The 229527-nt window shown below is 72.6% G+C and carries 198 protein-coding genes, 4 tRNA genes and 1 pseudogene (1 of these 203 only partly in view); 44 read left to right on the forward strand and 159 right to left on the reverse strand.

Annotation, left to right across the window (positions count from 1 at the left end):
* Nucleotides 1-12 precede the first annotated feature (12 nt).
* Both V2J63_RS00005 and V2J63_RS00010 read left to right on the forward strand, forming a co-directional pair.
* On the forward strand, nucleotides 13-1395 hold the full coding sequence (locus tag V2J63_RS00005; RefSeq protein WP_331229650.1) for a nucleoside hydrolase: 1383 nt from the start codon (nucleotides 13-15) through the stop codon (nucleotides 1393-1395).
* Between the two features lie 77 nt (nucleotides 1396-1472).
* Nucleotides 1473-2594 carry a nucleoside hydrolase gene (locus tag V2J63_RS00010; protein WP_331229651.1) on the forward strand — a complete coding sequence of 374 codons (1122 nt, stop codon included), beginning with the start codon at nucleotides 1473-1475 and terminating at the stop codon, nucleotides 2592-2594.
* 215 nt (nucleotides 2595-2809) lie between these two features.
* Here the strand turns inward: V2J63_RS00010 and aspA are convergent.
* The 4 genes and pseudogenes from aspA to V2J63_RS00030 all read right to left on the reverse strand — a co-directional run.
* Nucleotides 2810-4243 (reverse strand): annotated as a pseudogene (gene aspA / locus V2J63_RS00015) (aspartate ammonia-lyase); the annotation flags it as partial.
* Complete coding sequence (locus V2J63_RS00020; RefSeq protein ID WP_331228934.1) at nucleotides 4240-5649, reverse strand: class II fumarate hydratase; 1410 nt, start codon at nucleotides 5647-5649, stop codon at nucleotides 4240-4242. The gene V2J63_RS00020 and the pseudogene aspA, both read right to left, overlap by 4 nt.
* The gene (locus V2J63_RS00025; protein WP_331228935.1) at nucleotides 5646-5915 is read right to left on the reverse strand and encodes an HPr family phosphocarrier protein; all 270 of its coding nucleotides are present in this window, start codon (nucleotides 5913-5915) and stop codon (nucleotides 5646-5648) included. Before V2J63_RS00025 ends, V2J63_RS00020 begins: the two co-directional genes overlap by 4 nt.
* Nucleotides 5916-5942: 27 nt before the next feature.
* On the reverse strand, nucleotides 5943-7067 hold the full coding sequence (locus tag V2J63_RS00030) for a GuaB3 family IMP dehydrogenase-related protein (protein ID WP_331228936.1): 1125 nt from the start codon (nucleotides 7065-7067) through the stop codon (nucleotides 5943-5945).
* A gap of 99 nt (nucleotides 7068-7166) precedes the next feature.
* Here V2J63_RS00030 and V2J63_RS00035 point away from each other — a divergent pair, with 99 nt between their 5' ends.
* Nucleotides 7167-7913 (forward strand): exonuclease domain-containing protein, encoded by a 747-nt coding sequence (locus V2J63_RS00035; RefSeq protein WP_331228937.1) that lies wholly within the window; start codon nucleotides 7167-7169, stop codon nucleotides 7911-7913.
* A gap of 20 nt (nucleotides 7914-7933) precedes the next feature.
* Here V2J63_RS00035 and guaB read toward each other — a convergent pair whose 3' ends face one another.
* Both guaB and V2J63_RS00045 read right to left on the reverse strand, forming a co-directional pair.
* Nucleotides 7934-9445, reverse strand: coding sequence for an IMP dehydrogenase (gene guaB, locus V2J63_RS00040; RefSeq protein ID WP_331228938.1), 1512 nt, complete (start codon nucleotides 9443-9445; stop codon nucleotides 7934-7936).
* Between the two features lie 9 nt (nucleotides 9446-9454).
* Complete coding sequence (locus V2J63_RS00045; RefSeq protein WP_331228939.1) at nucleotides 9455-10450, reverse strand: MerR family transcriptional regulator; 996 nt, start codon at nucleotides 10448-10450, stop codon at nucleotides 9455-9457.
* Between the two features lie 220 nt (nucleotides 10451-10670).
* Here V2J63_RS00045 and V2J63_RS00050 point away from each other — a divergent pair, with 220 nt between their 5' ends.
* A complete protein-coding gene (locus V2J63_RS00050; RefSeq protein ID WP_331228940.1) occupies nucleotides 10671-10961 on the forward strand; it encodes a WhiB family transcriptional regulator in 291 nt (96 codons plus the stop codon).
* Nucleotides 10962-11041: 80 nt separating this feature from the next.
* Here V2J63_RS00050 and groES read toward each other — a convergent pair whose 3' ends face one another.
* A complete protein-coding gene (gene groES / locus V2J63_RS00055; RefSeq protein ID WP_331228941.1) occupies nucleotides 11042-11338 on the reverse strand; it encodes a co-chaperone GroES in 297 nt (98 codons plus the stop codon).
* 230 nt (nucleotides 11339-11568) lie between these two features.
* Between groES and V2J63_RS00060 the strand changes: the two genes are divergently transcribed.
* Both V2J63_RS00060 and V2J63_RS00065 read left to right on the forward strand, forming a co-directional pair.
* On the forward strand, nucleotides 11569-12777 hold the full coding sequence (locus tag V2J63_RS00060) for a class I SAM-dependent methyltransferase (RefSeq protein WP_331228942.1): 1209 nt from the start codon (nucleotides 11569-11571) through the stop codon (nucleotides 12775-12777).
* Between the two features lie 55 nt (nucleotides 12778-12832).
* Nucleotides 12833-13969: a glutamate--cysteine ligase gene (locus tag V2J63_RS00065; protein ID WP_331228943.1), complete on the forward strand. Its 1137-nt coding sequence runs from the start codon at nucleotides 12833-12835 to the stop codon at nucleotides 13967-13969.
* On the opposite strand, the gene V2J63_RS00070 is transcribed toward V2J63_RS00065, so the two are convergent.
* Nucleotides 13966-15345, reverse strand: a complete 1380-nt coding sequence (locus V2J63_RS00070; protein WP_331228944.1) for a glycoside hydrolase family 15 protein — start codon at nucleotides 15343-15345, stop codon at nucleotides 13966-13968. The two genes, V2J63_RS00065 and V2J63_RS00070, sit on opposite strands and share 4 nt — an antisense overlap.
* A gap of 1 nt (nucleotide 15346) precedes the next feature.
* The gene (gene tsaD / locus V2J63_RS00075) at nucleotides 15347-16390 is read right to left on the reverse strand and encodes a tRNA (adenosine(37)-N6)-threonylcarbamoyltransferase complex transferase subunit TsaD (protein ID WP_331228945.1); all 1044 of its coding nucleotides are present in this window, start codon (nucleotides 16388-16390) and stop codon (nucleotides 15347-15349) included.
* A gap of 222 nt (nucleotides 16391-16612) precedes the next feature.
* Between tsaD and V2J63_RS00080 the strand changes: the two genes are divergently transcribed.
* Together V2J63_RS00080 and V2J63_RS00085 are read left to right on the forward strand one after the other, a co-directional pair.
* Entirely contained in the window at nucleotides 16613-17995 is a 1383-nt protein-coding gene (locus V2J63_RS00080; protein ID WP_331228946.1) for a GntP family permease, read from the forward strand.
* A gap of 154 nt (nucleotides 17996-18149) precedes the next feature.
* Nucleotides 18150-18773 carry a malonic semialdehyde reductase gene (locus V2J63_RS00085; RefSeq protein WP_331228947.1) on the forward strand — a complete coding sequence of 208 codons (624 nt, stop codon included), beginning with the start codon at nucleotides 18150-18152 and terminating at the stop codon, nucleotides 18771-18773.
* Between the two features lie 97 nt (nucleotides 18774-18870).
* Here the strand turns inward: V2J63_RS00085 and rimI are convergent, their stop codons facing one another.
* From rimI to alr, 5 genes are read right to left on the reverse strand one after another with little or no spacing between them, the layout of a single operon-like run.
* Entirely contained in the window at nucleotides 18871-19359 is a 489-nt protein-coding gene (gene rimI, locus V2J63_RS00090; RefSeq protein ID WP_331228948.1) for a ribosomal protein S18-alanine N-acetyltransferase, read from the reverse strand.
* On the reverse strand, nucleotides 19356-20075 hold the full coding sequence (gene tsaB, locus V2J63_RS00095; RefSeq protein WP_331228949.1) for a tRNA (adenosine(37)-N6)-threonylcarbamoyltransferase complex dimerization subunit type 1 TsaB: 720 nt from the start codon (nucleotides 20073-20075) through the stop codon (nucleotides 19356-19358). The genes rimI and tsaB overlap by 4 nt, the downstream gene beginning before the upstream one ends.
* A gap of 20 nt (nucleotides 20076-20095) precedes the next feature.
* Nucleotides 20096-20938 carry a hypothetical protein gene (locus V2J63_RS00100; RefSeq protein WP_331228950.1) on the reverse strand — a complete coding sequence of 281 codons (843 nt, stop codon included), beginning with the start codon at nucleotides 20936-20938 and terminating at the stop codon, nucleotides 20096-20098.
* A gap of 32 nt (nucleotides 20939-20970) precedes the next feature.
* Entirely contained in the window at nucleotides 20971-21492 is a 522-nt protein-coding gene (gene tsaE / locus V2J63_RS00105) for a tRNA (adenosine(37)-N6)-threonylcarbamoyltransferase complex ATPase subunit type 1 TsaE (protein WP_331228951.1), read from the reverse strand.
* Complete coding sequence (alr, locus tag V2J63_RS00110; RefSeq protein WP_331228952.1) at nucleotides 21489-22643, reverse strand: alanine racemase; 1155 nt, start codon at nucleotides 22641-22643, stop codon at nucleotides 21489-21491. Before alr ends, tsaE begins: the two co-directional genes overlap by 4 nt.
* A gap of 165 nt (nucleotides 22644-22808) precedes the next feature.
* Between alr and V2J63_RS00115 the strand changes: the two genes are divergently transcribed.
* Nucleotides 22809-23186 carry a glycosyltransferase family 2 protein gene (locus V2J63_RS00115; RefSeq protein ID WP_331228953.1) on the forward strand — a complete coding sequence of 126 codons (378 nt, stop codon included), beginning with the start codon at nucleotides 22809-22811 and terminating at the stop codon, nucleotides 23184-23186.
* 10 nt (nucleotides 23187-23196) lie between these two features.
* Here V2J63_RS00115 and V2J63_RS00120 read toward each other — a convergent pair whose 3' ends face one another.
* Genes V2J63_RS00120 through glmS form a run of 3 tightly spaced genes read right to left on the reverse strand, consistent with a single transcriptional unit; the run spans nucleotide 23197 to nucleotide 26955 of the window.
* The gene (locus V2J63_RS00120; RefSeq protein WP_331228954.1) at nucleotides 23197-24741 is read right to left on the reverse strand and encodes a bifunctional ADP-dependent NAD(P)H-hydrate dehydratase/NAD(P)H-hydrate epimerase; all 1545 of its coding nucleotides are present in this window, start codon (nucleotides 24739-24741) and stop codon (nucleotides 23197-23199) included.
* A gap of 4 nt (nucleotides 24742-24745) precedes the next feature.
* Nucleotides 24746-25102 (reverse strand): holo-ACP synthase, encoded by a 357-nt coding sequence (locus V2J63_RS00125; RefSeq protein WP_331228955.1) that lies wholly within the window; start codon nucleotides 25100-25102, stop codon nucleotides 24746-24748.
* Complete coding sequence (glmS, locus tag V2J63_RS00130) at nucleotides 25099-26955, reverse strand: glutamine--fructose-6-phosphate transaminase (isomerizing) (protein ID WP_331228956.1); 1857 nt, start codon at nucleotides 26953-26955, stop codon at nucleotides 25099-25101. Before glmS ends, V2J63_RS00125 begins: the two co-directional genes overlap by 4 nt.
* A 76-nt stretch (nucleotides 26956-27031) precedes the next feature.
* Between glmS and coaA the strand changes: the two genes are divergently transcribed.
* Nucleotides 27032-27991, forward strand: a complete 960-nt coding sequence (coaA, locus tag V2J63_RS00135) for a type I pantothenate kinase (RefSeq protein WP_331228957.1) — start codon at nucleotides 27032-27034, stop codon at nucleotides 27989-27991.
* Nucleotides 27992-28013: 22 nt separating this feature from the next.
* Here coaA and V2J63_RS00140 read toward each other — a convergent pair whose 3' ends face one another.
* From V2J63_RS00140 to rplM, 4 genes are all read right to left on the reverse strand, one after another.
* Nucleotides 28014-28736 carry a DedA family protein gene (locus V2J63_RS00140; RefSeq protein ID WP_331228958.1) on the reverse strand — a complete coding sequence of 241 codons (723 nt, stop codon included), beginning with the start codon at nucleotides 28734-28736 and terminating at the stop codon, nucleotides 28014-28016.
* A gap of 10 nt (nucleotides 28737-28746) precedes the next feature.
* Nucleotides 28747-30096, reverse strand: a complete 1350-nt coding sequence (glmM, locus tag V2J63_RS00145; RefSeq protein WP_331228959.1) for a phosphoglucosamine mutase — start codon at nucleotides 30094-30096, stop codon at nucleotides 28747-28749.
* Nucleotides 30097-30276: 180 nt separating this feature from the next.
* Complete coding sequence (gene rpsI / locus V2J63_RS00150) at nucleotides 30277-30768, reverse strand: 30S ribosomal protein S9 (RefSeq protein WP_331228960.1); 492 nt, start codon at nucleotides 30766-30768, stop codon at nucleotides 30277-30279.
* A gap of 48 nt (nucleotides 30769-30816) precedes the next feature.
* Nucleotides 30817-31260 (reverse strand): 50S ribosomal protein L13, encoded by a 444-nt coding sequence (gene rplM / locus V2J63_RS00155; protein WP_331228961.1) that lies wholly within the window; start codon nucleotides 31258-31260, stop codon nucleotides 30817-30819.
* 261 nt (nucleotides 31261-31521) lie between these two features.
* Here rplM and V2J63_RS00160 point away from each other — a divergent pair, with 261 nt between their 5' ends.
* Entirely contained in the window at nucleotides 31522-32067 is a 546-nt protein-coding gene (locus V2J63_RS00160; RefSeq protein ID WP_331228962.1) for a DUF5709 domain-containing protein, read from the forward strand.
* A gap of 48 nt (nucleotides 32068-32115) precedes the next feature.
* Here V2J63_RS00160 and truA read toward each other — a convergent pair whose 3' ends face one another.
* Nucleotides 32116-33021 (reverse strand): tRNA pseudouridine(38-40) synthase TruA, encoded by a 906-nt coding sequence (truA, locus tag V2J63_RS00165; protein ID WP_331228963.1) that lies wholly within the window; start codon nucleotides 33019-33021, stop codon nucleotides 32116-32118.
* Nucleotides 33022-33166: 145 nt separating this feature from the next.
* On the opposite strand from truA, the gene V2J63_RS00170 reads away from it, so the two are divergent.
* The gene (locus tag V2J63_RS00170; RefSeq protein WP_491062071.1) at nucleotides 33167-33847 is read left to right on the forward strand and encodes an ROK family protein; all 681 of its coding nucleotides are present in this window, start codon (nucleotides 33167-33169) and stop codon (nucleotides 33845-33847) included.
* On the opposite strand, the gene V2J63_RS00175 is transcribed toward V2J63_RS00170, so the two are convergent.
* The 48 genes from V2J63_RS00175 to V2J63_RS00410 all read right to left on the reverse strand — a co-directional run bounded on the left by V2J63_RS00175 (nucleotide 33807) and on the right by V2J63_RS00410 (nucleotide 85197).
* Complete coding sequence (locus V2J63_RS00175; RefSeq protein ID WP_331228965.1) at nucleotides 33807-34562, reverse strand: alpha/beta fold hydrolase; 756 nt, start codon at nucleotides 34560-34562, stop codon at nucleotides 33807-33809. The genes V2J63_RS00170 and V2J63_RS00175 overlap by 41 nt on opposite strands.
* A 234-nt stretch (nucleotides 34563-34796) precedes the next feature.
* The gene (gene rplQ / locus V2J63_RS00180; RefSeq protein ID WP_331228966.1) at nucleotides 34797-35435 is read right to left on the reverse strand and encodes a 50S ribosomal protein L17; all 639 of its coding nucleotides are present in this window, start codon (nucleotides 35433-35435) and stop codon (nucleotides 34797-34799) included.
* Nucleotides 35436-35471: 36 nt separating this feature from the next.
* On the reverse strand, nucleotides 35472-36491 hold the full coding sequence (locus V2J63_RS00185; protein WP_331228967.1) for a DNA-directed RNA polymerase subunit alpha: 1020 nt from the start codon (nucleotides 36489-36491) through the stop codon (nucleotides 35472-35474).
* Nucleotides 36492-36599: 108 nt separating this feature from the next.
* Entirely contained in the window at nucleotides 36600-37007 is a 408-nt protein-coding gene (gene rpsK, locus V2J63_RS00190) for a 30S ribosomal protein S11 (protein WP_331228968.1), read from the reverse strand.
* Between the two features lie 60 nt (nucleotides 37008-37067).
* Entirely contained in the window at nucleotides 37068-37442 is a 375-nt protein-coding gene (rpsM, locus tag V2J63_RS00195) for a 30S ribosomal protein S13 (protein WP_331228969.1), read from the reverse strand.
* 157 nt (nucleotides 37443-37599) lie between these two features.
* Nucleotides 37600-37713 (reverse strand): 50S ribosomal protein L36, encoded by a 114-nt coding sequence (gene rpmJ, locus V2J63_RS00200; RefSeq protein ID WP_110851912.1) that lies wholly within the window; start codon nucleotides 37711-37713, stop codon nucleotides 37600-37602.
* A 68-nt stretch (nucleotides 37714-37781) separates the two neighbouring features.
* Nucleotides 37782-38003: a translation initiation factor IF-1 gene (infA, locus tag V2J63_RS00205; protein WP_043501486.1), complete on the reverse strand. Its 222-nt coding sequence runs from the start codon at nucleotides 38001-38003 to the stop codon at nucleotides 37782-37784.
* A 281-nt stretch (nucleotides 38004-38284) separates the two neighbouring features.
* Nucleotides 38285-41569, reverse strand: coding sequence for a hypothetical protein (locus V2J63_RS00210; protein ID WP_331228970.1), 3285 nt, complete (start codon nucleotides 41567-41569; stop codon nucleotides 38285-38287).
* Nucleotides 41570-42122: 553 nt separating this feature from the next.
* Complete coding sequence (locus V2J63_RS00215) at nucleotides 42123-49757, reverse strand: DUF7927 domain-containing protein (protein WP_331228971.1); 7635 nt, start codon at nucleotides 49755-49757, stop codon at nucleotides 42123-42125.
* Nucleotides 49758-49937: 180 nt separating this feature from the next.
* Nucleotides 49938-52472: a LuxR C-terminal-related transcriptional regulator gene (locus tag V2J63_RS00220; protein ID WP_331228972.1), complete on the reverse strand. Its 2535-nt coding sequence runs from the start codon at nucleotides 52470-52472 to the stop codon at nucleotides 49938-49940.
* Nucleotides 52473-52477: 5 nt separating this feature from the next.
* Complete coding sequence (locus V2J63_RS00225) at nucleotides 52478-55084, reverse strand: helix-turn-helix transcriptional regulator (protein WP_331228973.1); 2607 nt, start codon at nucleotides 55082-55084, stop codon at nucleotides 52478-52480.
* A gap of 4 nt (nucleotides 55085-55088) precedes the next feature.
* The gene (gene map, locus V2J63_RS00230) at nucleotides 55089-55925 is read right to left on the reverse strand and encodes a type I methionyl aminopeptidase (RefSeq protein WP_331228974.1); all 837 of its coding nucleotides are present in this window, start codon (nucleotides 55923-55925) and stop codon (nucleotides 55089-55091) included.
* Nucleotides 55926-56008: 83 nt separating this feature from the next.
* Nucleotides 56009-56584: an adenylate kinase gene (locus V2J63_RS00235; protein ID WP_331228975.1), complete on the reverse strand. Its 576-nt coding sequence runs from the start codon at nucleotides 56582-56584 to the stop codon at nucleotides 56009-56011.
* Nucleotides 56581-57885 (reverse strand): preprotein translocase subunit SecY, encoded by a 1305-nt coding sequence (secY, locus tag V2J63_RS00240; RefSeq protein ID WP_331228976.1) that lies wholly within the window; start codon nucleotides 57883-57885, stop codon nucleotides 56581-56583. Before secY ends, V2J63_RS00235 begins: the two co-directional genes overlap by 4 nt.
* A gap of 176 nt (nucleotides 57886-58061) precedes the next feature.
* Complete coding sequence (gene rplO, locus V2J63_RS00245; RefSeq protein WP_331241917.1) at nucleotides 58062-58550, reverse strand: 50S ribosomal protein L15; 489 nt, start codon at nucleotides 58548-58550, stop codon at nucleotides 58062-58064.
* Nucleotides 58551-58552: 2 nt separating this feature from the next.
* Complete coding sequence (rpmD, locus tag V2J63_RS00250; RefSeq protein ID WP_331228977.1) at nucleotides 58553-58735, reverse strand: 50S ribosomal protein L30; 183 nt, start codon at nucleotides 58733-58735, stop codon at nucleotides 58553-58555.
* Nucleotides 58735-59439: a 30S ribosomal protein S5 gene (rpsE, locus tag V2J63_RS00255; RefSeq protein WP_331228978.1), complete on the reverse strand. Its 705-nt coding sequence runs from the start codon at nucleotides 59437-59439 to the stop codon at nucleotides 58735-58737. Before rpsE ends, rpmD begins: the two co-directional genes overlap by 1 nt.
* Before the next feature lie 34 nt (nucleotides 59440-59473).
* Nucleotides 59474-59845, reverse strand: coding sequence for a 50S ribosomal protein L18 (gene rplR, locus V2J63_RS00260; protein WP_331228979.1), 372 nt, complete (start codon nucleotides 59843-59845; stop codon nucleotides 59474-59476).
* 2 nt (nucleotides 59846-59847) lie between these two features.
* On the reverse strand, nucleotides 59848-60387 hold the full coding sequence (gene rplF / locus V2J63_RS00265; protein ID WP_331228980.1) for a 50S ribosomal protein L6: 540 nt from the start codon (nucleotides 60385-60387) through the stop codon (nucleotides 59848-59850).
* A gap of 23 nt (nucleotides 60388-60410) precedes the next feature.
* Entirely contained in the window at nucleotides 60411-60809 is a 399-nt protein-coding gene (gene rpsH, locus V2J63_RS00270) for a 30S ribosomal protein S8 (protein ID WP_331228981.1), read from the reverse strand.
* 55 nt (nucleotides 60810-60864) lie between these two features.
* On the reverse strand, nucleotides 60865-61050 hold the full coding sequence (locus V2J63_RS00275; RefSeq protein ID WP_043498176.1) for a type Z 30S ribosomal protein S14: 186 nt from the start codon (nucleotides 61048-61050) through the stop codon (nucleotides 60865-60867).
* 1 nt (nucleotide 61051) lies between these two features.
* Entirely contained in the window at nucleotides 61052-61636 is a 585-nt protein-coding gene (gene rplE, locus V2J63_RS00280; RefSeq protein ID WP_331228982.1) for a 50S ribosomal protein L5, read from the reverse strand.
* 2 nt (nucleotides 61637-61638) lie between these two features.
* A complete protein-coding gene (gene rplX / locus V2J63_RS00285; RefSeq protein WP_331228983.1) occupies nucleotides 61639-61980 on the reverse strand; it encodes a 50S ribosomal protein L24 in 342 nt (113 codons plus the stop codon).
* Nucleotide 61981: 1 nt separating this feature from the next.
* Nucleotides 61982-62350, reverse strand: coding sequence for a 50S ribosomal protein L14 (gene rplN / locus V2J63_RS00290; RefSeq protein WP_331228984.1), 369 nt, complete (start codon nucleotides 62348-62350; stop codon nucleotides 61982-61984).
* 133 nt (nucleotides 62351-62483) lie between these two features.
* Nucleotides 62484-62792 carry a 30S ribosomal protein S17 gene (gene rpsQ, locus V2J63_RS00295; RefSeq protein ID WP_434056252.1) on the reverse strand — a complete coding sequence of 103 codons (309 nt, stop codon included), beginning with the start codon at nucleotides 62790-62792 and terminating at the stop codon, nucleotides 62484-62486.
* A complete protein-coding gene (gene rpmC / locus V2J63_RS00300; protein WP_331228986.1) occupies nucleotides 62789-63028 on the reverse strand; it encodes a 50S ribosomal protein L29 in 240 nt (79 codons plus the stop codon). The genes rpsQ and rpmC overlap by 4 nt, the downstream gene beginning before the upstream one ends.
* Nucleotides 63028-63447, reverse strand: a complete 420-nt coding sequence (gene rplP / locus V2J63_RS00305; protein ID WP_331228987.1) for a 50S ribosomal protein L16 — start codon at nucleotides 63445-63447, stop codon at nucleotides 63028-63030. Before rplP ends, rpmC begins: the two co-directional genes overlap by 1 nt.
* Before the next feature lie 3 nt (nucleotides 63448-63450).
* Nucleotides 63451-64281, reverse strand: coding sequence for a 30S ribosomal protein S3 (gene rpsC / locus V2J63_RS00310; protein WP_331228988.1), 831 nt, complete (start codon nucleotides 64279-64281; stop codon nucleotides 63451-63453).
* Nucleotides 64281-64679 (reverse strand): 50S ribosomal protein L22, encoded by a 399-nt coding sequence (gene rplV / locus V2J63_RS00315; RefSeq protein ID WP_331228989.1) that lies wholly within the window; start codon nucleotides 64677-64679, stop codon nucleotides 64281-64283. The genes rpsC and rplV overlap by 1 nt, the downstream gene beginning before the upstream one ends.
* A 62-nt stretch (nucleotides 64680-64741) precedes the next feature.
* Nucleotides 64742-65023, reverse strand: coding sequence for a 30S ribosomal protein S19 (gene rpsS / locus V2J63_RS00320; protein WP_331228990.1), 282 nt, complete (start codon nucleotides 65021-65023; stop codon nucleotides 64742-64744).
* A 17-nt stretch (nucleotides 65024-65040) separates the two neighbouring features.
* Nucleotides 65041-65877, reverse strand: a complete 837-nt coding sequence (gene rplB / locus V2J63_RS00325; protein ID WP_331228991.1) for a 50S ribosomal protein L2 — start codon at nucleotides 65875-65877, stop codon at nucleotides 65041-65043.
* A 34-nt stretch (nucleotides 65878-65911) separates the two neighbouring features.
* Nucleotides 65912-66217, reverse strand: coding sequence for a 50S ribosomal protein L23 (gene rplW / locus V2J63_RS00330; protein WP_331228993.1), 306 nt, complete (start codon nucleotides 66215-66217; stop codon nucleotides 65912-65914).
* Nucleotides 66214-66876 (reverse strand): 50S ribosomal protein L4, encoded by a 663-nt coding sequence (gene rplD / locus V2J63_RS00335; RefSeq protein ID WP_331228994.1) that lies wholly within the window; start codon nucleotides 66874-66876, stop codon nucleotides 66214-66216. Before rplD ends, rplW begins: the two co-directional genes overlap by 4 nt.
* A gap of 7 nt (nucleotides 66877-66883) precedes the next feature.
* The gene (gene rplC / locus V2J63_RS00340; RefSeq protein WP_331228995.1) at nucleotides 66884-67552 is read right to left on the reverse strand and encodes a 50S ribosomal protein L3; all 669 of its coding nucleotides are present in this window, start codon (nucleotides 67550-67552) and stop codon (nucleotides 66884-66886) included.
* 11 nt (nucleotides 67553-67563) lie between these two features.
* Nucleotides 67564-67872, reverse strand: coding sequence for a 30S ribosomal protein S10 (gene rpsJ, locus V2J63_RS00345; protein ID WP_019146773.1), 309 nt, complete (start codon nucleotides 67870-67872; stop codon nucleotides 67564-67566).
* A gap of 742 nt (nucleotides 67873-68614) precedes the next feature.
* Nucleotides 68615-69808: an elongation factor Tu gene (tuf, locus tag V2J63_RS00350; protein WP_331228996.1), complete on the reverse strand. Its 1194-nt coding sequence runs from the start codon at nucleotides 69806-69808 to the stop codon at nucleotides 68615-68617.
* A 119-nt stretch (nucleotides 69809-69927) separates the two neighbouring features.
* On the reverse strand, nucleotides 69928-72030 hold the full coding sequence (fusA, locus tag V2J63_RS00355) for an elongation factor G (RefSeq protein ID WP_331228997.1): 2103 nt from the start codon (nucleotides 72028-72030) through the stop codon (nucleotides 69928-69930).
* A gap of 49 nt (nucleotides 72031-72079) precedes the next feature.
* Nucleotides 72080-72550 (reverse strand): 30S ribosomal protein S7, encoded by a 471-nt coding sequence (gene rpsG / locus V2J63_RS00360; protein ID WP_331228998.1) that lies wholly within the window; start codon nucleotides 72548-72550, stop codon nucleotides 72080-72082.
* Nucleotides 72550-72924, reverse strand: a complete 375-nt coding sequence (rpsL, locus tag V2J63_RS00365) for a 30S ribosomal protein S12 (protein WP_331228999.1) — start codon at nucleotides 72922-72924, stop codon at nucleotides 72550-72552. The genes rpsG and rpsL overlap by 1 nt, the downstream gene beginning before the upstream one ends.
* 409 nt (nucleotides 72925-73333) lie before the next feature.
* The gene (locus V2J63_RS00370; RefSeq protein WP_331229000.1) at nucleotides 73334-77227 is read right to left on the reverse strand and encodes a DNA-directed RNA polymerase subunit beta'; all 3894 of its coding nucleotides are present in this window, start codon (nucleotides 77225-77227) and stop codon (nucleotides 73334-73336) included.
* Between the two features lie 90 nt (nucleotides 77228-77317).
* A complete protein-coding gene (gene rpoB, locus V2J63_RS00375; protein WP_331229001.1) occupies nucleotides 77318-80836 on the reverse strand; it encodes a DNA-directed RNA polymerase subunit beta in 3519 nt (1172 codons plus the stop codon).
* 396 nt (nucleotides 80837-81232) lie between these two features.
* On the reverse strand, nucleotides 81233-81622 hold the full coding sequence (rplL, locus tag V2J63_RS00380) for a 50S ribosomal protein L7/L12 (RefSeq protein ID WP_331229002.1): 390 nt from the start codon (nucleotides 81620-81622) through the stop codon (nucleotides 81233-81235).
* A gap of 72 nt (nucleotides 81623-81694) precedes the next feature.
* Nucleotides 81695-82216: a 50S ribosomal protein L10 gene (gene rplJ / locus V2J63_RS00385; protein ID WP_331229003.1), complete on the reverse strand. Its 522-nt coding sequence runs from the start codon at nucleotides 82214-82216 to the stop codon at nucleotides 81695-81697.
* A gap of 314 nt (nucleotides 82217-82530) precedes the next feature.
* On the reverse strand, nucleotides 82531-83247 hold the full coding sequence (gene rplA / locus V2J63_RS00390) for a 50S ribosomal protein L1 (protein ID WP_331229004.1): 717 nt from the start codon (nucleotides 83245-83247) through the stop codon (nucleotides 82531-82533).
* Between the two features lie 97 nt (nucleotides 83248-83344).
* Nucleotides 83345-83776, reverse strand: coding sequence for a 50S ribosomal protein L11 (rplK, locus tag V2J63_RS00395; RefSeq protein WP_331229005.1), 432 nt, complete (start codon nucleotides 83774-83776; stop codon nucleotides 83345-83347).
* A 91-nt stretch (nucleotides 83777-83867) separates the two neighbouring features.
* Nucleotides 83868-84710, reverse strand: coding sequence for a transcription termination/antitermination protein NusG (gene nusG, locus V2J63_RS00400; protein ID WP_331229006.1), 843 nt, complete (start codon nucleotides 84708-84710; stop codon nucleotides 83868-83870).
* A gap of 67 nt (nucleotides 84711-84777) precedes the next feature.
* On the reverse strand, nucleotides 84778-85053 hold the full coding sequence (secE, locus tag V2J63_RS00405) for a preprotein translocase subunit SecE (RefSeq protein ID WP_331229007.1): 276 nt from the start codon (nucleotides 85051-85053) through the stop codon (nucleotides 84778-84780).
* A gap of 71 nt (nucleotides 85054-85124) precedes the next feature.
* A tRNA-Trp gene (locus tag V2J63_RS00410) sits at nucleotides 85125-85197 on the reverse strand.
* A gap of 346 nt (nucleotides 85198-85543) precedes the next feature.
* On the opposite strand from V2J63_RS00410, the gene V2J63_RS00415 reads away from it, so the two are divergent.
* From V2J63_RS00415 to V2J63_RS00425, 3 genes are read left to right on the forward strand one after another with little or no spacing between them, the layout of a single operon-like run.
* Nucleotides 85544-86779: a pyridoxal phosphate-dependent aminotransferase gene (locus V2J63_RS00415; protein WP_331229008.1), complete on the forward strand. Its 1236-nt coding sequence runs from the start codon at nucleotides 85544-85546 to the stop codon at nucleotides 86777-86779.
* Between the two features lie 52 nt (nucleotides 86780-86831).
* Entirely contained in the window at nucleotides 86832-88286 is a 1455-nt protein-coding gene (locus V2J63_RS00420) for a sensor histidine kinase (RefSeq protein ID WP_331229009.1), read from the forward strand.
* The gene (locus V2J63_RS00425) at nucleotides 88287-88961 is read left to right on the forward strand and encodes a response regulator transcription factor (RefSeq protein WP_331229010.1); all 675 of its coding nucleotides are present in this window, start codon (nucleotides 88287-88289) and stop codon (nucleotides 88959-88961) included.
* On the opposite strand, the gene V2J63_RS00430 is transcribed toward V2J63_RS00425, so the two are convergent.
* The 4 genes from V2J63_RS00430 to V2J63_RS00445 form a co-directional block, all read right to left on the reverse strand.
* Complete coding sequence (locus V2J63_RS00430; RefSeq protein WP_331229011.1) at nucleotides 88934-89797, reverse strand: ketopantoate reductase family protein; 864 nt, start codon at nucleotides 89795-89797, stop codon at nucleotides 88934-88936. The genes V2J63_RS00425 and V2J63_RS00430 overlap by 28 nt on opposite strands.
* Nucleotides 89798-89906: 109 nt before the next feature.
* The gene (locus V2J63_RS00435) at nucleotides 89907-90407 is read right to left on the reverse strand and encodes a hypothetical protein (protein ID WP_331229012.1); all 501 of its coding nucleotides are present in this window, start codon (nucleotides 90405-90407) and stop codon (nucleotides 89907-89909) included.
* A gap of 359 nt (nucleotides 90408-90766) precedes the next feature.
* On the reverse strand, nucleotides 90767-91192 hold the full coding sequence (locus tag V2J63_RS00440; RefSeq protein ID WP_331229013.1) for a hypothetical protein: 426 nt from the start codon (nucleotides 91190-91192) through the stop codon (nucleotides 90767-90769).
* Nucleotides 91193-91286: 94 nt separating this feature from the next.
* Nucleotides 91287-92516, reverse strand: coding sequence for a phosphotransferase (locus V2J63_RS00445; protein WP_331229014.1), 1230 nt, complete (start codon nucleotides 92514-92516; stop codon nucleotides 91287-91289).
* Nucleotides 92517-92590: 74 nt separating this feature from the next.
* Here V2J63_RS00445 and V2J63_RS00450 point away from each other — a divergent pair, with 74 nt between their 5' ends.
* Both V2J63_RS00450 and V2J63_RS00455 read left to right on the forward strand, forming a co-directional pair.
* Complete coding sequence (locus V2J63_RS00450) at nucleotides 92591-93691, forward strand: adenosine deaminase (protein WP_331229015.1); 1101 nt, start codon at nucleotides 92591-92593, stop codon at nucleotides 93689-93691.
* 47 nt (nucleotides 93692-93738) lie between these two features.
* Nucleotides 93739-94509 (forward strand): esterase/lipase family protein, encoded by a 771-nt coding sequence (locus tag V2J63_RS00455; protein WP_331229016.1) that lies wholly within the window; start codon nucleotides 93739-93741, stop codon nucleotides 94507-94509.
* A gap of 97 nt (nucleotides 94510-94606) precedes the next feature.
* Here V2J63_RS00455 and V2J63_RS00460 read toward each other — a convergent pair whose 3' ends face one another.
* The 7 genes from V2J63_RS00460 to V2J63_RS00490 all read right to left on the reverse strand — a co-directional run bounded on the left by V2J63_RS00460 (nucleotide 94607) and on the right by V2J63_RS00490 (nucleotide 97394).
* Complete coding sequence (locus tag V2J63_RS00460; RefSeq protein ID WP_331229017.1) at nucleotides 94607-95752, reverse strand: UDP-N-acetylmuramate dehydrogenase; 1146 nt, start codon at nucleotides 95750-95752, stop codon at nucleotides 94607-94609.
* Nucleotides 95753-95825: 73 nt separating this feature from the next.
* Entirely contained in the window at nucleotides 95826-96251 is a 426-nt protein-coding gene (locus tag V2J63_RS00465) for a MaoC/PaaZ C-terminal domain-containing protein (RefSeq protein WP_331229018.1), read from the reverse strand.
* The gene (locus V2J63_RS00470) at nucleotides 96248-96721 is read right to left on the reverse strand and encodes an FAS1-like dehydratase domain-containing protein (RefSeq protein WP_434056253.1); all 474 of its coding nucleotides are present in this window, start codon (nucleotides 96719-96721) and stop codon (nucleotides 96248-96250) included. Before V2J63_RS00470 ends, V2J63_RS00465 begins: the two co-directional genes overlap by 4 nt.
* 33 nt (nucleotides 96722-96754) lie before the next feature.
* Nucleotides 96755-96925 (reverse strand): 50S ribosomal protein L33, encoded by a 171-nt coding sequence (gene rpmG / locus V2J63_RS00475; protein ID WP_331229019.1) that lies wholly within the window; start codon nucleotides 96923-96925, stop codon nucleotides 96755-96757.
* A gap of 70 nt (nucleotides 96926-96995) precedes the next feature.
* Nucleotides 96996-97069 (reverse strand) — tRNA-Met (locus V2J63_RS00480).
* 62 nt (nucleotides 97070-97131) lie between these two features.
* A tRNA-Thr gene (locus V2J63_RS00485) sits at nucleotides 97132-97204 on the reverse strand.
* A 108-nt stretch (nucleotides 97205-97312) separates the two neighbouring features.
* Nucleotides 97313-97394: transfer RNA gene (locus V2J63_RS00490), tRNA-Tyr, on the reverse strand.
* A 125-nt stretch (nucleotides 97395-97519) separates the two neighbouring features.
* On the opposite strand from V2J63_RS00490, the gene V2J63_RS00495 reads away from it, so the two are divergent.
* Nucleotides 97520-98020 (forward strand): YajQ family cyclic di-GMP-binding protein, encoded by a 501-nt coding sequence (locus tag V2J63_RS00495; RefSeq protein WP_331229020.1) that lies wholly within the window; start codon nucleotides 97520-97522, stop codon nucleotides 98018-98020.
* A gap of 161 nt (nucleotides 98021-98181) precedes the next feature.
* Here V2J63_RS00495 and V2J63_RS00500 read toward each other — a convergent pair whose 3' ends face one another.
* The 22 genes from V2J63_RS00500 to V2J63_RS00605 all read right to left on the reverse strand — a co-directional run bounded on the left by V2J63_RS00500 (nucleotide 98182) and on the right by V2J63_RS00605 (nucleotide 126128).
* Nucleotides 98182-102414, reverse strand: coding sequence for a family 78 glycoside hydrolase catalytic domain (locus V2J63_RS00500; protein ID WP_331229021.1), 4233 nt, complete (start codon nucleotides 102412-102414; stop codon nucleotides 98182-98184).
* 288 nt (nucleotides 102415-102702) lie between these two features.
* Nucleotides 102703-103248 carry a methylated-DNA--[protein]-cysteine S-methyltransferase gene (locus V2J63_RS00505; RefSeq protein ID WP_331229654.1) on the reverse strand — a complete coding sequence of 182 codons (546 nt, stop codon included), beginning with the start codon at nucleotides 103246-103248 and terminating at the stop codon, nucleotides 102703-102705.
* A 251-nt stretch (nucleotides 103249-103499) separates the two neighbouring features.
* Complete coding sequence (locus V2J63_RS00510) at nucleotides 103500-103982, reverse strand: RNA polymerase sigma factor (protein WP_491062205.1); 483 nt, start codon at nucleotides 103980-103982, stop codon at nucleotides 103500-103502.
* A gap of 37 nt (nucleotides 103983-104019) precedes the next feature.
* On the reverse strand, nucleotides 104020-104886 hold the full coding sequence (htpX, locus tag V2J63_RS00515) for a zinc metalloprotease HtpX (RefSeq protein WP_331229023.1): 867 nt from the start codon (nucleotides 104884-104886) through the stop codon (nucleotides 104020-104022).
* A 2-nt stretch (nucleotides 104887-104888) separates the two neighbouring features.
* A complete protein-coding gene (locus V2J63_RS00520) occupies nucleotides 104889-106277 on the reverse strand; it encodes an FAD-dependent oxidoreductase (protein ID WP_331229024.1) in 1389 nt (462 codons plus the stop codon).
* Nucleotides 106278-106433: 156 nt separating this feature from the next.
* Nucleotides 106434-107441, reverse strand: a complete 1008-nt coding sequence (locus V2J63_RS00525) for a polyprenyl synthetase family protein (protein ID WP_331229025.1) — start codon at nucleotides 107439-107441, stop codon at nucleotides 106434-106436.
* On the reverse strand, nucleotides 107438-109003 hold the full coding sequence (gene nuoN / locus V2J63_RS00530; RefSeq protein ID WP_331229026.1) for an NADH-quinone oxidoreductase subunit NuoN: 1566 nt from the start codon (nucleotides 109001-109003) through the stop codon (nucleotides 107438-107440). The genes V2J63_RS00525 and nuoN overlap by 4 nt, the downstream gene beginning before the upstream one ends.
* Nucleotides 109000-110592, reverse strand: coding sequence for an NADH-quinone oxidoreductase subunit M (locus V2J63_RS00535; RefSeq protein ID WP_331229027.1), 1593 nt, complete (start codon nucleotides 110590-110592; stop codon nucleotides 109000-109002). The genes nuoN and V2J63_RS00535 overlap by 4 nt, the downstream gene beginning before the upstream one ends.
* Nucleotides 110593-110615: 23 nt before the next feature.
* The gene (gene nuoL / locus V2J63_RS00540) at nucleotides 110616-112559 is read right to left on the reverse strand and encodes an NADH-quinone oxidoreductase subunit L (protein ID WP_331229028.1); all 1944 of its coding nucleotides are present in this window, start codon (nucleotides 112557-112559) and stop codon (nucleotides 110616-110618) included.
* A gap of 41 nt (nucleotides 112560-112600) precedes the next feature.
* A complete protein-coding gene (gene nuoK / locus V2J63_RS00545; protein ID WP_331229029.1) occupies nucleotides 112601-112900 on the reverse strand; it encodes an NADH-quinone oxidoreductase subunit NuoK in 300 nt (99 codons plus the stop codon).
* Nucleotides 112897-113877: an NADH-quinone oxidoreductase subunit J gene (locus V2J63_RS00550; protein ID WP_331229030.1), complete on the reverse strand. Its 981-nt coding sequence runs from the start codon at nucleotides 113875-113877 to the stop codon at nucleotides 112897-112899. The genes nuoK and V2J63_RS00550 overlap by 4 nt, the downstream gene beginning before the upstream one ends.
* Entirely contained in the window at nucleotides 113874-114509 is a 636-nt protein-coding gene (gene nuoI / locus V2J63_RS00555) for an NADH-quinone oxidoreductase subunit NuoI (protein ID WP_331229655.1), read from the reverse strand. The genes V2J63_RS00550 and nuoI overlap by 4 nt, the downstream gene beginning before the upstream one ends.
* Before the next feature lie 82 nt (nucleotides 114510-114591).
* On the reverse strand, nucleotides 114592-115989 hold the full coding sequence (gene nuoH / locus V2J63_RS00560) for an NADH-quinone oxidoreductase subunit NuoH (RefSeq protein ID WP_331229031.1): 1398 nt from the start codon (nucleotides 115987-115989) through the stop codon (nucleotides 114592-114594).
* Nucleotides 115986-118610 carry an NADH-quinone oxidoreductase subunit G gene (locus tag V2J63_RS00565; RefSeq protein WP_331229032.1) on the reverse strand — a complete coding sequence of 875 codons (2625 nt, stop codon included), beginning with the start codon at nucleotides 118608-118610 and terminating at the stop codon, nucleotides 115986-115988. The genes nuoH and V2J63_RS00565 overlap by 4 nt, the downstream gene beginning before the upstream one ends.
* Complete coding sequence (gene nuoF / locus V2J63_RS00570) at nucleotides 118607-119953, reverse strand: NADH-quinone oxidoreductase subunit NuoF (RefSeq protein ID WP_331229033.1); 1347 nt, start codon at nucleotides 119951-119953, stop codon at nucleotides 118607-118609. The genes V2J63_RS00565 and nuoF overlap by 4 nt, the downstream gene beginning before the upstream one ends.
* Nucleotides 119946-120782, reverse strand: coding sequence for an NADH-quinone oxidoreductase subunit NuoE (gene nuoE, locus V2J63_RS00575; RefSeq protein WP_331229034.1), 837 nt, complete (start codon nucleotides 120780-120782; stop codon nucleotides 119946-119948). The genes nuoF and nuoE overlap by 8 nt, the downstream gene beginning before the upstream one ends.
* Nucleotides 120782-122131, reverse strand: a complete 1350-nt coding sequence (locus V2J63_RS00580; protein WP_331229035.1) for an NADH-quinone oxidoreductase subunit D — start codon at nucleotides 122129-122131, stop codon at nucleotides 120782-120784. Before V2J63_RS00580 ends, nuoE begins: the two co-directional genes overlap by 1 nt.
* Nucleotides 122131-122937, reverse strand: a complete 807-nt coding sequence (locus tag V2J63_RS00585) for an NADH-quinone oxidoreductase subunit C (protein ID WP_331229036.1) — start codon at nucleotides 122935-122937, stop codon at nucleotides 122131-122133. The genes V2J63_RS00580 and V2J63_RS00585 overlap by 1 nt, the downstream gene beginning before the upstream one ends.
* Entirely contained in the window at nucleotides 122934-123488 is a 555-nt protein-coding gene (locus V2J63_RS00590; RefSeq protein WP_331229037.1) for a NuoB/complex I 20 kDa subunit family protein, read from the reverse strand. The genes V2J63_RS00585 and V2J63_RS00590 overlap by 4 nt, the downstream gene beginning before the upstream one ends.
* 11 nt (nucleotides 123489-123499) lie before the next feature.
* Nucleotides 123500-123862 (reverse strand): NADH-quinone oxidoreductase subunit A, encoded by a 363-nt coding sequence (locus V2J63_RS00595; RefSeq protein ID WP_331229038.1) that lies wholly within the window; start codon nucleotides 123860-123862, stop codon nucleotides 123500-123502.
* A gap of 106 nt (nucleotides 123863-123968) precedes the next feature.
* Entirely contained in the window at nucleotides 123969-125264 is a 1296-nt protein-coding gene (locus tag V2J63_RS00600) for a geranylgeranyl reductase family protein (RefSeq protein ID WP_331229039.1), read from the reverse strand.
* Between the two features lie 165 nt (nucleotides 125265-125429).
* Nucleotides 125430-126128, reverse strand: a complete 699-nt coding sequence (locus tag V2J63_RS00605) for a demethylmenaquinone methyltransferase (protein ID WP_331229040.1) — start codon at nucleotides 126126-126128, stop codon at nucleotides 125430-125432.
* 117 nt (nucleotides 126129-126245) lie between these two features.
* On the opposite strand from V2J63_RS00605, the gene V2J63_RS00610 reads away from it, so the two are divergent.
* Complete coding sequence (locus tag V2J63_RS00610) at nucleotides 126246-127550, forward strand: isochorismate synthase (protein WP_331229041.1); 1305 nt, start codon at nucleotides 126246-126248, stop codon at nucleotides 127548-127550.
* Nucleotides 127551-127560: 10 nt separating this feature from the next.
* Here V2J63_RS00610 and V2J63_RS00615 read toward each other — a convergent pair whose 3' ends face one another.
* From V2J63_RS00615 to V2J63_RS00630, 4 genes are read right to left on the reverse strand one after another with little or no spacing between them, the layout of a single operon-like run.
* The gene (locus tag V2J63_RS00615) at nucleotides 127561-129240 is read right to left on the reverse strand and encodes a trypsin-like peptidase domain-containing protein (protein WP_331229042.1); all 1680 of its coding nucleotides are present in this window, start codon (nucleotides 129238-129240) and stop codon (nucleotides 127561-127563) included.
* A gap of 60 nt (nucleotides 129241-129300) precedes the next feature.
* A complete protein-coding gene (gene menD, locus V2J63_RS00620) occupies nucleotides 129301-131268 on the reverse strand; it encodes a 2-succinyl-5-enolpyruvyl-6-hydroxy-3-cyclohexene-1-carboxylic-acid synthase (RefSeq protein WP_331229043.1) in 1968 nt (655 codons plus the stop codon).
* Complete coding sequence (locus V2J63_RS00625) at nucleotides 131265-132236, reverse strand: o-succinylbenzoate synthase (RefSeq protein WP_331229044.1); 972 nt, start codon at nucleotides 132234-132236, stop codon at nucleotides 131265-131267. The genes menD and V2J63_RS00625 overlap by 4 nt, the downstream gene beginning before the upstream one ends.
* Nucleotides 132237-132272: 36 nt before the next feature.
* Nucleotides 132273-132650 (reverse strand): DMT family transporter, encoded by a 378-nt coding sequence (locus tag V2J63_RS00630; protein WP_491062210.1) that lies wholly within the window; start codon nucleotides 132648-132650, stop codon nucleotides 132273-132275.
* A 171-nt stretch (nucleotides 132651-132821) separates the two neighbouring features.
* Between V2J63_RS00630 and V2J63_RS00635 the strand changes: the two genes are divergently transcribed.
* Nucleotides 132822-133103, forward strand: coding sequence for a hypothetical protein (locus tag V2J63_RS00635; protein WP_331229046.1), 282 nt, complete (start codon nucleotides 132822-132824; stop codon nucleotides 133101-133103).
* A gap of 47 nt (nucleotides 133104-133150) precedes the next feature.
* A complete protein-coding gene (locus V2J63_RS00640; protein ID WP_331229047.1) occupies nucleotides 133151-134131 on the forward strand; it encodes a 1,4-dihydroxy-2-naphthoyl-CoA synthase in 981 nt (326 codons plus the stop codon).
* 116 nt (nucleotides 134132-134247) lie between these two features.
* Here V2J63_RS00640 and V2J63_RS00645 read toward each other — a convergent pair whose 3' ends face one another.
* Both V2J63_RS00645 and V2J63_RS00650 read right to left on the reverse strand, forming a co-directional pair.
* The gene (locus V2J63_RS00645; protein ID WP_331229048.1) at nucleotides 134248-134721 is read right to left on the reverse strand and encodes a hypothetical protein; all 474 of its coding nucleotides are present in this window, start codon (nucleotides 134719-134721) and stop codon (nucleotides 134248-134250) included.
* Nucleotides 134722-134843: 122 nt separating this feature from the next.
* On the reverse strand, nucleotides 134844-135911 hold the full coding sequence (locus V2J63_RS00650) for a DUF3048 domain-containing protein (protein WP_331229049.1): 1068 nt from the start codon (nucleotides 135909-135911) through the stop codon (nucleotides 134844-134846).
* 76 nt (nucleotides 135912-135987) lie between these two features.
* Between V2J63_RS00650 and V2J63_RS00655 the strand changes: the two genes are divergently transcribed.
* Nucleotides 135988-137289, forward strand: coding sequence for an AMP-binding protein (locus V2J63_RS00655; protein WP_331229050.1), 1302 nt, complete (start codon nucleotides 135988-135990; stop codon nucleotides 137287-137289).
* Nucleotides 137290-137340: 51 nt separating this feature from the next.
* The gene (locus tag V2J63_RS00660; protein ID WP_331229051.1) at nucleotides 137341-138210 is read left to right on the forward strand and encodes a 1,4-dihydroxy-2-naphthoate polyprenyltransferase; all 870 of its coding nucleotides are present in this window, start codon (nucleotides 137341-137343) and stop codon (nucleotides 138208-138210) included.
* Here the strand turns inward: V2J63_RS00660 and V2J63_RS00665 are convergent.
* Nucleotides 138181-138624, reverse strand: coding sequence for a DUF4229 domain-containing protein (locus V2J63_RS00665; RefSeq protein WP_331229052.1), 444 nt, complete (start codon nucleotides 138622-138624; stop codon nucleotides 138181-138183). The genes V2J63_RS00660 and V2J63_RS00665 overlap by 30 nt on opposite strands.
* A 152-nt stretch (nucleotides 138625-138776) precedes the next feature.
* On the opposite strand from V2J63_RS00665, the gene V2J63_RS00670 reads away from it, so the two are divergent.
* Nucleotides 138777-139229, forward strand: a complete 453-nt coding sequence (locus V2J63_RS00670; RefSeq protein ID WP_331229053.1) for a PLD nuclease N-terminal domain-containing protein — start codon at nucleotides 138777-138779, stop codon at nucleotides 139227-139229.
* Nucleotides 139230-139334: 105 nt separating this feature from the next.
* Here V2J63_RS00670 and ccsB read toward each other — a convergent pair whose 3' ends face one another.
* From ccsB to V2J63_RS00695, 5 genes are read right to left on the reverse strand one after another with little or no spacing between them, the layout of a single operon-like run.
* Nucleotides 139335-140318, reverse strand: coding sequence for a c-type cytochrome biogenesis protein CcsB (ccsB, locus tag V2J63_RS00675; RefSeq protein ID WP_331229054.1), 984 nt, complete (start codon nucleotides 140316-140318; stop codon nucleotides 139335-139337).
* Entirely contained in the window at nucleotides 140315-141961 is a 1647-nt protein-coding gene (gene resB, locus V2J63_RS00680) for a cytochrome c biogenesis protein ResB (protein ID WP_331229055.1), read from the reverse strand. Before resB ends, ccsB begins: the two co-directional genes overlap by 4 nt.
* Nucleotides 141961-142752 carry a cytochrome c biogenesis CcdA family protein gene (locus V2J63_RS00685; RefSeq protein ID WP_331229056.1) on the reverse strand — a complete coding sequence of 264 codons (792 nt, stop codon included), beginning with the start codon at nucleotides 142750-142752 and terminating at the stop codon, nucleotides 141961-141963. The genes resB and V2J63_RS00685 overlap by 1 nt, the downstream gene beginning before the upstream one ends.
* Nucleotides 142753-143328, reverse strand: coding sequence for a TlpA family protein disulfide reductase (locus V2J63_RS00690; RefSeq protein ID WP_331229057.1), 576 nt, complete (start codon nucleotides 143326-143328; stop codon nucleotides 142753-142755). It abuts the gene before it with no gap.
* Nucleotides 143325-144011 (reverse strand): histidine phosphatase family protein, encoded by a 687-nt coding sequence (locus tag V2J63_RS00695; protein WP_331229058.1) that lies wholly within the window; start codon nucleotides 144009-144011, stop codon nucleotides 143325-143327. Before V2J63_RS00695 ends, V2J63_RS00690 begins: the two co-directional genes overlap by 4 nt.
* Before the next feature lie 220 nt (nucleotides 144012-144231).
* Between V2J63_RS00695 and V2J63_RS00700 the strand changes: the two genes are divergently transcribed.
* A complete protein-coding gene (locus tag V2J63_RS00700; RefSeq protein WP_331229059.1) occupies nucleotides 144232-144816 on the forward strand; it encodes a YceI family protein in 585 nt (194 codons plus the stop codon).
* Between the two features lie 181 nt (nucleotides 144817-144997).
* On the opposite strand, the gene V2J63_RS00705 is transcribed toward V2J63_RS00700, so the two are convergent.
* Nucleotides 144998-145306 (reverse strand): glutaredoxin family protein, encoded by a 309-nt coding sequence (locus tag V2J63_RS00705; RefSeq protein WP_331229060.1) that lies wholly within the window; start codon nucleotides 145304-145306, stop codon nucleotides 144998-145000.
* A gap of 241 nt (nucleotides 145307-145547) precedes the next feature.
* Here V2J63_RS00705 and V2J63_RS00710 point away from each other — a divergent pair, with 241 nt between their 5' ends.
* Nucleotides 145548-146336, forward strand: coding sequence for an HAD family hydrolase (locus tag V2J63_RS00710; RefSeq protein ID WP_331229061.1), 789 nt, complete (start codon nucleotides 145548-145550; stop codon nucleotides 146334-146336).
* A 155-nt stretch (nucleotides 146337-146491) separates the two neighbouring features.
* Here V2J63_RS00710 and V2J63_RS00715 read toward each other — a convergent pair whose 3' ends face one another.
* The 3 genes from V2J63_RS00715 to V2J63_RS00725 form a co-directional block, all read right to left on the reverse strand.
* Complete coding sequence (locus tag V2J63_RS00715; protein ID WP_005504750.1) at nucleotides 146492-146590, reverse strand: 30S ribosomal protein bS22; 99 nt, start codon at nucleotides 146588-146590, stop codon at nucleotides 146492-146494.
* Between the two features lie 82 nt (nucleotides 146591-146672).
* A complete protein-coding gene (locus V2J63_RS00720; RefSeq protein WP_331229062.1) occupies nucleotides 146673-146882 on the reverse strand; it encodes a helix-turn-helix domain-containing protein in 210 nt (69 codons plus the stop codon).
* Between the two features lie 97 nt (nucleotides 146883-146979).
* Nucleotides 146980-148152 (reverse strand): acetoin utilization protein AcuC, encoded by a 1173-nt coding sequence (locus tag V2J63_RS00725; protein ID WP_331229063.1) that lies wholly within the window; start codon nucleotides 148150-148152, stop codon nucleotides 146980-146982.
* 143 nt (nucleotides 148153-148295) lie between these two features.
* On the opposite strand from V2J63_RS00725, the gene V2J63_RS00730 reads away from it, so the two are divergent.
* Nucleotides 148296-149666 carry a TrkH family potassium uptake protein gene (locus tag V2J63_RS00730; protein WP_331229064.1) on the forward strand — a complete coding sequence of 457 codons (1371 nt, stop codon included), beginning with the start codon at nucleotides 148296-148298 and terminating at the stop codon, nucleotides 149664-149666.
* Between the two features lie 65 nt (nucleotides 149667-149731).
* A complete protein-coding gene (locus tag V2J63_RS00735) occupies nucleotides 149732-150400 on the forward strand; it encodes a potassium channel family protein (protein ID WP_331229065.1) in 669 nt (222 codons plus the stop codon).
* A 141-nt stretch (nucleotides 150401-150541) separates the two neighbouring features.
* Here V2J63_RS00735 and araA read toward each other — a convergent pair whose 3' ends face one another.
* The 9 genes from araA to V2J63_RS00780 all read right to left on the reverse strand — a co-directional run bounded on the left by araA (nucleotide 150542) and on the right by V2J63_RS00780 (nucleotide 167448).
* Nucleotides 150542-152050: an L-arabinose isomerase gene (araA, locus tag V2J63_RS00740; RefSeq protein ID WP_331229066.1), complete on the reverse strand. Its 1509-nt coding sequence runs from the start codon at nucleotides 152048-152050 to the stop codon at nucleotides 150542-150544.
* Nucleotides 152050-152775, reverse strand: coding sequence for an L-ribulose-5-phosphate 4-epimerase (locus V2J63_RS00745; RefSeq protein WP_331229067.1), 726 nt, complete (start codon nucleotides 152773-152775; stop codon nucleotides 152050-152052). The genes araA and V2J63_RS00745 overlap by 1 nt, the downstream gene beginning before the upstream one ends.
* The gene (gene araB / locus V2J63_RS00750) at nucleotides 152772-154526 is read right to left on the reverse strand and encodes a ribulokinase (protein ID WP_331229068.1); all 1755 of its coding nucleotides are present in this window, start codon (nucleotides 154524-154526) and stop codon (nucleotides 152772-152774) included. The genes V2J63_RS00745 and araB overlap by 4 nt, the downstream gene beginning before the upstream one ends.
* Nucleotides 154527-154835: 309 nt before the next feature.
* Complete coding sequence (locus V2J63_RS00755) at nucleotides 154836-158642, reverse strand: immunoglobulin-like domain-containing protein (protein WP_331229069.1); 3807 nt, start codon at nucleotides 158640-158642, stop codon at nucleotides 154836-154838.
* A 149-nt stretch (nucleotides 158643-158791) separates the two neighbouring features.
* Complete coding sequence (locus V2J63_RS00760) at nucleotides 158792-162220, reverse strand: alpha-L-arabinofuranosidase family protein (protein WP_331229070.1); 3429 nt, start codon at nucleotides 162218-162220, stop codon at nucleotides 158792-158794.
* Nucleotides 162221-162546: 326 nt separating this feature from the next.
* Nucleotides 162547-163629, reverse strand: a complete 1083-nt coding sequence (locus V2J63_RS00765; protein ID WP_331229071.1) for an ABC transporter permease subunit — start codon at nucleotides 163627-163629, stop codon at nucleotides 162547-162549.
* The gene (locus tag V2J63_RS00770) at nucleotides 163629-164708 is read right to left on the reverse strand and encodes an ABC transporter permease (protein WP_331229072.1); all 1080 of its coding nucleotides are present in this window, start codon (nucleotides 164706-164708) and stop codon (nucleotides 163629-163631) included. Before V2J63_RS00770 ends, V2J63_RS00765 begins: the two co-directional genes overlap by 1 nt.
* Nucleotides 164705-166270 carry a sugar ABC transporter ATP-binding protein gene (locus tag V2J63_RS00775; RefSeq protein WP_331229073.1) on the reverse strand — a complete coding sequence of 522 codons (1566 nt, stop codon included), beginning with the start codon at nucleotides 166268-166270 and terminating at the stop codon, nucleotides 164705-164707. Before V2J63_RS00775 ends, V2J63_RS00770 begins: the two co-directional genes overlap by 4 nt.
* A 161-nt stretch (nucleotides 166271-166431) precedes the next feature.
* Nucleotides 166432-167448, reverse strand: coding sequence for an ABC transporter substrate-binding protein (locus tag V2J63_RS00780; protein ID WP_331229074.1), 1017 nt, complete (start codon nucleotides 167446-167448; stop codon nucleotides 166432-166434).
* A 299-nt stretch (nucleotides 167449-167747) separates the two neighbouring features.
* Between V2J63_RS00780 and V2J63_RS00785 the strand changes: the two genes are divergently transcribed.
* From V2J63_RS00785 to disA, 4 genes are all read left to right on the forward strand, one after another.
* On the forward strand, nucleotides 167748-168737 hold the full coding sequence (locus V2J63_RS00785) for a LacI family DNA-binding transcriptional regulator (RefSeq protein ID WP_331229656.1): 990 nt from the start codon (nucleotides 167748-167750) through the stop codon (nucleotides 168735-168737).
* Nucleotides 168738-168802: 65 nt separating this feature from the next.
* Nucleotides 168803-169711 (forward strand): aldose-1-epimerase, encoded by a 909-nt coding sequence (locus V2J63_RS00790; RefSeq protein ID WP_331229075.1) that lies wholly within the window; start codon nucleotides 168803-168805, stop codon nucleotides 169709-169711.
* A gap of 86 nt (nucleotides 169712-169797) precedes the next feature.
* Nucleotides 169798-171204, forward strand: coding sequence for a DNA repair protein RadA (gene radA / locus V2J63_RS00795; RefSeq protein WP_331229076.1), 1407 nt, complete (start codon nucleotides 169798-169800; stop codon nucleotides 171202-171204).
* A gap of 164 nt (nucleotides 171205-171368) precedes the next feature.
* Nucleotides 171369-172445: a DNA integrity scanning diadenylate cyclase DisA gene (gene disA, locus V2J63_RS00800; RefSeq protein ID WP_331229077.1), complete on the forward strand. Its 1077-nt coding sequence runs from the start codon at nucleotides 171369-171371 to the stop codon at nucleotides 172443-172445.
* Nucleotides 172446-172540: 95 nt separating this feature from the next.
* On the opposite strand, the gene V2J63_RS00805 is transcribed toward disA, so the two are convergent.
* Nucleotides 172541-173296, reverse strand: coding sequence for a hypothetical protein (locus V2J63_RS00805; RefSeq protein WP_331229078.1), 756 nt, complete (start codon nucleotides 173294-173296; stop codon nucleotides 172541-172543).
* A gap of 84 nt (nucleotides 173297-173380) precedes the next feature.
* Between V2J63_RS00805 and V2J63_RS00810 the strand changes: the two genes are divergently transcribed.
* Complete coding sequence (locus tag V2J63_RS00810; protein WP_331229079.1) at nucleotides 173381-174286, forward strand: HhH-GPD family protein; 906 nt, start codon at nucleotides 173381-173383, stop codon at nucleotides 174284-174286.
* A 38-nt stretch (nucleotides 174287-174324) separates the two neighbouring features.
* Nucleotides 174325-174765: a hypothetical protein gene (locus V2J63_RS00815; protein WP_331229080.1), complete on the forward strand. Its 441-nt coding sequence runs from the start codon at nucleotides 174325-174327 to the stop codon at nucleotides 174763-174765.
* On the opposite strand, the gene V2J63_RS00820 is transcribed toward V2J63_RS00815, so the two are convergent.
* The 8 genes from V2J63_RS00820 to V2J63_RS00855 form a co-directional block, all read right to left on the reverse strand.
* Nucleotides 174762-175319, reverse strand: a complete 558-nt coding sequence (locus V2J63_RS00820) for an amino-acid N-acetyltransferase (RefSeq protein WP_434056255.1) — start codon at nucleotides 175317-175319, stop codon at nucleotides 174762-174764. The genes V2J63_RS00815 and V2J63_RS00820 overlap by 4 nt on opposite strands.
* A gap of 98 nt (nucleotides 175320-175417) precedes the next feature.
* Complete coding sequence (locus V2J63_RS00825) at nucleotides 175418-177472, reverse strand: bifunctional aldolase/short-chain dehydrogenase (RefSeq protein WP_331229082.1); 2055 nt, start codon at nucleotides 177470-177472, stop codon at nucleotides 175418-175420.
* Between the two features lie 72 nt (nucleotides 177473-177544).
* The gene (gene rhaI / locus V2J63_RS00830; protein WP_331229083.1) at nucleotides 177545-178720 is read right to left on the reverse strand and encodes an L-rhamnose isomerase; all 1176 of its coding nucleotides are present in this window, start codon (nucleotides 178718-178720) and stop codon (nucleotides 177545-177547) included.
* Nucleotides 178717-179064 carry an L-rhamnose mutarotase gene (locus V2J63_RS00835; protein ID WP_331229084.1) on the reverse strand — a complete coding sequence of 116 codons (348 nt, stop codon included), beginning with the start codon at nucleotides 179062-179064 and terminating at the stop codon, nucleotides 178717-178719. The genes rhaI and V2J63_RS00835 overlap by 4 nt, the downstream gene beginning before the upstream one ends.
* 4 nt (nucleotides 179065-179068) lie before the next feature.
* The gene (rhaS, locus tag V2J63_RS00840) at nucleotides 179069-180163 is read right to left on the reverse strand and encodes a rhamnose ABC transporter substrate-binding protein (protein ID WP_331229085.1); all 1095 of its coding nucleotides are present in this window, start codon (nucleotides 180161-180163) and stop codon (nucleotides 179069-179071) included.
* Between the two features lie 11 nt (nucleotides 180164-180174).
* Entirely contained in the window at nucleotides 180175-181218 is a 1044-nt protein-coding gene (locus V2J63_RS00845) for an ABC transporter permease (protein ID WP_491062068.1), read from the reverse strand.
* Nucleotides 181219-181225: 7 nt separating this feature from the next.
* On the reverse strand, nucleotides 181226-182275 hold the full coding sequence (locus tag V2J63_RS00850; RefSeq protein WP_331229087.1) for an ABC transporter permease: 1050 nt from the start codon (nucleotides 182273-182275) through the stop codon (nucleotides 181226-181228).
* Nucleotides 182272-183798 (reverse strand): sugar ABC transporter ATP-binding protein, encoded by a 1527-nt coding sequence (locus V2J63_RS00855; protein ID WP_331229088.1) that lies wholly within the window; start codon nucleotides 183796-183798, stop codon nucleotides 182272-182274. The genes V2J63_RS00850 and V2J63_RS00855 overlap by 4 nt, the downstream gene beginning before the upstream one ends.
* A gap of 148 nt (nucleotides 183799-183946) precedes the next feature.
* On the opposite strand from V2J63_RS00855, the gene V2J63_RS00860 reads away from it, so the two are divergent.
* Nucleotides 183947-184795 (forward strand): SMP-30/gluconolactonase/LRE family protein, encoded by an 849-nt coding sequence (locus V2J63_RS00860; protein WP_331229089.1) that lies wholly within the window; start codon nucleotides 183947-183949, stop codon nucleotides 184793-184795.
* A 210-nt stretch (nucleotides 184796-185005) separates the two neighbouring features.
* Here the strand turns inward: V2J63_RS00860 and V2J63_RS00865 are convergent, their stop codons facing one another.
* The 3 genes from V2J63_RS00865 to V2J63_RS00875 all read right to left on the reverse strand — a co-directional run bounded on the left by V2J63_RS00865 (nucleotide 185006) and on the right by V2J63_RS00875 (nucleotide 188415).
* On the reverse strand, nucleotides 185006-186637 hold the full coding sequence (locus V2J63_RS00865) for a catalase (RefSeq protein WP_331229090.1): 1632 nt from the start codon (nucleotides 186635-186637) through the stop codon (nucleotides 185006-185008).
* A complete protein-coding gene (locus V2J63_RS00870; RefSeq protein ID WP_331229091.1) occupies nucleotides 186634-187128 on the reverse strand; it encodes a Fur family transcriptional regulator in 495 nt (164 codons plus the stop codon). Before V2J63_RS00870 ends, V2J63_RS00865 begins: the two co-directional genes overlap by 4 nt.
* A gap of 126 nt (nucleotides 187129-187254) precedes the next feature.
* The gene (locus V2J63_RS00875; RefSeq protein ID WP_331229092.1) at nucleotides 187255-188415 is read right to left on the reverse strand and encodes an acyl-CoA dehydrogenase family protein; all 1161 of its coding nucleotides are present in this window, start codon (nucleotides 188413-188415) and stop codon (nucleotides 187255-187257) included.
* A gap of 311 nt (nucleotides 188416-188726) precedes the next feature.
* On the opposite strand from V2J63_RS00875, the gene V2J63_RS00880 reads away from it, so the two are divergent.
* The 5 genes from V2J63_RS00880 (at nucleotide 188727) to V2J63_RS00900 (ending at nucleotide 194477) form a co-directional block, all read left to right on the forward strand.
* Nucleotides 188727-189548 (forward strand): (Fe-S)-binding protein, encoded by an 822-nt coding sequence (locus tag V2J63_RS00880; RefSeq protein ID WP_331229093.1) that lies wholly within the window; start codon nucleotides 188727-188729, stop codon nucleotides 189546-189548.
* Nucleotides 189545-191179, forward strand: coding sequence for a LutB/LldF family L-lactate oxidation iron-sulfur protein (locus V2J63_RS00885; protein WP_331229094.1), 1635 nt, complete (start codon nucleotides 189545-189547; stop codon nucleotides 191177-191179). The genes V2J63_RS00880 and V2J63_RS00885 overlap by 4 nt, the downstream gene beginning before the upstream one ends.
* Nucleotides 191179-191820, forward strand: a complete 642-nt coding sequence (locus V2J63_RS00890) for a LutC/YkgG family protein (RefSeq protein ID WP_331229095.1) — start codon at nucleotides 191179-191181, stop codon at nucleotides 191818-191820. Before V2J63_RS00885 ends, V2J63_RS00890 begins: the two co-directional genes overlap by 1 nt.
* A 270-nt stretch (nucleotides 191821-192090) precedes the next feature.
* Nucleotides 192091-193464, forward strand: coding sequence for a hemolysin family protein (locus V2J63_RS00895; protein ID WP_331229096.1), 1374 nt, complete (start codon nucleotides 192091-192093; stop codon nucleotides 193462-193464).
* Entirely contained in the window at nucleotides 193461-194477 is a 1017-nt protein-coding gene (locus V2J63_RS00900) for a hemolysin family protein (RefSeq protein ID WP_331229097.1), read from the forward strand. Before V2J63_RS00895 ends, V2J63_RS00900 begins: the two co-directional genes overlap by 4 nt.
* Before the next feature lie 207 nt (nucleotides 194478-194684).
* Here the strand turns inward: V2J63_RS00900 and V2J63_RS00905 are convergent, their stop codons facing one another.
* From V2J63_RS00905 to V2J63_RS00915, 3 genes are all read right to left on the reverse strand, one after another.
* Nucleotides 194685-198764 carry a family 78 glycoside hydrolase catalytic domain gene (locus V2J63_RS00905; protein WP_331229098.1) on the reverse strand — a complete coding sequence of 1360 codons (4080 nt, stop codon included), beginning with the start codon at nucleotides 198762-198764 and terminating at the stop codon, nucleotides 194685-194687.
* Nucleotides 198765-198893: 129 nt separating this feature from the next.
* On the reverse strand, nucleotides 198894-201962 hold the full coding sequence (locus tag V2J63_RS00910; RefSeq protein ID WP_331229099.1) for a family 20 glycosylhydrolase: 3069 nt from the start codon (nucleotides 201960-201962) through the stop codon (nucleotides 198894-198896).
* A 314-nt stretch (nucleotides 201963-202276) separates the two neighbouring features.
* Complete coding sequence (locus V2J63_RS00915) at nucleotides 202277-203764, reverse strand: rhamnulokinase (RefSeq protein ID WP_331229100.1); 1488 nt, start codon at nucleotides 203762-203764, stop codon at nucleotides 202277-202279.
* A 179-nt stretch (nucleotides 203765-203943) separates the two neighbouring features.
* Between V2J63_RS00915 and V2J63_RS00920 the strand changes: the two genes are divergently transcribed.
* From V2J63_RS00920 to V2J63_RS00930, 3 genes are all read left to right on the forward strand, one after another.
* A complete protein-coding gene (locus V2J63_RS00920; protein ID WP_331229101.1) occupies nucleotides 203944-204966 on the forward strand; it encodes a LacI family DNA-binding transcriptional regulator in 1023 nt (340 codons plus the stop codon).
* 57 nt (nucleotides 204967-205023) lie between these two features.
* Complete coding sequence (locus V2J63_RS00925) at nucleotides 205024-205695, forward strand: uridine kinase family protein (protein ID WP_331229102.1); 672 nt, start codon at nucleotides 205024-205026, stop codon at nucleotides 205693-205695.
* 94 nt (nucleotides 205696-205789) lie between these two features.
* Nucleotides 205790-206776 carry a DUF4349 domain-containing protein gene (locus V2J63_RS00930; protein WP_331229103.1) on the forward strand — a complete coding sequence of 329 codons (987 nt, stop codon included), beginning with the start codon at nucleotides 205790-205792 and terminating at the stop codon, nucleotides 206774-206776.
* On the opposite strand, the gene lysS is transcribed toward V2J63_RS00930, so the two are convergent.
* Entirely contained in the window at nucleotides 206763-208298 is a 1536-nt protein-coding gene (gene lysS / locus V2J63_RS00935; RefSeq protein ID WP_434056256.1) for a lysine--tRNA ligase, read from the reverse strand. The two genes, V2J63_RS00930 and lysS, sit on opposite strands and share 14 nt — an antisense overlap.
* 166 nt (nucleotides 208299-208464) lie before the next feature.
* Nucleotides 208465-212643: a beta-L-arabinofuranosidase domain-containing protein gene (locus tag V2J63_RS00940; protein ID WP_331229104.1), complete on the reverse strand. Its 4179-nt coding sequence runs from the start codon at nucleotides 212641-212643 to the stop codon at nucleotides 208465-208467.
* A gap of 1007 nt (nucleotides 212644-213650) precedes the next feature.
* Between V2J63_RS00940 and V2J63_RS00945 the strand changes: the two genes are divergently transcribed.
* Nucleotides 213651-215432: an HNH endonuclease signature motif containing protein gene (locus V2J63_RS00945; RefSeq protein ID WP_331229105.1), complete on the forward strand. Its 1782-nt coding sequence runs from the start codon at nucleotides 213651-213653 to the stop codon at nucleotides 215430-215432.
* Between the two features lie 268 nt (nucleotides 215433-215700).
* Here the strand turns inward: V2J63_RS00945 and panD are convergent, their stop codons facing one another.
* From panD to V2J63_RS01020, 14 genes are all read right to left on the reverse strand, one after another.
* Nucleotides 215701-216153, reverse strand: coding sequence for an aspartate 1-decarboxylase (gene panD / locus V2J63_RS00950; RefSeq protein ID WP_491062054.1), 453 nt, complete (start codon nucleotides 216151-216153; stop codon nucleotides 215701-215703).
* A 14-nt stretch (nucleotides 216154-216167) separates the two neighbouring features.
* On the reverse strand, nucleotides 216168-218192 hold the full coding sequence (panC, locus tag V2J63_RS15840; protein WP_491062206.1) for a pantoate--beta-alanine ligase: 2025 nt from the start codon (nucleotides 218190-218192) through the stop codon (nucleotides 216168-216170).
* A gap of 7 nt (nucleotides 218193-218199) precedes the next feature.
* On the reverse strand, nucleotides 218200-219861 hold the full coding sequence (locus V2J63_RS00965; RefSeq protein WP_331229107.1) for a PH domain-containing protein: 1662 nt from the start codon (nucleotides 219859-219861) through the stop codon (nucleotides 218200-218202).
* Nucleotides 219858-220385, reverse strand: a complete 528-nt coding sequence (locus tag V2J63_RS00970; RefSeq protein WP_331229108.1) for a PH domain-containing protein — start codon at nucleotides 220383-220385, stop codon at nucleotides 219858-219860. Before V2J63_RS00970 ends, V2J63_RS00965 begins: the two co-directional genes overlap by 4 nt.
* An 83-nt stretch (nucleotides 220386-220468) precedes the next feature.
* On the reverse strand, nucleotides 220469-220927 hold the full coding sequence (locus V2J63_RS00975) for a DUF3180 domain-containing protein (RefSeq protein ID WP_331229109.1): 459 nt from the start codon (nucleotides 220925-220927) through the stop codon (nucleotides 220469-220471).
* Nucleotides 220927-221889, reverse strand: coding sequence for a 2-amino-4-hydroxy-6-hydroxymethyldihydropteridine diphosphokinase (folK, locus tag V2J63_RS00980; protein WP_331229110.1), 963 nt, complete (start codon nucleotides 221887-221889; stop codon nucleotides 220927-220929). Before folK ends, V2J63_RS00975 begins: the two co-directional genes overlap by 1 nt.
* A complete protein-coding gene (gene folP / locus V2J63_RS00985; RefSeq protein ID WP_331229659.1) occupies nucleotides 221886-222692 on the reverse strand; it encodes a dihydropteroate synthase in 807 nt (268 codons plus the stop codon). Before folP ends, folK begins: the two co-directional genes overlap by 4 nt.
* A gap of 326 nt (nucleotides 222693-223018) precedes the next feature.
* Complete coding sequence (locus V2J63_RS00990) at nucleotides 223019-223393, reverse strand: hypothetical protein (protein ID WP_331229111.1); 375 nt, start codon at nucleotides 223391-223393, stop codon at nucleotides 223019-223021.
* A gap of 13 nt (nucleotides 223394-223406) precedes the next feature.
* The gene (locus tag V2J63_RS00995; RefSeq protein WP_331229112.1) at nucleotides 223407-224360 is read right to left on the reverse strand and encodes a hypothetical protein; all 954 of its coding nucleotides are present in this window, start codon (nucleotides 224358-224360) and stop codon (nucleotides 223407-223409) included.
* A 153-nt stretch (nucleotides 224361-224513) separates the two neighbouring features.
* Complete coding sequence (gene folE, locus V2J63_RS01000; RefSeq protein ID WP_331229660.1) at nucleotides 224514-225095, reverse strand: GTP cyclohydrolase I FolE; 582 nt, start codon at nucleotides 225093-225095, stop codon at nucleotides 224514-224516.
* A gap of 16 nt (nucleotides 225096-225111) precedes the next feature.
* Nucleotides 225112-227136: an ATP-dependent zinc metalloprotease FtsH gene (gene ftsH / locus V2J63_RS01005; protein WP_331229113.1), complete on the reverse strand. Its 2025-nt coding sequence runs from the start codon at nucleotides 227134-227136 to the stop codon at nucleotides 225112-225114.
* Between the two features lie 140 nt (nucleotides 227137-227276).
* Nucleotides 227277-227831: a hypoxanthine phosphoribosyltransferase gene (gene hpt, locus V2J63_RS01010; protein ID WP_331229114.1), complete on the reverse strand. Its 555-nt coding sequence runs from the start codon at nucleotides 227829-227831 to the stop codon at nucleotides 227277-227279.
* A gap of 29 nt (nucleotides 227832-227860) precedes the next feature.
* The gene (gene tilS / locus V2J63_RS01015; protein WP_331229115.1) at nucleotides 227861-229078 is read right to left on the reverse strand and encodes a tRNA lysidine(34) synthetase TilS; all 1218 of its coding nucleotides are present in this window, start codon (nucleotides 229076-229078) and stop codon (nucleotides 227861-227863) included.
* Nucleotides 229079-229097: 19 nt separating this feature from the next.
* On the reverse strand, nucleotides 229098-229527 hold the 3' portion of the coding sequence (locus V2J63_RS01020) for a zinc-dependent metalloprotease (RefSeq protein ID WP_331229116.1). 650 nt of this gene lie beyond the right edge of the window; 430 of the gene's 1080 nt are visible here — the last part of the coding sequence; its start codon lies beyond the right edge, outside the window; the stop codon is at nucleotides 229098-229100.

Genomic DNA, 229527 nt, shown 5'->3' on the forward strand with positions numbered 1-229527 from the left:
ACGACGGGTGCGTTGGTTGCGACAGTCGGCGCCGGTGCCGCGTTTGGTACAACTTCCGATCCTGAGGCGACGGACGCCTCGGAGAAGGTCATTATCGACGCGGACATGGGCCAGCTGAACGACGACGCACTGGCCATGTTCGCGTTGCTCAACGACGAGAACACCGAAGTGCTCGGCGTGACCACCGTCGCGGGCAACACCTGGGTCGAGGAGGGGACGGCCTACTCCCTCAAGCAGCTGGAGATCGTCGGCCACACCGAGGTCCCGGTCATCCAGGGAGCCGGTGGCCCCCTCATGGGCGACCGCCAGGCCCAGCTGGAGGCCGAGCAGATGCTGTGGGGCAACTCCGAGTACATCGGAGCATGGAGCCGCGAACGCCCCAGCTCCTACCTCGAGCTCGCCAACGCCCCCTACCAGGGCTACCCAGAGACCGAGCCGCTGGACGTCAACGCCGTCGACTTCATCGTCGACAGCGTCAAGGCCAACCCGGGCGAGGTCACCCTCTTCGTGCTCGGCCCAGCCACGAACATCGCCCTCGCGGTCAAGACCTACCCCGAGATCGTCCCGCTGGTGAAGCAGGTCATCTACATGGGCGGCGCGATCGACATCCCGGGTAACACCACCCCGGCAGCGGAGTTCAACTGGTGGTTCGACCCCGAGGCCATCAAGATCACCCTCAACACCCCCTTCGAGCGCCAGCTCGTCGTCCCGAACGACATCGCCGAGCGGGTCTACTACACCAAGGACATCTACGACCGCGTCATCGAGGGCGAGCGCACCCCCGTGCGCCAGATGTTCATCGACCAGCACGGCCCCCGCTTCGAGGCAGACCCCGACCGGCAGTCCTACGTCTGGGACCTGCTCACCGCCGCAGTCTTCATCGATCCGAGCATCGCCACCGACGTCCAGGAGCGATACATCGACATCGACGTCAACTACGGCCCGAACTACGGCCGGTCGATCGGCTACCACGAGAGCCGCAACCGCGACTTCGACGACCCGTCCAACTTCCCGCCCCACACCCAGAAGGTCGAGATCCTCTTCGACATCGACCGCGAAGCCTTCGCTGACTTCTACGTCGAGTACGTCGGCGGACTGGGAAGCGGCGGTGAGCAACCCCCGGGCGAACCTACGACCGAGCCCACGTCTGAACCGACAGGCGAACCGACTGACGAACCGACAGGCGAGCCGACGACCGAACCCAGCAGTGACGGCACGCGGACGCCTACCACTGACCCCAGCGAAGACGGCACGGGCGGGTCCGACGGCGGGACAGATGCCGGCGGCAACCTCCCGTCCACCGGCGCCGGCGTCCTGCCGGTGATCATCACCGCCCTGGCCCTCCTCGGTGCCGCCGTGGCTCTGCTGGCGGTCCGGCGGCGTGCAGAGCGCTGAGACCCCAGCCAGGCAGAACGAATCATCATTCGACCAGTGAATTGAGAGGATGCTCTACTGTGAAGAACAAGCCGAAGATGCTTGCGCTAGTCACGACGGGTGCGTTGGTTGCGACAGTCGGCGCCGGTGCCGCGTTTGGTACAACTTCCGATCCTGAGGCGACGGACGCCTCGGAGAAGGTCATTATCGACGCGGACATGGGCCAGCTGAACGACGACGCACTGGCCATGTTCGCGTTGCTCAACGACGAGAACACCGAAGTGCTCGGCGTGACCACCGTCGCGGGCAACACCTGGGTCGAGGAGGGGACGGCCTACTCCCTCAAGCAGCTGGAGATCGTCGGCCACACCGAGGTCCCGGTCATCCAGGGAGCCGGTGGCCCCCTCATGGGCGACCGCCAGGCCCAGCTGGAGGCCGAGCAGATGCTGTGGGGCAACTCCGAGTACATCGGAGCATGGAGCCGCGAACGCCCCAGCTCCTACCTCGAGCTCGCCAACGCCCCCTACCAGGGCTACCCAGAGACCGAGCCGCTGGACGTCAACGCCGTCGACTTCATCGTCGACAGCGTCAAGGCCAACCCGGGCGAGGTCACCCTCTTCGTGCTCGGCCCAGCCACGAACATCGCCCTCGCGGTCAAGACCTACCCCGAGATCGTCCCGCTGGTGAAGCAGGTCATCTACATGGGCGGCGCGATCGACATCCCGGGTAACACCACCCCGGCAGCGGAGTTCAACTGGTGGTTCGACCCCGAGGCCATCAAGATCACCCTCAACACCCCCTTCGAGCGCCAGCTCGTCGTCCCGAACGACATCGCCGAGCGGGTCTACTACACCAAGGACATCTACGACCGCGTCATCGAGGGCGAGCGCACCCCCGTGCGCCAGATGTTCATCGACCAGCACGGCCCCCGCTTCGAGGCAGACCCCGACCGGCAGTCCTACGTCTGGGACCTGCTCACCGCCGCAGTCTTCATCGATCCGAGCATCGCCACCGACGTCCAGGAGCGATACATCGACATCGACGTCAACTACGGCCCGAACTACGGCCGGTCGATCGGCTACCACGAGAGCCGCAACCGCGACTTCGACGACCCGTCCAACTTCCCGCCCCACACCCAGAAGGTCGAGATCCTCTTCGACATCGACCGCGAAGCCTTCGCTGACTTCTACGTCGAGTACGTCGGCGGACTGGGAAGCTAGACACTCCCCCGACGCCATGTGGCAAGGAGCCCCGACCGGTCGGTCGGGGCTCCTTGCTACGTGGCGTCGTCGACTCGCAGCTGTGGGTCGTCGACTCGCGGCTCTGCGTCGTCGGGCTCGGGCTCCGGGGGGAGCTCGCCCTGCTCGACGACGGCGTCGTCGTCGCTCGGCGCGCTCTCCGCGGCCTCGTCGGCAGTCGGCGCGACGACGTCGGGGTCCTCGCCGTAGAAGGGGCCCCGGTACTGCGGGCGCATGAGATTCTCCACCGACAGGAGCTCGTCGAGCTCGGCCTCGCTCAGGAGCCCGCGCTCGAGGACGACCTCGCGCACGCTGCGGCCGGTGCGCGCGCACTCGCGCCCGACGACGTCGCCGTTGTGGTGCCCGATGACGGGGTTGAGGAACGTGACGATGCCGATGGAGCCCATGACGTAGGCGCGGCAGACCTCCTCGTTGGCCGTGATGCCCTCGACGCAGCGCTCCGCGAGCGCGCGGCAGGCGTTGGTGAGGAGCGACATCGACTCGAAGAGCGCCTGGGCGATGACCGGCTCCATGACGTTGAGCTGGAGCTGCCCCGCCTCGGCGGCCATCGTCACGGTCACGTCGTTGCCGATGACCTTGAAGCAGACCTGGTTGACCACCTCGGGCAGGACGGGGTTGACCTTGGCGGGCATGATCGAGGACCCGGCCTGGAGCTCGGGCAGGTTGATCTCGTTGAGCCCGGCCCGCGGCCCCGAGGAGAGCAGCCGCAGGTCGTTGCAGATCTTGCCGAGCTTGACGGCGGACCGCTTGACCGCCGCGTGCATGGAGACGTAGGCGCCGGCGTCGGACGTCGCCTCGATGAGGTCCGGGGCGGGCACGACGGGCAGCCCCGTCACCTCCGCGAGGTGGGCGACGGCGCGCGCGGCGTACCCCTCGGGCGCGTTGAGCCCCGTGCCGATCGCCGTGGCGCCGAGGTTGACCTCGAGGAGGAGCTCCTGGTTCCGCTCGAGGTGGTGGATCTCCTCGGTGAGGAGCGCGGCGAAGGCGGTGAACTCCTGCCCGAGCGTCATCGGGACTGCGTCCTGCAGCTGGGTGCGACCCATCGTCAGGACGCGGGAGAACTCCTCGCCCTTGCGCGAGAACGCGGCGGAGAGGTCGGTGAGCACCGCCGTCAGCTCCTCGACGGCGCGGTAGACCGCCACCCGCAGGCCGGTCGGGAACGCGTCGTTCGTCGACTGGCTCTTGTTGACGTGGTCGTTGGGGTTGACGACGTCGTAGCGGCCCTTGGGCAGGCCGAGGTGCTCGAGGGCGAGGTTGGCGACGACCTCGTTCGTGTTCATGTTGACCGACGTGCCGGCGCCGCCCTGGAAGACGTCGACGGGGAAGTCCCCGAGGCAGCGGCCCCGCACGAGGACCTCGTCGCACGCGGCGACGATCGCGTCGGCGATCTCCGCGGGGACCGTACGCAGCTCGCGGTTCGCCAGCGCCGAGGCCTTCTTCACGGCGACCATGCCCCGCACGAGCGCGGGGACGTCCCCGACCGGGCGCCCCGAGATGCGGAAGTTCTCCGTGGCCCGGAGCGTGTGGATGCCGTAGTACGCCTCGGCCGGGACCTCCCGCTGCCCGAGGAGGTCCTCCTCGGTGCGGGAGGCCCCGGCCGGGGTCGTCATGACGTCTTCGGCGCCGTCATCGACGCGACGTCGAGGGCGACGTCGAGCTGGTCGGCGCTGATCTCGCCGCGCTCGACGTACCCGAGGTCCTCGACAGCCGCCCGCACCGTCATCCCCTGGGCGACGGCGTGCTTGGCGATCTTCGCCGCAGCCTCGTAGCCGACGACGCGGTTGAGCGGCGTGACGATCGAGGGCGAGGACTCGGCGAGGGCGCGGCAGCGGTCGACGTTCGCGGTGATCCCGTCGACGCACCGGCCCGCGAGCGCCCGGGAGGCGTTGGCGAGCAGCGTGACCGACTCGAGGACGTTGCGGGCGAGGACCGGGAGCATGACGTTGAGCTCGAACGAGCCCGAGGCCCCGGCGAACGTGACGGTCTGGTCGTTGCCGATGACCTGCGCGCACACCATGAGGGTCGCCTCGGGGATGACGGGGTTGACCTTGCCCGGCATGATCGACGAGCCGGGCTGGAGGTCGGGGATGGCGATCTCGCCGAGACCTGTGTTCGGCCCGGAGCCCATCCACCGCAGGTCGTTGCAGATCTTGACGAGCGAGACCGCCACGGTGCGCAGCGCTCCCGACGTCTCGACGAGGCTGTCCTGCGCGCCCTGCGCCTCGAAGTGGTTGCCCGCCTCCGTCAGCGGCAGGCCCGTGTGCTCCGCGACGAGCTCGATGACGCGCCGGGAGAACCCCGCCGGGGTGTTGATGCCCGTGCCGACGGCGGTGCCCCCGAGCGGCAGCTCCGCGAGGCGCGGCAGTGCCGCCCGGACCCGGTCGATGCCGAGCCGGACCTGCGCCGCATAGCCACCGAACTCCTGGCCGAGCATGACGGGGGTGGCGTCCATGAGGTGGGTGCGCCCCGCCTTGACGACGTCGGCGAACTCCTCGGCCTTGGCCTCGAGCGAGCCGGCGAGGACGTCGAGCGCGGGCAGGAGCTCGGTGACGACCGCCTGCGTCGCGGCGATGTGGATCGAGGACGGGAAGACGTCGTTCGAGGACTGCGAGGCGTTGACGTGGTCGTTGGGGTGCACCGGGTGCCCGAGGAGCGTCCCGGCGAGGCTGGCGACCACCTCGTTCGTGTTCATGTTCGACGACGTGCCCGAGCCGGTCTGGAAGATGTCGACCGGGAAGTGCTCGTCGTGCTCGCCCGCGATGACCTGGTCGGCCGCCGCCGCGATCGCGTCGCCCATCGCCGGGTCGAGCACACCGAGCTCGGCGTTGGCGAGGGCGGCGGCGCGCTTGACCTGGGCGAGCGCGGCGATGTGGTGCCGCGAGAGGCCGGCGCCGGAGATCGCGAAGTTCTCGACGGCGCGCTGGGTCTGGGCGCCGTAGAGGGCGTTGCGGGGGACGCGCACCTCCCCCATCGTGTCGTGCTCGATGCGGACGTCGTCGGTCACGTTGCCGGTCACTTCTCGTCGAGGTCCTTGCCGAGCAGCTCCGCGAGGGAGTCGAGGGCGCCCTCGGCCCCGTCGCCCTCGGCGCTGAGCGTGACCTCGTCCCCGTGCTTGGCGCCCAGCGTCATGATCGCGAGGATGCTCGCGGCGTCGACGGGGTCACCACCGGCCTTGGCGATCTGGACGGGGACCCCGGCCTCGTTGGCCGCCTTGACGAAGATCGAGGCGGGACGGGCGTGCAGGCCGACCTTCGAGCCGATGGTGGCGGTGCGCTGGGCCATGTGGGTTCTCCTTGGTGGTGGGTGTCGCTAGAAGGGGCTGTAGGGCGAGACGACGACCTCGACGCGCTGGAACTCCTTGACGTCGGAGTAGCCGGTCGTGGCCATGGCGCGCCGCAGCGCGCCGACGAGGTTGAGCGTGCCGTCGGCCTTGCGGCTGGGGCCGTGGAGGATCTCCTCCATCGTCCCGACGGTGCCGACGCGGACCCGCTCGCCGCGCGGGAGCTCGGGGTGGTGCGCCTCCGAGCCCCAGTGCCACCCCCGGCCGGGGGCCTCGCTCGCGCGGGCGAGCGCAGCACCGAGCATGACGGCGTCCGCGCCGCACGCGACGGCCTTGACGAGGTCGCCGGAGCGCCCGACCCCGCCGTCGGCGATGACGTGGACGTAACGCCCGCCGGACTCGTCGAGGTAGTCGCGGCGCGCGGCCGCGACATCGGCGACGGCGGTGGCCATCGGGGAGTGGATGCCGAGGGAGACGCGCGTCGTGTGCGCCGCTCCGCCGCCGAAGCCGACGAGGACGCCGGCGGCTCCGGTCCGCATGAGGTGCAGCGCCGCGGTGTACGTCGCGGCCCCGCCGACGATGACGGGCACGTCCAGCTCGTAGATGAACCGCTTGAGGTTGAGGGGCTCGGCCGTGGAGGAGACGTGCTCGGCGGAGACGGTCGTGCCGCGGATGACGAAGAGGTCGACCCCGGCCTCGACGACGGTGCGCCAGTGCTCCTGCGTGCGCTGCGGCGAGAGCTTGCCGGCGACGGTGACGCCGGCCTCACGGATCTCCCGCAGGCGGGCCGTGATGAGCTCGGGCTGGATCGGCGCGGCGTAGATCTCCTGCATGCGGGAGGTGGCCTGCTCGCCGTCGAGGGTGGCGATCTCCTCGAGGAGGGGCGTGGGGTCGTCGTACCGGGTCCACAGCCCCTCGAGGTCGAGGACGCCGATGCCCCCGAACCGGCCCAGCTGGACGGCGGTGGCGGGGCTCATGACCGAGTCCATCGGCGCCGCGAGGACGGGCAGGTCGACGTGGTAGGCGTCGATCTGCCACCCCACCGACACGTCCTCCGGGTCACGGGTACGCCGCGAGGGCACCACCGCGATGTCGTCGAATGAGTAGGCGCGGCGGCCCCGCTTGCCCCGGCCGATCTCCATCTCGTTGCTCACCAGAGCAGGCTACCGGTCGTGGCGGGCGCCCGGCCCGCGCGCCTCGACGGCGGTGTCGGTGGTCGCTGGCAGGGTGGCAGCAGATCGAAGGAGGCTCCCATGAGCGCATGGCCCCGCGGCCCGTTCCTCGGTTTCGACACCGAGACCACCGGAATCGACGTCACCCAGGACAGGATCGTCACCGCGGCGCTCGTCGAGCGCGACGCCGCGGGCACCCGCGTCCGCACGTGGATCATCGACCCTGGGGTCGAGATCCCCGCCGAGGCGACGGCGGTCCACGGCATCACGACCGAGCGCGCCCGCGCCGAGGGCATGGACCCCGGCCTCGCCCTGTCGCAGATCGCCGACGAGCTGGCCCGCGCACAGGCGCGGGACGTCCCCGTCGTCGCCTACAACGCCGCGTACGACCTCGCCATCCTCGACCACGAGCTACGCCGCCACGGCCTGGCCACCCTTGCCGACCGGCTGGGCCGGGACTGCATGCCCGTCATCGACCCGCTCGTGCTCGACCGGGGCCTCGACCGTTACCGCAAGGGCAAGCGCAAGCTCGGGGACCTGTGCGTGCACTACCGGGTCGCCGAGCAGGCGGACCTGCACACGGCCGAGGTCGACGTCGTCGCGACGCTCGACGTCCTCGCCCGCATCGCGGCGCGCTTCCCCGAGATCGCCGCCGCCCGGCTCAGTGACCTCCACGCGTGGCAGGTCGACCGGCACCGTGACTGGGCGGTGAGCTTCAACGCCTGGCGCACGAGCCAGGGCTACGACGGCCCGGGCGCGAACCTCGGCTGGCCCATGCCGCTGCCGGACGTCGCCCGCGCGCTCGAGCCGAGCGCCCAGCGCGCGTAGCCGGCGCGCGACGCGGGGCCTCAGCGGTTGTAGTTCGGCGCCTCGGCGGTGATCTGCACGTCGTGCGGGTGGGACTCCTTGAGCCCCGCCGCGGTGATGCGCACGAACTTGCCGCGGGCGGCGAGCTCGGGGAGGTTGTGGGCGCCGACGTAGAACATCGACTGGTGCAGGCCGCCGATGAGCTGGTAGGCGACGGCCGAGAGCGGGCCACGGTAGGGCACCTGGCCCTCGATGCCCTCGGGGACGATCTTGTCGTCGGTGGAGACGTCGGCCTGGAAGTAGCGGTCCTTGGAGTAGGAGACGCGCCCGCGGGAGGCCATCGCCCCGAGCGAGCCCATGCCGCGGTAGTGCTTGTACTGCTTGCCGTTGACGAAGACGAGGTCGCCGGGGCTCTCGTCGCAACCCGCGAGGAGCGAGCCGAGCATGACGGTGTCCGCGCCGGCGACGAGCGCCTTGGCGATGTCGCCCGAGTACTGGAGGCCGCCGTCGCCGATGACGGGCACGCCCGCCGGCTTGCACGCCTGCGCGGCGAGGTGGATGGCGGTGACCTGCGGGACGCCCACTCCCGCGACGACGCGCGTCGTGCAGATGGAGCCCGGCCCCACCCCCACCTTGACGGCGTCGACGCCGGCGTCGACGAGCGCCTGGGCGCCCTCGCGGGTGGCGACGTTGCCGCCGATGACCTGGACGTGGCGCATGGACGGGTCGGCCTTGATCCGGGCGACCATCTCGAGCAGCGCGCGGGCGTGGCCGTTGGCGGTGTCGGCGACGAGCACGTCGACCCCCGCCTCGACGAGCGCGGTGGCACGCTCCCAGGCGTCCCCGTAGAACCCGATCGCCGCGCCGACACGCAGCCGGCCCTCGTCGTCCTTCGTCGCCGAGGGGTACTGCTCGGACTTGACGAAGTCCTTGACGGTGATGAGGCCCGACAGGACGCCGTCGGCGTCGACGATCGGCAGCTTCTCGACCTTGTGCCGGGCGAGGAGCGCGGCGGCGTCGGCCGAGGAGATGCCCACCGGCGCCGTGATGAGCGGCATGCGGGTCATGACCTCGTGGACGCGCATGTCCGCGAAGGCGCTCGGGGAGATGAACCGGAGGTCGCGGTTCGTGATGATGCCGACGAGGATGCCGCGCTCGTCGACGACGGGCAGCCCGGAGACGCGGTACCGCGCGCACAGCGCGTCGAGCTCGGCGAGCGTCGCCTCGGGCCCGACGGTGACGGGGTCGGTGACCATGCCGGACTCGGAGCGCTTGACCATGCGCACCTGCTGCGCCTGCGCCTCGATCGAGAGGTTGCGGTGAAGGATCCCGATGCCGCCCTGGCGAGCCATGGCGATGGCCATGCGCGCCTCGGTCACCGTGTCCATCGCCGCGGACACGAGCGGGATCCGGGTCGTGATCTCCCGGGTCAGCCGGGCCGTCGTATCGACCTCGGAGGGCAGGACGTCGGTCTCCCCCGGCAGGAGGAGGACGTCGTCGTAGGTGAGGCCGACGAGGCCGAACGGGTCGTGTGCGGGGTGGGAGTCACTCACCCCCCGATACTACGGCGAGTGCTCCGCCCCGAGGACACCGGCGATCTCGTGCACGGCCGCGACGGCGGTGCGCACCCGGCGCACCCGGGGCAGCCACACCTCGGGCGCGTCCGTGCCGAGGAGGAAGATCTCGACGTCACCGCGCTCGCTCGCCGCCTCGACCAGCCCGACGGCGCCTGCCGGCGCTCCGAGGACGGCGAGGGCCCCGGCCCCCTCCTCGCGGACGAGGTCGAGCAGCGCGGCGGTGCCGGCGGCCGCCGCCTCGCCCCGGGCCGCTGCCGCACCGTCGTGCGCCGCCGGTCCGAGGACGCCGCGCACGATCCGCGCCCGCACGCCGGCCTCGAGCAGGGCGGCGCCGACGACGTGCGCGCGCAGCCGTGACTCCTCGCTCGCGTAGAGGAGCACCGAGGCCGGGCGCGGGACGCTCGCCGGCTCGTGCGCCCGCTGCGCCCGCTCGGTGCGGGCGGCGACGTCGCGCACGGTCGCGAGCATGGCGGCCTCGAGGACGCCCTCGGGGTCCATCCCGGGACGCTCGAGGCGGCCGCGCTGGCGCAGCATCGCCAGCGCCGGCTTCGTCACCTCGGTCCACGTCTCGACGATCCCGCGCTCGGCGGCGGCGCGCGCGAGCATGCGCTGCAGGCGGGGCGGGTCGGGCTCGACGGCGGCCGCCGCGAGCGTGAGCGGGTCGATGATGAGCTGGGCGTCGTCGTCCCGGCTCGCGGGTGACTCCACCCGCTCGGGCGTCGCGGCACCGCCCTCCTCGTCCGCCGCGATGCGCGCGGCGTCCGCGGGCGCGACCCCGCGCAGCGTGAGCCGGCGCATCGTCTCGAGGCGGGCGACGTCGTCCGGGGTGTAGCGCCGGTGGCTGCCCGCCTGGTGGGACGACGGCCCGAGGCCGTAGCGGCGGTCCCACGTCCGCAGTGTCGACGCGGCGACGCCGAGGCGGTTGGCCACGGCGGCCACGGTGAGCGGTGCCCCGTCCGCGTCGAACCGTTCTGCTGCCACCAGTCCCCCTCGTCTCTCGCCGTCCGATTGTGCCCCCTCGCCGAGGGCCGGGCATGCCACTCGGCCGCACACCCGGGACGAACGACCCTTGCATCGTTTCTTGAATCGGTCGCGCCAGGGGCTTGAACAAGTTGTGCATCGCTTGCTACGTTCATCCCAGTGCACGGCGAGGAGGGCCTCGCCAGCCGAACGGCACTCGACGTAGAGAAGGAGCGGTGACATGGCTGAGCTCTCGAGGCTTCCCGGACCGGTGATGGACCTGTGGGAATGGCAGTACGAGGGTGCGTGCCGCGAGGCCGACCCGGACCTGTTCTTCCACCCCGAGGGTGAGCGTGGCGGGACCCGCCGGCGCCGCGACGAGGCGGCCAAGGCCATCTGCGCCGCGTGCCCCGTCATCGAGGCCTGCCGCCAGCACGCACTCACGGTCCGCGAGCCCTACGGCGTGTGGGGCGGGCTGTCCGAGGACGAGCGCCAGGACATCCTCGCCGGCAGCGCCCGCCGCGTCGTCTGAGAGCACGGCAGCCTGACAACGACGAAGCCCCCGGTCCGAGAGGACCGGGGGCTTCGTCGTGGAGCTGGTGGGTCAGTGCGTCACTTCTCGACGACGGCGAGGATGTCGCGCGCGGAGAGGATGAGGTACTCCTCGCCGGCGTACTTCACCTCGGTGCCGCCGTACTTGCTGTAGATGACGACGTCACCGACGGAGACGTCGAGCGGGACGCGGTTGCCGTTGTCGTCGACACGCCCGGGACCGGTCGCGATGACCGTGCCCTCCTGGGGCTTCTCCTGGGCGGTGTCCGGGATGACGAGACCAGACGCCGTGGTCTGCTCGGCCTCGAGCGTCTGCACGACGATGCGGTCCTCGAGGGGCTTGATGGAGACCGACACTGCGGACCTCCCCTTCACGTGAGTGTGGAACGGAACGTGGTCAGGTGCGCCGCAACATCCCTGCACCGTCCGCCGTCGCGGGGATCGAACGGGTGAGCTCTGCTGCGGCAGTCACAGCCCGGGGGCTGCGCCATGGCCAAATCTATGGCGGCGTTAGCACTCGGTCAAGGCGAGTGCCAACGCCGCCGGCGCGGTCGAGGCACGCGGGGGCGAGGTGGGAGGATCGAGGGGTGGATCCCGCCGGCCTGACCAAGCTCCTCTCCCCCGAGGGCTGGGCCCTCCTCGGCCAGCTGCCCCCGTACGACGAGAGCGCCGCGCTGCGGATCGCGAGCGGCCTGCGGGACCGGGGCGTCGACGCCGAGCTCGTCGCCGCGGCGATGACGCAGAGCCGCCTGCGCGCCCGGGCCGTGAGCAAGTTCGGCGACTTCGCCGCGGCCATGCTCTTCACCTCCGGCGGGCTCGAGCAGGCCACCCGCTTCGCCGTCGCCGCGCACCACGGGCGGCGCTACGCCGCCGCCGGCGTACGGCGGGTAGCGGACCTCGGCTGCGGGATCGGCGGCGACGCCATGGCGCTGAGCGCGCTCGGGCTCGACGTCCTCGCCGTCGAGCAGGACGAGATGACGGCGGCGATCGCCACGGTCAACCTGCGGCACTTCCCCACGGCGGAGGTGCGCCACGGCGACGCCCTCGCGCTCGACCTGCGGGCCGAGGGCGTCGACGCCGCGTTCGCCGACCCGGCCCGCCGCACACGTCGCGGGAACCGGGTCTTCGACCCCCGCGCGTACAGCCCGCCGCTGGACGCCGTGCTCGCCCTGCGCGAGACCGTGCCGGCGCTCGGGATCAAGGTCGCGCCGGGCATCCCCCACCCGGCCCTGCCGGCGGACACCCACGCCCAGTGGGTGAGCGTCGACGGCGACGTCGTCGAGGCGGGCCTGTGGTTCGGGCCGCTCGCCCCCGAGGGGCCGGGGCGCAGCGCCCTCGTCCTGCGGGGTGAGGAGCCGCACACCCTCACCGAGGCCGCCGGCGAGCAGGGACCGCCCGACGCGCCCGTGCGCGCCGGGGTCGTCCGCCCGCTCGCGTCCTACCTCTACGAGCCGGACGGCGCCGTCATCCGGGCCGGGCTCGTCGCGCGCGTCGGCGACCTCGTCGACGCCGGGCTCGTGAGCGAGTCCATCGCGTACCTGACCGGGGACTACCTCGTCCCGACGCCGTTCGCCCGCGCCTACCGCGTGCTCGACTCCTTCGACTTCGGCCTCAAGCGCCTGCGCACGTACCTGCGCGACCGGGACGTCGGCGTCCTCGCCATCAAGAAGCGCGGCACCGCCGTCGAGCCGGGCGAGCTGCGCCGCCAGCTCAACCTGCGCGGCTCCGCGTCGGCGACGATCGTCCTCACGCGCCTCGGGGGGCGGCAGAGCGTCATCGTCGTCGAACCGGTGTGAGGGTCGTCGCCCGCGGGACCGCGCGCACGGCCTCCCGGCACGGCACTATGGGCGCATGAGGATCCCCTTCGCCTCGTCGGAGCGCTCGACGGTGGGCATCGAGTGGGAGCTCGCGCTCGTCGACGCGGACTCCGGAGACCTGCGGCAGGTCGCCGAGACCGTCCTCGATGCGGTGCGCCCCGCGGGCGCAGAGAGCCACCCCAACGTCCACGCCGAGCTCCTCCTCAACACGATCGAGGTCGTCTCGGGCGTGTGCCACACCGTCGGGGAGGCGGGGCGTGACCTCGAACGGACCGTCGAGGAGCTGCGCACCGTCATCGACCCGCTCCGGGTCGACCTCATGTGCGCCGGCACCCACCCCTTCGCCCGGCCCGCCTACCAGCGGGTGACGAACAAGGGCCGGTACGCCACCCTCATCGACCGCACGCAGTGGTGGGGGCGGCAGATGGTCATCTACGGCGTCCACGTCCACGTCGGGATCGAGGACCGGGACAAGGTCCTGCCCATCCTGCGCGCCATGCTCACGTACTTCCCCCACCTGCAGTCCCTCGCGGCGTCCTCGCCGTACTGGGCGGGCAGCGACACCGGTTACGCCTCGAACCGCGCACTCCTGTTCCAGCAGCTGCCGACCGCCGGGCTCCCCCAGCCGTTCGGTGTGTGGTCCGAGCTCGAGGAGTACGCCCAGGGCATGACCCATACGGGCGTCATCGACGCCTTCGACGAGATCCGCTGGGACATCCGGCCCGCCCCGCACCTCGGGACCCTCGAGGTCCGCGCGTTCGACGGCGCCTCCAACCTCTCCGAGGTGCTCGCCCTCGCGGCTCTCACCCACTGCCTCGTCGAGCACTTCTCCGCCATGCTCGACCGGGGCGAGGAGCTGCCGAGCATGCCGCAGTGGTTCATCGAGGAGAACAAGTGGCGCTCGGCGCGCTACGGGATGGACGCCATCGTCATCCTCGACGCCGCCGGCAACGAGCAGCTCGTCACCGAGTCCCTCCCCGAGCTGCTCGAGACCCTCACGCCGGTCGCCGACCGGCTCGGCTGCCTCTCCGAGCTCGACGGCGTGCGCACGATCCTGCGCAAGGGCGCGTCGTACCAGCGCCAGCGGGCGGTGGCCCGGCGCAACGACGGCGACCTCGACGCCGTCGTCGCCTCACTCGTCGCCGAGATGCGCGCCGGGCGCCCGCTCTAGCGAGCGCCCGGCGCTCGCTCGAGCGCGCCGGCCTCCTCGAGCGCGAGCACGGCGAGGACGACGTTGGCGCTCGACCACGTCAGCGGGGCGACGGCGGCCGGCGCGCCGTCGGCGAGGACCTTCTCCGGGATCGCCCCCGACGCCGTGCGGTGGGCGGCGAGCCAGTCGAGCCACTCCCGCGCGAGCCCGGGGTGGCCGTTGCTCGCGGCCGCGAGCGCGTACAGGCTCGTCTGCGGCGTCCACGAGATGCCGTCCTGCTTCCACCCCGCCCCCGGCGCGAGACCGCCGGCCGGGCGCGCCATCTCCTCGGCCGAGGCGAGCCAGGCCGCCTCGGCGCCGGCGAGCGGGACGGGGACGAACGGCGGCAGGAGCACGGCCGTGGCGGCGTCCCGGTGCCCGCTCCCCCGCAGCAGCGCGAGCGGGCCGGTGCGGGCGTAGCGGTGGTAGCCGGGCCCGAAGGCGTCCTCGACGGCGCCGCGCACCTCGACCGCCCGGGTGCGGATCGTCTCCGCGCGACCGGCGTGCCCGGCCCGGGCGTAGACGCCCGCGGCGGACTCGAGCCCGGCGAGCATCGGCGCGACGGTGCCCAGCGTGAGCTCGCGCTCCGGCACCTCCCAGTAGTCCGGCGACGGGGGCGGCAGGTGCGAGGCGCCCGCGGTGAGCGCGAGGACCTGCTCGCTCGCGCGGTCGACGAGCGGGCGCAGCTCGGCGAACGCCTCCTGCGCGGTGGCGGCGTCGAGCTCGGCGAGCACCTCACCGGCGGCCCACAGCACCCAGCCGAGCCCGTCGAGCTGGATCCCCCGCCCGTCCGGCGGGCCGGAGCCGTCGGGGAGGTAGCGCGCCTCGAGGAGGCCGTCACCGGCCTGGACGCCGGCGAGGAAGGCGAGGACCTCACGGGCGTCCTCGGGGTGCCCGGTACGGGCGAGCGCGACGGCGACGAACGCCGCGTCGCGGGGCCACACGTAGCGCCAGCGGTCGGTCCAGCCCGCCACCGCCGCCCCGGGGGAGGCGGGCGTGACCGCGCCGCCGGCGCCGCGCAGGCGCGCCCCCGTGAGGGTGTGCAGGTCGAGCAGCGCGCCCGCCACCAGCTCCTCGTAGGCGGTGCCGGCCCCGGGGACGGTGCCGGTGGCGAGCCACGCGCGCTGGGCGGCGGCGCGGTCACGGGCCGCCGGGTCCCCGGCGAGCACGCGCGATCCGGGCAGGTACGTCGCACCGGACCCGGCGGGCACGGGCGCGACCGTGCCGTCCGCCATGAGGTGGACCCCGTCGAGGTAGAGGCTGACGTGGGCCTCGTGCGGCGCGGGGGCCCGCACGACGGCCGAGGCGAGGACCGCACAGACGAGGACGAGGGTGAGGCGGCCGACCCAGCGCCGCACGTCAGGCGCGGATCGTCGCGAGCGGCATGCCGGAGTCGGTGGCGAGGTCGAGCGCCGAGGGCTCGACGCCCGAGCGAAGCATCGCCGCGCCGAGCGCGGCGATCATCGCGCCGTTGTCGGTGCAGTAGCGGATCGGCGGGATGCGCACGTCGATGCCGAGCCGGGCCCCCTCCTCGGCCGCGAGCGCCCGCAGCCGGGAGTTCGCCGAGAAGCCGCCGCCGATGACGAGGGTCGAGCAGCCCGCGTCCCGGCAGGCGGCGAGGGCCTTGGTGACGAGGACGTCGGCGACGGCCTCGGAGAAGGAGGCGGCGACGTCGGCGACGGGCACCTCCTCGCCCGCGTCCTCGCGGCCCTCGACGTAGCGGGCGACGGCCGTCTTGAGGCCGGAGAAGGAGAAGTCGTAGGCGTGGCGGGCGACGTCCTTGCCGCGGGAGAGCCCCCGCGGGAACCGGATGGCCTCCCGGTCGCCCTGCTGGGAGAGCCTGTCGACGTGCGGGCCGCCGGGGTACGGCAGCCCGAGCAGCCGGCCGACCTTGTCGAAGGCCTCCCCCGCCGCGTCGTCGAGGGTCTGGCCCAGCTCGACGACGTCGGTGGCGATGTCCCGGATCTCGAGCAGCGAGGTGTGCCCGCCCGAGACGACCAGGCCGATGAGCCGCTCGGGGAACGGACCGTCGACGAGCTCGTCGACGGCGATGTGCCCGATGACGTGGTTGACCCCGTACAGCGGCACGCCCGTGGCGAGCGCGAGGGCCTTGGCGGCGGCGGCACCGACCGTGAGGGAGCCGACGAGCCCCGGCCCGGCGGTCACGGCGATCGCGTCGACGTCGGCGAGGCCGACGCCCGCGCGCTCGAGGGCGGCGTCGAGCGTGGGCACGAACGCCTCGAGGTGGGCGCGGCTGGCGACCTCAGGCACGATCCCGCCGAAGCGGGAGTGCTCGTCCATCGACGAGGCGGTGACGTCGGCGAGGAGCTCGCGGCCTCGTACGAGCGCCACACCTGTCTCGTCGCAGCTCGTCTCGATGCCGAGGACCAGGGGTTCGCTCACGGGGCAAGGTTAGTCGCGCGTGGCGGGTGAGCGGACCCACCCCCGCCCGAGGGAGGTCGGCCGCGGAGGACCCGGCGTCGGCGGGGCCGCCGCGCGACCGCTGCTGCGCCCCTGGTGCGTTCTCGCCCGAAGCCGTACGGTCGTCAGGTCAGCGAGCTCGAGCAGGAGCTGCCTCGAGCGCTGCAGCTCAGCACAGAGTCACCGACGCCGGGGGGCTGACCGATGGAGCAGTGGACCCAGACCCTGGGGGCGCCCGCCCTGCTGGGGATCGCGGTCGCCGCCGTGGCGGTGCTGCTGTTCCTCATCATGAGGCTCCGGATGCACGCGTTCGTCGCGCTCATCCTCGTCAGCCTCCTGACCGCGTTCGCCACCGGCATCCCGGCAGGCTCGGTCGTCGGCGTCCTGACCGACGGATTCGGCGGCACCCTCGCCTCGGTCGCCCTGCTCGTGGGCCTGGGCGCGATGCTCGGCCGGCTCGTGGAGACCTCGGGCGGCGCCCAGGCCCTGGCCGCCACCCTGGTGCGCCGCTTCGGTGACGACCGCGCGCCCCTGGCGTTGGGCGTGGCCTCGCTGATCTTCGGTTTCCCGATCTTCTTCGACGCCGGGCTGGTCGTCATGCTGCCCGTCGTGTTCGCGACGGGCCGCCGGCTCAACGCCCCGTTGCTGCTCTTCGGGTTGCCCGTCGCTGGGGCGTTCTCGGTCATGCACGTGTTCGTGCCACCCCACCCCGGCCCCGTGGCCGCCTCCGAGCTCCTCGGCGCCAACTCCGGCTTCGTGCTCCTCGCCGGCCTGGTGGTCGCCGTGCCCACCTGGTACGTCACGAGCTACCTGTTCAGCAAGTGGGCGGGCCGGCGGTTCCCGCTCTCGGTGCCGGACATCCTCTCCGGTGGCAAGCAGGACAAGGACCCCGCCCTCAACCCGCCCTCGGCCGGCACGATCGTCCTCCTGCTCGTGCTGCCCGTGCTGCTCATCTTCCTCAACACCGGGTTGGACATGGCGCGCGCCGAGGGGCTGGTCGACGCCGAGGCATCCTGGTACGGCGTGCTGTCCACCATCGGGGCGACCCCGGTCGCCTTGCTGATCTCGGTCATCGTGGCCGCCGTCGTGCTCGGCAACCGGCGCGGCGTGGAGAAGTCGGCGCTGGAGAAGACGCTGGACTCCGCGCTCGGTCCGGTGGCCTCGGTCATCCTCATCACCGGCGCCGGTGGCATGTTCGGCGGTGTGCTGCGGTCCTCGGGGATCGGCGACGCACTCTCCGGCACGCTGCAGGACCTCGGTCTGCCCGTCATCCTCGCGGCCTTCATCATCGCCCTCCTGCTCCGCGTGGCGCAGGGCTCGGCGACGGTTGCGCTCATCACAGCGGCTTCACTGGTCCAGCCGGCGGTGGCGGCCGGGGGCTTCAGCGAGCTGCAGCTCGCGGCGATCGTGCTCGCCACGGCCGCCGGGTCGGTGGGCCTCTCGCACGTCAACGACTCCGGGTTCTGGCTCGTCGGCCGGCTGTTCGACATGGACGTCAAGACGACTCTGAAGACGTGGACGGTGCTGGAGACCCTCATCGCCGTCATGGGCTTCGCGCTGGCGTGCGCCATCTTCCTCATCTTCTAGTCCAGGAAGCGGTGCCCTTCGGGGTGCCTGGCCCAGCGGGCGGCGGCGACGGCGTCCTTCGTCCGTTCCCGGGACTCGTCCCGGTCGCGTGTGGTGAGCGAGCTCACATCCGCGCGGGGGCACGATCGCGCCGGTCACCGTGTTAGTTGAAGATGTGACTATCACTGAGCTTCCCACGTCCGCCGCCCTCGACGAGCATGCCTGGGACCTGCTCTTCACCCAGGCTCGCACGGTCGAGACGTTCACCGACGAGCCCGTCCCGGTCGAAGCCGTCCGCGCGGTGTACGAGGCGGTCCGCTGGGCGCCGACCGCGATGAACTCCTCACCCCTGCGCCTGGCCGTCGTCACCTCGGCGCCCGCGCGCGAGCGGCTCGTCGCGCAGCTCGCTCCCGGGAACCAGGCGAAGACCCTCGCCGCCCCGCTCACGCTCGTCGCCGCGTACGACCCGTCCTTCCACGAGCACCTGCCCGTGCTCGCCCCGCACGGGGCGGGGATGCGCGAGGACCTCGACGCGCAGCCGGAGGTCCGCGAGGCGCTCGCCCGCACGAGCGCGCTCCTCCAGGTCGGCTACCTCCTCGTCGGCCTGCGCGGCGCCGGGTTGCACGTCGGCCCCATGACCGGCATGGACGCTGCCGGCGTCGACGCCGAGCTCTTCGCCGCGAACGGCTGGCGCGCGCTCGTCGTCCTCAACGTCGGCCACGCGCCCGCGGGCACCCCGGGTGCGGTGCGCCCCCGCGCCGCGCGCCTGGACTTCGCCGACGTCGTCGAGGTGCTCTGAGGCGACGGCGGCAGCCCGGCTCGACCCCGCCCGCGCCGCGTCCGTGCTGATCCACCGCGCCTTCAACCGCTCAGCGCGCACGGCGGGACCGTGCGCCTCAGCGGACCTCGGCTCCCACGGGTCCTCCGCGTGGGCGCAGGACGAGCCGCATGACGACGGCGTCCTCGCCCTCGGCCGCGTAGTACCGCTTCCGCACGCCGATCGGCTCGAACCCGGCGCCCGCGTAGAGGCGCTGGGCCCCGGTGTCGGAGGCGCGCACCTCGAGAAAGACCTCGCGCGCGCGGGCGGCACGGGCGTGCTCGAGGAGCCGCTCGAGGAGGAGCCGGCCGATCCCGCGCCGCCGGTGCGTCCCCGCCACGCCCACGGTCATGACGGACGCCTCGTCGGCCAGCGCGATCCCCGCGTACCCGACGACGGTCCCCGCCGGGTCGAGGGCTGCGACGTACCGGCGGTCGGCGGCGCGGAGCTCCTCGACGTACGCGCCGTGGGACCACGCACCCGGGCCGAACAGCTCCGCCTCGAGCTCCATGACCCGGTCGAGGTCCCCCGTCTCGAGCGGCCGCAGGCGGATCCCGCCCTCGCTCATGACGCGCGCTTGCGCCCGGCGGACATCGTCACGTCCGGGCGGCGCAGGTACAGCGGCTCGGTGCCGAGCTCGACCTCCACCCCGCCCGCCGAGCGCGCGAGGCGCGCGGTGACGATGCGCGCGAGGACGGCGGGGTCGAGCGTGACGGGCAGGCCCGGCGCGGACGGCAGGGCGGCGGGGTAGAGCTCGGTGCCCCGGCCGGCGAGGACGGCGCCACCCGCGTCCGCGCCCTCGTCACGGGCGTCCCCGGCGACCAGCCGCGCCGCGAGCTCGTCCGGTGCGGAGACCTCCGGGCCGGCGAGCCGCGCGACGTCGTCCGCGCCGTCCGCGCGGTAGCGGGCCCAGTAGACCTCCTTGCGGCGGGCGTCGGTGGCGACGACGACGTCACCGGCACCGGGAGCGGCGTCGAGGACCTGCCGTGCGAGCACGTCGAGGCTCGAGACGCCGTGGAGGCCGATCCCGAGGGCGTGGGCGGTCGTGCGCGCCGTCACGAGGCCGACGCGCAGCCCGGTGAAGGGCGCGGGGCCCGTCCCGACGGCGACGGCGTCGAGGTCACCGGGAGCGCGTCCCGCCTGCGCGAGCACGTCGCGGACGAGGGGGGTGAGGGTCTCGGCGTGGCGGCGCTGGTCCACGCTCTCCGCGCGGGCGAGGACGGTCCGCCCCTCGCACAGGGCCACGGCGCTGCCGGCTGAGGTGTCGAGGCACAGGATGAGCACGCGCCCCAGCGTAGGCGCTGCTACGGGCGGTCCGCGTCGACCGGGACACCTGGGCCGACCGGGGCCCCGTCGTCCGGGTGGTCGCCGCGCACGTCCGCGTCGAGCCGGGAGTCCGTGCGCCGGTGCTGGCGCACGACGACGGTGCCCGCGGCCGCGCCGAGGAGCAGGACGGCGAGGACGGCGACGAGCACGGGCCGCGGCCCGTCGTCCTCCTCCGAGGGCTCCCCTGCCCCGCCGGCACTGTCCCCACCGCCCCCCCGCTCGGCCGCCTCGTAACGCTCGGCGAGGAGGGGTTGGAAGGCCTCGACCGGCACGGACCCGACGAGCACCTCCTCCGCGCGGCTCGTCAGCGGCCAGATCTCCCCGTCCGCCGCCGAGAACCACGCGTCGAGCGGGGCGTCGAGGATGAACGCCACCCCGGGGGCGAGCGAGAGGAGGGTGGCGGCCAGCTCGGTGTCACCGTCCATCGTCGCCAGCGACACGGCGCCGCCCTGCTCGGGGTCGCGCCACGCGCGGACCGTGCCGACGGGCGCCGGCTGCTCCGCGGACTGGAGGACGAGCGGGGCGATCCACTCCTCGAGGGGGACGCTCACCGGCTCGAGCGCGCTGCCGTCGATGAAGCTGTCCGCCCACGCGCGCACGACGCGCGGCGCACCGACCGCGATGTCGTCACGCTGGTCCTCGGGGACGTCGAGGACCTCGGCGCCCTCGCGGACGTGCTCGTCGGCCGCCGCGACGAACCAGGCGGCCACCTCGGCGGGGACCGCCGGCTCGGGCTCGACGCCGGCCTCGACGGCGAGCGCGGGCCCCGGTGCGAGCACGGCGAGCAGGGCGAGCGCTCCGACGAGGTTGCGCAGGTGCATCGTGCTCCTTCCGCCGACGCTGGCGTCCGGCCTCAGACTACGGCGCCGCCGACGACCGCGGGGAGGTTCTCGCCCTCCCAGCGCGGTCCGACCGGGCGCACGACGACGTGGCGCGTGCCGGCGTCGGCGACCTCCGCGGCGGCGGGGTCGAGCCCCCCGCGGGGGCGGCGGACGTCGATCTCGAGACGGTCCTGCGCGAGCCCCTCGACGAGGCCCGCGCCCCACTCGACGACGGTGACGGACTCCTCGAGCGACGTGTCGAGGTCGAGGGCGTCGACCTCCTCCAGCGAGGCGAGCCGGTACGCGTCCACGTGGACGAGGGCGGGTCCCGTGCCGAGCGGGGGATGGGTCCGCGCGATGATGAACGTCGGGGAGGCGACCTGGCCGCGCACATCGAGGCCGGCGCCGATCCCCTGCGTGAGCGTCGTCTTGCCCGCGCCGAGGTCACCGGTGAGGACGACGAGGTCGCCCGCCCGCAGGACACCCGCCAGCCGGGACCCGAGCGCGCGCGTCTCCTCGGGCCCGGCGAGATCGACCTCGTACGTCGCGCTCATCGTCCGTCCTCCTCCTCGGCCCCGACGTGGACGCGGGGCACGCGTTCGCCGAGCCGCGTGACGATCTCGTAGGAGATCGTCCCGGCCGCCTCGGCCCAGTCCTGCGCGGTGGGCTCTCCCGCACTGCCGTCCCCGAAGAGGACGGCGACGTCCCCGGCCGCGACGGGGACGTCCGGGGAGCCGAGGTCGAGCGTCACCTGGTCCATGCAGACCCGGCCCGCGACGAGCGCGCGGCGCCCCGCGACCTGGACTCCCCCGGCGCTGCTCGCGTGGCGCGGGATTCCGTCACCGTAGCCGAGCGGGACGACAGCGAGGCGCGTCGGCCCGCTCGTGGCGTACGTGTGCCCGTAGGAGACGGGGGTGCCGGCGGGGACGTCCTTGACGAGGACGACGTCCGCCTCGAGCCGCATCGCAGGGCGCAGCCCGAGCGCGGCGGCGGAGGCCACGGCCGGCACCGGCGAGAGCCCGTAGAGAGCCAGCCCAGGGCGGACAAGGTCGAAGTGGGTCGCCGGCGCGGTGAGCGTCGCGGAGGAGGCGGCGAGGTGGCGCACGTGCGGGCGCAGGCCGGCCCGCTCGGCACGCTCGACGGCATCGGTGAAGACCGCGACCTGCGCCGCGGTGGCCGGGTGGCCCGGCTCGTCGGCACGGGCGAGGTGGGACCAGATGCCGACGACGTCGAGGACGCCCTCGGCGCGCAGCCGTGCGGCCGAGACGACGAGCGCCTGCCAGTCCGCGGCGGTCGCCCCGCCCCGGGCCATCCCCGTGTCGATCTTGAGGTGGACCCGTGCGGTCCGGCCGGTCGCGCGCGCCGCCGCGGCGATCTCGGCGAGCGCCCACGGCGCGGAGGCGGACAGGTCGAGGTCCGCCGTGAGCGCCTCGTCGAGCGGCGCACCGGGCCCGTAGATCCACGTGAGCAAAGGTGCGCCGACGCCTGCGGCACGCAGGGCGAGTGCCTCGGCGAGCTGGGCGACGCCGAGCCAGGTCGCGCCGGCCGCGAGCGCCGTGCGCGCGACGGGCACGAGGCCGTGGCCGTAGGCGTCGGCCTTGACGACCGCCATGACGTCGGCGGGGCCGGCCGCCTCGCGCAGCCGGGAGACGTTGGCACGGATCGCGGCGTGGTCGACGACGGCCCGGGCCGGGTAGTAGCTCACCGGGCAAGTCTCCCACCGCGCCGCCGGCGCGACGTGGTGCCGGGCCGCGCCGGTGCATTGCCGCCACCCGTGCGGCCTCGCCTCCCGCGGTCCCGCCGCCGCCGGACGACGCGCGGGCGCCCTCCCCGGTCGCGCCCGCCCCGGACCGCGCTCGGCGCGCGAAAGATGATCCTCGAGCGCGGCGAGGACTACACGCTCTTCTGGTCGCTCTCGTTCGCCGTCAGCGCCGCGACGTGGACCCGGCTCGGCGGGTTCTCGACCGCCTACCGCGGCTACGGCGCCGAGGACACCGACTTCGGGCAGCTGGCCCGGGCGGCGGGCGTCGAGCTGTGGTGGGTCGGCGGGGCGAGCGCGTTCCACCAGCACCACCCGCCGAGCGCCTCCCCCGCGCGAGCCGGTGAGATGGTCGCCAACGCCAACGTCTTCCACGAGCGGTGGGGCTGGTGGCCCATGGAGGGCTGGCTCACCGAGCTCGCCGACGCGGGGGTGGCCGCGCTCGACCCGGCGACCGGGCGGTGGGCGCTGCGTCAAGGCGCCCGCTGAGGGGCCGGGCCTAGCCCGTGCCGGCGAGGATCTCGCGCAGGACGTCCGGTACGGCCGCCGCGACCCCGCTCGCGGTCGTCGGGGCGCCGCGGGCGGCGAGGTCACCGGCCCGGCCGTGGACGAGGGCCGCCGCCGCGGCGAGCCGCGCCGGCAGGTCGCCGCCCGGGCCGTCCGCGGCGACCTCGTCGGCGCAGCCGGCGAGGAGCGCCCCGAGGACACCGGTGAGGACGTCCCCGCTCCCGGCGGTGGCGAGCCAGCTCGGCCCCGCGTCCTGGGCGTAGGCCGGCCCGGACGGCCCGGCGACGACCGTGAGCTCGCCCTTGAGGAGGACCGTCGCCCCGGTGAGCCCGGCGGCGAGGCGCGAGTGTCGCAGCGGCTCGGCCTCGACCTCCGCGCGGGTGACGTCGTGCCCGCGGGTGCCGAGCAGGGTCGCGAGCTCGCCCGCGTGCGGGGTGAGGACGGCGCCCGGCCACAGCCGCTCCGGCAGCAGGGCGAGGGCACCGGCGTCGAGGACGGCCGGGGCCTGGTCGGTGGCGGCCGCGGAGACCGCCGCGCGGGCCTCGTCCGCCCGGGCGCCGTCCTGCGGGTCGAGCCCGGAGCCGATCGCCCACGCCTGGACGCGCCCCTCGCCCGGGACCACCTCGGGGTGGCGGGCGTGGATGAGCGTCGTCACCTCCCGCGGGCCGAGGTAGCGCACCATCCCGAGCCCCGCGCCGAGCGCCCCGCCGGCGGCGAGGACGGCGGCCCCCGGGTACGTGGCCGAGCCGGCGAGGAGCCCGAGGACGCCGCGGGTGTACTTGTGGTCGCTCGCGACCGGCACGGGCCACAGGTCCCCGACGTCAGCGCTCGTGAGCCGGCAGACGGCCGGCTCACCGGCCCCCAGGCCGGCCTCCAGCCCGAGGTCGACGAGCGCGAGGCGCCCGGCGCTCGCCGCCGCCGGCGGCAGGAGGAGCCCCGGCTTGGGGGCGCCCATCGTCACGGTGAGGGTCGCCGGCAGGACCGCGCCGGGCAGCGCCCCGTCGTCGACACCGATGCCCGAGGGCACGTCGACGGCGACGACGACGGGCTCGTCCGGCGACCCGGCGAGCTCGTCGGTGAGGGCCCGCACCGCGCCGGCGAGCGGCTCGCGCAGCGCGCCGCGCGTGCCCGTGCCGGCCAGGCCGTCGACCCAGACGCCCGAGCGCCGCGCGAGGTCGAGGAGCGCGCCGACGTCGAGCCCGCCGGCGGCGGCCACCTCGTGCACACGCACCCCCGCCCGGCGGGCGGCGGCGAGCGCGGGTGCGTGGACCTGCTCGGAGCACAGCGCCGCGTGGACGAGCGCCCCGCGCGCCGCGAGCCGGACGCCGGCGTAGAGGGCGTCGCCGCCGTTGGCGCCCCCGCCGACGAGGAGGAGGACGACGCTCCCCGGCACGCGCGCCCCACGGCCGCGCAGCTCCCCGAGGACGGCCGTGCCGAGGGCGAACGCCGCCTCGCGCATGAGGGCGTCCGGGGCACCCGCTGCGACGAGCGGTTCCTCGGCGGCCCGCACGGCCGCGGCGGTGTACGCGCGGAGCACGTCCTCAGCCCCCGCTCTCGGCGACGACCATGGCCGAGGCGATCCCGGCGTCGTGGGAGATCGACACGTGCCAGCGCGCGACGGCGAGCTCGTCCGCCCGCGCCGCGACCGTGCCGCGGAGGTGGACGACCGGCGCGCCGCCGGGGACCCGCTCGACCGTGCAGTCCTGCCACGACATGCCGCCGGGGGCCCCGAGCGCCTTGGCGATCGCCTCCTTCGCGGCGAAGCGCGCCGCGAGGGAGGCCGGGGGGAGGTCGCGCTCGTCGGGGGTGAAGAGCTTCTCGCCGAGCCTGGGCACCCGGGCGAGGGTGTCCATGAACCGCGCGACGTCGACGACGTCGATCCCGACGCCGACGATCACTCCACCGTCACCGACTTCGCGAGGTTGCGCGGCTGGTCGACGTCGAGCCCCTTCGCCCCGGCGAGCTCGCAGGCGAACACCTGGAGCGGGACGACCGCGACGAGCGGCGTCATGAGGGTCGGGGTGGGCGGGATCCGGAAGATGACGTCCGCGCAGTCGAGCACCGCGTCGTCGCCGTCCTCGGCGATGACGATCGTGCGCGCGCCGCGGGCGCGGACCTCCTGGATGTTGGAGATGACCTTGGCGTGCAGGGTCGGGCGGCGCGGGGTGGGCACGACGATGATGACGGGCTGCCCGGCGTCGATGAGGGCGATGGGCCCGTGCTTGAGCTCGCCGGCGGCGAAGCCCTCGGCGTGGATGTAGGCGAGCTCCTTGAGCTTGAGCGCGCCCTCGAGCGCCACGGGGTAGCCGACGTGCCGGCCGAGGAAGAGGACCGACGTGGCGTCCCGCATCGAGCGGGCGACCTCGCGGACCTCCTCCGCGCGGTCGAGGACCTCCTGGATCCGCGCGGGCAGCCGGCCGAGCTCGTCGAGGTAGCCGGCCACCTCCTCGAGGTACTTCGTCCCGCGGAGCTGGGCGAGGTAGAGGCCGAGGAGGTAGGTGGCGGTGATCTGGGCGAGGAAGGCCTTCGTCGAGGCGACGGCCACCTCCGGCCCGGCGTGCGTGTAGAGGACGGCGTCGGCCTCGCGGGCGATCGTCGAGCCGTACGTGTTGACGACGGCGAGGACCTTCGAGCCCTGCTCGCGCGCGTGCCGGACGGCCATGATCGTGTCCATCGTCTCCCCGGACTGGGAGATGGCCACGACGAGGGTCTTCTCGTTGACGACCGGGTCGCGGTAGCGGAACTCGTGGGCGAGCTCGACCTCGACGGGGATGCGCACCCAGTGCTCGACGGCGTACTTGGCGACGTGCCCGGCGTAGGCCGCCGTCCCGCACGCGACGACGATGATCTTGTCGATGCTGCGCAGGATCGCGGTGTCGATGCGCAGCTCGTCGAGCTGGAGGTAGCCCTGCTCGTCCGTGCGACCGAGGAGGGTGTCCGCCACGGCCTTGGGCTGGTCGTGGATCTCCTTGTCCATGAACGTCGCGAAACCGCCCTTGACCGCAGCGGTCGCGTCCCACGTCACCGTGTAGCGGCCCGGCTCGACCGGCGTGCCGTCGGCGGCTGTGACCACGACGGAGTCGGCCGTGAGCGTGACGACCTGGTCCTGCCCCATCTCGAGGACCTCGCGGGTGTGCTCGATGAACGCGGCGACGTCCGAGCCGAGGAAGTTCTCGCCCTCGCCCAGCCCGACGACGAGCGGGGAGTTGCGCCGGGCGGCGACGACGGTGCCCGGGGCGTCGGCATGGGCGGCCACGAGGGTGAACGCGCCCTCGAGCCGGCCGGTGACGTCCCGCATCGCGGTGGTGAGGTCACCGGCGGCGTCGTACGCGGCGCCCAGGAGGTGGGCGACGACCTCGGTGTCGGTCTGCGAGGTGAGCGTGACGCCGTCGGCGGCGAGGGCGCGGCGCAGGGAGGCGTGGTTCTCGATGATCCCGTTGTGGACGACGGCGAGGCGCCCGTCCGTCGAGGTGTGCGGGTGCGCGTTGACGTCCGTCGGCCCGCCGTGGGTGGCCCACCGCGTGTGGCCGATCGCCGCGGTCGCCTCGGGGGGCGGGTCCTCCTCGAGCGCCCCACGGAGGTTGGCGAGCTTGCCCGCGCGCTTGCGAACGGCCAGCCCGGCCGGGGTGACGAGCGCGACGCCGGCGGAGTCGTACCCGCGGTACTCGAGACGCCCCAGGGCACCGAGGGCGACCTCGAGCGCGCGTGGGCCCGGCGCTGCCGGGCCGATGTATCCGACGATTCCACACATGCGGGACACAGTATCGGCCGCGCGGCGCCGGGCGCCCGGTGCGCCACCGGGCGTCCCGGTGCGCCAGACTGTGGCGGTGACGTCCTCCGCCCACGTGGGCACCCCGCCGTCCCCCTTCCTCGAATTCGGCCGGGAGGCGTGGAGCCGGCTCTCGGAGTCCACGCCGCTCCCGCTGACGAGCGAGGACGTCGAGCACCTGCGCGGCCTGGGGGACCCGATCGACCTCGCCGAGGTCGACACGGTCTACCGGCCGCTCTCACGGCTCCTCGCGCTCTACGTCGCCGCGGCGCAGCGCCTCGACGCCTCGACGTCGGCGTTCTTCGGGGGTGGGGGCGCCGGCACGCCGTATGTCATCGGCGTGGCCGGGTCCGTCGCGGTCGGGAAGTCGACGACGGCGCGGCTGCTGCGCGAGCTCCTGCGGCGCTGGCCCAACACCCCCGACGTCCAGCTCGTGACGACGGACGGGTTCCTCTACCCCAACGCCGAGCTGGACCGCCGCGGCCTCCTCGCACGCAAGGGGTTCCCGGAGTCCTACGACCAGCGGGCGCTCCTGCGCTTCCTCGCGGCCGTCAAGGCGGGCCTGCCGGAGGTGAGCGCCCCGGTGTACGACCACCTCACGTACGACATCGTCCCGGGCGAGCACGTCGTCGTGCGCCAGCCCGACGTCCTCGTCGTCGAGGGCCTCAACGTGCTGCAGCCGGCGCGCACGACGGCCGACGGCGCGCCGAGCCTCGCGGTGAGCGACTTCTTCGACTTCTCGATCTACGTCGACGCCCGCACCGCCGACGTCCGCCGCTGGTACGTCGAGCGGTTCCTCTCCCTGCGCCGGACGGCCTTCGCGCGCCCGGAGTCCTACTTCCACCGGTACGCGAGCCTCGACGACGAGGCGGCGGTCGCGCGGGCGAGCGAGATCTGGGCCTCCATTAACGAGCCGAACCTCGAGCGCAACATCCTGCCCACCCGGGGCCGGGCGACCCTCGTGCTCACCAAGGCCGCCGACCACCGGATGCACCGGATGCGGCTACGCAAGATCTGAGCCCTGCCGGGCCCCGGTCCCGCTACGGCGTCCCGGGCGAGGGGCTCTGCTCCGGCGCGGCAGGGCCGGCAGCGCCGTCGGGGCCCGCAGCGCCGTCGGGGCCGGCAGCGCCGCCGGCGCCTTCGCCGCCGCGGGCACCGTAGCGAGCGTGCACCCGGCGCAGGAGGGCATCGACGCCGAAGCCGAGGACGACGCCGCCGGCCACCCCGACCGCCACCGCGACGAGCGGGTGGTCGTGGAGGAAGACACCCGCGCCGATGCCGAGCAGGGTGGAGTAGACGCCCCAGACGACGGCAGCGATGGCCGCGATGACGACGAACCGGCGCCGGGGGTAAGCGACGGCCCCGGCGGTCATGTTGACCGCGACGCGGCCGATGGGGATGAAGCGCGCCGAGAGGATGAAGACGGTCCCCCGGTTGGCGAGCGCCTTGCTCGCCCACGCGAGCGTGGACTGCCCGCGCCGCCCCTGGAAAAGCCGCATCCGGTGGATCGGGAGCCTCGTCCCGATCGTGAAGGCGATGAGGTCACCGGTGAACGCGCCCGCCGCCGCGACGGCGACGAGCAGCCACATGCTCGGGCCCTCGCCGACGGTCGCGAGCGCCGCGACGGCGATGACGACGGACTCGCTCGGGACCGGCGGGAAGAACCCGTCGATCGTCGCGAGGAGGTAGACCGCGAGGAGGATCCACGGTGAGCCGGTGAGGCCGAGGACGAACTCCTCGACCGCGGCCATCATCTCGACCATGCGGGTCCCCTCAGAGGGTGAGACGGTCCTTGACGACGCTCGCCAGGCGCCCGGCGACGGCATCGGCCTGCTCCTGGCTCGCCGCCTCGACCATGACACGGACGAGGGGCTCGGTGCCGGACGGGCGCAGGAGCACGCGCCCCGTCTCCCCGAGCTCGGCCTCGGCGCCGGCGACCGCCGCGAGCAGCGCCTCGTCGCTGCTGGCACGGGACTTGTCGACCCCGGGCACGTTGACGAGGACCTGCGGCAGGCGCCGGACGATGCCGGCGAGGTCGGCGAGCGTGCGCCCGGTGCTGACGACCCGCGCGGCGATGTGCATCGCGCTGAGCACGCCGTCGCCGGTGGAGGCGTGGGCCGCGTTGATGATGTGGCCCGACTGCTCGCCGCCGAGGACGTGGCCGCCGGCGCGCATGGCCTCGAGGACGTACCGGTCCCCTACCCCCGCCTGGACCGTCGTGATGCCGGCCTCGCGCATGGCGAGGATGAGGCCGAGGTTGCTCATGACGGTGACGACGAGGGTGTTGTTGACGAGGGTGCCCGCGTCCTTCATGCCCGTCGCGAGCAACCCCATGATCTGGTCGCCGTCGACGAGCGCGCCGGTGTGGTCGACGGCGAGGCACCGGTCCGCGTCGCCGTCGAAGGCGACGCCGAGGTCGGCGCCGGAGGCGACCGTCACGGCCTGGAGCTGCTCGGGGTGCGTCGAGCCGCAGGCGTCGTTGATGTTGCGCCCGTCCGGGGAGGCGTTGATGACGACGACGTCCGCCCCGGCCTCACGCAGCGCGAGTGGGCCGACCTCGCTGGCCGCGCCGTTGGCGCAGTCGACGGCGATGCGCACGCCGGACAGGTCCGCCCCGCACGCGGCGACGAGGTGGTCGATGTAGGCGCGGTCGGAGCCGCGGTCGTCCTCCTCGATCCGGCCGACGCGCTCGCCGGTCGGGCGCTCCCACTGTGCGCCGAGCTCGGCCTCGATGGCGTCCTCGATGGCGTCGTCGAGTTTGAACCCCCCACGGGCGAAGAACTTGATGCCGTTGTCCGGCATGGCGTTGTGCGAGGCGGAGATGACGACGCCGAGGTCGACGTCGAGCGTCGACGTCAGGTACGCCACGCCCGGGGTGGGGAGGACGCCGAGCTGGACGACGTCGACGCCGGCGCTGGCAAGCCCCGACGCGATCGCCGCACCGAGGAACTCCCCGGACACGCGCGTGTCGCGCCCGATGACGGCGCGCGGGCGGTGCCCCTCGAACTGCCCGACCGTGCCGAGGACGCGGGCTGCCGCCACGCCGAGGTCGAGCGCGAGCTCAGCGGTGATGTCCCGGTTGGCGAGGCCACGCACGCCGTCGGTGCCGAAAAGACGCGGCATCAGCTCTCCTTCTCTTGCGCGGCCCAGGGGGCCACGGCCGGTGACCATCGTGGCACGGCGCCGGCGGGCCGGGTGCGCACGGGATGTGACGAACGCGTGAGGGTTCGGGCCTCGGGCCCTGGACGCACGCACGGCCCCGCCTGACGTCGTCTGGCGGGGCCGTGCGGGAGCAGCTGAGGATCAGCGCTTGGAGTACTGCGGGGCCTTGCGGGCCTTCTTGAGGCCGGCCTTCTTGCTCTCCACGACGCGGGCGTCGCGGGTGAGGAAGCCGGCCTTCTTCAGCGCGGGACGGTTCGACTCGGCGTCGATCTCGTTGAGCGCACGGGCAACGCCGAGGCGCAGCGCACCGGCCTGGCCCGAGATGCCGCCGCCGGTGATGCGGGCGACGACGTCGAAGCGCCCCTCGAGGTCGAGGAGCGTGAACGGCGCGTTGACGAGCTGCTGGTGCAACTTGTTCGGGAAGTACTCCTCGAGCGTGCGCCCGTTGACCTTCCACTGGCCCGTCCCGGGAACGAGACGGACGCGGGCGATGGCCTCCTTGCGGCGCCCGAGGGCCTGCGCCGGAGCGACGAGGCTCTGGCCCTGGCCGGTCGCGGGAGCAGAGCTCTCGCTGGTGTAGCTGCTGGGCGCGTTGTCCTCGTCCAGCTCGATCTCGGCAGTGGTCTCAGCCACAGTTCTCCTCGTGTCCTGTTGAGGTGGTGCCCGCAGCGCGCGTAGGCGCTACTGGGCAACCTGGATGATCTGGAAGGTCTGGGGCTTCTGCGCGCTGTGCGGGTGCTCAGGACCTGCGTAGACCTTGAGCTTGCTCAGCTGCGCGCGACCCAGCGTGTTCTTGGGGATCATGCCGCGGACGGCCTTCTCCACCGCACGCTCGGGGTGCTTGGCCAGGAGCTGTGCGTAGCTCGTGGCCTTGAGCCCACCGGGGAAGCCGGAGTGGTGGTAGGCGACCTTGTCCTCGCGCTTGCTCCCGGTCAGGGCGACCTTGTCAGCGTTGATGACGATGACGAAGTCGCCGGTGTCCGTGTGCGGGGCGAAGGTCGGCTTGTGCTTCCCACGGAGCAGGGTGGCGACGTGCGTCGCCAGTCGGCCGAGGACGACGTCGTTGGCGTCGATGACGTACCAGTTCTTCTCGACGTCGCCGGGCTTCGGGGTGTACGTGCGCACGGGCGTAGCCTTCGTTTCTTCAGCGTTCTCATCGGGCGGCAGCGCGTGCTGCGGCCCATGGTCAGGTGGTGCTCGCTCGCCGCACCCGCGCCGCTCGTCCGGCGAGTGGGAGGCACCGGGAGCGCATGGGGATGCCAGGCGACGTCCCACAGTACGCCCGGGCGGCCCCCTGGGTCAAAACCTTCCCGCTGTGAGATCGGCGACGGCGGCCGGTGCGGTGCCGCCGTGCGCGCGGCGAGGGGCGGTGGCAGCCTGGACGGCATGAGCCAGTCAGATCTCTCCGCCCAGCCCGACACCTCCGACGTCGCCGCGGCGACGGACTCGACGCCGGACACGTCGGCGACCAGCCAGGACCCCTCCCTCGCCGGGGAGGGTGACAGCAACCAGCTGCAGAAGGAGGAGATGCTCGTCGAGCGCGGCGTCGACGACCTCGAGGACGAGGGCCACTCCCCGCCCGAGCGCGACCCGCTGCGCGGCAAGAACCTCACGCAGCGTGAGCAGATCGAGGGCGACTCCCTCACGGAGCGCATCGACGCCGAGGAGCCCGAGGTCTGGGAGGCCGGTGGCGGCGAGCCGGCGCCGGAGCGCCAGGAGGACCGTGCGGGCCGCCTCGAGGCCGCACCCGACGACGACGACCCGAGCGACACCCTCGGGGAGTCGCAGTCCGTCATGGCGACCGACGTCGGCGTCGCCGGCGGGGCGGCGACGGCCGAGGAGGCCGCCATGCACGTCGTCGACGAGGACGACGCCCCGGGCGCCTTCTTCGCCGCGGACGAGGGCTACACGGCCGACCCGCCCACTGCCTGACCCGCGCCCGCGCGGCAGCACCACCCAGCACGCTCTGACCCCCGCGGGTCAGAGCGTGCGGCGGTTCCGGGCCTGCGCCGCCCGCGCGGCGAGGGCGTCGTCGGCCGGGTAGCCGACCTCCTCGAGCGTGAGCCCGTGAGCCTCGGCGACGGTGACGCCGGGGTCCCGCCGACCGGCCTCGAGCACGCGCAGCGGCCACTCGACCCCTCGGCGCCCGTCGCCGACGGCCAGGTGGGCGCCGACGAGCGCGCGCACCATCGAGTGGCAGAAGGCGTCGGCCCGGACGTGCGCGACGACGAGCCCGGCGCCCGGCCCCTCCCCGGGGACCCGTTGCCAGCGCAGCTCCTTCAGCGTGCGGATGGTCGTCGCGCCGGCCCGGGGCCGGCAGTAGGCCGCGAAGTCATGCTCGCCCACGAGCAGCGCCGCGGCCCGGTCCATCGCCTCGACGTCGAGGCGCCGCGCGCGCCAGACGACGTGGGTGCGCTGGAGCGGGTCCCGGCGCGCCGGGTCGTCGGCGATCCGGTAGGCATAGCGCCGCCACACAGCGCTGAACCGGGCGTCGAAGCCGGGCGGCGCCTCCGCGGCGCCGAGGACGACGACGTCCCCCGCCCTGCGCGGGCGGGCCGCCTGCCCGAGGACGCCGGCGAGGCGGAGGACGAGGGCCTGCCCGGGCGTGCGGTCGCCCCGGCCGGGCAGCTCTTCCCAGGCGGCCCGTGGCACGTCGACGTGCGCCACCTGCCCCCGGGCGTGGACCCCGGCGTCGGTGCGCCCCGCCACGGTGAGCCGGGCGGGGTCGGGCAGCCGCAGGATCGTCGTCAGGGCGTCCTCGAGCTCCCCCTGGATGGTGCGCTGCCCGGGCTGGGTGGCCCAGCCCGCGAAGTGCGTCCCGTCGTACGCGAGGTCGAGGCGCACCCGCACGGTCGTCGTCGGCGCCTCGGCGATGGTGCTCTCCACATCGGCGAGGCTAACGGCTCCCGCGCACGCGCCGCCGGGGTGCCCAGGTCAATAGAGTCGTCCCGTGGACCCTTCCGGAGCGACGCTCGCCGTCGACTGCGGCGGCGGTGGCATCAAGGCCTCCGTCCTCGACGCCGCAGGCACGATGCACGCCCAGCCCGTCCGCGCCGCGACGCCCTACCCGCTCCCGCCCGCGAGGCTCGTCCGGGCCATCGCGTCCCTCGCCGAGCAGCTCCCTGCCGCGGACAGGGCGACGGTCGGGATGCCGGGGATGCTGCGCCACGGGGTCGTCGTCGCCACACCGCACTACGTGACGAGGTCCGGTCCGCGCACGCGCGTGCTCCCCGACCTCGTCGAGCAGTGGGCCGGCTTCGACATGCGGGGCGCCCTCGAGGAGGCCCTCGGCCTGCCCGCGCTCGTCCTCAACGACGCGGAGGTGCACGGGGCGGGCGTCGTCGCGGGCGCGGGCCTGGAGATGGTCATCACGCTCGGCACCGGGCTCGGGAACGCCGTGTTCGACGGTGGCGTCCTCGCCCCGCACGTCGAGCTGAGCCAGGGCCCGGTGCGCTGGGGCCTCACGTACGACGACTACATCGGCGAGCACGAGCGCCTGCGCCTCGGCGACGCCATGTGGTCGCGCCGCGTGCGCCGCGTCGTCGAGGCGCTGCGGCCCATGTACGTGTGGGACCGCCTCTACGTCGGGGGCGGGAACTCGCGGCGCATCAGCCCGCAGGTCCTCGGCCGTCTCGGCGACGACGTCGTCGTCGTCCCCAACAGCGCCGGCATCATCGGCGGGCTCCGCGCGTGGGAGCTTCTCGCGCGCTGACGTCCGCGCGCACGACGTCGACGAGCTCGAGGACGGCCCGGGTGAACGCGACGGGCCGCACGAGCGAGACGAGGTGCGTCGCGCCCGGGACGACGACGAGCCGCCCCCGCGTGCAGGCCGCGAGGAACCGGCGCTCCTCGAGCCGGAAGTGGTCGAGGCTGCCGTTGAGGAGCCACACGGGCACGTCACCGAGCGCCGCGAGGTCCCCGAGGGGGTCGACGTCGGCCATGCCGGCGAGGGCCGCGTCCATGACGCCCATGCTCATCCCGCCCGCGGCGAGGTCGTCGAGCGCCTGTGCCGGTAGCGCCCGGCGCGCCAGCGCGTCGTTGAGCCCGGCGCCGCCGTCGGGCAGGCGCGCGATGAGCGCAGCGAGCCGCCGGTAGCCGCTGAGCCCCGGGCCCCGCGGTCGGGTCGAGCACCCGGCGGCGAGGACGCCGTCCGGCCGCCGGTCGGTCCGCGCCGCCCAGTGCAGCGCGAGGTAGCCGCCCAACGAGAGGCCGACGACGACGAGCGGGCCGTCGACGCGCGCGGCGGCGTCCTCGACGGCCGTGAGCGCCCCCGCGATCGTGAAGTCCTCCCCCGAGCGCTCCCCGTGCCCGGGCAGGTCGGGCGCGAGGGCCGGGACGCCCGCACGTTCCAGGGCGGCGAGCTGGGCGAGCCACATCGTGCGCGAGGCACGGATGCCGTGGACGAGGAGGACAGCCGGCGTGCTCACCGGTCCAGGGTAGGGACTGGTGCCGTGCCACGGCGCGGAGGGCGCGGCACAGCACGCCGTCGGGGGGCAGACGTACGAGAGGTGCCGGGCACGTGTGACCCGCCCCCTTCCCCAGATCCCACCACCAGGGAGAGGCGTCCAATTGGGGGGGCAGACGGGGGGGGTTTTTCTTTCCTTTTCTCCCCCCACCTCTCGTACGCTCGCACCACGCGGACGCGTCGTCCGCGGGGCCGGTCAGTTCTTCGGCTGGGTGACCCCGGGCGGCTGCGTCGCGTCGAGGGCCTGGTCGTCGGCCGCCGTGGCCGACTGCTCGGCTGCCACCTGCTGGGCCTCCTGGGCCTCCGTGCCGTCAGCCGCCGTCGGGTCGACGCTCGCGTCGGTGCCCGCCGCGGTGGCGTCGTCGGCCGCCGGCTCGGCGTCGACCTTCTCGGGGTTGGCCGAGACGGAGCTGGCCTTCTGCGCCGCGCGCTTCGTCGCGGAGTCGGCCTCGCGGACGACACCCTGCTTCGGGCTCACGGGCTCGAGGACGAGCTCGATGACCGCCATGGGGGCGTTGTCGCCCTTGCGCGGCCCGATCTTCGTGATGCGGGTGTAGCCGCCGTCACGCTCGGTCATCGTCGGCGCGATCTCCGTGAAGAGCTCGTGGACGACTCGCTTGTCCTTGACGGTGGCCAGGACGCGCCGACGCGAGCTGAGGTCGCCGCGCTTGCTGAGCGTGATGAGACGCTCGGCCAGCGGGCGCAGCCGCTTGGCGCGGGTCTCCGTCGTCGTGATCCGTCGGTGGTCGAACAGCGCCGTGGCCAGGTTGGCCAGCATGTGCCGCTCGTGCGCCGGACTGCCACCCAGGCGGGGACCCTTCGGGGGTGTAGGCATGGTCTCTCCTCAGTAATTCGATCGCCGGTGGTGGCGTCAGTCGCGCTTCTCGTCGCTGAACTCGAGGTCGCCCTCGTAAGACTCCTCGTCATCCTCCACGAGGGAGAGGTCGAAGTCGGCAGGGCTGTCCTTGAGGCTCAGGCCGAGGCCGGCGAGCTTCTCACGGATCTCGCCGATCGACTTCGCCCCGAAGTTGCGGATGTCGAGCAGGTCGGCCTCGCTGCGTGCGACGAGCTCACCCACGGAGTGGATGCCCTCGCGCTTGAGGCAGTTGTAGGACCGCGAGAGCAGTCCCAGGTCCTCGATCGGCAGCGCGAGGTCCGCGGCCAGCGCCGCGTCCGTCGGCGACGGGCCGATCTCGATGCCCTCGGCCTCGGTGTTGAGCTCGCGGGCCAGCCCAAAGAGCTCGACGAGCGTCTTGCCCGCCGAGGCGAGCGCGTCGCGCGGGGCGATCGAGCGCTTGGTCTCGACATCGACGATGAGGCGGTCGAAGTCGGTGCGCTGCTCCACACGGGTGGCCTCGACCTTGTAGGTCACCTTGAGCACCGGGGAGTAGATCGAGTCGACCGGCACGCGGCCGATCTCCGAGTCGTAGCTCTTGTTCTGGTTCGCCGAGACGTAGCCACGGCCACGCTCGACGGTGAGCTCGACCTCGAGCTTGCCCTTCGCGTTGATCGTCGCGATGTGCAGCTCGGGGTTGTGCACCTCGACGCCTGACGGCGGGGTGATGTCCGCCGCGGTGACGACGCCCGGGCCCTGCTTGCGCAGGTACATGACGACCGGCTCGTCGTGCTCCGAGGAGACGACGATGTTCTTGATGTTCAGGATGATCTCGGTGACGTCCTCCTTGACACCGGGGACCGTCGTGAACTCGTGCAGGACGCCGTCGATGCGGATGCTCGTCACCGCTGCCCCCGGGATGGAGGAGAGCAGGGTGCGGCGCATCGAGTTGCCGAGGGTGTAGCCGAAGCCGGGCTCGAGCGGCTCGATGACGAACCGCGAGCGGTAGTCGGAGACGACCTCTTCGGTCAGCGTGGGGCGTTGTGCGATGAGCACGGTGTGTCCTTTCCGCAGGCGTCCGCTATATGACGCCAGGCAATTCCCCGCCGGCCATCGGTCCGGCCGGCGGGGGTCGAGCAACCCGCCCGAGGGGCGGGGGACGGCTCAGACGCGGCGGCGCTTCGGGGGCCGGCAGCCGTTGTGCGCCTGAGGCGTGACGTCCGAGATGGACCCGACCTCGAGGCCCGTGGCCTGGAGGGAACGGATCGCGGTCTCACGGCCGGAGCCGGGACCCTTGACGAAGACGTCGACCTTCTTCATGCCGTGCTCCTGGGCGCGGCGAGCCGCGGCCTCGGCCGCGAGCTGGGCGGCGAAGGGCGTCGACTTGCGTGAGCCCTTGAAGCCGACCTGGCCCGAGGACGCCCAGGCGATGACGGCACCGCTCGGGTCGGTGATCGAGACGATCGTGTTGTTGAACGTGCTCTTGATGTAGGCGTGACCGTGGGAGACGTTCTTGCGCTCCTTGCGGCGCGGCTTGCGCGCGGCGGTCGCCGTACGGGTCTTGGGGGGCATGCGGTTCTCTCCTGGATGAGGTCGTCGGACCGGTCCGCGCTGAGGCAGCGGCTCGGACTGCTAGCGGGCCTTCTTCTTGCCGGCCACGGTGCGCTTGGGACCCTTGCGGGTACGCGCGTTGGTCTTGGTGCGCTGGCCACGGACCGGGAGGCCGCGACGGTGGCGCAGGCCCTGGTACGAGCCGATCTCCACCTTGCGGCGGATGTCCGCGGCGACCTCACGGCGGAGGTCACCCTCGACCTTGAAGTTGCCCTCGATGTAGTCGCGCAGCGCCACGAGGTCCATATCGGTCATGTCCTTGACGCGAAGGTCAGGGCTGATACCGGTGGCCTTGAGGGTCTGCTCGGCGCGGGTGCGACCCACGCCGAAGATGTAGGTGAGCGCAACCTCGAGCCGCTTGTCGCGGGGGAGGTCGACGCCGGCAAGACGTGCCAACTGAATGCTCCTCATGCTGTCGGAGGTCTTCCGCACCACCGTCCCGCCGGACCGGCGAGCCCCGGCCTCCGACCGGGGGTTGTGCTGCGGTCTCCCACAGCACTGGTGGTGCGCTGGTGGTGGCACGCGCTGCTGCGCGTCCCACCGACGCCGGGACTCAGCCCTGGCGCTGCTTGTGACGCAAGTTGGTGCAGATCACCATGACCCGGCCGTGACGCCGGATCACCTTGCAGTTGTCACAGATCTTCTTGACGCTCGGCTTGACCTTCATGTCATTCCTCCGCCGCCGCGCGCGTACGCGCCCTGAGGCACGCCCCGCGACGGCGATGATCGTGGTGATTACTTGTAGCGGTAGACGATACGACCCCGGGTGAGGTCGTACGGGCTGAGCTCGACGACCACTCGGTCCTCGGGGAGGATCCGGATGTAGTGCTGACGCATCTTTCCCGAGATGTGCGCGAGCACCTTGTGGCCGTTGCTCAGCTCCACCCGGAACATCGCATTCGGCAGGGCTTCGACCACACTGCCCTCGATCTCGATGACGCCGTCCTTCTTCGCCATATCCTCCGCTAACTCTTCTCATCTGCGCGGCCGTCGTCACCGCCCATGGAACTGAGCCAGGATGGGTGACGACGCGGCGTGCCGGTCCTGCATCGCGTCGGGGCCCCGGTTGGGCAGCCCTGACCGCCTGGCACGCACGTCCAGCGAACCAGCATACGCTACGGCGACCTCCCCGCGCGCCATGAGATGGCTCACGAGGTGGCCGCGTGCAGGCGTGGGTCGACACTTCTGCGAGGTGGGGGAGGCGGCCATCCAACGCCTCCCCCACCCGCCGCCCCGCCCTAGGTTCGCGACCGCCGTCGGGTGCTCAGCGCAACGCCGATCACAAGCGCTGCAAAGGCTCCGACGACGATCCCCAGGACGGGGCCCCCCGTCTGCGGCAGACCGGGCGGGGTCGTACCAGGAGACGGGGTGATCGTGGGGGCTGACTCGCCCTCGGGGGTGACCGCAGTGGTCGGCTCCTCGTCCGGCGCAGGCGTCGGCGTCGGCTCCTCGTCCGGCGCAGGGGTCAGCGTCGGCTCCGGGACGGGCGTCGGCGTCGGCTCCGGGACGGGCGTCGGCGTCGGCTCCTCGTCCGTCGGCGTCGGCGTCGGCTCCGGGGCGGGCGTCGGCGTCGGCGTCGGCGTCGGCTTCTCGTCCGTCGGCGTCGGCGTCGGCGTCGGCTCCTCGTCCGTCGGCGTCGGCGTCGGCTCCGGGACGGGCGTCGGCGTCGGCGTCGGCTCCTCGTCCGTCGGCCAGCAGAGCTCGACGGCCCATGTGTCGTCCTGACCCGTCTCGGCGAGCCACGCCCGGTTGGTGTACTCCGTGCCGCACTCCCCGCGCTTCCCGTCATGGGTGAGGGTGTAGGAGAAGGTCTGCGGCTCGTCGTCCCATGTCACCGTGCCGAGCGGGACGGGCTCGCCGTCGGGGTCGCTCTGGTCGTCGAGGACGGTGACCGTCTCGTCGAGGTCGGTGCGAACCCAGTCCGCCTCACCGATGACGACGGCGGCGCGGGCGGTGGCGTGTGGCGTCGCGTGCTGGCCGTTGTCCCAGTCGACGGTCAGCGCGACCTCCCCGGCGGCGGTCGGCCGGGAGGAGAAGTCGCAGTCGTGGTCGAGGACGACCTCCCCGTTCCTGGGCACGAGCACCTGCAGGCCGGGGACATCAGGGTCGACGTCCGCAGCGTCCACGGTGCACACGGCGCCACCGCCGAGGGTCGTCGCGCTCGAGACCGTGGCGACGACGTCCTGCCAAGCGTTGGGGTTGGTCACCGTGACGGTGCCGCTCGAGGCCCAGTCGGAGTCGGTGTACCCGTCCGGGGTGACGTCGACCGCGTAGTCAACCGCCGCCGTGCCTGTCGTGGCGTCCACCTCGACCTCGCGGACGCTGCCGCTCTTGTCGATCGTCCAGCCGTAGGTCCGGTCGTAGCGGACGTCGGCGGTCGCGGCGACGACGAGGTCCGCGCCGGCGCACACCTCGACCGTGGCGGCGCTCGAGGCGCTCACCTCGGCGATCGTCGCCGTGTTCTCGTACGTCCGGCACTCCCCCGGCACGTCGGGCCACGTGACGTCGTAGGCGAAGACGGTCGGCCCGTCCGCCACGTCGACGGTGTTGCCCACCTGGGTCCCGTCGTCGTACCCGGCGAGGTCGACGGCGGAGTCGGTGACGCGGACGGAGGCGTCGGTGACCCGGATCTCGGCGTCGGCGAAGTCGACCGCGTGCATGCCCCGCACGGCGCCACCCGTGCCGGGGTAGGCGGCCTCGTCCCAGGTCACCATGGCCGTGACAGCACCTGTCGTCGTCGGCGTGCCGGACGGGAGCTCGCACCGGTACGGGAGCACGAGCTGCCCCTCGGCGGCGAGCGTGACGCCCGTGCCGCCATCCACGCTGCACGTCGCGCCGGGGAGGTCACCGCGGACGGTGATGCCCGAGACGGCGACGTCGTTGCCGTTCACGACGGTGATGGCGCCCGTGACGACGAAGGCGGCGTCCATCGGCTCGGACGGGGTGACCTCGACGTCGTAGCTGACTGTCGCGTCCTGCCCCGCGGGAACCTCGACCCGGTCCGCCCCGCGCACGCGCTTGTCGATCGTCCAGTCGTAGTCCCGGTCGAACGACGGCTGTGCCGTCGTGGTCACGGCGAGGTCCTGGGCGAGCTCCCGGTTGCGTACGACGCAGCTGACCACCGCGGAGACCGGCACGTCGACCGTGAACCCACTGTCGCCGGTGTTCGTCGGCGCGATCGCCTCGCCGGTGACCGTGTCGCGGCACACCGCGTTGCGACCGTCCCGCGGGACGAGGGAGTACCCCGGAGTGGGGGGCTCCTCCACCGTCACCGCCCGGGTGAGGGTGCCCTGCGGGTAGGTGACGTCGACGTTGACGGCGCCGGTGGCATCCGTCGTCGCAGAGGAGGGGGAGACGCCCGGGGTCGGGGTGGTGAAGGTCCATCCGGCGCCGCCGTCGACGACGTCCCCACCGAGCGTCTCGACCTCCTTCACGACGGTGAGCGTGCCGGCGCAGCCCGCCGAGGCGATCTGCTCGAGGGTCTCGGCGAGCCCGTCGAAGCCGGTGGTGTAGTAGTCGCTCCCTTCGCTCGGGCCCGAGATGAGGGCGAGGCGCCGCTCGGCGGCGGTGCCGCCGGCGTCCGCGCCGATACCGACCGCGACGACCCGCGCCCCGGTCGCCTTGACGGCGTTGGCCGAGTGGACCGCTTCCTCCACCTCGCGGGTGGTCGTGTCGCTGCCCGTGCCGTCCTGGTCGCGGTAGGTCGTCGGGGACCCGTCAGTGAGGAAGAGGACGACGTCGTAGGTCTCCCCGCTCTCGGCGACCTGGTGCAGACCCCGGTCCCAGTTCGTCCCGCCGTCGTCGTGGACGAGGGTGTCGGTCAGGCTGTTGATCTTGCCCGTCACCGCGGCGGCGCCTGCGGCGGAGCTGACCGACGTCGACGGGAGCGGGCTGTTCGCCGGGCCGGTCGCCGGTGCGGTGCCCGCAAAGGTGTACACCGCGATCTGCGACGCCGTCCCCGAGAGGGCGTCGACGAACGCCACGCCCGCCGCCTTGTACTGGGCGAGCAGCCGAGCATCGTCGGCCACCGAGTTGGAGAGGTCGACCACGACGGCCACGTCGATCCCGCACGTGGGGGGGAACCCCGGGTTGACGCGGGCGTCGGCCCAGTGGCGGTCCGTGGCGGGAAGGGTGACGGTGCGGCTTCCGGTCGAGCCGTTCGTCGTGACCTTGCCCGTCGCGAACCGGTACGGCTCGCTGTCGGAACCCCAGTGGGCCGGGGCGGTCCAGCCGGAGGGCGCGCCCGTCTCGACCGCGTAGAAGTGGTTGCCCGCGGACGACGCGCTCGGGAGGTCGACGATGACGCCGCACAGACCCGCGCCGTCCGTCGTGCACGTGCCGACGTGGTCGCCGCCCGACAGGCTCGAGGTCCTCCCGGTGCGGTAGAACTCGAAGGTCGCCCCCGCGAGGGGCGTCACGCTCCTCGTGAAGCCGGTGCCTGCCCGGTCGCCTCCCTTGCGCACGATGAGCTTCGCCTCGTCGTGCGCGGGCTCCGCAGCCGGCACCCCGGTCGTGCGAGGCACCGTGAGCGAGAGGGTCGTGGACGCAACGGCCGCGGGTGCCGCGACCTCAGCACCGTTCGCGCCGGCGGGCGCTCCGGCGCTGAGCAGCGCGGCGCCGAGGAGGCCTACGAGAAGTGCCCGCGAACCCCGCTTCCCGAGACTGGGCGCGCGGTTCGAAAGTGACGTCAGCATGTGGGGAATCTCCTCGTGGTCGACCTGCCCGAGAAGCACACCACCCCGTACGAGACGGACAGCACCTGCCACGGGTCCCATACCGGATGACCCGCACCTCACCCCAGGGTGAGAGCGAGGGGTGAGCGGGGGTGACGCGGACTCCGCCGGGGGTGACCGCACGGAGCCGTCCGCCGGGGGGTGACCGCACGGAGCCGGACGGCGGCGGCGGCGGCGGCGGCGGCGGACAAACGTGTGGGGGAGCCGCGCGATGCGCGACTCCCCCACACTCAGCCCGTCCCACTCGCGGTGGAGCCCCATGGCGACGCGTCGATCACAAACGCGGCGCCGGCCTCGCGGCCGGGACGTGCTGCCCATCTCCGACAGACCGGGCGGGGTGCTGTCACAGGAGACGGAGCTCTTGGTCGTTCAGCTGGTACGGGCGCGGGGGGGGGGGGGGGGGGGGGGAGCGTCTCCCCCCCCCCCCCCCCCGCACCCCCCCCCGGCGGTCACCGAGGAACATGGCTCCGCCGATGGTGAGGAGCAGCCCGAGGGCCGCGAGGCCGACGACGTCGGCGCCCGTGTCCGGCAGCCCCGGCGTCTCGCCGCCCGGCGTCTCCTCGCCCGGGTTCTCGCCACCCTCACCCTGGGTGAAGTGAGTGGTCGAGCAGGTGCCGATGCAGACCGGCTCGGTCCAGCCCTCGCCGGTGACGACGTTGAGGACCGTGACGTCGAACGCGTCGTCGTCGACCTCGACCGAGTAGGTGAGGGTCGCCGTGCCGGAGAACGTCCCGACCTCCCAGACGAGCTGGTCGCCCTCGAGGACCACGCCGCCGATGCTCGCGGTGACCGGCCCGGTGAGGTCGGCGTTGTCGAGCACCCGCGAGAGGTCGTCGGTGACGACCACGCCGGTCGGGTCACCCTCGCCCGTGGCCCGCAGGGTCACGGTGTAGGTGATCGTGTCGCCCGGCTCGACCTCGGAGCCGGACTCCGGGTCGGAGGACTTCTCGATCGTCCACGGGGCGTCGTACGGCTCGGCGCACGCGTCGTCGGTCCGCACGAGGTCGCCGCTCGTCAGCTCGACGACGTTGAGGAACCCGCCGGCCGCACGCACCTCGCCGGTGTAGCACTCCCCGGCCTCGGTCCCGACGACCCCGTCCTCGAGCTCGGCGACGACCCGGACCCGGTAGGTGTGGGTCTCGCCGGCCGGGAGGAGGATCTCCCCGTCGGTCACCGCGGTGTCCTCGCCCAGGCCCGTCCACGAGCCGAGCGGGTCCGGCGTGCCGTCGTCGTCCGCCGCGATGGACGAGGCGAGCACCTCGATGCCCTCCCCGAAGTCGAGGGTGTCCTCGAGGGCGTACCGCGCCGCGAGCGGGTCGACCTGCGGCGAGGTCACCGTGATGAGGTACTCGATCCGCCACGTGCCGTCCGGACCCTGGACCGGGTAGCCGTCCGCCACCGACTTGGCGACGTCGGGTGCCACGACCTCGACGACCTCACCGCAGTCGTCGTCGGAGATCTCGTCGCCGCCGCTCGTCAGGGTCGCGGAGTTGAAGAACCCGCGTCCCGGAGCCCCGGCGGGGTCGCACTCGGCGGCCTCGTCCGGGAGCGTCGTCGGCACGTCGACGTGGAAGGTGACCTCGTACCGGTGCACGGCACCGCCGAGGATCGCCATGCCGCTGACGATCTCGCTCGTCCCGTCCCACTCGATCTCGGTGACCGGCTCACCGGTGACGTCGAAGACGCTCTGGCCGAGGATCTCGATGCCGGAGGCGAACCCGGGCTGGTCGTCGAGGTCGTAGTAGACCGTCGCGTCGTTGCCCGAGTTGTCGACGGTGAGCGTGTACGTCACGTCCCACGTGGCGTCGGGACGCTGGGTCGCGGCCCCGAACACCTTGTCGAGCTCCGGCAGGCTCGGCTCGACGCAGTCGCGGTCGGTGATGTCCTCGCCGTAGGCGGTGAGGGTCGCGGCGTTGAGGAACCCGCCGCCGTCGGTGCCGTCGTCACCGGAGCACTGCCCCGGCTGCGAGCCGATGACACCGGCCTCGACGGTCGCCCTCACCGTGACGACGTAGGTGTGGCTGTCCCCGCCGTCGAGTGCGCGGTCGGTGGCCAGGACGGTCGTGACCCCGGCCTCGAGGTCCCACGCACCCTCGACGTCCGTGCCCTCGAGCACCCACGACGCCGCCGTGGGGGTGATGCCCGCGCCGTACTCGAGGGTGTCGGTGAGGTCGTAGGACCCGCCGACGCTCGAGGTGTTGGAGACGATCACGTCGTACGTCACCGTCCACGACCCGTCGGCGTCCTGGTCGGCGGCCGTGGCCGTCTTCTCCAGCTCGAGCTCGGGGTCGGGGATGTCGACGCAGGCGTCGTCGTCGTAGTCGTCCTCGCCCGAGGTGAGCGTGACGCCGTTGAACAGGCCGTTGCCGGCGCTGCCGCCGTCGTCGCCGCACTCGCGGTCCTCGTCGGTGATCGTCGTCGTGAGCGAGACCGTCACCGTGACCGTGTACGTGTGGGTCGCCCCCGCCGGGAGCTCCTCACCCGTGACGATCTCGGTCTCGGTCACGCCGTCCCAGGCCTCGTACGTCGTCCCGCCGCGGGAGACGGTCGCGTCCTCGATGACGACGCCCGCGGCGAAGCCGAGCTCGTCGCTGAGGTCGTACGCGAGGTCCTGCGCGTCGCTCGGGTTGTCGACGGTGAGCGTGTACGTCACGTCCCACGTGCCGTCGGCGTTCTCCGTGAGGCCGCCGACCGTCTTGACGACGGTGGGTACCACCGGCTCGGCGCAGTCGCGGTCGGTGATGTCCTGGTCGTACGCGGTGAGGTTCGCCGCGTTGAGGAAGCCGCCGCCGTCGGTCCCGTCGTCACCGGAGCACGCTGCGGGCCCCACCAGGTCCCCGTCCTCGTCGAACTCGATGACACCGGCCGCGACGGTCGCGGTGACCGTGACGACATAGGTGTGGGTCTCGCCGCCGTCGAGTGCGCGGTCGGTGGCCAGGACGGTCGTGCCGCCGGCCCCGAGGTCCCAGGTCCCGGAGGTCGCGGTGCCCTCGAGCACCCACGAGGCGGCCGTGGGGGTGATGCCCGCGCCGTACTCGAGGGTGTCGGTGAGGTCGTAGGACCCGCCGACGCTCGAGGTGTTGGAGACGACGACGTCGTACGTCACCGTCCACGACCCGTCGGCCTCCTGGTCGGCGGCCGTGGCCGTCTTCTCCAGCTCGAGCTCGGGGTCGGGGACGGGGATGCAGGCCTCGTCGTCGTAGGAGTCATTGCCCGAGGTCAGCGTCGCCTCGTTGAACAGGCCCTGCCCGGCGTTGCTGCCGTTGACCCCGCACTCGCGGTCCTCGTCGGCGACCGTCGTCGTGAGCGAGACCGTCACCCGGACCGTGTAGACGTGCGTCGCACCGGCGGGCAGCGCCTCGCCCGTGACGATGACCGTCTCGGTCACGCCGTCCCAGTCCTCGTACGTCGTCCCGTCGCGGGAGACCGTGGCGTCCTCGATGACGACGCCCTCGGCGAAGCCGAGCTCGTCGCGGAGGTCGTACGCGAGGTCGTGCGCGTCGCTCGGGTTGTCGACGACGACCGTGTACGTCACGTCCCACGTGCCGTCGGCGTTCTCGACGAGGTCGCCGACCTCCTTGTCGATGAGCGGGGCCACCGGCTCCGCGCAGTCGCGGTCGGTGATGTCCTGCTCGTACGCGGTGAGGTTCGCCGCGTTGAGGAAGCCACCGCCGTCGGTTCCCTCGTCACCGGAGCAATGCCCCGGCTCGGAGCCGATGACACCCGCGGCAACCTCGGCGACGACGGTCACGACGTACGTGTGGGTCGTGCCGGCCTCGATGAGCGCGTCCGTGGCGAGGACGGCCGAGTCCCCGGCGCCGAGGTCCCACGTCCCGGAGGTCGCGGTGCCCTCGAGCACCCACGACGCCGCGGTCGGCGTGATGCCGGCCCCGTACTCGAGGGTGTCGGACAGGTCGTACCGGCCGTCGAAGAGCGCGTCGTTCGTCACGACGACGTCGTATGTCACCGTCCACGAGCCGTCCGCGTTCTGGTCGGCGGTGGTCGCCGTCTTCTCCAGCTCGAGCACGGAGGGCAGGCACACCTCGACCGTCTCGTCGTCGCTCGGGTCCTCGCCCGTGACGACGATCCAGGCCGTGTTGGTGAACTCGACGCACTCACCGCCCACCCCCTGGAGGATGAGGGAGTACGGGAACGGAACAGGGGTCCCCGCCGCGTTCCACGTCGCCTGGCCCAGCGGCACCGGGTTGCCCGGGTCCGTCTTGTCGTCGACGACATCGACCGTGAGATCCGTCTCGCCGGCGAGGGCGAACGCGACGTCGGCGGTACCGGTGCTGCTCTGCGCGCCGCCGTCGAGGTCGGTCCACGTCACCGTGGCGGTGTTGGCGCCCTCGTAGTCCGGCTCGGTGGTGAAGGTGCAGTCGTAGTCGAACGTCGCCGTGGCGCCCGCCGCGATGGAGATGCCGGCGCCGCCGTCGACGGTGCAGACCGCGCCGCCGCCGACGTCGACGACGTCGGTGACCGTCACGGTGACGGGCGAGAAGTCGTTCGGGTTCGTCACGGTGATCTCACCGGACAGCTCCCACCCGGAGTCCGTGAACCCGGACGGCACCGCCTCGACGAGGTAGGCGAACGTCGCCTCGCCCGTCGTCTCGTCCACGGTCACGGACGTCCGGTCGACAGACTTCTCGACGTCCCAGAGGTAGGTGCGGTCGAAGGAGGCGTCCGCAGTCTTCGTCACGGTGACCGGCGCCTGCTCGCAGACGGTGACGGTCGCGCTGTCCTCCTGCTGCGTCTGCGCGATCCACGCGGTGTTCGTCAGGTCGACGCACGTGCCGGGCACGCCCTCGAGGGTGAGTGGGTACTCCCACACCTCGGGCTCGCCGGCCTCGTTCCACGTCGCCGTGCCGAGCTCGACCGGGTTGGCCGGGTCCGTCATGTCGTCGATCACGGTGATCGTCTGGTTGATCGGGTTCTGCGACCACCCGTCGGCCGTCACCTCCGCGGTGCCGACGGCGGAGTGCATGGGTGTCGGCACGTCGCCGTCCCACGTCACGGTCGCTGTGTTCGTGCCGTCGTAGTCGGGCTCGGAGGTGAAGCTGCACGTGTACGGAAGGTTGACGGTCGCCCCCGCGGTGACGACGACGTCAGTGCCACCGGCGACGGTGCAGACCGCGCCGCCGCCCACGTCGACCGAGTCGACGACGTCGGCGGTGATGTCCAGCCACTCGTTCGGGTTGGTGACTGTGATCGTGCCGGTCATCGCCCACTCGTCGTCCTCGAACGCGAGCGGGGTGGCGGTCACGGTGTAGGTGTACTCGGCCGTCCCATCGGGGCCGACCTCGATCCGCGTGGCGTCGACGTCCTTCTCGATGTCCCAGAGGTACGTGCGGTCGAAGCTGTGGACGACGTTCTTCTCGATCTCGAGGTCCACGCCGGCGCAGACCTCGACGGTCTCCGTGCTCGACTGGTCGACCGCGAGGGTGCCGAAGCCGGGCGCCATGCGGGCGATGATGTTGTTGGCCACCGTCGCGGTGTTGTCGTAGGTGACGCACTCACCGGGCACGCTCGGCCACGTGAGGTCGTACGTGAAGGTGACCGGGCCGGTCCGCGCGTCGAGGACGTTGCCGACCTGGGTGCCGTCGTCGTAGGTCGACAGGTCGATGCGGTCGTCCGTCACGACGACGGACTGGTCGGTCGTGTTGACCTCTGCGTCGGCGAAGTCGAACGGCGCGGTGCCGGTGACCGTGCCGGTCGTCCCCGGGAACGCCGCAGCGTCCCAGGTCACGCGGACCGTGTTGACGCCCGACGTCGTCGGTGTCCCGCCCGGGAGATCGCACGTGTACGGCAGGGTGATCGTCGCGTTCGCACCGACCGTCCGGTCCCAGGCGCCGTACGGGACCGAGCAGACGCTCCCGGGGGCGGAATCGAGGACGCTGAGGCCGGTGAAGGGGATGTCATTGGGGTTCGTCACCGAGATGGTGCCGGTGACCTGGAAGCCGGAGTCGATCGGGCCGCTCGGAGTGACGGTGACGTCGTACGTGAACGTCGCGTCCTCCCCGGCGGGGAGCTCCTGGCGGGCCGGGTCCTGGACGAGCTTCTCGATCGTCCAGTCGTAGTCACGGTCGTACCGCGTATCCGCGGTCTTCGTCACCGTGAGCTCCTCGTAGTCCGGTGGCAGCTCGGCGTTGCGCACGACACAGCTGATGACCGCGGTCGCCGGGACGTCGACGCTGAACCCGGCGGCGCCGGCGTTGGTCACGGAGACCGCCGCGCCGGTCGCGGTGTTCGTGCAGACTGCGTTCGCGCCGCCGACCGGGGCGAGCTCGTAGCCCTCGTTGACGGTCTCGGTCACGGTGACGGGTCGTGTGAAGGTCCCGCCCGGGTAGGTGACGACGAAGTTGACGGCGCCGTCCTCTTCGGTCGTGGCGGTGGCCGGGGTGACGCCAGAGGTGGGGGTCGCGAAGGTCCAGCCGGCGCCGCCCGGGGTCACGGTGCCCTCGGTGTCGACGAGCTCCTTGACGACGGTGAGCGTGCCCTCGCAGTTGGCGGTCGCGATGTCCTCGAGGGTCTGGGCCAGCTGGTCGAACTGCGTGACGTAGTAGTCGACGCCCTCCGCCGGGCCGGAGACGAGCGGGATACGGACGCCCGCGCCGGGGAGCAACGCGTCGGGGCCGATGCCGACGAGGACGACCTGGGCACCGGTCGCCTTGACGGCGTTGGCGGAGAGGATCGCCTCGTTGACCTCGCGGATGTTCGTGTCGCTGCCCGTGCCGAAGGCGGTGCGGTGGAAGGTCGGGGCACCGTCGGTGAGGAACAGGACGACGTCGTACAGCTCGCTGCTCTCGGCGACCTGGTGGAAGCCACGGTCCCAGTTGGTGCCGCCGTCGAACTCGTTCGGCGTCTGGGTGAACCCGTTGATGCGGGCCGTGAGGAGGGACGCCCCGGCGGCGGTGGCGACCGACGTGAGCGGCAGCCCGCCGTTGTTGCCGCCGTTCGCGGGGGCGTTGGTCGCGAACGTGTAGAGGGCGACCTGCGACGGCGTACCGGTCAGTGCGGCGACGAAGCCCGCGGCCGCGTCCTTGTACTGGTCGAGGAGGGCGGAGGAGTTCGTCACCGAGTTCGACAGGTCGACGACCATCGCCATGTCGAGGCCGCACTGCGGCGGCGCCGCCGGGTTGGGCCGCACGCTCGCCCAGACCGGGTCGGGCGCCGTGCCCGGGATCTGGCGGGGCAGGCGGACCGTACGCTCCGCGGCGGTGGCGGAGCTCTCGATCCCCGCGCGGGTCGAGAAGCGGTAGGGGGTCCCGGCGGCCCACTGCGTCGGGACGATCCAGCCCGCCGGCGCGGCAGTCTGGACGGCGTAAAAGTAGTTCGCCCCGGGAGTGAGGTCGACGAAGACCCCGCACTCGCCGGACGCGTCGGTCGTACAGGTCTCACCGGTCGCCACGCCGCCGGTGAGGTCGTCCGGGGCGCCGGTCTTGAAGAACTCGAAGGTCGCACCGGCGAGCGGTGTCGTGCTCGTGCTGGCCGAGCCGGTGCCTGTCCGGTCCCCCCCCGCCGTGATGATGATCTTGGCCTCGTCGGACCCGGGGTCGCCCGGCGGGACGAACAGCGGGCCGACGTCGCTCGCGTCCGCCTCCTCCGCGCTCGGTGCCACGTCCGCGGCGGCGTCCGCCGTCTCGCCCTCGGCCTGAGCCGACTCGGGTGCGCTCACCGTGGGAGCGGGCGCCTCCGCGTCCGGAGCAGGCGCCTCGACGTCCGGGGCCGGCGCCTCGGCGTCCGGACCGGCGCCGTCGGGCACGCCCGCCCGGGACGCCTCGGCCGCGTCGCTCGCCTCGAGCGTCGTCTCGGACTCGACCGCCTCCTGGAGCAGCTGCTCGACGTCGCGCGGTGGCGCACCGGTCGCGAGCGAGGCGCTCCCGGAGGAGACGAGTGCCATGCTCAGCAGCGCGACGAAGAGCGCTCGAGCGCCCTTGCGTGCGGGCCTGATGGCGGGTCGACGGGCAGAGTGGCGCATCGTAGGCTCCCTTGTGATCAGTGGGCCTGCCCAGGACACACCTGCGCGCGCGAAAAGTGGCGACGGATGCAGGGTGATCATCGGATGATCGTGAGGGTGACACGTGCCCCCCCCGTTGACCCGCGCCAGGCCCTGACCCGTCCCGGGCGAGGAGCGGTCACGTCGCCGCCCCGCACGCTCCTACGGGATGATCGACAGCTCGCGCGCCCGGGCGACCGCGTCCGCGCGGCTGCTTACCCCGAGCTTGCGGTAGATCCGGCGCACGTGGGTCTTCACCGTGCTCTCGGACAGGAAGAGCTTGTGGGCGATGTACGACAGCGGCCGGTTGCCGACGAGCTGCTCGAAGACGCGTAGCTCTGCCTCGCTCAGCTCGCCGGAGCGCAGCGGCTCGGGGAAGATCCCGAGGCCGTCGGCGGGCAGGGCGCGCGCCAGGAAGACCCGGGCGTTGGGCATCGACTCGGTGATGGCGTCGAGGTCGGACCGCGGGACGTAGAGGAACGGCAGGAGCAGGCCGGTGTCCTGCGCGAGGCTCGTCGCGAGGTGGAGGGCCTCGATCGCCGTCTGGGTCTGGTCCGAGCGCAGGGCCGCGCACGCGCGGACGAGACTGAGCTCCATGGCCAGGCGCGGACGCACCGCGGCCACGGACGCCGCTCCCTCGGACAGGCGTAACGCCTCGCGCTGGGCTCCGACGTACATCGCGTACCGCGCCCGTGAGACCCGCAGCCACACGCTCGAGCTGCTGCTCTCCCGGAGCACGGCGGCCGCCCTGTCGAGCTGACCGGTGACGAGGTAGAGGTCGGAGAGGACCGCCGCGGTGATGTTGCCCGCGAGGCCCCGGTGGCTCGGGTCGAGGACGCGCCGGTACGCCTCGATCTCGGCGATCGCCTCGAGGCCTCCGCCGGTCCGGAGCGCCCGCGCGCCGTTGACGTAGCTGACGAAGCCCTTCAACGGCTCGAGGCCGGCGGGGAACCGGCGGGCGGCGACGGTGAGCGCTTCGGGCTCGAGCCGCATCGAGGAGATCATCGACTCGACGATCGGGGTGCCGACCGATTCCAGCACCGATTCCGGCGCCTCGAGCCCCCGGGCGTGCGCGAGCCACTCCTCCGCCGCCTCGAGGTGCCCGAGAACCACGAGCGCGAGCGAGAGCCCGACCGCCGCCTCCCGGGCGGCGGTCTGGTCACCCGCCTCTCGGCCCCGCTTGACGGCCTGACCGAACGCGAACGCGGCGGAGACCGAGTCCTCCTCCGCGAGCACCGAGATCGCCCACTGCAGGATGAGCTCGGGCACCGCTCGCCGCACCTCGGGGGACCACGTGCTCGACGGTTCCGTGCCGCCGGAGCGCGCGCCGTCGAGGAGACCGGCAGCGATGTCCGCGGACGCTGCGCTCCAGCCGTCGCCGGACCGTCTCGCGAGTCGCTCGGTCAGGGTGAGGGGCCGCCCGTCGAGGAGCTCACCCGGCGCGAGCTGGCCACTGCGCAGGACGTCCGCCGCGCGCTGGGGCGTGTGCTCGTCGAGGATGTAGTCGCGGGCGACGAGCAGCCGGGCGCTCGAGACGATGACCTCCTCGGGCATCGCGTGGACGGCGCGGTGGAGGGCGTCGGTGTGCTGAGCGAGGAGCTCGGCCCACCACTGCTCGGCGACGGCCACGGCCAGGTCCCAGTCCTCCGCCTCGACGGCGTGCGCGAAGGCCGCCGGTCCGTCGCCGGCGGCGAGCCGGTGGCCGGCGACGCGGCGGTGGAGCCGGCGGTACCGTGGGCGGTCGTCCTCCCGGAGCACGGACGCCACGAGGCGCCGGACGAACGTCGTGTACGCGTACCGGGGGTCCTCGCCAGGGCTCCGGGTCACGCGGAAGAGCCCCGCGGCGTAGATCCGCGTGAACGCCTGCGCCACCGCGTCCTTGCCCACGAGGTCGACAGCCTCCTCGCGCGTGAAGCTCGTCGGCACGGCGACGCCGGTGGCGAACTCGTAGAAGCGGTCGGAGTCGTGGTCGTGGAGCACCGCGGTGGCGTACCGGCGAGCACCGGCGAGGTCGAGGTCGAGCGTCCCGTCGTCCGCGCGGGACGCGTCGAGGAGCACCGCCCGCGCGAGCGCCGGCCAGCCGGCGACGTCGCGGCGCACCTGCTCGGCCTCGGCCGAGGCGAGGGGGCACCCGAGGCGCTCCGCCAGCTCGGCCACGCCGGCGGCGTCGAGCGCGAGGTCGGGAGCGCGCAGGACGAGCGAGTCCACGCTCGCCGGTCCCATCCGCTCGATCGGGCGCTCGGTCCGGGTGAGTGCGACGAGGTGGAGGCCTGGGCTCGTCTGCACGAACCGGACGAGGTCGGAGTCCACCTCCTCGTCGCTGACCTCGTCGAGCCCGTCGAGGACGAGGACGGGCTCACCGACGATGCGCCGGAGCGCCCGCTCGACGGAGCGAAGGCCTGGCTCCTCCACGGCATCGACCAGCTCCCGCTCGACGAGGGCGTCATGGATGAGCCGCCAGAGCTCGAGCGGGCCGACGTCCCGCTGCGGGACGGTCACCCAGATGACCGTCCGGCCCCGTGCGCCTGCCCCCCGCATCCACGAGGCCACGGTGCTCGTCTTGCCGAAGCCGCGCGGCGCTCGCAGGACGACGAGAGGCGGCAGCGCGTCCGGGACTCGGGCAGCGTGCGTGGCGACGAACGCCGCGGGCACGCGGGGCAGGAACCGCTGCGCGGAGTCGTGAGCGCGCTCGGGCATGACGGTCAGCGCCTCGGCGGCGGCGGGAGGAGCCGTCGGCTCAGTCGCAGCGCCTCCTCCCGGCCCGACGCCCCCAGCTTGTGGTACACGCTGCGCAGGTGCGTCTTCGCCGTGTTGACGGACACCCCGAGCTCGGCGCCGATGCCGGCCGGACCCGGGTGGTCGCGCAGCGCCATGAGGACCTCGAGCTCGCGGTCGCTGAGGAGGTCGAGACCGTCGAGGCGCGTCCGGACGCCCCGGGTCTCCGCGGGGCGCGGGGCGTCCTCGACGGGCTCCACCGCATCGACGACGGGCGCGGCCTGCGCCTGGTCGCCGCGGTGGTCGCCGCGGTGCTCGCCGCGCTGGTTGTTGCCCCGGGCATGCCCGAGGGAGGCAAGCTCGGAGTCGCGGACGCGCTCGCCCCCGGACGGGACGCGCAGCGCGAGCACGCTCTCGTCGCTACGAGCGAGGTCGGTGAAGGCATCGAGCGGGACGAGGGCGAACGGCCGGCGCTGGCCCGTGGCACGGGCGGCGTGCACAGCGCGCGAGAACGCGGCCGCCGCCGACGTCCGCTCGCCGAGGCTGAGGTGGGCGCGCGCGAGCACGAGGTTGGTCTCGAGCGTCGCGCGCACGGTGAGGCGCGGGTCGCGCAGGGCTGCCTGGGCACTGTCGATCGCCTCACGCAGCCGGCCCTGCGCGTAGTGGACGGTCGCCCACGTCGGGTTCGAGACGTGGGACGCCGCGAACCGGGCGAGGGACTCCTCGGCGACGTCGGGCATCCCGGCGACGACGAGGAGCTCGACGATCGTCGTGCCGAGCAGGGACTCGGTGATGCCGTTGCGCTCGAGGTGGCGCATCGCGGCGCGAAGGTCGTTGGCGGAGCGCGCCTGCTGCTCGACGGAGCCGCTCACCGTGGCCGCGTGCCCGCGGACGAAGACGGTCATCGCCCACAGGTCGTCGCGCCGGTGCGGCTCGAGCATCGCGGCCACGGCCTCCTCGGCCTCGGGAGTCATGCCGTCGACGCAGGCGAGCGCGTACGCCAGCCGCGCCCATGTCTGGACGAGGTCGGTCAGTCCCTCGCGGCGGGGACCGCTGAGGAGCGGCTTGATGTCCGCGTGCTCCGCCCACCGCAGCGCCTGGTTGACCTCTCCGCTCAGCGCCTTCGTCACCATGAGGCCAGCGCTGCCCATGAGGATCGCGCCCGCGTCCTTCGTGTCGAGCCCGCGCTCGCGCACGAGCCCGAACGCGTAGATCGCCGCGGCCGGGTCCCCGGCGAGCACCGCGCTGACGCCCCACTGGACGAGGACGATGACGAGGTCGTCCTCGCTGAAGCCGTCCATGGCCCGGAGCTGCCCGGCCATCTGGAGGAACGCCGGCTCGCGCGTGGCCCACTGCTGCCCGTCCGGGCCCTGCCGCGAGGGCATCCGGGGCAGCTCGGCGCGCGCCACGGCCAGCCGTGGGTGGGCGGCCACCATCTCCTCGGGGAACGCCCGGGCCGCCTCGATGAGGGTCATCTGGTGCGACGTGACGAGCGACGCCCAGTCCTGCTCGATGACCTGGAGCGCGATGTCCCACTCCCCCGCACGGCACGCGTGCCGCAGGACCCCGGCTGCCCCCTCCTCGCGCGCCGCCTCGACCATGAGCGCGAGGTGCACCTCACGCTCCACGTCGGGCCGCGACTCGCGCAGGATCCGCACGAGCGCCTCACGGATCGCCGGCGGGTAGCCGTAGCGCACGCCCGCGTCCGTCCTGCGCACGGTGAGGAGCCCGGTGAGCCGCATGTTCCGCAGGTCCCGGGCGCCTCGCTCCCCGGGCACGATGGCCGTCACGCCGCTCGCGGTGAACTCCTCGGGCACCGCTGTCCGGAGGAGGAACTCGCGGAGCCCCTCGGACTGGAGGTCGTTGAGGAGGGTGGCGAGGTAGCCGTCGACGAGGCTCGCCTCGACCCGCGCGTCCCCGCCCGTCACCGCGGCGTCCTCGATGCAGGAGCGGATCGCGGCAGGCCACCCGCCGAGGTCGTGCGCGATCTCGTGCGCCTGCCTGCGCGTCATCTCCAGGCCCATGCGCTCGGACAGCGCTGCGACGAGCTCCGGGGTGAGCGCGAGGTCCTCGGGCCGGATGACCGCGGTGTCCACCGAGAGCGCCCCGGTCGTCTCGAGCGCGCGCAGGGCCCGCGTCGCGACGACGAGGTCGAGCCGCTCGTTCTGCCGGACGAGCTCGACGAGGTCCTCGTCGATCTCGTCGGCGCCCTCGATGCGGCCCGCCTCGTGGAAGTCGTCGATGACGAGGATGAGTGGCTTGCGCCGCCCGAGGAGCGCCTGGCACACGGCGACCCGGTCGTCCCCTGCCGGGTCGGTCACCAGGCCCGCGTCCGTGAGCGCGGCGCGGAGCAGGCGCCAGAAGCCCGACGCGATGCGCGCCTCGATCGAGAGCCTGAGGTAGAGCACCGGGTCGTCGTCGTCCCGCTGGCCGAGCCACCGCACGATCGCCGTCGTCTTGCCGTACCCCCGGGGCCCACGGACGATCGTCAGCGGCGCACGGTTGGCGAGCGTGTCGGTGACGCTCGCCCCGATCTCGGCATCCCGGCTGGCGCGCGGCAGCACGCCGTAGACCTGCCGCCCCAGGTGTGCCATAACGCTATGATTGCAGACGCGCGATCTTCACACCTGCGCTCCGCAGCTTCGTCTCACCGCCGTCGGGCGCGGTGAGGACCCAGATCCCGTCCTCGGTGAGGGCGACGGTGTGCTCGGCGTGCGCGGCGCGTGAGCCGTCCGCGGTGACGACCGTCCACTCGTCGGCCAGGACCTTGGTGTGCCTGCTGCCGCGGGCGATCATCGGCTCGACAGCGAGACACATCCCGGGCCGCAGCTTCGGCCCCCGCTCGCCGGTGCGGTAGTTGAGGACGTCCGGCGGCTGGTGCATCGCCGTCCCGATCCCGTGGCCGACGTACTCCTGGATGATCGACAGGCGCACGCCCGCACCCTCGGCGTACGCGTCGACCGTGTCCTCGACCGCCTCGCCGACGACGCCGAGCCGCTCTCCCGTGGCCAGGGCGGCGATGGCCGCCCACATCGCCTCCTCGGTGACCTCGGCGAGCCGCTGGTCGAGCGGGTCCCCGCCGGGCAGGACGACCGTGAAGGCGGCGTCACCGTGCCACCCGTCGACGACGGCCCCGCAGTCGAAGGAGACGACGTCACCCTGCGCGAGGACGCGCCCGCCGGGGATGCCGTGGACGACCTCCTCGTTGACCGAGATGCACACGTTCGCGGGGTAGCCGTGGTAGCCGAGGAAGTTCGAGGCGGCGCCCGCGTCGGCAAGGACGCCGGCGGCCACGTCGTCGAGCTCGGCGGTCGTCATCCCGGGCGCGACGGCGGAGCGCAGAGCGGCGTGGATGTCGGCGACGACGAGCCCGGCCCGCCGCATCGCCCGGATCTGCTCCGTGCTCTTGTACTCGATGCGCTCTCGTCCGAACATGGCGTCCCCTCTCGTCGAGACAAGCCGACGGCGCGCCCTGCGGTTCCGCGGGGCGCGCCGTCAGGCCGTGTGGTGCTTACGCCTCAGCCGAGGCGCTCGAGCGCGGCGAGAAGACGCTCCGTGACGGCGTCCATCTCCCCCATGCCGTCGACGCGCACGAGGAGCCCCCGCTCCTCGTAGGCGCCCGCGAGCGGCTCGGTCTGCTCGCGGTAGACCTCGAGCCGGCGCCGGATGACGACGTCCGTGTCGTCCGCGCGTCCCTGCTCGGCGGCCCGCTTGAGCAGGCGCTCGACCACGGCATCGGTGTCGGCCGTCAGCTCGACGACGGCATCGAGGTCGTGGCCGTGCGCGGAGAGCATCGCGTCGAGCTCACGGACCTGGTCCTGCGTGCGGGGGTACCCGTCGAGGAGGAAGCCGTCGCTGGCGTCCGGCTCCGCGAGCCGTGCCCGCACCATGTCGTTCGTGACCTCGTCGGGGACGTACTCCCCGGCGTCCATGTACCGCTGGGCGCGCCGCCCGAGCTCCGTCTGGCCCGCGACGTTCGACCGGAAGATGTCTCCGGTCGAGATCGCCGGGACGCCGAGCCGCTCGCTGAGGCGGGCGGCCTGCGTGCCCTTGCCCGCACCGGGAGGTCCGAGGAGGACGAGCCGCGCGCTCACTTGAGGAAGCCCTCGTAGTGCCGCTGCTGGAGCTGGGAGTCGATCTCCTTGACGGTCTGCAGACCGACACCGACGACGATGAGGATCGACGTGCCACCGAGCGCGAACCCGACGTTGTCAGGCAGGTTGAGCGCGGCGAAGACGATGACCGGGATGAGCGCGACGAGCCCGAGGTAGAGCGCACCGGCGCTCGTGATCCGCGAGATGACGTACTGGAGGTACTCCGCCGTCGGCCGCCCGGCGCGGATGCCGGGGATGAACCCGCCGTAGCGCTTCATGTTGTCCGCGACGTCGTCCGGGTTGAACGTGATCGACGTGTAGAAGAACGCGAAGAACACGATGAGGAAGAAGTACACGACCATGTAGAGCGGCGCGGTCGGCGAGGCGAGGTTCTCGGTGATCCACAGGACCCACGGGGCCGTCATGTCGCCGAACTGCGCGAACAGGCCGGGCAGCGCGAGCAGCGAGGACGCGAAGATCACGGGGATGACACCCGCCATGTTGATCTTGATCGGGATGTAGGTGCTCGAGCCGCCGTACATCCGGCGACCCACCATCCGCTTGGCGTACTGGACCGGGATCCGGCGCTGCGACTGCTCGACCAGGACGACGAGCAGCGTGACGAGCAGGAGCAGCGCGACGACGACCGTGACGTTCGCGATGCCGTTGTCCGCGCCGCCGACGGACCAGACGGCGGACGGGAAGCCAGCGGCGATGGAGGTGAAGATGAGGAGCGACATGCCGTTGCCGACGCCACGCTCGGTGATGGTCTCGCCCATCCACATGACGAGGCCGGTACCGGCCGTCATCGTGATGATCATGAGGACGATCGTCATGACCGAGTCCTCGGGGATGAGCGGCACGGGGCAGCCCGGGAACAGGTTCCCCGAGCGCGCCATCGTGATGACCGTCGTCGACTGGAGGACGGCGAGGCCGATGGTGAGGTAGCGCGTGTACTGCGTCAGCTTCGCCTGGCCGGCCTGTCCCTCCTTCTGGAGCGTCTCGAAGTGGGGGATGACCACACGCAGCAGCTGGACGATGATGCTCGCGGTGATGTACGGCATGATGCCGAGCGCGAAGATCGACAGCTGCAGCAGGGCCCCGCCGCTGAACAGGTTGACGAGACCGATGAGGTCGTTGCTGCCACCGGTGAGGGCGACGCACTCCTGCACGTTGGGGTAGGAGACACCCGGCGTCGGGATGAAAGACCCGAGGCGGAAGATCGCCATGACTCCGAGTGTGAACAGCAGCTTGCGCCGCAGGTCAGGCGTACGGAACGCCTGGGCGAATGCGCTGAGCAATCTTCCTCCTGCTTGCATCGTGCCCGCCCCCGGCGTAGATGCCGTGGCGGAAGCTCGTGGACCGCGTTGAACCCTACCGGTTCGACGACGCTGTCCGGTGCGGTCCGGGCGTCCCGCGTGCGCGGGCGCCCGATGACAAGCGCGGGCGGCCCGTTACCGGGCCGCCCGCACTGGTGTCACGGCTGCGTGACGGAACCGCCAGCAGCCTCGATCTTCTCCTTGGCCGAAGCCGACCAGGCGTCGACGGCGACGTCGACCTTGACGGCGATCTCGCCGGTGCCGAGCACCTTGACGAGCTTGCCGGAGCGCACCGCGCCCTTGTCCACGAGATCGGCCACCGTGACGGTGCCTCCCTCGGGGAACAGTGCCGTCAGCTTGTCGAGGTTGACGACCTGGTACTCGGTGCGGAACGGGTTCGTGAAGCCGCGGAGCTTGGGCAGCCGCATGTGCAGCGGCATCTGCCCGCCCTCGAACCCGGCGGGCACCTGGTAGCGGGCCTTCGTGCCCTTGGTGCCGCGACCCGCGGTCTTCCCGCGCTTGCCGCCCTCACCACGACCGACGCGGATCTTCGCGGTCTTGGCTCCGGGCGCCGGGCGCAGGTGGTGGACCTTGAGAGGACGCCCGGGGGCGTTCTCCGTGGTCGGGGTGTTCTCGGTGTCGGCCATGCTCACTCGACCTCCTCGACGGTGACGAGGTGCGCCACCGTCGTGATCATCCCGCGGACCTCGGGACGGTCCTCGCGCACGACGGATCCGCCGATGCGCCGGAGCCCGAGGGTCCGCAGCGTCTCACGCTGGTTCTGCTTGCCGCCGATGACGGACTTGGTCTGGGTGACCTTGAGCTGTGCCATCAGGCCCCTGCCTTCCCGGCCAGTGCGGCCTCGTCGCGAGCCTTGGCCTCGCCTGCCGCGCGGTTGCGCAGCATGCTGGCCGGGGCGACGCGCTCGAGGGGCAGCCCACGACGTGCGGCCACCGCCTCGGGCTGCTCGAGCCCCCGGAGCGCCGCGACCGTGGCGTGCACGATGTTGATGGCGTTCTCGGAGCCCAGCGACTTGCTGAGGATGTCGTGGATGCCGGCGCAGTCGAGCACGGCGCGCACCGGACCACCGGCGATGACGCCGGTTCCCGGGGCGGCGGGCCGGAGGAAGACCACACCAGCGGCGGCCTCACCCGTGATGGCGTGGGGGATCGTCTTCTGGATGCGGGGGACGCGGAAGAAGTTCTTCTTCGCCTCCTCGACGCCCTTGGCGATCGCCGCGGGCACCTCCTTGGCCTTGCCGTAGCCGACGCCCACAGTCCCGTCCCCGTCGCCGACGACGACGAGCGCGGTGAAGCTGAAGCGCCGACCGCCCTTGACGACCTTGGAGACGCGGTTGATCGTCACGACGCGCTCGATGAAGACGTTCTTCTCCTCGGCGCCGCGACGTCCGCCGTCGCGACGGCCGCCGCCGCCGCCGGCGCCGCCGGCGCCGCCTGCGCGCTCACCCGATCCACTGTTCCCGGCGCTGCCGGTACCGGAACCGGAGCCGGTCCTGCTTCGCTGCGGTGCAGCCATCAGATGTTCCTTTGCTCTCGTACGTCAACGATGGTCACAGAGTCAGACCACCCTCGCGGGCGCCGTCGGCGACCGCTGCGACCCGGCCGTGGTACTTGTTGCCACCACGGTCAAATACAGCGAACTCGACCCCGTTTGCCTTGGCGCGCTGGGCGATGAGCTCGCCCACCACGCGGGCCTTGTCCACCTTCGAGCCGTCGTTCCCGCGGAGGTCCGCCTCGAGCGTCGAGGCCGATGCCACCGTGCGCCCCGTCGTGTCGTCGACGAGCTGGGCGACCATGTGCCGCGAGGAGCGCGTGACGACCAGACGCGGTCGTGCCGTCGTGCCGCTGACCTTCTTGCGCACGCGCAGGTGGCGGCGTGCGCGGGAGATCGTCTTGCCCTTGCCCTTGATCGAGATAGCCATGGTCACTTACCAGCCTTTCCGACCTTGCGGCGGACCTGCTCGCCGGCGTATCGCACGCCCTTGCCCTTGTACGGCTCGGGCTTGCGAATCTTGCGGATGTTGGCGGCGACCTCGCCGACCTGCTGCTTGTCGATACCCGAGACCGTGATCTTCGTCGGGGACTCCACCGTGAGGGTGATGCCCTCCGGCGGGGTGACCGAGACCGGGTGCGAGAAGCCGAGGGCGAACTCGAGGTCCGAACCCTTCGCCACCACGCGGTAACCGGTACCGACGATCTCGAGCTTCTTCTCGTAGCCCTGCGTCACCCCGGTGACGAGGTTGGACAGCAGCGTGCGCGTGAGGCCGTGCAGCGAGCGCGACTCGCGCTCGTCGTCGGGGCGCGTGACAACCAGTGCGCCGGCGTCGTCACGGGCAACCGTGATGGGCGCGGCCACCGTGTGGCTCAGCGTTCCCTTGGGGCCCTTGACCGTCACCACGGCGCCGTCGATCGTGACGTCGACACCTGCGGGGACCGGGACCGGGACCTTTCCGATACGGGACATCGTCTACTCCTCCTTGTTCCCGGTCACCAGACGTAGGCGAGGACTTCTCCGCCTACGCCCTTGTTCTTCGCCTCGCGGTCCGTGAGGAGACCGGAGGATGTCGAGAGGATCGCCACCCCCAGGCCGCCGAGGACCTTCGGCAGGTTGGTCGACTTCGCGTACACGCGAAGTCCTGGCTTGGAGACGCGCCGCACACCGGCGAGCGAGCGCTCGCGCTGGGGGCCGAACTTGAGGTCCAGCGTCAGGTACTTGCCCACGGGAGCGTCCTGCACCGACCAGCCACTGATGTAGCCCTCGGTCTTGAGGATCTCCGCGATGTTTGCCTTGAGCTTCGAGTACGGCATGGTCACCGTCTCGTGGTACGCCGAGTTGGCGTTACGCAGACGCGTGAGCATGTCCGCGATGGGGTCAGTCATTGTCATCGGGCCTCAGCCCTTCCTCGTCGTGGTTTCCTCGCGGGACCTGCGACGTAGTCGTTTACCAGCTGGACTTGGTCACACCGGGGAGCTGACCCGCGAGGGCCATCTCCCGCAGGCAGATCCGGCAGAGCCCGAACTTGCGGTACACCGAGTGCGGGCGGCCGCACCGCTGGCAGCGGGTGTAGGCACGGACGGCGAACTTCGGCTTGCGGTTCGCCTTCTGGATCAGGGCAGTCTTGGCCACGTCAGTTCTCCTTGAAAGGGAAGCCCAGGCGCTTGAGCAGCGAGCGCCCCTCTTCGTCGGTAGTGGCCGAGGTGACGACCGTGATGTCCATGCCGCGCACGCGGTCGATGCTGTCCTGGTCGATCTCGTGGAACATCGACTGCTCGTTGAGGCCGAAGGTGTAGTTGCCGTGACCGTCGAACTGGCGCGGGGAGAGCCCACGGAAGTCGCGGATGCGGGGCAGCGCGAGGGACAGGAGGCGGTCGAGGAACTCCCACATCCGGTCGCCGCGCAGCGTGACGTGCGCACCGATCGGCTGGCCCTCGCGGAGCTTGAACTGCGCGATGGACTTGCGGGCCTTCGTCACCTGCGGCTTCTGACCGGTGATCGTCGCGAGGTCGCGGATGGCGCCCTCGATGAGCTTGGAGTCGCGCGCGGCGTCCCCCACACCCATGTTGACGACGATCTTGGTCAGGCCGGCGACCTGGTTGACGTTCTCGTGGGCGAACTCCTCGCGGAGCCCGGCGACGATCTCCTCGCGGTAGCGCTGCTTGAGGCGCGGGAGCTCGCGGACCTGCTCGGTCGCGGTGGCAGTGTTCTCGCTCATGCTCAGATGTCCTTACCGGAGCGCTTGGCCACGCGGACCCGCATGGTGCGGGTCCGGCCGTCGCGCTCGACCGTCTCGGTACGCGTACCCACCCGGGTGCCCTTCTTGGTGCCCGGGTCGACAACCATCACGTTGCTCACGTGGATGGGAGCCTCGATCGTCTCGATGCCGCCCGTCTTGGCGCCGCGCCCCGACTGGCCCACCTTCGTGTGCTTCTTGGCCCGCTGGACACCCTCGACGACGACCCGGTCGTTCTTGAGGTCGACCTCGAGGATGCGTCCCTGCTTGCCCTTGTCACGGCCCGCGATGACGACGACGAGGTCGCCCTTCTTGATCCTTGCCACGTCAGAGCACCTCCGGCGCCAGAGAGACGATGCGCATGAACCGCTTGTCGCGCAGCTCCCGGCCCACGGGGCCGAAGATGCGCGTGCCGCGCGGCTCGCCGTCAGCCTTGAGGATGACGGCAGCGTTCTCGTCGAACTTGATGTACGAACCATCGGGGCGGCGGCGTTCCTTCGTCGTCCGCACGATGACCGCCTTGACGACATCGCCCTTCTTGACGTTGCCGCCGGGGATGGCGTCCTTCACGGTGGCGACGATGACGTCACCGATACCGGCATAGCGCCGGCCGGAGCCACCGAGCACCCGGATGCACAAGATCTGCTTGGCCCCGGTGTTGTCGGCGACCTTGAGCCGCGACTCCTGCTGGATCACTGATTTCTCCTTGTCGACCTGGTTCTCGCTCGGTGCGCGAGCCTTGGTGAACTAGTTCTGTACAGCACTGTCCGGCTTCGCCGGGCTGTCTGTCTGTCCCGCCGAACCAAGCTCGCTTCGACGGTTTAGGCGGTTACTTGGCCTTCTCGAGGATCTCGACCACGCGCCAGTTCTTCGTGGCGCTGAGCGGCCGCGTCTCGGAGATGAGCACGAGGTCCCCGACACCCGCCGAGTTCTCCTCGTCGTGGGCCTTGACCTTGTTCGTGCGGCGGATGACCTTGCCGTAGAGGGCGTGCTTGACGCGGTCCTCGACCTCGACCACCACGGTCTTGTTCATCTTGTCGCTCACGACGTAGCCGCGGCGCGTCTTGCGGTCGTTGCGGACCTCGTCGGCCTGCGGCGTCTGGGCGGTGTTCTCGCTCACTGTGGCTGCCTCGTTCACTTCTCGGTGCTGGGAGCGGTGCGGATGCCGAGCTCGCGCTCGCGGACGATCGTGTAGATCCTCGCGATGTCGCGGCGTACGGCCTTGAGTCGACCGTGGTCCTCGAGCTGACCGGTGGCCGAGGAGAAACGGAGCTTGAACAGCTCGTCCTTGGCCTTGGTCAGCTCCTCGGCCAGGCGCTCGTCGTCCATCCCGTCCAGGTCGAAGGGAGCAAGACCCTTGGATCCGATGGCCATCAGAAGTCACCACCCTCACGGCTAACAAAACGCGTCTTCATGGGGAGCTTGTGCTGCGCACGCGAGAGAGCCTCGCGGGCCAGCTGCTCCGGGACACCGGCGAGCTCGAACATGATCCGGCCGGGCTTGACGTTGGCGATCCACCACTCGGGCGAGCCCTTGCCGGAACCCATGCGGGTCTCGGCAGGCTTCTTCGTGAGCGGGCGGTCGGGGTAGATGTTGATCCACACCTTGCCGCCACGCTTGATGTGGCGCGTCATGGCGATACGTGCGGCCTCGATCTGCCGGTTGGTGACGTAGGCAGGCTCGAGAGCCTGGATCCCGAAGTCACCGAACGCGATCGTCGTGCCGCCCTTGGCGACACCCGAGCGCTTCGGGTGGTGCTGCTTGCGGAACTTCGTCCGCCGAGGGATGAGCATGGCTCAGGCCTCCGTTCCGGTGGGAGCCGACGTGGGAGCTGCGGCCTCGGCGGCCGGAGCCGCGCCGTCAGCGGCCTGCGGGGCGCGGGGCGGACGCTCGTCGCCGCCGCGGCGACCGCGGGGGCGGTCGGGCCGGTCGGTGCGGGCGCGGGGGCCGCGCGAGCCGCCCTCGGCCTGCTCGCGGGCGAAGTCCTTCTCGGTCATGTTGCCCTTGTAGATCCACACCTTGACGCCGATACGGCCGAACGTGGTGCGGGCCTCGAAGAAGCCGTAGTCGATGTTCGCGCGGAGGGTGTGCAGCGGCACGCGGCCCTCGCGGTAGAACTCCGAGCGCGACATCTCGGCGCCACCGAGGCGGCCGGAGCACTGCACCCGGATGCCCTTGGCGCCGGCGCGCTGGGCGGACTGCATGCCCTTGCGCATCGCACGACGGAAGGACACGCGGCTGGCGAGCTGCTCGGCGATGCCCTGGGCGACGAGCTGGGCGTCCATCTCGGGGTTCTTGACCTCGAGGATGTTGAGCTGGACCTGCTTGCCCGTGAGCTTCTCGAGCTCCCCGCGCAGGCGGTCCGCCTCGGCGCCGCGGCGGCCGATGACGATGCCCGGGCGCGCCGTGTGGAGGTCGACGCGGACGCGGTCACGCGTGCGCTCGATCTCGACCTTGGCGATGCCGGCGCGCTCGAGGCCGGAGGCCATGAGCTTGCGGATGGCGACGTCCTCGCGGACGTAGTCGCGGTAGCGCTGACCCACCTTGGTGCTGTCAGCGAACCACCGCGAGCGGTGGTCGGTGGTGATTCCGAGCCGGAACCCGGTCGGGTTGACCTTCTGACCCACTAGCGGGCCCTCCCCTTCGTCCCGGCAGCGACCGTGGTCGCGCCGTCCTTGGTCTTCTCGCCCACGATGACCGTGATGTGGCTCGTGCGCTTGAGGATGCGGTTCGCCCGCCCCTGCGCACGGGGGCGGAAACGCTTGAGGGTCGGGCCCTCGTCGACGTACGCCTCCAGCACGACCAGCGCGCTGGGGTCGAACGCCTCGCTCGCCTGGTCCGCCTTCACGCGGGCGTTGGCCATCGCGCTCTCGACGACCTTGCGCACGGTCTCGGCCGCCGCCTGCGGGGCGAACCGCAGCACCGCCACAGCCTCCTCAGCCTGCTTGCCGCGGATGACATCCACGACTCGCCGGGCCTTCTGAGGCGTGACGCGGACGTATCGCGCCTGCGCCTTGGCTTCCATCGGATCCTGCCTTACTTGTCGATTGTGCTCAGTGGGTGGGGTTCGCTGGCCTGCTCACCGCGTCAGCGGCGACGGGCCTTGCGGTCGTCCTTGTCGTGCCCGCGGTAGGTGCGGGTCGGGGCGAACTCCCCCAGCTTGTGGCCGACCATCGACTCGGTGACGAAGACCGGGACGTGCTTGCGACCGTCGTGAACCGCAAAGGTGTGGCCGAGGAAGTCGGGCGTGATGACCGACCGGCGTGACCACGTCTTGATGACGTTCTTCGAGCCCGCCTCGTTCGCGACGTCCACCTTCTTGAGCAGGTGGCCGTCGACGAAGGGACCCTTCTTCAGACTGCGAGGCATCTCGTCGCTCTCCTGTCTCAGCGCTTCTTGCCGGTACGCCGACGGCGCACGATGAGCTTGTCGCTCGGCTTGTTCGGACGGCGGGTGCGGCCCTCGGCCTGGCCCCACGGGCTGACTGGGTGACGTCCACCGGACGTCTTGCCCTCGCCACCACCGTGCGGGTGGTCGACCGGGTTCATGGCGACACCACGGACGGTCGGGCGCTTGCCCTTCCAGCGCATGCGTCCGGCCTTGCCCCAGTTGATGTTCGACTGCTCGGCGTTGCCGACCTCACCGATCGAGGCGCGGCACCGGACGTCCACGTTGCGGATCTCCCCGGAGGGCATGCGCAGCTGGGCGTACGGCCCCTCCTTGGCGACGAGCTGGACCGAGGCGCCCGCCGAACGGGCGATCTTCGCGCCGCCACCGGGCTTGAGCTCGATGGCGTGGATGACCGTACCGACCGGGATGTTGCGCAGCGGCAGGTTGTTGCCCGGCTTGATGTCCGCACCGGGGCCGTTCTCGATGACGGCGCCCTGCGCGAGCTTGTTCGGCGCGAGGATGTAACGCTTCTCGCCGTCGGCGTAGTGCAGGAGCGCGATGCGCGCCGTGCGGTTGGGGTCGTACTCGATGTGCGCGACCTTCGCCGGCACCCCGTCCTTGTCGTGGCGACGGAAGTCGATGACGCGGTACGCGCGCTTGTGGCCGCCACCCTTGTGCCGGGTGGTGATACGGCCCGTGCTGTTACGGCCACCGGTCTTCGTCAGCGGGCGCACGAGCGACTTCTCGGGCTGCGAACGCGTGATCTCGACGAAGTCGGCGACGCTCGAGCCGCGACGGCCCGGTGTGGTCGGCTTGTACTTACGGATTCCCATGGGTATCGATCCTCTGTCTCTTCAGCGAGCGGCGTTAGCCGGCCACTTCGCCAAAGATGTCGATGGTGCCCTCGCGCAGCGTGACGATCGCGCGCTTGGTGTCCTTACGCTTGCCGATGCCGAACCGGGTGCGGCGGGTCTTGCCCGTGCGGTTGGCGGTGTTCACCGAGGAGACGCGGACGTTGAAGATCGCCTCGACGGCGTTCTTGATCTCGGTCTTGTTCGAGCGCGGGTCGACGAGGAAGGTGTACTTGCCCTCGTCGATCAGGTTGTAGCTCTTCTCGGAGACGACCGGGGCGAGAATGACGTCCCGGGGGTTCTTGTTGTTCTCGAGGCTCACTTGCTCTCCTCCGCCTGCTCGGCCGCGGGCTTCGTACCGAGGAAGGTCTCCAGGGCGCCGGCGGTGAAGACGACGTCGTCGTTGACGAGGACGTCGTAGGTGTTGAGCTGGTCCGCCCAGATGAGGTGGACGCGGTCGACGTTCCGCAGGCTCTTGATCGTCAGCTCGTCACCGCGCTCGACGACGACGAGCACCCGACGGGTCTCGACGATGTTCGCCAGCGCACGCAGCGCGGTCGCCGTCGAGGGGACCTCGCCACCGGCGAGTGAGGAGACGACGTGCACGCGGCCACCGCGGGCCCGGTCGGAGAGGGCGCCACGCAGGGCGGCGGCCTTCATCTTCTTGGGCGTGCGCTGGCTGTAGTCGCGCGGCTGCGGGCCGTGGACGACGCCACCGCCGGTGAACTGCGGTGCGCGGGTCGAGCCCTGACGGGCGCGGCCGGTGCCCTTCTGCTTCCAGGGCTTCGCGCCACCGCCGCGGACCTCGCCGCGGCTCTTGGTCGACGCCGTGCCCTGGCGCGCCGCAGCGAGCTGGGCGACGACGACCTGGTGGATCAGCGGGACGTTCGTAGCGACGTCGAACACCTCGGCGGGCAGCTCGGCCGTGCCGGCCTTCTTGCCTGCGGCGTCGAGCACGTCGACGGTCTGGGTGGTTGCCATGATGGCCTCACGCCCCCTTTACGGCGGTACGGACCACGACGACGCCACCCTTGGGGCCGGGGACTGCGCCCGTGATGAGGAGCAGGCCCTTCTCGGCGTCAACGGCGTGGATCGTGAGGTTCTGGGTGGTCTGGCGGTCGTGGCCCATGCGGCCGGCCATCTTCAGCCCACGGAAGACGCGGCCGGGCGTCGAGGCCCCGCCGATCGAACCGGGCTTGCGGTGGTTGCGGTGCGCACCGTGGGAGGCGCCGACGCCGTGGAAGCCGTGACGCTTCATCACACCGGCCGTGCCCTTGCCCTTGGTGGTGCCGACGACGTCGACCTTGGAACCGACCTCGAAGGAGTCAGCACCGAGCTCCTGGCCGAGCTCGAAGGAGTCGGAGGGAGAGGTGCGGATCTCGGCGACGAAGCGGCGCGGGGTCACACCGGCCTTGCCGAAGTGTCCCTTCAGCGGCTGGGTCACCTTGCGCGGGTCGATCTGTCCGAAGGCGAGCTGGACGGCGCTGTAGCCGTCTACCTCGTCGGTACGCAGCTGCGTCACGACGTTGGTGCCCACCTGGACGACCGTCACCGGCACGAAGCGGCCGGCGTCGTCCCACACCTGGGTCATGCCGAGCTTCGTGCCGAGCAGCGCCTTGACGGGCGCGCCAGCAGCCTGCTTGGAAAGGGTTGTCATTGCAGCAGTCCTCAGAGCTTGATCTCGATGTTGACGTCCGCGGGAAGGTCGAGCCGCATGAGCGAGTCGACCGCCTTCGGCGTCGGGTCGATGATGTCGATGAGCCGCTTGTGCGTGCGCATCTCGAAGTGCTCGCGGCTGTCCTTGTACTTGTGCGGCGAACGAATGACGACGAAGACGTTCTTCTCCGTCGGCAGCGGCACCGGACCCACGACCGTCGCACCAGCGCGAGTCACCGTGTCGACGATCTTGCGCGCCGAGCTGTCGATGACCTCGTGGTCGTAGGACTTGAGCCGGATGCGGATCTTCTGTCCCGCCATGGCGTCGTCTAACCTCTCTCGAACCGCTACCTGTACCGGCCCCCGCACTCGGGCGTGTCGCGCTTTGCGCACACACCCGACCCCGGAGCACTGGGCGTGCTGGGCCGTTGTTTTGCTTCACGAGCCTGGGCCACGGGGCCCGACTCAGCAGTCTGGACGTCTGGGGGCATGCCCCAGGCAACCGGACTAGTCTGCCAGAACGACAGGCACTTGGCCAATCGCGCTCTGGACCCGTCCGATCATGTGCACGACCGCGGGTACCTGCCCACGCGTCGGCCGGGCGTGACCCGGCTGGGCAACCCTACCAGCCCCTGGGCAGGGGCTGAACCCCAGGCCCCCACGGACCCTCGTGATCCCCGCCACGAGCGGCGCGTGCGCCGCGCGTCCCGCACGGCGGGGGCGGCGCGCAGGAGCTCGACACGGCGCACGGGCCCGCGCGCGCCTGTGCGACCCCAAGCCGCTCGCCTACGCGCCCCTGCGCTCGCCCACGCGCCCCCTGCGCTCGCCTCGGCGACCCCGGCACCTCGCGCCCGAGACCCCTCGCACGCCGTCGACACGCCCGGCTCGTGCTCCCGTTCCCTCTGCTCACCTCGAGACCCCGCTGCAGGTCGTGCCGCTCGCCTGCTCCGGGAACGCCGAAGGGCCCGGTGGCAGCTGCCACCGGGCCCTTCGTCTGCGCCGGTCCCCCGGAGCGGTGCCGGGTCGCCCCGACGGGTGCTGGGTCAGCCGACCCAGCGGAAGATCACTTGAGGATCTTCACCACGCGGCCGGAGCCAACGGTGCGGCCACCCTCACGGATGGCGAAGCCGAGGCCCTCCTCCATGGCGATGGGCTGGATGAGGTCCACCGTCATCTCGGTGTTGTCGCCCGGCATGACCATCTCGGTGCCCTCGGGCAGCTGGATGACGCCGGTGACGTCCGTGGTGCGGAAGTAGAACTGCGGGCGGTAGTTCGAGTAGAACGGGTTGTGCCGTCCGCCCTCGTTCTTGTCGAGGATGTAGACCTGCGCCTCGAACTGCGTGTGCGGGGTGATCGAGCCGGGCTTGACGACGACCTGGCCACGCTCGACGTCCTCGCGCTTCGTGCCACGCAGGAGCAGTCCGACGTTCTCGCCGGCCTCGGCGGTGTCGAGCAGCTTGCGGAACATCTCGACGCCGGTCACCGTGGTGCGGATCGCCTTCTCCTTGATGCCGACGATCTCCACCTCCTCGTTGACCTTGAGGATGCCGCGCTCGACGCGGCCGGTCACGACGGTGCCGCGGCCGGTGATCGTGAAGACGTCCTCGACGGGCATGAGGAACGGCTTGTCGACGTCGCGGGCCGGCTGCGGCACGCTCTCGTCCACGGCGTCCATGAGGTCCTGGACGGACTTGACCCAGACCGGGTCACCCTCGAGGGCCTTGAGGCCCGAGACGCGCACGACGGGGACGTCGTCGCCGGGGAACTCCTGGCTCGAGAGCAGCTCACGGACCTCGACCTCGACGAGCTCGAGGATCTCCTCGTCGTCGACCATGTCGGCCTTGTTGAGCGCGACGAGCAGGTACGGCACGCCGACCTGGCGGGCAAGCAGCACGTGCTCACGCGTCTGGGCCATGGGGCCGTCGGTCGCGGCGACCACGAGGATCGCGCCGTCCATCTGGGCGGCACCGGTGATCATGTTCTTGATGTAGTCAGCGTGACCGGGCGCGTCAACGTGCGCGTAGTGCCGCTTCTCCGTCTGGTACTCGACGTGGGACACGTTGATCGTGATTCCACGCTGACGCTCCTCGGGAGCGTTGTCGACCTGGTCGAACGGCGTGAACGTGTTCAGGTCCGGGTACTTGTCAGCCAGCACCTTGGAGATGGCAGCGGTCAGCGTCGTCTTGCCGTGGTCGACGTGACCGATGGTGCCGATGTTGACGTGCGGCTTGGTCCGCTCGAACTTGGCCTTCGCCACTGGGGTCCTCCTGGGACTCGGGTAGTTGTCTGCTCACCATTCGCAGGTGCTTGTGCGCCTGCGGGGCTTGCGGTCCTACGGGTCGGTTATCTGGGGTAGTGCTGGTCGACCTGTGGGACTCACTCGCCCCGGGTCTTCTTGACGATCTCCTCGGCGACGTTCCGAGGGACCTCGGCGTAGCTGTCGAACTGCATCGAGTACACGGCGCGGCCCTGGGTCTTCGACCGCAGGTCCCCCACGTACCCGAACATCTCGGACAGCGGCACCAGGGCGCGGACGACCTTGACGCCGCTCGCGTCCTCCATCGACTGGATCATGCCACGTCGGGAGTTGAGGTCGCCGATGACGTCGCCCATGTACTCCTCGGGCGTACGCACCTCGACGTCCATGACGGGCTCGAGGAGCACGGGGTCCGCCTGGCGGACACCCTCCTTGAGCACCATTGAACCGGCGATCTTGAACGCCATCTCCGAGGAGTCGACCTCGTGGTAGGCGCCGTCGTGCAGGATCGCCTTGATGCCGACGAGCGGGTAGCCCGCGACGACACCGTTCTGCATGGCGTCCTGGATGCCGGCGTCCACGCTCGGGATGTACTCGCGCGGGATGCGGCCACCGGTCACCTTGTTGTCGAACTCGTACAGCGCGCCCTCGGCGGTGCTGAGCGGCTCGAAGGAGACCTGGACCTTGGCGAACTGGCCGGAGCCGCCCGTCTGCTTCTTGTGCGTGTAGTCGACCTTCGTCGCGGTACGACGGATCGTCTCGCGGTAGGCGACCTGCGGCTTGCCGACGTTCGCCTCGACGCGGAACTCGCGACGCATGCGGTCGACGAGGATGTCGAGGTGGAGCTCGCCCATGCCGCCGAGGACGGTCTGGCCGGTCTCCTCGTCGAGGCGGACCGAGAACGTCGGGTCCTCCTCGGCGAGCTTCTGGATGGCCGTGGAGAGCTTCTCCTGGTCACCCTTCGTCTTGGGCTCGACCGCGACGTGGATGACGGGCTCGGGGAAGCTCATCGACTCGAGGACGATCGGGGCGTCCTGGGCGCACAGGGTGTCACCCGTGGTGACGTCCTTGAGGCCGATGAACGCGTAGATGTGGCCCGCGTGGGCCTCCTCGATCGGGTTCTCCTTGTTGGAGTGCATCTGGAACATCTTCCCGATGCGCTCCTTCTTGCCCTTCGTCGAGTTGAGCACCTGCGCGCCCTGGCCCACCTTGCCCGAGTAGACGCGGACGTAGGTGAGCTTGCCGAAGAACGGGTGGCTCGCGACCTTGAAGGCGAGCGCGGAGAACGGCTCGTCCTCGTTGGGCTCACGGGTGAGCTCCACCTCCTCGTCCTTGATCGAGTGGCCGACCATGGGCGGCACGTCGAGCGGGGAGGGGAGGTAGTCGAGGACGGCGTCGAGGATCGGCTGGACGCCCTTGTTCTTGAACGCCGTGCCGCAGAAGACGGGGAACGCCGCACCCGAGACCGTGAGCGCACGCGCGCCCCGCTTGATCTCCTCGGGGGTGAACTCCTCGCCGCCGAGGTACTTCTCGAGCAGCTCCTCGTCCGCCTCGGCGACCTGCTCCATGAGCTTGGCGCGGTACTCGGCGACCTTCTCGACGAGGTCCGCGGGGACCTCCTCGATGGTGTAGTCCTCGCCGATCTTGACCTCACCGCGCCACGTGAGCGCGCGGTTGTAGACGAGGTCGACGACGCCGATGAAGTCCGACTCGGACCCGATCGGCAGCTGCATGACGAGAGGCGTCGCCTTGAGGCGGTCGATGATCGTCTTGACGGTGAAGTAGAAGTCCGCGCCGAGCTTGTCCATCTTGTTGACGAAGCAGATGCGCGGGACGGCGTACTTGTCGGCCTGGCGCCAGACGGTCTCGGACTGGGGCTCCACGCCCTCCTTGCCGTCGAAGACCGCCACGGCACCGTCGAGGACGCGCAGCGAGCGCTCCACCTCGACCGTGAAGTCGACGTGGCCCGGGGTGTCGATGATGTTGATCTGGTTGTCGCGCCAGAAGCAGGTCGTCGCGGCGGACGTGATCGTGATGCCGCGCTCCTGCTCCTGCTCCATCCAGTCCATCGTCGAGGCACCGTCGTGCGTCTCGCCGATCTTGTAGTTGATGCCGGTGTAGAACAGGATCCGCTCGGTCGTCGTGGTCTTACCGGCGTCGATGTGCGCCATGATGCCGATGTTGCGGACCTTGGTCAGGTCGGTCAGCACGTCAAGTGCCACAGGGGACTCTCTTCGGTCGGTTCGGTTCAGGAGGGCAGCGTGCGCAGACCTACCAGCGGTAGTGCGCGAATGCCTTGTTGGACTCGGCCATCTTGTGGGTGTCCTCGCGGCGCTTGACCGCGGCACCGAGGCCGTTGGAGGCGTCGAGGATCTCGTTCATGAGGCGCTCGGTCATCGTCTTCTCGCGGCGGGACCGCGAGTAGTCGACGAGCCAGCGCAGCGCGAGCGTGGTCTGGCGGACGGGGCGGACCTCGACCGGGACCTGGTACGTCGCACCACCGACGCGGCGCGAGCGGACCTCGAGCGAGGGGCGCACGTTCTCAAGCGCACGCTTGAGGACGACGGCGGGGTCGCTGCTGGTCTTGTCACGGACGCCCTCGAGGGCGCCGTAGACGATGCGCTCGGCGGTCGACTTCTTGCCGTCGACGAGCACGCGGTTGACGAGCTGGGTGACGACCGGGGATCCGTAGACCGGGTCGACGACGAGCGGACGCTTCGGGGCGGGTCCCTTGCGAGGCATTACTTCTTCTCCTTCTTCGCGCCGTAAAGGCTGCGAGCCTGCTGGCGACCGCGCACACCCTGGGTGTCCAGGGCGCCACGAACGATCTTGTACCGGACGCCGGGCAGGTCCTTCACGCGACCGCCGCGGACGAGCACGATGGAGTGCTCCTGGAGGTTGTGGCCGACACCGGGGATGTAGGCGGTGACCTCGATCCCGCTGGACAGGCGCACGCGTGCGACCTTCCGCAGAGCCGAGTTCGGCTTCTTCGGGGTCGTCGTGTACACGCGGGTGCAGACCCCGCGCCGCTGCGGGCTGCCCTTGAGGGCCGGCGTCTTGGACTTGGAAGTCTTGACGCTGCGGCCCTTGCGGACCAGCTGCTGAATCGTGGGCACTACGTCTCCGTCTCGAAAGGTTCTTCTGTGTCGATGTTCTGGGTCCGAACCGGTGGGTCCGCCTGCGTCCGGAACTGCCCGCACGCGCACGCTCCCCCAGCCCCCGCACCCGGGCGTGTCACCCGCGCGAGGCGCACCTGGGCGACCACTCCTTCACAGGGGCTGGTCGCCGGCAGCTGCCGGCTGTCGATGAATCCCGGCACCCGCGCAGCCCCCCGCCGCGCAGCCGTCTCCGGCCGCACCCTGGGAGGCGCACGTGCATGCACGAGGGCCCGACGGCGCGGGCACCGCCGACCAGCGTACTCCGCGACGCTTTACCACGTCAAAGCGTGGCGGCTTTGACCTGCGTCACGTCCGGCGTGGCGGTGCCGGGAGAGATCCGCCGATCTCCCCCGGCACCACGCGAGGCTCACACCCCGCGGAAGTCGACGCCGTAGGTGTCCGGGCCGAAGTCGAGCTCCTCGAGCATGACCGAGTCCGAGGACCCGGCCGGCGCGAAGTCGAGCTCGCTGTAACCCAGGCGGGAGAACGCGGCGGCCTTGGCCTCCTCGGTCGGCTCGACGTCCACGTTGCGGTACCGGGGAAGCCCGGTGCCGGCGGGGATGAGCTTTCCGAGGATGACGTTCTCCTTGAGCCCGAGCAGCGGGTCCCGGCGCCCGCTCATCGCGGCCTCCGTGAGGACCTTCGTCGTCTCCTGGAAGGAGGCGGCGGAGAGCCAGGAGTCCGTGGCGAGCGAGGCCTTCGTGATGCCCATGAGCTCCGGACGGCCGGAGGCGGGGGTGCCACCCTCGGCCACGGTGCGGCGGTTCTCGTCCTCGAAGCGACCACGCTCGGCCAGCTCACCCGGCAGGAGCCGGGAGTCGCCGGAGTCGAGCACGGTCACGCGCCGCAGCATCTGCCGCACGATGACCTCGATGTGCTTGTCGTGGATGTCCACGCCCTGGGAGCGGTAGACCTCCTGCACCTGGTCCACGAGGTGCTTCTGCACCGCACGCGGGCCGAGGATGCGCAGCACCTTCTTCGGGTCGACGGCGCCGCTGATGAGCTGGCGGCCGACGCCGATGTGCTCGCCGTCCTCGACGAGGAGGCGCGAGCGCCGAGTCACCGGGTAGATCATGTCCTCGCCACCGTCGTCGCGCGTGAGCACGATACGACGGCTGCGGTCGAGGTCCTCGATCTTGACCCGGCCGGCGGCCTCGCTGATCGGGGCCTCACCCTTGGGGGTGCGGGCCTCGAAGAGCTCCTGCACACGCGGAAGACCCTGCGTGATGTCGTCCGCGGACGCCGCACCACCGGTGTGGAAGGTACGCATCGTCAGCTGGGTGCCGGGCTCGCCGATCGACTGGGCGGCGATGATGCCGACCGCCTCACCGATGTCGACGAGCTTGCCCGTGGCCAGCGAACGGCCGTAGCACTTCGCGCAGGTACCGACGCGCGACTCGCACGTGAGGACCGAGCGGACCTTGACCTGCTCGACGCCGGCCGCGATGAGGCTCTCGATGATGACGTCACCGGCGTCCGTGCCCGCCTCGGCGAGCACGGTGCCGTCCTCCGCCGTGACCTCGAGGGCCAGGGTGCGTGCGTAGACGCTGGTCTCGACCGTCTCGCTGCGGCGCAGCGCACCGGTGGAGTCGGCCTCGGCGATCTGCATCGTCAGGCCCGCGCGGGTCCCGCAGTCGTCCTCGCGGACGATGACGTCCTGCGAGACGTCGACGAGACGTCGCGTGAGGTACCCGGAGTCAGCGGTCCGCAGCGCGGTGTCCGCCAGCCCCTTGCGGGCGCCGTGCGTGGCGATGAAGTACTCGAGGACGGACAGGCCCTCGCGGTAGTTCGACTTGATCGGCCGCGGGATGATCTGGCCCTTCGGGTCCGCGACCAGACCGCGCATACCGGCGATCTGACGGACCTGGTGCCAGTTTCCGCGCGCCCCGGAGTTGACCATGCGGTAGACGGTGTTGCGCTCGGGGAAGTTGACCCGCATCGCCGCGTCGACCTCGTTGGTCGCCTGGGTCCAGATGTCGATGAGCTCGGAGCGACGCTCCTCCTCGCTCCGACGACCCATGTTGAACTCCTGCTGGACCTTCTCGGCCTTGACCTCGTACTGCTCGAGGATCCCGGCCTTGGCCTCCGGCGCCACGACGTCCGAGATGGCGATCGTGATGCCTGAGCGGCTGGCCCAGCGGAAGCCGGCCTCCTTGAGCGCGTCCAGGCTCGCGGCGACCTCGACCTTCGGGTACCGCTCGGCGAGGTCGTTGACGATGCTCGAGAGCTCCTTCTTGCCGACGACGCCGTTGACGAACGGGTAGTCGACGGGCAGGAGCTCGTTGAACAGCGCCCGACCGAGCGAGGTCTCGAGGAGGATCGCGTCGCCCTCGGTCCAGCCCTCCGGTGCGGTCCAGCCGAGCGGCGGCACGATGTCCTCGAGCCGGATCCGCACGACCGCGTTGATGTCGAGGATCCCGGCGTCGAACGCCATCGTCGCCTCGGCGAGCGAGGCGTAGGCCCCGCCGGCGCCGCGCGCCTCGTCACGGTCGGACGTGAGGTGGAACAGGCCGATGATCATGTCCTGGCTGGGCATGGTCACGGGCCGACCGTCCGACGGCTTGAGGATGTTGTTGCTCGAGAGCATGAGGATGCGGGCCTCGGCCTGCGCCTCCACGCTCAGCGGGAGGTGCACGGCCATCTGGTCGCCGTCGAAGTCGGCGTTGAACGCGCCGCAGACGAGCGGGTGGAGCTGGATGGCCTTGCCCTCGACGAGCTGGGGCTCGAACGCCTGGATGCCGAGGCGGTGGAGCGTGGGTGCGCGGTTGAGCAGCACCGGGTGCTCCGTGATGACCTCCTCGAGCACGTCCCACACCTGGGTGCGGGCGCGCTCGACCATGCGCTTGGCCGCCTTGATGTTCTGGGCGTGGTTGAGGTCGACGAGCCGCTTCATGACGAAGGGCTTGAAGAGCTCGAGCGCCATCTGCTTCGGCAGGCCGCACTGGTGCAGGCGCAGCTGCGGGCCGACGACGATGACCGAACGGCCGGAGTAGTCGACGCGCTTGCCGAGGAGGTTCTGGCGGAAGCGCCCCTGCTTGCCCTTGAGCATGTCGGAGATCGACTTGAGCGCGCGGTTGCCGGGGCCCGTGACGGGGCGTCCGCGGCGGCCGTTGTCGAACAGTGCGTCGACGGCCTCCTGGAGCATGCGCTTCTCGTTGTTGACGATGATCTCCGGCGCACCGAGGTCGAGCAGCCGCTTGAGGCGGTTGTTCCGGTTGATGACGCGACGGTAGAGGTCGTTGAGGTCCGACGTGGCGAAGCGGCCACCGTCGAGCTGGACCATCGGACGCAGGTCCGGCGGGATCACCGGGACGGCGTCGAGGACCATGCCCATCGGGGAGTTGTCCGTCGTGAGGAACGCGTTGACGACCTTGAGACGCTTGAGGGCGCGCGTCTTGCGCTGCCCCGTGCCCGTGCTGATGGTCTCGCGCAGCGACTCGGCCTCGGCCGCGAGGTCGAAGCTCTCCAGGCGCTTCTGGATCGCCGCGGCGCCCATGTAGCCCTTGAAGTAGATGCCGTAGCGCGCCTGGAGCTCGCGGTAGAGCAGCTCGTCGCCCTCGAGGTCGCCGACCTTGAGGTTCTTGAACCGGTCCCAGACCGTGTCGAGGCGGTCGAGGTCGGCGTCCGCACGCTTGCGCAGCTGCGCCATCTCGCGCTCGGCCGACTTGCGCACCTTCTCGCGGGCGTCCGCCTTCGCGCCGGACGCCTCGAGCTCGGCGAGGTCGGACTCGAGCCGCTTGGCCCGGGCCTCGATCTCGGTGTCGCGACGGCGCGCGACCTCCGCCTTCTCGAGGTCCATCTCGTTCTGGAGGCTCGTGAGGTCCTCGTGGCGGCCGTCGTTGTCGACCTCCGTGATCATGTACGCGGCGAAGTAGATGACCTTCTCGAGGTCCTTCGGCGCGAGGTTGAGCAGGTAGCCGAGGCGCGACGGGACGCCCTTGAAGTACCAGATGTGCGTGACCGGGGCCGCGAGCTCGATGTGGCCCATCCGCTCACGGCGGACCTTCGAGCGGGTGACCTCGACGCCGCAGCGCTCGCAGATGATGCCCTTGTAACGCACGCGCTTGTACTTGCCGCAGTTGCACTCCCAGTCCCGGGTGGGACCGAAGATACGCTCGCAGAAAAGGCCGTCCTTCTCCGGCTTGAGCGTGCGGTAGTTGATCGTCTCGGGCTTCTTGACCTCACCGTTCGACCAGTCACGGATTTCCGCAGCCGTGGCCAGGCCGATGTGCAGCTGGTCGAAGACATTGACGTCGAGCAAGGTTTCCTACTTCCTTCGGTGTATCACCGTGTGGAACTTTGTGGGCCGGGGGTGGGCGCCGCCGTCAGGGACGACGGCGCCCGCCGGGCCTCAGATGTCTTCGACGCTGCTGGCGTCGGGACGGCGAGAGAGGTCGATACCGAGCTCGTCAGCGGCGCGGTAGACCTCCTCGTCGGCGTCACGGAGCTCGATCGCGTTGCCCTCGGCGTCAAGGGCCTCGACGTTCAGGCACAGCGACTGCATCTCCTTGATGAGCACCTTGAAGGACTCGGGGATTCCCGGCTCGGGGATGTTCTCGCCCTTGACGATGGCCTCGTAGACCTTGACGCGGCCCGGGATGTCGTCGGACTTGATCGTCAGCAGCTCCTGGAGGGCGTACGCGGCGCCGTACGCCTCGAGCGCCCACACCTCCATCTCGCCGAACCGCTGGCCGCCGAACTGCGCCTTACCACCGAGCGGCTGCTGGGTGATCATCGAGTACGGACCGGTCGAGCGGGCGTGGATCTTGTCGTCGACGAGGTGGTGGAGCTTGAGGATGTACATGTACCCCACCGCCACCGGCTCGGGGTACGGCTCGCCGGAGCGGCCGTCGAAGAGCCGCGCCTTGCCGCTGCCGTCGACCATGCGCGCACCGTCACGGTTCAGCGTCGTCGAGTTGAGCAGCCCCGTGAGCTCGCGCTCCTGGATGCCGTCGAAGACCGGCGTCGCGACCGGGGTCCCCGGAGCGCCCTTGAGGGCCTCCTCGGGGAGCTTCTCGGTCCACGCGTCCTTGCCGCCGGCGGCGACCTCCGTCGCGTCCCAGCCCTGCTTCGCGACCCACCCGAGGTGGGTCTCGAGGACCTGGCCGACGTTCATGCGGCCGGGCACGCCGAGCGGGTTGAGGATGATGTCCACGGGGGTGCCGTCCTCGAGGAACGGCATGTCCTCCACGGGCAGGATCTTCGAGATGACGCCCTTGTTGCCGTGGCGCCCGGCGAGCTTGTCGCCGTCGGTGATCTTGCGGCGCTGGGCGATGTAGACGCGCACCATCTGGTTGACGCCGGCGGGCAGCTCGTCGTCGTCCGCGGCGTTGAACTCCTGGATGCCGATGACGGTGCCGGACTCGCCGTGAGGGACCTTGAGCGAGGTGTCGCGCACCTCGCGGGCCTTCTCCCCGAAGATCGCCCGCAGGAGGCGCTCCTCGCTCGTCAGCTCGGTCTCGCCCTTGGGCGTGACCTTGCCGACGAGGATGTCGCCGGCGCTGACCTCGGCGCCGATACGGATGATGCCGCGCTCGTCGAGGTCCGCGAGGACGTCCTCGGAGACGTTCGGGATGTCCCGGGTGATCTCCTCGGCGCCGAGCTTGGTGTCGCGCGCGTCGACCTCGTGCTCCTCGATGTGGATGGAGGAGAGGACGTCGTCGGCGACGAGCCGCTGCGACAGGATGATCGCGTCCTCGTAGTTGTGGCCCTCCCACGACATGAACGCGACGAGGAGGTTGCGCCCGAGGGCGAGCTCGCCCTCGTCCGTGGCGGGGCCGTCGGCCAGGGCCGAGCCGACCTCGACGCGGGCGCCGTCCTCGACGAGGACACGCTGGTTGTACGACGTCCCCTGGTTCGAGCGGCGGAACTTCGCCACGCGGTAGACCTGGTTCGTGCCGTCGTCGGCCGCGACGTGGATCGAGTCGGCGGAGACCTCGGTGACGACGCCCGCCTTCGCGGCGACGATGACGTCACCGGCGTCGACGGCGGCCCGACGCTCCATGCCGGTCCCGACGAGCGGGGCCTCGCTGCGCACGAGCGGCACGGCCTGGCGCTGCATGTTCGCACCCATGAGGGCGCGGTTGGCGTCGTCGTGCTCGAGGAACGGGATCATCGCGGTCGCGACGGACACCATCTGGCGGGCCGAGACGTCCATGTAGTCGATCTCGTTCGGCGGGACGTTGGCGACCTCGCCGCCACCGCCGCTCGTCCGGACGAGGACGCGGTTCTCGACGAAGTTGCCGTCGTCGTCGAGGCGGGCGTTCGCCTGCGCGATCGTGTGGCGGTCCTCGTCGTCGGCCGTGAGGTAGTCGACCTCGTCGGTGACGCGGCCGTCGACGACCCGGCGGTACGGCGTCTCGATGAAGCCGAACGGGTTGATCCGCGCGAACGTGGCGAGCGAGCCGATGAGGCCGATGTTCGGGCCCTCGGGGGTCTCGATCGGGCACATGCGTCCGTAGTGCGACGGGTGGACGTCACGGACCTCCATGCCGGCGCGGTCGCGGGAGAGACCACCCGGGCCGAGCGCGGACAGGCGACGCTTGTGCGTGAGGCCGGCGAGCGGGTTGTTCTGGTCCATGAACTGCGACAGCTGGGAGGTCCCGAAGAACTCCTTGATCGAGGCCACGACCGGGCGGATGTTGATGAGCGTCTGGGGCGTGATGGCCTCGACGTCCTGCGTCGTCATGCGCTCGCGCACCACCCGCTCCATCCGGGACAGGCCCGTGCGGACCTGGTTCTGGATGAGCTCGCCGACCGCGCGGATGCGGCGGTTGCCGAAGTGGTCGATGTCGTCGGTCTCGACGCGCACCTCGACCTGCTCGCCGTCGCGCTCGGAGACGATCTCGGAGTCGCCCTTGTGGAGCGCCGCGAGGTACTTGACCGCGGCCTTGATGTCCTCGAGGGAGAGCACGGAGTCGCTCAGCTCACCGGTGGTGCCGAGCTTCTTGTTGATCTTGTAGCGCCCGACCTTGGCGAGGTCGTACCGCTTCGGGTTGAAGTAGTAGTTCTCCAGCAGCGTGCGGCCGGCCTCGACCGTCGGCGGCTCGCCCGGGCGGACCTTGCGGTAGATGTCGAGCAGCGCCTCGTCCTGCGTGGAGACGTTGTCCTTCTCGAGCGTCTCGATGATGACGGGGTAGTCCGCGTACTCCTCGCGGATCTCACCCTCGGTCATGCCGAGCGCACGCAGGAACACGGTGATGGACTGCTTGCGCTTGCGGTCGATGCGCACGCCGACGGCGTCGCGCTTGTCGATCTCGAACTCGAGCCACGCACCACGGCTCGGGATGACCTTCGTCGTGAAGACGTCCTTGTCGGACGTCTTGTCCGGCGTGCGCTCGAAGTAGACGCCCGGGGAACGGACGAGCTGCGAGACGACGACGCGCTCGGTGCCGTTGATGACGAACGTGCCACGCTCGGTCATGAGCGGGAAGTCACCCATGAACACCGTCTGCGACTTGATCTCGCCGGTCTCGTAGTTGATGAACTCGGCCGTCACGAAGAGCGGGGCCGCGTACGTGAAGTCCTTCTCCTTGCACTCCTCGGCCGTGTACTTCGGGGGCTCGAAGCGGTGGTCGCGGAAGGAGAGCGACATGGACTGGCCGAAGTCCTCGATCGGGGAGATCTCCGCAAAGATCTCCTCCAGGCCCGAGGTCTGCGGCACGTTCGTGTCGCCGCTGGAGACAGCTGCCTCGACGCGGGCGCGCCAGGCGGGGTTGCCGAGCAGCCAGTCGAAGCTGTCGGTCTGGAGTCCGAGCAGGTCCGGAGCCTGGAGCGGCTCTCGGATCTTCGCGAATGAGACCCGTCGCGATGCGGTCCGTGCGGCGATTGCGTCAGCGGTGGGGGCAGAAGGGGTGCGCGAGGCAGCCAAAGGGGATCCTTCCCTGCGAATTGTGTGCACACTGCACTACCGGAATCCTGGCCATCCGTTGCCGACGGCGTCGCCGTGCGAGATGCTGGCACGGGTCGGGGCGTACGGGCGCGTGGTGGGCAGGCAGAGGTCAGCGCAAAGCGCAAGCATACATGAGAGGTCAGGTCCAGTCCAACGCCCCTTCGCGTTGTCCTGGCCGCGTGACGACGGTCACGCCGTGCTCCCGTGATCTACCCGCGCTCACCATACGACATCCGGGCGCGAGCGCCCAGACCGCCGCGCCGCGAACGGCTCGAGACGGGACGACGACGGCCCGGGAGCTGCGTGCAGCTCCCGGGCCGTCGTCGGTCCACCGCCTGGCGGCGACCGCCGGGACGGTCGTTCAGGCGGCGGTCGTCACTTGACGGTGACGGACGCGCCGGCGCCCTCGAGCTGCTCCTTGGCCTTCTCGGCAACGTCCTTCGCGACGCCCTCGAGGATGGCCTTGGGGGCGGAGTCCACGAGGTCCTTGGCCTCCTTGAGGCCGAGGCTCGTGAGCGCGCGCACCTCCTTGATGACCTGGATCTTCTTGTCGCCGATGGTGTCGAGGACGACGTCGAACTCGGTCTGCTCCTCGGCAGCCTCCTCGGCGCCGGCGCCGGCGCCGGCGGGGCCGGCGGCAACGGCGACGGGCGCCGCGGCGGTGACCTCGAAGGTCTCCTCGAACTGCTTCACGAACTCGGAGAGCTCGATGAGGGTGAGGTCCTTGAAGGCCTCGATGAGCTCGTCGGTGCTGAGCTTCGCCATGGTGGGCGTTCCTTCCTACGTTGTCCTGCTACGCGAGCAGCAGAGGGGTGGGGTAGAGCGTGCCGCGGCCTCTCAGGCCTCGGCGGCCTGCTTCTCGCGCAGGGCCTCGATGGTGCGCACTGCCTTGGTGGTAGGCGCGGTGAAGAGGTAGGCAGCCTGGTAGAGCGCTGCCTTGAATGCGCCAGCTGCCTTGCCGAGCAGCACCTCGCGGGTCTCGAGGTCCGCGAGCGTGGTGACGTCGGCTGCCGTGAGGCGGCGGCCCTCGAGCACGCCTCCCTTGATCACGAGCTGGGGGTTCGCCTTGGCGAAGTCACGCAGGCTCTTCGCCGCGTCGACCGGTTCCCCGGAGACGAAGGCGATCGCCGTCGGACCGGCGAGGTCGTCCCCGAACGAGTCGAGGCCGGCCTCCTTGGCCGCGATGGCGGTCAGCGTGTTCTTCACGACGGCGTAGCTGGCGTTGTCGCCGAGCGTGCGGCGCAGCGTCTTGAGCTGGGCGACGCTGAGCCCGCGGTACTCGGTCAGCACGACGGCGTTCGACTCGCGGAACTTCTCCGTGAGCTCGGCAACCGCTGCTGCCTTGTCAGGCCTCGCCATGGCCCTCCTTCCGATTGTGCCGATGGTCGGCGTCAGCACAGAAAAAAGCCCCGCGCAGGTTCGCGCGGGGCTTGGGGTCCAACCGTCCGAGGACGGCGGGGAAGCTCTGCTCTCACCTGCGCTGGCTCCGCTGCGTGCGGACTTGGCCCCGTCCGTGGCGGACGGGCGACCTGCGGTCTTGGGCAGAGGTGAGCCTACCCCGGACGCCGCGCCAGAGCAAAACGGCTGCGACGGCCGCCGGGCGGTGCCCGTCATGCACGCAGGGCCCGGCCCGCCGAAGCGGTGCCGGGCCCTGCGCGGGAGCAGCTAGGCGATCAGGACGCGTCCGTGCTCGTGAGGTTGCGCGTCTTCGTGGCGTCGAGCGGGATGCCCGGGCCCATCGTCGTGGCCATGGTGGCCTTCGTGATGTAGCGGCCCTTGGACGAGGCGGGCTTGAGGCGCAGGACCTCGTCGAGCGCCGCCGCGTAGTTCTCCACGAGCGTGATCTCGTCGAACGAGGTCTTGCCGATGATGAAGTGGAGGTTGGAGTGCTTGTCGACGCGGAACTCCACGCGACCACCCTTGATCTCGGTGACGGCCTTGGTCACGTCCATGGTGACGGTGCCCGTCTTCGGGTTGGGCATGAGGCCGCGGGGGCCGAGGACGCGGCCGAGGCGGCCGACCTTGCCCATGAGGTCCGGGGTGGCGACGGCGGCGTCGAAGTCGGTGTAGCCGGCCGCGACCTTCTCGATGAGCTCGTCACCGCCGACCTCGTCGGCGCCGGCGGCCTCGGCCTGCGCGGCGCGCTCACCGGTCGCGAAGACGATGACGCGGGCGGTCTTGCCCGTGCCGTGCGGCAGGTTGACCGTGCCACGGACCATCTGGTCGGCCTTGCGGGGGTCGACGCCGAGGCGGAAGGCCACCTCGACGGTCGAGTCGAACTTCGTCGTCGCGGTGCTCTTGGCGAGGCGCACGGCCTCGAGCGGGGCGTAGACGGTGCTGCGGTCGATCTTCTCTGCGGACGAGCTGTAGCTCTTGCTGCGCGTGGTCATTCTGCTTCTCCTCGATTGAGCAGTCGTGGTCTGCGGGTCCGCGCGGACCCTGCCACTGGCACCGGGGTGCCGGGAACGGATGGACGCCGGGGCGACGTCAGTCCTTGACGGTGATGCCCATGGAACGGGCGGTGCCGGCGATGATCTTCGCCGCGGCGTCGATGTCGTTGGCGTTGAGGTCCTCGAGCTTCGTCTGAGCGATCTCGAGCACCTGCGCGCGGCTGAGCGAGGCCACCTTGACGGTGTGGGGGGTGCCGGACCCCTTGTCCACACCGGCAGCCTTCTTGATGAGCTCCGCGGCCGGCGGGGTCTTCGTGATGAAGGTGAACGAGCGGTCCTCGTAGACCGTGATCTCGACCGGAACCACGTTGCCACGCTGCGCCTCGGTGGCGGCGTTGTAGGCCTTGCAGAACTCCATGATGTTGACGCCGTGCTGACCGAGCGCGGGGCCGATCGGCGGCGCGGGGGTGGCCGCGCCGGCCTTGATCTGGAGCTTGATCAGCCCAGAGACCTTCTTCTTGGGGGGCATGTCGGGTCCTTACGTTCCTCGTGATGAGCGCCGGTGACCGCCGGCGCCGTCGTGCGGGTCCGGCGTGCGTCGTGCACGCCGGGACGTCCCCTCAGATCTTGGCGACCTGCGAGAACGACAGCTCGACCGGGGTCTCCCGGCCGAAGATCGAGACCAGCACCTTGAGCTTCTGCGACTCCGGGGAGATCTCGGAGATCGTCGCCGGGAGCGTCTCGAAGGGGCCGTCGGTGACGGTGACCGACTCACCGACGGAGAACTCCACCTCGATGGCCGGGCCGGAGGTACCGGTGGGCGCCTCGCCCTTGACCGGCGCCTTGGCCTGGAGGGTCGGCGCGAGCATGGAGAAGACCTCGTCCTCGGTGAGCGGGACGGGCTGGTGCGTGTGACCGACGAAGCCCGTGACGCCGGGCGTGTGCCGCACCGCGCCCCACGACTCGTCGGTGAGGTCCATGCGGACGAGGACGTAGCCGGGGATGCGGACGCGGCTGACGACCTTGCGCTGGGCGTTCTTGATCTCCACGACCTCTTCCATGGGGACCTCCACCTGGTAGATGTAGTCCTCCATGTTCAGGCTCTGCGTCCGGTTCTCGAGGTTCGCCTTGACGCGCTTCTCGTAGCCGGCGTAGGAGTGCACGACGTACCAGTGGCCCGGCTGGAGCCGCAGCTCGCGGCGGAACTCCTCCTCCGGGTCGACCTCCTCGGGCTCGACGTCGGCGTCGGGCTCGGCGTCGGCCTCGGTGGCGTCGTCGGTCGCGAGCGGCTCGGTGTCGGCCGCGTCGTCGCCGGTCTCGAGCGCGTCGGGCACGTCGCCCGGGGCGACCTCCGCCTGCTCGTCGCCGCGAAGGACGTCGTCGGCGTCCTCGGCGACCTCGTTCTGGGGGCTGTCGAGACCGGCCTCGTCGGTGGCCGTGGGCTCCAGCGTCTCCTCAGACACAGGTCACCTGCTTTCTGTTCGTGATGGGGTGTTCATACCGGTGTGCCGCGGGCAGCGCCCGACGATGTCAGGCGCCGAAGACCCACAGCACAAGTCGTCCGAAGGCCAGGTCGAGGAGGCCCACGTAGGCCATGATCACCAGGACGAAGACGAGGACCACCACGAAGTACGTGAACAGCTCGTTACGGGTCGGACGGACGACCTTCTTCAGCTCGGCAATGACCTGGCGGACGAAGAGGGCGATCCGGCCGAAGAAGCCACGCTCCTTGGTCGACCGCGGCTTCGCCGGGCCCTGCCCCGCACGCTCGGGCCTGCCCGACGTCGTGCTGGCGGACTCACTCACAAGCCGATCCTCACTGTTCTGGGTCATGTCGACCGGGGGCCGTCCGAGCCGTTCGCCCGGACCGTTCCTAGCAGGGCAGGAGGGACTCGAACCCACAACCGCCGGTTTTGGAGACCGGTGCGCTACCAATTGCGCCACTGCCCTATCAGGGCGACCTCTCCCCGCCGGCCGATCAGCACCGGCCCGGACGTGGACCGGAGTGCGCGCTCCAGCGTGGCGGAAGTCAACCACCGCCGACGAGTGTACGCACCGGAGCGCCCCGGGTCTAACCGGTACCGCTCGAGCATGCCGGCCGCCTCCCGCGGCGGCGCTCCTCCCGGTGCCGGGCACGGCCACCTCGCGGGGTCCGGGAGCCGCCCGGCGGCCTTCTCCCACGCCCCTGCGGGCGTCCCCCGCCCGGCGGCGAGGCACCGGCGCCGTCCCGCGGTGCGGCCCCGCGGGACCGTGCGCCCACGGATGCCGGAGGGCCGGACGTGCCACGATAGGCGACGTGAGCGAGCCCACCAGCACCCCAGCCCCTGCCCCGTCCTCCGCCGCGCCGCGCGTCTCCGCGCGCCTCGCGGCCATCGGGGAGTCCGCCACCCTGGCAGTCGACGCCAAGGCGAAGGCCCTCAAGGCCGCCGGGCGTCCCGTCATCGGCTTCGGCGCCGGTGAGCCGGACTTCCCGACTCCGGACTACGTCGTCGCCGCGGCCGTCGCCGCCGCTGCGGACCCGGTCAACCACCGCTACACGCCGGCGAAGGGTCTGCCCGTCCTGCGCGAGGCCATCGCCGCCAAGACGCTGCGGGACTCCGGTTACGAGGTGTCGCCCGACGCGGTGCTCGTGACGAACGGTGGCAAGCAGGCCGTCTACCAGGCCTTCGCCGCCATCGTCGACCCGGGCGACGAGGTCCTCCTCCCCGCCCCGTACTGGACGACGTACCCCGAGGCCATCGCCCTCGCCGGCGGCCGCGCCGTCGAGGTCTTCGCGGGCGCCGACCAGGGCTACCTCGTCACGGTCGAGCAGCTCGAGGCGGCTCGTACGCCCCGGACGAAGGCACTCCTCTTCTGCTCCCCCTCCAACCCCACGGGCGCCGTCTACTCCCCCGCGCAGACCGAGGCCATCGGCCGCTGGGCGGTTGAGCACGGGATCTGGGTCATCACCGACGAGATCTACGAGCACCTCCTCTACGACGACGCCGTCTTCTCCCCCATCCAGCGTCTCGTCCCCGAGCTCGTCGACACCTCCATCGTCCTCAACGGCGTCGCGAAGACGTACGCGATGACGGGCTGGCGGGTGGGCTGGATGATCGGCCCGTCCGACGTCATCAAGGCCGCGACGAACCTCCAGTCGCACCTCACCTCGAACGTCGCCAACGTCTCGCAGCGCGCGGCGCTCGCCGCCCTCACGGGCGACCTCTCCGCGGTCGCGCAGATGCGGGAGGCCTTCGACCGGCGCCGCCGGACGATGGTCGACATGCTCGGCGCGATCGACGGCGTCACGTGCCCCGTCCCGCAGGGCGCGTTCTACGCCTACCCGAGCGTCGAGGGCGTGCTCGGTCGGACGATCCGCGGCCGCACGGCGACGACGTCGGCCGAGCTGGCCGCGATCATCCTCGACGAGGTCGAGGTCGCCGTCGTCCCCGGCGAGGCGTTCGGCCCGAGCGGCTACCTCCGGCTCAGCTACGCCCTGGGCGACGACGACCTCGTCGAGGGCGTCGGCCGCATCCAGGAGCTGCTCGCCTGAGCGACCGCGGGCCTCTCATGGTGCTCTCATCCGCGGGGGCGAGACTCCTCCCGTGACCACGACCGCGAGGGCCCGCCGGAGCCTGACCGTCCGCGAACGCATCCTCGCGACGGTGCTGGCACTGACGGCACTCGCGCTCCTCGTGGCGGGCGGGACGGCCTTCGCCCTGCAGCGGGCGCGGGTGGACCAGCTCATCGACGCGTCCCTCGCGCGCACGACGGAGGAGGTCCGCGCCCTCGCGGCCGACGGCGTCGACCCGCGGACCGGCACGAGGTTCCGGGACGCCGACGCGCTGCTCTACACGTTCATGCAGCGCGAGGTCCCGGCGGCGAACGAGGGCATGGTCGCGTTCGTCGGGGAGACGCTGCGCTACCGCACGCAGGACGTCGGTCTCGACCTCCACACCGACCCGCAGCTCATCGCCGCGGTGCGCGACGCGTCGGCGCAGACGCGCTACGTCCCGGCGGAGTCGCTGCGCACCGAGCGCACGGAGTACCGCTACCGCGCCGTGCCCGTCCGCGTGGGGGACGCAACGCCCGGTGCGCTCGTCCTCGCGTTCGACCGCACGGCGGAGCAGTCGCAGGTCGCCGACACCTTCCGGACGTACGCGCTCGTCGCAGCAGCCTCCCTCCTCGTCCTCGCTGCCGCCGCGTGGGTGCTGGCCGGGCGCCTCCTGCGCCCGGTGCGGGCCCTGCGCGAGGCGGCCGAGCAGATCAGCGACACCGACCTCTCCCGCCGGATCCCGGTCACCGGCACCGACGACCTCTCCGAGCTCACCCGCACCGTCAACGACATGCTCGCGCGCCTCGAGACGTCGTTCCGCTCCCAGCGGCTCCTCCTCGACGACGCCGGGCACGAGCTGCGCACACCGATCACCATCGTGCGGGGCCACCTCGAGCTCATGGACCCGGCCGATCCTGAGGACGCGGCGGCCACGCGTGAGCTGGCACTGAGCGAGCTGGACCGGATGCACCGGCTCGCGGACGACCTCGTCCTCCTCGCCAAGGCCGAGCAGCCGGACTTCGTACGGCTCGAGACGGTCGACGTCGGCGAGCTGTGCGACAACGTCCTCGGCCAGGCGCGTCAGCTCGGCGAGCGCCGCTGGCGCCTCGAGGAGCGCGTCGAGGCCGTGGCACCGCTCGACGCCCAGCGCATCACCCAGGCGCTGCTCCAGCTCGCCGCCAACGCGGTGCGGTTCTCCGCGGAGGGCTCGACCATCGAGCTCGGCAGCGCCGTGCGCGACGGCGAGCTGCTGCTGTGGGTCCAGGACGAGGGCATCGGCATCCCCGCCTCCGAGACGACGCGGATCTTCGAGCGGTTCGCCCGCGTGGCCTCCCCGCACGCGCCCCGTACCGAGGGCTCCGGGCTCGGCCTGTCGATCGTGGCCGCCATCGCCGCCGGGCACGGCGGCCGCGTCTCGGTCGTCTCCGTGCCCGGGGCCGGGTCCCGGTTCACCCTCCACGTCCCCGCGCCCTCCGTCACCCCGCCCAGCCCCCAGGAGCCGTAGATGTCGCAGATCCTCATCGCCGAGGACGAGGTGGGAATCTCCTCGTTCATCACCAAGGGGCTGCGCGCGGCCGGCTACGCCTCGACCGCCGTCACCACGGGCGAGGAGGCGATCGCCCTCGCCCTCGGCGGGGAGTTCGAGCTCCTCGTGCTCGACATCGGGCTCGCCGACACGGACGGGTTCTCCGTGCTGCGCCGGCTCCGGGGCGTGGGCTGCGCGATCCCCGTCATCATCCTCACGGCGCGGACGTCGGTGGACGACACCGTCGCCGGCCTCGAGGGCGGCGCGGACGACTACATGGCCAAGCCGTTCCGCTTCGAGGAGCTCCTCGCCCGCATCCGCCTGCGGCTGCGGCCCGCGTCCGGCGCGGCCGACGGCGGGACGGTCCTGGCCTACGGCGACCTCACCCTCGACCTGCGCACCCGGCGCGCGAGCGCGGCCGGGGTGGAGGTGGAGCTCTCGGCGCGCGAGTTCGCGCTCGCCGAGACGTTCCTGCGCCACCCGGGACAGGTCCTCAGCCGCGAGCAGCTGCTCTCGCGGGTGTGGGGCTACGACTTCGACCCGGGCTCGAACGTCGTCGACGTCTACGTGCGGTACCTGCGCAAGAAGCTGGGCGCCGAGCGGTTCGTCACGGTCCGCGGCATGGGCTACCGGCTGGTCGACACAACCCGCTGACGCAGCTCCTCCACGACCCGGCCGAGGGCAGGCACGGGCGCCGGCGCGAGGGCGAGGAGGACGCCGCCGATGTCCTCGAGCTCGCTCGGGCGGCCGGCGGCGACGTCGTGCTGGAGCGAGGAGCGCAGGCCGGGTTGGACGCCCCGCAGGGTGGTGAGGAGCTCGTCCGCGTCGGTCGGCAGGCCGGCCGCGGTGGCGAGGGCGGCGACCTCACCGGCGATGCCGGCGGCGAGCGCCTCGTCGCGGGCGAGCGCTGCCCCGATGGGGAGGTCCCAGTACGTCGTCAGGAGGGCGATCGGCGCGAGCAGGCGCAGCTTCGTCCACAGCACCCGGCTCTCGCTCCCACCGAGCCGGAGGGTGACGCCCGCGCGCTCGAGGGCCGCGACGGTGCGCCAGGACGCGGCGCCGCGAGGGACGCTCACGCTGACGAACGGGCTGCGGTGCTCGACCGCGCCGCCGGTCCGCTGCGCCTCGACGCTCACGGCGCCGGAGACGACCTGCTGGAGGCCCTGAGCCGTGCGGAGGCGCTCGGCGTGCCGGACGCCGTTGAGAAGGGCGAGCACCTCGGCGGGACGCGCGGTCCCGAGCTGCGGGAGGACGTCGTCGAGCCCGTACGCCTTGACGGCGAGGACGACGGCGGCTCCCGGCGGGACCGCCTCCTGCGCCCGGACGCGGCTCGTCCACTCCCCCAGGGCGGCCGAGCGGACGGTGATGCCCTCGGACTGGACCCGGGCGGCGCTCGCGGGGCGCGCCACGACGACGACGTCCTCCCCCGCGCGCTCGAGCATCGCGGCCAGCAGGCCCCCCACGGCACCGGGCCCGACGACGGCGATCATCCGTTCTCCATCCGGCCACGGTAGTGCGGCGCCCCGGGCGCCGCACTGGTGCGACCGTCCCGCCACCCCCGGCCGCAGCGCCGGCATCCCGCCCGCCACGGGGAGCCGGTCAGTCGGCCGAGTCCGCGGACGCCGGGCTGGCGGGCGAGGCCGGGCTCTGCGGGCTCTGCGGGGAGACGGGCGAGGGAGCCGAGGCCGGGCTCGCCGGGGTCTGCGGGGAGACCGGCGAGGGCGCGGAGGCCGGGCTCGCCGGGCTCTGCGCGGACGCTGGCGAGGGAGCCGAGGCCGGGCTCGCCGGGGTCTGCGGGGAGACCGGCGAGGGCGCGGAGGCCGGGCTCGCCGGGCTCTGGGGGCTCGTCGGGGAGCCCGCCGACTGCGCGGTGAGCGCCGTCGTCGCCGACCCGGCGCTGAGGGAGGCCGGGTCGGTTGCCCGGGGGTCCGCCGTCGCCGGCGCGGCCGCCTCGCGCGCCGTCGACCGCTCCGTGCCCGACGTGCGCTCGACGGTGGGTGTCGTCGTGCCGTCAGCGGCGGTGGCACCGGCGATACCGGCTCCCGCGACGCCCAGGACGCCGAGCGCCCCCGTGATGACCCATGTGGTGCGTGCAGCCATGGTCGTGCTCCTCTCGTGTGCCGCCCCGTCGGCGGTCCTGTCGGTACCCACGACACAACCCCACGCCCGTGAGACCCCGAGGAGGCCTCGATGAGGGCTCTCTCATGAGCGCCGATGCACCGCCCGGCCCACGCCCCCCGGACACCACGATCCGGCCGGACGGGCGACCAGACGCGGCCGGACAAGCAGCCGAACAGCGGCCTGAGCAGGCTCACCCAGGAGGGCGTGGCCCGGCTCGGACACGACGGCCCGGCCGGTGCGGCCACGACGGCCCGCCCGGTGCGGCCACGACGGCCCAGCCGGCGCAGGCGCACGACGGCCCGGTACGCACGTGCGTGCCGGGCCGTCCGTGGGTGTGGTCAGTCGCCGGAGTCCGCCGAGGGTGCCGAGGCGCCGCTGCCGGCGGAGGCGGCGCTGACGGGGCTCGGCGGGGTCACCGGGCTCGGTGCCGAGACGGGCGCGGGAGCCGCCGGGGCGGGCGCCGGCGCGGGAGCGCGGTCCACGGCGGGGGCCGGCGCGGTGTCGGGCGTCGCGGCCGAGACCGGCGTCGCCGGGCTGGCCGGGCTCGCCGTCGTCGTCGCCGAGCCGGCGGAGACGGAGGCGGGGTCGGTGGCCCGCGGGTCCGCCGTCGCGCTCACCGCCGGGGTGGCGGGGCCGTCGACGACGACGCCGGGCTCGGTCGCGGAGGCCGGCGGCTGGGAGACGACCGCCCCGACGGCACCGGCCCCGGCGACGCCGAGCACCCCGAGCACCCCGGTGGCGATCCATGCCTTGCGCGCGTCCATGACGCCTCCTCCCGCGCCTCGCGGCACGTCGTCGTTGCTGCACCCATGCCACCCCACCCGCGTGAGAGGACGAGGAGCGCCGGATGAGAAAGCTCTAATGTGCGGCGGCGAGCCACCGCTCGGCCTCGGCGAGGCGTCCCTCGGCGTCCCGGCGCCAGTCCTGGCCGCTCGTGCGGCGCGCTCCCGCGACGAGCGAGAGGACGACGCCGGCGCACCGGGTCCACAACGCCGCGGGGTCGCACATGTCCTCGCACATCCGGGTCCACTCGCGCAGGGTGTCCGCCACCCGTGGATAGCTGGCCGGGGCGAGGTGCGGCAGCACGCTCACGTGGGCGAGGAGGCACGCGAGGTCGTCCGCACGGTGTCCCGGCCCGACGGCGTCGACGTCGAGCAGGGCGCTCACCCGGGTGCCCTCCATGAGGAGGTTCGCCTCGTAGAGGTCCCCGTGCGTGGGCACCCGCGGCCCCGGGTCCGTCCGCAGGAGGTTGGCGGCGATGCCCTCGGCGAGGTCGGTGATCCGGCTCGCGTGCTCAGGCATCGCCGTCGCGGCGGCGTGCGCGTAGTGCGCGGCACGCTCTGACCACGCGGGCCTGCGCGGCAGCGTGAGCGCCCCCTCCGGGAGCCGGTCGAGCACGCCGACGACGTCGGTGAGGACCTCGCGTGCTGCGTCACCGGTGAGGCCGCGGGCGAGCGCGGAGGCGAGCGGGGTGCCGGCGCCGGCGGAGAGGACGACCATCCCGTCGTCGTGGGCGCCGAGGCTGCGCGGGGCGGGCACCCCCGCGTCGGTGAGCATGCGGTGCCGTCCGTCGAAGGCCGCGACGGCGTGGGGGCGGACGACCTTGACGTACGCGCGCCCGCCGGGCACGCCGGCTCCCTCGACGCGCACGACCGCGCGGCGCAGCGGGCGGTAGGCGAGGAGCTCGACCCGCGGTTGCTCCCGCGTGCCGAGGCGGGCGGCGAGGAGGTCCGGCGAGCAGGCGACGGGCAGGGCCGGCAGCTCCGGGTCCCCGGGGTGGCGCCACACGTGGACGACGGTCCCGTCCCGTTCGAGCCGGACGAGTCCCGCGCCGGCCGCGGCGTCGAGGCGCGCGGTCGTCGCGCAGAGGTAGTCGTCGACGCCGCCAGGGTCCTCCCCCGGGCGCACGACGCGGACGGAGTACCCGACGCTCACGCCGGCACCGGGTCGGTGGTGGACGGTGTGGACCACCCACTCGCCGAGGACGGCGCCGTCGGCCGCGAGCGCCGCACCGAGCAGCTCGCCGGCGCCAGGACCGCTGAGGAGGGCCACCTCGTCCCGCTCCACCGCGGCCAGTCTCGCGTCCATGCGCCCAGTTCATCACGCGTGCGCCTCCCCCCACCACGAGCGGCGCAGCGGTGCGGGGTGGCACACTCCACCGTGTGCGGGATCTGACGGCGTTGCCCAAGGCGCACCTCCACCTGCACTTCACGGGGTCGATGCGCCCGGCCACGATGGCCGAGCTCGCGCAGGAGCAGGGGCGGCGCCTGCCCCCCGCCCTCCTCGACGGGGAGGCGCTGCGCGTGCCGGCCGACCAGCGCGGGTGGTTCCGCTTCCAGCGGCTCTACGACTCCGCGCGCTCCGTCGTCCGGTCGGAGGCGGCGATGCGGCGCATCGTGCGGGAGGCCACCGAGGACGACGCGGCCGAGGGCTCCCGGCGCCTCGAGATCCAGGTCGACCCCACCTCCTACGCGCCGTTCGTCGGCGGCCTCACCCCCGCGCTCGAGATCGTCCTCGACGAGGCCCGGGCGGCGAGCGTGGCCACGGGGGTGGAGGTGGGCGTCATCGTCGCGTCCTCGCGCACCCGCCACCCCCTCGACGCGCGCACCCTCGCGCGCCTGGCCGTCAACTACGCCGGCGACCGGCCCGGTGACGTCGTCGGGTTCGGGCTGAGCAACGACGAGCGCCGCGGCGTGACGAGCGCGTGGGCGCCTGCGTTCGCCATCGCCCGCCGAGCCGGCCTGGCGAGCGTGCCGCACGGCGGGGAGCTCCTCGGGCCGGACCACGTCCGCGACGTCCTCACCCACCTCGGTCCGACGCGGCTGGGCCACGGGGTCCGCATCAGCGAGGACCCGGCGCTCCTCGAGCAGGTCGCGGCCGCCGGGATCGCGCTCGAGGTCTGCCCGGCGAGCAACGTCGCCCTCGGCGTGTACGACGAGAGCTCCGCGGTGCCGCTGCGCACCCTCCTCGAGGCCGGGGCCACCGTCGCGCTCGGGGCGGACGACCCGCTGCTCTTCGCCTCACGGCTCGTCGAGCAGTACCGCACGGCACGGGAGGTCCACGGCCTCGACGACGAGGCCCTCGCCGACCTGGCCCGGGGCTCCATCACCGCTTCCCTCGCCTCGCCGTCCGCGAAGGCGTCCATGCTTGCCGACGTCGATGCCTGGCTCGCCGGTCCGCCGGAGGGGCAGGCGGGCCGCGACGACGGCGGGACCGGCCTCGTCGGCGCCGGCGCGGGGGCCGGGCGGCCGGACCGGGCGTGAGCCGCCGAGGCGGGGCACGCCGAGGGAGCCGGTCGCGCGAGCAGGGCGTGGCGGCCCCACCGCGCAGGAGCCCCCGGAGACGCGACGCACTGCGCCTCGGTGGGGCCTGGGCCGCCGACTACGCCTACGCCGGGTGGCACCAGCTGCGCGCGGCCCTGTCCCGGTCCGGGCCGGACGCCCTCCTCGGGCCCTCCGCGGTCGACCGTCCCGTCCCGGTCGTCCTCCTGCCCGGGGTGTACGAGCCGTGGCGGTTCCTCGCCCCGCTGGCGCAGCACCTGCGCCGGGCCGGGTACCCCGTGCACGTCGTCGAGACGCTCGGGCTCAACCGCGGGCCCGTGCTCGACATGGCGCACCGCGCCGCCGAGGTGCTCGACACCCGCGACCTGCGGCGCGTCGTCCTCGTCGCCCACTCCAAGGGCGGGCTCGTCGGCAAGCAGCTCATGCTCCTGCCCGGGGCCGGGGACCGCGTCACCGGGATGGTCACCGTCAACACCCCGTTCGCCGGGTCCCGGTACGCGCGCTACCTGCCGGGACGCACGCTCCGGGCGTTCTCCCCCCGGGACACCGCCCTCCTCGCGCTCGCCCGCGAACGGCGCGTCGACGCCCGCATCGTCTCGGTCTTCGCCCGGTGGGACCCCCACATCCCCGGCGGCAGCACCCTCGCCGGAGCCCGCCGGAACGTGCGCCTCGACGCCGTCGGCCACTTCCGGGTCCTCTCCGACCCCGCCGTGCTCGAGGTCGTGCTCGAGACCGTCGCGGAGATCGCCGGGACGGCGGCGCCCTCCGTCGGGGACCCGTCGGGCGCGCCAGGCGCCTGACCGGGCGCCCGGTGGCCGGACCCGGACGGCTGCCCATCTGCACCCGGCCCCACGAGAGCACCCAGGCCGGGGGACCCACCTCGCATGGGGGTGGGCGTCAGAGGGTCAGGCCGACGAGGACGGGCTCGGGGACGAGGTCGATGCCGAACCGCGCCCGCACCCCGTCGCGGACCTCGCGGGCCACGGCGAGGACGTCCTCGGCCGCCGCACCGCCCCGGTTCGTCAGGGCGAGCGGGTGCTTGGTCGACAGCGACGCCGGGCCGGGCAGGCCGTGGCCCTTGTCGAAGCCGGCGCGGGTGATGAGCCACGCGGCACTCGTCTTGACGAGCCCCTCGACGGCCGGGACCTTCCCGTCGACGGAGCGCACCCGCTGGTGCTCGACGACGGGGAACCGAGGGGCGTCCGGAGGCAGGAGCCGGTCCGCCTCGCCGGTCGCCAGGACGGGGTTGGTGAAGAAGGAGCCGGCGGACCACGTGTCCGCGTCGTCCGCGTCGAGGACCATGCCCTTGCCCCGCCGGAGCTGGAGGACCGCCGTGCGCACCTCGTGCGCGGGGACCCTCGCCCCGACCTCCACACCGAGGGTGCGCGCGAGCTCGGCGTAACGGACGGGCGCCGAGAGCGTCGCGAGCCGGAGCTGGAAGCTCACCTCGAGGACGACGTAGCGCGGGGTCGGCCCCCACGCGCGCCCGGCGTCGTCGGCGACGAGGGAGCGCTTGAGGAGCGACGTGCGGTACCCGAGGCCGAGCTCGCCGACGGCGAGCATTCGTACCCTCGAGCGCGCGCGGTCCCACACGCGCACCGAGGAGAGAGTCTCGGCGACCTCCTGGCCGTAGGCGCCGACGTTCTGCACCGGGGTGGCCCCGGTCGAGCCCGGGATCCCGGCGAGGGCCTCGACGCCCATCCAGCCCTGCTCGACGGCCTCGGCCACGACGTCGTCCCACGGGTGACCGGCGGGCACGGTGACCGCCGCCCCCGCGCACGCCGAGTCGGCCTGCCCGACGATCCCGCGGCGGGCGTCCCGGACGACGGTCCCGGCGAAGCCCGCGTCGGCCGCGAGGACGTTGGAGCCGCCCCCGAGGACGAGGAGCGGCGTGCCGGCCTCGTCGGCCGCCCGCACCGCAGCGACGAGCTCGTCCTCGCTCGTCGCCTCGACGTAGTGGGCGACGGGCCCCCCGACCCGCAGCGTCGTCAGGTCCGCGAGCGTCGGCCGGTCGGGCGAGGGGGCGGGGGGCTGGCTCGTCATCTCCCCAGGCTAACCGCGCGGGCGCGCCGGGGCGTTGGCCGGCCCCCGACGCAGCCTCCGGCCGCCGGCTCGCTCAGGAGAGGCGGACGACGGCCTGCGCCTTGGCGAGGACCGTGACGCCGCCGGAGGTGACCGCGAGGTCCACCCGCGCGGTCCCGGCGTCGGTGTCGACGACGCCCACACGGCCGGTCACGACCACCTCGGCCGCGCCCGGGTCCGGGACGACGACGGGGCGCGTGAACCGCACGCCGTAGTCGACGACGGCGCCGGGGTCACCCGCCCAGTCAGTGAGCGCCGTCGCGGCCAGGCCCATCGTCGCCATGCCGTGGGCGATGACGCCCGGCAGGCCGACCTCGCGGGCGACGCGCTCGTTGTGGTGGATGGGGTTGAAGTCTCCCGACGCACCGGCGTAGCGCACGAGCGCGGCGCGGTCGAGCGTGAAGGACCGGCTGAAGACCTCGTCGCCGACGGTGAGCTCGCCCAGGACCGGGGCGCTCATCGGCCCTCCCCCCGCACAGCGAGGGTGGAGCGCACGGTCGCGACGGGCTCGCCCGCGTCGTCGGCGATCTCGGTGCGGGTGGCGACCATCGTGATCCCGGCTCGCTCGGTGAGGGAGTCGACGTGGACCTCCGCCCGCAGCCGGTCCCCCGCGACGATCGGGCGGTGGTGGGTGATCCGCTCCTCGGCGTGGACCACCCGGGAGAAGTCGATCCCCGAGGCGGGGTCCGCGACGTAGGCCTGCTCGGCGCGCTGGGCGACGACGACGGCGAAGGTCGGCGGGGCGACGACGCCGGGGTAGCCGAGGGCCCGTGCGGCAGCGGCGTCGCTGTGCGCGGGATGCGTCGCGCCGAGCGCGGCGGCCATCTCGGCGATCTTGACGGCGGAGACCTCGTACGTCTCCGTGGGGGCATAGCAGCGCCCCACGAGCGTCAGGTCGACACCGGTGGGGCGTGCAGGGGACTCACTCACCCGCCCAGCCTAGGCCAGGCGGGACCGCGTGGGTCAGCGGGTCTCGCGGTGCGTCGTCTTGAGGTTGCAGCGCGGGCAGTACTTGGCCAGCTCGAGCCGGTCAGGGTTGTTGCGACGGTTCTTCTTGGTGATGTAGTTCCGCTCCTTGCACTGCTCGCAGGCGAGAGTGATCTTGGGGCGGACATCAGAGGACTTGCTGGCCACGGACGTTCCTCACGTTGTTCTCGGGCGGGCGCCGCCGCTCTAGCGGCACCACGTCATGCTTCTTCAACGGTAGCGGGGGCGGGACTCGAACCCGCGACACCACGATTATGAGCCGTGTGCTCTAACCACCTGAGCTACCCCGCCACGGCCCTCGTACGCCCGCCCGGCGCGCGCACGCGCGCGCCGTTCGGTCCTGCGAAGACCTGAGCCCCGAAAGGGAATCGAACCCTTGACCTTCTCCTTACCATGGAGACGCTCTGCCGACTGAGCTATCGGGGCAGCGGTGACGAGAGTACATGCTCGCCGGCCGCGCGACGAAATCGGCCGATGTGCTGCTGCTCACCACACGGGTCGGCCCACCATCGCTGGGCGATGGTGGGCCGTTCGTGGCGGGTGCAGGATTCGAACCTGCGAAGCATTCCGCGGCTGATTTACAGTCAGCTCCCTTTGGCCGCTCGGGCAACCCGCCGGGGTGTGGTCCGTGAGGACCGCGGATGACAGGATAGCAAGGAGCAGGGGGTGCTCGTGACCGCGGACCACGACTCGTCCGCCGCCGCCCCCTCCCGCCCTGATCGCCGCTACCCGAGGAGCACCATGGCCGCCGACTCGTCGTTCGACATCGTCAGCAAGATCGACCGCCAGGAGGTGGACAACGCGCTCAACCAGGCTGCGAAGGAGATCGCGCAGCGGTACGACTTCAAGGGCGTGGGGGCCTCCGTGGCCTGGAGCGGCGAGACCATCGTCATGACGGCGAACTCCCCCGAGCGTGTCCTCGCCGTCCTCGACGTCCTCCAGACGAAGCTCATCAAGCGTGGGGTGTCCCTCAAGGCCCTCGACACGGGCGAGAACGAGCCGGCGCCCTCCGGCAAGGAGTACCGCCTCGTGGGGACGCTCAAGGAGGGCCTGAGCCAGGAGGTGGCGAAGAAGATCACCAAGCTCATCCGCGACGAGGGCCCCAAGGGCGTCAAGACCCAGATCACCGGCGACGAGGTCCGCGTGACGGCCAAGGCCCGCGACGATCTCCAGTCCGTCATCGCCATGCTCAAGGGCGCCGAGGACATCGACGCGGCCCTGCAGTTCACGAACTACCGGTAGCGGCCCCGGGCGAGGAGCGCGGACGCTCCTCGCCCGGCGCGCCACCCGCATCCTCACGCGCCGGTCGCGCCCGGACCTGCCCCCTCCTCCCGCGCAAGACGGCGGCGTCCGGGAAGCACCTCGCCGGTGCTCCCCGGACTCCGCCGTCCCTGCGCCGGGACTCAGCCCGCCGTCAGTGACCGCCTCCGCACGGTGACAGCCGTCGCCGCGCCACCGAGCGCGAGCAGGACCGCCGCGACCAGGAGCGGGGCGAGCTCGGCGCCGGTGGACGGGAGCTCACCACCGCTGCCGGGCCCGCCCGGCGCCGGGGGTGTCGACGGGTCCGCGCCCGGACCGGACGGCCCGTCGGTGGGGTCGGTCCCCGGGCCGGTCGGCCCGTCCGTCGGCTCGTCCGTGGGGTCAACGGTCGGCTCCTGCGTCGGCTCCTCGGACGGCACGACCCAGGCGTCGTCGACCGTGGCCGTGACGGTGGCGCCGTCGACCTCGAAGTCGTACCCGCCGGCGCGCACGGTGAACTGCGCCGTCGTGAGGCCGTTGCGCTCGGTCATCCCCTCGAACGAGACGCCCGGGACGTCGTCGAACTCGGTGACCTCCGCCTGCGTCGGCAGGTAGAGCGTGGCGGTCGTGTTGGCCGGGACCGTCGCCGCGTAGGAGGTGATCTCGGCGTCGGTGGCCTCCCAGGCGGACTCGATGACGCCGTAGGTGGACTCCATGCTGCCCTCGACGGAGGTGAAGTCACCACCGGCGATGGGCTGGAGCACGAACTCCCGGTAGCCCTTCGCCCCGTCGGAGGTGATGCCGAGCTGGTACTCGTACATCCACGCCTGAGAGGCCCCCAGGGCGAAGTGGTTGAGCGAGTTCATCGCCCCGTTGCCACCCACCGCGAAGGCGTGCTCGAAGCCGTTCCACCGCTCCCACATGGTCGTCGCGCCGAGGGTGACGGGGTAGAGCCAGCTGGTGTAGTCGTCGCTGCTGAAGAGCCGGTAGGCGGTCTCGATCTCACCGTTCTGCGTCAGCGCCGGCAGGATGTTCGGAGTGCCGTTGAACCCCGTGGTGATGGTGTACGGCTTGTTGCTCGCCTGGCCTCCGGCGAACAGTCCTCGACCGGCCAGCGGGCCGTTCCCGTCGTTGCTCTGGCTCGGGTCCGCGATGAGCTCCGTGAGCCGCATCGTGGCGAACTCCTTGTAGGTCAGGCCCTCGTGCTCGCCACCCTGGACCGTCATCTCGTCGCTGAACAGGTCGAGCGCGAGCGGCGTGGCGTAGGAGGCCTGCGAGTCCTGCAGCGTCCTGCCCTCGAGCAGGCCTTCGCTCGGCGTCTCCCGACCCGGCGTCGCGTTCAGGGTGTAGCCGGTCTCCGGGTCGACGTAGAGCCGGTTGAAGCTCTCCTTGCCGTCCGCGAAGCGCTGCCGCAACGTCTCGGCGTACTCGTCCTCCCCGATGATCCCGGCCATCCTGGCGGAGAGCTCGACGAAGTGGAGGTACATGGCCTGGCCGACCATGTGCGCCTGTGTGTTCAGGTCCATGCTCAGGTGGTCAGCATTGCCCGACGTCCGGCTCGTGAGCCCGGGGTAGTCGGGGTGCAGCACGCCGGAGTGGTAACCCTCGAGCCAGTCCCTGATGGTCGCGAAGTTCTCCACGATGATCTGCGTGTCCCCGTACTGGGTGTAGAACTGCCACGGCACCTGCGCGACGGCTCCCTCCCAGGTGGGCGCCTGCGGGAACTGGTCCCCCCGGTCGCCGGTCAGGCTGATGATCGGCACGGTGTCGCCGATACCGCCGTTGACGCCCTGGGCGTCCCGGAGCGCGACCATCCACTGGCGCAGGAACGCCTGGGTGTCGGTGGAGTTGTAGGTCGCGGAGCGGGTGTACGCCTGCATGTCACCGGTCCAGCCCATGCGCTCGTTGCGCGCCGGGGTGTCCGTCGGCAGCGAGAAGAAGTTGCCGAGCTGGCTGCGCTGGACGTTGTCGAAGAACTGGGTGGCGAGCGCACCGGTGTAGTTGTCATCGCTCGTCGTCGCCTCGTAGGTGCCCTCGGGCACCCCGATGGAGGCGAGGACGACGCCCTCGACGTTCTCCAGCGGCAGCGGCGTCGTCCGGCCGGGGACGGTGATCTCGATGTACTGGTAGCCCCGGAAGGTGAAGTTCGGCGTGATGACGACGTCCCGGTCCGCGTCCTCGGCCGATGCCACGTAGACGTCGGTGACGTAGGCGGCTCGGTAGGTGTCGGAGAGGATCTGTCCCGCGACACCGGGGCGGTAGCTCCCGTCCGGGCCGTACAGGTCGCTGTACGGCACGGGCTCGTGGACCCGCGGGTCGGGTCCCGGCCAGATCTCGTTCGGCGAGTCGCTGTTGCCGGGATAGATGGCCTCACCGAAGCGGAAGATGACCTCGTCGCCCTCGCTCAGCGTCCCTGCGGGGATCGTCACGCTCGGCACCCCGACCATGTTGACGCCCATGTCGTACGTCCAGGTCAGGTCGTCCTCGCTGTGAGTCTCGAGGACGCGCTGCGCCGTCAGCCGCTCGACCTCACGGACCGGCTCGTCCTGACGCGCCATGAACTCGAAGTCGAGCTCCTCCCTGGGCTCGATGACGTCCGCGGCAGACCACTCGGCCAGCAGATCCGCGTCGTAGTCCGTCGTGGCCCAACCGGTGATGGTGGACTCCTTGCCTGCGTCGTAGACCACACCCTGGAAGTTGTCGGCGTACCGGTTGGGTCCGTCGGTGAAGGCCTGCCACGTCTCCGGGTCGGTGACGATGGTCTGCGTGCTGCCGTCGTCGTAGGTGACGACCATCCGCGCGAGCAGTGCCTCCGTCTCACCGAACGTGTTGTAGTTGTCCGGGCTGAACGTCATGTGGCCGGTCCAGAAGCCAGGACCGAGCAGCGCACCCACGGCGTTCGTGCCGTCGGACAACATGTCCGTCACGTCGTACGTGTGGTACGGCAGCGTCTTGGCGAACGTGGCCATACCGGGGTTCATGTAGTCCTCGCTCATCCGCTCCCCGTTGATGAACATCTCGTACCCGCCCTGCGCCGTCACGTAGATGCGGGCGTCGGCGATGTCCTTGTCCGGGTCCGTGCTGAACTCCGTGCGGACCTGGGTCTGCGCACCGTAGGTGGGATCGGCGTAATTCGGGCCGAGCTCCTCCTCGGCGGTGGGGTTCACCCGGATCTCGTCGTCCGACGTGGTGATCCCGGGCAGGTCGGCGAAGACGTCGTAGCCGGGGCCGGTGGTCGAGTCGAACAGGACGCGATCGCGGCTCTGCCCGACGTCGACCAGCCGGTAGTCGGTGATGGTGACGTCGTCGCCCACGTTCTCGACCGAGAAGCCGATCTCGTTGAGGTGGGGGAACGTGTTGTAGTTGTTCCCCGTGACGAAGTTGTGCTCCCCCTCGGCGTTGATGATCGAGTTGGGGGTGACGTCGAGGTTCTCGGTGTCGGCGGGCCGGTTCGGGCTCACCGTCATGGTGTCGGCGTCCCAGCCCTCGAGCTCGACGCCGTCGATCTCGTACGTCATCTCGCTGGCGTTGCCGTAGATGCGCAGCGTGTGCTCGTCGTCGACGTTGGCCGGCGTGAAGAGGGCCTGCACCGCGGCCTCGCTGCTGTCCGCGAGCTCGACCGACTTGTACGGGTGGACGTTCGGGTCACCGTCGACGTCGTCGGTCGCGTGGTAGCCCTTGCGGTAGAGGTTCACCACACCGCCGGTGCTGCTCTCGTCATCCGTCACGCCGGACAGGTCCAGCTCGAACCGGATGAAGTTCTCACCACCCGGCGCACCGAACACGTTGCGGAACTCGCTCGTGAAACGCTGGTCGTCCGCACCGAAGATGAACGAGATGTTGTCGCCACTGTTGATGGTGAAACCGGTGTTGATGTCGAAGAGGATGGCCGACTGGGCGTCGAGCCTCGTCTCCTCGCTGCCCACCCACTGCGCGCCGTCCCAGGCGGCGATGTCGCCGCTCATCAGCCCGGTCGAGAAGGTCGAGACCTCGGACACCGACTCGACGCCACGGTTGTCGACCGTGGTCACGCGCCACCAGTAGTCGGTCTCCGGCGTCAGCTCCTCCGCCTCACCGGTGCCGCCGTACGTGATGTCGGTCGACTCGTCCGACTCGATCGCACCGCTGTCCCAGACGACCGCGCCGAAGGCCTGGTCGGTCGACACCTCGATGCGGTAGCTCACCTGCTTCGCACCGATGACGTTGGAGCCCATGCGCCAGCTGAAGACGGGGGCGGCGTCGTCGATGCCCAGCGGAGCGGACCGGTGGTTCACCTGCGGACCGACCACGGACACGTGCGGCTCCGCCGCGGACGCCGGGACGGCCGCGCCTGTCCACGCGAGCGTCAGTGCCAGGCCCAGCCCGACCAGACCCTTCCGGTTTCTGTTCCTCTTCATGTCTCCCTCGATCACTTGGTGGCGCCATCGCCACAGTTGACGTGAAACACGGTGCGGGCAACGGACCTGGCGGTCTTGAGTTCCGTCGACGCCGACTCCTACGCCGTCCTACGCCAGGCCACATTGACTGAAGCGTTTCAACGGTCATGTTACTGGCGGCGCACCCTTCGTTCAAGGGGTCATCCCGCTTTGGTCTATAGACCATTCGCTACTGATGACCCACCGGGCACCCGAGCTGCGCACCGGCTCGCACGGCGCACGAACGACGTGACGCGCTCGCCCACCACCTCACGCGGCCGGGTGGGCGCCCTCGAGCGCGAGCAGGGTCCGCTTGGCCGCCACGCCACCGATGTAGCCCCCGAGGCCGCCGTCGGCCCGCAGGACGCGGTGGCACGGGACGACGACGGGCAGCGGGTTGCGGGCGCACGCCGTCCCCACCGCCCGCACGGCCGCCGGGCTCCCCGCCAGCGCAGCGAGCGCTGTGTACGTCGTCGTGCTCCCGTACGCCACCTCCGGGAGGCGCTCGACGACGGCGAGCCGGAAGCCGCGCGCGAGGCGCAGGTCGAGCGGCACCTCGAACGTTGTGCGGGCGCCCGCGAAGTACTCCTCAAGCTGCCGCACGACCGCCTCGAGGCGGGCGGGTGCTCGCAGCACCCGCGGGCTCACGCGGGTGCTGAGGTCGCCGAGGACGGCGTCGTGGTCGTCGAAGGCCACCCGGACGAGCCCGCGGGGCGTCGCGGCGAGGAGCAGCTCCCCCACGGGCGTGGCCAGCGTGCGGTAGGCGACGTCGAGGAGGTCCGCGGCCTCAGCCGCCACGGCCAGGTCCGCCCGCAGGCGCGTAAGAGCTCCTGCGTCGTCGCCGTCCGCCCCGTCCGCGCCACCGGCCCGGACGGTGCCGTCGGGCGCGTCCGCCGCGTCCGCCGCGTCCGGCGCGTCCGGCGCTGCGAGCAGCGAGCGCGTGCGCCCCTCGTCAGCGGCGACGTCGGTGGCCGGCACCGCGCCGGGCAGCACGTCGGCGGGCGGCCCAGCCGGCGCCCCGCCCCCGCGCGGCCCGGTCGCCGCCGCATGGTCGTCCCACGTCCCGCTCATGGCCGGTCCTCCTCCAGGTAGGTCCTGCGTAGCGCCCTGATGCCGTCCGAGCCCGCCTTGCGGGCCGCCTGCTCGCTGCCGCCGATGAGCTCCGCGACGTCGGCGTAGGGAAGGCCGGCGAGGTGGTGGTACGCGACGGCCTGCCGCTGGCGCTCGGGCAGGGCGCCGACGGCCTCGAGGAGGTCCCGCTCCCACGAGCCGGGTATGCCGTCGCTGCCTGCCCGCTCCGGCAGGTCCGCCCGCGCCTGTGCTCGCCGGGCCGCAGCCCGAGTGGCGTCGATGGCCTTGCGGTGGGCGATCGTCACGAGCCAGGCCTCGATGTTGCTCCCCGGCGGCAGGGCCGGGTAGGCGCGCAGGGCCGCGAGGAACGTCTCCGACCAGGCGTCCTCGGCGTGGACGGGTCCGAGGACGGCACGGCACACCCGCAGCACGGCGGGGCCGTGGCGGGCGACGACGGCCTCGAACGGTTCGAGCATCACACCCCGTAGACGCCTGGGCCCCGCGGGATGTGAGGTCTCACCGGTAGCCGGCCATCGACTCCAGGCGCGCGATGCGCTCGGCCATGGGCGGGTGGGTGGCGAACATCTTCGCGATGCCGCCCCCGCGGAACGGGTTCGCGATCATCATGTGCGACACGTTCTCGAGCTGCGGGGTGGGCTGCAGCGGCCGGGCGCTCGTACCGCGCTCGAGCTTGGCGAGGGCCGAGGCGAGCGCGAGGGGGTCGCCGGTGAGGTGGGCGCCGTCCTCGTCCGCGTCGAACTCCCGCGTGCGGGAGATGGCGAGCTGGATGAGCGTGGCCGCGAACGGGGCGAGGAGCGCGAGCGCGAGCATCGCGAGGGGGTTGCCGCCCCGGTCCCGCCCGCCGCCGAAGAAGAGGAGGAACTGGGCGATCGACGTGATGATCCCGGCGAAGGCCGAGGCGACGGAGGACGTGAGGATGTCCCGGTTGTACACGTGCATGAGCTCGTGCCCGAGGACGCCGCGCAGCTCACGCTCGTCGAGGATCTGGAGGATCCCGACGGTGGCGCACACCGCCGCGTGGGAGGGGTTGCGCCCGGTGGCGAAGGCGTTGGGCTGCGCCGTCGGGGCGATGTAGAGCCGCGGCATGGGCTGGCGTGCCGCCGTCGAGAGCTCACGGACGATCCGGTACATCGCCGGCGCCTCCGCCTCGGAGACGGGCCGGGCACCCATGGCCCGGATCGCCAGCTTGTCCGAGTTCCAGTAGCCGTAGAACGTCGTGGCGAGACCGAGCGCCGCGAAGAGCCAGATGAAGCCACCGGAGCCGGTGCCGTTCGCGATGACGGCCCCCAGCCCGAGGAGGACCGCCCACATGACGCCGAACAGCGCGGCGGTCTTGACCCCGTTGAAGTGGCGTCTGCCCATCCTCAGCTCGTCTCCTCCCGGGACACACGGATCATGTCCTCGCGCGGCACCACCTTGATGCGCTCGCGCCCCTCGGTCTCCCCCAGGGAACGCTCGTACGCGTCGAGCAGTTCCCAGCCCGCCCACGTCGTGTACGCCACGTCGGCAGCCTCGAGGTGGGCGATGAGCGCGTCGTGGCCGACGGCCCGCTCGCCCTCGCCCGCGCTGCGCGCAGCGAGCCGGCCGGCCTGGGCGTCCTCGACGAGGTGGCCGATGGTCTGCTGCGCGTCGGACTTCGTCGAGCCGATGAGACCCACGGGGCCACGCTTGATCCAGCCGGTGGCGTAGACCCCGGTGACGACCTCGCCCTGCTCGTCGATGACGCGTCCCTCCTCGTTCGGCACGACGCCGCCCGTCGCGTCGAAGGGCAGGCCCGGCACCGGGGAGCCGAAGTACCCGACGGCGCGGTAGACGGCGCCGACCGGGGTGTCGACGAACTCGCCCGTGCCGCGCACGGACCCGTCACCGGCGAGCTCGGTCCGCTCGGTACGTACGCCGGTCACGCGGTCGGTCCCGAGGATCTCGACCGGGCGGTGGAGGAAGTGGAGGTGGATGCGCCGGGGCGCGGTGAGCTCCTCGGGCTCGCGCAGCGTCCAGTCGGTGAGCGTCTTGACGACCTGCTTCGTCTGGTTCGACGAGCGGATGGCCTCCATCGACCCCTCGTCGAACTCGAAGTCCTCCGGGTAGACGATGACGTCGACGCCTGGCACGTGCCCGAGCTCGCGCAGCTCGAGCGGGGTGAACTTCACCTGGGCGGGGCCGCGGCGACCGAAGACGTGGACGTCCGTGACGGCGCTCGCGCGCAGCCCCTCGGCGACGTTGGCGGGGATCTCCGTGACGAGGAGGTCGTCGACCCCCTTGGCGAGGATCCGCGCGACGTCGAGGGCGACGTTGCCGACGCCGAGGACGGCGACGTGCTGGGCCTCGAGCGGCCACGTGCGCGCCGCGTCGGGGTGCCCGTCGTACCAGGAGACGAAGTCCGCGGCCCCGTAGCTCCCGGGCAGGTCGGCCCCCGGGACGGGCAGCGGCGCGTCCCGGTCGGCGCCCGTGGCGACGATGACGGCGTCGTAGCGGTCCCGCAGCTCCTCGAGGGTGATGTCCGAGCCCACCTCGACGTTGCCGATGAGCTGGATGTCACCCCGGCCGAGGATCCGCTGGAGCGCGACGATGATCTGCTTGATCCGCGGGTGGTCGGGCGCCACGCCGTAGCGGACGAGCCCGAAGGGCGCGGGCAGGCGCTCGAGGAGGTCGATCCGGACGTCGAGGCCGGCCTTGGTGAGGATGTCGGCGGCATAGATGCCGGCGGGGCCTGCGCCGATGATCGCAACGCTCAGCGGGCGGGAGCTGCTCACAGGTACCTCTCGTCGTGGGGTGGGCGTCGAGGAGCCCGGGAAGGAAGTCCGCCGGCAAGTCTATGCCGCGGCCCTGTCCCGGGCAGGGGCGGTCCAGCGGGTGCGAGCGACCTCACACCCGTCGGGGGCGGCGCCGCGCCCCCCGGGCAGGACCGTCTACGCCAGGCGGTCGACCATGAGGCCGGCGAAGGAGCCGAGCGCGTCCTTCGTCGGGCCGTCGGGCAGGGCCGACAGCTCGGCGACGGCGTCGGCCGCCCACTGGTGCGCGAGCTCGCGCGCCTCCGTGACGACGTCGTGCGCCCGCAGGTCGGCCACGACGGCACGCAGGGCGTCGTCGGAGCTGAGGTCGCCGCCGAGCCGCTCGAGCAGTGCGGCGCCGTCGGCGTCGAGGGTGCCCGCTGCCGCGCGACGGCGCAGGAGCAGGACGGGCATGGTGGCCACGCCCTCCCGCAGGTCCGTGCCGGGGGTCTTGCCGGTCGCTCCCGCGTCGGCGGACAGGTCGATGACGTCGTCGGCGAGCTGGAAGGCGACGCCCACCTTCTCGCCGTACCGCTCGAGCATCGCGACGATCTCGTCGCCCGCGCCCGAGAAGTCGGCGCCGTAGCGCGCGGACGTCGCGATGAGCGAGCCCGTCTTGTCCGCGAGGACGTGGATGTAGTGGTCGATCGGGTCCTGGCCGTCCTGGGGGCCGAGCGTCTCGTGGAGCTGGCCCAGGCACAGGCGCTCGAAGGTCGCGGCGTGCACCTGCACGGCGGCCGAACCGAGCGACGCGACGAGCTTCGAGGCGCGCGCGAAGAGGAGGTCGCCCGTGAGGATCGCGATCGAGTTGCCCCAGACCTCGTGGGCGCTCGGTGCTCCCCGGCGCAGGGGTGCCGAGTCCATGACGTCGTCGTGGTAGAGGGTGGCGAGGTGGGTGAGCTCGACCGCGACGGCGGCGGTGACGACCTCGTCCTCTCCCTTGTCCTCACCCAGCTCCGCGGCGAGGAGCGCGAGGACGGGCCGCAGGCGCTTGCCGCCGGCGAGGACGAGGTGCGCGGAGGGCCCGTCGACGAGCTCGTCGGCACCCGTGACGGCGACGCGCAGCCGCCTCTCCACCGCCTCGAGGCGGGGCAGGATCCGGGCGGCGAGCGCGTCGTCGCCGAGTGGCAGGGTCGTTGAGCTCACGGAAGGAACATAGCGGCCTGGGCGACCAGGTCGAGAACGGGGCCGGGGAAGACACCCAGCGCGACGGTGCCGAGGGCGCAGATCCCCACGGCGACGGCGGTCAGTCCCTCGGACCGCACGACGGCGACGCGGTCGCCGTCGGGCTCGGTGAAGAACATGAGGACGACGAGGCGCACGTAGAAGAACGCCGCCGCCGCGCTCGCGAGCACCGCGACGACGACGAGGACGGTCGCGCCCGAGGCGACGGCCGCGGCGAACACCGTGAACTTGCCCATGAACCCGGCCGTGAGCGGGATGCCCGCGAAGGAGAGGAGGAAGAGCACCATCGCGACGGCGACGGCCGGCTGGCGACGGCCCAGGCCCGCCCACTGCGACAGGTGCGTCGCCTCGCCGGTGACCGTGCCGTCGCTCGAGCGCTCGCGGACGAGCGTGACGATCCCGAAGGCGCCGATCGTCGCCAGGCCGTAGGCGAGGAGGTAGAAGAGCACGGAGGCGATCGCGTCCGTGCTCAGCGCGATGACGCCGACGAGGACGAAGCCGGCGTGGGCGATCGAGGAGTACGCGAGCATCCGCTTGACGTCCGTCTGGACGATCGCGACGACCGTGCCGACGACCATCGTGAGGATGGCCACGCCCCAGAGGAACGGCTCGAGGTCCCACTCGAGGCCCGGCACGACGACGTAGACGAAGCGCAGGAGCGCCCCGAAGGCCGCGACCTTCGTGCACGCGGCCATGAATCCGGTGACCGGTGTGGGCGCGCCCTGGTAGACGTCCGGGGTCCACGCGTGGAACGGGACGGCGCCGACCTTGAACAGGAGCCCGACGATGACGAGCACCGAGCCGCCGAGGAGCAGCCCGTCCATGCCGACGGTGGCCGGCACGGCCTCGGCGATCCCGGCGAGGCGCACCGTGCCGGAGTACCCGTACAGGAGCGCGATGCCCATGATGAAGAAGGCCGACGCGAAGGCACCGAGGATGAAGTACTTGAGCGACGCCTCCTGCGAGAGGAGCCGGCGCCGGCGGGCGAGGCCCGTGAGGAGGTACAGCGGGAGCGAGAGCACCTCGAGGGCGATGAAGAGCGTGAGCAGGTCACCCGCCGCGGGGAAGATGAGCATGCCGCCGAGCGCGAAGAGGACGAGCGGGAACACCTCGGACTGGGTGCGTCCGGCGCGGGTGACCTCGGCCTCCTCGAGGCTGCCGGGCCGGGCAGCGGCCTGGGCCGCGAACGCGTCCTCGCCCCACTCGGAGCGGTCGGCGACGACGAGGATCCCGATGAAGCCGAGCAGCGCGATGATCGCCTGCGTGGCCAGGGCGGGGCCGTCCTCGATGAGCGCTCCGCCGACGAGTGCCTGGGCGGTGCCGTCGGTGACGACGGTCCAGCGCCAGACGACCGCGACGAGGGCGGCGGCGCTCGCGAGGAGCGCGAGGACGACCTGGACCGCGCGGCGCGCGCCGCGCGGCACGAGGGCCTCGACGAGGACGCCGACGACGCCGGCTCCCAGGACGATGAGGACGGGCGTCAGGGCCGCCCAGTCGATGGTCGGTGCGACGAAGGTGTTCACTTCCCGCTCCCCTCAGCCAGCACGGTCGTGGACACGGACGCCTCGTTCGGTGCGCCGGGCCCGTGGGCGGCGCTCACCGAGCTCTCCTGCTCGATCGCCACGTCGCGCGCGACGGGCTGGACCGCGTCGAGGACCGGCGCCGGGTAGAACCCGAGGGCGAGCATCGCGGCGACGAGCGGGGCGAGCGCCCACTTCTCCCGCGCACCGAGGTCCGGCAGCGCCCGGAGCGTCTCGGGGGCCTCGCCCGTGAACATCCGCTGGTACGGCAGGAGGATGTAGAGGGCGGCGATGACGACGGCGAGCACCGCGGCGACGCCGGCGACGACCGAGACCCGGAAGGTCCCGAGGAGCACGAGGTACTCGGGGACGAAGCCGCTCAGGCCGGGCAGGGACAGCGTCGCGAGGCCCGCCACGAGGAAGCCGCCCGCGAGGACCGGCGTCACGCGCTGCATGCCGCCGTAGTCGGCGATGCGCTGCGACCCGCCACGCTGGGTGAGGAAGCCGGCGACGAGGAAGAGCGCCGCCGTGGAGACGCCGTGGGCGACCATGTAGAGCATGGAGCCGCCCAGCGCCGTCTCGTCGCGGACGAAGATGCCCAGGACGATGAAGCCGAAGTGCGACACGGACGTGAACGCGATGAGCCGCATGATGTCGCGCTGCCCCAGGGCCACGAGCGCCCCGTAGAGGACCGAGACGACCGCGAGGACGACGATGACCGGCGCGGCCCAGCGGGACGCCTCGGGGAACAGCGGCAGGCACAGGGCGAGCATCCCGAAGGTGCCGACCTTGTCGAGGACGCCGACGAGCAGGGCGGACGTGCCGGGCGAGGCCTGCTGCGCGGAGTCCGGCAGCCACGTGTGGACCGGCCACATCGGCGCCTTGATCGCGAACGCGATGAAGAAGGAGATGAAGATCCACCGCTCGGCCCACACGCCGAGCTCGACCCCGACGAGGTTGTCGATGAGGAACGCGTCCGGGCCGCCGTTGCCGGCGACCCCGAGGGCGACGACGCCGACGAGCATGATGAGCCCGCCCGCGAGGGAGTAGAGGAGGAACTTCGTCGCGGCGTGCCGGCGGCGCGGGCCGCCGTAGTTGCCGATGAGGAAGTACACCGGGATGAGCATCGCCTCGAAGACGATGTAGAAGAGGAAGACGTCACGCGCCGCGAAGATGGCGATCATGAGCGCCTCGAGGGCGAGGACAAGGGCGACGAAGCCCATCTGCCGGCGCTCGAGCGAGGCCCCCTCGGCGACGACCTCCTGCTCGCGCCAGCCGGCGAGGAGCACGAGCGGTACGAGGAAGACCGACAGGCCCACCATCGCCAGGCCCAGGCCGTTGACGCCGAGGGCGTAGGACACGCCCAGCTGGGGGATCCAGCTCAGCTGCTCGGTCAGCTGCTGCTCGCCGGCGGTGGCGAGGTCGAACTGCGTGGCCATGACCACGGCCCCGGCCAGGACGACGAGCGAGACGCCGACACCGACCTGCCGGGCGACGCGGTGCAGCGGCTTGACCAGCCACAGCACCGCGGCCGCGGCGAGCGGCACGATGATGAGGATGCTCAGCCAGGGGAGCTCGGATGTTGTCTGCATGACTCTTCCTCTACCTCTTCCTCTTAGACGCGCGAGGCGAGGACGACGACTAGGGCAATGACCACGCCGGCGAGCATGAGCGCCGCGTAGGAGCGCACGAACCCGGTCTGGAGGCGCCGGAGCACCCCGCCGGAGGAGCTCGTCGCGCGCGCGACGCCCATGACGGCGCCGTCGACGACGGCGGAGTCGGCGTACACGAGCGAGCGCGTGAGGTACTGGCCGGGCCGCATGAAGGCCCCCTCGTTGACGGTGTCCTGGTAGAGGTCGCGCCGGGCCGCCCGGGTGAGGGCGGAGGCGCGCGGGGCCTCGACGGGGACGCGGGCGGCGCCGTACTGGCGCCAGGCGAGCAGCACACCGACGAGCATGAGGACGACGGTCGCCCCCATGATGACCGGGATGGGGATGACCGGCTCGTGGTGCTCGACGTGCCCGGTGATCGGCTCGAGCCACGTCGTGAACCCGTCGCCCCAGGCGAGGAGCCCGCCGAGGCCGAGGGAGCCGAGCGCGAGGATGATCATCGGGACGGTCATGAGCAGCGGGGACTCGTGCGGGTGCTGCTTCTTGCCCTCGCGCGTGGGCGCCCAGCGCTCCTTGCCGTGGAAGGTCATGAAGAACAGCCGGGACATGTAGAACGCGGTGAGCCCGGCGCCGAGGAGCGCGACCGAGCCGAAGACCCACGGCCGCCAGCCCTCACCGACGAACGCGGCCTCGATGATGAGGTCCTTGCTCCAGAAGCCGGACAGGCCCGGGAAGCCGATGATGGCGAGCCACCCGGCGGCGAACGTCAGCCACGTGATCTTCATGTGCTTGGCGAGGCCGCCGAAGCGGCGCATGTCCACCTGGTCGTCCATGCCGTGCATGACCGAGCCGGCGCCGAGGAACATCCCGGCCTTGAAGAAGCCGTGGGTGACGAGGTGGAAGATGGCGAAGGCGTAGCCGACCGGGCCGAGGCCCGCGGCCAGCATCATGTAGCCGATCTGGGACATCGTCGAGGCCGCGAGGACCTTCTTGATGTCGTCCTTCGCCATGCCGACGACGGCCCCGAAGACGAGCGTGATGGCGCCGACGATGACGACGGCGAGCTGGGCGGTGGGCGCGGCGTCGAAGATCGGGCCGGACCGCACGACGAGGTAGACGCCGGCGGTGACCATCGTCGCCGCGTGGATGAGCGCCGAGACGGGGGTCGGGCCGGCCATGGCGTCCCCGAGCCATGCCTGGAGCGGGAACTGCGCCGACTTGCCGCACGCGGCGAGGAGGAGCAGGAGCCCGATCGTCGTGAGGACGGCCGTGCTCGCCTCGGCGGCGCCGGCGAAGACGCCGGCGAAGTCGACCGCGCCGAAGGCGGCGAACATCGTCATCATCGCGACGAGCAGGCCGATGTCACCGACGCGGTTCATGACGAACGCCTTCTTCGCCGCCACCGCGTAGTCGCGGCGGTGGTTCCAGAAGCCGATGAGGAGGTACGAGGCGAGGCCGACGCCCTCCCAGCCGACGAAGAGGAGGACGTAGGAGTCGGCGAGGACGAGCAGGAGCATCGCCGCCACGAAGAGGTTGAGGTAGGCGAAGAAGCGCCGCCGGTCCCGGTCGTGCGACATGTACGCCACGGAGTACAGGTGGATGAGCGTGCCGACGAACGTCACGAGGAGGACGAACGTCATCGACAGCGGGTCGACCCGCAGCCCGGCGTCGACGTCGAGGTCCCCGGCCGGGATCCACGTGAAGAGGTGGATGTCGAGGACGCGCTCGCTCACGTCGGCGCCGAGCATCGAGATGACGATGAGGAGCCCGACGACGAAGGCGCCGGCGGAGGCGAGGACGCCGAGCCAGTGGCCCCAGCGGTTCGTCGCGCGCCCGCCGAGCAGGAGGACGGCGGCACCCGCGAGCGGCAGGGCGACGAGCAGCCACGCGTAGGCGGCGATCCCGGTCGCCGGTGCCGCCTGCGCGAGGACGGAGGTGGAAAGGGACATGGCTGGTTCACCCAGCACTGCTGCGAGCACGCCGGCCCCCGTCAGCTCTTCAGCAGGTTGACGTCGTCGACCGACGCGGACCTGCGGGTTCGGAAGATGGACACGACGATCGCCAGCCCGACGACGACCTCGGCGGCGGCGACGACCATGACGAAGAACGCGAGCACCTGGCCGTGGAGATCACCGTGCCAGCGGGCGAAGGTGACGAGCATGAGGTTCGACGCGTTGAGCATGAGCTCGACCCCCATGAGCCCGATGATCGCGTTGCGGCGTAGGAGCACGGCCGCGGCGCCGATCGAGAAGAGGATGCCGGACAGCACCAGGTAGTTCACCAGGGTCATCGCGACTCCTCCTCGCTCGACGTGCTCGCGGGCGTCTCACCGGCGGCGTTCGTGCTGGCGCCGGTCGGGCCGGGTTCCGGGGCGAGGCCCGGCATGCCGGCCGCACCGGACTGGGCGACGGTGCGCGCCCCGAGGTCGCCGGCCGTCCCGCGCTCCGTCGTGTCCGCCTGCTGCGCCGCGGCGACGGCGGTCGCCGTCTCGGGGCTGACGGAGGCGATGGTGCGCAGCTGGCCGCGGATGCGCAGGACGCGCGGCACCGAGGCCTCGATCGGCTTGCCGTCCGCGCCGAGCGCGGGGACGTCCGCCGCGTTGTGGCGGGCGTAGACGCCGGGGGGAGGCAGGGGGCTCACGCGCCCGCCGTCGGCGAGGGCCGCCATCGCGGCGTCCGCGACCTCGCGCTGGCCCTGCTTGGGGCCGATCCGCTCGCGGTGGGTGAGGGTGAGCGCGCCGACCGCCGCGGTGACGAGCAGGATGCCCGTCAGCTCCATCGTGAAGACGTAGTCGGAGAAGATGAGCCGGGCGACGCCCACGGGGTTCGTGTCCGCGTTGGGGACCGCGAGGCCCTGCGGGGCGCCCATCGTGGCGGTGAGCGCGACGCCGCCGAGGGCGGCCGCGAGCCCGACGCCGCCGACGAGCCCGATCCACCGCTGGCCCTTGAGGGTCTCGACGAGGGAGTCGGAGGCGTCCACGCCCACGAGCATGAGGACGAAGAGGAAGAGCATCATGATCGCGCCGGTGTAGACGACCACCTGCGCGACGCCGAGGAACGTCGCCTCCTGGGCGACGTAGAGGACGGCGAGGCAGATCATGACGAAGATGACGCTGACGGCGGCGTAGACGGCCTTGCGGGCGAAGAGCAGCCCGAGGGAGGCGAGGACCATGAGCGGCGCGAGCACCCAGAACAGCACGGTCTCACCGGTGGAGACCGCCACCGTGCCGGTCTCGACGAGAGCCGTCGGCAGTGCGAGCCCGCTCACGCGCCGGCCCCCTTCGTCGCGGCCACCGGGCGCGCCGAGCCCAGGCTCGGGTCCTCGGGACGGTTCTCGCTGACCCAGTCGACCTGGCGCTGCGTCGGGCCCGTGACGTCGCCGCGGTAGTAGTCGTCGTCGTCGGTGCCCTCGACCATGGGGTGCGGGGCGGCGAGCATGCCGTCCGCGAGCGGGACGAGGAGGTCCTCCTTCTCGAAGATGAGCTCCTCGCGGGTGGGGCCGGCCATCTCGTACTCGTTCGTCATCGTCAGGGCGCGCGTCGGGCACGCCTCGATGCAGTAGCCGCAGAAGATGCAGCGCAGGTAGTTGATCTGGTAGACGCGGCCGAAGCGCTCGCCCGGGGAGTACTGCGCGTCCGGGGCGTTGTCCGCGCCCTCGACGTAGATGGCGTCCGCGGGGCACGCCCACGCGCACAGCTCGCAGCCGATGCACTTCTCGAGCCCGTCGGCGTACCGGTTGAGCTGGTGGCGGCCGTGGTAGCGCGGCTGGGTGGGCACCTTCTCGAAGGGGTACTGCTCGGTGACCGACGGCCGGAACATCGAGGAGAAGGTGACGCCGAAGCCCGCGACGGGCGCGAGGAGCTCGCCGAGCGGGCCCTTCTTGTCGCGCTCGAAGCGCATGGGCGTGTGCGCGCCCACCTCCCCGCGGCGCCTGCCGCGCCGGCCGAGCTCGCGCCCGTCCGCACCGGCGCCCTTGTCCTGGTCAGTCATCGTGGTTCTCCTTCGTGGCCGACAGGGTCTGCGTCGCGGCCTGGGCCGCGTCCTGCTGGCGCTGGCGACGCTCGCGGCGCGGCGAGGTCGGCATGGCCTGGCCGGGCATCGGGGGGACCGGGAAGCCGCCGGCGAAGGCGTCGAACTCCGCCTCCGGGTCGAGGACGTCCTGCCCCGGCCGCGCCGACCGTACCGCGTCCGGGCCGGTCGCCGTTCCACCCTCCGCGCCAGGGGCCTTCTTCTCCGGGAGGAACAGCGTGATGACGAGGACGACGACGAAGACGCCCGCGAGCCCGAGGAACAGCGTCTGGAGGTCGACGTCGGTGAACTGCAGGGTGCCCTGGACGATCGCGACGAGGACGAGCCACCCGAGGGCGAAGGGGATGAGGATCTTCCAGCCGAGGTTCATGAACTGGTCGTAGCGGAAGCGCAGGAGCGTCCCGCGGAGCCAGAACATGAAGAACATGACGAGCCACACCTTGGCGACGAACCACAGCACCGGCCACCAGCCGGTGTTGAACATCCCGTCGTTGATGAGCTCGATGCCCCACGGGGCGCGCCAGCCGCCGAGGAACAGCGTCGTCGCCACGGCCGAGACGTTGAGCATGTTGACGTACTCGGCGAGGAAGAACCACGCGAACTTCATCGAGGAGTACTCGACCATGTGGCCGGCGACGAGCTCGCCCTCGGCCTCGGGCAGGTCGAAGGGGAGGCGGTTGACCTCACCGACCATCGAGACGAGGTAGATGAGGAACGCCGGCGCGAGGGCGACGGCCCACCACATCTGGGTCTGCGCCTCGACGATCTGCGAGGTCGACATCGACCCGGAGACGAGGAAGACGCTGACGAGCGCGAGGCCCATGCTCAGCTCGTAGGAGATGACCTGCGCGGAGGAGCGCACCGAGCCGAGCAGCGGGTACGTCGAGTTCGACGCCCACCCGCCCAGGACGATGCCGTACACCCCGACCGCGGTGATGGCGAGGATGTAGAGGACCGCCACGGGCATGTCGGTGAGCTGGAGCGGCGTGACGACGCCGAAGACCGAGACCTCCGGGCCGAACGGGATGACCGCGTAGATGAGGAACGCGGAGAACGCCGCGATGAACGGGGCGAGGACGTAGATGAACTTGTCCGCGCCCTTGAGGTTGATGTCCTCCTTGAGGAGGAGCTTGAGGGCGTCGGCCATCGACTGCAGGAGGCCGAAGGGGCCGTGGACGTTCGGGCCGCTGCGGGTCTGCATGCGCCCGAGGATGCGCCGCTCGGCCCAGATGGCGATGAGGACGGACACGAGGAGGAAGACGATGATCGCCACCGCCTTGATCACCCAGATCCACCACGTGTCGTTCGAGAAGTCGGCTGCCGTGCCGGCTGCTGCCATGGGCATGATCATCGGGCCACCTCCAGGGCGACGACGGCGCCGGCTCCGGCGCCGAGCATCTCGTGCACGCTCGAGCCCGGAGAGTTCTCCGGGAGCCACACCACTCGCTCGGGCATCGTCGTCACCGCAAGCGGCAGCGTGATGGTCCCGGCGGGTCCACGGACGGTGAGCGCCGCGCCGTCGGCGACGCCGAGGGCGGCCGCGGTCGCGGCGGACAGGCGGACCACCGGGCGGTGGGCGGTGCCGGCGAGGTGAGGATCGCCGTCCTGCCCGCGTCCCGCGTCGAGCTGCAGCTTCCACGTGGCGAGGACGGCCTCGCCCTCCGCCGCCGCGGGCGGCTCGCCGGCGGGGCCGGCGGGCACCGCGGGGCGCTCGCCCTCCCACGCCGTCAGCTCGCCGAGCTGGGCGTGGACCGCCGTGAGCGTCTCGCAGCCGAGCGCGACACCCATCTCGTCCGCGAGGCCGGTGAGGACCTGGCGGTCGGACAGCGCACGGGTGGAGAGGACCTGCCCGAACGGCCGGCGGCGACCCTCCCAGTTGACGTACGTCCCCGACTTCTCGACGGGCGGCGCCACGGGCAGGACGACGTCGGCGTGCTCGGTGACCTCGGAGCGGCGGACCTCGAGCTGGACGACGAAGCCGGCGCGGGCGAGCGCCGCGCGGGCGAGGGCCGGGTCCGGCACGTCGCGCAGGTCGACCCCGCCGACGAGCAGACCGCCGAGCTCGCCGTCGCGGGCCGCGGCGAGGATGCCGGTGACGTCGCGCCCGGGCGTGGCCGGGACGCGCTCGACACCCCACACGCCGGCGACGTCGACGCGCGCCTCGGCGTCGCCCGCCGGGCGCCCGCCCGGGAGCAGGCCGGGCAGGAGCCCGGCCTCGACGGCACCGCGCTCGCCGGCGCGGCGCGGGACCCACGCGAGGCGGGCCCCGGTGCGCTCCACGAGCTGCAGGACGGCGGCGAGGGTGCCCGGCTGGGCGCCGGCGCGCTCGCCGACGAGGACGACGGTGCCGGGCTCGGCCAGGGCCTGGGCGAGGACGCCGAGGTCGGGCTCGACGGAGGTCGGCACGACGGCGTCGAGGACCTCCGCCTCGGTGCCGGGGGCGCACTCGACGAGCTGCGCCCGGAGCTTGGTCGTGCCGCGGGTGGCGAGCGGGGCGAGGGTCGCGACGCTCACGCGCCCGGCGACGACGCCCTTGCGGAGCCGGAGGAAGATCGCACCGGCCTCCTCCTCGGGCTCGAGCGCGACGAGGAGCACGTGGGGGGCGTGCTCGAGGTCGGTGAAGGTGACGTCCATGTCCGCGCCCGCGACGTGGCGGGTGAGGAAGGCCGCCTCCTCGGCGGAGTGCGCGCGCCAGCGGTGGTCGACGTCGTTCGTCGCCAGCGCCGTCCGCGCGAAGCGGGACCACGTGTAGGCGTCCTCGAGCGTGAGGTGGCCGCCGGGCAGGACCCCGACGCCGCCGGCGTCGCGCGCCCGCTCGAGCCCCCGGGCGGCGAGGTCGAGCGCCTCGGACCAGCTCGTCGGGACGAGCTCGCCGCTCTCGTCGCGCACGAGCGGGACGTCGAGACGGTCGGGGGCGCTCTGCCACGCGAAGGCGAAGCGGTCCTTGTCGGTGATCCACTCCTCGTTGACCTCGGGGTCGTCGCCGGCGAGCCGCCGCACGACGACGCCGCGCCGGTGGTCGACCCGGATGGCCGAGCCGCTCGCGTCGTGCTCGGCGACGCTCTCGGTCGAGACGAGGTCGAAGGGGCGGGCGCGGAACCGGTACCCGGCGGACGTCAGAGCCCCGACGGGGCAGATCTGGATCGTGTTGCCGGAGAAGTACGAGGAGAACGGACGCCCGGAGCCGTCGAGCTCGGCGACGCCCATGGGGCCGCTCGCGAACCCGGCGACCGGGCCGGCCTCCCCGAGCGGTCCGACGTGGGCGTCGGTGTGCGTGGGGCCGGCCTCGGCGTCGGGAAGGGCGAAGTCGAGGATGTGGGCGTCGAACCCGCCGATCTGCTGGCCGTGCGTGCCGTGCACCTCGCGGCCGGGCGCGCCACCGCCGCGGCCCTGGAGGTCGATGAAGGGGTCACCGGCGATCTCGGAGGAGAAGCGCGTGCAGCGCTGGCACAGGATGCAGCGGTCCCGGTCGAGGAGGATCTGCGTGGAGACCTTGACGGGCTTGGGGAACGTCCGCTTGATGTCGACGTAGCGGCTCGTCGGGCGGCCGTTGCTCATCGCCTGGTTCTGCAGCGGGCACTCCCCGCCCTTGTCGCAGACCGGGCAGTCGAGCGGGTGGTTGATGAGCAGGAACTCGATCATCCCGTGCTGGGCCTTGTCCGCCACGGGCGAGGTGTGCTGCGTGGAGACGACCATGCCGGGCGTCGCCTCGAGGGTGCACGAGGTCTGCGGCTTGGGCATGGCCCGCAGGTTCCCCTCGCGGTCCGGGGTCGCGACCTCGACGAGGCACTGGCGGCACGCCCCGACGGGCTTGAGGAGCGGGTGCTCGCAGAACCGCGGGATCTGGATGCCGACCTGCTCGGCGGCGCGGATGACGAGGGTGCCCTTGGGCACCTCGACCTCGACGCCGTCGATGGTCACCGTCAGCAGCTCGACCGGCGCGCTGGCCGGTCGGGACGTCGTGGCTGTCATCGAGCACCTACTTCGGAGAACGCGGCCGAGGCCTCGTACGGGAAGAGCGCGGCGGCCGGGGTGTGGACGCCGGCCTCGAACTCGGAGCGGAAGTGAGCGATGCCGCTCTGGATCGGGACGGCGGAGGCGTCGCCGAGCGCGCAGAACGAGCGTCCCGCGATGTTGGCCGAGACGTCGAGGAGGAGGTCGATGTCCGTGGGCAGGCCCTTGCCGGCCTCGAGCCGGTGCATGACCTGCTTCATCCAGTAGGTCCCCTCGCGGCACGGGGTGCACTTGCCGCAGGACTCGTGCTGGTAGAAGTCCGTCCAGCGCGTCACGACCCGGACGACGGAGACGGTCTCGTCGAAGACCATGAGTGAACGCGTGCCCAGCATGGACCCGGCGGCACCCACCGCCTCGTAGTCGAGGGGGACGTCGAGGTGGGAGTCGGTGAGGATCGGGGTGGAGGAACCGCCCGGCGTCCAGAACTTCAGCCGGTGCCCCGCGCGGACGCCGCCAGCCATGTCGAGCAGCTCGCGCATGGTGATGCCCAGCGGCGCCTCGTACTGCCCGGGGCGCTCGACGTGCCCGGAGAGGGAGAAGAGGCCGTGGCCGGCCGACTTCTCCGTGCCCATCGACGTGAACCAGTCGACGCCGCCGCGGACGATCCCGGGGACCGAGGCGATGGACTCGACGTTGTTGACGACCGTCGGGCGGGCGTACAGTCCCGCGACCGCCGGGAACGGGGGCTTGAGCCGCGGCTGACCGCGCATGCCCTCGAGGGAGTCGAGCAGCGCCGTCTCCTCACCGCAGATGTAGGCCCCGGCCCCGGCGTGGACGGTGATCTCGAGGTCGAACGCGCCGTCCGGTCCCGCGCCCTGGCCGATGATCCCGGCCTCGCGGGCCTCACGCACGGCGGCGAGCAGCCGGCGGTAGACGTGGACCACCTCGCCGCGCAGGTAGATGAAGGCGTGGGTGCAGCCGATGGCGTAGGCCGTGATCGCCACGCCCTCGAGCAGCAGGTGGGGGTTGGCGAGCATGAGCGGGATGTCCTTGCACGCCCCGGGCTCGGACTCGTCCGCGTTGACGACGAGGTAGCGAGGACCGCCGTCGGGCTTGGGCAGGAAGGACCACTTGAGGCCGGTGGGGAAGCCCGCGCCGCCGCGCCCGCGCAGGCCGGATGCCTTGACGGTCTCGACGATGTCCGCGGGCGGGGTCCGCAAAGCCTGGGCCAGCGCCTCGTACCCGCCGCGCTCGCGGTACGTCGCCAGCGTCCAGGAGCGGTCCGCGTCCCAGACGTCGGTGAGCACCGGCGTCAGCCGGCCCGGCCCAGCGTTCGGCGCCGAAGTCGTCACGTCACTCACGGGTACCTCCCTCGTCGGGGCCCTTGCCCGGCTCCACCACGGTCTCGGGGTCCTTGTCGGCCGGGGTCGTCGGCTTGCGCGCGGCGCTGGAGTGCACGCCACCGGTGGTCTGGGCGCCGGCGACATCGGGCTCCGGCTCGGCAGCCCCGTGCGGGCCGGGGGCGGCCAGATCGGGCGCACGCCAACCGTTCTCACGGGCGAGGCGGAGCCCGGCGAGGCTGGACTCCCCGGCCGCCACGCCCTCGTCCGCGCGCCCGTCCTCGAACCCGGCGAGCACGCGGGAGACCTCCTTGAACGTCCCCACGGTGGAGGGGCCGCGCGTCGGGGCGACGGCCTCGCCGGCGCGCAGGCTCCTGACGAGGTCGACCGCGCTCGTGGGCGTCTGGTTGTCGAAGAACTCCCAGTTGACCATGACGACGGGCGCGTAGTCGCAGGCGGCGTTGCACTCGATGCGCTCGAGCGTGATGGCGCCGTCGTCGGTGGTCTCGTCGTGCCCGACGCCGAGGTGGCCGGAGACGGTCTCGAAGATCGCGTCCCCGCCCAGGACGGCGCACAGGGCGTTCGTGCACACCCCCACCGTGTACTGCCCGTTGGGGTGGCGCTTGTACTGCGTGTAGAACGTCGCGACGGCGGAGACCTCCGGGCGGCTCAGCCCGAGGACGTCCGCGCACAGCGCGATGCCGCTCGCGCTGACGTAGCCGTCCTCGGCCTGGACGAGGTGGAGCATGGGGAGCAGCGCCGAGCGTGGCTCGGGGTAGCGGGCGATGATCTCGGCGCACTCGGCGCGCAGGCGCGCCTCGGTGTCCGGCGCGTATCCGGTGACGCTCATCAGCGGTCCACCCCTCCCATGACGGGGTCGATCGAGGCCAGCGCGACGACGACGTCGGCCAGCTGGCCGCCCTCGGTCATGAGCGCCAACGACTGCAGGTTGGAGAACGAGGGGTCCCGGAAGTGGGCGCGGTAGGGCCGCGTGCCGCCGTCGGAGACGAGGTGGACGCCCTGGACGCCGCGGGGGTGCTCGATGGTCTGGTAGACCTGGCCCGCCGGCACCCGGAAGCCCTCGGTGACGAGCTTGAAGTGGTGGATGAGCGACTCCATCGACGTGCTCATGATCTCGCGGATGTGGTCGCGGGAGTTGCCCTGGCCGTCGGAGCCGATCGACAGCTGCGCCGGCCACGCGATCTTCTTGTCCGCGACCATGACCGGGCCGGGCGTCGCCTCGAGGCGCTCGAGCGCCTGGTAGATGATCTTGAGCGACTCGTAGCACTCGTCGAAGCGGATGGCGACGCGGTTGTAGGCGTCGGAGTGGTCGCGCGTGATGACGTCGAAGTCGAACGTCTCGTAGCCGGAGTACGGCTGGAGCTTGCGCATGTCGAGCGGGTAGCCGGTCGCGCGCACCGACGGGCCGGTGAGGCCGAGGGCGAGGGCACCGGCGAGGGAGATGTAGCCGACGTCCTTGTGGCGCGCCTTGAAGATCGGGTTGGCCATCGTCAGGTCCTGGAGCTCGCCGAGGTCGCGGCGGACCTTGGGCATGAGCTCGCGGACCATCGCCACGGTGTCCGCGGGGAGGTCCTGGGCGACGCCGCCGGGGCGGACGTAGGCGTGGTTCATCCTCAGGCCGGTGATGTGCTCGAGGATGCGCAGGATCTCCTCGCGCCCGCGGAAGCTGATCGTCATCATCGTCGTCGCGCCGAGCTCGTTGCCCCCGGAGCCGATCGCGACCATGTGCGAGGCGATGCGGTTGAGCTCCATGACGAGCACCCGGATGAGCGAGGCCCGCTCCGGCACGTCGTCGGTGATGCCGAGGAGCTTCTCGACGGCGAGGCAGTAGCCGACCTCCTGGTACAGCGGGGCGACGTAGTCCATGCGCGTGCACAGCGTCACGCCCTGGGTCCAGGTGCGGTACTCCATCGTCTTCTCGATGCCGGTGTGGAGGTAGCCGTTGCCGAGGCGCAGCTCCTTCACCGTCTCGCCCTCGATGTCGAGGATGAGCCGGAGCACCCCGTGCGTCGAGGGGTGGACGGGCCCCATGTTGACGATGATGCGCTCCTCGCCGATGCGCTCCGCCTCCTCGGCGATGGAGGCCCAGTCACCGCCCTCGGCGGTGAACTCGGGGCCGGCGTCGGCGTCGCGGGCCGGCCGGGTCGCGGCGGCGGGCGCGTTCGTGTGGTTCGCCATCAGGTGTACGACCTCCGGGTGTCGGGCGGCGGGATCGTGGCGCCCTTGTACTCCACCGGGATCCCGCCGAGCGGGTAGTCCTTGCGCTGGGGGTGGCCCTCCCAGTCGTCCGGGAGCATCGTGCGGGCGAGGGACGGGTGGCCGTCGAAGACGATCCCCATGAGGTCCCACGTCTCGCGCTCGTGCCAGCTGTTGCCGGGGTAGAGGTCGACGAGCGTGGGCACGTGCGGGTCGCCGTCGGGCGCGGTGACCTCGAGCCGCAGCTGGCGGTTGTGCGTGAGCGAGAGGAACGCGTAGACCGCGTGCAGCTCACGCCCGGCGTCGTGGGGGAAGTGGACGCCGGAGACACCGAGGCAGAGCTCGAAGCGCAGGTCGACGTCGTCGCGCAGGAACGCGGCGACTGTGCGCAGGTGCTCACGCGTGATGAAGAGGGTGAGCTCGCCGCGGTCGACGACGACCTTCTCCACGGCGGCCTCGAACGCGATCCCGGCCTCCTCGAGGAGCTCGGCGATGACGTCGACGACCTCGTCGAACCAGCCGCCGTAGGGGCGCTCCGAGGGCGGCGGCATGGCGACGGTGCTGACGAGCCCGCCGAACCCGGACGTGTCACCGGGCCCGTTGGCCCCGAACATCCCGCGGCGGACGTCGACGACCTCGAGCTCGGTCCGGCCGTCGGCCGGGCCCGCGGGGACGTTCTGGCCACCGGCCTCGAGGGCCGCGGCCGAGGTGGACTGGGCACCGGTGTCCGGCGCCCCGGGCTTGACGGTGTCCGCCGCCGCCTTCTTCTCGTCGTCGCGCTCGCTCACGCCAGCAGCCCCTTCATCTGGTGCGTCGGCGTGGCCGCGAGGGCCGCTGCCTCGGCGGCCCTCGCCGCCTCCTCGCGGTTGACGCCGAGGGGTGAGTTCTTCACCTGGTTGTGCAGCTCGAGGATGGCGTGGAGGAGCATCTCCGGGCGCGGGGGGCAGCCCGGGAGGTAGATGTCCACAGGCAGCAGGTGGTCGACACCCTGGATGATGGCGTAGTTGTTGAACATCCCGCCGCTCGAGGCGCACACGCCCATGGAGATGACCCACTTGGGCTCAGGCATCTGGTCGTACGTCTGCCGCACGACCGGGGCCATCTTCTGGCTCACCCGGCCGGAGACGATCATGAGGTCGGCGTGGCGCGGCGAGGCGCGGAACACCTCCATGCCGAAGCGCGAGATGTCGAAGCGTGGGGTGCCCGTCGCCATCATCTCGATCGCGCAGCAGGCCAGGCCCATCGTCACGGGCCACATCGACGCCTTGCGGGACAGCCCGACCACCTGCTCGACGGTCGTCAGCATGAACCCCGCGGGAAGCTTCTCCTCGAGTCCCATCGTCTCTCTCCTCAGTCCCAGTCCAGGCCGCCGCGGCGCCATTCGTAGATGAACGGCACGGTGATCAGGAAGATGAATCCGAGCATGGCGACGAGGCCGAACATCGCCAGCTCGGAGAAGGCCACGGCCCACGGCACGAGGAAGATGACCTCGATGTCGAAGATGATGAAGGTCATCGCCACGAGGTAGTACTTGATCGGGAAGCGGCCCGCACCGGTCGCGCGCGGCGTCGCCTCGACGCCGCACTCGTAGTTGTCCACCTTGATGCGGTTGTAGCGCTTCGGACCGATGACGGCGCTGGCCGCGATGCCGCCGATCGCCAGGAGGGCGGCGACGGCCATCATGACGAGGATGGGGACGAACGGGTTCGTCATGGTGCCTCCGTGGTTGAGCCGCCCGGTGCGGCGCGGCCCGGGGAGCGGGCGGCGTCGGCACCAGGGTACGGGCGTCGGGTGTGTGCTCGCGCACACCGGTGGCCGGTCATGACGCCGGCACCGCCTTCGTCAGGGCCGTGATGAGCCGGTCCATCCAGTCCCCGTCCCGGCGGTCGAAGCCGTCGGAGAGCAGCTTCATGACGAAGCGCATGAGGACCGGGCGCGGCAGGCCGTACTTGACGCACGCGCGCATGATCTCCGGGCGCTCGATGACCCGCGCGAAGGCCTGCCCGAGCGTGAAGTACCCGCCGAGCTCCTCGCCGAGGATCTTCGGGTACGTGCGCAGCGTCTTCTCGAGCGCGTAGGGCGTCGTGCGGGCGAGCGCCTGGGAGACGACGTCGGCGGCGATGCGCCCGGACTGCATGGCGTAGGCGATGCCCTCGCCGTTGAACGGGGAGACCATCCCGCCGGAGTCCCCGACGAGGAGGAGACCGCTCGTGTAGTGCGGCTTGCGGTTGAACGCCATGGGCAGCGCCGCGCTGCGGAGGTCGCCGATCTGGTTCTCGGCGGTGAACTCCCACTCGGCCGGGACGTTGCGCATCCACGTGGCGAAGAGCGCCTTGTAGTCGAGGCGGGTCGGCGTCGCGGTCGAGCTGAGGGAGCCGAGGCCGACGTTGACCGTGCCGTCGCCGAGGGCGAAGATCCAGCCGTAGCCCGGCATGAGGTTCGAGGCGCCGGGCTCGCCGTCCCACAGCTCGAGGTGGGACTCCATCATGTCGTCGTCGTGGCGCGGGGACCGGAAGTACGTGCGAACGGCCACGCCCATCGGGCGGTTCGTGTTCTTCTCGACGCCCATCGACGTGGCGAGCCGGGCGGAGACACCGCCCGCGTCGACGACGACGGGGGCCCGGAACGTCACCTCGTCACCCGCACGGCGGCCCGCGCCGTCGACGGGGCGCGCCGTCACGCCGAGGATCCGGCCCGACCGCTCGTGCCGGACCGGCCCGGTGACGGACATCCCCTCGCGCAGCGTGGCGCCGGAGCGCTGCGCGTGACGCGCGAGGGTCTCGTCGAGGTCCATGCGCGAGCGGGCGAGGCCGTAGGAGGGCATCTCGGCGAGCTCGGGCCACGGCACCTCGATGCGGTGCCCGCCGCCGTAGGTGCGCAGGCCGTAGTTCCGGATCCAGCCGTCGGCCGGGTCGGTGCTCACGCCCATGCGGATGAGCTCGGCCACCGCACGCGGGGTGAGGCCGTCGCCGCACACCTTGTCCCGGGGGAACGTGCCCTTCTCGAGGAGGAGCACCTCGAGGCCCGTCTGGGCGAGGTAGTGGGCCGCCGCTGCGCCGCCGGGGCCGGCACCGACGACGATGACATCGGCGTCATCGCTCGCGCCTTGCGCCACGTCACCTCTCCAGCTTCTATGCAGGGCCTGGGACGGCCGCGTGCCACTCTACAAACCCCTGAGACCCGCGTCTCCTAAGGGCTTCCTTACTTGACGCCGCCCCGGCGCAGGCCTCCGGAATCGGGCACGGGACCCCGGCGCTCCGGGCGCTGCGGGCCCGGGCGCTCAGGCCTCCGGGCGGGTGGCCCGGTGGAGCGCGACGATGCCCCCCGAGAGGTTGCGGAAGGCCACCCGGTCCCACCCGGCGGCCCGGATGAGGGCGGCGAGCCCGCGCTGGTCCGGCCAGTCGGTGATCGACTCGGCGAGGTAGGAGTACGCCTCCGTGTTCGAGGAGACGAGCCCGGCGACCCGCGGCAGGACCTGGGTGAGGTACGTCGTGTAGGCCGCGCGGAACGGGGCGAGCGTCGGCCGGGAGAACTCGCAGATGACGAGCCGGCCGCCGGGGCGCGTGACGCGGAGCATCTCGCTCAGGGCGCGGTCGGTGTCGACGACGTTGCGCAGCCCGAACGAGATCGTCACGACGTCGAAGCTCTCGTCGGCGAACGGCAGCGCCGTCGCGTCGCCCGCGACGAACGGCAGGTCCGGGCGGCGGCGCTTGCCGACGCCCACCATGCCCGTGGAGAAGTCGCACGGGACGACGTCGATGCCGGCGTCGGCGTAGTCCTCGCTCGACGTCCCCGTGCCGGCCGCGAGGTCGAGGACGCGCATGCCGGGCTCCGCCGCGACGGCCTTGCGCGTGGCCGCGCGCCAGAGGCGGTCCTGCCAGAGCGAGAGGACGTCGTTCGTGACGTCGTACCGGCGGGCGACGGCGTCGAACATGCCGGCGACCTCGCGGGGCTTCTTGTCCAGGCTCGCGCGACTCATGGGGACATCTTCCCAGGTTTGCGGGATGCGGCTGCTCGACGCGGTCCGCGCGCCGGAGGCCCGGGCGCCCGCCCGGCCCGGCCGAGGGGGCGCGGCGGGAGTCCTAGAGTTACCCCGATGTCCTCCGTAGCCTCCGACGCGCCGTCCGGCACTGCGCCGCTCCACGTGCGCACCGTCGAGATCGACGACGTCGGCGACCTTCTCGCGCTCCTTCCCACCGACGACCCCGCGACGACGATGAGCTGGGTGCGCCGCGGTGAGGGCATCGTCGGGTGGGGCGAGGCCCTGGTCCGGCGCACGAGCGGGCCGGCGCGGATGATCGACGCCGACGCGTGGTGGACGCGCACCGCCGCCGCGATGCACGTCGCCGACGACGTCCGGCTGCCGGGCACCGGCCCGGTCGCGTTCGGGTCCTTCGCCTTCTCGCGCGCGTCCCGGGCCGGCGGGGTCCTCGTCGTGCCGCGCGTCGTCGTCGGACGCCGCGGCGGGCGGAGCTGGCTCACCGTCGCCACGCCCCCGGGCGAGGCCCCCGTCACGACGCTAGCCGAGGCGGTCGGGACGGGCACCCCGGTGCGGCCGCCCGGCGACGTGACGTTCACCGACGGCGCGCTCGCCGTCGGGGACTGGCAGGACGCCGTGCGCGCGGTCGTCGCGACGATCCGGTCGGGCGAGGTGCAGAAGGTCGTCATGGCGCGGGACGTCCTCGCCCGCACGAGCGCCGACGTCGACATCCGCTACCTCCTGCGCAACCTCGCCGCCGAGTACCCCGGGTGCTGGACGTTCAGCGTCGACCACCTCGTCGGCGCAACGCCGGAGCTCCTCGTCCGGCGCGACCACGGCCTCGTCGCGTGCCGGGTGCTTGCCGGGACCATCCAGCGCAGCGGGGACGACGACGCGGACCTGCGGCACGCGGCCACCCTCGCCCGCTCCTCCAAGGACCTCGAGGAGCACGAGTACGCGGTGGCCTCGGTGGCCGAGGCGCTCGGGCCGTACTGCTCGAGCTTCAACGTGCCGGAGTCGCCGTTCGTCCTCCACCTGCCCAACGTCATGCACCTGGCGAGCGACGTCACCGGCGTGGTCGACCGGAGCGACGGCGGTCCCGGCCCCACGAGCCTCGCGCTCGCCGCCGCGCTACACCCCACGGCGGCGGTCTGCGGGACGCCGACGGCGCGGGCCGCCGCCGTCATCGCCGAGGTCGAGCAGATGGACCGGCGCCGCTACGCCGCCCCGGTCGGGTGGATGGGTGCCGACGGCGACGGCGAGTGGGGCATCGCCCTGCGCTCCGGTGAGGTCGGCGCCGAGGGCCCCCGGTCCGTGCGCCTCTACGCCGGCTGCGGCGTCGTCGCCGCCTCGGACCCGGCCGCCGAGGTGGCCGAGTCCGAGGCGAAGCTGCGCCCGATGCGCAGCGCCCTCACGTCCTGAGCGGTACGGCTCAGGCGCCGATCTGCTCGCGCGCGGCGAGCGTGACGTCGACGTCGTCGGACATCCCGTCGCGCACGACGGTGAGCGTCACCGACTCCCCAGCGGCGTACTGGCGCACGTACCCGGTGAGCGACGCAGCGCTGCCGACCGGCTTGTCGTCGATCGCCGTGACGACGTCGCCCTCGCGCAGCCCTGCTGCGTCCGCCGGCGCGCCGGCCTCGATCCGCTGGACGAGCGCGCCCGGACGGGTCGCGCCGTCGGCCGTCGCCGTCGCGTCCGCGAGGCTCACCCCGAGGAAGGCGTGCTCGGCCGTGCCGTCCTTGATGAGCTGCTCGGCGACGTCGGAGGCCTGGTCCACCGGGATGGCGAACCCGAGGCCGATGCTTCCCGCGGCGCTGCCGCCCGAAAGCGTCGCGATGGAGCTCGTGATGCCGATGACCCGGCCGCTGGCGTCGAAGAGCGGTCCGCCCGAGTTGCCGGGATTGATCGCCGCGTCCACCTGGATCGCGTTCGTCACGACGGTGCCGGACCGCGGGTCCGAGGCGGCCGTCGTCACGGGGCGGTCGAGGGCCGAGACGATGCCCGTCGTCACGGTCGAGGACAGCCCGAGCGGGTTGCCGACCGCGACGACCGCCTCACCGACGGCGAGGTCGCCGGACGTCCCGAAGGTGGCTGGGACCAGATCCTTCGGCGGGTCGACCAGGCGCACGACGGCGAGGTCCGTCGTCGGGTCGGTGCCGACGATCTCCGCCTCGTACATCCGGGCGTCGGAGAGGCTGACGACGATGCCGCCCGGCCGGGCCCCGTCGACGACGTGGTTGTTCGTCAGGACGTGCCCGTCGGCGTCGAGGAGGACGCCGGATCCCGCGCCCTGCCCGCTCGTCGTCGTGACGTCGAGGGCGACGACGGACTCGCGGACGGCGGCGGCGACCGCCTCCCAGTCCGGGTCGTCGCTCGTCGAGCTGACGGGAGCCGCGTTGACGACCTGCTCCGACGAGGAGGACGCGATGAGGGCCGGCTGCTCGTCGAACGCGCCGGTGAGGGAGGCCGTCCCCAGGCTCGCGAGGAGGGCGGCCGCGGCGGCCGTCCCGCCGAGGCTCGCCCACCCGCGGCGGCCGGACCGGCGCGGCGGGGCGGGGATGGTGGCGGTGGTGGTCTCGTGCGTAGGCCCGAAGGCGCCGGCCGGCACGGGCGCGAAGGCGTTGCCCGCCTGCGCCGCGGCAGGGAGGGCGTGGCCGGACTGCGGCGCGCCAGGGAAGGCGTGGCCCGTCGGGGGCGTCTGCGGCGCGGCGGGGAGGGCGTAGCCGGCCGACGGCGTGGACGACGCGTCCCCCTCCCTCCGGTCGTTCGCGGCAGCACCATCGGTGGCTCCGACCGGCGGCGTGGACGCGAGCGCGTCGCTGCCCCGCTCCGGCTCCGCCGCCTCTGCCGGTGCCGGCACCGGTGGGGCGTCGCTGACGGTCTCCGCGAGCGCGTCGAACGTCGCGCGCTCCGGGTAGTCGGCGGGTGCCGTGCCGAACGCCAGGGCCGCACCGATGCCCGGGTCCACCCACTGGCTCTTCTGCGTGGCACCCTCGCGGACCTGCCGCGCCCAGTGGGCCGCGGCCTCCCCCTGGGGCGCCCCAGGGACGTCGGAGTGGACGGGCTCCGCCGGAGCGCCGTGCTGCGGGTCGAGGTTCTCGTTCGTCATCGTGTCCTCCAAGGTCGACTGCCCCAAGGAGACCTCGACGACCTTGTCCCAGGCTCGGTGCTACCTGTGAGTTGTCTGGGAATCGGCGAGCGAGGCGCGGACCGCGTCACCGACCGCCTTGACGACCCGGTCGCGACCGGCCCGCAGGGTGGTGCGGTCGAGGGCGACCTCGACGACGCTCCGCCCCGTGACGGGCACCCGGAGCGCCGCGTCGAGCTCGTCCGCCGTGCGGACGAGGACGTGGGCCGCGCCGTACCCGGCCGCGAGCGCCCCGAGGTCTGCGCGCTGGGGTGTGGCGAAGAGCCGCTCGAACTGGGCGGCCCGCTCGGGCGCCCCGTGCTCGAGCGTGGCGAAGATGCCGCCGCCGACGTCGTTGAGGACGACGACCTGCAGGTCCACCTCCCGCTCGAGCGCCCCGCGCAGGAGAGAGCCGGCGTCGTGGAGGAACGTCAGGTCACCCACGAGGGCGCGGACGGGTACGCCGGCACCGAGCGCGATGCCTGTCGCCGTACCGATCGTCCCGTCGATACCCGCCAGGCCCCGGTTGGACACGGCACGTGCCGAGGCGCCCGCCGGCCACGGCGCCGCGACGAGGTCGAGGTGGCGCACGGCCATCGAGGACCCGACGACGAGCACCTCCGCACCCCCACGGCCCTCCTGCGTCGCCCGCGCGACCTCGCGGGCGACGACGAGACCGTTGAGCGGTGCGCCGTCGGACGGGCGGGAGTGGACGGCGTCGTCAGCGCGAGCCGCGACCGCGACCGCGACCGCAGCCGAGGAGGGCGAGGAGGTGGCGGCGAGCGCCACGACCCCTTCCCGCGCGGCTCCGGCTGCCCGCTGCCACCGGGCGAGCCAGCGCCGGTTCTCGCTCTCGGGGGCGGCGGCGGCCGCCACGTCCTCGGGAGCGGGGGCGGCGCCGGCGAGGACCTGGCTCGCGGTCCCCGCGGGGTCCGTCCACGTGGCCCCGGTGGGCGCGACGACGACGACCTCGACGTCCTCGCGAGCCAGGAGCCGGCTCACGGGCCGCGAGAGCGTCGGGCGCCCGAGGACGACGACGCGGCGGATCGCGCCGCCGAGCTCCGGCTCGCCGAGCAGCAGCCGGTAGTACGCGATGGCGTTGGGCAGCGAGCGCGCGCCGGACGTGGGCTCGGCGAGCAGCGGCCAGCCGCCGGCCTCGGCGAGCTCGCGGGCGGCGGGCCCGGCTCCGTCGCCCGCGACGACGACGGTGAGCGGGCACGGCGGGAGCGTCGTCGACGGGGGCATGGGTCGCGGGGGTACCAGCGCACGTCGGGCGGGGGGCACGCCCGGCTGCCACGGCGCCGCCGGCGTGAGCGGGTCCCGGAAGGCGACGTTGAGGTGGACCGGGCCCGGGTCCGCGCTCCGGGCGCCGGTCGCGGCCACGAGCGCCCGGGCGACGACCTGGCGCAGGGCCGGGGCGCCGGTCTCCCCGGCGGGGAGGTCGGCGCTCCAGCGCGGGGCCCGGCCGAAGATGCCGACCTGCTCCGTCGTCTGGTTGGCCCCCGTGCCGCGGACCTCGTGCGGGCGGTCGGCGCTGACGACGACGAGGGGGACGCCCGCGTGGGCCGCCTCGAGGACGGCGGGGTGGAGGTTGGCGACGGCGGTGCCGGACGTCGTGACGACGGCCACCGGCTCGGGCTCCCGCCCGCGCACGGCGGAGGACCGGCTCAGCCCGAGGGCGACGAAACCGGCCGACCTCTCGTCGAGGCGGACGTGGAGCTCGAGCCACCCGGCCTCGTGGGCGGCGTGGAGGGCGTAGGCGAAGGGCGCGCTGCGCGAGCCGGGAGCGAGGACGACGTGCCGTACTCCCCCGGCGACGAACGCCTCGACGAGCCCGCGCGCGACGACGGTGGCGGGCGCCTCGGAGGTCGTGGGTACGTCGGGGGTCGCGGGCGGCTCGTGTGTGCCGGGCGCCTCGCGGGCGCGGACGCTGCCAGGCGCCTCGCGGCCGCTGCCGGCCCCGGGCGTCGCCGCGGGGCCGGACCTCTGCGCCGCGTCGTCGCCGCTCATGGCGCTCCCTCGAGGTAGGCGCTCACCGCGGTGAGCCGCGCGGCCCAGCGCTGCGCCGTCGCGTCGTCGGCCGCCGAGACCGCGAGACTGGCGGGCGTGGGCGCCGGGCGCCGGACCGGGATGGCGCCGTCGACCGGGAGGAGCGGCTCGTCGACGGTGTCGCGCGTGAGGAGCTGGACGGTCGCGAGGCCGCACGCGTACGGGAGCTCGGGGAGGGCCGCCGCGAGCGCGAGGCCCGCGGCGATGCCGACGGAGGACTCCAGCGCCGAGGACACGACGACGGGCAGCCCCACCTGCTCGGCGAGGTCGAGGCAGGCCCTCACCCCACCGAGCGGCTGGACCTTGAGGACGACGACGTCGGCTGCCTCCGCCGCGCGCACGGCGAGCGGGTCGCGCGCCCGGCGGATGGACTCGTCCGCCGCGATCGGGATGTCGGTGCGCCGGCGCAGCGCCGCGAGGTCCTCCACCCGCGGGCACGGCTGCTCGGCGTACTCGAGGCCGCCCGCCGCCCGGTCGAGGAGAGCGAGTCGCTCGAGCGCCGTCTCGAGGTCCCACGCACCGTTCGCGTCGATCCGGATCCGGCCCCCCGGGCCCAGCGCGTCCCGGACCGCCTCGAGCCGCTCCTGCTCGTCCGCGAGCACCTGGCCCGCCTCAGCCACCTTGACCTTCGCGGTCGAGCACCCGCTCGCCCGCACGATCCGGGCGGCGTGCTCGGGGCCGACGGCGGGCACGGTGACGTTGACCGGGACGACGTCGCGGACGGCGGGCGGCCACCCCTCGTCCGCCGCCTCGCGCGCCGCGCGGAGCCACGCCCCGGACTCGGCGTCGTCGTAGTCCCAGAACGGGGAGAACTCGCCCCAGCCGGCGTCCCCGCGCAGGAGGACCCCGTCACGGACGTCGATCCCCCGGAAGCGGGTGCGCAGGGGCGCGGAGTACACCGCGACCGGGGCGGGATGCGTGAGGGGCACGCTCGCCAGGATAGGTGGAGGCGCCGACGCGGCGCCCTACCGGCCTGCGGTGCCCTCGTCGCCGGCGACGACCGCGGGCACCTCGCCGTCGTGCGCCGTCGTCGTGGCGAGGTTGAGGCCGACGATCCCGGCGACGATGAGGACGAGGGAGACGATCTTCAGGGTGGAGACGCCCTCGTGGAGCCAGATCATCCCGATCGTCGCGGTGACGGCCGCGCCGATGCCGGTCCACACCGCGTAGGCGGGACCGACCGGGAGCGTCCGCAGCGCGAAGGCGAGGCCGGCGAAGCTCGCGGCCGCGAGCACGAGGAACCCGACCGTCGGGCCGAGGCGGGTGAAGCCGTCCGAGGCCTTGAGGCACAAGGCCCACGCTGCCTCGAGCAGGCCCGAGAGGATGAGCACGGTCCAGGCGATGGGGACCACCCCGTTTCCGTATGTCTGCGTGCTGCGTTGCCGGCGACCGGTGTGCGGCGTCCGGCGTCTCGTGCTCGTCGCCGAGACGCGGGCCATGGTCTCACCGGTCCGGCCTCACCCGCCCGTCGCGGAGGCTTCACCGCAGTCGCTGGTCCCGACCGGCGAGGGTCAGTGCTGCGAACGGAACTCCTTCGAGGCTGCGAGCACGACGACGCCTACATCCGCGGGCTCCTCGAGGACCTCGGCCCCGCCGGGGACGGGGACGGGATCTGCATCGCGGGCGCGCGGGTGACCGGCGGTGCCGCCGCCCTCGCCGAGGAGCCGACCGGGCTCCCACTTGCCTGCCTCCTGTCGCAGGTCGACCTCACCCAGCTGGAGGCGTTCTCCCTCGTCGACGCCGTCGCGGACGCGTCTCACGCCTCGCGCGCGCCGACCCTGTCTCGCGCGAGCTGACCGTCCGCGCGAGACAGGGTCGAGCTCTCGCGACGTAGGGTCGGGCCATGAGCGAGCTACCCGCGGTGGTGTCCGAGACCTTCGACCCGACGGCGTGGCGCGAGGTCGAGGGGTTCGACTTCACGGACCTCACGTACCACCGCGGCGTCGACCGGACCGGCGCCTCGGGCGGCAGCACCGAGCGGGACCTCCCCGTCGTACGCATCGCCTTCAACCGGCCCGAGGTGCGCAACGCCTTTCGGCCCCAGACGGTCGACGAGCTGTACCGCGCCCTCGACCACGCGCGGATGACGCCCGACGTCGCCGCCGTCATCCTCACCGGCAACGGACCGAGCCCCAAGGACGGCGGGTGGGCCTTCTGCTCCGGCGGGGACCAGCGCATCCGCGGGCGTGACGGCTACCGCTACGAGGTCGACGGCTCCGACGACGAGGCCCCGCTCGAGCGTCGGCGCGAGCAGATCGACCCGGCGCGCGCGGGACGCCTGCACATCCTCGAGGTCCAGCGCCTCATCCGGACGATGCCGAAGGTCGTCATCGCGGTCGTCGGCGGGTGGGCAGCCGGGGGCGGCCACAGCCTCCACGTCGTGTGCGACCTGTCGATCGCCTCGCGCCAGCACGCGCGGTTCATGCAGACCGACGCGAACGTCGGGTCCTTCGACGCCGGGTACGGCTCGGCCCTGCTCGCCCGCCAGGTGGGCGACAAGCGTGCGCGCGAGATCTTCTTCCTCGCCCGCGAGTACTCCGCGGAGGACGCCGAGCGCTGGGGCGCGGTCAACGAGGTCGCCGACCACGAGGCCCTCGAGCCCCTCGCCCTCGAGTACGCGCGGATCATCGCGACGAAGTCGCCCCAGGCCGTCCGGATGCTCAAGTTCGCGTTCAACCTTCCCGACGACGGCATGGCCGGCCAGCAGGTGTTCGCCGGGGAGGCGACCCGCCTCGCGTACATGACCGACGAGGCCGTCGAGGGCCGCGACGCCTTCCTCGAGCGCCGCGCACCGGACTGGTCGCAGTTCCCGTACTACTTCTGAGCCGGCCCGGCCCGGCCCACTCCTGAGCGGGACCGGTCCGGACAGCTGCTGAGCGGGACTTGCCCGCACCACGTCACGGGAGCGGTGCGACCGACGCGTTGGCAGCGCCGGCCGGGTCAGCGGGAGGGCGCGACGAGGTCGAGCATCGTCGTCGCCAGCAGACCCGCCCCGAGCGCGAGCACGACGACGAACGCCGAGAGCACGAGCGCCGCGCCGACGACCGCGATGCGCGAGAGCACGCTTCCGGACTCCCACCGGGCGAGCCGGCTGCTCGCCGAGCGCGCTCCGGCGGTCGCCCAGGCGCCCCCCGCGGTCGCCCACGCTCCCGGTGACCGCGAGGCTCCTGCCATCGGGTCCACCGCTCCACGAACCTCGGCGTCCGCCACCCGCGTGGCCTCCGCGTCGACGGCGGTCGTCGCGACGGTCCCCACCGCGGTGCCCTGCGTCGTCCACGGACTCGGTCCTCCGGGGGCGCCCTGGACCCGCGCACCGCTCGTCAGCGGCGCGCCCGTCCCCCGCACCGCCCTCATCGGCCTTGCGCTCTGCCTCCGGAGCGTCATCGTGCTGCTCGCCGCCGGTCGTACGCTCATCGCTGCCATGCCTCAAGGCTCGCGTGCACGCGCCGTTGCCACATCGGCCCCTCGGATGGTTCCCGGAGACCAGAGGTCGCACCTGGGGCGCACCCGGTGTCCACCCCAGGGAGGACACGCGGCTACCGGGAGACAATGAGGTCCGAGCCGTGCACGGGCAGCAGCTCGACCCACGTGATGCCCGGCGCCAGCCGGACGTGGTCACCGGACTCGTCGGTGAGGACGAGCGGCTCGGCGGTGCCGCGCTTCGACCACGTCGCCCGGATCGTCCTGCCGGCGCCAGCGACGAGCGCCTCACCCTCACCCGTCATGACGGTCTCCGGCACCGGGAAGCCGGCGGGGTCGAGCGCGCCGGTGTCCGCGACCCGGACGCGGAGCACGACGACGTTGGCCGCGCCCAGCCGCTCGCCGTCAGTGGTGATCGCGGGCACCCCCCGTTCGTCGCGGAGCCACAGGCCGGCGGTGGGGTCCCAGGTCCACCCCGGGTTCGTCGCCGGGAACCGGAGGTCGACGGCGGTGGCCGCCGAGCCGAGGCGGGCGGCGCTCGCGTCGTCGGCGCTCGCGGCGAAGAGCAGCTGCGCGGGCGGGGGCTCGTCATGGCGCGCGTCCGCCTGCTCGAGGAAGTCCTCCGGCCGCCCGTAGAGGTTGTGGGGGCTGCGCCGTTCCTGGCTGCGGAAGAACCCGCCGTCGCCGTCGTCGTCGGAGACGAGCTGGATCCCCGCCTGGCGCACCTCGCTGAGGAACCGCGGCTGGCCGCCGGAGATGACGAGCACGCCGCCGAGCGCGCCCGTGATGCCCGCGTCCATGGGGCGCAGCGAGCGGATCGGGCCGACGACGTCCGGCAGCCGCGAGTGGAAGACGGCGTTGAACCGGGTCGTGCCGCCCTCGACGAGCTCCTCCCACACGACGTCCGCGTCCTCGAGGCCGGTCTGGGGGCGCGCCTGCGGGCTGTTCTCCACCTTGACCGAGACGGCGGCGCGCTCGTCCACGTCGCCGGGCACACCGGTGAGCGGCCACGCGCTGGGCTGCGGCGTCGGCGTGGCCTCGACCGTCGCCTGCTCCTCGGGGGAGGCCGGGGCACGATCGGCGAGGGCGGCCTGCTTCGCCGGCGCCGCGCAGCCCGCCAGCACCGCAGCGACCGCGACGAGCCCCGTCCAGGCAGCCGCCCGGGACCCCGTGCGACGAACCATGACGACGCCCCTCCCCCGCTCGCCCGCGCGGCACGGGCAGAGCGGGGCCAGGCTACGACCGATCTACCCTGACCGGGTGACGACCCACGCGCCCCGGCCCGGGCAATCTCCGTCGCTGCCCCGCGACGCCCGGCCCGTCCCGGCAGGCACCCGGCCCGTGGACGTCCACGCCCTCCTGTCCGCGCTCGCCGGCGTCCTCGGCTCCCCCGGGGCCGCCCCCCTGGCGCCCTACGACCCCGCGTCACCCGCCCCTATGCCGGCGCGCGCGGGCGCGCCGGCCCCGGCGGGGACCGCCGTCGTCGTGCGGACGTCCGGCTCGACGACGGGCAGCGGCCACCTCGTCGCCCTGAGCGGCGACGCCCTGCGCGCCTCCGCCCTTGCCACGCACGAGCACCTCGCGGGTCCGGGGCAGTGGCTCGCCTGCCTGCCCAGCCAGCACATCGCCGGGCTCCAGGTGCTCGTCCGCTCGCTCGTCGCCGGCACGGAGCCGGTCGTGCTGGACACGACGACGGGCTTCACGCCCGAGGCGCTCGCTGCGGCCGTGGCGACGATGCGCACGGACGTCCCCACGTACGCCTCGCTCGTCCCGACCCAGCTGCGCCGCGTGCTCGACGCCGGGCCGGGCGCGGTCGAGCCGCTCCGTGGCCTCGCCGCCATCCTCCTCGGCGGGGCGCGCACGCCGGACTCGCTGCTCGCGCGCGCCCACGCGGCGGGCCTGCGGGTCAGGACGACGTACGGGATGACGGAGACGGCCGGCGGGTGCGTGTACGACGGCGTCCCCCTGCCGGGCGTGCGGGTCCGCACCGGTGCGGACGGGCGCGTCCTCCTCGCCGGGCCCATGCTCGCCACCGGCTACCTCGACGACCCGGCCGCGCACGCGCGGACGTTCGTCACCGACGGCGGCGAGCGCTGGCTCCGCACGGCCGACGTCGGGATCCTCACGCCCGGCACGGACGGGCGGGCGCGCCTCCTCGTCGAGGGCCGCCTCGACGACGTCATCATCACGGGCGGCCTCAACGTCAGCCCCGCCGCCGTCGAGCAGGCGCTGGGGGACGTGCCCGGCGTCGCGGAGTCCGTCGTCGTGGGGGTGCCGGACGAGCAGTGGTCGGCGCTCGTCGTCGCCGTCGTCACGACCGCGCCGTCGGGACCGGCCCCGCGCCTCGATGCCGTCCGGGACGCCGTCGGCGCCCGGCTCGGGCGCCACCACGCGCCCCGCGCGCTCGTCGTCCTCGACGCACTGCCGTCCCGCGGGCCCGGGAAGACCGACCGGCGCGCAGCGACGAGGATCGCCGCCACCGCGCTCGCCGGCCACACCGGCCCTGGCGCCGACCTCACCGCGCCGCAGGCCCGGATCGTGGCCGTCGAGCGGCTCGGCTGAGGCCTGGCCCGCCGCCGATACCCTGGTCCCCCGCCCATCCTGAGGAGTTCCATGGCCACGCTCGCCGACTGGGTCGAAGGCGCCCGCCTCCGGACGCTCCCCGCCGCCGTCGCGCCGGTCCTCGTGGGCACCGGGGCCGCGTACGCCCTCGACTCGGGCTCCGTGCCGCGCGCCCTGCTCGCGGCCGGCGTCGCGCTCGCGCTGCAGGTGGGCGTCAACTACGCCAACGACTACTCCGACGGCGTCCGCGGCACCGACGACGTGCGCACCGGCCCGCCGCGGCTCACGGGCTCGGGCGCCGCCCGGCCGGGTCAGGTCAAGGCTGCCGCGTTCGCGGGCTTCGGCGTCGCCGCCGTCCTCGGGCTCGTCCTGTGCGCGGTGGCCGGGACGTGGTGGGTCATCGCCGTCGGCGCCGTCGCGGTCCTGGCCGCGTGGCGCTACACCGGAGGCAAGAACCCCTACGGGTACCGCGGGCTCGGCGAGATCGCCGTCTTCGTCTTCTTCGGGCTCGTGGCCGTCCTGGGCACGACGTACACGCAGGCGCTCACCGTCTCGTGGGCCGCCCTGGCCGGGGCGACCGGGATCGGCCTCCTCGCGTGCGCGCTGCTCATGGTCAACAACGTCCGTGACATCCCGACGGACACCGTCGCCGGCAAGCGGACCCTCGCCGTGCGGCTGGGCGACGCGCGGGCCCGCCGCACCTACGTCGCCATGGTCGTCCTGCCTCTCGTCCTCGCGCTCGCGCTCGCACCACAGCACCCGTGGGCCCTGCTCGTGCTCGTCCTCGCGCCCTGGGCGTGGCGCCTGTCGCGGACCGTGCTGGGCGGAGCTACCGGCCGTGGGCTCATCGTCGTCCTGCGCGACACCGGCCTGCTCGAGCTGGCCTACGGCCTACTTCTCGGCGTCGCCCTCGTCCTCTGAGCCCCCGCTTCGTCCGGAGGTGGGAGCGGGGCGAGCCTCGTGGCCCGCGCCGGACCGCGCCGGGTCTCCTGCCGCGGGCTGCACCGGCCCGACCGCCGGGCGCGACGGGCCGTCCGCTGAGGCCGACGGCTCGTCCGCAACGGGCTGCGCCAGACCTTCGGCCGCCTCGTCCTCGGCCCGCGCGTCGTCCTCCATCGCCGCGGCGAACCGCGGCCGGCCCCGGCGCTGGGCCCGCTCGGCGAGGTAGACGGCGGCCGCCTGCCGCTGGCGCGGCAGGACGAGGTAGGACAGCAGCGCCGCGAGGAGGATGGCGACGGCGACGAGCAGGAGGCCGCGCATCCCGAGGAGGTAGAGGCCGGCAGCGGCGACGAGGAGGATCGCGGCGCGCAGGAGGGTGTAGACGACGAGGGGCACCCAGCCAGCCTACGACCGCTGCCCGAGGGCTCGTCCCGTCGCCCTGTCCCTGCCCAGGGCGGTCCGTCGCGTCTGACCGGTGCCCGCCGCTCCCCTGGCGGTGCCTCCCCTGGCGGTGCTCCTTCGGGCCCCGAGAGATTAGGCTGGCGTGGATGCGATACCTCCCTCTCGTCGCCCTGCTGGTACTGACGATCTACGCCCTCGTGGACTGCGTGCGCTACGAGGACGAGAACCTGCCCAGCGGCATGCCGAAGGCGCTGTGGATCGTGCTCATCGTCATCTTCCCGGCGGCGGGGCCGATCGCCTGGCTCGTCGTCAGCCGGGCGAGCCGGGCGGGCGGAGCGACGCGCCCCGCCCGACCGAGCGCTGGCCCCGCCAACCCGTCCGGGTTCAGCACACGCCCCAGCCGGCGCCCAGCCGGCCCCGTCGCGCCCGACGACGACCCGGACTTCCTCGCCAACCTCGATCGCGCGCGCCGCGACCGTGAGCGCGAGGCACAGGGCCCCGCGGCCGCTCCCGAGGAGAAGCCGGGCCCGGGCGAGGCGCCGGACGAGCAGGAGCGCGACCGGGGCGACGGCACCACCCCCGCCGGAAGCGCCGGCTGAGCCGACCGCCGGTCGCCCGGGGATGCCGTCTCCTTCCCCGCCCCTGGCGACGCGCGCCCGGCTCGCTCCTCGCCGGTCACCGGCCCTGACGAGCGCCGCTTCGGCCTACAGCCCGGAGTAGCTGTGCTCGCTGACGAACAGCGTGTTGACGACGAAGTAGTTGACGAGGATGAGCGCGAAGCCGGTGAGGCAGAAGTAGGCGGCCTTGCGCCCGTCCCACCCGCGCGTGGCGCGCGCGTGGAGGTAGCCGGCGTAGACGACCCAGATGACGAACGTCCACACCTCCTTGGGGTCCCAGCCCCACGCGCGGCCCCAGGCGTGCTCGGCCCAGATGGCACCGGCGACGAGCGTGAACGTCCACAGGAGGAAGCCGACGGCGTTGAGCCGGTAGGCGAGGCGCTCGAGCTCGGCGGAAGCGGGGAGGGCGTCGGCCAGGCGGCCCCAGAAGCGCCGGCCGTCCGCCGACGTGGCCGCACCGCCGGGCGCAGCCACCGCCTCCGTGCGCCCGCCGACGCCGACGGGCGTGAGCGCCTCCTCGGTCCGGGGGGCCGAGACCTCCGCGCGCGCCGCGAGCTCGCTGCGCTCCTTGCCGAGCTGGACGGCGGAGAGCGCCGCCGCCACGGCCAGGACGCCGGTGGCGATCGTCGCGACGGAGACGTGGATGACGAGCCAGTAGCTGTCGAGCGCGGGCTGCACGCCGTCGGCGGCGAGGTAGAACACCGACACGGCGAGGCCGAGGGAGAGCAGGACCGGGGTGACGATGAACGCCCCGAGGAAGCGCAGGTCCCGCTTGACCTGGAGGCCGAGGAAGATCGCGACGGCGACGAACGAGAAGACGATGGAGAACTCGTACATGTTCGCCCACGGCACCCGCCCGGCGGCCACACCGCGCAGGACGATGCCGACGAGGTGGACGACGGCGCCGAGCGTCGTCGTCGCCATGGCGATGCCCACCGCGCGGCGCGGGCGCCCCTGGTCCCCGCCGTCGCGCAGGCCCGACAGGTCGATCCCGAAGGCGACCATGGCGATGGCGTAGCAGGCCATCGCGCCGTAGATCGCCAGGGTGCTCAGCTGGCCGAGGTCGTTCACGGTTCCTCCTGGGTGAGGCCCCCACGGGCCGGTCGGGACTCGCTCCGTGAGGGAGCGTCAGCATCGGGTTCGGCGTCGGGGACCGCGTCGAGGACGCGCTCCAGGTCCGCCTGCAGCCCCGGGTCCTCCCCGCGCGCGAGCGCGGCTGCGGCGACCACTGTACGTCCGTCGGCACCGGCCCCCACGCGGACCCACAGGCGGCGGCGGGGCACGAAGAGCGACGCCGCGAGACCGGTCATGGCGAGCAGGGAGAAGACGAGGAGCATGCCCACGGACGGGTCGTAGCGCAGGTCGAGAGCGGCGAAGCGCGGCAGCTCGCTGAAGGTGAGGGTGCCGAGGCCGTCGGGGAGGTCGACGCTCTGCCCCGGCTCGAGGAGGAGCGTGACCGGCGTGCCGTCGTCCTCCGCCGCCTGGGTCATCGCGTCGGTGTCGAGCTCGTAGGCGTTCTGCGGCACGCCGGCGTCGAGCCCGAGGTCGCCGGTGTACATCGTCAGGACGACGAGCGGGGACTGCGGCTGCGGGTGGACCGAGCGGATCCCGAGGACCGGGTCGACGACCGCCGTCGGCAGGAGGTATCCGGTGAAGCCGAGCTGGTCGAGCCCCGGGGAGACGTCCGGCACCTTGACGACGCCCCGCGAGGTGTAGACGCCGTCCTCGGGCAGGAAGGGGACCGGCTGCGAGAACGCGAGCTCCCCCTCGGCGTCGTGGACCGTGAGGACGGGCGCGAACCCGTTCCCGGAGAGGTAGATGTTCGCGCCGGCCGCCCGGAGCGGGTGGTTGACCTTGATCTCGTCGGAGTACTGCGCGCCGCCCGGCTCGGTGACGGTGACGTGTGCGGTGAAGTCGCGGGCCTGCGCATCCGGGGTGAACTCGGACGTGAACTCGTCGAGGGTGAAGGAGAACGGCTCGAGGTTCCCCTCCGCGAAGAACGTCCCCGGGGTGAAGGAGTCGTAGTCGACGACGGCGTTGGCGAACCCACGTCCCTCGACGACGATCGCCTGGCCGCGGTAGCTGAGCGTCTGCCCGGCCCCCATGGCGATGAGGACCCCGACGAGCGAGAGGTGGAAGAGGATGTTGCCCGTCTCCCGCAGGTACCCGCGCTCGGCGGAGATCCCGTCGTCCGTGACGACCGTGCGGTAGCGGCCCTTGAGGGCGCGCAGGACGGCGTCCCTCGCGGCGTCGGGGGTCGTGCCGGACGTGCGCTCCCCGCGCGTGGCGAAGCGGGCGAAGTTGCGCGGTACCCGCGGGGGCGCCGCCCGGAGCGCGCGGACGTGCGCGGCGAGCCGGGGAAGGATGCACCCGATGAGCGAGATGAAGAGCAGGAGGTAGACCGCGGCGAACCACGGCGCGGCGTAGACGTCGAAGAACCCGAGCCGCTCGAGCCACTCCCCGGCGGTGGGGTGGTCGGCGACGTAACGCGTGACGGCCGCCGGGTCCTGCGGGACCTGCGGGAAGAACGAGCCGGGCAGGGCGGCGATCGCGAGGAGCATGAGGAGCAGGAGCGCCACGCGCATGCTCGTCAGCTGGCGCCACGTCCACCGCAGCCAGCCGCGGACGCCGAGGCCGACGGGCTGGGCGGCCGGGGCGGGGGCGGACCCGGGGGCGTCGAGGCCCGTGCGCAGGCCCTCGGGGCGGTAGGCCATCAGACGACCGTCACGAAGCCGGCGACGAGCCCCTGCACCCAGCCCGCGAACACGCCCCACACGCCCGTGACGAGCGCGAGCCCGAGCAGGACGAGCATGGCGCCGCCGACGCGCATGATCGCCACGCGGTGCCGGCGCAGGAAGCCGACCGTGCGGGTCGAGCGCGCGTAGGCGAGCGCGATGAGGACGAACGGCAGCCCGAGCCCGAGGCAGTAGGCCAGGGCGAGGATGCCTCCGCGCACGGGGTCACCGCCGTCGAGCGAGAGGAGGAGGACGGCGGAGAGGGTGGGGCCGATGCACGGGGCCCAGCCGAGCCCGAACACGACGCCGAGCACCGGGGCTCCCCACAGCCCTGCCCGCGGGCTCAGCCGCAGCCGCCGCTCTCGCTGGAGGAACGGGACGGCGCCCATGAACGCGAGCCCCATGAGGATGACGACGACGCCGAGCACGCGCGTGATCGTGTCCACCCAGGGGGCCAGCGCCACCCCGAGCCAGCCGAAGACGACGCCGAGGAGGACGAACACCGCGGAGAAACCGGCGACGAAGAGGAGGACGCCCCACAGCAGCCGGCGGCTCGCACCGGACGCCGCCTCCGCTCCCCCGCGCGCCCCCTTGGCGCCCAGGTCCCCGCTCATGCCGCCGAGGTACCCGACGTAGCCGGGCACGAGGGGCAGGACGCACGGGGAGGCGAAGGAGACGGCGCCGGCGACGAGGGCGACGGGCAGCGCGGCGAGGAGCGGGCCCGACAGGACGGTGGCGCGGAAGGTCTCGGCGAGGGCGTCGAAGGACACTCAGGCCGCCTCGGCGAGGACGTCGTCGATGAGGCCGCGCAGGACCGTCGGGTCGGCCTGCCCGAGGACGCGGGCGGCGACGTTCCCGTCGGTGTCGAGGACGACCGTCGTCGGCATGGCCTGGAGGGGGACGACGCCCTCGAGCGCCGCGACGCCGCGGGCGTCGTCGTCGTGGAGGCTCGGGTACGGAACCGCGAAGGTGCGCTCGAACGCCTGGGCCGTCCCCGCGTCGTCGCGCGGGTTGACGCCGAGAAGCCGCACGCCCTCGGGGGCGTAGTCGGCGTGGACGGCCGCGAGGTCCGGGGCCTCGGCGCGGCACGGCGGGCACGCCGCGTACCAGAAGTTGAGGACGACGACGTCACCGCGCCACTGCGCGAGGTCGACCTCCTCACCCGCGAACGTCGTCCCCGTGAGCTCGACGGGGCCGGTGCGCTCCCCCTCCTCCCACACGGTCCAGGAGCCGTCGCCTGCCTCGTAACCGGCACCCTCGACCTGGTCGGCGCCCGCCTGACCGGTGGTGGAGCACCCCGCGAGGAGCGCCGCGGCGGCGAGGAGCGCGGCGAGCCGTCGCCTCATGCGTCCTCCGCCCGCGGCCGCGCCTGAGAGGTGCCGGGCAGGATGTCACGGGCACCGGCGACGAGGTCGGCGGCCGGCTCCCAGTAACCCAGTCCCACGAGGCGGGGGCCCTCGAACGTGAGGGAGGTGAGCGAGGCGAGCGCGCACTGGCGGCGGCGGGGGTCGTGCCACAGGGGCCGGCGCTCGAGGAAGAGGCGCGTCACCCAGATGGGGAGCTGGTGGCTGACGAGGAGCGCCTCCGCGCCGGGCTCGTCGGCGACCTGCCTGCGGGCGTCGCCGACGGCGGCGCTCACCCGGGCAACCTGGTCGCGGTAGGGCTCGCCCCAGCTGGGCCGGAACGGGTTGACGTAGCGCGAGTAGTACCGCGGGTGGGCGAGCATCGCCCGGTCACGGCCCACCTGCGTGCCCTCGAAGTCGTTCTCCGCCTCGAGCAGGCGCGCGTCGGTGCGCAGCGGGAGGCCGAACGCCTCCGCCGTCGGGGTGGCCGTCTCCTGCGCGCGCTGGAGCGGCGAGGCGACGACGAGCCGGAGGTCGTGGCCGCCCTCGTGGAGGACGTGCGCGACGCGGCGCGCCATGGCCTGGCCGCGGTCCGAGAGCCGGAAACCGGGCAGCCGCCCGTACAGGACGCCGTCGGGGTTGTGGACCTCCCCGTGCCGGAGCAGGTGAACCGTCGTTCGCGACATGGTCTTAGTGTCGCAAATCTTCCTGGGCACCCCGTCCACGCCGGAGCCGCAGCACCCTGGCCCCGGCGGCCGCGCGGACCGCCGGGCGCAGCGCGCCGCGGCCCGGCCCCCCGGGAGGGCCACGGCCGGTGGCGCGGCTCACGGCGGGAGACCTCTTGCGACGCTCCCACGGCCGTGCAATAGTTGAAGTCTCAACCGACTACTTCCTGGAGGAACCGCCATGGCCAGCACCCCCGCACCGGGCACATACGTCATCGACCTCGCGCACAGCGAGGCCAGCTTCACCGTCCGTCACGCCGGCATCTCCAAGGTCCGTGGCAAGTTCGAGAAGTTCGAGGGCACGATCACCGTGGGCGAGGACCTCGCGTCCTCCTCGGCGTCCGTCACCATCGACGCCGCCTCGATCAACACCGGCGACGCGAACCGCGACGGCCACCTGCGCTCCGCCGACTTCTGGGACGCCGAGAACAAGCCGACGTGGACCTTCGTCAGCACGAGCATCGAGGGCGCCGACAGCGAGTTCGTCCTGGCCGGCGACCTCACCATCAACGGCGTCACCCGCCCCGTCGCGCTCGAGACCGAGTTCAACGGCTCGGTCGTCGACGCCTTCGGCGCCCCGCGCATCGGCTTCTCCGCCACGACGCAGATCTCCCGCAAGGACTTCGGCCTCACCTGGAACGCCGCCATGGAGACCGGCGGCTTCCTCGTCGGCGACAAGATCTCGATCTCGATCGAGATCGAGGCGACCCCCGTCGAGGCCGGCGACGCCGCCGAGGCCGCGGTCGAGGGCGAGACCCAGGCCTGATCCCCGCGGACCGGCCTCGCACACGGGTCCGGTCCACCGTCCGGGCACCCGAGCCCGGCACGACGAACGGCGGCCGCTGCCCAGCGGCCGCCGTTCGTCGTCCCCGGGGGGAGCCGCAGCGGGAGCCGGCCCGACGGCGGCGAAGGAGCCGGCACGTCGAACCGGCGGCGACGCAGGGCCGTCAGGGACGGCGACGCCGCCACGGGATCCGGGAGGTCGCGCGTGCCCCGTCGGCCCCTGACGGCGGCGCGAGCGCTGACCGCAGACGCGCGCCGTCGATGCGCCAGTACCCCTGCTGGACCCCGTCGACCTCGACGACCGGGACGAGCTCGCCGTAGCGCTCGCGCAGGGCGGCGTCGGAGTCGACGTCGACCTCTCGCCACGAGACACCGGCCCGGGCGCACTCCGCCGCGAGGAGAGCCCGCGCCTCGTCGCACAGGTGGCACCCCGCGCGCCCGTACAGGACCGCCCGCTCGTCGCCGGTCTCCATCGGCGCCCGCCCTTCTCCTCGTGCAGCGCCCGGCGCACTCCGCACCGTGCAAGCCTAGTGAGATCGTTATGGTGAGCAGGTGCCAGTGCCGAGCGGCGAGCCCGCGCCAACGCCAACGCCAACGCCAACGCCGCAACCCTCCCCGGTCCCGCCCCGCCCCCGGGGCGGCGAAGACCCCGAGCCGGTCCCGTCCCGTCCCGCGGACGGTGACGGCGATCGCGACGGCGACGGCGACGCCGGCGTGGCCGCGTTCTTCGACGTCGACAACACGATCATTCGCGGGGCGAGCGCCTACCACCTCGCGCGCGAGCTCTACCGGCGCGACTTCTTCGGCGCCCGGGACATCGTCTTCTTCGCCGGGCACTCCCTCGCCTACGGCATCCTCGGCGAGGACACCCGCCGCATCGCCGCGGTCCGCGCGCGGGCGCTACGCATCGTCCGCGGTCGCACCGTCGCGGAGATCGTCTCCATCGGCGAGGAGGTCTACGACCAGGTCCTCGCCCACCGCGTCTTCCCGGGTGCCCGGGCCCTCATCGACGGCCACCTCGCGGCCGGTCACCAGGTGTGGCTCATCACGGCCACGCCGGCCGAGATCGGTGACCTCATCGCGCGCCGGCTCGGGGTGACGGGCGCGCTCGGCACCATCGCCGAGGTGAAGGACGGGACGTACACCGGCCACCTCGAGGCCAACATGCTCCACGGCGAGGGGAAGAAGGCGGCCGCGCTCGAGGTCGCCGAGCGCGAGGGCCTCGACCTCGAGCGCAGCTACGCGTACGGGGACTCGATCAACGACACGCCGATCCTGTCCTCCGTGGGGCACCCGTGCGCCATCAACCCGGAACCTCGGCTCCGGCTCCATGCGGCGGAGGTGGGCTGGCCGGTGCGCGACTTCCGCCGTCGGCGCCGGAACGTGCGCACGGGCATGCGGCGCGGGGTCCGCAGCGCGGGCTGGGCGGGGGCCGCATGGGCCGCCTCGAGCGTCGTCCGCGCCCTCTCGCGCCAGCTCACCGAGCGGTTCACGGGCCGCTGAGCGAGGGGCCGGTCGCGCGCCACGGGGCGTGCGGCCCCGCCACCGTGCGCGGCCCTGCGGGCGTAGGGTCCCCGCCGCCGTGGGCGGGCCGCCCCGCCGGGGACATGACTCAGGCCCGGCATGAGCCGGGCCTGGGGGTCATGACGGCAGGGCCGTCACTTCTTGTTGCGTCGCTGGTGGCGCGTCTTGCGAAGCAGCTTGCGGTGCTTCTTCTTGGACATGCGCTTGCGCCGCTTCTTGATGACAGAGCCCATGGGACCTCGCAGTGCTGATCGAGCCGGATGATGGGTGGCGCGCAGCACGCGCTACACGCAGAACAGGGGAAGTCTACCCGTCTCAGCGGGCTTCGCGCTCCGGCTGCCAGTCCCCGACCCCGCTGGAGAGCAGATCCTCGACGGCCGCCTGCGGCACACGGAACGAGCGGCCTACCCGGACCGCCGGGATCTCGCCGGCGTGGACCATGCGGTACACGGTCATCTTCGAGACGCGGATGAGCTCGGCAACCTCGGCCACGGTGAGGAACCGCGGCGCCTGCTGCTCAGCCATCTCTACCTGCCTCGTGTCGCCGGTGCGGCCCTGAGGGCAGCAGTCTCTGCAGGCACTCTAGAGGCAAAGGCACCGGGGCGGAAACGAAACTCGCCGCTCAGGCGGTGAGCGGGTCGAGACCGTGCCAGGGGAAGACGGCGTTGCGTGTGGCCATGATGGCGCGGTCGACGGCGTCGTCCGGGTTGAACCCCTCGTTCCACGGCTTGAGCGTGACGGGGTGCCCGTCGCCCATGGTGAGCGGGACGTCGACGTCGGCGAGCTCGCGCGTGCGCTCCAGCCACGCCTGCGGCAGCGGCGTGGTCGCGCCCACGGGGCGGCCGGCGGCGACGGCGACGAGGTGCGCCCACACCCGCGGCACGACGCCGGCGACGTCGTACCCACCGCCGCCGGTGGCGACCCAGCGACCCTCGGCGTGCGCGTCGGCCAGCCCTGCGATGAGCAGCGCCGCCTCGCGCTGGGCATCGACGGAGACGTCGAGCCCGGCGAGAGGGTCACGCGCGTGCGCATCGCAACCGTGCTGGCTGACGAGGACCTGCGGGGCGAACTCGGCGACGAGCGGGGCGGCGACGGCCTCGAGACCGCGCAGCCACGGCCCACCGTCGGTGCCGGCGGGCAGGGCGAGGTTGACCGCCATCCCCCGCGCTGCGGCAGGGCCGACGTCCTGGGGGTAACCGGTGCCCGGGAAGAGGGAGCCGGGGTGCTGGTGCACCGAGATCGTCAGGACGCGCTCGTCGTCCCAGAACGTCCGCTCGACGCCGTCGCCGTGGTGCGCGTCGACGTCGACGTAGGCGACCCGCTCCGCGCCGTTGGCGAGCAGCCACGCGATCGAGACGGCGACGTCGTTGTAGACGCAGAAGCCCGAGGCCCGGCCCGCCATGGCGTGGTGCATCCCGCCGGCGAGGCTCACCGCCCGGTCGTGGGAGCCCTGCCACACCGCGCGGACCGCCCCGAGCGTGGAGCCGGCGATCCGCGCCCCGGCCGCGTGGACCTGCGCGAAGACGGGGTTGTCCTCGAGGCCGAGGCCGCGCTCCGGGCACGGCGTCCCGGCGCCGGCGGCCTTGACCGCCTCGATGTACGCGGGCTCGTGGGCGAGCGCGAGCTCGGCGTCGGTCGCCGTCTCGACGGCCCGCACGTCGACGTGGCGCAGGAGGTCGAGGTCGCCGAGCAGGTCCAGGGTGAGCCGTAGCCGCAGCGGCGTCATGGGATGACCGGCGCCGAAGTCGTAGTCGAGGAGGTCCTCGCTCCACATGAGCAGGGCCGGAGAAGGCATGGCTCACCGTAGCGCGCGCCCGAGCGCTCACGAGCGCTCACGCCCGCCGCGTGGTCGCGGGACCGGACCGGCGTGGACGTGGCAGGGTGTGCGCTGGGCGCGGCCGAGACCTCGGCGCCGGTGAGACGGAAGGAGCGGGGCACATGGCACTGCCCGCACTCCTGGGTTCCGGCCGGGACGCGCTCGACCGCATCGCCCGCCACTCCCCCGCGCGCCTCGCGCTCCTCGTCTTCGCCGGCATCGTCGCCGTCGTCACCGTCCTGCTCTCCCTCCCCGTGTCCACCGCGTCCGGCGAGCGCCCCCCGATCGTCGACGCGCTCTTCACGGCGGTCTCGGCGGTGTGCGTCACCGGCCTCACGACCGTCTCGACGGCGGACTACTGGTCGCCGTTCGGGCAGGGCGTCATCCTCGTCGGGATCAAGATCGGCGGCCTCGGGGTCATGACCCTCGCCTCGATCCTCGGCCTCGCGGTCGCGCGGCGGATCGGCCTCACGCAGCGCATGCTCGCGGCGTCGGAGACGAAGACGACGCGCCTCGGCGAGGTCGGCACGCTCGTGCGCGCCGTCATCATCGCCTCCTTCGCCGTCGAGATCGCCCTCAGCCTCGTCCTCGTCCCGCGGTTCCTCGCCCTCGGCGACTCCATCGGTGGGGCGCTGTGGCACGGCGTCTTCATGGCCGTCTCGATCTTCAACAACGCCGGGTTCATCATCCTGCAGGAGGGCCTCGAGCCCTTCGTGGGGGACTGGTGGATGTGCGTGCCCATCATCGTCGGCACGGCCGTGGGCGCCGTCGGCTTCCCGGTCATCCTCAACGTGGCCCAGCACTGGCGCCGGCCCCGGACGTGGACCCTCCACGCCAAGCTCACGCTCGTCACCTACGGCGTCCTGGCCGTCGCCGCGACGTTCGCGATCGCCGCGCTGGAGTGGAGGAACCCGCGCACGCTCGGTGGCCTGCCGTTCGACGAGAAGGTGCTCGCCTCCCTCGTCAGCGGCGTGAACTCGCGCTCGTCGGGCCTGTCGACCATCGACGTCGCCGGGATGAACGACGCGTCGTGGTTCCTGCAGGACGCGCTCATGTTCGTCGGCGGCGGCTCCGCCTCGACGGCGGGCGGCATCAAGGTGACCACGCTCGCCGTCCTTGTCCTGGCGATCGTCGCGGAGGCTCGCGGTGACCGCGACATCGAGGCGTTCGGCCGGCGGATCCCCCCGACGACGATCCGGCTCGCCGTGGCCGTGGCGTTCATCGGCGCGACGCTCGTCGGCGTAGCGACCCTCCTCCTCCTCGTCGTCACCGACTTCCACCTCGAGCTCGTCCTCTTCGAGGTCATCTCCGCCTTCGCGACGGTCGGGCTGAGCACGGGGATCACCCCCGACCTGCCCGACTCCGGCAAGTACGTCCTCGCCGCCCTCATGTTCGCCGGGCGCACCGGGACGATGACCGTCGCGGCGGCGCTCGCCGTCCGCGAGCGCCGCCGCGTCATCCGCATGCCGGAGGAACGGCCGATCATCGGCTGACACGCGGTGCGCAGGAACCGCGCCGGGCGGGACACTGGGCACACAGACACGCACGAGGAGGACGCATGGCGGACAAGGGTGGGTCGCGCGGCAACGCGGTCCTCGTCATCGGGCTCGGCCGCTTCGGCGCGGCACTGGCCGCCACGCTCGACCGGCTCGGCCGGGAGGTCCTCGCCGTCGAGCGCTCCGCCGACCTCGTCCAGCAGTGGTCGGGCCGGCTCCCGCTCGTCGAGGCGGACGCGGCGAACCCGGAGGCGCTCGAGCAGATCGGCGCCGCCGACTTCCGCGTCGCCGTCGTCGGGGTGGGCAGCTACCTCGAGGCGAGCGTCCTCATCACCGGCAACCTCGTCGACATGGGCATGCCGCAGATCTGGGCGAAGGCGACGTCCGCCGAGCACGGGCGCATCCTGCGCCGGATCGGGGCGCACCACGTCGTCTACCCCGAGTACGACGCCGGGCAGCGTGTCGCGCACATGGTCTCGGGGAAGATGCTCGACTACATCGAGATGGAGGACGGCTTCACCATCGTCAAGATGCGCCCGCCGCGCGAGACGCAGGGGTTCACGGTCGGCGAGTCCCAGATCCGCAAGCGTTACGGCGTGACCGTCATCGGCGTCAAGCCCCCGGGCGAGCCCTTCGAGTACGCGACGGAGGAGACCCGGATCAACGCCGGCGACCTCATCATCGTCAGCGGTGACACCCTCCTCCTCGAGAAGTTCGCCGCCCGCCCCTGAGCAGGTCGGACCACGCGCACCCCGGTGTCAGCCGACGACGCCACGCCCGGTGGCGCGAGGTCCCGCGGCGAGACTGACCGCGCGGCGCCCTTCCGGGGTGGTGCCCCGTGCGGCGCGGGGACCACCCGCGCCGCACGGGGGTCAGAAGCCCTGCGCCAGGCGGTAGTAGACCTGCCCGAGGCGGAGCTGGTCGCGGAACCCGCGGGTCGTCGTCCCGGCGTCGATGACGGCCAGCTCGATGCCCGCGATGGTCGCGAGGTCGTCGAAGACCTCGATGTCGAGCGCCGTGCTCATGACGGTGTGGTGCGCACCGCCCGCGGTGAGCCAGCACTCGGCCGACGTCGCGAACGAGGGCTGGGGCTCCCACACCGCGCACGCGACGGGCAGCTCGGGCAGCGGCTCGTCGGGCTCGACGACGCTGACGACGTTCGCCGTGAGCCGGAAGCGCTCGCGCATGTCGGAGAGCGCGACGACGACGGCGGGGCCCGGGTCTGCGGTGAACCGCAGCCGGACCGGGTCCTCGCGGTCACCGATGCCGAGGGGGTGGATCTCGAGCGAGGGCCGGTCCGCCGTGAGCGTCGGGCAGACCTCGAGCATGTGCGCCCCGAGGATCTTCTCCCGGCCGGGGGTGAGCTCGTAGGTGTAGTCCTCCATGAGGGAGGCTCCGCCCGGGAGGCCGTGGCCCATGACCTTGGCGGTGCGCACGAGGACGGCCGTCTTCCAGTCGCCCTCGGCCCCGAAGCCGTACCCGTCGGCCATGAGCCGCTGGACCGCGAGGCCCGGGAGCTGCCGCAGACCGCCGAGGTCCTGGAAGTTCGTCGTGAACGCGGTGAAGCCGCCCTCGGTGAGGAAGCTGCGCAGCGCGAGCTCCTGCCGGGCGCCGTAGCGCAGCGACTCGCGCCGGTCGCCGTCCGGGCCGAGCTCGGGCACGACGTCGTAGAGCTCGTCGTACTCGGCGACGAGGGCGTCGATGGCGGACTCCTCGACGGCCTCGACGCGCTCGACGAGGTCGTTGACGCCCCACGTGTTGATCGAGACGCCGAGGGCGATCTCCGCCTCCGTCTTGTCGCCCTCGGTCACGGCGACGTCGCGCATGTTGTCGCCGAACCGGGCGACCCTCATGTTCTGCAGGGCGTCCCAGCCGGCCGCCGCCCGCGCCCACGTGGCGATCTTGGCGCGGACACCCGGGTCGCTCGCGTGCCCGACGACGGTCTTGCGCGCGAGGCCCATGCGAGTGGCGACGTAGGCGAACTCGCGGTCGCCGTGGGCGGCCTGGTTGAGGTTCATGAAGTCCATGTCGATGCTCGACCACGGCAGCGCCACGTTCGCCTGCGTGTGCAGGTGGAGCATCGGCTTGGTGAGGGCGTCGAGGCCGACGATCCACATCTTGGCCGGGGAGAACGTGTGCATCCACACGACGAGGCCCAGGCACGCAGGGTCGGCGTTGGCCGCGAGCGCGGCCTGCCGGATGGCGTCCCGGTCCTTCATCGTCCCCTTGAGCACGACGCGCACGGGGATCTCCCCGGCGTCGTCCAGCTGGGACACGATCTGCGCGGACTGCTCGGCGACCTGGGCCAGGGTGTCCTCCCCGTAGAGGTCCTGGCTCCCGGTGAGGAACCAGATCTCCTTGCCCTCGAACGGGTTGTTCATCAGTCCTCCGTGTCTTCGTCGGAGCCGTGTTGGCCGTAGACGTTCTGGTAGCGGTCGTAGAGCTTGTCGATGGCCCGGGTGTCGATGGGGACGAGGTCCCCGAGCTCCCGGGCGAGGTGGACGGTGCGGGCGACCTCTTCGCACATGACGGCCGCCTTGACGGCGTCAAGCCCGTCCTTGCCGATCGTGAAGGGACCGTGGTTGCGCATGAGGACGGCCCGCGAGCGGGAGGCCTGGAGCGTCTCGACGATGCCGCGACCGATCGAGTCGTCTCCGATGATCGCGAACGGGCCCACGGGGACGGGGCCGCCGAACTCGTCGGCCATCATCGTCAGGACGCACGGGATCTCCTCGCCGCGCGCGGCCCAGGCCGTCGCGTAGGACGAGTGGGTGTGGACGACTCCACCGACGTCGGGCATGTGCCGGTAGACGTAGGCGTGAGCCGCTGTGTCCGAGGACGGCTGGAGGCTGGCCGGGGTGCCGTCGTCGATCTTCGTGCCGTCGAGCTCGCACACGACCATGACGTCGGGCGCGAGCTCGTCGTAGGACACCCCCGACGGCTTGATGACGAACAGGTCGGTGCCCGGCACGCGCTGCGAGACGTTGCCCGCCGTCCACACGACGAGGCCGTTGCGCGGCAGCTCGGCGTGGAGGTCGGCGACGACCTGGCGCGTGGCCGCGACGGCGTCCCGGGTGGCCTCGTCGAGGTCCGTGAGCGCCCTCATCGTGCCGGCTCGCGCTCGACGGAGTCCGTGAGGAGCGCGTCGTCCGACCCGTCCACGGCGTCGGCCCCACCGGCGGGCGCACCGGCGAGGACCGCCTCCCGGCGGATCTTGCGCAGCCGCCGCATGACCTCGTTCTCCCCGCGGCCGAAGTAGTCGTGCAGGCGGCGGTACTCGGCGTAGAGGGCGTCGTAGCGCTCCGCGTCCGCCTCGTTCGGTGTGTACGCACCGACCTCGCGGCGCCCCATGCTCTTCGCGGCGGTGCGCACGTCGGGGTAGGCACCGGCGGCGACAGCGGCGTGGATCGCCGACCCGAGCGCGGGGCCCTGCTCCGACGTGATCGTCGAGAGCGGCAGGCGCGTGACGTCGGCGTAGATCTGCATGAGCAGGCGGTTCTTGAGGAGCCCGCCGGCGACGATGAGCTCGGTGACCGGGACGCCCGAGCCCGTGAATGCCTCGATGATCGTGCGCGTCCCGAAGGCGGTCGCCTCGAGGAGCGCGCGGTAGGTGTCCTCCGGCCGGGTCGCGAGCGTCTGGCCGACGACGAGCCCGGAGAGCTCGTGGTCGACGAGGACGGACCGGTTGCCGGAGTGCCAGTCGAGGGCGACGAGCCCGTGCTGGCCGACCTGCTGCGTCGCGCACCTCTCGGTGAGGAGCTCGTGGACGGAGATGCCGCGCTGGGCGGCCTCCTCGGCGTAGGAGCCCGGGACCCCCGTGCTGACGAACCACCCGAAGATGTCGCCGACGCCGGACTGCCCCGCCTCGTAGCCCCACAGACCCTCGACGATGCCGCCGTCGACGACGCCGCACATGCCCGGCACCTCGGCGAGCTCGTCGCCGTTCATGACGTGGCACGTGGAGGTGCCCATGATGGCGACCATCTGACCGGGCTCGACGGCGTCCGCCGCCGGTGAGGTCACGTGGGCGTCGACGTTGCCGACCGCGACGGCGATGCCCTCGGGCAGGCCCGTCCAGGCGGCGGCCTCGGCGCTGAGCGTGCCGGCCTGGTGGCCGAGCTGGCCGATGGCGTGATCGAGCTTGTCCGCCACGAAGCCGGCGAAGTCGGGGTTGAGCGCCGCGAGGAAGTCCTCGCTCGGGTACTGCCCGTCCTGGTAGATCCCCTTGTACCCGGCGGTGCACGCGTTGCGGACATAGGTACCGGTGAGCTGCCAGACGATCCAGTCCGCGGCCTCCACCCAGTGCCTCGTCGCCGCGTAGACCTCGGGGTCCTCCTCGAGGAGCTGCAGCCCCTTGGCGAACTCCCACTCGGAGGAGATGAAGCCGCCGTAGCGGCGGATCCAGGCCTCGCCGCGCTCGTGCGCGAGCGCGTTGATGCGGTCCGCCTGGCCCTGGGCGGCGTGGTGCTTCCACAGCTTGACGTACGCGTGCGGACGGCCGCGCCACTGCGGGAGGTCGCACAGCGCCGTGCCGTCGGCCGTCGTCGGGACCATCGTGCACGCCGTGAAGTCGGTGCCGACACCGACGACGTCGGCGGGGTCGATGCCGGCCGCGGCGATCGCCGCGGGCACCGCGTTGCGGAGGACGTCGACGTAGTCCTGCGGGTTCTGCAGCGCCCAGTCCGGCGGCAGCTGCTGACCGTCACCTGCGGTGAGCGTGCGGTCCATGACGGCGTGGGGGTACTCGTGGACGGCGCTGCCGAGCTCCGCGCCGTCGGAGACCCGCACGACGACGGCGCGTCCGGACAGGGTCCCGTAGTCGATACCGACCGTGTATGCCGACTGGCGCTCTGCCATGTGCTGTCCCTCGTCTTCCTTGACGCCCGTCACCGATCCCTGCGAACGCCGGCGCGCAACCCCGCCGTGCCGGCCGTGGTGGCCACACCCGCCGCCGCAGCAGCAACGCCGCGCTAGCAAGATCCGGGTCCCCCGGGGAAGAGTGTGCGCGCTAACATCGGCCCGTGTCAAGAGCTGAAATCGATTTCGATCATTCCCTCTGACTACGGCGCCACGCACCCGGTCCCGTCATACGACGAGGGCCGGCCCTGCCACTCGGCAGGACCGGCCCTCGCTCAGCTCAGCGCCCGTCCATGGCGCGCGGCTACCTCAGCCGCAGGTGCGGGCCGCGTGCGAGGCGGTCACCGTCCTGCTGGCACCGTCGGCCGTGGCCGTCACGCTCACCTCACCGGCGGGCACCGAGCTCGCGCGGGTGCTGAACGTCAGGGACGTCGCCCGGTCAGCCCCGATCGTCACCGACCGCGACCCGTACGCCGAGGAGACAGCCACGTCCACCGGCGCACCCGAGCCGTTCGTCACCCGGACGGTCTGGACGACCCTCCCGACGACGCACCGCGTGTCCGCCTCGACCGAGACGTCCGGGCCGAGCGCGTCGGGCTGGTAGGCCCGCAGGAGCCGCTCGTGCTCGGCGGCCGTGATCGGCAGGACCGTGCCGTGCCGGGCGCTGAGGTCCAGACCCGGCTCGTGCGTCCAGCTGTCCGGGTCGTCGAGGTCGGTGGAGGAGAACGCCACGTACCCGTCGCCCCCGCCGTAGGGCGGCCAGTCCTGGAAGAGGAACCACGTGTCCTGCCCCGGGGTGATGTTGACGTCACCGTCGTTTGCCTTGAACGCCGTCGGGCCCTCCGCGTGACGGAGCGGGTCCCCCGAACCGATGCGCTCGGTGATGAGCTCCCAGCTCGTGCCGACGGCCCCCTCCTGGTAGCGCAGCAGGTCCGGCGACTTCTCGAGCAGGACCTCCATGATGTCGTTCCGCTCGTCCTTCGTGAAGCGGTAGTACATCCCGTCGTGCTCGACGACGGTGGAGTCGATCATGCCGCGGCCCGGCTGGCGGTAGATGTCGATCCAGACCTCCGGCTCCGTGAACGTCACGAAGTCGCGGGTGAAGGAGATCATCATCCTGTTGTAGCTGTCGTTCGTGCGGCGGTCGGCCGGTGCGACGTCCTCGGGGTAGAGGTTCGACGCCCAGTACACCGCGTACTGACCGATGCTCTCGACGTAGTGCGCCTCCGGCGCCCACGTGTTGCCCGCGCTCGGGAGGTTGACCTCGACGAGGCGCGGCTCACCCCAGTCGACGAGGTCCGTGGACTCCCAGATCATGAGCGAGCGCGACCCCGTCTGCTGGGCCCGCGCAAAGTCCGGCCCCTGGCCCGGGCGGTAGGTCTTGAGGTCGGTCGCGAGGAGGAAGAACTTGTCCCCCTCGTGCGAGCGGATGATGAACGGGTCGCGCAGACCCTGCTCGCCCATCGTCGACTCGAGGACGATCTCGTCGTCGTTGAGCGGGATCCAGCTGAGCGCGTCGTTCCCGCGGCTCGCCGCGAAGTAGATCTGCTCCCCCTGCGCCGTGCTCTCTCCCTTGAAGTGCGGGAAGAAGTACGCCTCGTACTCCTGCGGCTCCGGCAGCGGCTGCACCGTCAGCGTGAAGGTCCGGGTACGCGTGACCTGGCCCTTCGTCGCGGTGACCGTGAGGGTCACCTCGGCCGGCTCCTCGCCGTGGGCCGGGCGCGTGACCTCACCGGTCGTCGTGACGACGGCGGGGTCGCTCGACGCCCACGTGAACGTCGTGCCCTCCTCGCCCTGGGTGGGCAGGGTGACGTTGCCGCGGACGTCGTCCGCGTTCGGGATGGCGAGCGACTGGAGGTCCTGCGCGACCGCGCTGGCGTCGGGGGTGCCGTACGAGATCTGCAGCGCCTCCCACTCGGCCCCGGTGACGGGCAGGACGGTGCCGTGCCGGAACCGGGACGGGAAGGAGTACTCGTTCGAGGCGAGCATCGTCCACTCGCCGCTCGTGATGTCGGTCGTCGTGAACGGCACGTAGCCGCGGCCGCCGTACTCGTCGATGAAGAGGTACCAGCGCTCCTCGGTGTTGGACTTGAACACCGTGGGGCCCTCGCCCTGGCTGATGGAGCCGGCGCCGATCGCCTCCCTGACGAGGTCGAAGTCGTCGGCGGTCGGCGAGGGGCCGACCTCCTGGAAGACGTACTTGCCACCCGGGTTCGTGCCCGAGCGGTTCGCCTCGTTCTTTGAGAACCGGTAGACCTCGCCGTCGTGCTCGATCATCGTCGTGTCGATGACCGAGTAGCCGTAGTCGATGAGCGTCTCGGCCTCGCTGAAGTTGCGGAAGTCGCGCGTCGTGGCGAAGAGCATCTGGTTGTACGTGCTGCCCGTGTGGTTCGGGTCGTCGTCGGCGTAGAGCTTCGACGCCCAGAAGACGACGTACTCGCCGCGCTCGTCGTCGTAGAAGATCTCCGGGGCCCACGCGTTGCCGGCGTTCTCCGGTGCAACCTCGGCGACCCAGCTCTCGGACCAGTTGACGAGGTCCGTGGACTCCCAGACGACGATGTTGCGGCTGCCCTGACGCTGCACCTCGTCCCAGCTTCCGCTGGAGCTGTTCCACATCCGCAGGTCCGTCGCGATCTGGTAGAACTTGTCGCCCTCGGGGGAGCGGATGATGTACGGGTCGCGCAGACCCATCTCGCCGCTGGTGGAGACCATGACGGGCTGCCCACCGTTGAGGTTCGTGTAGCGCAGCGGGTCGTTGCCCTCGCTCAGGGCGAAGTACACCTGCTCCCCGTGCTGGAGGCCCTCCCCGAGGAAGTGCGAGAACAGGTAGCCCTCGTAGTCCGCCGGGGCCGGCAGGGCCGGGACGTGGGCGTCGAGGACGCGCGTCGTGCTGGCGGCCCCGATCGTCACCGTCGCGGTGAGCGCGACCTCCGCGGCCGCCTCGCCGGGGGCGGGGCGGTTGACCTCACCCGTCGTCGTGATGACGGAGGCGTCCGAGGTCGCCCACGTGACGGTGGAGCCGTCCGGGCCGGTTGCCGGGAGGTGGAGGTTGCCGCGGACGTCGTCGACGTCGTGGACGACGAGAGCGGCGGCCGCCGCGGCGGCGCGGTCGGCCTCGCCCTGGAGGGGCAGGACCGTGACGGTGAACTGCCTCTGGGCGCTCGCACCACGCTGGCTCAGCGTGGCGGTGAGCGTCGCGGTCGCCGGCTCGGCGCCGTACGCCGGGCGCGTGACGACCCCGGCTGCGGTGACGACACCCGCGTCGGAGCTCGCCCACGTGACGGCGGAGCCGCCAGGCGTGCTGGCCGGGAGGGTGAGGTCCGCGGTGACGGCGCTCGTGTCGCCGAGCGTGAGCGCAGCGGCGTCGGCGTCGACGGACGGCTGCGCGTTCGACGCGCTGAGGTCGAGCACCTCGCCGGCGCTGAGCGCGCGGTCGTAGATCCTGAAGTCGTGGACGGCGCCCCTGAAGTAGGGGTCGGCGGAGTACAGCGAGCGGCCGATGTAGTTGGCCGTCGTCGTCCCGTTGCCGATGCTCCCGGGAGTGATGGTCACGGCGGTGTTCCGCGCGACCTCCCGGCCGTCCTCGTAGAGGACGCCGGTGGTGCCGGTCTGCGTGTACGTGAGGTGCTTCCACACGTTGCGCGGGAGGTTGTAGCCGTCTGCCTGGGTGTTCTGCTCGGTCGACCAGTTGCCGCTGGCGATGGTCGTCCGCAGCGGGTTGCCCTCGGCGAAGAGGTAGCCGTCGCCGTTGGCGCCGCTCGAGTTGCCGAAGCCGTAGATGAAGTAGGCGCTGCCCATGCTCGGGTCGATCCGGACGTCGAACGCCACGGTGATCGAGTCGAGGCCAGACATGATGTCGTTGGGGAGGCGGACGTAGTCGTTCGTGCCGTCGAGCTCGAGGCCGGCCGGCCCGAGCTGCGCGCCACCGAGGATCTGCGCGTCCCGGTCGTTGCCGGAGACGTCCTCCGCCACCGTGCCGCCCTCGCCGGCGAGGGGGTAGTGCGCGACCAGCCCCTCGGTCGCGGGCTCGGCCGCGAGGGCTGCCGGCATCGCCGACATCATCCCCGCGCCGAGCGCGGCGGCAAGGAGCACCGCCGCTGTCCGTTGCTTTCTCATGCCGTTCTTCCTCTCGTCGTCGTTCACGTGCGCCTTCGCACGCCAGGTCATCGGTCGAGCCTCGTGCGGGGGCGGCATCGCCGCCCCGGTGGGACCGGCGGGCGGTCATCGCCCGCCGGCCCCGTACCGGCGCCAGGCGCCGGGTCCGTTCAGCCGCAGGTGCGGGCCGCGTGCGGAGCGGTCACCGTCGTGGTGGCTCCGTCCGCGGTTGCCGTCACGATCACCTCCCCCGCGGGCACCGAGCCCGCACGCGCGCTGAAGGTCAGCGACGTCGCCCGGTCGGCACCGGTCGTCACCGACCGCGAGCCGTACACCGAGGTCACCGTCGCCTCCAGGGGCGCACCCGAGTCGTTCGTCACCCGGACGGTCTGCACGACCCTCCCGACGACGCACCGCGTGTCCGCCTCGACCGACACCGCAGGACCGGCGTCGTCGACGACAGGGATGCGCAGGAACGTGATGGAGTCGGCCGGGAACTCGTAGGTGAGCTCGTTGCCGAGGCCGGTGAGCTCCCGCTCGACGGGCACGACGTTCGTCGGGTTCGCCTTCGAGTTCGTCGCCGTCCGGGACGGCGCGGTCATCTCGATCACCGTGCCGGCGCCCGCGAGCTCGACGTCGGAGATGGTGACGTCCGTCTCGGCGAGCAGCGCCCCGGAGTTGACGACCTTGACGATGAGCTCGCCTGCCTCGACGTCGCGGGTGACGACGTGGTGGAGCGTGCTCGTCGGCGCGGCCTCCGTGTACTCGAGGTGCAGCACGTCGTCGAGGTAGAGCCGGATGTCCCGGCCGTCCACCTCGACCCGGACGTCGTAGGTCTGGCCGGTCGTCAGGGCCACGTCCGGCCCGGCAGCGACCTCGCCCTGGCGTGCGCCGTTCGCGCGCTCGAGGACCGAGCGCGTGTTGTTCCAGCCGCCGAGGTTCCACCAGTAGAAGTCCTGGCCCCCGTTGGCCGCGAAGCCGACGAGGAAGCCCTCGGCCCCGCCCAGCTTCGTGGCCTCGAGCTCGACGGTGTAGCTCGTCCAGTCCTGCTCGTAGGCGCCCGCCGGGAGGCTGCGCGCGTCCTCGATGCTGGTGGCCGTCTGGCGGTACTGGCCGTCGACGACGGCCCACGTCCCGCGCACCGGCGTCCAGCTCGCGGCACCGGCGGAGAAGTCCTCCGAGAGGAGCACCTCGCCGTCGTCCGCGGTCACGACGAGGTTGTCGTACGCGGCACTCGTCCGCCATGTCGACAGGAAGACGCCGCCGGAGATGTCCGGGGCCTCGACCGTCCCGCCCACGAGCGTGCTCGGCACGACCTCGTGCCCACGGTTGGTGGAGAAGAGCCGCTGGACGTAGTAGTTGACCGTCCCCCACAGCTCGTCGTTGTCGAAGTAGATCATGTTGGCGTTCTGCCACTGGACGTAGTCCTCGTTGGCGAGCAGCGGGGCGTACGAGGCGAGCGTGACGATGTCCGAGTTCCGCTCGACCCCGGTGAGGTAGGCCGCCTCCGCCAGCGCGTTGTAGAAGGTGTTGCCCTGCGAGGCGTACTCGCCGATGAAGACCTCGGGGCCCTCGCGGTCGTAGCTGTCGTAGCGCTCGGTGTTCGCGAGGAACCAGTCGGGCGGGTTGTAGTAGTGCTCGTCGACGACGTCGGAGCCCTGCTCGGCCGCGAACTCCCACAGCTCGTCGAAGAGCGCGCCGCCCGAGGCGAAGCTCGAGTTGGCGACGATGTTGATGTCCGGGTACGCCTCGCGGATCGCGTCGTGGAAGATCGGGTAGTTGTCGAAGTACTGCCGCTGGGAGTCCTCGTTGCCGAGACCGATGTACTTGAGGTCGAACGGCTCCGGGTGGCCGAGCTCGGCGCGCACGGCGCCCCACTCCGTGTCGACGTCGCCGTTGGCGAACTCGATGAGGTCGAGGGTGTCCTGCACCCACCGGTCGAGCTGCGCCGGGTCGGTCAGGGCCGCGGGGCCGCCGCAGGCGTTCGTCCCGACGGGCACGACGGGGATGGGCTCGGCGTCGAGGTCCTCGGCCCACTTGAAGAACTCGAGGTAGCCGATTCCGAAGGTCTGGTTGTAGCCCCACCAGTTGAAGTTCGTCGCGCGCTCCTCGAGCCCACCGATGGTCTCCTTCCAGTGGAACGCCCGCCGTCGGTCGGAGTAGTCGCTCTCCTCGTAGCTGTTCCACGTCCCGGCGATGACGCAGCCGCCGGGGAAGCGGATGAAGGACGGCTCGAGGTCCGCGACCATCTGCGCGAGGTCCTGGCGCAGGCCGTACTCGCCGTTGACCGGACCGACCCACTGGTCGTCGGGCATGAGGGAGACCATGTCGAGGTTGAGCACGCCCGCGGCTCCGGCGAGGACGGCGAGGCGTGCGGCGTTCGTCGTCCCGCTCGAGGTGATCGTCGCCGTGTACTGCTTCCACTCGTTCGAGCCGTCAACCTCGACGGTCGCGGTCCCGTACTCCTGGGTGCCGGCGACGTCCTCGAGGCGGGCCGTCAGGGTCTGCGGCGTCGTCGCCCGTGCCCAGACGGAGAAGTCGTAGTCGGCGCCGGCCTCGAGGGCCACGCCCTCGTTGTAGGAGGCGTTGCGGATGCCGGCCCCTGCCCCGGAGGAGCTGAGGGTGAGGTAGGCCCGGTTGTTCGCGTTCATCCGTCCGTCGTCGTCGACGACGGTGGCCGTCGTCGTCGCGCCACCGCGCTCGACCGTCTGCCACCCGGTGAGTCCGTTGAACGAGCTGTTGTCCGCCGCGGCGAACTCGAACGAGCGGTTGCGGACGAGCTCGGCGTAGAGGCCGCCGTCCGCGGCGTAGTTGATGTCCTCGTAGAAGATCCCGTAGAGGTCGGGGCTCATCTCGATGTCGGTGCCGTCGCCGTCGATGTCGAGCGTCGCGGTGACCGGCTCCGGCCCGGTCGGCTCCTCCGTGGGCGGCTCAGCGGGTGCGATCGCGAAGTAGTCGAAGACCGCGTCGTGCGAGGGTGCACCCGCCGGGGCGAGCGCGTAGAGGCCGACCTGCGTGATGTCGAAGCCGACGGTCACCTCCGCCGCCTCGACCCAGGCGCCGTCGACCCAGTAGCTCGTCGTCACCGTGTCACCCACCCGCTCGAGGCGCAGCGTCTCGCCGGTCGAGCCGGGGCGGGGCGTGAAGGTCGCGGCGAAGGCGCCGCCGACCTCGAGGTCGTTCTCGATGACGACGGGTCCACCCTCGGCGAACCCGACGTGCGCGAGGCCGGCGCGGACGTAGTTGTCCATGTCGGCCAGGGCGATGAGCCCGGCGCCCTGGAAGTCCTGGACCGCGGGCGCCGCGAAGGACGTCACCGCGGTGAAGTCACCTACCGGCACGTCGACGACGAAGACGTTCTGGGCGTTGTTGTCGGTCTGGTACGTGTCCCCGGGAAGCGACCCGATCGTCAGGGCGCCGCCCTCCGGGTCGATCGACCAGCTCTCGGCGACCTCGCCGAGGACGGTCCACCGCTCGTGGAGCTCGGGCGCGTCGAACTCGTCGAGCCAGGCGTCGGGCGGCAGGACCTCGGCGGGGGCTGCGGCGGACGCCGCGGTGCCACCGGCGAGGAGCGCCGCGGTGAGGGTGAGGGCGGTCACACATGCGACTGAAGCCGGCGCAGCGCTGCGCCGTCGCGACATAATCATGAGTACTCCATCAGCTCAGACAGGGTTGGCGTGGAGCGCCCCCGACGGGGCGTCGTGCTCGGCCTCCTTTCCAGCGGCGCGTCGTTGCGGCAGGAGGCGGGCACGTGCCCGCCGTTGGGGGCCGTGGGGGGGGGGGGGGGGGGGCCCCCCCCCCCCCCCCCGTCCTTTCCTCTCCCCCGCCCCCCCCCACAGCGCGTTGCGGCAGGAGGCGCCCACGTGCCCGCCGTTGGGGGCCGTCGGGCCGGGAGGTGGCAGCCTCCCGGCCCGACGGACGTCTGTCAGGTCCGGCGGCGCACCGAGATGGCGCGCTGCAGGACGACGAAGGCGAGCAGGACCATGCCGATGAAGACGCGGGTCCACCACGAGTCGAGCCCTTCACGGGCGATGAGCACCTGGATGAGGCCGTACACGAGCACACCGGCGCCGGTACCCATGACGAAGCCGACGCCACCGGCGAGGAGCGTGCCGCCGATGACGACGGCCGCGATCGCGTCGAGCTCCATGCCGATGCCGGTGAGGTTGAAGCCTGAGCGTGTGTAGAAGGCGAAGAGGATGCCGGCGATGCCGGCGCACGTGCCGCTGATGACGTAGACGAGGATGCGCGTGCGCTCCCCGCTCAGGCCCATGAGCTTGACCGCCGAGCCGTCGTCACCGGCGCCCAGGCCGTAGACCGTGCGCCCGAAGCGCGTGTAGTGGAGCAGGTAGAACCCGAAGAGGAGGACCACGAAGGCGATGACCATGCTCAGGCTGATCCGCCAGAGCCCGCTTCCCTCACCGAACTGGAGGCTCCACGAGGAGAGCGCGGCGAAACCCTCGTCGGTGATGCCGAGCGACTGGACGCTCACGACGTTGGCGAGGCCGCGCGCGAGGAACATGACCGCGAGCGAGGCGATGAACGGTTGGATGTCGAAGACCTGGACCATGATCCCGATGAGCAGCCCGCACATCGTCCCGACGAGGACGCCGATGACGAGCACGACGGGGAGCGGGAACCCGGCGATGAGGAGCTGTGCGACGACGAGGCCGACGAGGGCGACGACCGCCCCCACCGACAGGTCGATGCCACCGGTGAGGATGACGAAGGTCATCCCGACGGCGAGGACGAGCAGGTAGGAGTTGTCGACGAGGAGGTTGGAGAACAACCGCATGCTGACGAAGCTCGTCGTCTCCGTGCTGTAGCGCGCCTGGCCGATGACGAGCATGAGGACGAGCGTCAGCAGCGTGCCCATGACCGGCAGGAAGCGCCGGTCGACGTTGCCGAGCGCACCGCGGACCCGCTGGAGGGCTCCGCCCTCGGTCTTGCCCTGGGGCGGGGTCCCCTGCGCGGGGCGGGTCGTGCGCGCCGTGTCAGTGCGAGACATCAGGCTGCCACCTTCTCTCGGGAGGGGACCAGCTCTGCCCGGACCCGCCGCGCCCGGAGGCGGTCGCGCAGGAAGGGCGACGCGGCCACGGTGACGGCGATGAGGACGATCGCCTTGAACAGCGGCGTCGTCTCGGAGGGCAGGTGGAAGATGATGACGGCACGCTCGAGGGTGCTGAGGATGAGCGCACCGACGACGACACCGCCGAGGTAGAAGCGGCCGCCGGAGAGCTTCGTGCCACCGAGGACGACGACCATGATCGCGTCGAGCTCGCGCATGAGGCCGATGTTGTTGGCGTCGGCCGCCATCGTCGGGGAGCCGTAGACGATGCCGGCGAGCCCGGCGAGGACGCCCGCGATGATGTAGACGATCCACGTCGTGCTGCGCGCCTTGACGCCCGCAAGCCGGCTCGCCTCACCGTTGATGCCGATGGACTCGAGGAACATGCCCAGGGCCGTGCGCCGCACGAGGAGGCTGAGCAGGACGAAGACGGCGAGCGCGATGATGACCGGCGTCGGTATCCCGAGGACGTAGCCCGCGCCGATCGCCTTGAACGGGGCGCTCGTCGACGTGGTGATCTGCCCCTGGGTGACGAGCATCGCGATGCCGCGCCCGGCGATCATGAGGATGAGCGTCGCGATGAAGGGTTGGATCCCGAGGACGGTGACGAGGAAACCGTTGAAGACGCCGACGAGGAGCGCGACGCCGAGCCCGAGCAGGAGCGCCGTCAGCGCCGTGCCGAGGCTCCCGCCGTCAGCCGCGTTGTCGATGTACTCGAGGGACACGGCCAGCGAGATCGCCATGACGGCGCCGACCGAGAGGTCGATCCCGCCGGTCGCGATGACGAGGCACATGCCCAGTGCGAGGAGCATGGGGGTGGCGCTGTTCCGGGCGATGTCGACGAGCTGCCCGACGAGGTTCCCGTCGCGGACGGTGACGTCGAGGAAGCCCGGGCTCCGCAGCCCGCAGGCGAGGACGAGGACGACGAGTGCCACGACCGGCCAGAACAGCCCGTGGTGGCTGATGTCCCGGAGCAGCGTGCTCCCGTTTGACCGGCTGCGGCCGGTAGACGCTGTCATGATGCGCGCGCTCCGCTCTGGGCGATGGTCTCGAGGATCGTCCCCGAGTCGATGTCGTCGTCGTTGACCACCTCGGCGAGCTTCTCGCGGTCGCGCATGATGACGACGCGCTCGCTCAGGCGCAGGACCTCCTCGAGCTCCGAGGAGATGAAGATGACCGACATGCCGTCACGCGACAGGTCCGCCACAAGCTTCTGGATCTCGGCCTTGGCGCCGATGTCGATGCCGCGCGTGGGCTCGTCGAGGATGAGGAGCCGTGGCGCGGTCGCGAGCCAGCGGGCCAGCAGCACCTTCTGCTGGTTGCCGCCGGAGAGGTTCCTGATGAGGGCGTTCGGGTTCGGCGGGTTGATGTTGAGCGCCTTGATGTAGCGCGCCACGATCTCGTCGAGCTCCTTGCGCGGGATCGGGCGCCAGGTGCCGCGGCCCGCCTGGAGGGCGAGGGCCATGTTCTCCCGGACCGTGAGGTCCCCGACGATGCCCTCCTTCTTGCGGTCCTCCGTCGAGAAGGCGACGTCGTGCTTGAGCGCGACGAGCGGGGAGGTCATCTTGACGGGCGAGCCGTCGATCTCGATCGTCCCGTGGTCCGGCCGGTCGGCTCCGGCGAGCAGGCGTGCCACCTCCGTGCGGCCCGACCCGAGGAGCCCGGCGAAACCGACGATCTCCCCAGCGTGCAGATCGAGGTCGAAGGGCTGGACCGACCCGTCCTTGCCCACGCCGACCGCGCGCAGGAGCGGCGCAGCGGTGGTGTCGCGGGCCGCGACGGCGCGCGCCTCGGCCTGGATCTCCTCGAAGGCGTCTCCGGCCCGGCCGATCATCTTCGAGATGAGCTCCATCCGGGGCAGCTCCGCCGTGCGGTGCTCGCTCACGAGGGTGCCGTTGCGCAGGATCGTCATGCGGTCGGAGATCTCGTAGACCTGCTCGAGGAAGTGGGAGACGAAGAGGATCGCCACGCCCTTGTTCCGGAGCTGGCGGATCACTCGGAAGAGCTCGGCCACCTCGGCCTTGGCCAGGCTCGAGGTGGGCTCGTCGAGGATGAGGACCTTCGCGTCGACGACGATCGCGCGCGCGATGGCGCACAGCTGCTGGACAGCGATCGTGTGCGCGGTCAGCGGTGAGCGGGGGTCGATGTCAAGGTTCATCTCCTTGAGGAAGCGCGCTGCCTCGCGGTGCGTCGCACGCCAGTTGATGAACGGACCGGTGCGGATCTCGTGGCCGAGCATGACGTTCTCGCCGACGGTGAGGTTCGCGCAGAGGTTGACCTCTTGGTACACGGTGCTGATGCCGGCGCTCTGCGCCTCACCTGGGTTGGAGAACCGCCTCTCGGCGCCGCCGACGACGATGCGGCCGGAGTCGATCCCGTAGACGCCGGTGAGCGCCTTGATGAGGGTGGACTTCCCGGCGCCGTTCTCGCCCATGAGGGCGTGGACCTCGCCCGGCAGGAGCCGGAAGTCGACCGCGTCGAGCGCCTTGACGCCCGGGAAGGTGATGGTGATCCCGGTCATCTCGACCGCGGGGATCCCCGTGATCTCGACGACGGGATCGGCTGGTGCGGGGTGGGACATCGACGGCCTCCGAGCGTCCGTGGGGTCACGTGCAGCGGGCGGCAGCGCCCGCGTGGCGGGCCGGGCCCGCACAGCGGGCCCGGCTCGCGCACCTTCGGCCAGACGGTACCGGCCGGGTCTGCGCCCGGGGGAGCAGATGCGCCCCCCGGGCACCGCGTGCATCAGTACGGGCGTGCGTCCACGAACGCCTGGTCGATGTCCGCCTGCTCGAAGGCGGTCTCCTCGACGTACGTCGTCTCGGGGACCTCCTCGCCGGCGTGCACGGCCTTGATGAGGTCCGCGAGCTGGTCCCCGAAGACCGGGTTGCACTCGACGAGGTAGTTGAACTTGCCGTCGAGGAGGGCCTGCATGCCGTCCTTGACCGCGTCGACCGCGACGATCTGGATGTCCTCGCCCGGGACGAGCCCGGCCGCCTCGATGGCCTCGATGGCACCGAGACCCATGTCGTCGTTGTGCGAGAAGACGAGGTCGAGGTCCGGGTAGGCCTGGAGCGCGGCCTCCATGGCCGTGCGACCCTCGGCGCGCGTGAAGTTTCCACTCGCCTCACCGATGACCTGGTCCCCCACGACCTCGCGGAAGCCCTCCTGGCGGTCGATCTGCGCGCCCGAGCCGAGCGTGCCCTGGAGCTCGAAGATGTTGGCGTCCGGGTAGTTCTCCGCCACCCACTCGCCGGCGGTCACGCCCTCGGCGCGGAAGTCCGAGCCGATCCATGTGACGAACGGGTCCTCGACGGTCGTCTCGACCGTACGGTCGACGAGGACGACGGGGATCCCGGCGTCCTTGATCTCCTGGAGCACCTGGTCCCACCCGGTCTCGATGACCGGGGAGAACGCGATGACGTCCATGTCCTGCGAGACGAAGTCACGCAGGGCGCGGATCTGGTTCTCCTGCCTCTGCTGGGCATCGACGAACGTCATGTCGATGCCGTTCTCGGGCGTCAGGCTGGCCTGGATCGACTCCGTGTTGGCCGTGCGCCAGCCGCTCTCGGCGCCCAGCTGCGAGAAGCCGACGCGCACGAGCTCGTCGCCGCCGCTCCCGGTCGTGGCCCCACCGGTGCTCCCGGCGTCCGCCGTCTCGTCGTCTCCGCCGCCACTGCCGCCACAGCCGGCAAGCGCCAGCAGAGCCGCACTACCCAGGGCGATGGTGGCCCGTCGACGGTTGTTCCTCAGTCCGAACATGCTCTCCTCCTCGAGTGCATCAGCAACGATGCTGGTCGCAGTCACCACGCGGTGTACCGACTGTCGAGGCCCAGTGTGCGCGCTAACATCGCAGGGTGTCAACAACTCCAGGTAACAGCCTGGTAACCGTTCGGACACGGTGCGAGAACCGGCGGCGGTACGCTCGGCAGCCCAGCACCAGGAGGTCGGGGTCGCCGCACGGCGCGCCCGCTCCGGCGGGACCCGGCCGCTAACGACGACGACGTAGGAGAGCTGTGAGCGGGACACGAGAAGACGTGGCGGCCAGGCGCGCCCCGGTCATGTCCGACGTGGCTGCCCGTGCCGGCGTGTCGCACCAGACCGTCTCGCGGGTGCTCAACCACCCTGACCTCGTCCACCCCGAGACGCAGGAGCGGGTCCGCGCCGCCATCGCCGAGCTCGGCTACCGGCGCAACATGTCGGCGCGTGCGCTCGCCACGAGCAGGACGCGCATGATCGGGGTCGTCACCCCCGCCACGCGGAGCTTCGGGCCGACGTACACGACCGTCGCGATCCAGGACGCGGCGCGGGCGGCCGGTTACGCGATCCTCACCGCAGGCACCGTGGACGCCGCGGCCAGCCCGCACGACGTCCTCGAGTTCTTCCTCGACCACGGGGTCGAGGGCGTCGTCGTCGTGGCACCGACGACGGAGTTCGCCGACGCCGCCCGGGGCCTCGCCGGCTCGCTCCCCATCATCGTCATCGCGACCGGCCTGACGACGCCGGCGCCGCTCCACGTGGTCGCCATCGACCACGAGCAGGGTGCGCGGGACGCCACCCGGCACCTCATCGACCTCGGCCACCGCCACATCGCCCACGTCGCCGGGCCGTTCAACTGGTTCGACGCGCGCGCCCGGCTCGCCGGGTGGCGCGCCGAGCTCGAGGCCGCGGGGCTCGACGTCCCCGAGCCGATCGAGGGCGGGTGGGACTCCGCCCAGGGGTACGCGGCGGCCCAGCGGATGCTGAGCGGCCGCGTGCTGCCGACGGCTGTCTTCACCGCCAACGACCTCCTTGCGCTCGGCATGATGCGCGCCTTCCACGAGGCCGGGGTGCGGATGCCCGACGACGTCGCCGTCGTCGGGTACGACGACATCTCCGGCAGCGACTTCTACGAGCCTCCGCTGACGACCGTGCGCCAGCCCTTCCAGGAGGTGGGCCACCAGGTCATGGAGGCGCTCCTCACCGCCCTCGACGGCGGGTCGCCCGCTCCCCTGCTGAGCCGGCCCGAGCTCATCGTCCGCGCCTCCTCGGGCGCGCACACGCAGGGCTGAGCCGCCCGCCCCACGCGCACGTACCACCACCGCCCCGGCCACGCCGGCACGAGAAGAGGAGTCCCATGAGCGCGACGACGACAGGGCCGGGGGGCCGCACCATCCGGCTCGCGGCAGGCGACTACACCGCGACCGTCGTCAGCGTCGGCGCCGGCCTCGCGCGACTCACGTGGCGGGGCAAGGACCTCGTCGTCGCCCACGAGCCCGACGCGATGCCGCCGGCCTACCTCGGCAAGACGCTCGTCCCGTGGCCCAACCGGGTGAGCGACGGCCGCTACGTCCGCGACGGCGTCACCCACGAGCTCCCCGTCAACGAGCACGCGACGAACGCGGCCCTCCACGGCCTCGCGTGCTGGGTCGCGTGGGACGTCGTCGAGGCGGACGAGGCGGCGGTGACGATGCAGACGGACATCGCCCCGCAGTACGGCTACCCCTTCTGGCTGCGCTCGAGCGTCCGGTACGCGCTCGCTCCCGGGTCGGGCCTGACGACGACGATCACGACGACGAACCTGGGCGCCGACGTCGCGCCCTACGGCGCGTCCACCCACCCGTACCTCACGTGCGACGGCACGCCCGTCGACGAGTGCGTCCTCGTCACGCCCGCCACGCAGGTGCTCGAGGTCGACGAGCGGATGCGCCCGCGGGCATCCGTGGACGTCGACGGCACCGAGCTCGACCTGCGTGCACCCGCCCCGCTCGGCGCGCGCCAGATCGACCACGCGTACACGGGGCTGCCCGCCGTGGACTGGGCCGTCACGCTGACCGACCCCGCGACGGGGCTGACCGCGCGCATGCGGGCGGACGCGCCGTGGGTGCAGGTCTACACGGGCGAGAAGGTGGGTCGGCGCGGCGTCGCCGTCGAGCCCATGACGTGCCCGCCGGACGCCTTCAACTCCGGCACCGACCTCGTCGAGCTCGCCCCCGGCGCCTCGCACACCCTCGCGCTCTCGATCGACGCGACGCTGGGGTCCTGAGGCGGACGCGACGTTCCCGGCCTGGGAGTCCGCCGCTGCGGATCCCTGTCGCAGGTGTTGTCGGCGCCGCCGCCTACCGTGGGCGCATGAGCTCCTCCACCCGGTCCGCGCGGACCGCCCGCTACCGGTGCACCGAGTGCGGCTGGACGGCCGCCAAGTGGGTCGGCCGGTGCGGTGAGTGCCAGACGTGGGGGACGGTGGAGGAGGTCGGGGCCACCCCGGCGCGCACACGCACCGCGCTCGCCCCGGCCGTCGCCGCCCAGCCGATCGGTGACGTCGACGTCGAGACGGCCCGCGCCCGCCCCACCGGCGTCGGGGAGCTCGACCGCGTCCTCGGCGGGGGGATCGTGCCCGGCGCCGTCGTCCTCTTGGCGGGCGAACCGGGCGTGGGCAAGTCGACCCTCCTGCTCGACGTCGCGGCCCGCACCGCCACGAGGTCCGGGCGGAGCGTCCTCTACGTGACCGGGGAGGAGTCGGCGAGCCAGGTGCGCCTGCGCGCGGAGCGCATCGGTGCGCTCGCGCCGACCCTCCTCCTCGCGGCCGAGAGCGACCTCGCCACCGTGCTCGGGCACATCGAGAGCTCCGCGCCGGCGCTCGTCGTCGTCGACTCGGTCCAGACGATCGCGTCCGCCGACGTCGACGGCTCGGCCGGCGGGGTGAGCCAGGTCCGCGAGGTCGCCGCCGCGCTCATCGCGGTTGCGAAGCGCACGGCGACGCCCGTCATCCTCGTCGGGCACGTGACGAAGGACGGCGCGATCGCCGGGCCGCGGGTGCTCGAGCACCTCGTCGACGTCGTCTGCCAGTTCGAGGGCGAGCGCCACTCCCGGCTCCGCATGGTCCGCGCGACGAAGAACCGGTACGGCGCCACGGACGAGGTCGGGTGCTTCGACCTCACCGACACGGGCATCACCGGCCTGCCCGACCCCTCCGGCCTCTTCCTCTCCGGCTCCCGGACCCCCGTCCCGGGGACCTGCGTGACGATCACCCTTGAGGGCCGGCGACCCATGCCGACCGAGATCCAGGCGCTCGTCGCGCCGACGTCGCTGAGCAACCCCCGTCGGACGACGTCGGGCCTCGACTCCCCGCGCGTGACGATGACGCTCGCGGTCCTGCAGTCCCACCTCAGGCTGCCGCTCGGCACAGCGGACGTCTACGTCTCGACCGTCGGCGGGGCGCGCGCCGCCGAGCCCGCCGTCGACCTCGCCGTCGCCCTCGCCGTCGCGAGTGCGGCGCACGGCACCGCGCTCGCCGAGGGGGTCGTCGCCGTCGGGGAGGTGGGGCTGACGGGGGACGTCCGCGCGACCGTCGGCATCCAGCGCCGGCTCGCCGAGGCGGCGCGGCTCGGGTTCCGCCGCGTGCTCGTCCCGCGCAACGGGGCCCAGGACCTGCAGCCGGTGGCCGGTATCGAGGTGTGCCCGGTCGGCGACGTGAGCGAGGCCGTCGCGGCCGCGGCCGGCGCTGCCCGCCGGGCCGGCGGGGCGGCACCCGGCTGACGCCCGCGTGCGAGCGACGCCGCAGCCACGCGACCGCCGTACGCGGGCACCGGTGCCGACCGGTGAGCCGCCCTGGTCCGACGGCGTCAGTCCCCTAGGATGACGGTCGGGGGAAAGCCGACCACGGCGCGGCGAAGACGGCCTCCCCCAGGAAGAGGCGAGACGTGCCCGAGGCTCCACAGGACGGACTTCTGCGTCCGACGCTCCAGGCTGTCGCCCCAGGCACCGAGCTGCGCGACGGGCTGGAGCGGATCTTGCGCGGTCGAACCGGCGCGCTCATCGTCCTCGGCTACGACGACGTCGTCGAGAGCATCTGCTCCGGCGGTTTCGCCCTCGACGTCGAGTTCTCCGCCACCCGCCTGCGCGAGCTCGCGAAGATGGACGGCGCGGTCGTCGTCGACTTCGCCAACAAGCGCATCCGCCGGGCGAACGTCCAGCTCATGCCGGACACGTCCGTCGAGACGAGCGAGTCGGGCATGCGCCACCGCACGGCCGAGCGCGCGTCGAAGCAGACCGGTTACCCCGTCATCACGGTGAGCCAGTCGATGCGGATCGTCGCCCTCTACGTCGACCACCAGCGTCACGTCGTGGAGAACTCGGACGTCATCCTCTCCCGGGCCCACCAGGCCCTCGCCACCCTCGAGCGCTACAAGGCCCGCCTCGACGAGGTCGCCGGGACGCTGTCGGCGCTCGAGATCGAGGACCTCGTCACCACCCGCGACGTCACCGCCGTCATGCAGCGCCTCGAGATGGTCTCCCGGATCTCGGAGGAGATCGCGGGCTACGTCGTCGAGCTCGGCACGGACGGCCGCCTCCTCTCCCTCCAGCTCGAAGAGCTCATCGGCGGCATCGCGCCGGACCGCGAGCTCGTCGTCCGCGACTACATGGACCCTCGCGCAGGCAGCGTCGAGTCCGTCCTCGCTCAGCTCGAGTCGTTGAGCTCGAGCGAGCTCATCGACATGCCCGCCATCGCGCGGGCGCTCGGCGTCGGCGGCCGCGACGGCGAGTCCCTCGACGACCCGCTGTCCCCGCGCGGCTACCGGATGCTGTCGAAGGTGCCGCGCCTGCCCTCCACCGTCGTCACCGCGCTCGTCGAGCAGGTCGGGTCGCTGCAGAAGCTGCTCGCCGCCGGCACCGACGACCTCCAGGCCGTCGAGGGCGTGGGCCCGCAGCGCGCGCGGAGCGTGCGGGAGGGGCTCTCCCGGCTCGCTGAGTCCTCCATCCTCGAGCGCTACGTCTGACCTGGCGGTGGGGAGAGCCCGCCGGGCGTCGCGCCGCAGCGGTGACCGGCACCGCGCACAGGCGCGCCGACCACGCGGCGCCCCTGACGGGCACGTCACCCGATGGTGAAGACGCTCCCGGGCCCGGCGGCCCGGGCCCCCGTCGCCACCGTCACACGGTAGGTCCCCGCCCCCGCGACGGCCTGGTCCCCTGGGCACCCGGCGGCGGAGCGGGTCCCGGGCCAGCGAACGGTCGTCTCGTGCGTGGCGCCGGCGTCGAGGAGGAGCGGGCGCTCGGCCTCGCCGGCGCAGTGCGCGGAGGACCACACCTCGTCCTCGCCGGAGGCGATCGTGACGACGAGGGCGGCCGGACCGGCGTCGAGCAGGCACGGGACCTCTCCCTCGTTCGTCACGCCGAGGGCGATGCTCAGGCCCCGACCTGCGGAGGTCGAGCTCGGGACACCGAGGTCGACGCCGACGGCGTCGCCCGCGCACGCCTGCGGGTCGCCCGCCGGGGCGGCCTCCGTCTCCTCGCCGGTCGGGTCTGCTACGGGCGCGGCGTCCGCGTCACGGCCGCCGAGGGCACCGACGAGCGAGACCGCTCCCCACGCGATGCCGGCGACGGCGAGCACCGTGAGGACGAGGACGACGAGCCGGCGGCGCCGGTAGACGGCCGCCGACGGCGGCGATCCGGAGCCGCCGGGGCGGCCGGCGGGCCGGGTCGCGGGAGCCGGACGGGTGCCGCGGGCGGCGCGGGCGGGTCCCGAGCGCGGGGCGGGCCCCGCGGGCGTGCCGCCCGTGGGACGCTGCGGTCGCGAGCGCGCGCCACCACCTCGCGCGTCCGGCGTGCCCGCGTCCCGTCTGCTCACCACGCCTCAGACCGTACGACGCGCGCGGGCCGGCGCCGGACGTGGCGCGCCGTCGGACGCGCGTGGGAGCGGGCACACTGGTCGGCGATGCGCCCCGCCGACCTCCACCGCGCCGTCATCGACTGGTTCGACGCGAACGCCCGCCCGCTGCCCTGGCGCGAGCCGGGGACGAGCGCCTGGGCCGTGCTCGTCAGTGAGGTCATGTCGCAGCAGACGCCCGTCGCGCGGGTCGAGCCGGCGTGGCGCGCGTGGATGGACCGCTGGCCCACCCCCGAGGCGCTCGCCGCGGCGTCCCCGGCCGACGTGCTCCGAGCGTGGGACCGGCTCGGCTACCCGCGCCGCGCCCTCCGGCTGCGGGAGTGCGCGAGCGCCGTCGTCGCCCGCCACGGGGGCGTCGTCCCGGTGGGTGAGGAGGATCTCCTCGCCCTGCCTGGCATCGGCGCCTACACGGCCGCTGCCGTCGCCGCCTTCGCCCACGGGCAGCGGGCGGTCGTCCTCGACACCAACGTGCGGCGCGTCCTCGTGCGGGTGGCCGACGGCGTCGCCCTCCCCTCCCCCTCGCTCACCCGTGCCGAGACCGCTCGGGCCGAGGCGCTCGTGCCCGAGGAGGCGGAAGAGTCGGCCCGGTGGAACGCCGCCGTCATGGAGCTCGGCGCGCTCGTGTGCACCGCGCGCTCGCCGGACTGCGGTGCGTGCCCCGTCTCCGCGGGGTGCCGGTGGCTAGCGGCGGGCCGGCCAGCTGACGCCCATGCCGCGCGGCGGCGCCAGCAGCCCTGGGAGGGGACGGACCGCCAGGTCCGGGGCCGGCTCATGGCCGTCCTCCGCGCGCTCCCGGCCGGTGCCCACATCGGGCGCTCCGAGCTCCTCGCCCACGGGGGTGTGCCGACGGGCGGCGACGCCGAGCAGGCCGGCCGCGCGCTCGACTCGCTCGTGCGGGACGGCCTCGTCGCCCAGACCCAGGGGACGCACGACCCGCGCTACGCCCTCCCCTGACCCCCTCACCCCGCACCCGGCCCCACTAGGGTTCTCAGGTGGAGACCGAGCCGGAGGACGTCCGTGTGGCGCGCGCCGTGCGCGGGCTGCGCGACGCGCTCGTCGCGTGCGGGGCCGCGTGCCTCGTCCTCGGTGTCTTCGCGGTCGGCGCCGTGCTCCTCGCGGGCGACGACGCCGGTGCCGCGTGGCCGGCCGTCACCCTCCTCGGCTCGGGACAGCTCCTCGCGCTCGTCGGAGCGGGCGTCGCGGCGGCCGCGTTGCGAGCGGTGCTCCGGGGTTCGGGACCCGCCCCCGCCCTCGCACGCACCCACGCGATCCTCGGCCTCCTCGCCCGGCTCGTGCTCGTGGCGTGCGTCGCCGGGGCGACGGCGTGGGTCGTCGCCCGCCCGGGTGCCGCGCTCATGACGCTCGCCCTCGCGCTCGTCACCGCCCAGCTCGCCGCCGTCCTCGCCGTCGTGCGCCGACGGCTCGCCACCTAGAGCTCGAGGAGCATCCGCGTGTTGCCCAACGTGTTCGGCTTGACCCGCGCGAGGTCGAGGAACTCGGCGACGCCGTCGTCGTGGGAGCGGAGCATCTCGCCGTAGACGTCGGTGCCCACCGGGGTGCCCTCGATGGTCCGGAAGCCGTGACCGGCGAAGAAGTCGACCTCGAACGTCAGGCAGAAGGCTCGCCGCAGGCCCAGCGTGCGGGCGCGCTCGAGGAGCGTCTCGAGGACGTGGCGGCCCACGCCTCGGCGCAGGAAGGGTCGGTCGACGGCGAGGGTGCGTACCTCGCCGATGTCGTCCCACAGGACGTGGAGGGCACCGCAGCCGACGACGACCCACTCGTCCCCGTCGGGCACCTCCGCGACGACGAACTCCTGGATCGACTCGAAGTACGTGATGAGGTCCTTCTCGATGAGGATGCCCGCCTCGGCGTACGGCGCGACGATCTCGCGGATGCGCCGGGCGTCGGCCGGGAGCGCCTGCCGGACGACGACGCGGGGCTCGTCCCCGCCCTCGGGCCGGCCGCCGCTGCTGCTGCTCATCCCCATGATCTTTCCACGGACGGCGACCATCGCCCGTCGGCACGGCGGGCGATCGCGGCCTGAGCCGGCGGCGCCGCCCGCGTGACGGGCGGCGCCGGTGGCGGCTAGCGCAGGAACGCGGCCGCGACGCCGGAGTCGACGGGCACGTGGAGCCCCGTCGTCTGGACGAGGTCGGGCCCGGTGAGGGCGTACACGGCGGCCGCGACGTGCTCGGGCAGGACCTCCTGCTTGAGCAGGGTCCGCCCGGCGTAGTACTTGCCGAGGTCCTCCTCGGCGACGCCGTACACCTTGGCGCGCTGCGCGCCCCAGCCGGCGGCGAAGATGCCGGACCCGCGGACGACGCCGTCGGGGTTGACGCCGTTGACCCGGATGCCGTGCTCCCCGAGCTCGGCGGCGAGGAGGCGCACCTGGTGGGCCTGGTCTGCCTTCGTCGCCGAGTACGCGATGTTGTTCGGCCCGGCGAAGAGGGAGTTCTTCGAGGCGATGTACACGATGTCCCCGCCCATCCCCTGGGCGATCATCGCCCGCGCGGCCTCCCGGGCCACGAGGAAGGAGCCCCGGGCCATGACGTCGTGCTGGAGGTCCCAGTCCTTCGTCGTCGTCTCGAGCAGCGGCTTGGAGATCGACAGCCCGGCGTTGTTGACGACGAGGTCGACGCCCCCGAACGCGAGCGCCGCGGCCTCGACGAGGGCGGCCACCTGGTCCTCGCTCGTCACGTCGGCACGCACCGCCACGGCGATGTCGGGGCCGCCGAGCTCAGCCGCGACCTCCTGCGCGCCCTCGAGGTTGACGTCCCCGACGACGACGCACGCGCCCTCGGCGGCGAGGCGCTGCGCGATGGCCTTGCCGATGCCCGACCCGGCGCCGGTGACGAGCGCGACGCGCGCGGCGAGCGGCTTCGGCCGGGGCATGCGCGCGAGCTTGGCCTCCTCGAGCGCCCAGTACTCGATGCGGAACTTCTCGCTCTCGGGGATGGGGGCGTAGGTGGAGATCGCCTCGGCGCCGCGCATGACGTTGATGGCGTTGACGTAGAACTCCCCGGCCACGCGGGCGGTCTGCTTGTTCTTGCCGAAGGAGAACATCCCGACGCCCGGCACGAGGACGATCGCAGGGTCCGCCCCGCGCATCGCCGGGGTGCCCGGCTCGGCGTGCCGCTCGTAGTAGGCGCGGTAGTCGGCGCGGTAGGCCTCGTGGAGCTCGCGCAGCCGGGCGACGACGTCCTCGAGCGGGGCGCCGGCGGGCAGGTCGACGACGAGGGGCTTGACCTTCGTCCGCAGGAAGTGGTCGGGGCAGGAGGTGCCGAGCTCGGCGAGGTGGGCGAGCTTCTCCCGGGCGAGGAAGTCGAGGACGACGTCCGTGTCGGTGACGTGGCCGACCTGCGCGGCGTCGGTCGAGGCCAGGCCCCGGACGACGGGCGCGAGGGCGGCGGCACGCGCGCGCCGCTCGTCCTCGGGGAGCGCCTCGTACCCGGGGCGGACCAGTCCGAACGGGTGCTCACCGGCCTCGGCCAGGCGCTGCGTCCGCTCGGCGATGAACTCCTCGGCCCTGCGGATGATCTCGAGGGAGTTCGCCTCGCTCTCCTCGCTCGTCGTACCCCAGGCGGTGATCCCGTGCCCGCCGAGGACGCACCCGATGGCGGCGGGGTTCTCCGCCTTGATCCGCGCGATGTCGAGCCCGAGCTGGAAGCCCGGGCGCCGCCACGGCACCCACACGACGCGGTCGCCGAAGCACTCCGCGGTGAGGGCCTCGCCGTCGGCGGCCGTCGCGAGCGCGATCCCGGAGTCCGGGTGGAGGTGGTCCACGTGCGCCGCGTCGACGAGTGCGTGCATCGCGGTGTCGATGCTCGGCGCCGCCCCGCCCTTGCCGTGGAGGCAGTAGTCGAACGCGGCGACCATCTCGTCCTCACGCTCGACGCCCGGGTAGACGTCGACGAGGGAACGGACCCGGTCCACGCGGAGCACGGCGAGGCCGGCGGCCGTGAGCGTGCCGAGGTCACCGCCCGAGCCCTTGACCCAGCACAGCTCGACCTCGCGCCCGGTGACGGGGTCGGTGCCGGTGCCCTTCGCCGAGGTGTTGCCACCGGCGAAGTTCGTGTTGCGTGGGTCCGAGCCGAGCCGGTTCGAGCGGGCGACGAGCGCGGCGACGTCGGGGTGGGTCATCGGTCAAGCCTTTCCGGTGGTGGGGCGCGCGGCGTGCTCGCCGGCGCCGGTGCGTGGTGGGGGTGCCTCGGGTCAGGCGCCCCAGCCGGCCTGCGTGCCGCCGATGCGCTCGGCGGCGATCTTGTCGGCGTAGCCCGAAGCCAGGAACGCGGCCATGGGGTCCGGGGCGAGGCCCCGCTCCTCGCGCATCCCGGCGAGGAGCGGACGGACGTCACGGTTGTAGGCGTCCATGAGGACGCCGTTCGCGCCGAGGACGTCCCCCGCGAGCTGCGCGGTGCGCAGCGCGTCGCGGTCGACGAGGAGCGCCTTGGCGGTGGCCTCCTGGACGTTCATGACGGACCGGATCTGCCCGGGGATCTTCGGCTCGATGCTGTGGTTCTGGTCGAGCATGAAGTTGACGCCCGAGGCGGGGTCGAGAGCACCGCCGGCGACGATCTCGTTCATGATGCGGAAGAGCTGGAAGGGGTCCGCCGCGCCGACGATGAGGTCGTCGTCGGCGTAGAAGCGGGAGTTGAAGTCGAACGCGCCGAGCCGGCCGACGCGCAGGAGCTGCATGACGATGAACTCGATGTTCGTCCCCGGCGCGTGGTGGCCGGTGTCGAGGACCACCATGGCCCGCTCCCCGAGCGCCATGCAGTGCAGGAGCGAGGTGCCCCAGTCCGGCACGTCGGTGGCGTAGAAGGCGGGCTCGAAGAACTTGTACTCGAGCACGAGCCGGTGGTCCTCGTCGAGCGCGGCGTAGATCTCTGCGAGCCCCTCGGCCATGCGGTCCTGGCGTGCGCGCAGGTCGTCCTGGCCGGGGTAGTTGAGGCCGTCGGCGAGCCAGATCTTCAGCTCGGTCGAGCCCGTCTCGCGCATGATGTCGATGCAGTGCAGGTGGTGCGCGACGGCCTTGCGGCGGACGCGCTCCTCAGGGTGGCACAGCGAGCCCAGCATGTAGTCGTCGTCCTGGAAGACGTTCGAGTTGATCGTCCCCAGGCTCACCCCCTGGTCCTCGGCGTAGCGGCTCAGGTCGGCGAAGTCGTCGACGAGGTCCCACGGGATGTGGAGGGCCACCCGGGGCGCCGCCCCGGTGTACCGGTGCACCTGCGCGGCATCCGCGATCTTCTCGTACGGGTCGCGGGGGACGCCGGGGTGGCCGAACACCTTGAAGCGGGTGCCGGCGTTGCCGAACGCCCACGAGGGCAGCTCGATGGTCTGCTCTCGCAGCGGTGCGAGCACATCGCCGGGGGGCGGGGTGGCCGTCATGTCAAGCCAGCTTTCTGTCGTTGGTCCTCGAGGTTGAACAGTGGTTCCAAGGGGACGAACTGCTCGTCGGGGCGCCGCGCGTCGTCGGCGTCGAAGAACTCGGCCATCTCCGCCTGCCAGCGGGCGTTGACCGCGGTGGCGGCCATCGCCCGCTGGGCTGCGGGAAGGTCCTCGGTCTCGACGTACCCGACGAGCAGCCCGTCCGGTGCCAGGAACAGGGAGTAGTTGCGCCACCCCGACTCGTGCAGGGCCTGGAGCATCTCCGGCCACACCGCCGCGTGGCGGGCCCGGTACTCCGCGGTGCGCTCAGGCTTGACGCGCGCGAGCAGGCAGTAGCGCTTCATCGGCTCAGAAGTCGAAGTCGCCGATGTTGTCCGCGTTGAAGCGGGTGGGCGGGCCGAGGACGACGAGGCCGTCGGCGCCGATCTCGTACTCGCCGAGGTCGCCGGCCGTGAAGGTCTCCCCCTCGGCGCCGGTGATCATGTCCGAGGCGAGGGCCGCCCCGGCGTAGGCGGCGAGCTCACCGAGCTCGGAGGGGTTCCACAGCGCGAACTCGGTGACCGTGCCGTCCGTGACGAACTCGCGCATCTGGTTCGGCGTGCCGAGGCCGGTCAGCGCGACCTGGCCCTGGTAGTCCGAGCTCTGGAGGTACCGGGCGGCCGCCGCGATGCCGACCGTCGTCGGGGAGATGATCGCCTCGAGGTCGGGGTGCGCCTGGAGGAGGCCCTGCGTCTCGGCGAAGGACTTCTCGTCCTCGTCGTCGCCGTAGACCGTGGCGACGAGCTCGATCTCGGCGTAGTCCGGGTTGCTGGCCAGCTCCTCCTCGATGACGGCGATCCACGCGTTCTGGTTCGTCGCGTTCGCGGTGGCGGAGAGGATGGCGATCTGGCCGTCGCCGTCGATCTGCTCGGCCGCCATCTCGATGAGCGTGCGGCCCACCTCGTCGCCGTCGACCTGGCTGATGAAGAGGTCGCGGCACTCGGGATCGACGTCGGAGTCGAAGGTGACGACGTTCGCCCCGCCGGTGCGGGCCTGGTCGAGCGCGGCGCACAGCGCGTTGGGGTCGTTCGCCGAGAGGAGGATCGAGTCCACGCCCTGCTGCGACAGCGTGTTGATGTAGCTCACCTGGGAGGACGCGGAGGCGTCTGAGGGGCCCGTGTACTCGTACGTGCCACCGAGCTCGGTGACGACGGCCTCGGCGCCCTCGCTCGAGGCCTCGAAGTACGGGTTGTTGACGGACTTGGGCAGCATGGTGATCGCCAGGCCCTCGGCGAACTCGGTCGCGCCGCCGCCCGTCTGGCCGTCGGTCGTCTCCGCGGCGCCGCCGCCGGTGGTCGGGTCGGTGTCGGGGTCGTCCTGCGTCGTGCCACCGCAGGCGCTCAGCGTGAGCGCGAGCCCCAGTCCGAGGGCGATGTGGCGGGTGCGTCGGTGCATCCTGGTCATCTCTGTTCCTTTCATGGTGCCGCGGTCGCGGCGGTGGGGGGCGTCCGGGGTGGATCGGTCGGACCGGAGCGGCGCGAGGTGAGGGTGCGGGCGCGCGCCAGGACGTTGGGGAGCAGCACGGAGACGATGAGGAGCAGTCCCGTGACGACGGTGAGCGCCTCGGTGGAGATGCTGCCCAGGCGGAGGGCGTTCTGGAGCGACATGAGGAGCACGACGCCGGCGATGACGCCGGGCAGGGTGCCCTTGCCGCCGAAGATCGACACCCCTCCGAGGAGGACGGCGGCCACGACCGTGAGCTCGAGGCCGAACGCGTTGTCCCCGCGGGCGCTGGAGTAGCGCAGCGTCCAGAACGCGCCGACGAGCCCGGCCACGGCGCCGGAGGTGACGAAGAGGAGGAAGCGCGTGCGCATGACGTTGATGCCGGCGTACGCGGCCGCGGTCACGTTCGCCCCGATCGCGTAGATCGCGCGCCCCGCCGGCGTCGCGTGGAGGACGACGGCGAAGGCGGCCGCGAGGACGAGGAGCCCGGGCAGGATGTTCGGCATCCAGCCGACCGAGCCGATCGTCCAGCCGGTGAACGAGCGCGGGAACGTGGCGACGGCGCCGTCACCGAGGAGGACGTAGGCGAGCCCGCGGTAGAGCGCGAGGGTGCCGATGGTGACGGCGAGGGCCGGTAGCCCCATGACGGCGATGAAGAAGCCGTTGACGGCGCCGAGCACCATCCCGATGACGACGGCGAGGACGAGGATCGTCTCGAGCGGCAGGCCGGCCTCCCACATGACGCCGATGGCGCTCGAGGTGAGGCCGACCATGCTGGCGACGGAGAGGTCGATGTCGCCCGTGATGATGATGAGCGTCATCGGCAGCGCGAGCAGGAAGATCGGCGCGAGGTCGAGGACGAGGAAACCGAAGTTCCGGGCCGTGCCGAAGTGCTCGACGCCGAACGAGGCGGCGACGAGGAACGCGAGGGTGACGGCGATGATCGCCGTGTCCCAGCCGATCGCGCGGCGGTGCCGGCGGCGCGGCGCCGTGGGCGCCGTGTCGGCGGTCTGCATGGGCGTGTCAACCGACATGAGAGGCCTTTCGCGTCGAGGCCGCCACCCGGCGCGCGACGAGCTGGTCGAGGGCGATGGCACCGATGATGAGGGCGCCGACGATCGCCCGCTGCCAGAACTGGTCGATGCCGAGGGTGGGAAGGGCGTTGCTGATGACGGTGAGGAGCAGGGCACCGAGGACGGCGCCGGTGACGGTGCCGCTGCCGCCGAAGATCGCGACCCCACCGACGACGACGGCGGCGACGATGTCGAGCTCGATGCCCGTGCCGGCCGAGGCGTCGACCGTGCCGTAGCGCGCGGCGTAGAGGACGCCGCTGAGCCCGGCGAGGGTGCCGGTCACGATGTACGCGGTGAAGAGACGCCGCGTCTGCGGGATGCCGGCGAGCCGTGCCGCCTCGGGGTTCGAGCCGATCGCGTAGAGGTCCCGCCCGGCGCGGTAGCGCGAGAGGAAGATCCCGACGGCGATGGCGACGGCGAGGGCGATGAGGGCGAGGTAGGGCATGCCGAGCACACGCCCGCTGCCGAAGGAGAGGAACTCGCGCGGCATGTCGCTCGCGTTGATCCGGGACCCGCCCGCCCAGAAGTAGACGACGCCCCGGAAGACGTAGAGCGTGCCGAGGGTCGCCACGAGTGGTGGCACGCCTCCGATCGTGACGAGCGCACCGTTGACGGCGCCGCACGCGGCACCGATGAGGAGCCCGACGACGGCGGCCACCGGCACGGGCACGCCGCTCTCGCTCATGAGCGTGGCGGAGCCGAACGCCGAGAGCCCGAGGACCGCCCCGACCGACAGGTCGATGCCCTTCGTCAGGACGACCATCGTCATCCCCGCGGTGAGCAGGACGGTGATCGACGCCGCGAGGAGGAGGTCGCGCACGCTCTGGCCGGTGAGGAAGCGTGGGTTCATCGCCGTCGAGACGGCGACGAGGATGACGAGCGCGAGGACGAGGCCGAAGATGCGTGCCCCGGCGAGTGCCCGCAGCCGGCTCGTCAGCGTCCGCCCGGTGCGGTCGGTGGGGGGGCTGGTGGGCGCCGGCGCCTGCTGTGCCGTGCTCATGCTGCCGCCTTCGTCGCTGCGCTGATGATGGACTCCTGGGTCGCGTCCGCGCGGGGAATCTCCGCCACGAGCCGGCCCTCCCGCATGACGAGGACGCGGTCCGCCATGCCGAGGACCTCGGGCAGCTCGGAGGAGACCATGAGGATGGCCACGCCGTCGGCGGCGAGGGAGGACATGAGGCGGTGGACCTCGGCCTTGGTCGCGACGTCGATGCCGCGGGTGGGCTCGTCGACGATGAGGACCTGCGGGCTCGTCGAGAGCCACTTGCCGAGGACGACCTTCTGCTGGTTCCCCCCGGAGAGGTTGCCGACGGGGTCGGCAAGCCGGCCGAAGCGCGTGTGGAGGCGCTCTGCCCACGTCTGCGCGGAGCGTCGCTCGGGCCCGCCCGTGAGGATGCCGAGCCGGGCGAGCTTGCCCGCCCGGGGCAGGGTGATGTTGCGCTGGATGGACAGGTCGAGGACGAGCCCCTGCTGGCGCCGGTCCTCGGGCACGAGGGCGATCCCGGCGGCGATCGCCGCCTTGGGCTTGCCGGGCGCCAGCCGGGTGCCGCGCACCGTGACGGTGCCGGCGTCGACCGGGTCGACGCCGAAGATCCCCTGGACCACCTCGGAGCGACCGGACCCGACGAGCCCGGCGAGAGCGACGATCTCCCCCGCCCGCACGGAGAACGAGACGTCCTCGAACGTGCCGGTCCGCGTGAGGCCCGCGACCTCGAGGACGACCTCGCCGGCCTCGACGTCCTCCTTGGGGAAGAGCTCCGACAGGTCGCGGCCGACCATGCGGCGCACGAGCTCGGGCACGGTCACCTCGCTCATGAGGTCGGTCGAGACGTGCTCGCCGTCCCGCATGACGGTGACCCGCTGGCACAGCGCCTCGATCTCGTCGAAGCGGTGGGAGATGAAGAGGATCGCCGCGCCGTCGTCCCGCAGGGCGCGCGTGACGGCGAAGAGCCGGTCCACCTCGACGCCGGACAGGGCGGCCGTCGGCTCGTCCATGACGAGGACGCGGGCACCGGTCGAGAGCGCCTTGGCGATCTCGACGAGCTGCTGGTCGGCGATCGAGAGGCCGCGGGCGGGCCGCCTGGGGTCGAGCGGTACGGCAAGTCGCTCGAAGAGCTCGACCGCGGCCTGGTTCATCGCGGCGCGGTCGATCGTGCGGCCCCGGCCGAGGTGCTGGCGGCCGACGTAGATGTTCTCGGCGACCGTCAGGTCGGGGAAGAGCGTCGGCTCCTGGTAGATGACGGCGATGCCGGCGTCGATCGCGTCCGCGGTGGAGCGGAACGCCACGTCCTTGCCGTCGACGGCGACCCGGCCCCCGTCGGGGCGGTGGACGCCCGCCAGCACCTTGATGAGGGTCGACTTGCCCGCACCGTTCTCACCGACGAGCGCGTGCGCCTCGCCGGCGTACAGGTCGAGGTTGGCGCCGCGCAGGGCGCGCACGGCGCCGAAGCTCTTCGTGATGCCCGTGAGCTGGACGACCGGCGCACGCGGCGGCCCGTCCGGGCCGGAGGAGAGGTGGGACATCTGTGTCCTTTGCTGAATCGGTTCAACGCCTGATGCGACACTACTGACGCCCGATTGGTCCGTCAATCCGCCCTGCGGTAACGGTCGGATCACGGTTCAGGTCCGGCGCGACGGTGCGCGAGCTGCGGCCGGGCGCAAGACTGGGGCCATGGCCTCCCTCGAGCAAGTGACCGACCCGATCACGTACCACGGCGAGGGGCCCGTGTGGTCCCCGACCTGGGGCGGCCTGCGCTTCGTCGACATGCTCGCCGGCGACCTCCTCACGCTGCGCGCAGCGGGGGTCGAGCGTCTCCACGTCGGCAACGTCGCCGCGTTCGTCCGGCCGCGGGCCCACGGCGGGTACGTCGTCGCCCTCGAGCGCGGGCTCGCCCTCGCCACCGGCCCGGACGAGGTGCCGGAGCCTTTGCCCGAGGTGTGGGCCGACCCCGGCGTACGGATGAACGACGGCGGGTGCGACCCGTGGGGCAACCTCTACGCCGGCTCCATGGCTTACGACGCGGGCGAGGGGAAGGGGACGCTCTACCGGGTCGCCCCGGACGGGACGACGACGGTCTCGCTGCCCGAGGTGAGCATCTCCAACGGGATCGGCTTCTCCCCCGACGGCGCCCGGGCGTACTACGTCGACACGCCCACCGGCGGGATCGACGTCCTCGACGCCCACGAGGGTGGGTTGCACGCCCGCCGGCGGTTCGTGAGCGTCGCCGAGGACGCCGGCGCGCCGGACGGCCTGTGCGTCGACTCGGCCGGGAACGTGTGGGTGGCCCTCAACGGCGGGTCGGCGGTGCGGTGCTACTCCCCGCAGGGCGCCCTCCTCGACCAGGTCGACGTGCCGGTCCGGCTCGTCACCGCCTGCACGCTCGGCGGGGACGACCTGCGCGACCTCTACGTCACGACGTCGCGGGAGAACCTCGGCGCCGACGCCGAGCCCGAGGCCGGCGCGGTCTTCCGCATCCGGGTCGACGTCCCCGGGATGCCGGTCCTCCCCTACGCCGGGTAGTACCCGGCCGCGGGGAACGAACGGCAGATCGAGCCGCTCCGGCGGTCAGGGCGGGGCCGTCATACCTGCGGCGGCGTGGCGGGCCTGGCTGGAGCCGCGAGGAACGAGCGGCGGATGGAGCCGCGAGGGCATGACGGCCCCGCCACACCACGCAGACGCCGACGGCCCTCCCGCCCGGCAGGGCGGAAGGGCCGTCGGCGTGGCCGTGCGTCAGTCGGCGAGACCGCGCGCGTTGGGCACGCAGTGCGTCATCTGCAGGCCCGTGACGTCGCGAGGACCGTTGTTCCCGAGGTTGCTCAGGCGAGCGAGCTCGGACTCGGTGAACCGCTGGGTCGGCAGCGGCGCGAGGCCGCGGACGTCGTCGGCCGTGATGCCGAGGCCCTCACCGACGCGGGCACCGAGCTCGTCGTCGCACATGAGGAAGTGCCACACCATGCGCTCCTGGACGCCGCGGGAGGCCGCGCCGATGTTCGCGACGAGGTTCGCGACGAGGTCGTCCTTCTCCCACTGCTCCATGAGCTGGTAGCGCTGACCGGCCTGCGTGTAGTCGTTGCGGCGCTCCACCGGCTCGCGGACGAGGCGGCCGCGCAGCTCCGGGCCGATCTCCTCGTGGCGGTCGTGGATGTCCGACTCGACGAGCCCGCCGTCGTGCGAGGGCTCGTAGTTGATGTGCGGGTTGCCGGTGGGGTCCTGGTAGAACGCCATCTGGCCGTCGCGCTGGTTCGTGCGCACCGGGACCTTGGGGGCGTTGACCGGGACCTGGAGGTAGTTCGGGCCGACGCGGTAGCGCTGGGTGTCGGAGTAGGAGAACGTCCGCCCCACGAGCATCTTGTCGTCGGAGAACTCGAGGCCGTCGACGAGCACGCCCGTGCCGAACGCGATCTGCTCGTTCTGGGTGTGGTGGTCGGTGATGTTCTCGTTGAGGACCATCGTGCCGACCTTGAGCGGCGGGAACTCGTTCTCCGGCCAGACCTTGGTGTCGTCCAGCGGGTCGAAGTCGAGCTCGGGGTGCTCGTCGTCGCTCATGATCTGGACGAGGAGGTCCCACTTGGGGAAGTCACCACGCTCGATGGCCTCGTGCAGGTCGAGCGAGGCGTGCCCGGTGTCGTGCGCCTGGATCGCGGCGGCGTCCTCCTCGGTGAGGGAGCGCACGCCCTCGTGAGGCATCCAGTGGTACTTGACGAGGTGGCTGACGCCGTCGGCGTTGACCCAGCGATAGGTGTTGACGCCGAAGCCCTGCTGGTGGCGGTACGTCGCCGGGATGCCGCGCGGGGAGAAGAGGTTGACGAGCATGTGCATCGCCTCGGGCGTCTGCGACATGAAGTCGAAGATCCGTGCCGAGTCCTGACGGAACGTCACCGGGTCCGGCTTGAGAGCGTGGATGACGTCGGGGAACTTGATGGCGTCGCGGATGAAGAACACGCCGAGGTTGTTCCCCACCATGTCCCAGTTGCCGTCCTCCGTGTAGAACTTCACGGCGAACCCGCGGGGGTCGCGCGCGGTCTCGGAGGAGTCGCGGCCGCCGATGACCGTGGAGAACCGGATGGCGAGCGGCGTCCGCTTGCCGGCCTCGGAGAAGAGCTTGGCGCGGGTGTACTTCGCGATCGGCTCGTCGCCGAGCGTGCCGGTGGCCTCGAAGTAGCCGAACGCGACCTTGCCGCGGGCGTGGACGACGCGCTCCGGGATCCGCTCGCGGTCGAAGTGCGAGATCTTCTCGAGGAACTGGTAGTTCTCGAGCGTCGCGGGGCCGCGGGAGCCCACGGTGCGGGTGTCCTGGTTGTTCGCGACCGGGTGGCCCTGACGCGTGGTCAGCACCTCGCGCTCGTCGTGTCGTTCGGTCATCGGACGGTCCTCTCTGTCGTGACAGGTGCAGGTACGGGTGCAGGCGCTCCAGCCTCGTCGCCGGTGGAGGCCTGCGCGCACTGCGAGCACAGGCCCCAGTACGTCACCTCCGCGGTCTCGAGGGAGAATCCGTGGTCGTCCGCCGGGGTCATGCACGGCGGTGCGCCGACGGCGCAGTCGACGTCGCGCACGAGGCCGCAGGCGCGGCAGACGAGGTGGTGATGGTTGTCCCCCGTGCGCGCCTCGTACCGGGCCGGGTGCCCGGCGGGCTCGATGCGGCTCGCGAGGCCAGCGCGGGTGACGGCGTCGAGGCAGTCGTAGACGGCCTGGGTCGAGATGTCCCCGAGGCGGGCCCGGACGCGCTCGGCGACCGCAGCAGCAGTGAGGTGCTCCTCGCCCGTGCGGCCCTCGGTGAGGACCTCGAGCACCGCCGTCCGCTGCGCTGTGGCGCGCAGGCCGGCCGAGCGGAGCAGCGCAGGGGTGTGGGCCATGGCCTCACCCTCGCACCTTCTCTGGAACCAGTCAATTGTAGAACCGGGTGCGGTGCTCGGCCCGCGAGCGCCTCGCGGGGTGGCGAGGTACGCGCGGGGCGTCCTGGGTACCCTCACACCGAGGCCTCAGCGCGGGGGTACCGGGCCGAGGAGCGCGTTCGCCCAGGCTCCGTGGACGGACTCGTCGTCACTCGGGTGGAAGATGCCGGCGAGGACGTCGCGGTAGAGGCGGGAGAGCTCGGACCGGGTGAAGTACGAGGACCCGCCCGACACGCGCACGGCCTTCTCGACGACGTCCTTGGCCACCTCCGTCGCTCGCGACTTGATCGCGGAGAGCTGCGGCATCCACAGCGCCCCGCGGTCGACCCCGGCGTCGACGTCCCGGGCCGCCTGGGCGATCTGCGGGTAGATGCCGTCGAGCTGGATGGCCGCGTCGGCGAGCCGCCAGCGGATGTCCGGGTCATGGGCGTAGGGCGCGCCGCCGTTCTTCATCGAGCGGCGCCTGCCGACCGTCTCGACGGCGACGTCGATCGCCCGCTGCGCGATGCCCGTGTACACGGCGGCCAGCAGGATCTCGAAGCTCGCGAAGATGCCGAAGATGAACGGGTCCGCCGTCGGCCCCGGCGGGATGCGGCGCACGACGCGGTCCGCGGGGGCGTGGGCGCCCGTGAGGACTGTCGTGCACGACTGCGAGGCGCGCATGCCCATCGTGTCCCAGTCGTCCTTGACCTCCACGCCTCCACCGTCACGGGCGACGAAGCCCCACACCGAGCGTGGTCCGTCCTCGCCGCCCGGGTCGGTGCCGAAGGTGCCGAGCCGGGTCCACGCCGGGGACAGCGAGGTGAAGATCTTCGTGCCGTGGAAGGCGTAGCCGCCCTCGCCGTCGGGGCGCGCCTCGCTCGCCGAGCCGAAGAGGACGAGGTCGTTGCCGGCCTCGGAGACGCCGAAGGCGAAGATCTCGCCCGCAGCGGCCTCGGTGAGGACGAAGTCGGTCGAGGCGTCCCCGCGGTCGTGGACGTGCCGGGCCACGCTCACCCACACGTGGTGCATGTTGACCGCGAGCGCCGTGGCCGGCGAGGCGCCCGCGAGCCGCATCTGCTCGCGCGTCATCTCCTCGAGGCTGAGGCCGGCGCCGCCCAGCTCCGTCGGCACCATCGCGGTGAGGTACCCGGCGGCCACGAGGTCCTCGAGGTCCTCGGTGAAGAAGGAGTTGTCCCGGTCGTACCCGGCGGCGCGGCCGCGGATCCGCTCGAGGAGGTCGTCGGAGAGGATGGTCGTCGCGCCCACGGGTACCTCCGGTGCTGTGCTGGGATCGTCCTCCCGACACTAACCCCCGCCCCGACGTGGGCGGGCACCCGGCGGCAGGCGCGGAGCGGCCGCGGCGGCAGGCGCGGAACTACCGCGCGAGGCTCGGCGGCAGGTGCGGAGCGGCTGTGCTGAAGATCCGTCCGGCCCGGCCTGACGGATCCTCGGCACAGCGATTCCGGCAGCGGGCCGGCGGCGTCGTCAGCGCACCCGCCGGCTCTCCTCCGCGCGACCTCCCACGAGTCGCCAGACCCCGGCTAGGCTGGGGATTGAATCGAACCAAAGGAGGCTCCGTGCGTATCGCGCTCTTCGCCACGTGCATCGCCGACGTCCTGCTCCCGCAGGCGCCGACGGCCACGGTGCGCATCCTCGAACGCCTCGGTCACGAGGTCCACTTCCCGCAGGGGCAGGGCTGCTGCGGCCAGATGCACGTCAACACCGGTTACTACGCCGAGGCGATGCCCGTCATCCGCAACCACGTGCGCGCGTTCTCACCCGTCCTCGACGGCGAGTGGGACGCGATCGTCGCCCCGTCGGGCTCGTGCACCGGATCGGTCCGCCACCAGCACGCGATGGTCGCCCGCGCGAAGGGCGACGACGCCCTCGCGCGCCGGGCGGCCGACGTCGCGGCGAAGACCTACGACCTCACTGAGCTCCTCGTCGACGTACTCGGGCTGACCGACGTCGGGGCGTACTTCCCGCACTCCGTCACCTACCACCCGACGTGCCACTCGCTGCGGCTCCTCCACGTGGGCGACCGACCCCTGCGCCTCCTGCGCGCCGTCGCCGGGATCGACCTGCGCGAGCTGACCGAGGCCGAGGCGTGCTGCGGGTTCGGCGGGACGTTCTCGCTCAAGAACGCCGAGACGTCCACGGCGATGGTCGAGGAGAAGTCCCGGCACGTGCGCGCGACGGGCGCCGAGGTCCTCACCGCCGGTGACTACTCGTGCCTCATGAACATGGGCGGCAACCTCTCCCGCCAGGGCGCCGGGGTCCAGGTGGCGCACCTCGCCGAGATCCTCGCGAGCACCCGCGAGGAGCCGTGGGTGCCGCGGTTCATCCCGCAGCCGGCGGGCACCGGCGTACGGACCGAGCGGGCCGGGGGCGGGGCATGAGCACGTACCTCGGCATGCCGACGGTCCGGCCGCAGCCGCCCCGGACCCCGGAGTCCCCGCTGCGCTGGGGGCCCAGCTTCCCCGAGGCCGCGCACGAGACGCTGGCGAACACCCAGATGCGGGCCAACCTCAACCGGGCGACGCACACGATCCGCGACAAGCGCGCGGCCGTCGTCGCCGAGGTGCCGGACTGGGAGGAGCTGCGGGACGCCGGGAGCGCCATCAAGCACCAGGTGATGAGCACCCTGCCGGACCTCCTCGCCGAGCTCGAGGCGAACGTCACCGCCCACGGCGGGGTGGTCCACTGGGCCCGCGACGCGGCCGAGGCGAACCGGATCGTCACCGACCTCGTCCGCGCGACCGGCGCCCGCGACGTCGTCAAGGTCAAGTCGATGGCCACGCAGGAGATCGGCCTCAACGAGCACCTCGCCGCCGCGGGGATCACGGCGCTCGAGACGGACCTCGCCGAGCTCATCGTCCAGCTCGCCGGCGACATGCCCTCCCACATCCTCGTCCCGGCCATCCACCGCAACAGGGAGGAGATCCGCGAGATCTTCGCCGCCCGCATGGGCGAGGTGCCGCCCGACCTCACCGACGACCCCCGCGCCCTGGCCATGGCGGCCCGCGCCCACCTGCGCCGGGCGTTCCTCGGCGCGAAGGTCGCCGTATCGGGCGCGAACTTCGCCGTCGCGCAGACCGGCACGATCTCCGTCGTCGAGTCCGAGGGCAACGGCCGCATGTGCCTCACGCTCCCCGACACCCTCATCACCGTCATGGGGATCGAGAAGCTCGTCCCCGCCTTCCGGGACCTCGAGGTCTTCACACAGCTGCTCCCGCGCTCCTCCACCGGCGAGCGGATGAACCCGTACACGTCGCTGTGGACGGGTGTGACGCCGGGCGACGGGCCGCAGAGCTTCCACCTCGTCCTCCTCGACAACGGCCGCACCAAGGCCCTCGCCGACGACGTGGGCCGCTCCGCACTCAGCTGCATCCGCTGCTCGGCCTGCCTCAACGTGTGCCCGGTGTACGAGCACGCCGGCGGGCACGCCTACGGCAGCGTCTACCCCGGCCCCATCGGCGCGATCCTCACCCCCCAGCTCACGGGCATGGGCACGGGCGCGCCCGACCCCCACGACCCGGCGGCCTCCCTCCCGTTCGCGAGCTCCCTGTGCGGGGCCTGCTACGAGGTCTGCCCGGTCAAGATCGACATCCCGACGGCGCTCGTCCACCTGCGCAACCGGGCGGTCGAGGCCGAGGCGCGAGACCGCGCCGTCCCGACCGGGTGGGCCGTCGCCATGAAGGCACTGTCCCCGGTCATGGCCTCGGGCCGCCTCATGCGCTGGGGCGGGCGCGCCGCCCGCCTCGGCCGGCTCCTCGCGCGCGGCGAGCGGATCCGGTCGCTGCCGCTGCCGGTCGTCTCCGGGTGGATGACGTCCCGGGACGTGCCCGCCCCGCCCACGGAGAGCTTCCGCGACTGGTGGTCGCGCACCCACCCCGACCCGGCGGGCGGGCCGGGCGCCCGCTCCGAGCCGGCGGCCGGGTCGGGCGCCGAGGCCCCACCGCACGCACCGGGTGGACCTCGAGCGCCAGGCGCCGGTGCTGCCGGCAACGACGAGAGCGAGGCGCTGTGATGGACGCCCGCACCGCGATCCTCGCGCGCATCGCCGACGCCCTCGGCCGGTCCCAGCACGAGCCCGCACCCGACCCTCCGCGCGAGTACCGGACGCGCGCCGACCTCGCGCCCGGCTCCGCGGAGGTCGTCGGGCTCCTCGTCGACCGGCTCGTCGACTACCGGGCGTCCGTGCGGGAGTGCTCCGAGGACGACCTCGGCGCAGTCCTCGCCGAGCTGCTCTCCGACGACGCCTCCGTCGTCGTCCCCGTGAGCCTGCCGTGGACCGACGCCGTCACCGCCACCGGGGCGGAGGTGCGGCCGGACTCGCGCACGAGCGCCCTGCCGCACGCGGACCTCGCAGCGACGGACGCCGTCGTCACGGCGGCGCGAGTGGCCATCGCGGAGACCGGCACGATCGTCCTCGACGGCGAGCCCGACCAGGGACGCCGGGCGATCAGCCTCATCCCCGACCACCACGTGTGCGTCGTGCGGCGCGACCAGGTGGTCGGCTCGGTGCCGGAGGCCATCGCCGTCCTCGGGGAGGCGCCCGCGCGCCCGATGACGTGGATCTCCGGCCCGAGCGCCACCTCGGACATCGAGCTCGTGCGCGTCGAGGGCGTCCACGGCCCGCGCCGGCTCGACGTCGTCATCCTCGGCTGAGGCCCCGTTCTTGACCGAGGCGGCATGCTCGGGTGCTGTAGCCGAGAAGGGTCTCGTCATCCCGGTCACCAGCCTCCCTGAGGCCGCGATCCCGGCGCCGGCGGCCGGCTCACGGTTCCCGGTCGCTGCGCTGGCAACGACTCATGAGGCGGGTCTGCCATAATCACCGCTCGCAACGTTCGTACCTATCGAGAGAGACATGGACAGCGCCCATATAGCCACCCCCGTCCCGCCTGAGCACGACCGGCCTGGGACGGGGGCACCGCAGTCATGACCGTTCTCTCCCTCCTGCTCGGCGTCGTCGTCGTCCTCGCGATCACCGCGGTGACGGGCTACTTCGTGGCCCAGGAGTTCGCCTACATGGCGGTCGACCGCTCACGCCTGGGCGCCAAGGCCGCCGCTGGTGACGCCGTCGCGAAGCGGGCCCTTGCCGTCACGCGCCGCACGTCGTTCATGCTCTCGGGCGCCCAGCTCGGCATCACCGTGACCGGCCTGCTCGTCGGGTACGTCGCCGAACCGCTCATCGGGGAGTCGCTCGGCGAGCTCCTCGGCGGGGTGGGGGTGCCGACGGGCGTCGGGATCGCGGTCGGCACCGTGCTGGCGCTCGTCCTCTCCACCCTCGTCCAGATGCTCTTCGGCGAGCTGTTCCCGAAGAACCTCGCCATCTCCCGGCCCGAGCCGGTCGCGCGGTGGCTCTCGCGCTCGACCCTGATCTACCTCAAGCTGTTCGGCTGGCTCATCTGGGTCTTCGACCAGGCGTCGAACCTCCTGCTCCGCGCTCTGCGCATCGAGCCGGTCCACGACATCGAGCACTCCGCGACGGCCCGCGACCTCGAGCACATCGTCGCCGAGTCGCGCGAGAGCGGTGACCTCCCGGCGGAGCTGTCCATGCTCCTCGATCGCATCCTCGACTTCCCCAGCCGCGACGCCGAGCACGCGATGATCCCGCGCTCGCGGGTCGACACCGTCGACGCGACGACGACGCTCGACGACGTCCGTGCGCTCATGTCCACGGGGCACTCCCGCTACCCGGTCCTCGACACCGACGAACGCATCGTCGGCGTCGTCCACCTCGTCGACCTGCTCGCGACCGGGCTCGAGGGAGAGGCCGCGGTGACCGCGCTGTGCCGCCCCGCGCTCGTCATCCCCACCCTCATGCCGCTGCCGGACGCGCTCCTCGCGTTCGAGGAGAGCGAGAACCGGCTGGCGTGCGTCGTGGACGAGTACGGCGGCTTCGCCGGCGTGCTCACCCTCGAGGACCTGGCGGAGGAGCTCGTCGGGGAGATCACCGACGAGCACGACCCCGCGCAGCTAGACCTCCCCGTCGTCGAGGACGGCGCGTGGACGATGCCGGGCGACGTCCACATCGACGAGGTGGAGCGGACGATCAGCCACGACCTGCCGCGCGGGGACTACGAGACCATCGCCGGCCTCGTCATCGCCCACCACGGCGGGCTGCCACCGCTGGGCACCGTGCTGGAGGTGGAGCTCCCGTCGGACCCGGCGGACCTCGTCCGGCACGGCGTGCCGACGAGCCGGTGGGTCCGCATCGAGGTCCTCGAGATCGACCGCCACGTCCCCGCCCAGGTCCGCATCTCGATGCCCCAGACGACGCCCGACGCCAGCACGGAGGCCCAGCCGTGAGCAACCCCTGGGTGGTCGTCACCGTCACCGTCGCCATCATCGCCCTGAGCGCCTTCTTCGTGGCCGTCGAGTTCGCGCTCATCTCGGCCAAGCGTCACCGGCTCGAGGACGCGGCTGCCACGAGCCGCTCCGCGCGGGCCGCCCTGCGCAGCTCCTCGGAGCTGACGCTCCTGCTCGCCGGGTCCCAGCTCGGCATCACCGTGTGCACGCTCGCGCTCGGTGCCATCACCAAGCCCGCGGTGCACCACTGGCTCACCCCGGTGTTCGTCTCGTGGGGCCTGCCCGCGTGGGGTGCTGACGTGGCCGGGTTCGCGCTCGCCCTCGTCATCGTCACGTTCCTCCACCTCGTCGTCGGCGAGATGGCCCCGAAGTCGTGGGCGATCGCCCACCCGGAGCGGTCGGCGACCCTCCTCGCCCTCCCCATGCGCGCGTTCATGTGGGCGACCCGCCCGATCCTGCGGACGCTCAACGAGTCGGCGAACTGGTGCCTGCGGAAGGTGGGCGTCGAGCCCGCCGACCAGGTGGCCTCGGGCCAGAGCGCGGACGACCTGCGCCACCTCGTCCAGCACTCCGCCAACGTCGGCGCGCTCGACGCGAGCTACTCCGCGCAGCTCTCCGGCGCGCTCGAGCTGCAGACGCTCACCGTCCGTGACCTCGTCCGAGCCGGCTCGTCCCTGACGGCGGTGCCGGACGACGCCACCGTCGCGGACGTGCGCGCCGTCGCCCGCCGCTCGGGCCACCTCCGCCTCCTCGTCGGCGCCACCGACGCGGTGCACGGGGTCATCCACGTGCGGGACACCCTCACCGAGCCCGACGACAGCGCGGCAGCGCCACTCATGCGCCCGGTCTTCACGCTCGAGGCGACGACGACGGTCTACTCGGCGCTAGCGACGATGCGCGAGACCCGCAACCACCTCGCCGTCGTCCACGACGGCGACGCGGTGCTCGGCGTCGTCACGCTCGCCGACGTCCTGCGTCGCCTGCTGCCGCGCACCCCGGCCTCCGCGGGCTGACGGCACGCCCTCGCCGAGGGCGCACCGGCCCGCGGACGACGACGGCCGGCCCGCACGTGCGGGGCGGCCGTCGTCGTCCAGCCGGATCAGCACCGTGGCTGTGGTCCGACTGGCTCAGCGCGCCGGCCGCCCGTCGTCCAGCCGGCTCAGCGCGCCGGCCGCCGAGGACTCAGCCGGCGAGCCGACGCGCCACCGTCGCTGGGTCGCTCATCCGCAGGCGCGCGCCTCGTACTGCGCGACCGCCGTGGCGGCGCCCGACGTCGCGCGGACCTCCCCGGCCGGGACGGAGGCGAGGCGCGTGCTGAACGCCGTCGCCGCGCTCCGCTCGGCCCCGACCGTCACCGTCCGGTTCCCGTGGGCAGACGCGACGACCACCTCGGCGGGCACGCCGGACGTGTTCGTCACCCGCACGGTCTCGACGACCCGGCCCGCGACGCACCGCGTGTCCGCCACGACGGTGATGTCGGTGCCCGCGCGGAAGACGTAGTCGCCGGACCCGACCCGGAACCGCGCCGCGCCGTCGGCGGTACCGAGGGCCTCGACGCCGTCGGCCTCGCCCCCCTCGCGGACGACCTGGCCCTCCGCGACGGGCACCGAGACCTCCGCCGTCGTCCCGACCGGGACGTGGACGGTGAGCGTGAGCTCGTCGCCGTCCCGCTCCCACGCCACGTCGACGGGACCGTAGGGCGTCGTCGTGGACGCCGCCGCGTGCGTCATGCCGCCGACGAGCTGCGGCGCGACGGCGAAGCTGCGGTAGGCGGGCTCCAGGACCCGCAGCCCGGCGAGGTCTTCGTAGAACCAGTCGTCGATGGTCCCGCCGAGGAAGTAGTGGTTGCGCGAGCGGTAGTCGCCCCAGTGCTCCCACAGCGAGGTCGAGCCCTCGGCGAACCACCGGCCCCAGCTCGGGAAGTCGGTCTGCGTGGCGACCGTGTACGCGAGGTCGCCGTGCCCGTACTGCGTGAGGACCGGCAGGAGGTACTTCGTCCCGAGGACGCCCGTCCACAGGTGGCTGCCGCGGACCTCGACGATGTCACGGGCGAGGTTGTCCGCGACCGCCTGCTCCTCGCCGTCGGGCACGAGGCCGAACGCGAGCGCGAGGACGTTGTGGGTCTGGCGGTACCCGGTTGTGCCCGCCGCGGGTACGGCGTCGCGGTAGACCTGCCCCTGCGCGTCGTAGAACTTCGCGTTGAACGCGGCCGCGATCTCCGCCGCCTCGGCGCGCAGCGACTCGGCCTTCGCGTCATCCCCGAGCACCTCGGCCATGTCCGCGGCCGTCTGCGTCATGAGGTAGACGTACGCCGTGGCGGAGACGCGCATGTCCTCGGGCGGGTTGCCCACGGCGTCGGGCGGGAGGTAGTCGCCCAGGCCGGTCGAGGAGATGTTCCCGACGGCGGTCGCGTGCTCGAGCTCGACGTAGCGCACGATGCCCTCGTAGTGCTCGGCGAGGATGTCGGTGTCACCCGTGTACTCGTAGAGCCACCACGGGATGAGGACGTAGGCGGAGTGCCACGTGGGCGAGACCATGGCGTCGCCCCAGTTCCAGTCCGGGTCCGGCGCGATGAGGGCGGGGCGCCCCTGCTCGTCCCGTGAGTCGCTCACGTCGCCGAGCCACTTCCTGAGGAAGGCGTGGACGTCGAGGTTGCGCAGGAACAGCTCCGTGCCGAGCTGGGCGTCACCGGTCCACCCGTTCTTCTCGTACATCGGGGTGTCGGTGGGCAGGTGGTGGAAGTTGTTGAGCACCGTGACGATCGCCGCGTCGTGGATCGTGTCGAAGAGCTCGGTCGAGCTGGAGAACGACCCGGTCCGTGCGACGTCGGTGTGGAGCAGGCGCCCCTCGATGTCGTCGACCGTCGGCGCGTCCCCGGGCCAACCGGTGATCTCGACGTAGGCGAAGCCCTTGTAGGAGAAGCTCGGCTCCCACACCTCCGGCTCGCCCGTGCCGGCCAGGGTGTACCGGTCGGTCTGGAAGTCGCCGCCGCTGAAGCCCGAGGAGGAGTCGAGGTTGCCGTCGGCGAGGAGCCGCTCGCCGTAGCGCAGCTGCACCTGGGCGCCCGCCGGGCCCTCGACCGAGATCCGCGCCCAGCCGGCGACCTGGCGCGGCAGGTGCGCCACGTAGACGCCGGGGCTCGGCTCGGTGACCTGCGTGGGCGTCAGCGTCTCGACGATCCGGACGGGCGGCTGGGTCCGGGCGACGAGGTCACCCGTGGGGCCGGGGACCACGCGTGCGGCGTCCCAGCCGGCGTCGTCGTAGGCGGGGGCGTCGAACCCGGAGCGCTCGAGGCGGGCGTCGTAGACGTCGCCCTCGTACATCGAGTCGAACCGGGTGGGCCCGTCGGTCGTCGTCCAGGCCTCGTCGGTGACGACCTCGCGCACGGTCCCGTCGGCCATGACGATGCGCAGCACCGCGCGCACCGTCGGCTCCGCGTGCCAGGGGGCGGAGTCCCAGTTCCACGAGTTCGTCGTCGTCAGGCCGTAGAAGCCGCGACCGAGCTCAAGGCCGATCGCGTTGGCACCGGGCCGGAGGAGGTCCGTGACGTCGTGCACGGCGTACTGCACGCGGTCGGCGTAGTCGGTCGTGCCGACCGAGAGGACCTCGTCGGCGACGGGCTCGCCGTTGAGGGCGGCGTCGACGAGCCCGCCGGCCGCGATGTAGAGGCGGGCCGAGGCGACCTCGCCGTCGACCTCGAAGTCGGTCCGCAGGAGGGGCGCGGGCGCCTCGTCGGTGCCGATGACGACGTTGCGGCCCCAGTCGCCGCCACCGTAGGCGGCGTGGACGACGGCGGGCACCCACGCGTCGTCGTCGTGTCCGACCTCGGTCCAGCCCTCGGCCTCCTCGCGGGCCGTCACCCAGCTCGGGTCCGTCGCGAGCTCGGTGACGGTGCCGTCGGCGTAACGGAGGTAGATCTTGCCGAGGAGCCCGGCGGGGCTGGCGGCGCCGCTGGCGAAGTTCCGGTTGAAGGCGCTGACAGCGACGGTGTTCGTCCCGGGGACGACCTCGAGCGGGAACACCCGCGCCTCGCGCCAGGCCTCGCCCGAGGTCGAGGACGACCCGACGTAGGCGCCGTTGAGGTGGGCGCTGTAGCCGTCGTCGGCCGCGAGGAGGAGCTCGGCCGAGACGAGCCGGGACGCCGTGGAGACCTCGAACGTCCGGCGGAAGTAGCGCTCACCGGCGGGCGCGGTGGGCGCCGAGCCGTCGGGGAACCAGATCCACGACGCGCCCTCGAGGCTGAGCGTCGGGTCGACCGCCGGGGGCAGGGCGACGCCGCGCCCCCACGGACCGGTGCCGTACGCGCCGTGGCTCACGGTCGTCCGCCACGCCGCGTCGTCGAAGGAGGGCGGGGTCCAGCCGTCGACGAGCGCGTCATGGGTGCGCCACCCGGCGCCGGAGTCGACGAGGACGGTCGTGCCGTCGGTGAGGACGGCCCGGATGCGGGCGAGGACACCGGCGGGGCTGCGCGTGACGCCGTCGGCCTCCCACGCGTTGAACGCCTCGATGGCGAGGGTGGCCGTCCCGTCCTCGAGGTCGAGCGGGTACCGCTGGGCGGCCTGCCACGTGTGCGCGCCGGCCGGGTTCGTGCCGACGAGCTCGCCGTCCACGTAGGCGCGGTAGGTGTTGTCCGCGGTGATGAGCAGCTCGGCGGACTCCACCTCCGTACCCTCCGGGATGACGACGGACGTGCGGAAGTAGCGGTCGCCCGCGGGCGCGGCGGGCGCAGTGCCGTCGGGGAACCACATCCAGTGGGCGCCGTCGAGGTCGAGCGGCGCGACGCGCTGCGGCGGGAGCGCCCCGGAGATCCACTCCGACGGCGCCCAGTCCTCCTCCGGCAGCCCGGTCTCGAACCACGTGACGGGGCTCGCGACCAGGTCGGGGTGCACGTTCGTGCGCACCTCGACCGCCCAGTAGTAGCGCGTGGTCGGCGCGAGCTCGGGCCCGTCGTACGCGACGCCGAACGAGTCGCTCGCGGCGACGAGACCGCTGTCCCACACGTCCCCCTCACCGGCGGCGACCTCGTCGGCGGAAGTGCCGACGACGAGGCGGTAGTGGGTCTGGACGACGCCGCGGGCCTCGGAGGTGCTCACCCACGAGAACCGGGGGGCATCCGAGTCGACGCCGAGCGGCTCGGTGCGGTCGTCGACCTCGAGGTCGACGACGGCGAGCTCGTCCGCCTGGGCGGGCACCCCCGTCGCCACCGCGCCCGTGGCCGCGAGGAGCCCGGCCAGGAGGAGCCCGAACGCCCGCACGGGGCGACGCCGGCCCGAAGGTGCGCCCGATGTCCTGCTGTTCATGAGTGCCATCCGTTCGTCGTCGTCGTCGTCATCGTTGTCGTCGTCGTTCGTCCCGTCGGCCCCGGCTGCGCTGCCGGGGCCGAGGGGGCGAGGGGCGCCGGGCAGCAGGGTGCCCGGCGCCCCTCGTCGTCACCCGCAGGAGCGGGCCGCGTACGAGGCCGTCACTGCCGGGGCCGCACCGCTCGTCGCGGTCACCTCGCCCGCCGGCACGGAGGCGAGCCGGGAGCTGAACGTCACCGACACCGCCCGCTCCGGAGCCACCCTCACGGTCCGCGTGCCGTACGCCCCGGAGAGGACGACCTCCGCACCGACGTCGGCGGTGCTGGCCACCCGGACCACCTCGACGACCTTCCCCGCGACGCACCGCGTGTCGGCCGTGGCCGTGAGCACGGGCGCCTCCGGCGCCTCGACGGCGAACGTCGTGGTCCAGGTCGCGCCGCCGGGTCCGGTCACCGTGACGCTGCCGGTCCGGTCGGTGGCGCCGGCGTAGGTGTGCTCACCGGTGACCTCGTAGAGCGAGTTGCCGGCCTTGCCCGCCGCGGAGGTGCCGATGAGGACCCCCGCGCTCGTGGTGCCGTCGCCCCAGTCGATCGTCGCCGAGAGGTTCTCGACGCGAGCGGTCGGGGAGGCGATCGTCGCGACGCTGCCGGCGACGGTGAGGTCGTCGGGGGTGACGTCGTGGACGGTGCCCACGGCGGCCGTCGTCCAGGTGACGGTGGGGTCGGGCCAGAAGTTCGTGCCGGCGAACTGCCAGCGCGGCCCCTGGGCGGCGAGGCGGTCGAGGAAGGAGCGTGAGTCCGCCGTCAGCTCCTGCGGCGACCACGCGAGGTCGAGCAGCGCCGCCAGGCGCGGGAACACCTTGTGCTCGACGTCGACGATGCCGCCGGTGTTGTTCTCCCCCCAGGCCGGACCCTCGATGCCGATGATGTCCTCGTCCTGCAGGCCGTACTCCTCCTGCAGCGACACCCCGCGGTAGTCGTCGATGACGTTCGAGGGGTCCCAGTCATGGGTCGTGAACGCCGTGTGCTGGGGGTAGGGGTAGTCGAGGTAGGCCTTCGACGTCGGGGACAGGATGACGTCGTTACCGCCCTCGAACCACTCCGGCTCCATCTCGTAGCTCTGGTCACGCCAGTAGTGGTGGATCGAGGACTCGTCCAGGCCCGCCATGGGGACCGGGGTCCACCCGACCATCCGCAGGCCGTGGTCCATGACGATGCCCTCGACGAGCGTGATGAAGTCGATGTAGGGCTGGCCCGAGATCGACTCGTCCCCACCGATGTGGAACAGGTCGGTGTTGACCATGGGCGCGATCTCGCCGATGACGTCGTCGAGGAAGTCGGCGACGACCGGGCTCGTGGGGCACACCGTGTCGCTGCGCCCGCACGCGAGCTCGGGGTAGGCGGCGATCGCGGCGCTCGAGTGGCCCGGGACGTCGATCTCGGGGATGACGTCGATGTGGCGGGCGTCGGCGTAGGCGACGATCTGCGCGAACTGCTCCTGGGTGTAAAACCCCGCCTTCCCGCCGGGCATCGAGCGGGCCCCACCGACCTCGGCGAGACGGGGCCAGGACGTGATCTCGATGCGCCAGCCCTGGTCGTCCGAGAGATGCATGTGGAGGCGGCTCCCCTTCATCGCCGCCATGGCGTCGATGATGCCGAGCACGCCGTCGACCTCGATGAAGTTGCGGGCCGGATCGAGCATGACGCCGCGGTGCGCGAAGCGCGGGTAGTCGGCGATCTCGGTCGCCTCGACCTCCCACGGCCCCGGACGCACGACGTCGCCCGCGATGTGCGCGGGAAGGAGCTGCAGCAGCGTCCGGGTGCCGTTGAAGAGGCCGTGCGTGGTCACCGCACCGATGCGGACGCCGTCAGCGTCCGCGACCAGGGTGTACCCCTCGTCGACGGCGAGGTCGCCCGTGCCTGGCGCCTCATCGGCACCGAGGACGAGCGCGATGTCCCCCGCGCCCGGCTCGGCGGCGACGACGGGGACGTCGAAGCCGGTCGCGGGCCGCAGGTCGGCGGCGAGGAGCTCCGCCTCCGCAAGCCCCTCCCCACCACCCGGGACGACGATCCGTGCGCCCTCGTCCAGGACGAACGGCGCGCCGCCCAGCGGGGTGACCGAGACCGGGATGGGCAGGATCTCCCCGCCCGGCGCCGCAGGCGCCTGCGGCCCGGACCAGACCTCGAAGTCCCAGAGGGAGTACCCGAACGGCGTCGCCGTCGCGCGCCCCTGCATCCGGACGAAGGAGACGGGCTCCTGCAGGCCGAGGACGTACTCGGTGCGCCCGGCGGCCGGGCCGGTGACCTCACGCACCGTCGTCCACTCGGCGCCGTCGGCGGAGACCTGGATCTCGAACCGCGCCGGACGCGCCGTCTCCCAGTTGAGGACGACGCTCCACACAGGTGAGGGCTCGGCGAGCTCGACCTGGAACCAGTCGTTGCGCGGGTCGTGCGTGCTCGGGGGCGGTTCCGCCGGGTTGGTCCGGGCGTAGTCCGACCCCCAGCGCGTCCCGGACTGGCCGTCGACAGCGTTGGCGGCCGCGAATCGTTCCGGTGCACCGGTGTAGACGCTCGCTGCGCTCGCCGTGCCCGTCCGGGCGACGTCGGCGCCGTACTCCCAGCCCGTGGGGTCGGGTTCCTCGACCGGGTCGGCCACGTCCCAGACCTCGAAGGCGAAGAGCGAGTAGCCCCAGGGTGAGGCCTGGCGGCCCTGCATCCGGACGAAGCTGACCGGGTCCGTGCGGTCGATGACGACCTCCTGGCGGCCCTGGTGGCCGGCGAGCGCGGCGACGGTCTCCCACGTCTCGCCGTCGTCGGAGACCTGCAGCTCGAACTGGCGCGCGTAGGCGGCCTCCCAGTCGAAGACCACCTTGTGGACCGGGCTCGGCTCGGCGAGCTCGATCTGGATCCAGTCGTTCGTCGGGTCGTGGTCGCTGTGCGGGTAGCCCGGCTCCTCGTCGCCGTGGGTGTAGTCCGAGCCCCAGCGGGTGGCGGGGTTGCCGTCGTTGGCGTGCGCTGCGGCGAACCGCGCCGGGTCGGGGAACTCCGACGCTGCGGTGGCGGTGCCCAGCAGCGCGACGTCACGCGGGGTCACCTCCTCCGCGACGGCCGCCGTCCCCGCGCTCAGCGCGGCCGGCCCGATCAACGCCAAGGAGCCGAGGACGCCGAGCGCCCACCGACTGATCGACCTGCGTGCCATGGGAGTAGTCCTCTCGTTCACCCGTGCGCGCACCTCGGCGGGCGGGATCCGGCCGGAGGAGGCTCCGGCGGCGGTGGACCGGGCGGGTCGAGGCGAACCCTGAATGGATTCAGTACGGCAGGTCGGCAAACTATCGGAAGGTCTAGACCACCGTCAATGGTCCAGCCACGATCCGGACAGCACTCCCCAGCGGCGCTCCGCACGTCCCGGGTGCCGCCAGGCTCGGCCCGGGGTCGACGACCGCAGCGACGACGACCCCGCTCCCTCATGGCCCTTTCGGCCTGGCAAGCGCGTGCGGAGGCGGTCGCCCGCGCCTACGGCCAGAGGGTGCGGTGCGCACGCTCCCACGCGCCGCCGTCCGGCACCGGCTCGTAGCGCCGCACCTCGGACGACGCGGCCGCGACCTCCCGGAGCCGTCCGAGGTCTCCGGCGAGGGCCCCGGTCGCCCGCGCCTGGACGAGCAGGTTGCCGAGCGCCGCGCCCTCCGCGGGCCCGGCGACGACAGGGAGGCCTGTCGCGTCCGCCGTCAGCTGGCACAGCACCGCGTTGCGCGCGCCACCGCCGACGACGTGGATGACGCGGACGTCCCGCCCAGCGAGGCCGGCGGCCTCGTCCACCGCCCGGCGGTAGGCGAGCGCGAGGGAGTCGAGGATGCACCGCACCGTCTCGGCGCGGCTGCCCGGCGGGCGCTGCCCCGTGCGGCCAGCAGCCTGGGCGATGCGCTCGGTCATGTCGCCGGGCGGCAGGAACGCCGGGTCGTCGATGTCGACGACGCACCGCAGCGCCGGCACGTCGCGCGCGGCCGCGAGCAGCTCGACGAGGTCCGCGGGCTCGCCGCGCTCCCGCCACGTCCGCAGGCACTCCTGGAGCACCCACAGCCCCATGACGTTGCGCAGGAACCGGACGGTGCGGTCGACGCCGAGCTCGTTGGTGAAGTTCGCGGCGCGCGCCCCCTCGGACAGGACCGGGTCGGCGAGCTCGAGGCCGACGAGCGACCACGTGCCGGAGGAGATGTAGGCGAAGTCGCCCTCGGCCGCCGGGACGGCGACGACCGCGGAGGCCGTGTCGTGCGACCCGACGGCGATGAGCGGGGCGCCGGACGCCCCGACGGCGTCCGCGACAGCGGGGCGCAGCTCCCCGATGACGGCGCCGGGCTCGACGAGCTCGGGCAGGAGGCGCGTCACCGGGACGGCGAACTCACGCTCGAGGTCCACCGCCGTGGTCGCCGACCAGGTGCGGGCGCGGACGTCGAGCAGGCCGGTCGTCGAGGCGTTCGTCACCTCGGCGACCTGCGCGCCGGTCAGCCAGTACCCGAGAAGGTCAGGGACGAGGAGGAGGCTCCGTGCGGCTGCGAGCTGCGCGGAGCCGGCGGCCGCGACGAGCTGGAAGATCGTGTTGAAGGGCTGGACCTGCAGCCCTGCCCGCGCGAACAGGTCGCGGGCAGGGAGCCGCGCGAAGACGCGATCGGGTGCGCCCGCCGTACGGGTGTCGCGGTAGTGGACGGGGTTGCCCAGGAGCGCGCCGTCGGCGTCGAGCAGCCCGTAGTCGACCGCCCACGTGTCGATGCCGACGCCGGCGAGCGGCCCGTGCTCCCGCTCGGCCCGGGCGAGCCCCTCGAGCACCGACCCGTACAGCCCGAGGACGTCCCAGTGGAGCGTCTGGCCCGCGCCGCCCGCGACGGCGACGGGCCGGTTCGCGAAGCGCCCGACCTCGTGGACCCGCACCCGCCCGCCGTCGAGCCGCCCGACGATGACCCGTCCGCTGGAGGCCCCGAGGTCGACGGCGGCGAACGCGGCACCCATGGTCAGCCCTCCCGGCGGCGGTCGTCCACGCACCAGCCGGTGCGCTGGCACCGAACCCCTGAAACGATTCGGCGTGTCCCGTAGTATGAAACGATTCAGGCGTGCTCGATGAGATTAAGGTCAGCCGCTGCGGCTGTCAAGCACGCCACGACGCACCGCATCGATGAAAGGTCTTTGAGATGAGCGACGACAGGCACGGTGGCCACCGCGCCACGATCGCCGACGTCGCGCGCCGGGCGGCGGTGTCCGTGGGGACCGTCTCGAACGTCCTCAACCGCCCGGACCGCGTCGCCCCCGCGACGCTGAGCCGCGTCCGCGCCGCGATCGAGGAGCTGGACTTCGTCCGCAACGCCTCGGCCCGCCAGCTCCGCGAGGGGCGCGTGCGCGCGGTCGGCGCAGTCGTCCTCGACATCGCCAACCCCTTCTTCACCGAGATGTCCCGGGGCATCGAGGACCGCCTCTCCCGCGACGACTACACGCTCATGCTGTGCAGCTCGGACGAGGACCCGGGCCGGGAGGCGCGCTACCTCCAGCTCTTCGCCGAGCAGGGCGTCGAGGGGATCCTCGTCACGCCCTCACGCCGGACCCTGGACAACCTCGCCCGCATCCGCAAGCGCGGCACCGACGTCGTCCTCCTCGACCACATGAGCCCGCTCGACGACCTCGCCTCCGTCGCCGTCGACGACGTGGCCGGGGGGCGCCTAGCTGTCGACCACCTCCTAACCCACGGACACCGGCGGATCGGCTTCCTCAACGGGCCGCTGAGCATCCGCCAGTGCGTCGACCGCCGCGACGGCGTCGTCGCCGGGCTGCTCGCCGCGGGCCTCGACCCGGAGGAGCACCTCGTCGAGGTGGGGATGGACTCCCTCAACGCCAACAGCGGCGCGAAGGCGATGGACGACCTCCTCTCGGCGCCCGGTCCACGGCCGACGGCGACGTTTTGCGTCAACGACCTCACGGCCCTCGGCGCGATGCGTCGGCTGCGTCAGCTCTCCATCTCGGTCCCCGACCAGATGGCGGTCGTCGGCTACGACGACGTCCAGTTCGCCGCCGAGCTCACCACCCCGCTCACGTCCGTGCGCCAGCCGATGCACGAGATCGGGTGGACGGCGGCGGACCTCCTGCTCAACAAGGGCGACGGCGCCCCCCACGTCGTCTTCCAGCCCACGCTCGTCGTGCGCGGGTCCAGCTCCCCCGCCTGAGACGCCGTACCCTGGGGCGGGCGCCGTCCGCGCCGCACGCGGTGAGGAGAGCTGGGCATGGTCGAGGGGACGTCCACCGACGAGCTGGCTGAGCCCGGTGACCAGCCGGGGCTCTTCGAGCTCCCGCCCGGTGCCCGGCAGGCCAGTGCCCGCATCGTCCTCATCACCGGTCCGTCCGGCTCGGGCAAGACCTCGCTCACACGCCGCCTCGGCCTGCCGGTCGTCTCGCTCGACGACTTCTACCTCGACGGCGACCATCCGGACCTGCCGCGCCGGTACGGGATCGTCGACTGGGACAGCCCGCGCAGCTGGGACCACGCCGGCGCGATGGCAGCGCTCCTCGACCTCGCCCGCACCGGGCGCGCCGAGGTGCCCGTCTACGACATCCCCACCAACCGACGCACGACGACGACCGTCCTCGACACCGGCGGCTCCCCGCTCGTCATCGCCGAGGGGATCTTCGCCGCCGAGCTCGTCGCGGACTGCCGCGAGCAGGACATCCTCGCCGACGCCCTGTGCATCTGGCGCCCCCGGGCGCAGACGTTCTGGTTCCGGCTCATGCGCGACCTCGGCGAGGCGCGCAAGCCGCCCCTCACCCTCATGCGCCGGGGGGCGAGCCTCGCGCGCAACGAGCCGGCGATGGTCGCCGCCCTCACGGCCAAGGGCACCCGCAAGATCCGGGTCGTCGAGGCCGAGGCCCACATCCGCGCGCTGCTCACCGCGCGCTGAGGGGAGCCCGGCCGGGATCACGGAGCCGGCTCAGTCCCGTCACGAGTTGATCACTATGGGCCCCCGGCCCACGGCGCCGGGTTACGTTCCGTGCATGAGGATCCTCCGGTGGACGATCGGCCTGCTCCTCGGGGCGCTCCTGCTCACGTCGTGCTCGGCGGCCGACGACTCCGCCGACCCAGGCGCGGAGTGGGTGCCGGCGCGGAGCGGGCAGGGCGAGGGCGCGGGCGCCGACGACGGCGGCGGTGGTGGCGCCGGCGGCAGTGGTGAGGACGCCGGCGGTGACGCGGACGGGGCCGGGGCCGTGCGCGACGTCATCAGCACGGGGACGTTGCGCATCGTCGTCGATGACGCCCGGGAGGCTGCCGACGAGGTCGCGAGGATCGTCGAGACCGCCGGCGGCCGGGTCGACGAGCGGGCCGAGCACACCGGCGAGCGCGAGGGCGAGCCGCCGACGGCCTGGCTCACGGTGCGGGTGCCGTCGAGCTCCCTCACGGCGACGCTGGCAGACCTCGAGACGCTCGGCGAGGTCGAGGACCTGTCGATCAGGGCACAGGACGTCACGCGGGAGAGCCAGGACCTCGAGGCGCGGATCCGCGCACTGGAGACGTCCACCGAGCGGCTCCTCACGCTCATGGCCGACGCCGAGACGAACGCCGACCTGCTCGCCGCGGAGAGCGCCCTGAGCGAGCGGCAGTCCGAGCTCGAGTCGCTGCAGTCGCAGCGCTCCTCCCTGTCAGACCGAGTCGCCCTCGCGACCCTCGAGATCTCGCTCGCCGCCGAGCGCGAGCCGGCTCAGCTCGAGCCGGGCGGCTTCCTCGGTGGCCTGACGTCGGGGTGGGACGCGCTCGTCTCCTTCGCCAGCGGGCTGCTCGTCGTGCTCGGCGTCATGCTGCCGTGGCTGCTCGTCGCCGCCGCCGTCGGGGCCGTCGTCCTGCCGCTCGTGCGCCGCCGGCGTCGGCGGGCGAGCCGGGACCCCGTGGGCGCGACGCCCCGCGCCCCCGCGACCGGCGCGGGCGCGCCGTCCCGGGCGCCGACGGGTCAACCGCGGGAGCCCGGCGACGACGTCACACGCGCTTGACGAGGGGGAAGGTGATCGTCTCGCGGATGCCGTGCCCCGTCAGGGCCATGAGGAGGCGGTCGATGCCCATGCCCATCCCACCGGCGGGCGGCATGCCCTGCTCCATGGCCTGGAGGAAGTCCTCGTCGAGGACCATCGCCTCGGGGTCCCCGGCCGCTGCAGCGAGGGCCTGCGCCTCGAACCGCTCCCGCTGGACCACCGGGTCGACGAGCTCGGAGTACGCCGTCGCGAGCTCGAAGCCGCGGACGTAGAGGTCCCACTTCTCGACGACGCCGGGCAGCTCCCGGTGCGCGCGCGTGAGCGGCGAGGTGTCGACGGGGAAGTCGCGGACGAACGTGGGCGCGTGGAGCTGGTCACCGACGAGGTGCTCCCACAGCTCCTCGACCACCTTGCCGGGCAGGGCGTGCGGCGCGGGCTCGACGCCGAGCCGGCTCGCGTGGGCGCGCAGCTCGGCCTCCGGGGTGCTGGGGGTGACCTCCTCCCCGAGCGCCTGGGAGAGGGAGGCGTAGAGCGAGATCGCCGCCCACTCCCCGCCGAGGTCGTAGGTCTCACCGTCGGCGAGGGTGACGGTCGTCGACCCGAACGCGTCGCGGGCGGCCTGCTGGATGATCTCCCGGGTGAGGACGGCCATCGTGTCGTACGAGCCGTAGGCCTCGTACGCCTCGAGCATGGAGAACTCCGGCGAGTGCGTGGAGTCCGCGCCCTCGTTGCGGAAGTTGCGGTTGATCTCGAAGACCTTCTCGACCCCGCCGACGACGGCCCGCTTGAGGAAGAGCTCGGGCGCGATGCGCAGGAACAGGTCCGTGTCGTAGGCGTTCATGTGCGTGACGAACGGCCGCGCGGCAGCGCCTCCGTGGAGGTTCTGGAGCATCGGCGTCTCGATCTCGATGAACTGCCGTGCGTGGAACGACTCCCGCAACGAGCGGACGACCGCCGCTCGCGTGCGCACCATCTCGCGCGCGGCGGGCCGCACGATGAGGTCGACGTGCCGGCGGCGCACCCGGGACTCCTCGCTCGGCTCCTTGTGGAGGACGGGCAGGGGGCGCAGCGACTTCGCCGCCAGCTGCCACGCGTCGGCGAAGATGCTCAGCTCACCGCGGCGCGAGGAGATGACCCGGCCGGCGACGAAGAGGTGGTCGCCGAGGTCGACGTCGGTCTTGAACGCCGCGAGCGCGTCGGTCCCGACCTCCTTCGCGGAGAGCATCGCCTGGACCTGGTTGCCCTCGCCGTCGGCGAGCGTGGCGAAGCAGAGCTTGCCGGTGTTGCGCAGGAACATGACGCGCCCGGCGACGCCGACGTGGACGTCGGTCTCCTCGCCGGCCGCGAGCCCGGCGTGCTCGGCGCGCACGGCGGCGATCGTCGTCGTGATGGGGAGGGTGACGGGGTAGGGGTCGATGCCGGCGGCGAGGAGCCGCTCCCGCTTCTCGGCGCGGACGCGGACCTGCTCGGGCTGGCCGTGACCGAGCTCGTCGGTCTCGGGCGTCTCAGGGGCGGGCTCTGCGGCGGGGATCGGCTCAGTCACTCCGCGATCGTATCCGTCGGGGGTAGGCGGGAGCCTCGCGCGTCCGCTCCCCCGCCGCTCCCCCGGCGCCCCGAGGGCGCCCTCCGCTGGACCCCGGTGGCACGGCGGAGGGCCGGCACCCTGCCCGGGTGCCGGCCCTCGCCGTCGTGCTACCGCGCCGGGCGGCTCACCCGCACGTGCGGGCCACGTAGGGCGCGCTCGCCGTCGTGCTGGCGGCGACGCCGTCGGCTGTCGCCGTCACGCTCACCTGCGCGGCCGGCACGGAGGCCTGCCGGGTGGAGAAGGTGACGGAGGTCGACCGGTCCGCGCCCACCGTGACGGTGCGTGTGCCGAACGCCGACGAGACGACAGCCTCGACCGGTGTCGCCGAGGAGTTCGTCACCCGCGCGGTCTCGACGACCTTGCCCGCCACGCACCGCGTGTCCGCGGAGAGCGAGACGGCCGGGCCGCTCGGCTCGTCCTCGGTCACGATCGTCACCGTGTACGCCACGGACGACGTGTGGTCCTGGGCGAAGGCGGTGATCGTCACCGGCGTCGTCTCGCCCGTGAGCGGGATGGTCCGCGGCAGCGTGTCGTCGATGAGGGCGCTGCCGACGCGCACGAGCCCGCTCGGGACGGCGGGGGACGCCTGCAGGGCGACCTGCTCGGTGCCCTCCGGGACGGTGAGCGTGTAGTCGTGCACCCCCGCGGTCAGTGCGGGTGCGAGGGCCCCGACGTCGGACGACAGGCCCGAGAGCTCCGCCGCGGTGCCGTACGTCGTCGCCGAGCGGATCGAGAGCCCGAAGACCCCACCGACGTTGCTCGCGCCCGTGCCCTGGAACCGCACCCGCACCACGGGGATGGGGTTGCCGTCCTCGTCGAGGACGGGGTTGCCCGAGGAGTCCACCTTCTCGAGCGGGGCGTCGAGGATGCTGCGCGGGATCTCGTCGCACTGGACGTACCACGACGTCGCGCCGCCGGCATCGGTGATGCGCTCGGTCTTGAGCAGCACGTCGTTGACGTAGACCCCGAACGTGCGGCCGTTGTCCCCGCCGTAGTAGCGGACGCAGAGGTAGTTGTGGTCGAGGTCCGGGTCCACCGTCATGTCGTAGGAGAACCAGGCGTCCGCGTGCGCCTCCGCGTGCCGGAACTGCTGCCCGTTGAAGGTGCCGACGCTCGAGCGGTTGGACTGGACGTTCTTGCCCGCCTCGCTGTTGTTGTTGTCGAACGAGGTGAGCTGGTCGATCGTCAGCTCCGCGTCCCGCTGACGCTCCTTGCCCGCGAGGATCGAGGCCTGCGCCTCGGCCGAGTCGAGCTCGACGAGGTTGAGGTACATCGCGTAGCGGGCGTCGTAGAGGCTGAAGTACGGCTCGAAGACGAGGCCTGCGGCGGCGGGGTCGACGTCGCGCAGCGCGAACCGCATGATCGGCGTGCCGTTCGGCTTCGTCCCGTCCTCGATCCGGACGAGGTTCTCCGCGATGCCCGCCTTCCACGCGTCCGCGTCGTCGACGACGATCGAGTCGACGACGTCCTTCTGCGGCGTGCTCATCCGCACGAGGACCCCGGCCTGGTAGGACGCGCCGACGTTCTCGTAGCTGACCGGGGCGGCGAGGAGCACCGGCCCGTACTTGAAGGCCACCCAGCTGGGGTTCTCCGTGTCGGCGACGACGGTCACCTCGGCCGGGAGCGTGTAGCTGATCTCGTCCCCGGCCTCGACCGGCACGGGGATGAAGCCGCGCTCTGCAGCGATGTCGAGCACGGTGCCGTTGAGGCGGAGCGTCGGGGCGCCGGCGACCCACTCGGGCACGCGCAGGCGCAGGGTGGTGCCTGGGGCGACGGCATCGCCGTCGAGCGCCTCCACCGCGAAGGTCGCCGTGTCCTCGTCGGGGATGTTCGCGGTCTGGGTGAGGACCATGTTGTGGGCCTCGTCGGTGAGCGTCGAGGACTCGAACTGCGTGACGTACACCGCCGTCGGGCTCGAGAAGTAGAACGAGCTGCCGAGCATGGTGAACTTCTCGATGCCGGTGCCGTGGTCGCACCAGAACTCGTCGAGCGGGTTGCCGAACACCTTGGCGTAGCCCGCCGTCATCGGCTGGAAGTACGTGATCATCCCGGTGTCGGGGTGCCCGGTGCTGACGACGGCGTTGATGTACGCCGTCTCGTAGTAGTCGGTGTACTTCGGGTCCTTCGTGATCTGGAAGAGCTCGTGGGTCAGCTTGAGCATGTTGTACTCGTTGCAGCCCTCGGACGTGGAGTTCTCCCCGTACCCGCTCGTGACGCCGCTCGTCGCGCGGTCGTGGAGCGTGTCCGGCGCGTGGAAGTGCTCGGAGTAGCTGTTCCCACCGTTGGCGTACGTGTGGTGGTCGATGACGATCTGCCAGAAGTTCTCCGCCGCGGCGCGGTACATGTCGAGCTCGGCCTTCTCGGCGTCGGTGAGCATCGCGTACAGCTGCGGGTCGTCCGTGAAGACGGTGTACCGCTTGAGCGCGCCGACGAGCTTGGGGATCGTCGTGTTCGCGTGGAGGCCGCTGAGGACGTCGTTGCCGGCAGCGAGCTGACGGAAGAGGGTGACCTCGTCGAAGTACTCCGCCGCCCGCTTGTGGACCGGCTCGTGAGTGATGCTGAAGAGCTCGTAGAGCGCCTCGTTCATGCCGCCGTACTCGATCTGCAGGACCTGCGCCGGGTTGGGGAGGCGGCCCGCGTAGGTGTTGACCCAGGCGCCGAACCCGCTGGCGACCTCGAGGGCCGTCTCGCCGACGTCAGCCGGGGCGTACTCGTAGGCGTCGATGAGCCCGGCGAGAACCTTGTGGAGGTTGTAGAAGGGCACGAGCAGGCCGCCGCCGCCGCCCGGCAGCACCGAGGTGGAGAACGGCGCGACGTAGCCGGCGTTGGCGGGGTCGCGCAGGGCGTAGGCCGCCTGCGTCTCCGCGAGACCGTCGACGGCGATGGTGAGCTTGTCGAGCAGCTGCTGCCGGACGGCCGGGTCCGTCTCAGTCGTGTAGGCCTGTGCGAGCGCCGTGATGTAGTGCCCGAAGAAGTGCCCCTGGAAGCGGGTGCCGGAGGCACGCTCCCAGCCGCCGTAGCCGGTGGCCGTGGGGGGCGTCAGGCCCGCCTGGACGTACCAGGAGTAGAGGAACTTGGCGGGGTCGAGGCTGAGGAGGTACTCGACGTTGAGCTCGTTGAGGTTGTCGAGGTAGGGGTCGTGGACGTCGACGTCCTCGAGGTGGGTGTCCTCGAGGTAGATCGATGCGGCGGTGGACGAGGGGATCGTCACGATGAACGTGCGCGTCATCGGCTCGCTGCCGCCGTAGGTGGCCGTGGCGGTGACCGTCACGTCGAGCGGCTCGCCCTCGGGGCGGGTGATCCGGGCGATGCCGTCGTCACCGATGGCGAAGTTCGGGGAGTCGGCCGACCACGTCACGTCGGAGCCGGCGGCACCGGTGGCGGGTAGGGCGATCGTGTCCGTGACCGCCGTGGCGGGGAGGGACAGCACCGCGAGGTCGGACTGCGCGACCGCGGCCGGGTCGAAGCTCGGCACGTGCTCCTGGTAGAGGCCGACGACGTCGGTCGTCGTCGCCACCGCGTCGTGGAGGACGTACTCGTCGACCGCGCCGCGCAGGTAAGCGCCGTTGTACTGCGGGCCGTTGAAGCCCATGGTCTTCATCGACGTGCTGTCGGAGCCCAGGACGCCGGTGGCGGCGCCGCCGTGCGCGTAGTCGACGGCCGTGACCTGCTTGACGCCGTTGCGGTAGATCGCGACGTCCTTGGTCTCGGAGTCGTAGGAGACGACGACGTGCGTCCACTGGTTCGTCGGGAAGAAGGTGGCCCGGGACGTGCGCACGGAGACCTTGTACGGCTGGCCGTCCGAGGGGCCGATGGAGAGGGCGAGCGGGCGGTTGTTGTTCTCCGAGGAGAGGTACCAGCCGTCGGAGTTGTAGACGGTCTTGCTCCAGGCGACGACCTGCTCACCCGTGCCCATGTCCGCCGTCGGTCGGAACCAGAACGAGAGGGTGAGGTCCTCGGGCTGCAGGTGGGCACCCGTGCCGAGGTTGAGCGCCGTCGTGCCGTCGAGCGCGAGGGCTTGGCCGGAGACGCCGGCGGTGTAGGTCGCGGTGCCACCCGGACGGACGGCGACCGGGTTGGCGTAGCTGCTCGCGTCCGCGACCGTGCCGTCGAAGGCGAGGTCGAGGACCTCGGAGCCGGACAGCGCGGTGTCGGCGAGCGCGGTGTCGGCGAGCGCGGGCGCGGCACCGGCGCTCATGCCGCCGAGAGCGAGCGCTGCCGTGATGAGCGCGGCGCCCCAGCGGGGCTTGTGGGCGCCCCGGTGCGTCGAACGCGCCGTCGATGTGGTCCTGCCTAGGAGCATGGTCGTTCTCCCTCGCGCGGCCCCGTCGCTCACACGTCCTTGCATGAGCCGGGATCCGACGTCGTCTGGTCCGGGAAGCGTCGCCCGATCGAGCGGCGCTGGGTGGAGTGCAGGCTTGACGCCAATGTGATCGCTAACACTCCGATGCGGAGATGGTAGCGCGCTGGCGCTGGTCGGGGGAAGGCCCCCGCTTGGGAGGCCGAGAGCGCATGGGACGACTGGAGTCGCGAGGGGTGGACCGAGCGCTGGGAGGGCCGGAGGCGGTGGACTGCCGGTGGAGACGGTGGACTGCCGGTGGAGACGGTGGACTGCCGGTGGGAGACGGTGGACTGCCGGTGGAGACGGTGGACTGCCGGTGGAGACGGTGGACTGCTGGTGGACACGGTGGACTGCCGCTGGAGACGGTGGACTCGAGGTGGTTGACCGGGGGAACGGAGAGCGGGGGCGCTGGGCGAGCGCCCGACGGCGAGGGTCCGTCTTGCGGATCGCGGCGCGTGTGGGTGGAGGCGCGCAAGCCCTTCCTGTCACTGCCGAGCGCTCACGCCACACTTCTCGGGATTGTCCACAGTGCCCAGGGTCGTTGTCGGTGGTCGGAGATAGTCTTCATACGCGCGTTCGAAGCAGGGGCGGAGGTGAGGACGATGGCAGCGATTCCGGTGGCCGGTGGGCACGGCGGAGCCCTTGATGTCCTCACCGGTCCGGGTGCGGGCAGCGGGACGACGGCGAGCGGGACGGGTGCCTCGTTCGGGCCTCTGGCTTCAGCTACCGGCACGGGTGCCTCGTTCGGGACCCCCGCTCCAGCTACGCACCACGCCCCGGGCCCCGCTACCGGTCCCGCTGCGGGCCCCGCCAGCGCTCACGAGCCCACCTCCGCCGACCCCTCACCGCGTCGCGCCCCAGCCTCACCGGCGGAGCTGGTCGCCGGGGTGCGCGCGGCGCTGGCGGGGCTGCGGGAGGGTGCGCCAGGTACCTCGGCGGTCGGGTGGGCGCGGGCCGAGCGGGAAGAGGTGATCGGTTCCCTGGACGCGATCGTCCGCGACGTGACGGTGTACCGGGGGCAGGTGCTGCTCGCGCACAAGGAGGATGGGGCGTGGGGCAGCTCGCGGGACCGGGACTTCACCGACTGGCGCTCCCGCACCACCGGCACCGGGCGCGGCGCGGCGGCCGGGGAGCTCGGCCTGGCCGAGGGCCTGGACGCGATGCCCGGGGTCGCCGACGCGGTCCAGGACGGCACGATCACCCTCGAGCACGCCCGGGCGTTGACAAGGTTGCGGGAGAGCGCCTCGGCCGAGGTCAAGGACGCCCTGGACGGGGACCTGGGCACCGAGCTCCTCGACCTCGCCGCCACCGTGCCCGCCCCCGAGCTCGCCAAGGCCGCCCGCACGCGGGCGGCGGCGATCGACGCCGCGGCCGCGCAGGCCGGCTTTGACGCCGTCCGCGCCCGCCGCTCCTTCACGGTGCGCCGCCAGGGCGGTGGGCGCAAGGGTGAGTTCTTCCTCGACGACGTCGACGGCACCATGGTCGACACCGCGATCGACGCGATCGTCGGGACACCGGCCAAGGACGACACCCGCACCCGCGAGCAGCGCCGCGCCGACGCCCTCGTGACCATGGCCGCCCGCGTCCTGCAGGTCGGCGCCGACCGCAACGGCGCCCAGATCCGCCCCCACCTGGCCCTGCTCGTCACCGAAGACACCTGGGCCGACGTCGTCCGCCACCGCGCCCACCTCGACCGCGTCCTCACCACCCCACCCCCCGGACCGGACGAGCCCGGCCACTCCTTCTACCAGCCCGAGTCCGACGGAACCGACCCAGGCCCCGGCACGGCAGGCACCGCCGACACTGCAGACACCGCCGGCCCTACAGGCGCGATCGGCGCAGCTGGCACGGCGGGCGTTGCGGGCGGGGCGGACGGAGCTCCCGGCGCCGGGACGTGGCGACTCCCGCCCCTCGGGTCCCTGCCCGCCCTCCCGGACGTCGCACCCGCCGTCCTCGAGGACGGCTCGATCGTCCCGCTGAGCGAGCTCGCGCGGATCATGTGCGACTGCGAGATGACCCGCATCGTCCTCGACGCCCACGGCGTCCCCCTCGACGTCGGACAGACACAACGGCACTACACCCGCGAGCTCCGCCGCGCCGTCACCACCCGCGACCGGCACTGCCGCTGGCCCGGCTGCACCCTGCGCGCCTCCTGGTGCGAGGTCCACCACATCACCTGGTGGTCCAACGACGGCCCCACCTCCATCAACAACGGCCTCACGCTGTGCAGCTACCACCACCACCGCGTCCACGCCGACCACATCCGCATCACCACCCTGCCCGGCGGCCACGCCTTCCACGACCGCCACGGCACCCACATCGACACCACCACCCACGACAAGCCGCCGAAACGCCCGAAGAAGGCAGGCACGACCGAACCCGACGGGCTGACGCCACCCTGCCCCGGCGTACACGACACGGCCCTGCCGACGACCAGTGGAACCGCGGCGCGCACGGCTGGGGCGACAACTCCGTCCAGGCCTGAGGGGACAGCTGCGCCTCCCGCCGGCAACACGCCCCGGACGACTCAGGCGACAGCGCTGCCCACGACGCCCAGTGGGAGAGCGCCATCGACGCCCGCAGCCTCGCGCGCTGCCTCGCCAACGGTCGTGACGACCGCCCCGTCCACGACGAGAGGCACGACCCGGCCAGGCCGGAGCCGCACGGCGCCGCCTGCCGGACGGAGCTCGCCCAGTCGACCGCCCAAGTACGGCCCCATCCTCTTCGACGTCGGCGACCCACCGTTCTGACCGCCGACGCGCTGTATGACCAGCTGCGTGTGACAGCCCCGCTGGCGCGGCGCGGTGCGAGCGGCCGACGTCCGGCGGGGGACGAACACCGAGCGCCAATGCCGGGCAACGGGCACCGCGCACCGGTCACGGGGTCACCGGGGCACCGGGTCACTGAGCGCCGAGCGCCGAGCGCCGAGCGCCGAGCGTCGAGCGTCGGGCCACCGGGCATCACCCGCCGAGCCGTCCCGTCCTCACCGGGTCAGCTCACGCCCACATCCAGCCGGCTCTACTCGCAGCTGCGCCGGTAGTCCGCGATCGTCATGCCGCTCGGCTCGACCGTCCGCGCCTGGCCAGCGTCGACGTCGGGCACCTGCCCCGGCTCGCCGCCCACGTCGACGATGCGGTTGTCGGCGTCGACGAAGACGACCGCCGGTGTGTACGTGCGTGCGTCGGCGTCGTCGAGCATCCCGTAGGCGATGAGGATGACGATGTCCCCGGCGTGGACGAGGTGCGCCGCGGCGCCGTTGATGCAGACGATGCCGCTCCCGCGCTCGCCCGGGATGACGTACGTCGTCAGCCGGGCGCCGTTGGTGACGTCGACGACGTCGACCTGCTGGCCCGGCAGGAGGTCCGCGGCGTCGAGCAGGTCCGCGTCGACGGTGATGGAACCGACGTAGTGCAGGTCGGCCGCCGTCACGGTGGCGCGGTGGATCTTGCCCACGAGCATGGGCCGTTGCATCGAGCGTGGGGCGCTCATCGTGTCTTGGTCTCCCCTGGAGATGGTGCGGACTCCTGTGGCACGCCGAGCGTGACCGCACGGTTGTCGATCAGCCGGGTCGTGCCGACCCAGGCCGCGACGGCCAGCAGCCCGACGCCCTGGGCGTCGTCGTCCAGCGCCTCGAGCGTAACGGGGTCGACGAGTTCGAGATAATCGAGGCGCACGCCGTCGGTCGCCACGACGTCCCGCGCGGCCTCGAGGACTGCCGTCACACCCCGCTCGGCGACGTCTGCCCCGGCCTGCAGCGACGCGGGCAGCGCGAGTGCAGAGCGTCGCTCGTCCGCGCTGAGGTAGGCGTTGCGGCTGCTGAGCGCGAGCCCCTCGGAGTCGCGCCTGATCGGCACCCCGACGACCTCGACACCGAGGTCGAGGTCACGCACCATCGCCCGGATGAGTGCGAGCTGCTGGGCGTCCTTCTCGCCGAAGAGCGCGACGTCGGGACGCGTGAGGTGCAGGAGCTTGGACACGACGGTGAGGACGCCGGCGAAGTGGGTGGGCCGGGTGCGCCCTTCGAGCACCTGGCCCATCGGTCCCGGGTCCACGCGCACGAGCGGGTCACCGCTCGGGTAGACGACGTCGGGCGTCGGCGCGAAGACGAGGTCGGCGCCGACGGTCGCGAGGAGCGCGAGGTCCGCCTCGAGGTCGCGCGGGTAGGCCTCGAGGTCCTCCCCCGGCGCGAACTGCAGCGGGTTGACGAAGATCGTCACGATGACGTGGTCGGCCCGGCGACGCGCCTCGCGGACGAGGTCGAGGTGCCCCTCGTGGAGTGCGCCCATCGTCATGACGACGGCGCGACGGCCGCCCGCGGAACGGAGCGCCGTCTCGAGCTCGCCGCGGGTGCGCACGAGGGAAGGGGCGCGTTCGCCGCCGTCGTTCCCCGTGGCGGAGCGGGTCCGTGCCGTGGCGACGCGGGCCGGACCCGCGGGAGTCCCGGCCGGATCCCCGGAAGCGCCAGCCGAATCCCAGGAGGCACCTGCCGGGACCCCGGAGGCGGCAGCCGGAGCCGCAGGGGCGCCCGCCGGAGCCACGGTCGAGTCTCCGTCGACGGGGGACGCCGCACCAGCAGGCCGCCGCCCCTCGGCGAGCGCGTCGAGGAGAGCCTCAGCGGCGCCGGTACGCAGCCGTCCCGAGGCGATCGAGCGGCGCGTCGTCACGCGGGCGAGCTCCCGGTACGTGCCGGGAAGGTCGGCGAGATCAGCGTCGGTGGCGGCCGCCTCGGTGAGGACGCGCAGGTGAGCCGCGACGGTCTCGATGTCGCCGCGCACGACCGGCCCCGTGAGGTTGGCCTCGCCGTCGCTGAGGACGCCCTCGAGCGCCGCCGTGAGGAGCGGGGCGAGGAACAGCCCCGGCTCCTCCACCCCAGCGGCGGCGAGTGCGCGCTCGGCCTGAGCCACGAGCGTGACGAGATGGTTCGCGCCGTGCGCGAGGGCCGCGTGGTAGAGCGGGCGCACCGCCGCCGGCAGGACGACCGGCTCCCCCCCGATCTCGACGACGAGCGCCTGCGCGATGGGCAGCACCGGCGCCGGAGCCGTCACGGCGAACGGGCAGCCGACGAGCCGCGCGAGGTCGACGCTCGTCCCGGTGAAGGTCATCGCCGGGTGGATGGCGAGCGGGATCGCGCCGGCGCGGCGGGCGGGCTCGAGGACCTCGGTGCCGAACCGGCCCGACGTGTGGACGACGATCTGCCCCCCCTGCCAGTGCCCGAGGTCGGCGAGGCCGGAGACGAGGCCCGGCAGGACGTCGTCCGGCACGGTGAGGAGGACGAGCTCGGCCCGCTCGACGACGTCCTCGACGGGAAGGACCGGCACCCCGGGCAGGAGCGCGTCGATACGGTCGCGGCTGCCCTCCGAGACGGCGCTCGCCGCGACGACGGCGTGCCCGGCGGCGCGCAGGGCGCTGGCTAGCACGGCACCGACGCGGCCGGCGCCGACCACCCCGACGCCGAGCCGGCCGGGCCTGGCGCGCGGCGGGAGTGCATCTGCCCGGGTGTCCTCGTTCACCCGACCATCATCCCAGCCGCTGCGGCTCCTCGGCTGAGGCGTTGGCCACTCCCACACGCCGCAGCCACTCCTCCGGGCTCTCGCCGTGGCGCGCCGTCCGTGCCCGCTCGGCCTGGTCGTCGAGGACGGCGAGCGCCGTCATCGCGTCGAGGTGGTGGACGCGCGGGCTGATGCCCCCCGGGACGGACGCGACGGCGAAGTTCGCGAGGTCGAGCCGGCGCTCCCAGGGTCCCTGCTCGATCGAGAGGGACTGCGTGCGCTCGTGGGGGACGATCGTCAGCGTCCGGTGCAGGCGCCCGGCGCGCATGAGCATCGCGCGGGACGTGATGAGCAGCCCGTTGCGCCGCCAGGTGATCGGATCGAGCCAGCGCGCCCGGCGGGGGCTCGTGAGGAAGCCCGCGGCGTCACCGTCACCCTCGAGAGCCGCGTCGAGCACGGCGCGCGCGTCGGCCACACCGAGGTCGGGCAGGACGAGCCACAGCGCCGTGAGCGCCTCGCCTCGGGAGCCGACCGGCAGGAGCACGCTCCCACCCTTCGCCGCCTCCTCCGCGCCGTAGCCCGCGATGTTGACGTCGACGCGCCACCACCCCTTGCGCCGCCACAGGAGCGGCTGGCTCAGTCGCACGGCGTGGACGCGCCCGGGCGGCACCGTCTGCGAGCGCTGCTCGAGCAGGCCGTGCCGGAGCCGGACGCCGTCCTCCGAGATCGACGCCCGGAAGGCGAACCCGCCGGAGAACCGGCCCCACAGGTAGGCGCCCCAGCCGAGCACGCCGGGCAGGGAGCCCGCGAGGGGGGCCACCGAACGAGCCACGATGGCGACGACGACGAGGGCGGCGAGCACGAGGACGAACGCGATCGTCGAACCCGAGAGGAGCAGCGAGCCGACGAGGCGGGTAGCAGGAACGGACAGGAGCTCGCGCTCCGGCGCGTCGGGCGCCGGCGCCCCGACCGCCGGTCCGCCCACGGCGCCGGCCGGTCCGCCCATGGCCTCGGCCGGTCCACCGCTGCTCCCGGCGCCGTGCTGTGCGGCCGCGGGGTACGCCACGGCGCCCTCGCTGCCCGGTGGTCCCGTGGGCACCGGCTGCCCGGCACCGCTGGGACCGGCGGCCCGGGCCGGGGCTGCGGTCTTGCCGCGGGCGAGGAGCTCGGCGCGGAGCCGGTGGGCCTCCTCCTCCTGGAGGAAGGCGAGGATGACCGAGGACCCGGTTCCGCCCGCCGTCTCGATCTTGAGCTGCGCGAGACCGAAGATCCGCGCGAGGAGCGGCTGGACGACGTCGATGGCCTGGATCCGGTTGAGCCGTGCGTGGCGCTGCTGGCGGAAGAGGATGCCGGAGTGGAGGAAGACGGCGTCGTCACCGACCGCGTAGCGCATCATGCGCCACGACAGGGTGGCGTAGACGGCGAGGATCGCCAGCAGGAGGACGACGACGCCGAGTCCGATGAGGCCGACGGTGGCCCAGTCGACGGAGTCCCGCTCCGCCCACAGCTCACCGACCATCTCGACGTTCTGGTACACGAGGACCGCGAGGACGGCCACGATGACCTTCCACGCGTTGAGGACGGGCGTGATCTTGTGGACGCGACGCCAGTCGACGGCCTCGGAGGGGACCGCCGGTGCCGTGTCGGCGGATGAGCGGGCGTCGGGCGCGGGCGGGCCGGAGGCGGTCACAGGCCGGCCAGCCTCGCCTCGCCGCGCTCCGTGAGCCGGTCGCGCAGACGGTCGGCCTCGGCCGGCGGGAGGCCCGGGATGCTCGCGTCCGTCGCGGCGGACGCCGTGTGGAGCTGGACGCCGGCGATCCCGCAGCGGCGGGCGAGCGGGCCAGCCTGGACGTCGACGTACTGCATGCGCCCGTAGGGCACGACGGTGAGCTGGCGGAAGAGGATCCCCTTGCGGATGAGGAGGTCCTCGTCGCGCTCGGCGTACCCGGTGGCGCGCACCTGGCGCGGGATGAGCAGCCCGGCCCAGAGCCCGGCCACCCCGAAGACGCCCGCGCCGATCCACCACCACGGGGAGAAGATGACGGCGAGCGCGGCGAGGACGAGGAAGGGCAGCCCGACCCAGACGGCCAGGGTGATGAGGCGGGCGGTGATGAGCCCGCTCGAGATGGGCGTGAACACCACCCCGGCGGGGGCGAACGGGTTCACCGCGGCGCCGGGCTGCGGCGCGGCCTCGGGCTCGACGTCAGCGGTCATGAGTGCTCCTTCCGCGACGGGCGTCCCGTCGGTGGTCTATGACTCCGAAGGTTCCCACACGTGCGGCACGCGCTTCCACGACGTCACGTGGCCGGCTTCCCGTCGTCGTCCGGCGGGACCTCGCACCAGGACTCGACGACGACGGCGACGACGACGAGCGCGAGGCTGGCGAGGAGCGCGATACCGGCCGACCACGCCTGGGTCTCGAGCATCGGCGCCCCGAGGTTGGTGAGCGAGACGAGCACCTGCGCCGCGAAGTAGCCCGCCAGCGCGGACCCGGACAGCGAGCTCGCCTTGGCGAGGACCGCGACCCGCGCCGCCCGCAACGCGTCCATCCGGGTGGGCTGCCCCGCGGTGAACCGGCGCACCGCCCGCCCGAGCAGGAGGACGGCGACGGCGACGACGGCGAGCCCGACCCACGTCGTCACCGGTACCGGGACGGGGCTGTGCCCGCGCGTCGTCACGGTGCGCAGGACCATGAGGCTGACCGCACCGACGACGAGCGCGATGAGGGCGAGGTTCTGCCAGCGGGTGCGCTGCATCAGGGCGCCCCTCCCGGTGCGCCTGCCCGGCCGGTGGGCGCCCACGAGGCGTCCTCGACCCAGATGACGCCGGAGGCGTCGGTCGCCTCCGCGAGCGCGGCGACCGGCCCGCGGCCGGGAAGGGTCGCGTCCGGGGCCGCCGCTGCCCACGGGCGCAGGACGAACGCCCGCTCGTGGGCCCGGGGGTGGGGGAGCGTGAGGACCTCGTCCGCGGCCTGGACCTCACCGACGGCGATGACGTCGAGGTCGAGCGTGCGCGGGCCCCAGCGTTCACGGCGGACCCGCCCGTGGGCGAGCTCGATGCGCTGGCACAGGGCGAGGAGCTGGCGCGGGCTCAGGCTCGTGCGCCCGACGAGGACGGCGTTGAGGTAGTCCGGCTGCGGCTCGGCCCCGGGGGCGAGGACGGGCGCGGTGCGGGCGAGCGGCGAGACCGCGGTGACCTCGACCTCGGGATGGTGCGCGAGGTCCGCCGCGGCGTGGCGCAGCGTGGCGCGCGCGTCGCCGAGGTTGGCGCCGGCGGAGACGACGAAGCCGACTGGCGCCTCGGGACGCCGGTCGAGCGGGCCGAGCTCGGAGCGGTGCCGGCGCACCGTGACCGAGACGTCCGAGAACGGCACGGTGATCGGTGCTTGCGGCTTGTGGACGGTGACGTCGACGGCGCACACCACCGCGCGGGCGAGGACGCGCTCGGCGATGCGCGCGGCGACGGTCTCGATGAGGTCGGCGGGCTCGCCGGCGAGGACCGCCACGACGTCCTCGGCGACGGCGGCGTAGTTGACCGTCGCGTCGAGGGCATCGGTGCGCGCGGCGGGCCGGGTGTCGAGGTGGAGGACGACGTCGGCGCGGAAGGTCTGCCCGTCGGTGCGCTCGTGGGGAAGCACGCCGTGGTGCCCGGTGGCGCTGACGCCGGTGAGCGTGACCTGGTCCAGCTCACGCCCGTCGACGTCGAGGACGGGTCTCATGAGCTCACCCCCGCGTCCGCCCACGCGGAGGCGACGCGCACGGCGTCCACGGAGCCGAGCACCTCGTGCACCCGCACGCCCCACGCGCCGGCACTGGCGGCGAGGGCCGTGACCGCCGCCGTCGCCCGGTCGCGCGCGAGCGGCTCGGCGGGGGTGCCGGTGCCGTCGGCGAGCAGCGCGCCGAGGAACCGCTTGCGGGAGGCACCGACGAGCACGGGGAAGCCGAGCGCCCGGAGCGCGTCGAGGCGGGCGAGGAGGCGCCAGTTGTCGGCCCCGTCCTTGGCGAACCCGAGGCCGGGGTCGAGCACGATCTGGTCCGGCGAGGCCCCGGCGGCCAGCACGGCGTCGACGCGCTCGCTCAGCTCGGCGCGGACCTCGGCGACGACGTCGTCGTAGCGGGACAGGTCGTTCATCGTTGCCGGATCGCCGCGCCAGTGCCCGAGCACGTACGGGGCTCCCGTCTCGGCGACGACGTGCGCCATCTCCGGGTCAGCGAGCCCGCCCGAGACGTCGTTGACGATCATCGCGCCGGCCTCGACGCAGGCCCGGGCGGTGCGCGCGTTGACGGTGTCGATGCTCACAGCCGCGCCGTCGGCTGCGAGCGCGCGCACCACGGGCAGGACCCGGTCGGTCTCCGCGTCCACGGGGACCCGCTCGGCGCCGGGCCGGGTCGACTCCCCACCGACGTCGAGGATGTCCGCGCCCTGCGTCCGCAGGAGCGCGGCGTGCGCGATGGCGACGTCGGGCGCGAACCACTGCCCGCCGTCGGAGAACGAGTCGGGGGTGACGTTGACGATCCCCATGACGAGGGTGCGTCCGGCGCCGTCGAACGGCTCGAGGGGCGCGTGCCGGCTCCGGTCGGTGTCCACCTCCCCAGGATAGGCACGCCGCGGCTGGCGCCTGCCGGGAGGCCGGTAGGCGACGGGATGAGCGGGTCGCTTTCAGCGGCTGGTCGCCCGCCGGCGATGCCAACAGCGCGCGGGGGTGAGCGGGTGACCGTGGGAGGTGGACCGCCCGCTGAGCACCTGGTTGCGCGCCGGAGCGAGCGGGCGGCTCTGCGCGGCGAGCGAAGGCGCGACAACGCGGGGCTGGACGAGACCTTGCCGTGGGTGGGACCGGCGTCGCGGAGTCAGGACCCGGCGGCGGGGACGACGAGCGGCTCCGCCCGCGCGACGAGATGGGCGGGATCGGCCGGACCGTCGGGGAGCAGCGCCGAGTCCTCGCGCACGAGGTATCCGTGGAACGTCGTCGCCGCCTCGGCGCGCGGGAAGGAGCGCAGGCGCCCGTACACGCACCAGGGCCCGAGGACGGTGAGGTTGTCCTGATCGGCAGGCTGGGACGGCTCGACGGAGACCGGCACGGGTGCCCCGCCGGCAGCGTTGGGACCCACGAGCAACCGGTGGTCGAGCGTGACGGGCTCGTAGGAGTCGTTGAGGGCGAGCAGGAGGACGCACGTGGCGCCGGGGAACTCGTCGTCGTCCGACTCCTGCAGGATGAGCCTCATCCTCGCCTCCGTCTCACGGGCCGGGTGGGGTGTCGATGTAGCTCGCGTACGCGACCGTACCGACCGTCCGTGGTCCGTAGTTGCGGATGAAGTCCGCCCGCGCCATGTCGGTCGTGTCGACCGTGCCCATGGGGGTGTTGGCGGCCCGGTCGGCGGAGCTGAACGCGCTGACGGCGGCATTCCAGTCGACCAGTGCCTTGAGCGCGGCCAGCGCCTCCGCGCCCGTGGCGCCCGAGACGAGCGCGGCGGGCTCGCCGCGGTGGGTGGCGACGCGGGCCTCGAGCGGCGTGATGTGCGCGTCGTGCAGCGCCTCGCTGCTGCTCACGTGCAGCCGCTCGTGCACGTCGGCCCGCGCACAGGCGCGTCGCGTGAAGTAGAAGGTGCCGTTCGCTCCGTGCTGGACGCCCTTGTACGAGCGGGTGACGGTCGCGGTGCCGGTAGCGGGACGGACCCAGGCCTTCGCGCCGGTCGTCGCCGTCGGCTCGGCGAACCCGTAGAGGGGGGCGAGCAACGCGATGCTGCCCACCGACTGCTCGCCTGCGCCGCCGTCACCGCCGGCCCAGTTGACGAGCCCGACGCCGTTCTTCCCGTTGTCCTGGAACACGTGGGGGACGGTGCCGGACACGACGCCGCGGTCGATCTCGCCGAACTCGTTGTAGGCGACGGGGGCCGGGGCCGCTGCCTGCGCCTCCAGCGGGACGGGCGAGCCCTCGTGGTGCTCCTCGCCGGTCTTCCCCTCGTCGGCGAAGTCGCGCTGCAGCGTCACGGCCACTGCACGGTTGCCGGCCGCCCGCTGCAGCGCGAGCACGTCGCGCCTCGCCAGGGCGGGCCCGCCGGCGACCGTGGCGGTGACGCCGGCTCGGGCGGGACGCGGGTCCGCGGCGCACGTGTCGGCCAGCGCCTCGGCGGCATCGGGGTACGACGCCCTCGCGCGCTGGACCCGTGCGCGGTGGTCGAGCAGGTCCATGCCAGCGATGGTGGCCCCCTCAGCACGCGGGAGGCGCGTCCCGCCGGGCAGACCATCGGGCACGGCGCGCGGAAGCGCCGCCGAGCGCGAGACCGCAGGCCGGTCACGCCGGAAGGTGCCCGGGCACGGCCCGGACGACTGGGGCAGAAGCAGTCAGCGGTGACCGGAGATGAGGCTCATGGCCTCGGCGCGCGTCGCGGCGTTGCGCATCTGGCCGCGCACGGCGGAGGTGATCGTGCGGGAACCCGGCTTGCGCACACCGCGCATCGACATGCACAGGTGCTCGCACTCGACGACGACGATGACGCCGCCGGGGTCGAGCGCGGCGACGAGCGCGTCGGCCACCTGCGAGGTGAGGCGTTCCTGGACCTGGGGCCGCCGTGCGAAGGCGTCGACGAGGCGAGCGAGCTTGCTCAGGCCGGTGACGCGGCCGTCGGCGTTGGGGATGTACCCGACGTGTGCGACGCCGTGGAACGGCACGAGGTGGTGCTCGCACGTGGAGTACACCTCGATGTCGCGCACGAGGATCATCTCCTCGTGGCCGAGGTCGAACGTCGCGCTGAGGACCTGCGCCGGGTCGACCCGCATCCCCGCGAAGATCTCCTCGTACGAGCGGGCGACGCGCTCGGGCGTCTCGCGCAGCCCGTCGCGGTCCGGGTCCTCGCCGACCGCGACGAGCAGGTCACGCACCGCGCGGCGGACGCCGTCGGCGTCGTAGGGCCGCCGGGCGGAGATGCCGTCCTGGTCCGCCTCAGACACCCTCGGCCGTCCCGCCGACCTGACCGCCGGGAGGGACCTCGCCGAGCCCGGTGGCGGGCTCCCCTGCGGCGGCGGCCTCGTCCTGCGGCAGCATGTCCGGGGCGCCGGCCGCGACCTCGGCCGGCGTGCGCACCGGCGGGCGCTGACTCACGCGGCGGGCGTCCGAGGACAGCCACACCGGACGGGCCGGGCGCTTGGTGACGGGCGCGAAGATCTCCCGCAGCTCGTTCTCGTTGAGCGTCTCCTTGTCGAGGAGCTCGAGCACGAGCGCGTCGAGGACGTCGCGGTGCTCGATGAGGATCTCCCACGCCTCGTCGTGCGCGGCGTCGACGAGTGCGCGGACCTCCTCGTCGACGATGCGGGCGATGTCCTCGGAGTAGTCGCGCTGGTGGCCCATGTCGCGGCCGAGGAAGACCTCGCCGGACTCCTGGCCGAGCTTGAGGGCGCCGACGCGCGCGCTCATGCCGTACTGCGTGACCATCTTGCGGGCGAGGCCCGTTGCCTTCTCGATGTCGTTCGCCGCGCCGGTCGTCGGGTCGTGGAAGACGAGCTCCTCCGCGACGCGGCCACCCATGGCGTACGCGAGCTGGTCGAGGAGCTCGTTTCGCGTCGTGGAGTAGCGGTCCTCCGTGGGCATGACCATCGTGTAGCCGAGGGCGCGCCCGCGCGGGAGGATCGTCACCTTCGTCACCGGGTCGGTGTACCGCAGCGCGGTCGCCGCGAGAGCGTGCCCGCCCTCGTGGTACGCGGTGATCTTCTTCTCCTTCTCGTTCATCACCCGGGTGCGCTTCTGGGGGCCGGCGATGACGCGGTCGATCGCCTCGTCGAGGGCACGGTCGTCGATGAGGTGGGCGCCGGAGCGGGCGGTGAGGAGCGCGGCCTCGTTGAGGACGTTCGCGAGGTCGGCGCCGGTGAAGCCGGGTGTGCGGCGGGCGACGACCTCGAGGTCGATCTCCGGCACCATCGGCTTGCCGCGGGCGTGGACGCGCAGGATCGCGGCGCGTCCCGCGAGGTCGGGTGCCTCGACGGTGACCTGGCGGTCGAAGCGGCCCGGGCGCAGGAGCGCCGGGTCGAGGATGTCCGGGCGGTTCGTCGCCGCGATGAGGATGACGTTCGTGTGGACGTCGAAGCCGTCCATCTCGACGAGGAGCTGGTTGAGGGTCTGCTCGCGCTCGTCGTGCCCGCCGCCCATGCCGGCACCGCGGTGGCGCCCGACGGCGTCGATCTCGTCGACGAAGATGATGGCGGGCGCGTTGGCCTTGGCCTGCTCGAACAGGTCGCGGACCCGGGAGGCGCCGACGCCGACGAACATCTCGACGAAGTCGGAGCCGGAGATCGAGTAGAACGGCACGCCGGCCTCGCCGGCGACGGCACGGGCCAGGAGGGTCTTGCCGGTTCCCGGGGGGCCGTAGAGGAGGACGCCCTTGGGGATCTTCGCCCCGACGGACTGGAACTTCTCGGGCTCGGCGAGGAACTCCTTGATCTCCTGGAGCTCCTCGACGGCCTCGTCCTCGCCGGCGACGTCGGCGAAGGTGACCTGCGGCGTCTCCTTCGAGACCATCTTCGCCTTGGACTTGCCGAACTTCATCATCCCGCTGCTGCCGCCCTGCATGCGGGAGAAGATGAACCAGAACACCGCGAGGATGAGCAGCATCGGGATCATGAGGCTGAGGATCGACGCCCACACCGACGGCTGCGGCACCTCGGAGTTGAAGCCCTCGGCCGGGTCCGCGGCGCTCACCGCGTCGACGACGTCCTCCCCCTGCGGGGTGGCGTAGTAGAAGGCGACGCGGTCGCCGTAGTCCTCGAAGGCCTCGGTGAGGACGAGCTCGACCCGCTGGGTGCCGTCGTTGATCTCGACCTGCTCGACCGTGTCACCGGCCAGCAGCTCGAGGCCGTCGGAGGTGTCGATGCGCTCGGCCGCGTCCTGCGAGAGCAGGGACATGCCGAGGAAGACGAGGAGGAGGACGACGAGCACCCAGACGAGAGGCCCGCGCAGAATCTTCTTCACATTCATGGATGACGGCGCTCCGGCCAGGTCCCTCCTGCTCGATCACTCACCGGACGACCGTACACAACGGACCTGCGCGATCACGCACGTGTTCGCGCAGGGCTGCACCGCTCCCCGCCGCGCGGCGGCGGGCGGGCCGGGGCGGCTCAGCCGCCGTAGACGTGCGGGGCGAGCGTGCCGACGAACGGCAGGTGCCGGTACTTCTCGGCGAAGTCGAGGCCGTAGCCGACGACGAACTCGGGCGGGATGTCGAACCCGACGTAGCGGACGTCGACGTCGACCTTCGCGGCCTCGGGCTTGCGCAGGAGGGTCGCGATCTCGACGGAGGCCGGGCCGCGGCTGCGCAGGTTCGAGATGAGCCAGGAGAGCGTGAGGCCCGAGTCGATGATGTCCTCGACGATGAGGACGTCGCGCCCGTGGAGGTCGCTGTCGAGGTCCTTGAGGATGCGCACGACGCCGGAGGAGCGCGTGCCGGAGCCGTAGGAGGAGACGGCCATCCAGTCCATCTCGATCGACGTGTGCAGCCGGCGCGAGAGGTCCGCCATGACCATGACCGCCCCGCGGAGCACCCCGACGAGCAGGACGTCACGCCCGACGTAGTCGGCGTCGATCTGGGCCGCCATCTCGCCGAGCCGCGTCTCGATCTGCTCCTGCGTCAGCAGCACCTTCTCCAGGTCGCTGCCCATGTCCTGGGCGTCCACGCCAGCTCCTCGTCCGTCACTGCGCCCGCTCAGGTCTCGCGGGCGACGAGGGTCAGCCTGCCACACCTGCGCGCGGCGAGGACACCGCCGGGGAGCATCGCCGGACCCTGGCCGCGGTAGTCGGTGACGAGGGTCTCGAGGGCGTTCACGTGGGTCGAGCCGAGGGAGCCCGCCGGGACGCCCGCGGCCAGCGCGGCGAGGCGCAGCGCCCGGCTCCGGAGGGCGGGGTGCGCCGCGGCGAGCATGTCGGCCGCGAGGACGACGGCGGGTGGCGGGTCGTGGGCCGGGCCACCAGGCCGTGCGGTGGCAGCGGGCGAGGCAGCGCCGTCGGCTGGCGCGACGACCGGCGACGCGGCGCCGTCGGGAGGCGCGACGACCGGCGACGCGGCGCCGTCGGGAGCCGTGACGAGCGGCGACGCGGCGCCGTCGGGAGCCGTGACGAGCGGCGAGGCCGCGCCGGCGGACGGTGCCGCGGCGCGCGCCTCGGCGAGGAGCCGGCCCGCGAGGGCGTCGAGGAGGTCGGCGTCGGCGCGTAGCTGGTCGGCCGTCCGGGCGAGCGCCTCAGGAACCCCGGGGCCCAGCGCCGCCGCGAGCGCGGGCAGCACCCGCTCCCGGACCGCGGCCCGCCGCAGGGCGCTGCCGTCGGCCGCCCGCCACGGGCCGTCGGCGGAGTTGGAGGGGTCCTCGACGTGGTCGAGGCCGAGGGTGCGGCACACCGCCTCCGTCTCGCCCCGACGCAGCCCGAGGAGCGGGCGGCGCAGGAGGTCCCGCCGGGGCGCCATGCCGGCGAGCGACCGGGCACCGGACCCCCGCGCGAGCCCGAGGAGCACCGTCTCGGCCTGGTCGTCGAGGGTGTGGCCGAGGAGGACCGCGGCGGCGCCCAGCTCCTCGGCGGCGGCGCTCAAGGCGGCGTACCGGACGGTGCGGGCCGCGGCCTCGGGCCCTCCCGCGCCCACCGGTGGGACGACGACCTCGCGCACGAGTGCCGGTGCGAGACCGAGCCGCCCGCACGCCTGCGCGGTGGCGCTGGCCTCGGCCCCGCTCCCGGGCCGCAGACCGTGGTCGACCGTGACGGACCCCGCGCGCAGCCCGGCCCGCGGCGCGACGAACGCGGTCGCGGCCGCGAGCGCGAGGGAGTCGGCGCCGCCCGAGCACGCGACGAGGACGAGGGCGCCGGCGGGCAGGTCCCGCAGTGCCGCACGAACCGCCGAACGGGCTGCCGCCACCGCCGGGGCGGGTCCGGTCACGGCACACCCACCACCGTCGTCAGCCGTGGACTCGGCGCACCCACGCGCCGGGGTCGGCGATCTCGTCGGGCGTCGGGAGCATGGGCGGGGCGGTCCACACGGCGTTGAGCCCGTCGTGGCCGACCCGGTCGACGACGCCGCGCACGAAGGCGGCTCCGTTGCGGTACTGGGCGACCTTCGCGTCCATCCCCATGAGGCGCCGCAGGGCGATGTCGAGGACGCCCGTGCCGTCGCGCCGCTTCTCGAACGAGGAGCGGATGCGCCGGATCGAGGGCAGGAGCTGGGGACCGACCGCGTCCATGACCACGTCGGCGTGCCCCTCGAGGAGCGACATGACGGCGACGGACTCAGCCATGTGGGCACGCTCCTGCGGCGTGAGGAATGCCTCGACGAGCGGGCCGCCGACCTTCTGCGCGCCGTCGCCTCCCGAACCCGGCCGCCCGAAGGCG

It is taken from the genome of Georgenia wangjunii (assembly GCF_036421975.1).
GTDB classification, from domain to species: Bacteria; Actinomycetota; Actinomycetes; order Actinomycetales; family Actinomycetaceae; genus Georgenia_A; species Georgenia_A wangjunii.

Bases quoted from the DNA above. Each gene is read 5' to 3' on its own strand.
- V2J63_RS00010 (WP_331229651.1), top strand. From the start codon at position 1,473: ATGCTTGCGCTAGTCACGACGGGTGCGTTGGTTGCGACAGTCGGCGCC.
- V2J63_RS00025 (WP_331228935.1), bottom strand. From the start codon at position 5,915: ATGGCCCAGCGCACCGCCACCATCGGCTCGAAGGTCGGCCTGCACGCC.
- V2J63_RS00035 (WP_331228937.1), top strand. From the start codon at position 7,167: ATGAGCGCATGGCCCCGCGGCCCGTTCCTCGGTTTCGACACCGAGACC.
- V2J63_RS00050 (WP_331228940.1), top strand. From the start codon at position 10,671: ATGGCTGAGCTCTCGAGGCTTCCCGGACCGGTGATGGACCTGTGGGAA.
- V2J63_RS00065 (WP_331228943.1), top strand. From the start codon at position 12,833: ATGAGGATCCCCTTCGCCTCGTCGGAGCGCTCGACGGTGGGCATCGAG.
- V2J63_RS00080 (WP_331228946.1), top strand. From the start codon at position 16,613: ATGGAGCAGTGGACCCAGACCCTGGGGGCGCCCGCCCTGCTGGGGATC.
- rimI (WP_331228948.1), bottom strand. From the start codon at position 19,359: ATGAGCGAGGGCGGGATCCGCCTGCGGCCGCTCGAGACGGGGGACCTC.
- V2J63_RS00100 (WP_331228950.1), bottom strand. From the start codon at position 20,938: ATGCACCTGCGCAACCTCGTCGGAGCGCTCGCCCTGCTCGCCGTGCTC.
- tsaE (WP_331228951.1), bottom strand. From the start codon at position 21,492: ATGAGCGCGACGTACGAGGTCGATCTCGCCGGGCCCGAGGAGACGCGC.
- V2J63_RS00115 (WP_331228953.1), top strand. From the start codon at position 22,809: ATGATCCTCGAGCGCGGCGAGGACTACACGCTCTTCTGGTCGCTCTCG.
- glmS (WP_331228956.1), bottom strand. From the start codon at position 26,955: ATGTGTGGAATCGTCGGATACATCGGCCCGGCAGCGCCGGGCCCACGC.
- V2J63_RS00140 (WP_331228958.1), bottom strand. From the start codon at position 28,736: ATGGTCGAGATGATGGCCGCGGTCGAGGAGTTCGTCCTCGGCCTCACC.
- glmM (WP_331228959.1), bottom strand. From the start codon at position 30,096: ATGCCGCGTCTTTTCGGCACCGACGGCGTGCGTGGCCTCGCCAACCGG.
- V2J63_RS00160 (WP_331228962.1), top strand. From the start codon at position 31,522: ATGAGCCAGTCAGATCTCTCCGCCCAGCCCGACACCTCCGACGTCGCC.
- V2J63_RS00170 (WP_491062071.1), top strand. From the start codon at position 33,167: ATGCACGCCCAGCCCGTCCGCGCCGCGACGCCCTACCCGCTCCCGCCC.
- rplQ (WP_331228966.1), bottom strand. From the start codon at position 35,435: ATGCCTACACCCCCGAAGGGTCCCCGCCTGGGTGGCAGTCCGGCGCAC.
- rpsK (WP_331228968.1), bottom strand. From the start codon at position 37,007: ATGCCCCCCAAGACCCGTACGGCGACCGCCGCGCGCAAGCCGCGCCGC.
- rpmJ (WP_110851912.1), bottom strand. From the start codon at position 37,713: ATGAAGGTCAAGCCGAGCGTCAAGAAGATCTGTGACAACTGCAAGGTG.
- infA (WP_043501486.1), bottom strand. From the start codon at position 38,003: ATGGCGAAGAAGGACGGCGTCATCGAGATCGAGGGCAGTGTGGTCGAA.
- V2J63_RS00215 (WP_331228971.1), bottom strand. From the start codon at position 49,757: ATGCGCCACTCTGCCCGTCGACCCGCCATCAGGCCCGCACGCAAGGGC.
- V2J63_RS00220 (WP_331228972.1), bottom strand. From the start codon at position 52,472: ATGCCCGAGCGCGCTCACGACTCCGCGCAGCGGTTCCTGCCCCGCGTG.
- V2J63_RS00225 (WP_331228973.1), bottom strand. From the start codon at position 55,084: ATGGCACACCTGGGGCGGCAGGTCTACGGCGTGCTGCCGCGCGCCAGC.
- map (WP_331228974.1), bottom strand. From the start codon at position 55,925: ATGTTCGGACGAGAGCGCATCGAGTACAAGAGCACGGAGCAGATCCGG.
- rplO (WP_331241917.1), bottom strand. From the start codon at position 58,550: ATGGCCGACACCGAGAACACCCCGACCACGGAGAACGCCCCCGGGCGT.
- rpmD (WP_331228977.1), bottom strand. From the start codon at position 58,735: ATGGCACAGCTCAAGGTCACCCAGACCAAGTCCGTCATCGGCGGCAAG.
- rpsE (WP_331228978.1), bottom strand. From the start codon at position 59,439: ATGGCTGCACCGCAGCGAAGCAGGACCGGCTCCGGTTCCGGTACCGGC.
- rplR (WP_331228979.1), bottom strand. From the start codon at position 59,845: ATGGCTATCTCGATCAAGGGCAAGGGCAAGACGATCTCCCGCGCACGC.
- rplF (WP_331228980.1), bottom strand. From the start codon at position 60,387: ATGTCCCGTATCGGAAAGGTCCCGGTCCCGGTCCCCGCAGGTGTCGAC.
- rpsH (WP_331228981.1), bottom strand. From the start codon at position 60,809: ATGACAATGACTGACCCCATCGCGGACATGCTCACGCGTCTGCGTAAC.
- rplE (WP_331228982.1), bottom strand. From the start codon at position 61,636: ATGAGCGAGAACACTGCCACCGCGACCGAGCAGGTCCGCGAGCTCCCG.
- rpmC (WP_331228986.1), bottom strand. From the start codon at position 63,028: ATGGCCATCGGATCCAAGGGTCTTGCTCCCTTCGACCTGGACGGGATG.
- rplP (WP_331228987.1), bottom strand. From the start codon at position 63,447: ATGCTCATCCCTCGGCGGACGAAGTTCCGCAAGCAGCACCACCCGAAG.
- rplV (WP_331228989.1), bottom strand. From the start codon at position 64,679: ATGGAAGCCAAGGCGCAGGCGCGATACGTCCGCGTCACGCCTCAGAAG.
- rpsS (WP_331228990.1), bottom strand. From the start codon at position 65,023: ATGCCTCGCAGTCTGAAGAAGGGTCCCTTCGTCGACGGCCACCTGCTC.
- rplB (WP_331228991.1), bottom strand. From the start codon at position 65,877: ATGGGAATCCGTAAGTACAAGCCGACCACACCGGGCCGTCGCGGCTCG.
- rplD (WP_331228994.1), bottom strand. From the start codon at position 66,876: ATGGCAACCACCCAGACCGTCGACGTGCTCGACGCCGCAGGCAAGAAG.
- rplC (WP_331228995.1), bottom strand. From the start codon at position 67,552: ATGACAACCCTTTCCAAGCAGGCTGCTGGCGCGCCCGTCAAGGCGCTG.
- rpsJ (WP_019146773.1), bottom strand. From the start codon at position 67,872: ATGGCGGGACAGAAGATCCGCATCCGGCTCAAGTCCTACGACCACGAG.
- rpsG (WP_331228998.1), bottom strand. From the start codon at position 72,550: ATGCCTCGCAAGGGACCCGCCCCGAAGCGTCCGCTCGTCGTCGACCCG.
- rplL (WP_331229002.1), bottom strand. From the start codon at position 81,622: ATGGCGAAGCTCAGCACCGACGAGCTCATCGAGGCCTTCAAGGACCTC.
- rplJ (WP_331229003.1), bottom strand. From the start codon at position 82,216: ATGGCGAGGCCTGACAAGGCAGCAGCGGTTGCCGAGCTCACGGAGAAG.
- rplA (WP_331229004.1), bottom strand. From the start codon at position 83,247: ATGACCACGCGCAGCAAGAGCTACAGCTCGTCCGCAGAGAAGATCGAC.
- rplK (WP_331229005.1), bottom strand. From the start codon at position 83,776: ATGCCCCCCAAGAAGAAGGTCTCTGGGCTGATCAAGCTCCAGATCAAG.
- V2J63_RS00425 (WP_331229010.1), top strand. From the start codon at position 88,287: ATGTCGCAGATCCTCATCGCCGAGGACGAGGTGGGAATCTCCTCGTTC.
- V2J63_RS00430 (WP_331229011.1), bottom strand. From the start codon at position 89,797: ATGATCGCCGTCGTCGGGCCCGGTGCCGTGGGGGGCCTGCTGGCCGCG.
- V2J63_RS00435 (WP_331229012.1), bottom strand. From the start codon at position 90,407: ATGGCTGCACGCACCACATGGGTCATCACGGGGGCGCTCGGCGTCCTG.
- V2J63_RS00440 (WP_331229013.1), bottom strand. From the start codon at position 91,192: ATGGACGCGCGCAAGGCATGGATCGCCACCGGGGTGCTCGGGGTGCTC.
- V2J63_RS00445 (WP_331229014.1), bottom strand. From the start codon at position 92,516: ATGGACGCGAGACTGGCCGCGGTGGAGCGGGACGAGGTGGCCCTCCTC.
- V2J63_RS00460 (WP_331229017.1), bottom strand. From the start codon at position 95,752: ATGACGAGCCAGCCCCCCGCCCCCTCGCCCGACCGGCCGACGCTCGCG.
- V2J63_RS00465 (WP_331229018.1), bottom strand. From the start codon at position 96,251: ATGAGCGCCCCGGTCCTGGGCGAGCTCACCGTCGGCGACGAGGTCTTC.
- V2J63_RS00495 (WP_331229020.1), top strand. From the start codon at position 97,520: ATGGCCGCCGACTCGTCGTTCGACATCGTCAGCAAGATCGACCGCCAG.
- V2J63_RS00500 (WP_331229021.1), bottom strand. From the start codon at position 102,414: ATGAAGAGGAACAGAAACCGGAAGGGTCTGGTCGGGCTGGGCCTGGCA.
- htpX (WP_331229023.1), bottom strand. From the start codon at position 104,886: ATGGGCAGACGCCACTTCAACGGGGTCAAGACCGCCGCGCTGTTCGGC.
- V2J63_RS00535 (WP_331229027.1), bottom strand. From the start codon at position 110,592: ATGCAGACAACATCCGAGCTCCCCTGGCTGAGCATCCTCATCATCGTG.
- nuoL (WP_331229028.1), bottom strand. From the start codon at position 112,559: ATGTCCCTTTCCACCTCCGTCCTCGCGCAGGCGGCACCGGCGACCGGG.
- nuoK (WP_331229029.1), bottom strand. From the start codon at position 112,900: ATGACCCTGGTGAACTACCTGGTGCTGTCCGGCATCCTCTTCTCGATC.
- nuoI (WP_331229655.1), bottom strand. From the start codon at position 114,509: ATGCGCTTCGAGCGCGACAAGAAGGGCCCGCTCGGCGAGCTCCTCGCG.
- nuoH (WP_331229031.1), bottom strand. From the start codon at position 115,989: ATGATCATGCCCATGGCAGCAGCCGGCACGGCAGCCGACTTCTCGAAC.
- V2J63_RS00565 (WP_331229032.1), bottom strand. From the start codon at position 118,610: ATGACAGCCACGACGTCCCGACCGGCCAGCGCGCCGGTCGAGCTGCTG.
- nuoE (WP_331229034.1), bottom strand. From the start codon at position 120,782: ATGAGCGTCACCGGATACGCGCCGGACACCGAGGCGCGCCTGCGCGCC.
- V2J63_RS00580 (WP_331229035.1), bottom strand. From the start codon at position 122,131: ATGGCGAACCACACGAACGCGCCCGCCGCCGCGACCCGGCCGGCCCGC.
- V2J63_RS00590 (WP_331229037.1), bottom strand. From the start codon at position 123,488: ATGGGACTCGAGGAGAAGCTTCCCGCGGGGTTCATGCTGACGACCGTC.
- V2J63_RS00595 (WP_331229038.1), bottom strand. From the start codon at position 123,862: ATGACGAACCCGTTCGTCCCCATCCTCGTCATGATGGCCGTCGCCGCC.
- V2J63_RS00605 (WP_331229040.1), bottom strand. From the start codon at position 126,128: ATGAGTCGCGCGAGCCTGGACAAGAAGCCCCGCGAGGTCGCCGGCATG.
- V2J63_RS00610 (WP_331229041.1), top strand. From the start codon at position 126,246: ATGTCCTCCGTAGCCTCCGACGCGCCGTCCGGCACTGCGCCGCTCCAC.
- V2J63_RS00615 (WP_331229042.1), bottom strand. From the start codon at position 129,240: ATGACGAACGAGAACCTCGACCCGCAGCACGGCGCTCCGGCGGAGCCC.
- menD (WP_331229043.1), bottom strand. From the start codon at position 131,268: ATGAGCGGCGACGACGCGGCGCAGAGGTCCGGCCCCGCGGCGACGCCC.
- V2J63_RS00640 (WP_331229047.1), top strand. From the start codon at position 133,151: ATGAGCGAGCTACCCGCGGTGGTGTCCGAGACCTTCGACCCGACGGCG.
- V2J63_RS00645 (WP_331229048.1), bottom strand. From the start codon at position 134,721: ATGAGCGTACGACCGGCGGCGAGCAGCACGATGACGCTCCGGAGGCAG.
- V2J63_RS00650 (WP_331229049.1), bottom strand. From the start codon at position 135,911: ATGGTTCGTCGCACGGGGTCCCGGGCGGCTGCCTGGACGGGGCTCGTC.
- V2J63_RS00660 (WP_331229051.1), top strand. From the start codon at position 137,341: ATGGCCACGCTCGCCGACTGGGTCGAAGGCGCCCGCCTCCGGACGCTC.
- V2J63_RS00670 (WP_331229053.1), top strand. From the start codon at position 138,777: ATGCGATACCTCCCTCTCGTCGCCCTGCTGGTACTGACGATCTACGCC.
- resB (WP_331229055.1), bottom strand. From the start codon at position 141,961: ATGGCCTACCGCCCCGAGGGCCTGCGCACGGGCCTCGACGCCCCCGGG.
- V2J63_RS00690 (WP_331229057.1), bottom strand. From the start codon at position 143,328: ATGAGGCGACGGCTCGCCGCGCTCCTCGCCGCCGCGGCGCTCCTCGCG.
- V2J63_RS00695 (WP_331229058.1), bottom strand. From the start codon at position 144,011: ATGTCGCGAACGACGGTTCACCTGCTCCGGCACGGGGAGGTCCACAAC.
- V2J63_RS00700 (WP_331229059.1), top strand. From the start codon at position 144,232: ATGGCCAGCACCCCCGCACCGGGCACATACGTCATCGACCTCGCGCAC.
- V2J63_RS00705 (WP_331229060.1), bottom strand. From the start codon at position 145,306: ATGGAGACCGGCGACGAGCGGGCGGTCCTGTACGGGCGCGCGGGGTGC.
- V2J63_RS00715 (WP_005504750.1), bottom strand. From the start codon at position 146,590: ATGGGCTCTGTCATCAAGAAGCGGCGCAAGCGCATGTCCAAGAAGAAG.
- V2J63_RS00720 (WP_331229062.1), bottom strand. From the start codon at position 146,882: ATGGCTGAGCAGCAGGCGCCGCGGTTCCTCACCGTGGCCGAGGTTGCC.
- V2J63_RS00725 (WP_331229063.1), bottom strand. From the start codon at position 148,152: ATGCCTTCTCCGGCCCTGCTCATGTGGAGCGAGGACCTCCTCGACTAC.
- V2J63_RS00730 (WP_331229064.1), top strand. From the start codon at position 148,296: ATGGCACTGCCCGCACTCCTGGGTTCCGGCCGGGACGCGCTCGACCGC.
- V2J63_RS00735 (WP_331229065.1), top strand. From the start codon at position 149,732: ATGGCGGACAAGGGTGGGTCGCGCGGCAACGCGGTCCTCGTCATCGGG.
- araA (WP_331229066.1), bottom strand. From the start codon at position 152,050: ATGAACAACCCGTTCGAGGGCAAGGAGATCTGGTTCCTCACCGGGAGC.
- V2J63_RS00745 (WP_331229067.1), bottom strand. From the start codon at position 152,775: ATGAGGGCGCTCACGGACCTCGACGAGGCCACCCGGGACGCCGTCGCG.
- araB (WP_331229068.1), bottom strand. From the start codon at position 154,526: ATGGCAGAGCGCCAGTCGGCATACACGGTCGGTATCGACTACGGGACC.
- V2J63_RS00755 (WP_331229069.1), bottom strand. From the start codon at position 158,642: ATGAGAAAGCAACGGACAGCGGCGGTGCTCCTTGCCGCCGCGCTCGGC.
- V2J63_RS00765 (WP_331229071.1), bottom strand. From the start codon at position 163,629: ATGTCTCGCACTGACACGGCGCGCACGACCCGCCCCGCGCAGGGGACC.
- V2J63_RS00770 (WP_331229072.1), bottom strand. From the start codon at position 164,708: ATGACAGCGTCTACCGGCCGCAGCCGGTCAAACGGGAGCACGCTGCTC.
- V2J63_RS00775 (WP_331229073.1), bottom strand. From the start codon at position 166,270: ATGTCCCACCCCGCACCAGCCGATCCCGTCGTCGAGATCACGGGGATC.
- V2J63_RS00780 (WP_331229074.1), bottom strand. From the start codon at position 167,448: ATGTTCGGACTGAGGAACAACCGTCGACGGGCCACCATCGCCCTGGGT.
- V2J63_RS00785 (WP_331229656.1), top strand. From the start codon at position 167,748: ATGTCCGACGTGGCTGCCCGTGCCGGCGTGTCGCACCAGACCGTCTCG.
- V2J63_RS00790 (WP_331229075.1), top strand. From the start codon at position 168,803: ATGAGCGCGACGACGACAGGGCCGGGGGGCCGCACCATCCGGCTCGCG.
- radA (WP_331229076.1), top strand. From the start codon at position 169,798: ATGAGCTCCTCCACCCGGTCCGCGCGGACCGCCCGCTACCGGTGCACC.
- V2J63_RS00810 (WP_331229079.1), top strand. From the start codon at position 173,381: ATGCGCCCCGCCGACCTCCACCGCGCCGTCATCGACTGGTTCGACGCG.
- V2J63_RS00820 (WP_434056255.1), bottom strand. From the start codon at position 175,319: ATGGGGATGAGCAGCAGCAGCGGCGGCCGGCCCGAGGGCGGGGACGAG.
- V2J63_RS00825 (WP_331229082.1), bottom strand. From the start codon at position 177,472: ATGACCCACCCCGACGTCGCCGCGCTCGTCGCCCGCTCGAACCGGCTC.
- rhaI (WP_331229083.1), bottom strand. From the start codon at position 178,720: ATGACGGCCACCCCGCCCCCCGGCGATGTGCTCGCACCGCTGCGAGAG.
- V2J63_RS00835 (WP_331229084.1), bottom strand. From the start codon at position 179,064: ATGAAGCGCTACTGCCTGCTCGCGCGCGTCAAGCCTGAGCGCACCGCG.
- rhaS (WP_331229085.1), bottom strand. From the start codon at position 180,163: ATGACCAGGATGCACCGACGCACCCGCCACATCGCCCTCGGACTGGGG.
- V2J63_RS00845 (WP_491062068.1), bottom strand. From the start codon at position 181,218: ATGCAGACCGCCGACACGGCGCCCACGGCGCCGCGCCGCCGGCACCGC.
- V2J63_RS00850 (WP_331229087.1), bottom strand. From the start codon at position 182,275: ATGAGCACGGCACAGCAGGCGCCGGCGCCCACCAGCCCCCCCACCGAC.
- V2J63_RS00855 (WP_331229088.1), bottom strand. From the start codon at position 183,798: ATGTCCCACCTCTCCTCCGGCCCGGACGGGCCGCCGCGTGCGCCGGTC.
- V2J63_RS00860 (WP_331229089.1), top strand. From the start codon at position 183,947: ATGGCCTCCCTCGAGCAAGTGACCGACCCGATCACGTACCACGGCGAG.
- V2J63_RS00865 (WP_331229090.1), bottom strand. From the start codon at position 186,637: ATGACCGAACGACACGACGAGCGCGAGGTGCTGACCACGCGTCAGGGC.
- V2J63_RS00870 (WP_331229091.1), bottom strand. From the start codon at position 187,128: ATGGCCCACACCCCTGCGCTGCTCCGCTCGGCCGGCCTGCGCGCCACA.
- V2J63_RS00885 (WP_331229094.1), top strand. From the start codon at position 189,545: ATGAGCACGTACCTCGGCATGCCGACGGTCCGGCCGCAGCCGCCCCGG.
- V2J63_RS00890 (WP_331229095.1), top strand. From the start codon at position 191,179: ATGGACGCCCGCACCGCGATCCTCGCGCGCATCGCCGACGCCCTCGGC.
- V2J63_RS00895 (WP_331229096.1), top strand. From the start codon at position 192,091: ATGACCGTTCTCTCCCTCCTGCTCGGCGTCGTCGTCGTCCTCGCGATC.
- V2J63_RS00905 (WP_331229098.1), bottom strand. From the start codon at position 198,764: ATGAACAGCAGGACATCGGGCGCACCTTCGGGCCGGCGTCGCCCCGTG.
- V2J63_RS00910 (WP_331229099.1), bottom strand. From the start codon at position 201,962: ATGGCACGCAGGTCGATCAGTCGGTGGGCGCTCGGCGTCCTCGGCTCC.
- V2J63_RS00915 (WP_331229100.1), bottom strand. From the start codon at position 203,764: ATGGGTGCCGCGTTCGCCGCCGTCGACCTCGGGGCCTCCAGCGGACGG.
- V2J63_RS00920 (WP_331229101.1), top strand. From the start codon at position 203,944: ATGAGCGACGACAGGCACGGTGGCCACCGCGCCACGATCGCCGACGTC.
- V2J63_RS00925 (WP_331229102.1), top strand. From the start codon at position 205,024: ATGGTCGAGGGGACGTCCACCGACGAGCTGGCTGAGCCCGGTGACCAG.
- V2J63_RS00930 (WP_331229103.1), top strand. From the start codon at position 205,790: ATGAGGATCCTCCGGTGGACGATCGGCCTGCTCCTCGGGGCGCTCCTG.
- V2J63_RS00940 (WP_331229104.1), bottom strand. From the start codon at position 212,643: ATGCTCCTAGGCAGGACCACATCGACGGCGCGTTCGACGCACCGGGGC.
- panD (WP_491062054.1), bottom strand. From the start codon at position 216,153: ATGCAACGGCCCATGCTCGTGGGCAAGATCCACCGCGCCACCGTGACG.
- V2J63_RS00970 (WP_331229108.1), bottom strand. From the start codon at position 220,385: ATGACCGCTGACGTCGAGCCCGAGGCCGCGCCGCAGCCCGGCGCCGCG.
- V2J63_RS00975 (WP_331229109.1), bottom strand. From the start codon at position 220,927: ATGCAGCGCACCCGCTGGCAGAACCTCGCCCTCATCGCGCTCGTCGTC.
- folK (WP_331229110.1), bottom strand. From the start codon at position 221,889: ATGAGACCCGTCCTCGACGTCGACGGGCGTGAGCTGGACCAGGTCACG.
- folP (WP_331229659.1), bottom strand. From the start codon at position 222,692: ATGGGGATCGTCAACGTCACCCCCGACTCGTTCTCCGACGGCGGGCAG.
- V2J63_RS00990 (WP_331229111.1), bottom strand. From the start codon at position 223,393: ATGAGGCTCATCCTGCAGGAGTCGGACGACGACGAGTTCCCCGGCGCC.
- V2J63_RS00995 (WP_331229112.1), bottom strand. From the start codon at position 224,360: ATGGACCTGCTCGACCACCGCGCACGGGTCCAGCGCGCGAGGGCGTCG.
- ftsH (WP_331229113.1), bottom strand. From the start codon at position 227,136: ATGAATGTGAAGAAGATTCTGCGCGGGCCTCTCGTCTGGGTGCTCGTC.